Annotated in this window: 153 protein-coding genes, 1 tRNA gene, 1 rRNA gene, 3 pseudogenes and 1 riboswitch; of the genes and pseudogenes, 82 read left to right on the top strand and 76 right to left on the bottom strand. The window is 69.6% G+C overall.

The features are described from left to right. The first annotated feature begins 180 nt into the window (after positions 1–180). The 19 genes from rrf to LCL87_RS21490 all read left to right on the top strand — a co-directional run bounded on the left by rrf (position 181) and on the right by LCL87_RS21490 (position 18,044). A 5S ribosomal RNA gene (gene rrf / locus LCL87_RS21400) occupies positions 181–297 on the top strand. 60 nt (positions 298–357) lie between these two features. After that, positions 358–1,500, top strand: coding sequence for a hypothetical protein (locus tag LCL87_RS21405; protein WP_237692581.1), 1,143 nt, complete (start codon positions 358–360; stop codon positions 1,498–1,500). After that, positions 1,497–2,531: an HAD-IIA family hydrolase gene (locus LCL87_RS21410; protein ID WP_225023464.1), complete on the top strand. Its 1,035-nt coding sequence runs from the start codon at positions 1,497–1,499 to the stop codon at positions 2,529–2,531. The genes LCL87_RS21405 and LCL87_RS21410 overlap by 4 nt, the downstream gene beginning before the upstream one ends. Positions 2,532–2,592: 61 nt before the next feature. Further along, positions 2,593–2,811 (top strand): hypothetical protein, encoded by a 219-nt coding sequence (locus tag LCL87_RS21415; RefSeq protein WP_225023465.1) that lies wholly within the window; start codon positions 2,593–2,595, stop codon positions 2,809–2,811. A gap of 2 nt (positions 2,812–2,813) precedes the next feature. Then, the gene (locus LCL87_RS21420; protein ID WP_225023466.1) at positions 2,814–3,659 is read left to right on the top strand and encodes a TlyA family RNA methyltransferase; all 846 of its coding nucleotides are present in this window, start codon (positions 2,814–2,816) and stop codon (positions 3,657–3,659) included. After that, positions 3,656–4,609, top strand: a complete 954-nt coding sequence (locus LCL87_RS21425; RefSeq protein WP_510850833.1) for an NAD kinase — start codon at positions 3,656–3,658, stop codon at positions 4,607–4,609. Before LCL87_RS21420 ends, LCL87_RS21425 begins: the two co-directional genes overlap by 4 nt. Positions 4,610–4,611: 2 nt before the next feature. Then, the gene (gene recN, locus LCL87_RS21430) at positions 4,612–6,387 is read left to right on the top strand and encodes a DNA repair protein RecN (RefSeq protein ID WP_225023467.1); all 1,776 of its coding nucleotides are present in this window, start codon (positions 4,612–4,614) and stop codon (positions 6,385–6,387) included. 99 nt (positions 6,388–6,486) lie between these two features. Next, positions 6,487–7,671, top strand: coding sequence for a putative cytokinetic ring protein SteA (gene steA, locus LCL87_RS21435; RefSeq protein ID WP_225023468.1), 1,185 nt, complete (start codon positions 6,487–6,489; stop codon positions 7,669–7,671). Further along, the gene (locus LCL87_RS21440) at positions 7,668–8,612 is read left to right on the top strand and encodes a copper transporter (RefSeq protein ID WP_225023469.1); all 945 of its coding nucleotides are present in this window, start codon (positions 7,668–7,670) and stop codon (positions 8,610–8,612) included. Before steA ends, LCL87_RS21440 begins: the two co-directional genes overlap by 4 nt. Positions 8,613–8,767: 155 nt before the next feature. Then, complete coding sequence (gene pyrG / locus LCL87_RS21445) at positions 8,768–10,516, top strand: CTP synthase (RefSeq protein ID WP_225023470.1); 1,749 nt, start codon at positions 8,768–8,770, stop codon at positions 10,514–10,516. A gap of 7 nt (positions 10,517–10,523) precedes the next feature. Next, positions 10,524–11,174 carry an NUDIX hydrolase gene (locus LCL87_RS21450; protein WP_225023471.1) on the top strand — a complete coding sequence of 217 codons (651 nt, stop codon included), beginning with the start codon at positions 10,524–10,526 and terminating at the stop codon, positions 11,172–11,174. Continuing rightward, a complete protein-coding gene (gene xerD, locus LCL87_RS21455) occupies positions 11,171–12,100 on the top strand; it encodes a site-specific tyrosine recombinase XerD (protein ID WP_225023472.1) in 930 nt (309 codons plus the stop codon). Before LCL87_RS21450 ends, xerD begins: the two co-directional genes overlap by 4 nt. A 157-nt stretch (positions 12,101–12,257) precedes the next feature. Next, entirely contained in the window at positions 12,258–13,130 is an 873-nt protein-coding gene (locus LCL87_RS21460; RefSeq protein WP_237692589.1) for a ParA family protein, read from the top strand. A gap of 5 nt (positions 13,131–13,135) precedes the next feature. Beyond that, positions 13,136–13,966: a segregation and condensation protein A gene (locus LCL87_RS21465; protein ID WP_225023474.1), complete on the top strand. Its 831-nt coding sequence runs from the start codon at positions 13,136–13,138 to the stop codon at positions 13,964–13,966. Beyond that, positions 13,963–14,676: an SMC-Scp complex subunit ScpB gene (gene scpB / locus LCL87_RS21470; RefSeq protein ID WP_225023475.1), complete on the top strand. Its 714-nt coding sequence runs from the start codon at positions 13,963–13,965 to the stop codon at positions 14,674–14,676. The genes LCL87_RS21465 and scpB overlap by 4 nt, the downstream gene beginning before the upstream one ends. Positions 14,677–14,690: 14 nt before the next feature. Continuing rightward, positions 14,691–15,653 (top strand): pseudouridine synthase, encoded by a 963-nt coding sequence (locus LCL87_RS21475; protein WP_225023476.1) that lies wholly within the window; start codon positions 14,691–14,693, stop codon positions 15,651–15,653. Continuing rightward, the gene (gene cmk, locus LCL87_RS21480; RefSeq protein WP_225023477.1) at positions 15,650–16,342 is read left to right on the top strand and encodes a (d)CMP kinase; all 693 of its coding nucleotides are present in this window, start codon (positions 15,650–15,652) and stop codon (positions 16,340–16,342) included. The genes LCL87_RS21475 and cmk overlap by 4 nt, the downstream gene beginning before the upstream one ends. Beyond that, positions 16,339–17,787 carry a ribosome biogenesis GTPase Der gene (gene der, locus LCL87_RS21485; protein ID WP_225023478.1) on the top strand — a complete coding sequence of 483 codons (1,449 nt, stop codon included), beginning with the start codon at positions 16,339–16,341 and terminating at the stop codon, positions 17,785–17,787. The genes cmk and der overlap by 4 nt, the downstream gene beginning before the upstream one ends. Before the next feature lie 183 nt (positions 17,788–17,970). Continuing rightward, positions 17,971–18,044, top strand: a tRNA-Pro gene (locus tag LCL87_RS21490). 29 nt (positions 18,045–18,073) lie between these two features. Here LCL87_RS21490 and LCL87_RS21495 read toward each other — a convergent pair. The 5 genes from LCL87_RS21495 to LCL87_RS21515 all read right to left on the bottom strand — a co-directional run bounded on the left by LCL87_RS21495 (position 18,074) and on the right by LCL87_RS21515 (position 21,320). Beyond that, the gene (locus LCL87_RS21495; protein WP_225023479.1) at positions 18,074–18,772 is read right to left on the bottom strand and encodes a DJ-1/PfpI family protein; all 699 of its coding nucleotides are present in this window, start codon (positions 18,770–18,772) and stop codon (positions 18,074–18,076) included. Positions 18,773–18,827: 55 nt separating this feature from the next. Next, the gene (locus LCL87_RS21500) at positions 18,828–19,052 is read right to left on the bottom strand and encodes a hypothetical protein (RefSeq protein ID WP_225023480.1); all 225 of its coding nucleotides are present in this window, start codon (positions 19,050–19,052) and stop codon (positions 18,828–18,830) included. A 7-nt stretch (positions 19,053–19,059) separates the two neighbouring features. Continuing rightward, positions 19,060–19,563 carry a DUF732 domain-containing protein gene (locus tag LCL87_RS21505; RefSeq protein ID WP_225023481.1) on the bottom strand — a complete coding sequence of 168 codons (504 nt, stop codon included), beginning with the start codon at positions 19,561–19,563 and terminating at the stop codon, positions 19,060–19,062. A gap of 63 nt (positions 19,564–19,626) precedes the next feature. Further along, positions 19,627–20,097, bottom strand: coding sequence for a GyrI-like domain-containing protein (locus tag LCL87_RS21510; protein ID WP_225023482.1), 471 nt, complete (start codon positions 20,095–20,097; stop codon positions 19,627–19,629). Then, on the bottom strand, positions 20,094–21,320 hold the full coding sequence (locus LCL87_RS21515) for a hypothetical protein (RefSeq protein ID WP_510850839.1): 1,227 nt from the start codon (positions 21,318–21,320) through the stop codon (positions 20,094–20,096). The genes LCL87_RS21510 and LCL87_RS21515 overlap by 4 nt, the downstream gene beginning before the upstream one ends. 129 nt (positions 21,321–21,449) lie before the next feature. Between LCL87_RS21515 and LCL87_RS21520 the strand changes: the two genes are divergently transcribed. From LCL87_RS21520 to LCL87_RS21585, 14 genes are all read left to right on the top strand, one after another. Beyond that, positions 21,450–22,067, top strand: a complete 618-nt coding sequence (locus LCL87_RS21520; protein ID WP_225023484.1) for an NUDIX hydrolase — start codon at positions 21,450–21,452, stop codon at positions 22,065–22,067. A 41-nt stretch (positions 22,068–22,108) separates the two neighbouring features. Continuing rightward, a complete protein-coding gene (locus tag LCL87_RS21525; protein ID WP_225023485.1) occupies positions 22,109–23,152 on the top strand; it encodes an SMP-30/gluconolactonase/LRE family protein in 1,044 nt (347 codons plus the stop codon). Positions 23,153–23,247: 95 nt separating this feature from the next. Beyond that, a complete protein-coding gene (gene clsA, locus LCL87_RS21530; protein ID WP_225023486.1) occupies positions 23,248–23,859 on the top strand; it encodes a cardiolipin synthase ClsA in 612 nt (203 codons plus the stop codon). Positions 23,860–23,915: 56 nt separating this feature from the next. After that, a complete protein-coding gene (locus LCL87_RS21535) occupies positions 23,916–24,722 on the top strand; it encodes a DUF881 domain-containing protein (protein WP_225023604.1) in 807 nt (268 codons plus the stop codon). Further along, positions 24,719–25,069 carry a small basic family protein gene (locus tag LCL87_RS21540; protein WP_013416116.1) on the top strand — a complete coding sequence of 117 codons (351 nt, stop codon included), beginning with the start codon at positions 24,719–24,721 and terminating at the stop codon, positions 25,067–25,069. Before LCL87_RS21535 ends, LCL87_RS21540 begins: the two co-directional genes overlap by 4 nt. 5 nt (positions 25,070–25,074) lie before the next feature. After that, positions 25,075–25,845: a DUF881 domain-containing protein gene (locus LCL87_RS21545; RefSeq protein WP_225023487.1), complete on the top strand. Its 771-nt coding sequence runs from the start codon at positions 25,075–25,077 to the stop codon at positions 25,843–25,845. 44 nt (positions 25,846–25,889) lie between these two features. Then, positions 25,890–26,294 carry a glycine cleavage system protein GcvH gene (gene gcvH / locus LCL87_RS21550; RefSeq protein WP_225023488.1) on the top strand — a complete coding sequence of 135 codons (405 nt, stop codon included), beginning with the start codon at positions 25,890–25,892 and terminating at the stop codon, positions 26,292–26,294. A gap of 202 nt (positions 26,295–26,496) precedes the next feature. Further along, complete coding sequence (garA, locus tag LCL87_RS21555; protein ID WP_107984850.1) at positions 26,497–26,991, top strand: glycogen accumulation regulator GarA; 495 nt, start codon at positions 26,497–26,499, stop codon at positions 26,989–26,991. After that, a complete protein-coding gene (ftsR, locus tag LCL87_RS21560; RefSeq protein ID WP_225023489.1) occupies positions 26,991–27,728 on the top strand; it encodes a transcriptional regulator FtsR in 738 nt (245 codons plus the stop codon). The genes garA and ftsR overlap by 1 nt, the downstream gene beginning before the upstream one ends. A gap of 99 nt (positions 27,729–27,827) precedes the next feature. Then, positions 27,828–28,301: a bifunctional nuclease family protein gene (locus tag LCL87_RS21565; RefSeq protein ID WP_225023490.1), complete on the top strand. Its 474-nt coding sequence runs from the start codon at positions 27,828–27,830 to the stop codon at positions 28,299–28,301. Positions 28,302–28,543: 242 nt separating this feature from the next. Then, the gene (locus LCL87_RS21570; protein ID WP_225023491.1) at positions 28,544–29,170 is read left to right on the top strand and encodes a MerR family transcriptional regulator; all 627 of its coding nucleotides are present in this window, start codon (positions 28,544–28,546) and stop codon (positions 29,168–29,170) included. Positions 29,171–29,232: 62 nt separating this feature from the next. Beyond that, a riboswitch (glycine riboswitch) is annotated at positions 29,233–29,339 on the top strand. A gap of 189 nt (positions 29,340–29,528) precedes the next feature. Next, positions 29,529–32,369, top strand: a complete 2,841-nt coding sequence (gene gcvP / locus LCL87_RS21575; protein WP_225023605.1) for an aminomethyl-transferring glycine dehydrogenase — start codon at positions 29,529–29,531, stop codon at positions 32,367–32,369. A 235-nt stretch (positions 32,370–32,604) separates the two neighbouring features. Next, positions 32,605–33,444, top strand: a complete 840-nt coding sequence (locus LCL87_RS21580; RefSeq protein ID WP_225023492.1) for a class I SAM-dependent methyltransferase — start codon at positions 32,605–32,607, stop codon at positions 33,442–33,444. A gap of 35 nt (positions 33,445–33,479) precedes the next feature. After that, the gene (locus tag LCL87_RS21585; RefSeq protein WP_225023493.1) at positions 33,480–33,920 is read left to right on the top strand and encodes a hypothetical protein; all 441 of its coding nucleotides are present in this window, start codon (positions 33,480–33,482) and stop codon (positions 33,918–33,920) included. A gap of 139 nt (positions 33,921–34,059) precedes the next feature. Here LCL87_RS21585 and LCL87_RS21590 read toward each other — a convergent pair whose 3' ends face one another. From LCL87_RS21590 to darG, 5 genes and pseudogenes are all read right to left on the bottom strand, one after another. Then, positions 34,060–36,534: a LuxR C-terminal-related transcriptional regulator gene (locus LCL87_RS21590; RefSeq protein WP_225023494.1), complete on the bottom strand. Its 2,475-nt coding sequence runs from the start codon at positions 36,532–36,534 to the stop codon at positions 34,060–34,062. Between the two features lie 171 nt (positions 36,535–36,705). Beyond that, entirely contained in the window at positions 36,706–37,854 is a 1,149-nt protein-coding gene (locus tag LCL87_RS21595; protein WP_225023495.1) for a metallophosphoesterase, read from the bottom strand. Between the two features lie 3 nt (positions 37,855–37,857). Then, positions 37,858–39,612 (bottom strand): substrate-binding domain-containing protein, encoded by a 1,755-nt coding sequence (locus tag LCL87_RS21600; protein WP_225023496.1) that lies wholly within the window; start codon positions 39,610–39,612, stop codon positions 37,858–37,860. A 145-nt stretch (positions 39,613–39,757) separates the two neighbouring features. Further along, the gene (locus LCL87_RS21605; RefSeq protein WP_225023497.1) at positions 39,758–41,941 is read right to left on the bottom strand and encodes a malate synthase G; all 2,184 of its coding nucleotides are present in this window, start codon (positions 41,939–41,941) and stop codon (positions 39,758–39,760) included. Positions 41,942–42,550: 609 nt separating this feature from the next. After that, positions 42,551–43,015: pseudogene (darG, locus tag LCL87_RS21610) on the bottom strand (type II toxin-antitoxin system antitoxin DNA ADP-ribosyl glycohydrolase DarG); the annotation flags it as partial. Positions 43,016–43,532: 517 nt separating this feature from the next. On the opposite strand from darG, the gene LCL87_RS21615 reads away from it, so the two are divergent. Further along, on the top strand, positions 43,533–43,889 hold the full coding sequence (locus LCL87_RS21615; RefSeq protein ID WP_225023499.1) for a VOC family protein: 357 nt from the start codon (positions 43,533–43,535) through the stop codon (positions 43,887–43,889). A 54-nt stretch (positions 43,890–43,943) separates the two neighbouring features. Here LCL87_RS21615 and LCL87_RS21620 read toward each other — a convergent pair whose 3' ends face one another. Then, a complete protein-coding gene (locus tag LCL87_RS21620) occupies positions 43,944–44,435 on the bottom strand; it encodes a hypothetical protein (protein WP_225023500.1) in 492 nt (163 codons plus the stop codon). 108 nt (positions 44,436–44,543) lie between these two features. On the opposite strand from LCL87_RS21620, the gene lplAB reads away from it, so the two are divergent. Beyond that, complete coding sequence (gene lplAB / locus LCL87_RS21625) at positions 44,544–45,593, top strand: lipoate-protein ligase LplAB (protein ID WP_225023501.1); 1,050 nt, start codon at positions 44,544–44,546, stop codon at positions 45,591–45,593. A 9-nt stretch (positions 45,594–45,602) separates the two neighbouring features. On the opposite strand, the gene LCL87_RS21630 is transcribed toward lplAB, so the two are convergent. From LCL87_RS21630 to LCL87_RS21670, 9 genes are all read right to left on the bottom strand, one after another. Then, on the bottom strand, positions 45,603–47,939 hold the full coding sequence (locus LCL87_RS21630) for a LuxR C-terminal-related transcriptional regulator (protein WP_225023502.1): 2,337 nt from the start codon (positions 47,937–47,939) through the stop codon (positions 45,603–45,605). A gap of 97 nt (positions 47,940–48,036) precedes the next feature. Further along, positions 48,037–48,561 (bottom strand): hypothetical protein, encoded by a 525-nt coding sequence (locus tag LCL87_RS21635; protein ID WP_225023503.1) that lies wholly within the window; start codon positions 48,559–48,561, stop codon positions 48,037–48,039. Between the two features lie 157 nt (positions 48,562–48,718). Next, a complete protein-coding gene (locus LCL87_RS21640) occupies positions 48,719–49,597 on the bottom strand; it encodes a 3-methyladenine DNA glycosylase (RefSeq protein ID WP_225023504.1) in 879 nt (292 codons plus the stop codon). A 5-nt stretch (positions 49,598–49,602) separates the two neighbouring features. Next, the gene (locus LCL87_RS21645) at positions 49,603–50,691 is read right to left on the bottom strand and encodes a hemolysin family protein (RefSeq protein ID WP_225023505.1); all 1,089 of its coding nucleotides are present in this window, start codon (positions 50,689–50,691) and stop codon (positions 49,603–49,605) included. Next, a complete protein-coding gene (locus LCL87_RS21650; protein ID WP_225023506.1) occupies positions 50,684–52,054 on the bottom strand; it encodes a hemolysin family protein in 1,371 nt (456 codons plus the stop codon). The genes LCL87_RS21645 and LCL87_RS21650 overlap by 8 nt, the downstream gene beginning before the upstream one ends. Before the next feature lie 299 nt (positions 52,055–52,353). Continuing rightward, positions 52,354–53,790, bottom strand: coding sequence for a GuaB1 family IMP dehydrogenase-related protein (locus LCL87_RS21655; protein WP_225023507.1), 1,437 nt, complete (start codon positions 53,788–53,790; stop codon positions 52,354–52,356). Between the two features lie 38 nt (positions 53,791–53,828). Then, positions 53,829–54,857 carry a pirin family protein gene (locus LCL87_RS21660; protein ID WP_225023508.1) on the bottom strand — a complete coding sequence of 343 codons (1,029 nt, stop codon included), beginning with the start codon at positions 54,855–54,857 and terminating at the stop codon, positions 53,829–53,831. Between the two features lie 77 nt (positions 54,858–54,934). After that, a complete protein-coding gene (locus LCL87_RS21665; protein ID WP_225023509.1) occupies positions 54,935–55,810 on the bottom strand; it encodes a DMT family transporter in 876 nt (291 codons plus the stop codon). A gap of 3 nt (positions 55,811–55,813) precedes the next feature. Further along, complete coding sequence (locus LCL87_RS21670; RefSeq protein WP_225023510.1) at positions 55,814–57,157, bottom strand: DEAD/DEAH box helicase; 1,344 nt, start codon at positions 57,155–57,157, stop codon at positions 55,814–55,816. An 84-nt stretch (positions 57,158–57,241) separates the two neighbouring features. Here LCL87_RS21670 and LCL87_RS21675 point away from each other — a divergent pair, with 84 nt between their 5' ends. After that, a complete protein-coding gene (locus LCL87_RS21675; protein WP_510850834.1) occupies positions 57,242–57,742 on the top strand; it encodes a nucleoside deaminase in 501 nt (166 codons plus the stop codon). Positions 57,743–57,808: 66 nt separating this feature from the next. Here LCL87_RS21675 and gnd read toward each other — a convergent pair whose 3' ends face one another. The 4 genes from gnd to LCL87_RS21695 all read right to left on the bottom strand — a co-directional run bounded on the left by gnd (position 57,809) and on the right by LCL87_RS21695 (position 63,489). Continuing rightward, on the bottom strand, positions 57,809–59,269 hold the full coding sequence (gnd, locus tag LCL87_RS21680; protein WP_225023511.1) for an NADP-dependent phosphogluconate dehydrogenase: 1,461 nt from the start codon (positions 59,267–59,269) through the stop codon (positions 57,809–57,811). Between the two features lie 150 nt (positions 59,270–59,419). Continuing rightward, positions 59,420–61,597, bottom strand: a complete 2,178-nt coding sequence (locus tag LCL87_RS21685) for a DEAD/DEAH box helicase (protein WP_225023607.1) — start codon at positions 61,595–61,597, stop codon at positions 59,420–59,422. Between the two features lie 452 nt (positions 61,598–62,049). Next, complete coding sequence (locus LCL87_RS21690) at positions 62,050–63,009, bottom strand: M56 family metallopeptidase (protein ID WP_225023512.1); 960 nt, start codon at positions 63,007–63,009, stop codon at positions 62,050–62,052. Between the two features lie 27 nt (positions 63,010–63,036). Beyond that, positions 63,037–63,489, bottom strand: coding sequence for a BlaI/MecI/CopY family transcriptional regulator (locus tag LCL87_RS21695; RefSeq protein WP_225023513.1), 453 nt, complete (start codon positions 63,487–63,489; stop codon positions 63,037–63,039). 134 nt (positions 63,490–63,623) lie between these two features. Between LCL87_RS21695 and LCL87_RS21700 the strand changes: the two genes are divergently transcribed. The 4 genes from LCL87_RS21700 to LCL87_RS21715 all read left to right on the top strand — a co-directional run bounded on the left by LCL87_RS21700 (position 63,624) and on the right by LCL87_RS21715 (position 68,705). Further along, positions 63,624–64,931, top strand: a complete 1,308-nt coding sequence (locus LCL87_RS21700; protein WP_225023514.1) for an alpha/beta hydrolase-fold protein — start codon at positions 63,624–63,626, stop codon at positions 64,929–64,931. After that, the gene (locus LCL87_RS21705; protein ID WP_225023515.1) at positions 64,928–67,471 is read left to right on the top strand and encodes a DUF2156 domain-containing protein; all 2,544 of its coding nucleotides are present in this window, start codon (positions 64,928–64,930) and stop codon (positions 67,469–67,471) included. The genes LCL87_RS21700 and LCL87_RS21705 overlap by 4 nt, the downstream gene beginning before the upstream one ends. Positions 67,472–67,554: 83 nt before the next feature. After that, positions 67,555–68,088, top strand: coding sequence for a hypothetical protein (locus LCL87_RS21710; protein ID WP_225023516.1), 534 nt, complete (start codon positions 67,555–67,557; stop codon positions 68,086–68,088). After that, positions 68,085–68,705 carry an RES family NAD+ phosphorylase gene (locus LCL87_RS21715; protein ID WP_225023517.1) on the top strand — a complete coding sequence of 207 codons (621 nt, stop codon included), beginning with the start codon at positions 68,085–68,087 and terminating at the stop codon, positions 68,703–68,705. Before LCL87_RS21710 ends, LCL87_RS21715 begins: the two co-directional genes overlap by 4 nt. 55 nt (positions 68,706–68,760) lie before the next feature. On the opposite strand, the gene LCL87_RS21720 is transcribed toward LCL87_RS21715, so the two are convergent. Beyond that, the gene (locus tag LCL87_RS21720) at positions 68,761–69,165 is read right to left on the bottom strand and encodes a hypothetical protein (RefSeq protein ID WP_225023518.1); all 405 of its coding nucleotides are present in this window, start codon (positions 69,163–69,165) and stop codon (positions 68,761–68,763) included. Positions 69,166–69,626: 461 nt separating this feature from the next. Between LCL87_RS21720 and LCL87_RS21725 the strand changes: the two genes are divergently transcribed. Next, a complete protein-coding gene (locus tag LCL87_RS21725) occupies positions 69,627–69,788 on the top strand; it encodes a hypothetical protein (protein WP_225023519.1) in 162 nt (53 codons plus the stop codon). A 50-nt stretch (positions 69,789–69,838) separates the two neighbouring features. Here the strand turns inward: LCL87_RS21725 and LCL87_RS21730 are convergent, their stop codons facing one another. The 3 genes from LCL87_RS21730 to LCL87_RS21740 all read right to left on the bottom strand — a co-directional run bounded on the left by LCL87_RS21730 (position 69,839) and on the right by LCL87_RS21740 (position 71,600). Next, positions 69,839–70,480: a hypothetical protein gene (locus LCL87_RS21730; protein WP_225023520.1), complete on the bottom strand. Its 642-nt coding sequence runs from the start codon at positions 70,478–70,480 to the stop codon at positions 69,839–69,841. 79 nt (positions 70,481–70,559) lie between these two features. Further along, positions 70,560–71,159: a hypothetical protein gene (locus LCL87_RS21735; protein WP_225023521.1), complete on the bottom strand. Its 600-nt coding sequence runs from the start codon at positions 71,157–71,159 to the stop codon at positions 70,560–70,562. A gap of 69 nt (positions 71,160–71,228) precedes the next feature. After that, positions 71,229–71,600: a hypothetical protein gene (locus tag LCL87_RS21740; protein ID WP_225023522.1), complete on the bottom strand. Its 372-nt coding sequence runs from the start codon at positions 71,598–71,600 to the stop codon at positions 71,229–71,231. 228 nt (positions 71,601–71,828) lie between these two features. Between LCL87_RS21740 and LCL87_RS21745 the strand changes: the two genes are divergently transcribed. Continuing rightward, positions 71,829–73,724 carry an alkyl sulfatase dimerization domain-containing protein gene (locus tag LCL87_RS21745; protein WP_225023523.1) on the top strand — a complete coding sequence of 632 codons (1,896 nt, stop codon included), beginning with the start codon at positions 71,829–71,831 and terminating at the stop codon, positions 73,722–73,724. A 6-nt stretch (positions 73,725–73,730) separates the two neighbouring features. Here LCL87_RS21745 and LCL87_RS21750 read toward each other — a convergent pair whose 3' ends face one another. From LCL87_RS21750 to LCL87_RS21760, 3 genes are all read right to left on the bottom strand, one after another. Beyond that, a complete protein-coding gene (locus tag LCL87_RS21750; RefSeq protein ID WP_225023524.1) occupies positions 73,731–74,579 on the bottom strand; it encodes an ABC transporter ATP-binding protein in 849 nt (282 codons plus the stop codon). After that, positions 74,576–75,571 (bottom strand): iron chelate uptake ABC transporter family permease subunit, encoded by a 996-nt coding sequence (locus LCL87_RS21755; RefSeq protein WP_225023608.1) that lies wholly within the window; start codon positions 75,569–75,571, stop codon positions 74,576–74,578. Before LCL87_RS21755 ends, LCL87_RS21750 begins: the two co-directional genes overlap by 4 nt. Before the next feature lie 104 nt (positions 75,572–75,675). Further along, positions 75,676–77,103, bottom strand: a complete 1,428-nt coding sequence (locus LCL87_RS21760) for an iron ABC transporter permease (protein ID WP_225023609.1) — start codon at positions 77,101–77,103, stop codon at positions 75,676–75,678. A gap of 221 nt (positions 77,104–77,324) precedes the next feature. Here LCL87_RS21760 and LCL87_RS21765 point away from each other — a divergent pair, with 221 nt between their 5' ends. After that, positions 77,325–78,056 carry a hypothetical protein gene (locus LCL87_RS21765; protein ID WP_225023525.1) on the top strand — a complete coding sequence of 244 codons (732 nt, stop codon included), beginning with the start codon at positions 77,325–77,327 and terminating at the stop codon, positions 78,054–78,056. A 295-nt stretch (positions 78,057–78,351) separates the two neighbouring features. Further along, a complete protein-coding gene (locus LCL87_RS21770) occupies positions 78,352–78,813 on the top strand; it encodes a PaaI family thioesterase (RefSeq protein WP_225023526.1) in 462 nt (153 codons plus the stop codon). Between the two features lie 11 nt (positions 78,814–78,824). Here the strand turns inward: LCL87_RS21770 and LCL87_RS21775 are convergent, their stop codons facing one another. From LCL87_RS21775 to LCL87_RS21785, 3 genes are all read right to left on the bottom strand, one after another. After that, positions 78,825–80,198 (bottom strand): NAD(P)/FAD-dependent oxidoreductase, encoded by a 1,374-nt coding sequence (locus LCL87_RS21775; protein WP_225023527.1) that lies wholly within the window; start codon positions 80,196–80,198, stop codon positions 78,825–78,827. Between the two features lie 154 nt (positions 80,199–80,352). After that, a complete protein-coding gene (locus LCL87_RS21780; protein ID WP_225023528.1) occupies positions 80,353–81,726 on the bottom strand; it encodes an MFS transporter in 1,374 nt (457 codons plus the stop codon). 645 nt (positions 81,727–82,371) lie between these two features. Further along, positions 82,372–82,773 (bottom strand): hypothetical protein, encoded by a 402-nt coding sequence (locus LCL87_RS21785; protein ID WP_225023529.1) that lies wholly within the window; start codon positions 82,771–82,773, stop codon positions 82,372–82,374. 213 nt (positions 82,774–82,986) lie between these two features. Between LCL87_RS21785 and LCL87_RS21790 the strand changes: the two genes are divergently transcribed. After that, positions 82,987–83,595: a TetR/AcrR family transcriptional regulator gene (locus tag LCL87_RS21790; protein ID WP_225023530.1), complete on the top strand. Its 609-nt coding sequence runs from the start codon at positions 82,987–82,989 to the stop codon at positions 83,593–83,595. Positions 83,596–84,222: 627 nt separating this feature from the next. Then, a complete protein-coding gene (locus tag LCL87_RS21795) occupies positions 84,223–85,347 on the top strand; it encodes an MFS transporter (RefSeq protein WP_225023531.1) in 1,125 nt (374 codons plus the stop codon). A gap of 158 nt (positions 85,348–85,505) precedes the next feature. On the opposite strand, the gene LCL87_RS21800 is transcribed toward LCL87_RS21795, so the two are convergent. After that, positions 85,506–86,546, bottom strand: coding sequence for a tyrosine-type recombinase/integrase (locus LCL87_RS21800; RefSeq protein WP_225023532.1), 1,041 nt, complete (start codon positions 86,544–86,546; stop codon positions 85,506–85,508). Positions 86,547–87,060: 514 nt separating this feature from the next. Here LCL87_RS21800 and LCL87_RS21805 point away from each other — a divergent pair. Then, positions 87,061–87,294 carry a metallothionein gene (locus tag LCL87_RS21805; protein ID WP_225023533.1) on the top strand — a complete coding sequence of 78 codons (234 nt, stop codon included), beginning with the start codon at positions 87,061–87,063 and terminating at the stop codon, positions 87,292–87,294. Between the two features lie 9 nt (positions 87,295–87,303). On the opposite strand, the gene LCL87_RS21810 is transcribed toward LCL87_RS21805, so the two are convergent. The 5 genes from LCL87_RS21810 to LCL87_RS21830 all read right to left on the bottom strand — a co-directional run bounded on the left by LCL87_RS21810 (position 87,304) and on the right by LCL87_RS21830 (position 93,192). Next, positions 87,304–88,014, bottom strand: a complete 711-nt coding sequence (locus LCL87_RS21810; protein WP_225023610.1) for a SigB/SigF/SigG family RNA polymerase sigma factor — start codon at positions 88,012–88,014, stop codon at positions 87,304–87,306. A gap of 1,263 nt (positions 88,015–89,277) precedes the next feature. Next, the gene (locus LCL87_RS21815) at positions 89,278–91,662 is read right to left on the bottom strand and encodes an excinuclease ABC subunit UvrA (RefSeq protein ID WP_225023534.1); all 2,385 of its coding nucleotides are present in this window, start codon (positions 91,660–91,662) and stop codon (positions 89,278–89,280) included. Positions 91,663–91,717: 55 nt separating this feature from the next. Next, complete coding sequence (locus LCL87_RS21820) at positions 91,718–92,329, bottom strand: VOC family protein (protein ID WP_225023535.1); 612 nt, start codon at positions 92,327–92,329, stop codon at positions 91,718–91,720. Position 92,330: 1 nt separating this feature from the next. Next, positions 92,331–92,741 (bottom strand): VOC family protein, encoded by a 411-nt coding sequence (locus tag LCL87_RS21825; RefSeq protein WP_225023536.1) that lies wholly within the window; start codon positions 92,739–92,741, stop codon positions 92,331–92,333. A 10-nt stretch (positions 92,742–92,751) separates the two neighbouring features. After that, positions 92,752–93,192, bottom strand: coding sequence for a helix-turn-helix transcriptional regulator (locus LCL87_RS21830; RefSeq protein WP_225023537.1), 441 nt, complete (start codon positions 93,190–93,192; stop codon positions 92,752–92,754). 62 nt (positions 93,193–93,254) lie between these two features. Between LCL87_RS21830 and LCL87_RS21835 the strand changes: the two genes are divergently transcribed. Together LCL87_RS21835 and LCL87_RS21840 are read left to right on the top strand one after the other, a co-directional pair. Then, a complete protein-coding gene (locus tag LCL87_RS21835; protein ID WP_225023538.1) occupies positions 93,255–95,783 on the top strand; it encodes a glycosyl hydrolase family 65 domain-containing protein in 2,529 nt (842 codons plus the stop codon). 13 nt (positions 95,784–95,796) lie between these two features. Further along, the gene (locus LCL87_RS21840) at positions 95,797–96,753 is read left to right on the top strand and encodes a universal stress protein (protein ID WP_225023539.1); all 957 of its coding nucleotides are present in this window, start codon (positions 95,797–95,799) and stop codon (positions 96,751–96,753) included. Here LCL87_RS21840 and LCL87_RS21845 read toward each other — a convergent pair. Continuing rightward, entirely contained in the window at positions 96,745–97,596 is an 852-nt protein-coding gene (locus tag LCL87_RS21845; RefSeq protein WP_225023540.1) for a universal stress protein, read from the bottom strand. The genes LCL87_RS21840 and LCL87_RS21845 overlap by 9 nt on opposite strands. A gap of 149 nt (positions 97,597–97,745) precedes the next feature. Here LCL87_RS21845 and LCL87_RS21850 point away from each other — a divergent pair, with 149 nt between their 5' ends. The 3 genes from LCL87_RS21850 to LCL87_RS21860 all read left to right on the top strand — a co-directional run bounded on the left by LCL87_RS21850 (position 97,746) and on the right by LCL87_RS21860 (position 100,099). Continuing rightward, complete coding sequence (locus tag LCL87_RS21850; protein WP_225023541.1) at positions 97,746–98,714, top strand: Acg family FMN-binding oxidoreductase; 969 nt, start codon at positions 97,746–97,748, stop codon at positions 98,712–98,714. Between the two features lie 80 nt (positions 98,715–98,794). Further along, positions 98,795–99,211, top strand: a complete 417-nt coding sequence (locus LCL87_RS21855) for a hypothetical protein (protein ID WP_225023542.1) — start codon at positions 98,795–98,797, stop codon at positions 99,209–99,211. A gap of 468 nt (positions 99,212–99,679) precedes the next feature. Next, positions 99,680–100,099, top strand: a complete 420-nt coding sequence (locus tag LCL87_RS21860; protein WP_510850835.1) for a hypothetical protein — start codon at positions 99,680–99,682, stop codon at positions 100,097–100,099. A 297-nt stretch (positions 100,100–100,396) separates the two neighbouring features. Here LCL87_RS21860 and LCL87_RS21865 read toward each other — a convergent pair whose 3' ends face one another. After that, positions 100,397–100,882 carry a hypothetical protein gene (locus LCL87_RS21865; protein WP_225023543.1) on the bottom strand — a complete coding sequence of 162 codons (486 nt, stop codon included), beginning with the start codon at positions 100,880–100,882 and terminating at the stop codon, positions 100,397–100,399. Between the two features lie 1,515 nt (positions 100,883–102,397). Here LCL87_RS21865 and LCL87_RS21870 point away from each other — a divergent pair. Then, positions 102,398–102,814, top strand: coding sequence for a hypothetical protein (locus LCL87_RS21870; protein ID WP_225023544.1), 417 nt, complete (start codon positions 102,398–102,400; stop codon positions 102,812–102,814). 23 nt (positions 102,815–102,837) lie between these two features. Here the strand turns inward: LCL87_RS21870 and LCL87_RS21875 are convergent, their stop codons facing one another. The 3 genes and pseudogenes from LCL87_RS21875 to LCL87_RS21885 form a co-directional block, all read right to left on the bottom strand. After that, positions 102,838–104,319 (bottom strand): AAA family ATPase, encoded by a 1,482-nt coding sequence (locus LCL87_RS21875; RefSeq protein ID WP_225023545.1) that lies wholly within the window; start codon positions 104,317–104,319, stop codon positions 102,838–102,840. 16 nt (positions 104,320–104,335) lie between these two features. Continuing rightward, positions 104,336–104,500, bottom strand: a pseudogene (locus tag LCL87_RS21880) (zinc transporter permease); the annotation flags it as partial. A gap of 90 nt (positions 104,501–104,590) precedes the next feature. Then, positions 104,591–104,923, bottom strand: coding sequence for a hypothetical protein (locus tag LCL87_RS21885; RefSeq protein ID WP_225023546.1), 333 nt, complete (start codon positions 104,921–104,923; stop codon positions 104,591–104,593). A gap of 170 nt (positions 104,924–105,093) precedes the next feature. Here LCL87_RS21885 and LCL87_RS21890 point away from each other — a divergent pair, with 170 nt between their 5' ends. Then, entirely contained in the window at positions 105,094–105,432 is a 339-nt protein-coding gene (locus LCL87_RS21890; RefSeq protein ID WP_225023547.1) for an RNA polymerase-binding protein RbpA, read from the top strand. 72 nt (positions 105,433–105,504) lie between these two features. Here LCL87_RS21890 and LCL87_RS21895 read toward each other — a convergent pair whose 3' ends face one another. Beyond that, positions 105,505–106,752: a lipase family protein gene (locus LCL87_RS21895; protein ID WP_510850836.1), complete on the bottom strand. Its 1,248-nt coding sequence runs from the start codon at positions 106,750–106,752 to the stop codon at positions 105,505–105,507. A 426-nt stretch (positions 106,753–107,178) separates the two neighbouring features. Between LCL87_RS21895 and LCL87_RS21900 the strand changes: the two genes are divergently transcribed. Genes LCL87_RS21900 through LCL87_RS21915 form a run of 4 tightly spaced genes read left to right on the top strand, consistent with a single transcriptional unit; the run spans position 107,179 to position 111,608 of the window. Continuing rightward, a complete protein-coding gene (locus LCL87_RS21900) occupies positions 107,179–107,550 on the top strand; it encodes a chorismate mutase family protein (RefSeq protein ID WP_225023548.1) in 372 nt (123 codons plus the stop codon). Positions 107,551–107,557: 7 nt separating this feature from the next. Continuing rightward, positions 107,558–109,693, top strand: a complete 2,136-nt coding sequence (gene pabB / locus LCL87_RS21905; RefSeq protein ID WP_225023549.1) for an aminodeoxychorismate synthase component I — start codon at positions 107,558–107,560, stop codon at positions 109,691–109,693. Continuing rightward, entirely contained in the window at positions 109,690–110,613 is a 924-nt protein-coding gene (locus LCL87_RS21910; RefSeq protein WP_225023550.1) for a prephenate dehydrogenase dimerization domain-containing protein, read from the top strand. Before pabB ends, LCL87_RS21910 begins: the two co-directional genes overlap by 4 nt. Beyond that, a complete protein-coding gene (locus LCL87_RS21915) occupies positions 110,610–111,608 on the top strand; it encodes an AurF N-oxygenase family protein (RefSeq protein ID WP_225023551.1) in 999 nt (332 codons plus the stop codon). Before LCL87_RS21910 ends, LCL87_RS21915 begins: the two co-directional genes overlap by 4 nt. Before the next feature lie 28 nt (positions 111,609–111,636). Here the strand turns inward: LCL87_RS21915 and LCL87_RS21920 are convergent, their stop codons facing one another. The 7 genes from LCL87_RS21920 to LCL87_RS21950 form a co-directional block, all read right to left on the bottom strand. Then, positions 111,637–112,023 (bottom strand): hypothetical protein, encoded by a 387-nt coding sequence (locus LCL87_RS21920; protein ID WP_225023552.1) that lies wholly within the window; start codon positions 112,021–112,023, stop codon positions 111,637–111,639. A gap of 135 nt (positions 112,024–112,158) precedes the next feature. Beyond that, complete coding sequence (locus LCL87_RS21925) at positions 112,159–138,957, bottom strand: non-ribosomal peptide synthase/polyketide synthase (RefSeq protein ID WP_225023553.1); 26,799 nt, start codon at positions 138,955–138,957, stop codon at positions 112,159–112,161. Between the two features lie 202 nt (positions 138,958–139,159). Then, positions 139,160–139,384, bottom strand: coding sequence for an MbtH family protein (locus tag LCL87_RS21930; protein WP_510850837.1), 225 nt, complete (start codon positions 139,382–139,384; stop codon positions 139,160–139,162). 151 nt (positions 139,385–139,535) lie between these two features. Further along, a complete protein-coding gene (locus LCL87_RS21935) occupies positions 139,536–140,321 on the bottom strand; it encodes a polyprenol monophosphomannose synthase (protein ID WP_225023555.1) in 786 nt (261 codons plus the stop codon). Further along, complete coding sequence (gene lnt, locus LCL87_RS21940; protein WP_225023556.1) at positions 140,245–141,963, bottom strand: apolipoprotein N-acyltransferase; 1,719 nt, start codon at positions 141,961–141,963, stop codon at positions 140,245–140,247. Before lnt ends, LCL87_RS21935 begins: the two co-directional genes overlap by 77 nt. Beyond that, the gene (locus LCL87_RS21945) at positions 141,953–143,554 is read right to left on the bottom strand and encodes an amidohydrolase (RefSeq protein ID WP_225023557.1); all 1,602 of its coding nucleotides are present in this window, start codon (positions 143,552–143,554) and stop codon (positions 141,953–141,955) included. Before LCL87_RS21945 ends, lnt begins: the two co-directional genes overlap by 11 nt. Positions 143,555–143,566: 12 nt before the next feature. Beyond that, on the bottom strand, positions 143,567–144,058 hold the full coding sequence (locus LCL87_RS21950) for an FxsA family protein (RefSeq protein ID WP_225023558.1): 492 nt from the start codon (positions 144,056–144,058) through the stop codon (positions 143,567–143,569). Between the two features lie 213 nt (positions 144,059–144,271). Here LCL87_RS21950 and LCL87_RS21955 point away from each other — a divergent pair, with 213 nt between their 5' ends. Beyond that, positions 144,272–144,928: a hypothetical protein gene (locus LCL87_RS21955; protein ID WP_225023559.1), complete on the top strand. Its 657-nt coding sequence runs from the start codon at positions 144,272–144,274 to the stop codon at positions 144,926–144,928. 30 nt (positions 144,929–144,958) lie between these two features. Here LCL87_RS21955 and LCL87_RS21960 read toward each other — a convergent pair whose 3' ends face one another. Together LCL87_RS21960 and LCL87_RS21965 are read right to left on the bottom strand one after the other, a co-directional pair. Next, positions 144,959–145,708: a DUF8817 family protein gene (locus LCL87_RS21960; RefSeq protein ID WP_225023560.1), complete on the bottom strand. Its 750-nt coding sequence runs from the start codon at positions 145,706–145,708 to the stop codon at positions 144,959–144,961. A gap of 130 nt (positions 145,709–145,838) precedes the next feature. After that, on the bottom strand, positions 145,839–146,336 hold the full coding sequence (locus LCL87_RS21965; protein WP_225023561.1) for a hypothetical protein: 498 nt from the start codon (positions 146,334–146,336) through the stop codon (positions 145,839–145,841). A 269-nt stretch (positions 146,337–146,605) separates the two neighbouring features. Between LCL87_RS21965 and LCL87_RS21970 the strand changes: the two genes are divergently transcribed. Together LCL87_RS21970 and LCL87_RS21975 are read left to right on the top strand one after the other, a co-directional pair. Beyond that, positions 146,606–147,250 (top strand): TetR/AcrR family transcriptional regulator, encoded by a 645-nt coding sequence (locus LCL87_RS21970; RefSeq protein WP_225023562.1) that lies wholly within the window; start codon positions 146,606–146,608, stop codon positions 147,248–147,250. Positions 147,251–147,352: 102 nt separating this feature from the next. Beyond that, the gene (locus tag LCL87_RS21975) at positions 147,353–148,873 is read left to right on the top strand and encodes a DUF1254 domain-containing protein (protein ID WP_225023563.1); all 1,521 of its coding nucleotides are present in this window, start codon (positions 147,353–147,355) and stop codon (positions 148,871–148,873) included. 27 nt (positions 148,874–148,900) lie between these two features. Here LCL87_RS21975 and LCL87_RS21980 read toward each other — a convergent pair whose 3' ends face one another. After that, a complete protein-coding gene (locus tag LCL87_RS21980; RefSeq protein ID WP_225023564.1) occupies positions 148,901–149,506 on the bottom strand; it encodes a hypothetical protein in 606 nt (201 codons plus the stop codon). Position 149,507: 1 nt separating this feature from the next. Beyond that, positions 149,508–149,960 carry a hypothetical protein gene (locus LCL87_RS21985; RefSeq protein ID WP_225023565.1) on the bottom strand — a complete coding sequence of 151 codons (453 nt, stop codon included), beginning with the start codon at positions 149,958–149,960 and terminating at the stop codon, positions 149,508–149,510. A 137-nt stretch (positions 149,961–150,097) separates the two neighbouring features. Here LCL87_RS21985 and LCL87_RS21990 point away from each other — a divergent pair, with 137 nt between their 5' ends. The 6 genes from LCL87_RS21990 (at position 150,098) to LCL87_RS22015 (ending at position 157,347) form a co-directional block, all read left to right on the top strand. Further along, on the top strand, positions 150,098–151,648 hold the full coding sequence (locus LCL87_RS21990) for a TldD/PmbA family protein (RefSeq protein WP_225023566.1): 1,551 nt from the start codon (positions 150,098–150,100) through the stop codon (positions 151,646–151,648). Continuing rightward, positions 151,645–153,009 carry a metallopeptidase TldD-related protein gene (locus tag LCL87_RS21995; RefSeq protein WP_225023567.1) on the top strand — a complete coding sequence of 455 codons (1,365 nt, stop codon included), beginning with the start codon at positions 151,645–151,647 and terminating at the stop codon, positions 153,007–153,009. Before LCL87_RS21990 ends, LCL87_RS21995 begins: the two co-directional genes overlap by 4 nt. Positions 153,010–153,017: 8 nt before the next feature. Beyond that, positions 153,018–153,410, top strand: a complete 393-nt coding sequence (locus LCL87_RS22000) for a YchJ family protein (RefSeq protein ID WP_225023568.1) — start codon at positions 153,018–153,020, stop codon at positions 153,408–153,410. Positions 153,411–153,454: 44 nt separating this feature from the next. Next, positions 153,455–154,441 carry an LLM class F420-dependent oxidoreductase gene (locus LCL87_RS22005; protein ID WP_225023569.1) on the top strand — a complete coding sequence of 329 codons (987 nt, stop codon included), beginning with the start codon at positions 153,455–153,457 and terminating at the stop codon, positions 154,439–154,441. Between the two features lie 44 nt (positions 154,442–154,485). After that, entirely contained in the window at positions 154,486–155,919 is a 1,434-nt protein-coding gene (locus tag LCL87_RS22010; protein ID WP_225023570.1) for a lipase maturation factor family protein, read from the top strand. A 228-nt stretch (positions 155,920–156,147) separates the two neighbouring features. Then, positions 156,148–157,347 (top strand): site-specific integrase, encoded by a 1,200-nt coding sequence (locus LCL87_RS22015; protein ID WP_225023571.1) that lies wholly within the window; start codon positions 156,148–156,150, stop codon positions 157,345–157,347. A 19-nt stretch (positions 157,348–157,366) separates the two neighbouring features. Here LCL87_RS22015 and LCL87_RS22020 read toward each other — a convergent pair whose 3' ends face one another. Continuing rightward, entirely contained in the window at positions 157,367–158,377 is a 1,011-nt protein-coding gene (locus tag LCL87_RS22020) for a glycoside hydrolase family 113 protein (protein ID WP_225023572.1), read from the bottom strand. Positions 158,378–158,507: 130 nt separating this feature from the next. On the opposite strand from LCL87_RS22020, the gene LCL87_RS22025 reads away from it, so the two are divergent. Next, positions 158,508–159,164: a TetR/AcrR family transcriptional regulator gene (locus tag LCL87_RS22025; protein WP_225023573.1), complete on the top strand. Its 657-nt coding sequence runs from the start codon at positions 158,508–158,510 to the stop codon at positions 159,162–159,164. Positions 159,165–159,176: 12 nt separating this feature from the next. Here the strand turns inward: LCL87_RS22025 and LCL87_RS22030 are convergent, their stop codons facing one another. The 6 genes and pseudogenes from LCL87_RS22030 to LCL87_RS22055 all read right to left on the bottom strand — a co-directional run bounded on the left by LCL87_RS22030 (position 159,177) and on the right by LCL87_RS22055 (position 164,588). Beyond that, positions 159,177–159,710 carry an Rv2253 family sensor-like surface protein gene (locus LCL87_RS22030; protein ID WP_225023574.1) on the bottom strand — a complete coding sequence of 178 codons (534 nt, stop codon included), beginning with the start codon at positions 159,708–159,710 and terminating at the stop codon, positions 159,177–159,179. 113 nt (positions 159,711–159,823) lie between these two features. Further along, positions 159,824–161,434, bottom strand: a pseudogene (locus tag LCL87_RS22035) (ABC transporter substrate-binding protein). 11 nt (positions 161,435–161,445) lie between these two features. Continuing rightward, the gene (locus LCL87_RS22040) at positions 161,446–161,904 is read right to left on the bottom strand and encodes a VOC family protein (protein ID WP_225023575.1); all 459 of its coding nucleotides are present in this window, start codon (positions 161,902–161,904) and stop codon (positions 161,446–161,448) included. 131 nt (positions 161,905–162,035) lie between these two features. After that, positions 162,036–162,410, bottom strand: a complete 375-nt coding sequence (locus LCL87_RS22045) for a PPOX class F420-dependent oxidoreductase (RefSeq protein WP_225023576.1) — start codon at positions 162,408–162,410, stop codon at positions 162,036–162,038. Between the two features lie 67 nt (positions 162,411–162,477). Continuing rightward, positions 162,478–163,815, bottom strand: a complete 1,338-nt coding sequence (locus tag LCL87_RS22050; protein WP_225023577.1) for an ABC transporter permease — start codon at positions 163,813–163,815, stop codon at positions 162,478–162,480. Continuing rightward, on the bottom strand, positions 163,812–164,588 hold the full coding sequence (locus tag LCL87_RS22055; RefSeq protein WP_225023578.1) for an ABC transporter ATP-binding protein: 777 nt from the start codon (positions 164,586–164,588) through the stop codon (positions 163,812–163,814). Before LCL87_RS22055 ends, LCL87_RS22050 begins: the two co-directional genes overlap by 4 nt. 108 nt (positions 164,589–164,696) lie before the next feature. Between LCL87_RS22055 and LCL87_RS22060 the strand changes: the two genes are divergently transcribed. The 3 genes from LCL87_RS22060 to LCL87_RS22070 all read left to right on the top strand — a co-directional run bounded on the left by LCL87_RS22060 (position 164,697) and on the right by LCL87_RS22070 (position 167,797). Beyond that, positions 164,697–165,881, top strand: coding sequence for a sensor histidine kinase (locus tag LCL87_RS22060; protein ID WP_225023579.1), 1,185 nt, complete (start codon positions 164,697–164,699; stop codon positions 165,879–165,881). Positions 165,882–165,918: 37 nt separating this feature from the next. After that, positions 165,919–166,581, top strand: coding sequence for a response regulator transcription factor (locus LCL87_RS22065; RefSeq protein WP_225023580.1), 663 nt, complete (start codon positions 165,919–165,921; stop codon positions 166,579–166,581). Between the two features lie 139 nt (positions 166,582–166,720). Then, positions 166,721–167,797: a metallophosphoesterase gene (locus tag LCL87_RS22070; protein ID WP_225023581.1), complete on the top strand. Its 1,077-nt coding sequence runs from the start codon at positions 166,721–166,723 to the stop codon at positions 167,795–167,797. 4 nt (positions 167,798–167,801) lie between these two features. Here the strand turns inward: LCL87_RS22070 and LCL87_RS22075 are convergent, their stop codons facing one another. Then, entirely contained in the window at positions 167,802–170,135 is a 2,334-nt protein-coding gene (locus tag LCL87_RS22075; protein ID WP_225023582.1) for an FHA domain-containing protein, read from the bottom strand. Between the two features lie 188 nt (positions 170,136–170,323). Between LCL87_RS22075 and LCL87_RS22080 the strand changes: the two genes are divergently transcribed. Continuing rightward, positions 170,324–170,965 carry a dihydrofolate reductase family protein gene (locus LCL87_RS22080; RefSeq protein WP_225023583.1) on the top strand — a complete coding sequence of 214 codons (642 nt, stop codon included), beginning with the start codon at positions 170,324–170,326 and terminating at the stop codon, positions 170,963–170,965. 9 nt (positions 170,966–170,974) lie between these two features. On the opposite strand, the gene cobN is transcribed toward LCL87_RS22080, so the two are convergent. Further along, on the bottom strand, positions 170,975–174,574 hold the full coding sequence (gene cobN / locus LCL87_RS22085; RefSeq protein ID WP_225023584.1) for a cobaltochelatase subunit CobN: 3,600 nt from the start codon (positions 174,572–174,574) through the stop codon (positions 170,975–170,977). Between the two features lie 209 nt (positions 174,575–174,783). On the opposite strand from cobN, the gene cobG reads away from it, so the two are divergent. From cobG to cobJ, 3 genes are read left to right on the top strand one after another with little or no spacing between them, the layout of a single operon-like run. Then, the gene (gene cobG / locus LCL87_RS22090) at positions 174,784–175,923 is read left to right on the top strand and encodes a precorrin-3B synthase (protein ID WP_225023585.1); all 1,140 of its coding nucleotides are present in this window, start codon (positions 174,784–174,786) and stop codon (positions 175,921–175,923) included. 19 nt (positions 175,924–175,942) lie between these two features. After that, positions 175,943–176,569, top strand: a complete 627-nt coding sequence (locus tag LCL87_RS22095; RefSeq protein ID WP_127916828.1) for a precorrin-8X methylmutase — start codon at positions 175,943–175,945, stop codon at positions 176,567–176,569. After that, positions 176,566–178,056 carry a precorrin-3B C(17)-methyltransferase gene (gene cobJ / locus LCL87_RS22100; protein ID WP_225023586.1) on the top strand — a complete coding sequence of 497 codons (1,491 nt, stop codon included), beginning with the start codon at positions 176,566–176,568 and terminating at the stop codon, positions 178,054–178,056. Before LCL87_RS22095 ends, cobJ begins: the two co-directional genes overlap by 4 nt. A 39-nt stretch (positions 178,057–178,095) precedes the next feature. On the opposite strand, the gene LCL87_RS22105 is transcribed toward cobJ, so the two are convergent. After that, positions 178,096–178,965, bottom strand: coding sequence for a hypothetical protein (locus LCL87_RS22105; RefSeq protein WP_225023587.1), 870 nt, complete (start codon positions 178,963–178,965; stop codon positions 178,096–178,098). Positions 178,966–178,967: 2 nt separating this feature from the next. On the opposite strand from LCL87_RS22105, the gene LCL87_RS22110 reads away from it, so the two are divergent. From LCL87_RS22110 to LCL87_RS22120, 3 genes are all read left to right on the top strand, one after another. Further along, entirely contained in the window at positions 178,968–179,825 is an 858-nt protein-coding gene (locus LCL87_RS22110) for a DUF6226 family protein (protein ID WP_225023588.1), read from the top strand. Positions 179,826–179,887: 62 nt separating this feature from the next. Continuing rightward, positions 179,888–180,622 carry a GntR family transcriptional regulator gene (locus LCL87_RS22115; protein WP_225023589.1) on the top strand — a complete coding sequence of 245 codons (735 nt, stop codon included), beginning with the start codon at positions 179,888–179,890 and terminating at the stop codon, positions 180,620–180,622. Further along, on the top strand, positions 180,619–181,302 hold the full coding sequence (locus LCL87_RS22120) for a sterol desaturase family protein (RefSeq protein WP_225023590.1): 684 nt from the start codon (positions 180,619–180,621) through the stop codon (positions 181,300–181,302). The genes LCL87_RS22115 and LCL87_RS22120 overlap by 4 nt, the downstream gene beginning before the upstream one ends. A gap of 17 nt (positions 181,303–181,319) precedes the next feature. Here the strand turns inward: LCL87_RS22120 and LCL87_RS22125 are convergent, their stop codons facing one another. Genes LCL87_RS22125 through LCL87_RS22140 form a run of 4 tightly spaced genes read right to left on the bottom strand, consistent with a single transcriptional unit; the run spans position 181,320 to position 184,393 of the window. After that, positions 181,320–181,529 carry a DUF4287 domain-containing protein gene (locus LCL87_RS22125; protein ID WP_225023591.1) on the bottom strand — a complete coding sequence of 70 codons (210 nt, stop codon included), beginning with the start codon at positions 181,527–181,529 and terminating at the stop codon, positions 181,320–181,322. Between the two features lie 10 nt (positions 181,530–181,539). Next, positions 181,540–182,229, bottom strand: a complete 690-nt coding sequence (locus LCL87_RS22130; RefSeq protein WP_225023592.1) for a rhomboid-like protein — start codon at positions 182,227–182,229, stop codon at positions 181,540–181,542. 32 nt (positions 182,230–182,261) lie between these two features. Next, entirely contained in the window at positions 182,262–183,071 is an 810-nt protein-coding gene (locus tag LCL87_RS22135) for an SDR family oxidoreductase (RefSeq protein WP_225023593.1), read from the bottom strand. Further along, on the bottom strand, positions 183,068–184,393 hold the full coding sequence (locus LCL87_RS22140) for an NAD(P)-binding domain-containing protein (RefSeq protein WP_225023594.1): 1,326 nt from the start codon (positions 184,391–184,393) through the stop codon (positions 183,068–183,070). The genes LCL87_RS22135 and LCL87_RS22140 overlap by 4 nt, the downstream gene beginning before the upstream one ends. Before the next feature lie 354 nt (positions 184,394–184,747). On the opposite strand from LCL87_RS22140, the gene LCL87_RS22145 reads away from it, so the two are divergent. Next, positions 184,748–185,146, top strand: a complete 399-nt coding sequence (locus LCL87_RS22145) for a hypothetical protein (RefSeq protein ID WP_225023595.1) — start codon at positions 184,748–184,750, stop codon at positions 185,144–185,146. Positions 185,147–185,160: 14 nt separating this feature from the next. On the opposite strand, the gene LCL87_RS22150 is transcribed toward LCL87_RS22145, so the two are convergent. The 4 genes from LCL87_RS22150 to dprE2 are packed head-to-tail and all read right to left on the bottom strand — an operon-like array spanning position 185,161 to position 188,664. Further along, positions 185,161–185,919, bottom strand: coding sequence for a cobalt-precorrin-6A reductase (locus LCL87_RS22150; RefSeq protein WP_225023596.1), 759 nt, complete (start codon positions 185,917–185,919; stop codon positions 185,161–185,163). A gap of 2 nt (positions 185,920–185,921) precedes the next feature. Continuing rightward, positions 185,922–186,671, bottom strand: coding sequence for a precorrin-4 C(11)-methyltransferase (gene cobM / locus LCL87_RS22155; protein ID WP_225023597.1), 750 nt, complete (start codon positions 186,669–186,671; stop codon positions 185,922–185,924). Continuing rightward, a complete protein-coding gene (cbiE, locus tag LCL87_RS22160; protein ID WP_510850838.1) occupies positions 186,668–187,912 on the bottom strand; it encodes a precorrin-6y C5,15-methyltransferase (decarboxylating) subunit CbiE in 1,245 nt (414 codons plus the stop codon). The genes cobM and cbiE overlap by 4 nt, the downstream gene beginning before the upstream one ends. Then, complete coding sequence (gene dprE2 / locus LCL87_RS22165) at positions 187,909–188,664, bottom strand: decaprenylphospho-beta-D-erythro-pentofuranosid-2-ulose 2-reductase (protein WP_225023598.1); 756 nt, start codon at positions 188,662–188,664, stop codon at positions 187,909–187,911. The genes cbiE and dprE2 overlap by 4 nt, the downstream gene beginning before the upstream one ends. Positions 188,665–188,708: 44 nt before the next feature. Here dprE2 and LCL87_RS22170 point away from each other — a divergent pair, with 44 nt between their 5' ends. Together LCL87_RS22170 and LCL87_RS22175 are read left to right on the top strand one after the other, a co-directional pair. After that, positions 188,709–189,122 carry a PPOX class F420-dependent oxidoreductase gene (locus LCL87_RS22170; protein WP_225023599.1) on the top strand — a complete coding sequence of 138 codons (414 nt, stop codon included), beginning with the start codon at positions 188,709–188,711 and terminating at the stop codon, positions 189,120–189,122. Between the two features lie 168 nt (positions 189,123–189,290). Then, entirely contained in the window at positions 189,291–189,719 is a 429-nt protein-coding gene (locus LCL87_RS22175) for a hypothetical protein (RefSeq protein ID WP_225023600.1), read from the top strand. Positions 189,720–189,731: 12 nt separating this feature from the next. Here the strand turns inward: LCL87_RS22175 and LCL87_RS22180 are convergent, their stop codons facing one another. Next, positions 189,732–190,886 carry a M24 family metallopeptidase gene (locus LCL87_RS22180; protein WP_225023601.1) on the bottom strand — a complete coding sequence of 385 codons (1,155 nt, stop codon included), beginning with the start codon at positions 190,884–190,886 and terminating at the stop codon, positions 189,732–189,734. Between the two features lie 36 nt (positions 190,887–190,922). Between LCL87_RS22180 and LCL87_RS22185 the strand changes: the two genes are divergently transcribed. Continuing rightward, on the top strand, positions 190,923–191,842 hold a 920-nt coding region (locus LCL87_RS22185; protein ID WP_225023602.1), incomplete at its 3' end, for a 5'-3' exonuclease.

Here is a 191,842-nt window from a genome sequence, read left to right on the forward strand (position 1 = left end):
AGTCCGGTAACGGATGGAGGTGACTGGTACTAATAGGCCGAGGACTTACCACAAAGAAGCTACGCGTCCACTGTGCGGTATCTGAAACAACACACAGATATCATTCACCCCCAACATTCACCGGTTGTGCCGGCGGATGGTTCGGGCGGGGGAATTGAATGTGTGACAGTTTCATAGAGTTACGGCGGCCATAGCGGAGGGGAAACGCCCGGTCCCATTCCGAACCCGGAAGCTAAGCCCTCCAGCGCCGATGGTACTGCACTCGACAGGGTGTGGGAGAGTAGGACACCGCCGAACATCCGTTACCGAAAGGGGACCCAACACACTGGGTCCCCTTTCGTGTTTTGTATGAAAGGAATGGCTGTGTCGGAAAACAGTGGTGATCGTCGGAACTTCCGCGGAGACGGCCCCCACCGTTCCGAAGGACAACGCGACGGTCAGCCGTCGGATCGACGTGGTGGTCAGGGCGACCGCCGTCAGTCTCCGACTGGTGGACAGGATCGCGCCGGCCGTCCCGGTCGTGGTTCCGGTCAGTGGCGCGATCGCGACGATCGTCGAGGAGACCGCTCCGACGATCGCCGTGGATACCAGGGTCGCGACGACCGTGGTGGATACCAGGGTCGCGACGACCGTGGTGGATACCAGGGTCGCGACGACCGCCGTGACGAGCGCGGTGGCGAACGCAGGTCCGATGACCGCCGCCCCTTCCAGGGACGCGGCGACGATCGTCGTACCGGCGGCGGACCGCGTCGGCGTGGCGGCGAGGGTGGGTTCGGGCCGGCACGCGATCGCGAGGCCATCGGTCAGCAGCGTCGCGATGCGCGCCCCGACGAGCCGGACATCCCGGAGGACTTGGAGGCGTCGGAGCTGGATCCGGCCGTCCGCCGCGATCTGCTGAGCCTCGACAAGAACAATGCGAACACCGTTGCGCGTCATCTGGTGATGGCGAGCCGGCTGATCGAGGACGACCCGCGTCTCGCGCTCGCGCATGCCCGTGCAGCGCGTCAGCGCGCCGGTCGTATCGCCGTCGTCCGTGAGACCGCGGGGATCACCGCTTACCACGCCGGCGAGTGGGCCGAGGCGTTGTCCGAGTTGCGGGCTGCCCGCCGCATGTCCGGTGGACCCGGATTCCTCGCCGTGATGGCCGACTGCGAGCGGGGTCTCGGACGTCCGGAGCGGGCCATCGAACTGGGTCGCAGCGACGAGGCACGTGCTCTCACCGGTGAGGACGCGAGTGAGCTTCGTATGGTCGTCGCCGGTGCGCGCATGGACCTCGGTCAGTACGACCAGGCCGTCGTCACCCTGCAGACCGCAGACCTCGACGCGTCGCGTACCGGCTCCGCCGCGGCGCGCCTGTTCTACGCGTACGCCGACGCGCTCGTCTCCGCCGGACGAATCCCCGACGGTCTCAAGTGGTTCCTCAACGCGGCTGCCGCCGACCTCGACGGCGAAACCGATGCGGAGGAGCGTGTGGCCGAACTGACCGGAGACGGTCAGTGACGGCTGCGGATCGGTCGACGGGTCTTCCGTCGTTGCGTGCGGGTCACGATGTCCTCCTGCTCGACCTCGACGGCACCGTATACCAGGGTCCCGAGGTGATCCCGGGTGCGCGCGAGGCACTCGAGGCAGGTGACGAGCGTCAGCTGTACGTGACGAACAACGCGAGCCGCAGTCCCGCCGAGGTGGCGGAGCACCTGCGTGAACTCGGCTTCGATGCGGCCGACGAGGACGTCGTCACCAGTTCGCAGTCCGCTGCACGACTCCTGTCAGAGCAGTTGGACGCGGGGTCTGCGGTGCTGGTCGTCGGTACCGAGGCGCTGTGCGCGGAGGTCGAGAAGGTCGGACTGCGTGCGGTCCGACGCTTCGCCGACGGCCCGGTCGCGGTGGTGCAGGGACATTCGCCTGCGACCGACTGGGCGATCCTCGCGGAGGCGACCCTCGCGATCCGGGCGGGTGCGTTGTGGATTGCGGCCAACGTCGACTCCACGCTGCCGACCGAGCGCGGACTCGTCCTCGGTAACGGGTCGATGGTTGCAGCGCTCCGTACCGCGACGGGCCGGGAACCGGTCGTCGCCGGAAAGCCGGCTGCCCCGCTCATGCACGACGCCCTCGAGAGGGCCGGTGCGTCAAAGCCGCTGGTGGTCGGTGATCGGCTCGACACCGACATTGCTGGAGCAAATGCCGTCGGCGTCGAATCGCTCCTCGTCCTGACCGGAGTGAGCACGACCGCGGATCTCCTGCGGGCCTCCGTCGACCACCGTCCGACTTACATCGCGTCGTCGCTGGAGGCGCTGAATCGCCCGGCCGAGGAATCGGCTGTGGCCGTGCACCCCGGCTGGCAGGCGGATTTCGAAGCGGGCGACCTCGTAGTGCGGAGCGTCGACATCGGCGACGACGCGACCGAGCGCACCACCGCGGGGGCGTTCCTCACCGTGCTCGCGGCGGCGTGGGCTCATCCGGAGTTCGTTCGAATCAGGGCTGCCGACACCGAGGCTCGTGCCGCGGTGTCCGCCCTGATCGGCGGATTGTGACGGTCCGTCGGCCGGGATCGCAGGTGGTCCGTTGTCGGGCACATGGGCTAGGTTTGCATCGATGAGCACGCCAGTACCACTTCCAGGTCAGCACCTCCCGGGTACGGGCAGCGGTGTCGACCCGGCGGGCATCCACTCGCAGGTAGACGAGTTGCTCGCCAGGTTGGACGGCCCCGACACCGGCGCGGACACAGCAGGTGGGCTTTCCCGGCAGGCACAGATTCTCGAACGGGCTCACGATGTACTCGTCGAGTCCCTGGCAGCAGTGGACAAGGTCTGAAGGTGGCACGTCGAGCAAGGGTCGATGCGGAGCTGGTGCGGCGCGGTCTCGCGCGCTCCCGTGAACAAGCGGTGGAGCTGATCTCCGCGGGCCGTGTCCTCATAGCCGGAACTGTCGCGACCAAACCGGCCACGGCGATCGAGGCAGGTACGCCGCTCCTGGTGACCGAGGTGGCCGAGGAGGTCTCCTGGGCGTCGCGCGGTGCCCACAAACTGCTCGGTGCGCTCGAGGCGTTCACGCCGCGTGGTCTCACCGTCGAGGGGCGTCGGTGCCTCGACGCCGGCGCATCGACCGGTGGTTTCACCGACGTGCTGCTGCACAACGGTGCCCGTGAGGTCGTCGCGGTCGACGTCGGTTACGGACAGCTCGTGTGGAAGCTCCAGACCGACGACCGCGTGCACGTTCTCGACCGCACGAATGTGCGGTCGATCGACGCGGAGACGATCGGTGGTCCGGTCGACCTTGTCGTCTCCGACCTCTCGTTCATCTCACTCAAACTGGTGCTGCCTGCGCTCGTCGCGTGTGTGGCGGAGGGCGCGGACCTCGTTCCGATGGTGAAGCCACAGTTCGAGGTCGGCAAGGAGCGGGTCGGTGCGGGCGGCGTCGTGCGGGATTCGGAACTCCGCGTGAGCGCCGTCCTCGAGGTCGCCGAGGCCGCGGCGGCACTGGGCCTGCAGACCCTCGGCGCCGTGGCGAGCCCGCTGCCGGGTCCGTCGGGCAACGTCGAGTACTTCCTGTGGCTCCGGAAGGGCGATACGTCACCGGAGGCCGAACCCTCCGACGGCGCCCTGGATGAGCCGGATGTCGAGGCGCTGATCCGTCGTGCGGTCGAGGAGGGCCCGCAGTGACCCACGGGGTGACCGAGGTCGCCTCGCGCGGCGAATCGGGCCGCCAGATCCTGCTGGTGGCGCACTCCGGACGGGCCGACATCACCGACACTGCCCGCCGCGTCGCGGCGATCTGCGCACATGCGGGGATCGCACTGCGCCTGCTGGAGAACGAGGTCGATGTCTCGTGGGTGGAAGCGGGGATCGACGACCCGGACGTGCCGGAAGTCACCGTCGTACCCGAGGGTCCCGGGGCCGCGTCCGACTGTGAGATGGTCATCGTGCTCGGTGGGGACGGTAGCTTCCTGCGCGCCGCCGAACTGGCGCAGTCGGCGGACGTTCCGGTGCTCGGCATCAATCTCGGCCGGATCGGTTTCCTCGCGGAAGCAGAGGCGGAGCACCTCGAAGCGGCGATGGCGCAGGTGGTGCGCCGAGAGTATCGGATCGAGCATCGGATGACGCTCGACGTCCTGGTCCGCATCGAGGACCGGATCGTCCAGCGTGGCTGGGCACTGAACGAGGCGAGTATCGAGAACCGCTCGCGCCTCGGCGTTCTCGAAGTAGTACTCGAGGTCGATGGGCGTCCGGTCTCCTCGTTCGGTTGCGACGGTGTGCTGATCGCGACGCCGACAGGTTCCACCGCCTACGCCTTCTCGGCAGGCGGCCCCATCGTGTGGCCCGAACTCGAAGCGCTGCTGGTGATTCCGAGCAACGCGCACGCATTGTTCGCGCGTCCCCTCGTGACGAGTCCGGAATCGATCGTCGCGGTGGAGACGGTCGCCGACAGCCACGACGGGTTGGTGTTCTGCGACGGACGTCGGACGCTCGAGCTTCCGGCGGGTGCACGCGTCGAGGTCGTCCGGGGCAAGGACCCGATTCGTTGGGTGCGACTCGATTCGGCGCCGTTCGCGGACCGGATGGTGCGCAAGTTCGAACTACCGGTGACGGGGTGGCGAGGGAGGAAACGGTAGCTGTGCTCTCGGAGATTCGGATCGACAACCTCGGGGCCATCTCGTCGGCCTCGGCCCAGTTCCACGAAGGCCTGACCGTTCTCACCGGCGAGACCGGTGCCGGCAAGACGATGGTGGTCACGAGCCTCCATCTGCTCAGCGGTGCCCGCGCCGACGCCGGCCGCGTGCGCGTCGGAGCGGCCCGCGCCGTGGTCGAGGGCAGGTTCAGCGTCGACGGCAGTGCGCAGCAGATCGACCGTGAGGTCAGCCGTCTGCTCGAATCGTGTGGCGCCGAGCGGGACGAGGACGGGAGCATCATCGCTGTCCGCACCGTCGGCGGCGACGGCCGCTCGCGTGCCCACCTCGGTGGCCGCAGCATCCCGGCGGGCGTGCTGTCGGAGTTCACCGATCCGCTGCTGACGGTGCACGGACAGAACGACCAACTGCGCCTCCTCCGGCCGGATCAGCAACTTGCGGCACTCGACCGGTTCGCGGACAAGACGGTGGGGACGCTGCTCGCCCGCTACGGCAAGCAGCGCGCCGAGTGGATCGAGGCGCGCACCGAACTGCTCGAACGAACCAGCCGCACACGTGAACTCGCGCAGGAGGCCGATCAGCTCACGTTCGCGCTCGAGGAGATCGATCGAATCGCGCCCACACCGGGCGAGGATCGAGCGATCGTCGACGAAGTGCGACGGCTCGGTGACCTCGATTCGCTGCGCTCGGCGGCGGAGGGTGCACAGGCCGCGATCACCGGCGTCGAGGACGCCATGGACGGCGGCACCGGTGCGCTCGACCTGCTGGGCGAGGCGCGGGCGCGGATCGAAGCGTCCGACGACCCCGCTCTGGCCGGGCTCGGGCCCCGACTGGGCGAGGCGATGGCCGTCGTCGGCGATGTCGCGGGCGAGCTGTCCGGCTACCTGTCGGGTCTGCCGAGCGATCCCGGTGCGCTCGATACGCTGCTGACCCGTCAGGCCGAACTCAAGTCGCTCATCCGGAAGTACGCCGCCGACATCGACGGCGTGCTCGAGTGGGCCGACACGGCGCGCGATCGCCTCGCGCGGATCGACGTCTCCGCCGATGCGTTGGCGGAGCTGTCGGAGCTGGTGGACAAGGCTGCTGCCGCGACCGCGGAGGCGGCCGGCAAACTCACCGCGGCCCGGACGAAGGCCGCCGTCAAACTCGCGAAGGCCGTCAGCGACGAACTGGCCGGCCTGGCGATGGGACGGGCCGCGCTCGAGGTGTCGGTGCGCGCGCGGGAGGCTGGACCGGCGGACTCTGCGCCACTCGTGGTCAGCGGCCGTGAACTGCACGCGGGAGTGTCCGGCGTCGACGAGGTGGAATTCCGTCTCGCGGCGCACAGCGGCGCTCAATCCCTTCCGATCAGCAAGAGTGCGTCCGGCGGCGAGCTGTCCCGCGTGATGCTGGCGCTCGAGGTAGTGCTCGCCGGTTCCGACCGCGGCGCGACGATGGTGTTCGACGAGGTCGACGCCGGCGTGGGTGGCCGCGCGGCGGTCGAGATCGGTCGTCGGCTCGCTCGATTGGCGCGCACCCACCAGGTGATCGTCGTGACGCATCTGCCGCAGGTGGCGGCATTCGCCGACACCCATCTCGTGGTCGACAAGACCGACGACGTCCGCAGCGGCGTGGACAGTGGAGTCCGTACCCTCACCGAGGACGAACGCGTCGTGGAGCTAGCGCGCATGCTGGCCGGACTCGACGACACGGAGACCGGCCGCGCCCACGCCGAGGAACTGTTGACGATCGCCGGGCAGGAGCGCAGCGCCGCATTCGCCTGACTCGAAACAGACTTTTCAGTTGGCATTGTGTGACTGGTGTGGTATCTGATGCGGCGCGCCTCTTTTGTGATCGCCGTGTGACGGGTGATGATCGACGGCATGAAGATGCCGGCGCTGCTCTCCCGTAAGACCGAAACGCTGCCCGGAATCAGTGGCATCGCCCGAGTCGACCGCGACACCGGCAAGCTGCTGCGCCGCGTCGGGCACGGTGACGTCGTCGTGCTGGACGAGATCGATCTCGATCGCGTCACCGCGGACGCTCTCGTGGCCGCCGGTGTCCTCGCCGTCGTCAACGCCTCGATATCGATCTCCGGGCGGTACCCGAACCTCGGTCCCGAGGTTCTCGTCGCGAACGGGATCACCCTGATCGACGCGCCGGGGACCGACCTGATGAAGGTCGTCAAGGACGGCTCGAAGGTTCGACTGCACGAGGGCGCCGTCTACGCCGGTGAGCGCCTGCTGGTGCAGGGCGAGGAGCAGGTCGAGGCCGAGATCTCCGACCGGATGATCGAGGCGAAGACGGGCCTCGTCGATCACCTCGAGGCGTTCTCCGGGAACACGATCGAGTTCATTCGCTCCGAGAGTCCGCTGCTGATCGACGGCGTCGGCGTCCCGGATATCGATGTGGACCTGAAGGACCGGCACGTGGTCGTAGTCGCGGACGGCCCGGATCACCTCGCGGACCTGAAGAGCCTCAAGCCGTTCATCAAGGAATACTCGCCGATCCTGATCGGCGTCGGCGTCGGCGCCGACTCGCTGGCCAAGGCCGGCTACCGTCCGGACCTGATCGTCGGTGACCCCGACGGCATCACCGCCGAGACCCTCAAGTGCGGGGCCGAGGTCGTGCTGCCCGCGGACCCGGACGGCCACGCGCAGGGGCTCTCGCGCATCCAGGATCTCGGTATCGGCGCGATGACGTTCCCCGCGTCGGCGTCGCCGTCGGATCTGGCGCTGTTGCTCGCCGACCATCACGGCGCGTCGCTCATCGTCACCGTCGGCACCACGGTGTCGCTCGACGAGTTCTTCGACCGCGGGCGCCGGGACACCAATCCTGCCGCGTTCATGACCCGCCTGAAGGTCGGGCCGAAACTCGTCGACGCCAAGGCTGTCTCGACGCTCTACAGCAGCAGGGTGTCCGGCGCGGCCGTGGCGCTGCTGGTTCTCGCGGCGCTCACCGCGGTGATCGTCGCACTGGTGGTGTCCAACGTCGGCGGTGACGCCGTGGACTGGGCAATCGACACGTGGAACAGCTTCGCGCTGTGGGTTCAGGGGCTCTTCAAGTGATTTCTATGCGTCAACATGCCATTTCCATAGCGGCGATCTTCCTGGCACTGGCCATCGGTGTCGTGCTTGGTTCGGGGTTGCTGTCGAACGGCATGCTCTCGGGTCTGCGCGACGACAAGGCCGACCTGCAGAGTCAGATCGAGGATCTCAACACGACGAACAATCAGTTGAACGAGCAGTTGACCGCCGCGGACGGGTTCGACTCCGCGGTGTCCGACCGGATCGTGCGGGATGCTCTCGCGCAGCGGTCGGTCGTCGTCGTCACGACGCCGGACGCCGATCCGGGCGATCTCGAGGGCATCAACCGTTTGATCGGGCAGGCCGGCGGGAACGTGACGGGCCGGGTCGCACTCACCAAGTCGTTCGTCGACTCGGTGAACGGCGACCAGTTGCGCACCACTGTGACGAACATCATCCCTGCCGGAACTCAGCTCCGGACGGGTGCCGTCGACCAGGGCAGCCTCGCCGGTGACCTGTTGGGTTCGGTGCTGCTGCTCAATCCGCAGACCGCGCAGCCGCAGACCACACCCGAGGAACGGGTGCTCGCTCTCGACGCGCTGCGCGGCGGCGGCTTCGTCGACTTCGACGGCAACGTCGGCCCCGCACAGTTCGCGATCGTCCTGACGGGCGACGGCGATCCCGAGGTCACCAGTGGGAATCGTGGCGCCGTGATCGCGCGCTTCGCGGCGGCCTTGGACGGCCGCGGAGCCGGTGCGGTGCTGGTCGGGCCGCCGTCGGCAGCGGAGGGCAGTGGTCCGATCGCCGTCGCGCGTGCCGACGCGGGTGTCTCGGCGACGCTCTCGACCGTCGATAACGTCGACCGGGAAGCGGGCCGGATCACGACGATCCTGGCGCTGCAGGAGCAGCTCGCGGGTGGCGCCGGACGGTACGGAACCGGCCCGGGAGCGACCGCGGTGACGGTCGGAGCGCCGTCGCAGTAGGGCCGAAGTAGGGGCACTGTGACGCCTGTCGCCCCGCAACCGGTGAGCCGTGCGCGGCGGCGGGGCGAGAAGGTGTTACCGTGAAGTCCCGTGGGTCGGCAGGCCCCAGCAGCTCAACTCAGACCAAGTCCTGCACAGTCGTCACGGGAGCCCCTTTGCCACAGTCACGCATCCAGTCGCGTAGCGCCACCAAGCACATCTTCGTGAGCGGGGGTGTCGCCTCCTCCCTCGGTAAGGGATTGACCGCTTCCAGCCTCGGTGAGTTGCTCACCGCGCGTGGACTGCGCGTGACCATGCAGAAGCTGGACCCCTACCTCAACGTCGATCCCGGAACGATGAACCCGTTCCAGCACGGTGAGGTCTTCGTCACCGAGGACGGCGCCGAGACCGACCTCGACGTCGGACACTACGAGCGCTTCCTCGACCGCGACCTCAACGCCTTCGCGAACGTCACGACGGGCCAGGTGTACTCGGCCGTCATCGCCAAGGAGCGCCGCGGCGAGTACCTGGGCGACACCGTCCAGGTCATCCCGCACATCACCGACGAGATCAAGAGCCGCATCCTCGCGATGGCCGGCGCCGACGCGCAGGGGCACGTCCCGGACGTAGTGATCACCGAGATCGGTGGCACGGTCGGCGACATCGAGTCGCAGCCGTTCCTCGAGGCCGCCCGCCAGGTCCGCCACGACGTGGGCCGCGAGAACGTCTTCTTCCTGCACGTGTCGCTGGTGCCGTACCTCGGCCCGTCCGGTGAGCTCAAGACCAAGCCGACGCAGCACTCGGTGGCGGCGCTGCGGAACATCGGTATCCAGCCCGACGCCCTCATCCTGCGCTGCGACCGCGACGTGCCGCAGGCACTCAAGTCGAAGATCGCGCTGATGTGCGACGTCGACGTCGACGCCTGCATCTCCACCCCCGACGCGCCGTCGATCTACGACATCCCGAAGGTGCTGCACAGCGAGGGCCTCGACGCGTACGTGGTCCGCCAGCTGGGCCTGCCCTTCCGCGACGTGGACTGGACCGTGTGGGGCGACCTGCTCGACCGCGTCCACAACCCGCGCGAGACCGTCAAGGTCGCTCTGGTCGGCAAGTACGTCGACCTGCCCGACGCCTACCTGTCGGTGACCGAGGCGCTGCGGGCCGGTGGCTTCGCGCACCGCTCGAAGGTCGAGATCTCGTGGGTGCCGTCCGACGAGTGCGAGACCGAGGAAGGCGCGCGGGCCGCGATCGGCGGCGTCGACGCCGTGCTGGTCCCGGGTGGTTTCGGTATCCGCGGCATCGAGGGCAAGCTGGGCGCGATCCGCTACGCGCGCACCCACAAGATTCCGCTGCTCGGCCTGTGCCTGGGCCTGCAGGCCGTCGTCATCGAGGCGGCCCGCTCGGTGGGTCTCAAGGACGCGAACTCGGAGGAGTTCGATCCCGACACCAAGCACCCCGTCATCTCGACGATGGCCGATCAGGAGCACATCGTCGCCGGTGAGGCCGATCTCGGCGGCACGATGCGTCTGGGCGCGTACCCGGCCGTGCTGAACAAGGGTTCGGTCGTGGCCGCCGCGTACGGCAGCGAGAACGTCTCCGAGCGCCACCGTCACCGCTACGAGGTCAACAACGCGTACCGGGACCGGATCGCCAAGAGCGGCCTGGTGTTCTCGGGCACCTCGCCCGACGGCCACCTGGTCGAGTTCGTCGAGCTGCCTGCGGACAGGCATCCGTTCTTCGTTGCGACGCAGGCGCATCCGGAGCTCAAGAGCCGTCCGACCCGCCCGCACCCGCTGTTCTCGGCGTTCATCGGCGCAGCTCTCGACTACAAGGCTGCCGAGCAGCTTCCGGTCGAGGTCACCGACGTCACGGCGTCGTCGCCGGCGGATGCTGCCGAGGCGGCCACCGCGGACAGCGTCGGATAGTCGACCGATGAGCCTGCCGGGGGAGCACGAGTTCGACACCGTCGCCTCGCGCGACGTGTACAGCGGGGCGATCGTGGCCCTGCGCGTGGATCGGGTTGCCATGCCCGGCGGGCGAGAAGCCGATCGGGAGGTCGTCGAGCACCACGGGGCTGTTGCCGTGGCGGTGCTCGACGACCTCGATCGGCTGGTGCTGATCCGGCAGTACCGGCATCCCCTCGGCCGGCGACTGTGGGAGTTGCCGGCGGGGCTGCTCGACGAGCCCGGCGAGGCACCGCTCGACGCGGCCCGGCGTGAGCTGGTCGAGGAGACCGGACTGGCCGCCGACGACTGGTCGATCCTCGTCGACGTCGCACTGTCGCCCGGGTTCACCGACGAATCGGTGCGCGTGTTCCTGGCGACCGGACTGCACGACGTGGGCCGGCCCGACGCCCACGACGAGGAAGCGGATCTCGAGATCGCGCGGGTCCCGCTCGACGACGCGGTGGGCATGGCGCTGCGGGGCGAGATCGTGAACGCGACCGCAGTGTCGGGCATCCTCGCGCTCGCCGCGGCCCGGGCGCGGGGCGAGAGTCTGCGCCCCGCCGACGCTGCCTGGGTCGATCGGCCCGATGCGTTCACCCGGCGCAAGCACGGTCGGGCCGTCCACGGATCCGCATGACGGAGCTGGGCGGTCTGATCGACTCGTATCTGGACCACCTGGCCGTCGAGCGCGGTGCTGCACGCAACACCCTCACGTCGTATCGCCGCGACCTGGACCGTTACGCACGGTTCCTCGACGCCCGTGGTGTCCAGGACATCGGTTCGGTGGTGGAAACCGACGTCAGCGAGTTCGTCGTCGCCCTGCGGAAGGGCGATCCGGCCGACGGGCTGGTCGCACTGGCGCCGAGTTCGGCCGCACGAGCGCTCATCGCGGTGCGCGGGCTGCACCGCTTCGCGGCCGCCGAGGGCGTGACGACCGGGGACGTCGCGCGCGCGGTGAAGCCACCGACACCGGGTCGGAGGCTGCCCAAGTCGCTCCCGCTCGACGACGTGCTCGCGATCCTCGATGCCTCCGGCGGTGACGGCGCCGCGGACAATCCGCGCACGCTGCGGGACCGGGCGCTGCTCGAACTCCTGTACTCGACCGGCGCCCGCATCTCCGAGGCGGTCGGCCTCGACGTCGACGATCTCGACACGCAGTCGCGTTCGGTGCTGCTCCGCGGCAAGGGCGGTAAGGAGCGCGTGGTGCCGGTGGGCCGGCCTGCGATCGCCGCGATCGACAACTATCTGGTCCGGGGACGGCCCGCGCTGTCGGTGCGGGGCGGTCCCGCGCTGTTTCTCAACGTCCGCGGCGGTCGTCTGTCCCGGCAGAGCGCGTGGCAGGTCCTGCACACGGCGGCCGAGAAGGCCGGCATCGCGGTCGCGGTGTCGCCGCACACCCTGCGGCACTCGTTCGCGACGCACCTGCTCGACGGCGGCGCCGACGTGCGCGTCGTGCAGGAACTCCTCGGCCATGCCTCGGTCACGACGACGCAGATCTACACCATGGTCACGGTGGGTGCGCTCCGCGAGGTGTGGGCGCAGGCGCATCCCCGGGCGCGCTGACGCGGTTGCGTGTTGGCCGTCGTTCGAGATCACGAAGCGGTAGCGTTACGGCATCAGTCAGCGACAGGATGGGACCTACAGGACAGGGGAGCATCGGACCGTGGTGACACCGCAGCCGCCGGAGGCGGAGCAAGCGCACCCGTATTCCAGGGGCGCGCTGTCGTATGCCGAGAACATCGAACCGCTGCCGGACACGCCGGTGGGCCCGACCGGCCGCCCGTCGCGGGACATACCGGAACCGGGACCGGTCACAGCGCACGGGCCCGCTCGGATCATCGCGATGTGCAACCAGAAGGGCGGCGTCGGCAAGACGACGTCGACCATCAACCTGGGTGCGTCTCTGGCGCAGTACGGCCGCCGGGTGCTGCTCGTCGATCTCGATCCGCAGGGCGCGCTGTCCGCGGGTCTCGGTGTCGCACATCACGATCTGGACCTGACGGTGCACAACCTGCTGGTGGAGCGCACGTCGATCGACGACGTGCTGATGCGCACCCGGATCGACGGCCTGGATCTGCTGCCCAGCAACATCGACCTGTCGGCCGCCGAGATCCAGTTGGTCACCGAGGTCGGACGCGAGCAGACGCTGGGCCGCGTGCTGCACCCGGTGCTCGATCGCTACGACTACGTGCTCATCGACTGCCAGCCGTCCCTCGGCCTGCTCACCGTCAATGCCCTCGCGTGTGCCGACAGCGTGATCATCCCGATGGAGTGCGAGTACTTCTCGTTGCGCGGACTCGCGCTGCTCAACGACACCGTCGACAAGGTCCGGGATCGGCTCAATCCGCGGCTGTCGCTCGAAGGCATCGTCGTCACGATGTTCGACGCCCGGACCCTGCACGCCCGTGAGGTGATGTCGCGCGTCGTCGAGGTGTTCGGCGACCTCGTGTACGACACCGTGATCAATCGCACCGTGCGTTTCCCGGAGACCAGCGTGGCGGGGGAGCCGATCGTCACGTGGGCCCCCAAGTCCGGCGGTGCCGAGGCCTACCGGGCGCTGGCCCGCGAGGTGATCCACCGCAGCGGTCGGTAGCCGTCGTGACCACCGACGTCGTAGCGGAGGCCCCGCCCGAGGCCGCCGCGGGCGAACCCACCGGGTTCCGGCTGCGGCTGCGCAATTTCGAGGGCCCCTTCGACCTGCTGCTGACGCTGATCAGTCAGCACCAGCTCGACGTCACCGAGGTGGCGCTCGCCGAGGTCACCGACGAGTTCATCTCGTACACACGCAGTCTCGGCAGCGACCTGGGGTTGGACCAGACGACGGAATTCCTCGTGGTGGCTGCGACCCTGCTCGATCTGAAGGCGGCGCGACTGCTGCCCGCGGGCGAGGTGGACGACACAGAGGACCTGGCGTTGCTCGAGGCGCGGGACCTGCTGTTCGCCCGGCTGCTGCAGTACCGGGCCTACAAGCAGGTGGCGCAACTGTTCGGTGAACTCGAATCGGCAGCCCTGCGCCGCTATCCGCGGTCGGTGTCGGTGGAGGACCGCTACGTCGGGCTGCTCCCCGAGGTGTTGCTCGGGGTGGATCCGCTGCAGTTCGCGGAGATCGCCGCCACTGCCTTCCGTCCCCGTCCGGTGCCGACCGTGGGACTCGACCACCTGCATGCGCCGACGGTGTCGGTCCCGGAGCAGGCGGCCCGGGTCCTGGAACTGCTGCAGGAACGCGGCGCGGGGGTGTGGACGCCGTTCGGTGCACTGATCGCGGAGTGCGACGTCCAGGTACAGATCGTGGCGCGGTTCCTGGCACTGCTCGAGCTGTACCGCGAGCAGGCGGTGCTGTTCGAGCAGCCCGAACCGCTGGGGGAGCTGATGGTGAGCTGGACCGGTGAGGACCGATCCGCGCCGGCGAGTGAAGAGGACTACGGATGACATCCGCCGACAGTGACAACGTGGAAGCGGACGACCTGGGGACGTTCGAGGACGAGTTCGCCGAACTGTCCGACGAGCGCCTCGCTGCTGCACTCGAGTCGATGCTGCTGGTCGTGGACAGTCCGGCCGCGCCGTCGATGCTCGCCGACGTCCTCGGCGTCCCGGAAGCCCGGGTCGACACGATGCTGCGGACCATGTCGGCGAACCTGACGGCGCGAGGGAGCGGCATCGACCTGCGCTACGCGGGCGACGGATGGCGGTTCTACACGCGCACCGAGTTCGCGCCGTACGTCGAGCGTCTGCTGCTCGACGGCGCCAGGTCCAAGCTGACCCGCGCCGCCCTCGAGACGCTCGCGGTCATTGCCTACCGGCAGCCGCTGACCCGGGCGCGGATCAGTGCGGTGCGCGGCGTCAACGTGGACGGCGTCATCCGATCGCTGCTGGCTCGCGGATTGATCACCGAAGCCGGTGTCGACACCGACTCCGGCGGCACGACGTACACGACGACGGAACTGTTCCTCGAGCGCCTCGGACTGGCCTCGTTGAGCGATCTGCCGGCCCTCGCGCCGCTGCTTCCCGACGTAGATGTGATCGATGACATCACCGAGAGTCTCGAAGCCGATCCACGATTTGCGAGAATGGACAGGTCTACGTCGTCCCGGGGGTCGACAGCGAACGCGCCGAACCCCGAGATCGACATCGAAAACTGACAGGGATCTAAAAAGTGAACAAGCCCGCTCGCCGTGATGGCACACCGGATCGCAAGAAGAAGCAGCCTGCGAAGGGCGCTTCCCGCACTACCGCTGCGAACAAGCAGCAACTGAACAAGCGGGGCAAGCCGAAGTCGGCCAAGCCCCAGCGCGCCGCTCAGGCGCAGACTCCGACGATCAGCAACGCGAAGCCCGCGAAGCACCAGTACGCCGACGTCGACCGCGAGCTCGCGCCGATGAAGGGCGACGGAGTGCGCCTGCAGAAGGTGCTCGCGCAGGCCGGCGTCGCCTCCCGGCGCGCCGCCGAGGAACTCATCGACCAGGGCCGCGTCGAGGTCGACGGTCGTATCGTCCGCGAGCAGGGCCTGCGGGTCGATCCCGAGAACGCGATCGTCCGCGTCGACGGCATCCGCGTCGTCGTCAAGAAGGACCTCGTCCACATTGCGCTGAACAAGCCGCGTGGCTGGCAGTCGACGATGTCCGACGACCTGGGGCGTCCGTGCATCGGCGACATCGTTTCCGAGCGCGTCTCCGCCGGTCAGCGCCTCTTCCACGTCGGTCGTCTGGACGCCGACACCGAGGGCCTGATCCTGCTGACCAACGACGGCGACCTCGCGCACCGCCTGATGCACCCGTCGTTCGAGGTGCCCAAGACGTACCTGGCCACCGTGCAGGGAGTCGTCGACCGCAGCGTCGGCAAGACCCTCAAGACCGGCGTCGAACTCGAGGACGGCCCCGCGAAGGTCGACGCGTTCACGGTCCTCGACATCAACGGTGGCAAGTCGCTGGTGAAGGTCGTCCTGCACGAGGGTCGCAAGCACATCGTGCGCCGTCTCCTCGAGGCCGTCGGTCACCCGGTGGTCCGTCTGGTCCGCACCGACATCGGCAACGTCGCGCTCGGCGACGGTCGCCCCGGCACCCTGCGCGTCCTCGGCCGCGGCGAGGTCGGCGGCCTCTACGGGGCGGTGGGTCTGTGACCGCACCGACCTCGCTGGTCGTCGCGATCGACGGCCCGTCGGGCACCGGTAAGTCCAGCGTGTCGCGCCGGGTCGCGACGGCTCTGGGCGCGCGCTACCTCGACACCGGCGCGATGTACCGCATCGCGACGCTGCACGTGCTGCGTGCCGGCGTCGACCTCGGTGATCCGGCCGCGATTGCGGAGGCGACCGCGTCGCTGCCGCTGTCCATCGGGACCGATCCCGAGGCCGACGGTGTGCAACTGGCCGGCGAGGACGTGACCGACGAGATCCGCGGCGCGGCCGTCACGCAGGCGGTGTCCGCGGTCTCCGCGGTGCCCGACGTGCGGACGTTCCTGGTGGACCTGCAGCGGCGCATCGTGGAGCAGGCCGGACGCATCGTCGTCGAGGGCCGCGACATCGGCACCGTGGTGCTCCCCGACGCGGACGTGAAGATATTCCTGACCGCCTCCGCGGAGGCGCGGGCGACGCGACGCAACGCCCAGAACATCGCGGAGGGACGCGGCGACGATTTCGCCGGAGTCCTCGCCGATGTGCAGCGTCGCGACCACCTCGACTCCACCCGCGCGGTATCTCCGTTGCGCCCGGCGGAGGATTCGGTGACGGTGGACACGAGTGAACTGGGTATCGAAGACGTGATCGGCAGGTTGCTGCTGGTGGTAGGCGACAGAACTGGAGCAGTGCAGTGACCGACGGTTATGTAGGAGATTCGACGGCGACCGAGTACGCCGGAGACGGAATCTGGAGCGAGGAGTCCGACTGGGACCTCGCCGACTTCCTCGACGGTGAGGACGGCGAGGAGCACATCGCGGTCCCGACGCTCGCGGTGGTCGGACGGCCGAACGTCGGCAAGTCCACGCTCGTCAACCGCATCATCGGTCGTCGTGAGGCGGTCGTCGAGGACATCCCCGGTGTGACGCGAGACCGAGTCTCGTACGACGCCAACTGGGCCGGACGCCGGTTCATGGTGCAGGACACCGGCGGCTGGGAGCCCGACGCCAAGGGTCTGCAGCAGTCGGTGGCGCGCCAGGCCGAGTTGGCGATGAACACCGCGGACGCGATTCTGCTCGTGGTCGACGCCGTCGTCGGTGCCACCGGTACGGACGAGGCGGCCGTGCGCGTGCTGCGGCGGTCGAAGACGCCGGTGATCCTCGTCGCGAACAAGGTCGACGATGCCCGCACCGAGGCGGAGGCCGCGGCGCTGTGGTCGCTCGGCCTGGGCGAGCCGTACATGGTCAGTGCCACGCACGGCCGCGGCACCGGCGATCTGCTCGACGAGGTCCTCCGGGTCCTTCCGGAGACCCCGCGCGAGGGCACCGGCGGTACCGGGCCCCGTCGTGTGGCGCTCGTCGGCAAGCCGAACGTCGGCAAGTCGAGCCTGCTCAACAAGCTGTCCGGTGACGAGCGCTCGGTGGTCCACGACGTCGCGGGCACCACCGTCGACCCCGTCGACTCGCTGGTCGAACTGGGCGGCAAGGTGTGGAAGTTCGTCGACACCGCCGGCCTGCGCAAGAAGGTCAACCACGCCAGCGGCCACGAGTTCTACGCGTCGCTGCGGACCAAGGGCGCGATCGAGGCCGCCGAGGTCGCGATCCTGCTGATCGACGCGTCGAAGCCGATCACCGAGCAGGACCTGCGCGTCCTGAGCATGGTGGCCGAGACGGGTCGTGCGCTGGTGCTCGCCTTCAACAAGTGGGACCTGGTCGACGAGGACCGGCGTCTGATGCTCGAGAAGGAGATCGACCGCGAACTGGTCCGCGTGCCGTGGGCGCAGCGGGTCAACATCTCCGCGCACACCGGTCGCGCCGTCCAGAAGCTCGTTCCCGCGCTCGACACGGCGCTGGAGTCGTGGGACAAGCGCATCCCGACCGGACGCCTCAACAACTGGCTCAAGGAGGTCGTGGCGGCCACGCCGCCGCCGATGCGCGGTGGACGCCTGCCCCGCATCATGTTCGCGACCCAGGCCGGTACCCGTCCGCCGACGTTCGTGCTGTTCACCACGGGCTTCCTCGAGGCCGGCTACCGCCGATTCCTCGAGCGTCGCCTGCGTGAGGAGTTCGGCTTCGACGGCAGCCCCGTCCGCATCTCGGTGCGGGTGCGCGAGAAGCGGGACCGCGGCAACAAGAAGCGCTGATCGTCCGGCGTCGCACAGGTTTTGACGGCATCGCACAGGAATTCGACACGGATTCGGTGTGTGATGACCGCAAAACCTGTGCGACGCAGGCATCGGTGGCGCGAAAGTAGGCGCTGACCTGCCGATTAGCTTTCCGCAGCGACACTGTTGTAATCTTCTGTGGCGCCCGAACGAGGGTGTGGACGGGCTGTGGCGCAGCTTGGTAGCGCACTTGACTGGGGGTCAAGTGGTCGCAGGTTCAAATCCTGTCAGCCCGACCGAGAAAAGTCCCCGGTGAAACTATGTTTCACCGGGGACTTTTTTGGTTCAAACGCCCGGCCGCCGCGTCGACGAGCGGCCCACGGAACCGCTGCATGGCCGCGATGGTGTTCGCGACCTCGTCCGGATCCGCGTCGGGACGACCCGGCGAGCCGGCATCGAACGGTGGGGCCGGGTCGTACTCGATCGCCAACTGGATGCTCTTGGCGACCGCGTCACCGCACAGTTCGGCCGCCACGGTGAGCGCGAAGTCGATGCCACTCGACACCCCGGCCCCGGTGATGACGTTGCCGTCCCGCACGACCCTGTCGGCGACGGGTACCGCACCCAGACGCTCCAGCAGGCCCAGCGACGCCCAGTGACTGGTCGCGCGCTGCCCGGACAGCAGCCCCGCGGCGGCGAGCGTGAACGATCCGGTGCACACGCTCGTCACGAAGCGTGCACCCTGCGCCTGACGCTGCAGGAACGCGAGCATCGGTTCGTCGTCGAACAGTGTGAACGCGCCCTGACCGCCGGGGACGAACAGCACGTCCGCCTGCGGGGCGTCCGCGAGCGTCGTGGTCGGCAGGATCGCGAAGCCGGCGTCCGTCGGCACGGGTTCGATGCGATGCCACACGAAGTGCAGTTCGACGTCGGGCAGACGCGAGAACACCTGCGCGGGCCCGGTCAGGTCGAGTTGGGTGACGTCGGGGAACACGACGCAGACGATGCGGACGGGCTCACTCATTCGTCCATCGTTGCCGGACAGGGCGATCCGTGTGGCGGAATCGCCCCGGGGCGTTCTACCTGCCGTCCGAACGGGTGCACGCATCGCTGATCGCATCGGACCAGACGCGGTGCGCCTCCACCAGTTCGTGAGTTCCGCCGCTCAGCCTCCAGACGCCCCAGCGGCCCGCGGAGACGCCTTCGCGGACCTTGCGGACCGCCCAGGGCGCGCGAATCCGATTGCGCCGGGCCGGAAGCCCGAGGATGCGTCGCATCTCGTCGTACGGGATCGGACCGGTCATCGCGAGATCAGGCGAACTCGGGGCAGTAGGAGACCGTCGCGGCCCCCAGGACATTCGCGACCTCGGCACCTGTGTACTGCCCGTCGGCGAGGTACTCGGCCGTCACGTCGGGCCGGCTCTGTCCGCGGTAGAGCGCGTTGCACATCGACAGACCGAGCCGGATCTGGTCGCTCTCCGACTTCTCCATCAGCGTGAATTCGGTGATGTACGAGAGGAACAGCAGATCCTCGGTGCCGAGTTCGGAGGTCGGTTCGAGCGTACGCGTCTGGGCCGAATCGGTTCCGGGTGCAGGGACCCGAGCGGTTGTGCCGGGTTCGGTCGCCGACGTGACCACCTGGGTGGGCAGGACGCGCGGCAGGGCACTGACGGGTGTCGTCACCGCGGCGGGTTCCGGGGCGGCGCGCGAGATGACGACCGGTTCTCCGTCGGTCGGGGTGCCGCTGCACCCCGTGAGGATCAGAGCCGAGGTGGAGAGGGCGGAGAAGAGGCCGAGCCGAGCCGAGCGAATCACGATGCGCGATTGTTCCCTACCTCGCCGACAGACGCGCTGCCGGGGGCGGCATCGGCGGAACCGTCAGTTCAGCCGGGCGTCGGGACGGGTGACGGGCATGACGATTTCGGTACGTGGATCAGGAACTTCCGGGCCGTCGAGGTAGCACTCCCAGGCCTCCCCGACGGTGACGTAGCCGTGCTCGGTGATCCACGATGTCAGCGCGATGTACGCGGGTTCGACGGTGTCGTAGCTGCCCACGTGCACGGTGGTGGCGGCCGGTCCTGCGGGTAGCGACGTCGGTTCCACCCGTCCGGTCCGAGCGATCGCGCGGTCGAGCGGGAAGCCCGCCTCGATGCTCCACGTGCCGCCGGGAAGTGGCCGGTACCGTGCGAACGGCGGACCCGCGAGCCCGATCCCCGAACTCTCCGCGGCCGCGACCACCGCACGGAAGGCGGCACCGATGAATTCGGCGATGCCGTCGACCGAGACGTCGCCGGCCACGATGCCTGCCGGATGCTCCTCGCGATCCTGAAGGCGGATGTCGTAGATCATGATTCGTCCCCATCGAGACAGCCCCTGTACCCCTCGGCGGCGAGGACGCTCGTCGCGCAGTAGGCCGCGGCGGGGTAGTACGGACCCATCGACGCCGCCGGATCGAGGCCGCCCGCCTGGGACGCCTGGACGGACTGCGGGTAGAACGCGCCGTCCGGCAGCATGTTCCGCAGGAACAGCAGCTTGGTCGGGACGTCGGTGGACCCCCACGGCAGCACCGTCACCTCCGGCGGCAGGTTGTCGGGAAGATCCTGCGGCGCCGCCACCACGTAGGTGTAGTAGCCGTCGGCGTCGACGGCCGTCTGGAAGTCCGCCGCGCACGCCACCACCGGGTACGGCGACACCAGATCGTTCTGGCACATCGACCAGTACCGCACCTGGCGCCCCGGTTCGGTCGCCGGCACGCCCGCCCGGGTGTCCGGGAACGTCGGCGCCTTGCCGCGTACCACGACCACTCGGCCGGGCCGGTAGGTGAACTGGGCGCCGATGTACTTGTTGTCGCCGTTGGGGAACAGGCCCGAGGTGCTCGCGGGGTTCACGAAGGTCGCCTCGGGGGAGTTGCCGGGGAAGGCGCCCGACGCGGCCGCTTCGATTGCGCGGTCGAACCCGGTGCGGGCGGCGTCGGCGACGGGTCCGGTGTAGCCGCTGGGGTCGAACGGCCGACCGCACGGCTGGACCGGCACCGTCGCGTTGCCGAGGCGGTACCGGACGTCGGGCAGCGGCACGCCACCGCTGATCGACGCGGGATCGTCGGGGACGTAGACGCGGACGATGAGGAAGCCGATCGGCGCCCCGCCCGGGCGCAGCGCCCGGATCTGATTCCGGGTGGCGTCGGGGTCTCCGGCGACGAGCGTCGCGTGCCACCGTCGTGCCTCCGGTGGGGCCGCGCGCGCCGCCGGATCCTCGAACGGGTTCGCGCTGCCGGCGTCGGGCTGGATCTGTTCGTCGCGCAGCGTGTCGATCGTGTCCAGGTCGGTGCCGTAGGTGTTGAGCGAGAAATATCGGGCCGACGGAAACGTTCCGGACAGCTCGATCGTGTCGGACGGTCCCAGCGCGTAGGGGAGGACCCAGTATGCGGCGTTCGTGTCGGGGAAGGCGACGTTGAGGACCTCACCGTCGGACAGGAACCGCCACGCGCACGGCACGGGATCGGGCGCGGCCGACGCCGGAGCGGGACCGGTGAGGACGGCGACGGCGCCACACAGGGCCACGAGGCCGCTCAGGAAGCGGCGGGACAGAGATCGCGACGACATGTTCATCCGAACCCCAATCGCAGGCCCTCACGATAACGAGGGGCCGACCTGGATGGGGCATGATCGGGCGAACAGCGGTGCGGTGCACGGGAGGCGAACATGGCGGAGGCGAAGCGGCTGACGAGGCACGACATCGGAGCGGCCCTCGATGCCTTCGACGCGGTGACGGTGCCGCTCGGCGGCCGTCGCGCCGCGGCTGTCGTGATCGCGGTGATGCAGGGCGACGACGGCGTGCCGGTGTTCCCGCTCACGCTGCGTCCGGCGAAGATGCGGGCCCATGCCGGTCAGTTCGCGCTACCCGGCGGTCGGCTGGACGAAGGGGAGACCGCCCAGGATGCGGCGCTGCGCGAGCTGAGCGAGGAGCTCGGCATCGAGGTCGGCCCGGGAGACGTGCTCGGCCGCCTCGACGACTACGTGACGCGGTCCGGCTACGTCATGACGCCTTTCGTGGTGTGGTCGGGGCAGTCGATCGAGTCGGTGGTGCCCAGCCCGGACGAAGTGGCCCACGTGTTCTCGGTGCCGCTCGACGAACTCGACGTCGCGACGCAGTTCGTCGAGATTCCCGGATCGCCGGAGCCGGTGGCGTGCTGGCCGTTTCGGGGCGAGCACATCCACGCACCCACCGGGGCGGTGATCCACCAGTTCTGTGAGGTGGTTCTGCACGGGCGGTCGACCCGGGTGTCCGCGTTCGGGCAACCGAGCTTCGCGTGGCGCTGAAATCGGGGTGAGCGTCGGCGGTCCGGACTAGCGTCAGCGCCGTGACCTTCCTGCGATCGGCACTGCGCGCACTCGACCGCACCGGCATCGAACCGGTGGCCTGGCAGCCGCCCGCCGCGCCCGCGCTCACCGGCGTGCTGGCTCCCGGTGGCCAACTCGACGCCGCCGAACAGTGGAAGCTTCCCACCGGCTGGGGACCCGAGGACGTCGCGGTCGACGGCGACGGGCGGGTGATCACCGGCGGCGAGGACGGGCGGCTGTGGCGCTTCGACGCCGACGGCCGACCCACCGAACTCGCCCACACGGGAGGGCGTCCGCTCGGGGTCGAGGTGCTCGACGACGGCCGATACCTGGTGTGCGACAGCGAGCGCGGCCTACTGCGCGTCGACGAGACCGGTCGCGTGGAGTTGCTCGCGGACACCGCTCTCGGCACCCCGCTGCTCGCGTGCAACAACTCGGCCGTCGCGCGGGACGGCGTCGTGTACTTCACCGACTCGTCGGCGCGGTTCACGGTCCCGAACCACCGGCTGGACCTGCTCGAGCACTCCGGCACGGGCCGGCTGCTTCGCTTCGACCCGGAAACCGGTGAGATCGACCTGCTCGCGAGCGGCCTGCAGTTCGCGAACGGGGTGGGTCTCGCGCGCGACGAGTCGTTCGTGATCGTCGCCGAAACGGGCTCGTACCGGATCCAGCGCGTCGAGTTGACCGGACCGCGGGCGGGAAACGTCTCAGTCTGGGCGGACAATCTTCCGGGAATCCCCGACAACGTCACGTCGCAGACCGCCGACGGGATCTTCTGGGTGGCGCTCTACAGCCCCCGGATGCGGCTGCTCGACCGGGTGGCGCCGTACCCGACCCTGCGCATTCTCACCGCGAACCTTCCTGGATTCGTCCAGCCCGACCCTGAACATCGGGCGTGGGTCCTGGGCCTGGACGCGGCCGGGCAGATCGTCCACAGTCTGCAGGGCGGCAAGGGCAGCTACTCGCCGGTGACGGGCGTCCGCGAAACCCCGGACTGGCTGTACCTCGGCAGCCTCACCGCCGGTGCGATCGCCCGGGTGCCGCGGAGCGCGCTCGGGATCTGACGGCCCCCGTTCCCGACCGGTCGGTCACTGAAATGCGACACCGCATGTGGAAGGGTGGCGTACCGACAGCGAACGGGAAGCCGAGAGGATTGTTGGTGGACGCGGTAGGACAGCAGAACGTGAGCTCCAGTCCGGGCGCCGACCGCATACTCACGATCCCCAACATCCTGAGCCTGATCCGCCTGGCAGGCGTGCCGCTGTTCCTGTACCTGTTGCTGGGGCCGCAGGCCGACGGGTGGGCCCTGGCCGTCCTGATGCTCAGTGGCTTCACCGACTGGGCGGACGGCAAGCTCGCGCGCCTGCTGAACCAGATGTCGCGCCTCGGGGCACTGCTCGATCCGTTCGTGGACCGGCTGTACGTCATCTCGACGCTCGTCGCGTTCGTCCTGCGCGACATCATCCCGTGGTGGCTCGCCGCGATCCTGATCGGACGCGACCTGATCCTCGCCATCACGCTCCCGGTCTACCGACGTCGGGGTCTTCCGCCGCCGGAGGTCATCTACCTCGGCAAGGCCGCGACGTTCGCGTTGATGTTCGCGCTCCCGATCCTGCTGGCGGCGCAGAGCGACTGGGCGGGAGCGTCGATCGCGAACGCGTGGGGGTACGCGCTCCTGGTGTGGGGCACGGTGCTCTACGTGTGGACGGCCGGTATCTACATTGCGAAGGCGGTCGGCGTCGCGCGTGCGGTGTCCCGGAGCGGCCCGTGAGCGATGCACCCCGGTCGGTGCGGCGGAACCCGGTTCCGTCGCTGCTGAAGTCCCTCATGAACGACCACCTCGACCCCGGTTACGCCGGCGCGGCCGCGGACCGGGAACAGGGACACTCGAGACCGCCCCGGATCGCGGCCGGCGCGTGGATCGCGGTCGGCGCGCTGCTGGTGGGACTCGTGTTCGGCATCGCGTACGCGCAGGCGTCGTCGTCGGCGTCCGACGCGGATGCGACCCGCGCCGAGATGCTGACGAAGGTGCGCGACGCGGAGGATCGCAGCCGCAGCCTCGCCACGACCCGGGACGATCTGACCGGGCGAGTGGACGACCTGCGGGCCAAGGTCCTGGCCGGCAACGCGGAGGGCGCGGAGGTGCTCGCCGATTTGCGGACCCTGGAATCCGCCGCCGCGGCGGAACCCGTGCACGGCCCCGGGATCGTGGTGACGCTGACCGACCCGGCGGCGCGTCCGGACCTGTCGGACTCGTCGCAGCGGGTGCCGGGCTCGCCGAAGTCCGGCGTCCTCGACCGTGACCTCCAGTCGGTCGTCAACGCGCTCTGGGCCAGCGGGGCGGAGGCCGTCGCCGTCGGTGACGTCCGGATCGGTCCGGGTGTCACTATTCGCCAGGCCGGCGGCGCGATGCTCGTCGACAACCAGCCCGTGCCGTCGCCCTACCGGGTCTCGGCCATCGGTTCCCCGGTCAAGCTGCAGACCAGTTTCGTCGTGAGCGACGCGTTTCTGCGGATGGGGGCGGTCCGGGACATCTACGGCGTCGGTTTCACCATCGCCGAGTCAGACGACCTGCAGCTACCCGCTGCCGCTGGTCGTGAAGTGCGGTACGCAAAGGAAACGGGGGCACCGTGAAAGGTGGATACGCGCTCTACGGAGTGCTCGCGCTGGTCGTCGGCATCGTGGTCGGGGTGGTGTTCAGTCCGCAGGTGCCCGACGCCGTCCAGCCCTATCTGCCGATTGCAGTGGTCGCGGCGCTCGATGCCGTCTTCGGCGGTCTGCGCGCGTACCTCGACGAGATCTTCGACTCGAAGGTCTTCGTCGTGTCCTTCGTGTTCAACGTCCTCGTCGCCGCGCTGATCGTCTGGCTCGGTGATCAACTCGGCGTCGGCACCCAGCTGTCGACCGCGATCATCGTCGTCCTCGGCATCCGCATCTTCGGTAACGCGGCCGCGCTGCGGCGGCGGCTGTTCGGAGCGTGATCGGTATGCAGGACAACGGGACTCCCAGTGGGCCGCGCACCGAGGGCAGGCACGAGATGCCGCCCCAGCGGCCGGCCCGGTCGCGGGCGCGATTCGGCTTCGGCGTGCTGGCCGTTCTGCTGATGGCGGCGCTGGGCGTCGCGATCGCGACCCAGGTGAGCAGCACCGGATCGGGCGACAACCTCGACTCCGCCCGGCCCGCCGACCTGCTGGTGGTGCTGGGCAACCTGAACCAACGCGAGGCGGCGCTGCGGCAGGAGATCGCCGGACTCGAGCAGACCCTGTCGAAACTCGAGGCCGGCGGTGGTGGTTCCGGCGCCGCGCTGGACGAGGCGAAGGCCCGCCTGTCGGCGCTCTCGATCCAGGTCGGCACGGTTGCCGCGACCGGACCCGGCGTGACGTTGACGGTGCAGGATCCCGGCAAGTCGGTCGGCTCCGAGGTGATCCTCGACCTCCTGCAGGAGCTGCGGGCCGCGGGCGCCGAAGCGATCGAGATCCAGGGTGCGGACGCGGATCCGATTCGGATCGGTGTCGACTCGTGGGTCAGCGGCAGCGGGGGGAACGTCACGGTCGACGGGCGAAAGGTGGCCGCGCCGTTCCGGGTCGTCGCGATCGGGGACCCCCCGACGCTGGCCGCCGCCCTGAACATCCCCGGCGGCGTGGTCGACACCGTCGCGCGCAGTGGCGGGCAGTTGCGTATCGAACAATCGCCGCAGGTCACCGTGGCCGCCTTGCGGGACATCTCACCACGCCAATACGCTCGTCCCGGAAACTGATCTTCTTCGGTCCGCTCGGCGGACCTCCTCGAAAGGAAGCCACCGTGAGTGAGCTCGCTACCCCCGCCGATCTGCGCTACACAGCAGAGCACGAATGGGTGCGGCGGACGGGTCCGACGACGGTGCGGGTGGGCATCACCGACTTCGCGCAGTCGCAGCTCGGTGACGTCGTGTTCGTCCAGCTGCCCGCAGTCGGCGAGGATGTGGCCGCCGGCGACTCGTTCGGCGAGGTCGAGTCGACGAAGAGCGTCTCCGACATCTACGCGCCGCTGACGGCGAAAGTGGTTGCCGTGAACGAGGATCTGGACGGAAGCCCCGAGTTGGTGAACTCCGATCCGTACGGCAACGGCTGGCTCGTCGACCTCGAGGTCGCGGACGAGGCGGGCCTGGACGCGGTGCTCGCGGCAACCCTGGATGCCGAGGCGTACCTGGCGCTGTCCGGGAGCTGATTTCGCGCGTCGCCGCCCGGCCTGTCCACCTACACGCACCGGCACTCTCAGGGTACGGTCGAGGTGAGCGCAAGGCCGTGGCGGTGCGCATGTCCACGTCGGATTGTGATCGTGGCCGCGACATCGTCGAGGCCGAGTTGTACCGCGTGAACCCGGGAGCGCCGCGAGCGCTCCCGGTTCGACGGATTGAGGAGGAGAAACGGTGAGCGAGAACGGCAACGACGCGGTTTACGGAGAGACGCCGGCCGAGACCACATCGGTTTTCCGTGCGGATTTTCTCAATGAGATGGACACCCAGTCGTCGCAGACGGCCGAGGCTCCGGTGTCCGGGGTCGAGGGTCTGCCGGCCGGGTCCGCGCTGCTCGTCGTGAAGAGGGGCCCCAATGCGGGCTCGCGTTTCCTGCTCGATCAGCCGACCACGTCGGCCGGCCGTCACCCCGACAGCGACATCTTCCTCGACGACGTGACTGTGAGCCGTCGGCACGCCGAGTTCCGCCAGGACGACGACGAGTTCCAGGTGGTCGACGTGGGCAGCCTCAACGGGACCTACGTCAACCGTGAGCCCGTCGACTCGGCGGTGCTGGCCAACGGCGACGAGGTCCAGATCGGCAAGTTCCGACTGGTCTTCCTGACGGGGCCGCGCGGCAACAGCGGTGGCCCGCAGATCGGCGAATCCGCGGCGGGTGCAGGTAGCTGATGACCGCCGTTCGGCAGGATGCCGCCACGGGCATGTCGATCGGCACGGTGCTCGATCGACTGCGTCCGGATTTCCCGGACGTCACGATCTCCAAGATTCGGTTCCTGGAGGCCGAGGGGCTCATCAGCCCCGAACGGACGCCGTCCGGCTATCGGCGCTTCTCGATCGCGGACTGTGAGCGCCTGCGTTTCGTGCTCACGGCGCAGCGGGACCAGTACCTGCCGCTCAAGGTGATCAAGGAACAGCTCGAGGCGATCGACAAGGGCGCGGCGACGGTGGGCGCGGTGGATTCTGCTCCGCGGCGCCCCCGCCAGCTCGCGGTGGCTCCCGGCGAGGTGTCTCCGGAGGAATTCCGGCCCGACCGCGAGGTCCGGATCAGCAGGGACGACCTGATCGAACGCTCGGGCATCGATGCGAAGTTCCTGGGCGAACTGCTGCGCAGCGGTCTCGTGGTGCCCGGTGCCGCCGGCTTCTTCGACGAGGATGCGGTCCTCCTCGCCCGCACCGCGAAGGCGATGTCGGAGTTCGGGCTCGAGGTGCGTCATCTGCGGGCGTTCAAGCTTGCCGCCGACCGCGAGGCGGGCCTCGTCGCGCAGATCGCGGGTCCGGTTGCGAAGGGGCGCGACGCCGGTGCGCGCGACCGTGCGGAGGAAATGGTCCGGGAACTCGCGGCATTGTCGCTGACTCTGCACACCTGCCTCGTCAAGGCCGCCGTCCGTGGGGCGCTCGATCGCTGACGGCCACAGCAGGTTCGAATAGAATCGGGGCAGTACGTCAAGCGGGGCTCGTCCGCCGTCCGCGGTGGATCCGGTCACCGGTACGAGGTGGAGGACGCGATGAGTGAGATGCGTGTGATCGGGATCCGTGTCGAGCAGCCGCAGAACCAGCCGGTGCTGTTGCTGCGTGAGAGCAACGGTGATCGTTATCTGCCGATCTGGATCGGCCAGACGGAGGCGACGGCGATCGCGCTGGAGCAGCAGGGGGTAGAACCTGCACGCCCGCTCACGCACGACCTCATCAAAGACCTGCTCGACGCGTTCGGGCACACGCTGCGCGAGGTGCGGATCGTGGATCTGCAGGCGGGCACGTTCTACGCCGATCTCGTGTTCGAGGGCGACGTGCGCGTCTCGGCGCGGCCGTCGGATTCGGTGGCCATCGCGCTGCGGATCGGTGTGCCGATCTTCGTCGAGGAGGCGGTACTCGCGGAGGCCGGCCTGGTGATGCCGGACGAGCGCGAGGACGAGGTGGAGAAGTTCAAGGAGTTTCTCGAGTCGGTGTCGCCGGATGATTTCAAGGCCACCGACGGCTGATTGCTCAACCTCAAGTTAAGGTTGAGACTCTTGGGCGCGTCGCGTTGACCCGGCCCGGGCGGAACCCTAGCGTCTTGCATGCGAACGCGCGCCACGCTGTGAGTCCGGGGCGTACGCTGAGTGAATCCATCGTTCGGGTTTACTCGATGTCACGAGTGTGTGGTTGACGGGTTACGGAATTTCGGCAAGGAGTTTCCGGGACCGACCGTTGCCGCCGCTGAACACGCGAGAGGGAGTAGTCCGTGGGAGATCGGCCGCAGGAGCAGCAGTTGAACCTCGCCGACGAGGCGACCGGCCAGGCATCGATCGAGATGTCGACCGTCGACGACGTGCAGCCCGGACTGTTCCCCGACGACACCGTCCCCGACGAGCTCGTCGGCTACCGGGTGCCCACGGCGTGCCAGATCGCCGGCATCACCTACCGCCAGCTCGACTACTGGGCCCGTACGAACCTCGTGGTCCCGTCGATTCGCGGTGCGGCCGGCTCCGGCAGCCAGCGGCTGTATTCCTTCAAGGACATTCTCGTCCTGAAGATCGTCAAGCGCTTGCTCGATACCGGCATCTCGCTGCAGAACATCCGCGTCGCGGTGGACCACCTGCGGCAGCGCGGGGTCGGTGACCTTGCACGCATCACGTTGTTCTCGGACGGCACCACCGTCTACGAGTGCACCTCGCCGGAAGAGGTCGTCGACCTGTTGCAGGGTGGGCAGGGTGTGTTCGGCATTGCGGTCAGCGGTGCGATGCGGGAACTCACCGGGACCATCGCCGATTTCCCGGCCGAGCGCGCCGACGGCGGCGAGGCCACCCAGAGCCCCGAGGACGAGTTGGCGTCGCGCCGCAAGAACAGGGGCGCTCGCAAGATCGGCTAGCCGGTTGCCCCGGTTCGGGGTGTTCGGTGGGCGCGGCGCCGTGACATAGAATGTCGGTGCGTCGCCGTCGCGCGGGAGAGTTCCGGGCAGAGTTGCATGTACTGCCCGGGCGCCGAAGGAGCAGCACCTCCCCGTCAATCTCTCAGGCACCCAGGACCGTGCGGGCTCCGACGCCTCTGGAAAGCGGTGGGAGTACCCACCCGCCCACGGGGAAAGGCGTATGTCGTCCGGGTCTCGGACCGGTCGATGTGGCAGCCGAATCTCTCAGGCGCTCGGAAGATCGAGCAGGCGACAGAGGGGGAGGAACGTTCCGTTCGTGGAACGCATCCTGTACCTGCCGAACCGCCTGGGAGTTCACTTGATCGACGCTCGTAGCCATTCGTTCGCAGACCGACACGTCGGTCCCGATTCGGCCGAACTGGCGCGCATCCTCGACGTCGTCGGCGTCGACTCGCTCGACGAACTCGCAGCGCGCGCGGTTCCGGACAGCATCCTGGACCCGGCACCGGGCGGCGTCGCGGCAGGGCTGGACGTGCTGGATGCGCCTTTGACCGAGCACGAGGCGCTCGCGGCACTCGCGGAGCAGGCCGCCCGCAACACGGTCGCCACCTCGATGATCGGCCTGGGCTACTACGACACGCTCACCCCGCCCGTGCTGGTGCGGAACATCCTGGAGAACCCGGCCTGGTACACGGCGTACACCCCGTACCAGCCCGAGATCAGTCAGGGCCGCCTCGAGGCGCTGCTGAACTTCCAGACGATGGTCATCGATCTGACCGGTATGGAGATCGCGAACTCGTCGATGCTCGACGAGGGCACCGCCGCGGCCGAGGCGATGACACTGCTCCGGCGCGCGTCCCGCAGCAAGTCCCCGCGCTTCGTACTCGACACCGACCTGTTCCCGCAGACTCGTGCCGTGGTGATCACCCGCGCCGAGCCGCTCGGCATCGAGATCGTCGAGGCCGACCTGACGCAGGGTCTGCCGGACGGCGAGTTCTTCGGTGTCCTCGCCCAGCTTCCGGGCGCGTCGGGCCGGGTCGTCGACCACGCCGCGATGATCGCGGAGGCCCACGAGCGCGGAGCCCTGGTCGCGGTCGGCGCGGACCTGCTGGCGATGACGCTGCTGACCCCTCCGGGTGAGCAGGGCGCCGACGCCTGCTTCGGCACCACCCAGCGCTTCGGTGTCCCGATGGGCTTCGGTGGCCCCCACGCCGGCTACCTCGCGGTCCACAGCAAGCACGCCCGCCAGCTCCCCGGACGTCTGGTCGGCATCTCGGTGGACGCGGACGGCAACAAGGCCTACCGGCTCGCGCTGCAGACCCGGGAACAGCACATCCGCCGGGAGAAGGCGACCAGCAACATCTGCACCGCGCAGGTGCTGCTGGCGATCGTCGCGGCGATGTATGCCAGCTACCACGGCGCGGAGGGCCTCAAGGCCATCGCGCAGCGCGTCCATCAGCGCGCCGAGTTCCTCGCCGCCGGCCTGAAGGCCGCCGGTGTCGAGGTGGTCCACGAGCAGTTCTTCGACACCGTCCTCGCCCGCGTTCCGGGTCGGGCCGACGAGATCGTCGCCAACGCCAAGGCGTGGGGCGTGAACCTGCGCCTGGTCGACGCCGACCACGTGGGCATCGCATGCGACGAGGCGACCACCGAGGCGCACGTGCAGTCCGTGCTCGCGGCCTTCGGGGTGTCCGCCGACACCGAGGTCGCATTCGCTCCGGCACCGTTCGGCGATCGCACCAGCCTGTACCTGCAGCACGAGTCGTTCACGAAGTACCGCACCGAGACCGCCATGCTGCGCTACCTGCGGGCGCTGTCGGACAAGGACATCGCGCTCGACCGCAGCATGATCCCGCTCGGGTCGTGCACCATGAAGCTCAACGCGACCGCCGAGATGGAGCCCATCACGTGGCCCGGCTTCTCGAAGCTGCACCCGTTCGCGGTCGAGGATGCGCCCGGCATGGTGAAGGTCATCGAGGACCTGCAGGACTGGCTGGTCGCGATCACCGGATACGACGCGGTGAGCCTGCAGCCAAACGCCGGCAGCCAGGGCGAGTACGCGGGCCTGCTCGCGATCCGCAACTACCATCTCAGCCGCGGCGACGATCACCGCGACACCTGCCTGATCCCGTCCAGCGCGCACGGTACCAATGCGGCGTCCGCGGTCATGGTCGGCATGCGGGTCGAGGTCGTGGCGTGCCGCGAGAACGGCGACGTCGATCTCGACGACCTGCGGGCGAAGATCGCCGACCACGCCGAGCGTCTGGCCGCAATCATGATCACCTACCCGTCGACACACGGTGTGTACGAGCACGAGATCGGTGAGATCTGCGCGGCCGTCCACGACGCCGGTGGCCAGGTCTACGTCGACGGCGCGAACCTGAACGCGCTCGTCGGACTCGCACGTCCGGGCCGGTTCGGTGGCGACGTCAGCCACCTGAACCTGCACAAGACGTTCTGCATCCCGCACGGTGGCGGCGGTCCGGGCGTCGGACCGATCGGTGTCCGCTCGCACCTGGCACCGTTCCTGCCCGGCCACCCGATGACCCCCGAACTGGGCGAGTGCGGCCCGGTGTCGGCGGCACCGTACGGCAGCGCGTCGATCCTGCCGATCACCTGGACGTACATCAAGATGATGGGCGCGCAGGGACTGCGCCGGGCGTCGCTGACCGCGATCGCATCGGCCAACTACATCGCGCGCCGCCTCGACGAGTACTTCCCGGTGCTCTACACCGGCGAGAACGGCATGGTCGCGCACGAGTGCATCCTCGATCTGCGTCCGCTGACCAAGGAGACCGGCGTGACGGTCGACGACGTCGCGAAGCGTCTGGCCGACTACGGCTTCCACGCCCCGACGATGAGCTTCCCGGTCGCCGGCACCCTCATGGTGGAGCCGACGGAGAGCGAGAACCTGGCCGAGATCGACGAGTTCTGCGACGCCATGATCGCGATCCGCGCGGAGATCGATCGGGTCGGGGCAGGGGAGTGGCCGGTCGACGACAACCCGCTGCGCGGCGCCCCACACACCGCCGAATGCCTTGTTTCCGAATGGAATCACCCGTATTCGCGGGAGATCGCGGTGTACCCGCGCGGCACGGCCCGGCCCAAGGTGTGGCCGGCGGTGCGACGGATCGACGGCGCACACGGCGACCGCAACCTCGTGTGCTCGTGCCCGCCGATCGAGGCGTACTCCGACTGACATAGGAGTGAAGGGGCCGGTCCGTCCGATGACAGGCCGGCCCCTTCGTCGTCTCCGGGATCACCGGTCGATGGAGATCCGCGTCGGACGGAACCCTGTGGAAAGCGGAAATTCGGGTCGGTTTGCGTCGACTGTCACGACTCGACGTGGTCCGGATTCGGAAGCCCCGACGGGACGGGCCGTCCGATACCGAAACGTCGTTGACCTGGCGGTGCGCCCGGCACATGATCGATGAATGGTCGAGGTGCCGGACGAGGTGCACACCGCGCGGGTCGCGGATCTGTTCGATCTGGTCGCGGACAGCTACGACAACCTGGGTGTGCCGTTCTTCGGGCCCATCGCGCAGCGGCTCGTCGAGGCGGTCGACCCGCAGCCGGGCGCTCGCGCGCTCGACGTGGGCTGCGGTCGGGGAGCGGTGCTGTTCCGGCTGGCGGAGGCCGTCGGCGCGTCCGGCGACGTGACCGGAATCGATCTCGCGCCGCGGATGGTGGCCGTCACCGCGCATGAGGCGCGGGCGCGAGGGTTGACGAACGTGCACCTGCAGGTGATGGACGCGATGCGGCCGTCCCTTCCGCACGGCCACTACGACATCGTGACCGCATCGTTCATGCTCTTCTTCCTGCCGGATCCCGCGGCTGCGCTGACCGCGTGGCGGTCATTACTTGTTCCGCACGGCACCGTCGGCGTTTCGACGTTCGGTGCGTGGGATCCGCGATGGGAGGAGTTGGACGACCTGTTCGCGCCGTACCGTGACGCGCGCTTCTTCACGGTCGATCCGCGTGACCCGGACGGGCCGTTCGGGACGGACGCCGCCGTCGAGGCGTTGATGCGGGCCGCCGGCCTCGTCCATCAGCGCACCACGTCCTTCGATCTCGAACTCGGGTTCGACGACCCGGCGCAGTGGTATTCGTGGACGCGCTCCCACGGGCAGCGCATGCTCTGGGATTCGATTCCGGAGGCCGAACGCGACCGGGTCCGGGACGCGGCGCTCGAGCGGGTCGAGGGCTGGCGTGACGACCGCGGCCGGGTCGTGACTCGGCACAGGATCAGGCTGACGCTCGCGGAACGTCCCTGACGCCCGGTCGTCGCGGGCCGAAGAGAGGGGGAGTGGTGTCGAGGATCATCGTCGCCGTGATCGTCGTCGCGGCGCTTCTCGGAACGGGTTTCGCCTTCTTTCACGCGTTGTCGGACGTCGCGCAGACGTCGACGGAGCGCCCACTCGCCAACGACGTCGCGACGGTCCAGGGCCGGACGGTGACCTGCGCCGAACTGCTGCCCGACGGCTGTTCGTTCGACATGCAGTTCGCGTTCGACCGGTGGGGTGACGGCCTGAACGCCTATGTGGCGTCGGATCTCGGGCCGTGGGGGAGGGGACTGGCCGTGGCGCCGGCCGCGAAGCTGGGTCTACAGGCGTGCAACGTGTTGTCGATGCCGGGGCAGACGTATCTCGAGTTCGAGCAGGTAGCGCGAGCGGACCATCCTGATGCGAGCACCGCGCAGCTGTTTCCGTTCTGGGACCAGGCGCGGCGGGTTCTCTGTCCAGCGGGCTAGCTTCCCGGCGTCGGTAGTGTCATCCGATGAGAACTCTGTGCGTGACGGAATGACTTGAAAAACCGAATCCGATTGGGCTTCAGGAGTCGTGTCGCCTGACGCTATAAACAGTTCTCGAGAAGCCAGGACCAGGGCGCGCCTAAGCGGCGAGGAAGCCGAAGGTCCGGGCACGGTCGATCGCCTCGGCGCGCGTGTGCGCGTCCAGCTTCCGGTAGAGGGTGCGCTTGTGGGTCTTGACGGTCGAGGTCGACAGGAACATCAGTGCCGCGATCTGCCCCACCGTCAAACCTCGCGCCACGCCGTCGAGCACAGTCCGCTCGCGCGCTGTGAGTTGGGGGAACTCCAGCGTCGTGGGGTAGTGCTCGACGGCCGGTGCCGCCAGGAACTGAGCGAGCGTCGGCGACGGGCGTCCGGCACGTTCACCGAGGGCGACCACCGCACGGCGCTCGATCGTCGCGAATGCACCCTGGATGCCGGTCCGGTCGGCGATGGAGCAGGCGTGGGACCAGGCGCGGAGAGCGTCGGCCTCCCGGCCGAGCCTGCAGGCGGCGACTGCCTCGATCAGTAGTGCCTCGAGGTGCGCTCGTGCGTAGGGTGTCCCGAGCCAGTCGTACTTGCGGCACGTGGTGATCGCGGCCTGGTGGTCGCCGGTGAGGAGGTACGTCCGCGCGACCGCGACGACGCCCCACGGCGTCTCGCACGACACGGAATCCGCGAGAGCCCTCGCCCGCGCGACATCGCAGAGTGCGAGACGCACTTCGATCTCGATGGCGTCGAGAAGCGACCGCACGAAGGTTCCGTTCGCGCGCGTCCGCGCTTCGGCGAATTCGGCGAGCGCCCCCAGTCCGAGGGCCGGCGCCCCCGTCGCGATGGCGTATCTACAGCGGGCGAAGGTGACGAACGGCCACAGCTCCGCCACCTCGGGTAGTTCGCGAAGACTGTCGATGGCGTAGCCGGCGGTGTCGAGGTCGAGACTGTCGATCGCGGTGAGTGCGCGAGCGACCGCACCGCCGATCCGGATGAGCGCCTCGGTCCACTCGTCGACGGGCGGTGTCTTGTCCTCGGTGGCCAGCCAATCGTGTGCCCGCTGCAACTCGCCGGCGAACGCCCAGTTGAGAGCGGAGTTGCCGGCGGCGTTGCGCGTGATGTAGTCCATGCGCCGCGCAGCGCCGAGTCGATGTGCCAGGCGCAGCTCGACGGTGGATTCGGCGAAGTCGCCGGCCAGCTGATAGGTGAGCCCGCTCTGCACGCGCAGGAAGGGAAGGAGGTCGGTGATCGAATCCGGCTCGGTGTCGAGCAGCCTGCGTACCGAGCCGTGTAGGCGACGGGTCTGATCGGCGGCGGTTTCGTAGTCGCCGCCGAGTCGCTGCAGGAGAATCCGGTTCCCCACGACGGTGAGGGCCTCGCGGGGGTCCTCGGCCACCGTGAGGTCGAGGAGATCGGCCGTGTCGTAGGGGGAGACGTCGTTCGAAGGATCGCCTGACAGCTGCCGCATCAGGTCGTGCAGGGCGGTGATCCCCGGCTGGGCGTCCAGCGCGGACTCGGGGAAGGCCAGAAGTGCGTCGCGGAGCACTTCGACATGCGAGCTCGCCAGCGTTGCGGCGTGCTGGCTCAGCAATTCGACGGCCAGTTCCCAGTTCTCGGCGTCGGCGGCACACCGCAGCGCGGCAGCGTGATCGTTCAGATCCAGATGATGGAGGGCCAGTAGCGTCGATCGCGCCGCCGGGTCGAGGCCCTCGGTGCGCTGGACGGCGATCAGTTCCGTGCGCACGGCCGGTGGCAACCGCCAGGAGTCGCCGTCGACGGTGTCGAGGTGATCCAGGAATCCGGCCGCCTCGAGGTCGTGCAGGTGGCCGGCGGAGTCGGGACCGCCACCGAGGTACTTGGCGAGGTCCGCCGTGAGGGCGTGCGCGGTCGCGGTGCGGACCAGGAAGCGTCGGTGTTCGGCGCTCACCGTCGGCAGGATGTCGTCGTGCACGTACCGCGTGACGGTGTCGGTGAAGGCCTGTTCGAGGACGTCGCGCGTGAGTGGATGCGCCGATGTCATGGCCGCAACCACCGCAATGCAGAGCTGCGGCATTCCGCCGGTCCGGCGGTGGAGATCGCTCATGTCGGCGGCGGTCGGGTCGAGACCGGCCGAGCGAAACAGTTCCTGTAGGTCGCCGCGCGTATACAGCAGGTCGTCGGCGCGTAGCGCGTCGTGGTCCGGTGCGAAGGACAGCGGATCTTCGAACATCGACCGACCGACCACGGTCGCCACGACGTTCACCGAGGGGTGGTCGTCGAGCAGGTTGCAGATCCGTCGCTCGACGGTCGCATCACGGAGCAGGTCGACGCGTTCGAGGACGATGTCGACCGGATCGTCGGTCGCGGGCAGACGCGCGACGACGTGTGCCCAGTACTCGTCCGTGGAGATCGTCGACGCGGGCGGGGAGACGTGGACCGCTAGGCGGCCGGCCTCGCGGGCCGCCGCCAGCCATGCGGACGCCAGGTGCGACTTGCCGAATCCGCGAGGCGCCCGCATGACGGTGAGACTCGCGTTTCGCCGGAGACGGTTCACCAGCCTCGGCGGCGCCCACGCCACGGTCTCGTCGCTGGTGAGCTCCTGGGTCATGGACGTCCTTCGGGTTCGGCACGGCGACCTGCTGCATCCGCAGAAATTGGTGGGGACGGAGGATCGACAGAACTTCCATCCATGCACATATCGGGCGATCCAACCAGTGGTGGGCGCGTGTCGCATCATTTGTCACCCATGACATCACCCGCGCTCACACTGCTGGTTCGGTCAGTGGGACGGTTCCGGTCGGCTCGCGAGTTCGAGGATCGTGATCTCGGGCGGCGCGCCCACCCGAACCGGCGGACCCCAGGCGCCCGCGCCCCGTGTCGTGTACAGCACGGTGTCGCCCACCCGGTCCAGTCCGGTCACCGACGGCTGCTGCAGGGGGACGAGGTATCCCAGCGGCCACATCTGGCCGCCATGCGTGTGGCCCGACAGCTGCAGGTCCACACCGAGTTCGGACGCCTCGAGCGCCTGCTTCGGCTGGTGCGCGAGGAGCATCACGAAGCGGCCGGGGTCGCGCCCGGCCAGTGCGGCGGGAAGGTCCGGCTCGTACGGGGCGGGGGAGGTTCGGTCGTGGATGCCGGCCAGGTCGATGACGCCGCCGCCGCGATGGATCTCGACGCGTTCGTTGCGCAGCGTCCGAATGCCGAGGGCGTCCCACAGATCCAGCCAGCGGCCGCCGTCGCCGGCGTAGAACTCGTGGTTGCCGCTCACCCCGAACACGCCGAGCGGCGCGCGCAGATCCCGGAGCGGTTCCAGGTCGCGGCCGACCTTCGCGACGGTGCCGTCGACGAGATCGCCGCCGAGCAGAATCAGTTCGGGCTTCTGCGCGTTGACCAGTTCGACGACCTTGCGGGTGAAGCCGACGCCACGGGCCGGGCCGACGTGCAGGTCGGTCACGAGCGCGATCCGCATGCCCGCGAACTCGCTCGGCAGGCGCCGCAACGGCACCCGGACCCGCTGGATCCGGGGTGTGTGCGCCTCGACGACGCCGTAGCCCGCGGCACCGATCGCGGCGACCGTCACCGCGGCGGTCGCACCGCGCAGCACCCGGCGGCGGGACGGGTCCGTGGGCTGCGGACGTCCCGCGAGGCGGGCAAGCCCGGATCCCGAGGCGACGAGGAGCAATCCGAGCACGAGGTACAGGAGCGCGGCGAGCCACACCCAGCCGACGAAGCCGGGGATCCGCGCCCACGCCGGGTCGAACACCTCACCGCTGCCGATGCCGACGAGGGCGAGGAGCCACAGCACGACGAGCGCGACGTCGACGGCGCGGGCCGGTCGACCCTTCAGTCCGGTCGCGCGGACCAGGCGGCGGTGCAGCCAGTAGCTGACCAGGGCGAGGAAGACCCCGAAGATCGCGATGCGAACCATGGTCTACGACAGCGTCTTCGCGAACGCGTCCCCGAGTGCGGGGCCCTGCGTGGACGGCACAGCGATCAGCGTGCCACCGGTGCGGTCCGCCATCGACTGCAGCGTCGCCTGGTCGCTGTTCTCGCCGATGGAGATCACGTCGACCCGCACGGGATGCGCTGCGCCGGTGAGTGCCTGCATGAGCTTCTGCGTCCCGGTCGAGGTGTCGTCGTTGGGGCCGTCTGTGACGAGCAGCACCGAGTTCGGCCGACCGTCGACGAAGCCGTCCACGGCGCGCTCGTGCGCGGTGATCACCGACGCGTATGTCGATGTCGCGGTGGCCGGGCGCAGCGACCGCAGCGCCGTCTCGACCCGCTGCCTGCGGTCGCCGTCCGACAGCGGCCCGGTCGGCACCTTCACCAGGTACGGCTTGTTGCCGTCGAGGCCGCGGCTGTACACCCACAGACCCACGTCCGACGATGCGGGCAGCGCCGCGATCCGGGCAGTCAGCGCGTCGACGGTGTTGCTCAGCCGGGTGCCGTCGCCGTCGGCGTAGCCCATCGAACCGGAGACATCGAGCAGGATCGTCGTCGCCTGCGGGACGGCAGGATTCGAGAACGTCTGTGCGAGTCGCACGGCGGCGGGTCCGGTCGCGGGGGCGAGAACCTGGCCGAGCGGTGGCATCGGGGTGCGGTCGGTGGCCGGCGGCGTGCGATCACCGACCCGGAAACCCGTGTCCACGAAGTGCTGCGTCTGTTCCGGCTGACGTAGGAAGTCGACGAACTGCGCGGCCGCGCGGCCGAGGGTCTCGTCGACCCAAGGCGCCGCCAGGATCGCGGCAGGGTGGTCGAGGACCGGCGTCGCGCCCGCCGGTGCATAGGCGACGAGGCCGCGAGCGTCGTCGCCGGCGGCGTACAGCTGCTGTTCGGTGGCGGGCACCGCGTGGACCGGTGCCGACGCGGGCGCGGTCTGCCCGGCGAGCAGCGCAAGGGCGTCCGCGGTGGTGGTGGGGGCGTTGTCGATGGCACTGCTGCCGGTCGCGAGAGTGCCGATCGCGGTGACCACCTGAGGGGAGCCGGCCTGCGTCTCGTCGAGGGGCCCGGTTCCGGCGTTCGCCGTCGCGGCCGCCACCGCGTCGAGCGCCGCGTCGGTCGCGGCGGAACCCGGCCCGGTGGGCAGGGCGAGTCGCAGGCCGCCCCAGCCGCCCAGTCCGATCTTGTCGAGCGAGTCCTTGCCGCTCTGCAGGGCGGGCAGGTTCTGCCACCCGGTTCCGGCCGCGGTCAGGGCGAGCGCCAGTTCCTCCGGTGCCGCGACGACGACGGGACTCGACGCGAGCGGCTTGGGTGTGCCGTCCACGATGCCGGCACCCGCGAGCCGGTCGATCGCGGTGCCGCTCGCCGGAATCCACAGTGCAGGGGCGGGACCGAGCTCTCCCTTCCACGGGCCGTCCGGTGCGGCGGCCAGCGCCTCGGTCACCGCGGAGGTGGACGCGTCGTGCACCGACACCGACACGCAGTGGTCGCGGACCACGGGCAGGGTGTCGGTGAACCGGGCGGCGAGGTCGCGGAGCGGGCCGGCGATGCTCGGATCGGCGGCGACGTCGAGCTGCACGTCTCCCTCGACGCACGCGCCCGCCGCGGCCGTGCCCTGACTGCTCGCACGGTCCCTGAGCTGGAACCAGCCGACGACGCCGAGCACGATCACGATCACCGACACCACCGCGATGACCGGTCCTTTGCTGACGCCGCGGGTGCGCCGATCACTGCGATGCTGCCCCACGTGGAAAACCGCCTTGCTCTCTACCGCGTCGGACCGGCGCCCGACCGGCCCCGACGAACGCAGTCTAGTGACGAATACGGACATCCCGAACGCGCGCGGCCCCGGCACCTGTGACGGTGCCGGGGCCGCGAGCGGTGGGCGAGGATCAGGCGTTGGCGGCCTTGTACTCGCGACGACGGCGGTGCAGGATCGGCTCGGTGTAACCGCTGGGCTGCTTGCCGCCCTCGAGGACCAGCTCCTTGGCCGCCTGGAAGGCGATGTTGGAGTCGAAGTTCGGGGCCATCGGCCGGTACGACGCGTCACCCTCGTTCTGGCGGTCGACGACCGGCGCCATCCGCTCGAGGCTCGCGACGACGTCGGCCTCGGTGACGATGCCGTGCCGCAGCCAGTTGGCCAGCAGCTGGCTCGAGATGCGGAGCGTCGCCCGGTCCTCCATGAGCGCGACGTCGTGGATGTCGGGCACCTTGGAGCAGCCGACACCGGCGTCGATCCAGCGCACCACGTAGCCGAGGATCGACTGGCAGTTGTTGTCGAGTTCCTGCTGCTTCTCGGCGTCGGACCAGTCGGTGGACGGGGCGAGCGGGATCGTGAGGATCTCGTCGATCGTCGCGCGGGGCTTGCCCTTGAGCTGGTCCTGGACCGCGAACACGTCCACCTGGTGGTAGTGCGTGGCGTGCAGGGTCGCACCGGTGGGCGAGGGCACCCAGGCGGTGTTGGCGCCGGACTTGGGGTGGCCGATCTTCTGCTCGAGCATGTCGGCCATCAGGTCGGTCATGGCCCACATGCCCTTACCGATCTGCGCCTTGCCCTGCAGACCCGTCGCAAGGCCGGTGTCGACGTTCCAGTCCTCGTACGCGGCGATCCACGTCTGCTTCTTCATGTCGGCCTTGCGCACCATCGCGCCGGCCTCCATCGAAGTGTGGATCTCGTCGCCGGTGCGGTCGAGGAAGCCGGTGTTGATGAACACCACTCGCTGGTCCGCTTCCTTGATGCAGGCCGCGAGGTTGACGGTGGTGCGTCGCTCCTCGTCCATGATGCCGACCTTGAGCGTGTTCTCGGGCAGGCCCAGGACCTCTTCGACGCGGCCGAAGAGTTCGGTCGTGAACGCGACTTCCTCGGGGCCGTGCTGCTTGGGCTTGACGATGTAGATCGAGCCGGTGCGCGAGTTGTTCAGCGGGCCGTGGTCGTCGTCGATGCTCAGGCCGTGCACCGCGCACGCGCCGGTGATCAGCGCGTCGAGGATGCCCTCGGGCAGCTCGTTGCCGTCGGCGTCGAGGATCGCCGGGTTCGTCATCAGGTGTCCGACGTTGCGCACGAACAGCAGCGAGCGACCGTGCAGCGTCAGCTCCTCGCCGTCCGGCGTGGTGTAGGTGCGGTCACCGTTGAGCGTGCGGGTGACGGTCTTGCCGCCCTTGTCGAACGACTCCGACAGGTCGCCGCGGTTGAGACCGAGCCAGTTCCGGTAGCCGACGACCTTGTCGTCGGCGTCGACCGCGGCCACCGAGTCCTCGAAGTCCATGATCGTGGTGATCGCCGACTCGAGCACGACGTCCTTGACGCCGGCGCCGTCGGTCCTTCCGATCGGGGAGGTCGGGTCGATCTCGATTTCCACGTGCAGGCCGTTGTTGCGCAGCAGCACCGACGTCGGGTGGTCGCCGTCGCCGAGGTAGCCGACGAACTTCTCCGGCTCCGCCAGCGTCGTGACGACCTCGCCGCCCAGCTCGACGGCCAGTTTGCCGTCGACCACGAAGTAGCGGGTGGCCTCGGTGTGCGAGCCCTTCGCCAGCGGCGCGGCCGTGTCGAGGAAGTTGCGGGCCCAGGCGATGACCTTGTCACCGCGAACCTTGTTGTAGCCCTTACCCTTCTCGGCGCCACCGTCCTCGGAGATGGCGTCGGTGCCGTACAGCGCGTCGTACAGCGAACCCCAGCGCGCGTTGGACGCGTTCAGCGCGAAGCGCGCGTTGAGCACGGGGACCACCAGCTGCGGGCCGGCGGTCGTCGCGATCTCGGCGTCCACGTTCTCGGTCGCGACCTGGAACGGTGCCGGCTCGGGCAGCAGGTAGCCGATCTCCTGCAGGAACGCCTTGTACTCGGCTGCGTCGAGCGGCTTGCCCGCGCGCTCGCGGTGCCACGCGTCGATCTGCGCCTGCAGGTCGTCGCGCTTGGCCAGCAGGGCCTTGTTCTTGGGGGCCAGGTCGGCGAAGACCTTGCCCGCACCCTCCCAGAACGCCTCGGCGGAAACGCCGGTGCCCGGAAGAGCCTCATCGTTCACGAAGTCGTAGAGAACCTTGGCGACCTGAAGACCACCGACCTGCACGCGTTCAGTCATGGAATTGCCTCACTTTTCCGGTACCAGCAGCGTCCGGAGCACGGCCACGGTCAGGGCACGTGCGGGGACGCCGAACGGGACGACAACAATGTTACCCGGCGGTAGCTTCCGGAGGAGATCAGTCCGGTACGGCTGCCAGGGCATCGACGAATACAGCTGAAGAGCTGAGGCGCGTGAGGTGGGCGCCGACTGCGGTGGGACGAACGGTTCGCGTCCGGATGCAGACTCGATCAAGAACGGCGGTTTGGCCGATCGTGCACAGATGATACTGGCCGGTCACCTTCGCTGCGCGTCGGGGCGTGGCCGGATTGCGGAGCCGCGACGAGCGGTCGGGGGTGTTCGGTGAGCGGCGTTGCACCCGAGTCGAACCCGCCGTGTACTTGGCGTCGATCACCGTCTGCGGGCACCGAACCACACCAGGGCTGGCTTCATTGCTACCTGGTCGGACTGGTCGAGGTGCAGGCAGTGCTGGGTGGATCCGGTCGAGGACGTGACGCAGGTTGTACGCGTACTGCCCATGCAGGTTCCCCGCGCACTTCAGGTTCAACGGTTCGCCGAGGAGCTGGAGGAAGTTCCTGAGCTTCCGGACCTAGATCTGTGTGGCGCCGAGCGCGACGGCGGGGCATCGGGTGCGTAGAGACGCACATCGACGTCCGGCAGGTCGGCGAAGGCCCGCTGGATCAGCGGCTCCACGTCCGCCCAGTCGAGTCCGCCGTTGCCACAGCCCAGCGGCGGAACGGCGATGGAGGTGATGCCGTGTTCGCGGATCACTCGGACCAGGTCGGTCAGGCCGGATGCGATGTCACCGAGCTTCGAGGCGGACCGCCAATGACCCTTGGTGGGGAAGTTGACGATGAAGCGCGGGCCGTCGAGTGCCCCGGTCTCCCACACGTGCACGCGGCCGAGTTGCACGTCACCGGCGTTGCATGCTGCTGCGTAGGCCTTGAACATGTCCGGGTAGGTGCGCCGGAACTGTAGCGCGATGCCCTTGCCCATGACACCGACGGTGTTGACGGTGTTGACCAGCGCGTCGACGTCTGCGTGCAGTAGGTCGCCGGTGGCGGTGGTCAACATGTGTGCTCCATGGAATCAAGAGTAGGCGTCAGGTACGACACTGACGGGTGGACGGTGCCTGCCCAGTAGCGGCCTTCATGATCTTCCAGTCGACGGGTTCGATCCCGACGCCGCGGCCGTCGGCAGTCGTGGCAGGTCGACGGCGAACCGGCGTAGTGGGGGCGAGGAGAAGTTCAGCGGACTCGGAACAGCCGAGCGCGGCGATCGAACCCGTCGTTCCGAAGAATCCACGTCGCGAGATTTTCATCGTCGAACTCCCTTGGCTGTGGGGACGTCAGGGAGAAGCAACTGGCCGGGCCTTTACCGGTGGCCTGCGTGCGACAAGCCGCTATCGATGGCATCCGAACGGCCCCTGTCCGTAGGGCCTCAGGTCCCCTGTGTGCATCACCGACGGCGGGTCGGGGTGTGCGGAAGCCGGTTGTGCGCGAGGATCAGCGAGCACGCGGCGGGGCCGTGGCGGACCTGGACGGGACCGTTCGGCGCACGCGCCGAAGTTCGATCGATACCGGAGGCACAAGTGAGCGACTACGACGCCAAGATGATCATGTTGTCCGTCGAGAACCTGGACGAGGCGCTCGAGTTCTACACCGGGACCCTCGGGATGACGCTGAAATTCCGCGACGGCGCGCACTTCGCCGCGCTGGACGGGGGATCGGTGACGATCGCGCTCGCCACCGCCGTCGACCATCCCATTCCGGGGAAGGTCGTGGTCGGCATCAAGACCGCCGACGTCGATGCCGCGGCGAAGGCGATCGAGGACGGCGGCGGCGCCATCGTCAAGGGGCCGTACGACGACGCCCACGAGCGCCGCGCGGTGGTCTACGACAACAACGGCAACGGCCTGGTCTTCTACAGCCCACTCGCCCGCAAGTAGTCGCCCGACGACCAGGGCCCGCAGCGTCACACGCTGCGGGCCCTCGTCGTTCGATTACTGCTTCGCAGTCGCGGTCGCGGTCGCGGTCGCGGCCGCCGCGAGCCGCTCGGCGGCGTCGGTGAGGTCGATGCCGTCCTCGGCGAGCGCCGGCACCAGCAGGTCCATGCACTTGCCCAGCATCACCACGAGCAGTACGCGCAGCGCGCTGATGTCGGCGGCGACGCGGACCCGGTCGGTGCTCACACACGACAGCCGCGAGTAGGCCTGCTCCACCGTCTGCCACTCGCCGAGCAGGCCCTCGACCAGCAGCTGCGCCCGGACGACGGGTGCGGCCGCCGGGTACAGCGCCTCCTCGGCGGCCCGGTGCCACGGGCGCAGCGTGAACTCGGCGAAGTCGACGACGGCCTTGTGCGCGGCCGCGAACTCTGCGTCACCGGCCCCGATATTCCGGAACACGTCTCGTTCGAGCGCCGCGATGCCGCCGAGCAGGTCGAACATCGTCGCCTGCAGTTCTCCTGCCGCCTCCTGAATCGCCGTGTCCGTCATCGAAATCCTCTCGTCCGCTGAGTTCGGCGAACCCGCCGTCGCTCACACAGTAGGGGCCCGCGACTGCCGCGCCACTGCGCTGTCGCACTCACCGATACGCTTTCTCTCGTGCGTGGTGAGTACAAGGTTCCCGGTGGCAAGCTCGTGATCGTCGACGTCGAGGTGGAGGACGGGCGCCTGTCCCGAGTGGCGCTGTCCGGCGACTTCTTCCTGGAACCGGACGAGGCCCTCGACGACATCGTCGCCGCGGTGACCGGGATGCCCGTGACCGCCGACGCGGCCCGACTCGGTCAGGCGATCTCCGAGAAGATCGGTGACGGCGTGGCCATGATCGGTTTCACACCCGAATCGGTCGGCATCGCGATCCGCCGCGCGCTCGGCCACGCGACCGCCTGGCACGACCACACCTTCGACGTCATCGAACCGGTGGTGCTCGACCCGGCGATGCACGTCGCGCTCGACGAGGTGATCACCCGCGAGGTGGCCGCCGGTGAGCGCCGCCCGACGCTGCGGTTCTGGGACTGGGATTCCCCGCTGGTGGTGCTCGGCTCGTTCCAGTCGGTGCGCAACGAGGTCGACGAGGAGGCCGCGGCCCGGCACGGCATCGGTGTCGTGCGGCGCATCTCCGGCGGCGGGGCGATGTTCATGGAGCCCGGCAACTGCATCACGTATTCGCTGTCGGTGCCGACGTCACTGGTCGACGGGCTGAGCTTCGAGCAGTCCTACGCGTTCCTCGACCAGTGGGTGATGGGCGCGCTCGCCGACGTCGGCATCAAGGCGCGCTACGTGCCGCTCAACGACATCGCGTCCGAACAGGGCAAGATCGCCGGCGCCGCGCAGAAGCGGTTCGCGGCCGGTGCGGTGCTGCACCACGTGACGATGGCCTACGACATCGACGCCGACAAGATGACCGAGGTGCTGCGGATCGGCCGGGAGAAGATCTCCGACAAGGGCATCACGAGCTCCGGCAAGCGGGTCGACCCGATGCGCTCGCAGACCGGTATGGCCCGTGACGCCATCATCGCCGCCTTCCTCGCGCACTTCCGCGCCCGCTACGAGACGGTCACCAGTGCGTACACGGACGCCGAACTCGCCGCCGCGCGTGAGCTGGTCGACACCAAGTTCGCGAACCCGGAGTGGACCTACCGGGTGCCGTGATGGGCGAGGTCAGTCTCTCGGGGCGGACTCGGCGATCCAGGAGACGACCTGCACCCGTGAGGTGAAGCCGAGCTTCGTGAGGATGTGGTCGACGTGGCCGTCGACGGTGCGGCGGGAGATGGTCAGCCGGGCCGCGATCTCCTTGTTGGTCAGGCCCTCCGCGATGAGTTTCGCGACCTCGTGTTCACGTCTGGTCAGCACCGTCCGATCTTGCCCTGGAGCGCTCGGTTCTCGGGTCTGCTCGCCGAGCGTGTACGCGATCGCGTCCGCGGTGGTCATCGATGCACCCTGGCGGTGGGCGGCGTCGAGCGTCGCAGCGTCGAGAGCTCCACGGACCGTCTTCTCGAAGTCGAGTTGGTGGACGAGCAGGTTGGGGAAGAAGACCGGGTTGCTGCCGACGAGCCGGCGATGGGCGTCGGCCGCGCCCATGATGACGGCCGCGCGTCGCGCCTGACCGGTCTCGGCGGTGAGCCAGGCCAGCGCCTGCAGGCACGTGAACACCATCAACGGATCGTCGGTCTGCTGTGTGAGGCGCAATCCCGCTTCGAGAAGTTCTGTGGCGTGGTCGCGATCGCCGGATCGCCATGTGTCGACCCCGTTGGCCCACAGGGAGTAGCCGCGATGAATGTACTCGCCGTGCCCCTGCGCGATGGCGAGTGCGCGGCCCTGGAAGGTGAGTGCCTGCGAGGTGTGGTCACCGACGTGCGCCCAGCCGAGCAGACTCAGCGCCTCGAGCTGAAGCTGTGGATGGTCGGCGACGCCGGGGGTGTCGGTGGCGAACCGCAGACGCACTCGTGCCCGCTCGAGGTCGCCGCTGCAGAACGCCGTGATTCCATCCGCCATCGCGATGTAGGCCCGGGTGATCGGTTCGGCCGACGGCGAATCGAGTTCGAGGGCGGCCTCGGCTCGGGCACCTGCGGCCGCGAGATCGCCCTGGAACGCGGCCAGGATCGCCGCCGCGAAAAGCGCTTTGGCCCGTAGCGCGGTCGGTTGGGGGTGCGCTTGATCGAGTGCGCGGTCGAGCCAGCGGCGGCCCTCGGCGAACAGGCCACGCGCGATCCAGAACGGGTAGAGCGCCGCCGCGAGTGGCAGTGCGCTGCCGTCGGCCTCGTCGAGCGCGAACTCGAACGCCTCCCGCAGATTCGGCAGTTCCACCCGCACCCGGCCGCTCCAGTCGAGTTGCCGGGGACTGATCCAGTCGGCCTCGGCGTCCAGCGCCATGCGGGCGTACCAGTCGCGGAACCGCAGCCGGAGATTCGCGTCCCCGGTCGTGTCGTCCAACTGTTCGCGCCCGAAACCTCGGACCGTGTCGAGCATCCGATAGCGGGCGCGGTCGGGGGCGTCGTCGCGGACGATGATCGACTTGTCCACCAGCGACGCGAGAATGTCGAGCAGGTCGCCTCCGCAATCCTCCCCGCAGATGTGCTCGACGTCGTCGATGTCGAAGCTTCCGGTGAACAGCGACAGCCGCCGCCACAGTTGCTGCTCGTCGGGAGTGCACAGGTCGTAGCTCCACCCGATGCTCCATTTCAGCGTCTGCTGTCGGGGAGGTACGCCGCGGCTGCTCCACGTGAGCATGCCGCGGCGGTCGGTGAGGCGTTGCAGGATCTGTTCGGGCGACAGTGCCCGGGTCCGGGCCGCCGCCAGTTCGATCGCCAGCGGCAGCCCGTCGAGCCGAGCACAGATCTTGGCGATCGTGGGGGTGTTGTCGTCGGTCAGTGCGAAACCCGGCACCGCGGAGGCGGCGCGTTCGGCGAACAGGGCGACCGCGTCGAAGCGGGACACCTTGATCACCGGCTCGGACCGGTCCCGGCTCGGCGTGGTCAACGGGGACACCGGTACGACGGTTTCGCACCCGAGCCCGAGTCGTTCCCGGCTGGTGGCTAGGACGTGCAGCCCGGGGCATCGTTCCAGCAACGATTGGACCAGCTCGGCCACCGCATCGATCACCTGTTCGCAGTTGTCGAGCACGAGCAGCCTCGAGCCGTGCGCCAGGGCCTCGACGAGGGCCTCCCGGGGTGGCCGTCCGGTGTAGTCGCGTACGCCCAGCGTGGTGGCGACCACGTCGACGACGAATGCCGGGTCGTGGACGTCGGCGAGTTCGATCAGCCACACGCCGTCGGGGAAGTTCCGCCGGACGGAGGTCGCCACGCGCAGCGCGAGCCGGGTCTTGCCGACCCCGCCGATGCCGGTCAGCGTCACGAGACGGCCACTGGTTAGCGCGTTGCGTACCGCGGTCAGTTCGTGGCGGCGGCCGACGAAACTGGTGAGATCCGCCGGCAACCGGCCGTGACCGGCCGACGGACCGGACTCCCGGTGGGGTCCGAGGGTGTCGACGTCGACCATTCCGCCACCTACGTTTTCGCCAGATCAACACAACCGAGGCTACTCGCGGTGCCGGGGGTCGAGCCCGGGACGCAATGTGCCCGGGCCCGACCAGGCGTCAGGACCCGAACGGGGCAGGGGCATTCTGCTGGCGGGCCAGTCCGGCGCCCGCCTGGCCACCGAGTTCGGCGCCCAGGGAGCCGCCCGCGACCAGACCACCGACGGTCACCGCTCCGAGCGCGGTGCTCACCGGGCCGAGGGCGGCAGGTCCGACGATCCCAGCTGCGATCGCGCCGATCGTGATGGCGCCGCCGCCCACGACGGTGCTGCCGAGTGCGCCCACCAAGCTGCCGGTGTAGGCCCCGAGCAGCTGCCCCGTGTCGGTGTAATCCGCGATCCGCTGCTCCGGCGTGGGGGCGTAGCCCGGCCGGAGGAAGTTGAAAGGCCGTTCGTTCAGGTCAACCGGGTTGTACAGCGGCGGAACCTCGATCTGCGGCAGCTCGGGCAGGGCCGGGATGTTCGCGGATCCGGCGTCCTGCGCGTTCGCGGTGCCGGCCGAGGCGGCGACGATCGCGACGGGCAGTGCGCCGGCGACGACGGCGCGGCGCGCCCAACGGTTCGGTTTCGCAGCATGACGAGCCATGAGAATTCCCCCTGAATTCGGTGCCGCGTGGGACGCGGCGATGGTGTGCATCGGCGTCCCGGGCGGGCGCCGCAAGGCTGCGGAGAGCGCGCGAGATATGCGTGAAGATGTCCCCCCCCAGACCGTCGACCAAGATAGCTGTGACGGCTGGATATAGCTAATTGGGACTCGTGGCCAGCAGGTTCCGGCAGCGTTCGACCAGGCGGGCCCGTAGCTGCGCGGCCCGCTCCGACAGCGCCACCTGCTCGCGGACGTAGTCGGCGCGGCCCTGCGGGGTCTCGATGCGGACGGGTTCGTAGCCGTACTCCGTGAGGTCGTACGGGCTGGCCTTCATGTCCAGCTCCCGCGCATCCGTTGCCAGACGGAAACAGTCGATGACGAGCTCGGATTCGATCAGCGGCCCCAGCTTGGACGCCCACTTGTACAGGTCCATGCCCGCGTGCAGGCAGCCCGGCTGCTCTCGCGCGACCTGCGCGTCCCGCGAGAGCGGGATCTCGTTGCGGGGGACCGCGTCGGGGGTGAAGAAGCGGAACGCGTCGAAGTGCGTGCAGCGCAGTTGCATCGACTCGACCACGGTGTCGGTGCCGGCGTGCCCGAGGCGCAGCGGTACCGACGTGTGCCGGACGGCCTCCTCGCCGCCGCGGTACACCATCGCCCACTCGTGCAGGCCGAAGCAGCTCAGCTGCGGGCGCCGTCCGGCGGTGGCGGACAGCAGCGTCGCGACGAACTCGACCGTCTCGCGGCGCCGCGCCAGGACATCGGGGGAGAGGGACACCAGATCGTCCGAGGCCTGGTACCCGGAGTAGATCAGGTAGTCCTGCGCCGAGTGGCCCGCGAGTGCGGTCCCGAAACCGGGGTGCCAGCGTCGCAGGTGGTTCGGCTTGACGCTGTAGTACGTGAACAGGAAGTCGTGCACCGGGTGCTTGACGCCTGCGGCCTTGCGCTGCAGGTGCGGCCCGACGAGATCCGCCACCACCTCGCGGTGGCGGTCTCGTCGGGCAGTCCACACCTCTTCCGGCAGAACTGCCGAACTCACTACTCTCAGACCGCCTTCTGACCGGGTACGACGTCGACGATCCGGTGGGTGCCGTCGCGCACGGTGCCGACGAACTCCTCGACCAGATCCTCGAGCGCGACGATACCGATCACCGCGCCCGACGCGTCGACCACTGCACCGAGGTGCGAGTTCGTGCGACGCAGGCGGGCGAGCGCGTCGTCGAGGGGCAGCGTCACCGAGATCAGCGGCAGCCGGCGGATGTCCGAGCGCGGGATCACCGTCTCGGGTCCGGCGGACTCGTCGGCGATCCGGTCCAGCACGTCCTTGAGGTGCAGGTAGCCGATCAGGGCGCCGTCGGCGCCGCGCACCGGGTAGCGCGAGTAGCCGGTCTGGACGACCGCCTGCTCGACCGCACCCAGGGTAGTGCCGCCGTCCGCGAACGGGACGGTGCGCATCTTCGCCGACGGGATCATGACGTCGGCGACGGTGCGGCCCTCGGTCTCGAGCGCCTGCGTGAGCCGGCGGTGCTCCTCCTCGTCGATCAGGCCCTCGGTGTGGGATTCGCCGATCATCTCGGACAACTCCAGCGTGGACACCGTCACGTCGAGTTCGTCCTTGGGTTCGACGCGCAGCATCTTCAGGATGCCGTTGGCGCTGATGTTGTAGAACGCGATCAGCGGCCTGGCGACCTTGATGAACGCCAGGTGCGCCGGCACCAGCAGCATCGCGGTCTTCTCCGGGCCGGCGATCGCGATGTTCTTCGGGACCATCTCGCCGAGCAGGATGTGCAGGACCACGACCAGGCCCAACGCGATCGTGAACGCGATCGGGTGGAGCAGGCCGTCGGGCACGCCGAGCGCATCCATCGGCGCCTCGATGAGGTGCGCGATGGCGGGCTCGCCGACCTTGCCGAGCAGGATCGAGCAGATCGTGATGCCCAGCTGGGCGGCGGCGAGCATCAACGACAGGTTCTCGCCGGCCTTGATGACGGTGGCCGCGCGCTTCTTGCCCTGCGCGTGCAGCGCCTCGAGGCGGTCACGTCGGGCGGTGATGAGCGCGAACTCGGCGCCGACGAAGAACGCGTTGCCGGCCAGCAGGACGACGGTGAGCAGAACACCGAACAGATCACCCATGGTGGGTCACCTCCCGGGTGGTCTCGAGCGCCGGGACCGGGGTGAGCAGCACCCGGTCGATGCGGCGGCCGTCCATCGTCAGGACCCGCGCGATCCAGCCGCGGCCGTCGGGGCCGAGCGGCAGACCGTTCGCGTCGGGCAGCGCCACCTCGTCGCCCTCGACCGGGATCCGGCCGAGGGAGGTGAGCACGAGCCCGCCGAGCGTGTCGTATTCGCCCTCGGGGGCGAGGTAGCCGGTGGCGCGGCCGACCTCGTCGGTGCGCAGCAGTCCGGAGCAGGCCCAGCTGTGGCCCACCCGCTGGACGTCGATCTCCGGCTCGTCGTGTTCGTCGCGGACGTCACCGACGATCTCCTCGATGAGGTCCTCCATCGTCACCATGCCGGCGGTGCCGCCGTACTCGTCGACGACGAGCGCGACCTGCATGCCGTCGGCGCGGACCTGTTCCATCACCGCGTCGCCGTCCAGGGTCGACGGCACCACGGGCACAGCCTGCGCGAGCGAGTCCAACCGGGTGGTCGACCGACGGGCGGCCGGCACCGTGAACGCGTGCTTGATGTGCACGACGCCGATCGTGTTGTCGAGGTCGCCGTCGACGATCGGGAACCGGGAGAACCCGGTGCGGGACGCCGCCTCGAGCAGGTCGGCGACCGTGGCGTCGGTGTCGAGCGATTCGATCTTCACGCGCGGGGTCATGAGCTCCTCGGCGCTGAGTTCGCCGAACCGCAGCGACCGGTTCACCAGCAGCGCGGTGCCGGCGTCGAGGGATCCGCGCTCGGCGGACGTGCGAACCAGCGACCCGAGTTCCTGCGGGGACCGGGCCGACCGCAGTTCCTCTGCGGGCTCGATGCCGAGGCGGCGGACCACCCAGTTCGCGGTGCCGTTGAGGCCGTTGATCGCCCACTTGAAGATCAGCGAGAAGCCGGCCTGCAGGCCCGCGGTGGCGCGGGCGGTCGGCAGCGGCTTCGAGATCGCCAGGTTCTTGGGAACCAGCTCGCCGAAGATCATCGAGAACGACGTCGCGATGATCAGCGCGAGGGCCAGTGAGATGCCGCCGGCCGTGGAATCGGACACGCCGACACCGGTGAGCAGCGGGGTGATGAAGCGGGCGAGCACCGGCTCGGCCAGGTATCCGGTGATCAGCGTCGTGATCGTGATGCCCAACTGAGCGCCGGAGAGCTGGAACGACAGCGTGCGATGCGCGTGCTGGACCTGCCGCGCACGACGGTCGCCGCCGCGCGCATGGGCGTCGACGGTACTGCGCTCGAGCGCGGTCAGGGAGAATTCTGCCGCCACGAAGAGGGCGGTGCCTGCGGTCAAGGCGATGAAGCCGACCAGGCTGAGGACGGTCAGTGCGACGTTCACGTCAGCACCACCCGCACAGGGAAGTGGGAGCTACTGGGGCCGCCGGGTTTGTCACCCGGCTCGGTAGAGGAGCCCTCGGACTCCGCGTCCGGACCTGATGCGGTCGCGACGGGCTGTGCGTCGGGGGGCGTGTGTATGGGTGCCTCGGGCACCTGTGTCCTCTCTGTCGGGCGGCGCATATCGTCGGTTTCAACCGATGTAGCGCCGACGATATTTCCGGAAACGAAGCCACCACTATATCGGGCGCGATATCGGACGCGACTTGAACGGGATCAAACAGACATCGCGCGGGGGTTGTGTCACCAACCGGACGGCAGCGGGCGCCCCTCCGCGAACCCGGCCGCCGACTGCACGCCGACGACGGCCTTGTCGTGCAGTTCGTCGAGCGTGCGGGCCCCGGCGTACGTGCACGTGCTCCGCACCCCCGAGCAGATGTGGTCGAGCAGATCCTCGACGCCGGGCCGGGCGGGATCGAGACGCATCCGGGAACTCGAGATGCCCTCCTCGAACAGGCCCTTGCGGGCGCGATCGAACGCGGTGTCGTCCACGGTGCGGGCCGCGACGGCGCGCTTGGACGCCATGCCGAAGCTCTCCTTGTACCGGTTACCGTCCCGGTCGATCCGAAGCTCGCCCGGCGACTCGTACGTGCCGGCGAACCACGAGCCGACCATCACGTTGGACGCGCCCGCCGCCAGCGCGAGCGCGACGTCGCGGGGATGACGGACCCCGCCGTCCGCCCACACGTGCGCGCCGAGTTCACGCGCCGCGGCGGAGCACTCGGCGACCGCCGAGAACTGGGGCCGGCCCACACCGGTCATCATGCGGGTGGTGCACATCGCACCCGGACCGACACCGACCTTGACGATGTTCGCGCCCGCGTCGATCAGGTCGCGGGTGCCCTGCGCCGAGACCACGTTGCCGGCCGCGAGCGGCACGCCGAGGCCCAGCGCAGCGACCGCGCGCAGCGCTTCGAGCATCCGCTGCTGGTGGCCGTGGGCGGTGTCGAGCACCAACAGGTCGGCGCCGGCGTCGGCGAGTGCTTTCGCTTTGGCGGCGACATCCCCGTTGACCCCGACCGCCGCGGCGATCCGCAGCCGTCCGTGCACGTCGACCGCGGGCGTGTAGATCCCGGCCCGGATCGCGCCGGTGCGGGTGAGGACGCCGGCAAGCATGCCGTCGGCGTCGACGATCACCACCAACGGATCGTGCCGCGACTCGAGCAGCCCGAACACCTCGCGCGGGGTGGCGGTGACCGGGGCGGTGGCGAAGTCGCGCACCGCGACCGCGCCGACGCGGGTGAATCGGTCGACGTCCGCGCACGACGACTCGGTGAGCACGCCGACCGGCTTGCCGCCGTCGACCACCACCGCGGCGCGGTGCGCCCGCTTGTGCAGCAGCGTCAGCGCGTCCGAGACGGCGTCCTCCGGGTCCAGCGTGATCGGGGTGTCCGCGACCAGGTGCCGGCTCTTGACGAACGCGACGGTCTCGGCGACCGCGGACGACGGCACGTCCTGCGGAATGACGACGAGTCCGCCGCGCCGGGCGACGGTCTCGGCCATCCGCCGTCCGGCGACCGCGGTCATGTTGGCGACGACGATCGGGATGGTGGTTCCCGACCCGTCCGACGTCGAGAGGTTCACGTCGAAGCGTGACGCCACGTCGGTCCGGTTCGGGACCAGGAACACGTCGTCGTAGGTGAGGTCGTACGGCGGGCGCTGCCCTTCGAGGAACTGCACAGTCGCCGAGCGTAATGCGCAGACGGCGTGTGCGCCCGCTATCGGGCGGGTGTCGGATCCGGTCGTTCGACGCGTCCGTCGCCGTAGCGGGCGAAGCGGCCGGCGTCCCGGTCGTGGACGGGTGCCTCGTCAGGCCACGGCCAGCCCCCGAAACCGGTGCGGCGGTAGTCGTCGTACGCCTCGAGGATCTCCCGTTCGGTGTTCATCACGAACGGTCCGCGGGCCGCGACCGGTTCCCCGATCGGGACTCCCTGCAGTACCAGGAGCGTCGCCGCGGTCTCGGCGCGCACGGTCAGCGCGTCGCCGTCGTCGGGGGCGTAACCCCAGCCGGATTCGACGTCGGTGTCGGCGATGTCGACGCGGGCGCCGTCGCCGTGCACGTAGAGCACCCGGCGGGCGTCCGGGGACGCCGCGGCGGGCAGGTCGATCGCCGCGCCCGGTTCGAGGTCCACCAGCCACAGCGCGACATCCGAATCCGCGTCGGCCGCCCACGAGTTGGTGGGCGGTGCCAGGGGTTCGTGGTCGCCGAAACGGCCGGCGATCACCCGGACGCGGGCGCCGTCGCCGACTTCGACGTCGGGGATGTCCTCGTTCCACAGCATCGTGAACTGGGCCGGCGCGGACTTGTCGCGCGCGGGCAGGTTGAGCCAGATCTGGTACAGCTCGAAGTCGTTGTCGCCGTCCTGGTTCAGCAGCGGGAACATCTCGGAGTGGCTGACGCCGCCGCCGGCGGTGACCCACTGCACGTCGCCGCCGCCGTAGCGGGCGGACGCGCCGGTGGAGTCGGCATGGTCGACGAACCCGCGCCGGACCACGGTGATGGTCTCGAACCCGCGGTGCGGGTGCGCGGGGAATCCGGGCACCGTGGTGCCGTGGTACATGTTCCAGCCGGACGGGTTGCCGAAGTCCTGGCCGAGCGGGCGGTCGGAGACGTCGACGGCGGGCGTCAGGTCCGGGGTGCCCTGCGGGTAGTGGTCGACGTGGTGCACGGCGAACAGGAACGGGTCGAGCGCCGGCCACGGGGTGCCGAGGCGGAAGACCTGTGCCGTGCGGGCGGACGTGCTCACGATTCCTCCAGGGGCGAAGTAGTTGAAAGTTTCACTGGTGATCGTGCCAACGCCTGCGGGGGCGCCGGACATTCCCGTCAGCTCGCGACCGACTCCGGATCGGGCTGCAGCGTGGCCTGCTCGCGGGACAGTGCGATCGTGGTCGCCAGCATCACCACGACCGCGGCGACGACCACCGCGAGACCGAACCCGGAGACCTGCAGGCGCTCGTCCAGCACGGTCATGCCGAGGAAGATCGCGACCACCGGTTCACCGATCGTCATGGCGGGCAGCGACGCCGACAGCGGACCCACCTGGAACGCGCGCTGTTGCAGGTACACGCCGATGATCCCGGCGGCGAGCAGGGCGTAGGTCTGCCACGCACCGAGCAGGTGCCCGACGCCGTGCTCGAGCAGATCGGTGACGTACTTGGTGAACGCGACCGCCACGCCGTAGAGCGCGCCGCTGGCGCTGCCCAGCAGCAGTGCCCGCCACCCCGGATCCATCCGCGGCGACAACCCGAACGCGGTCGCGACGGCGACGAGTGCCACCACCACGATCAGCGGCACCGACCACTGCGCCCATGGCGCGTCGGTGCCGCCCTCGGTGGGATTACCGACGACGAGGAACACCGCCAGCGCCGCCGTGAGCGCGATCGCGAGCGCCCACGTCTGGCGGGTGAGCCGGTGCCCCGAGAACCGTGCCGACAGCGGCAGCGCGAACAGCAGCATCGACACCAGCAGCGGCTGCACCACCAGCACCGACCCGAGCGCGAGCGCGATCACCTGGAACAGATAGCCGCCGCCGTCCCCGACGATGCCCGCCCACCAGCGCGGGCTGCGCACCAGGGCCGCGATGAGCGATCGGTCCTCCGGAACCTGCGCCGCCGCGGTCTGCTGCGCCACCGACGCGCACGCGAACAGGAACGCGGCAATCAGCGCGCACACGATCGCGGCGACGGGCAGCCCGGACATGGGTCAGCTTCCTCCGCGTCGACGCCGGCTCTGGCCGTTCGCGGGACGCGCGGTGCCGTCCCGGCGCGGCCCACCGCGCCCGCGGAACCCGCGCTGCGGCCCCGGACCCCGCCGATCCGCGGGGGTGTCCTTCTTCGGCGGGGCGGGTACCTCTCGCTCGGGGACGGGGGTGCCGCTGGGCTCGCGTGCGCCGGTCACCGCCTCCCAGCGGCGGTCGCGGCCGCCGACGGTGAGCGGGTCGACGTCCACCCCGGCGGCCCGCATCACCTTCGCGGCGGGCCCGCGCTCGTCCTCGGTCACCACCGTCACCACGACACCCGATTCGCCGGCGCGGGCGGTGCGTCCCGCGCGGTGCAAGTACGCCTTGGGCTCGGTGGGCGGGTCGACGTGCACGACGAGCGAGATGTCGTCGACGTGAATGCCGCGCGCCGCGACATCGGTGGCGACCAGCACCGGCAGGGTGCCGTCGGCGAACTCGGCGAGCACCCGGGTGCGGTGCCCCTGCGGCTTGTCGCCGTGCAGGCCGCCCGCCGCGACCCCGACCGCCCGCAACTCGTCGGTGAGCCGGTCCACGCCCGCCTTGGTGCGGACGAACAGCAGCGTCCGGCCCTCCCGGGCCGCGATCCGGGCGACGGTGGGGTACTTGATCTCTCGCGGCACGTGCAGCACGTGATGCTCCATCGAGTCGACGGCCGCGACGGCCTCCGCGGTCGCGTGGGTGACCGGGTCGTGCAGATAGCGGGCGACGAGCGTGTCGACCTCGCCGTCGAGGGTCGCGGAGAACAGCAGCCGCTGCGCGGACTCCGGGGTGCGGTCCAGGATCTCGGTGACCTGCGGCAGGAACCCCAGCTCGGCCATGTGGTCGGCCTCGTCGACGGTGGTGACGCGGACGTCGTCGAGCGTGATCGTGCCCTGCGCCACGTGATCGGCCAGCCGACCCGGCGTCGCGATCACGACGTCCACGGTGCGCGACAGTTTGACGGCCTGCCCCTTGAAGGGGACGCCGCCGACGATCGTGGCGGTCCGCAGTCCCAATGCGAGCGCCGGTTCGTCGAGCGCCTTCTCGATCTGCGCGGCCAGCTCGCGGGTGGGGGCCAGGACCACCGCGCGCGGACGCGACGGCCGGCTCGCGCCGCCCTTGAGGCGCACCAGCAGCGGCAGACCGAACGCCAGTGTCTTGCCGGACCCGGTGGGGCCGCGGCCGAGGACGTCGCGCCCGGCGAGGATGTCGGGGATGGTTGCGGCCTGGATCGGGAACGGCGCCGAGATACCCGCGCGGCCGAGGGCGTGCACCAGGGTGGTGGGCAGACCGAGCTGCGCGAACGTGGGGAGGGGACGGTCGGACATGGGTGGCGCGGGCCTTCCGGTCGTGAAGTCACAGGCTACCGCGGGGTGACACAATCGCGGTTCCGTGTGAATGAGGAGGTAGATGTGTCCGAATCGGGGCGTTCCGAAGTGGTTACCGAGGTCGAGTTCCGGCACCTGCAGCGCTGCGTCGAACTCGCGGCGGAGGCCCTGCTGGCGGGCGACGAGCCCTTCGGGTCGGTGCTCGCGACCGCCGACGGCACCGCGGTCGCGGAGGACCGCAACCGGATCGCCGACGGCGACAGCACGCGGCATCCCGAGTTCGAACTGGCCCGCTGGGCCGCCGAGAACCTGAGCGCCGAGGAACGCGCCGGCGCGACGGTGTACACGTCGGGGGAGCACTGCCCGATGTGCGCGGCCGCGCACGCGTGGGTGGGCCTGGGCCGCATCGTCTACGTCGCCTCCACCGCGCAACTGGTGTCGTGGCTCGGTGAGATGGGGGTGCCGCCGGCGCCGGTGCGTCCGCTGCCGATCCAGGAGATCGCGCCCGAGGTGACCGTCGTCGGGCCGATCCCGGAACTCGTCGAGGACGTGCACCTGCTGCACCGCCGGCTGCACGAGGCCTGACCGTCACAAACGCGGCGGGGCGGACGCCGCAGCGTCCGCCCCGATCCGTGTGTCGGACAGGGAGGCTCAGGCCTCGATCTCGGAGCGGTCACCGCTCCAGAGGGTGTGGAACTTGCCCGGCATGTCGACGCGCTCGTAGGTGTGGGCGCCGAAGAAGTCGCGCTGACCCTGGGTCAGCGCGGCCGGCAGCCGCTCGGCGCGCAGGCCGTCGTAGTACGACAGCGACGACGCGAACGCCGGCACCGGGATGCCCAGCGTGGTCGCCGTGACGACGACCCGACGCCAGCTGTCGATCGCGTTCTCGATCGCCTCACGGAAGTACGGCTCGACGATCAGCGACGTCAGACCCGGGTTGGTGTCGTACGCCTCCTTGATCCGGTTCAGGAAGCGGGCGCGGATGATGCAGCCACCGCGCCAGATCGTGGCCATGTCGCCGGGGGTCAGGTCCCAGCCGTACTCGTCGCTGCCGGCGCGGATCTGGTCGAAGCCCTGCGCGTACGCGACGATCTTCGACGCGTACAGCGCGCGACGGATGTCCTCGGTGAACTGTGCGACGTCGGTCGGCTTGGCACCCAACTCGCCGGACGCGAGCCCCTGCGCCGCCTTGCGCTGCTCGCGCGAACCGGACAGCGCGCGGGCGAACACAGCCTCGGCGATACCGGTCACCGGCACACCCAGATCGAGTGCCGACTTGACCGTCCAGCGGCCGGTGCCCTTCTGCTCGGCGGCGTCGACGATGACGTCGACCAGCGCCTTGCCGGTCTTCGCGTCCTTCTGGCGCAGCACCTCAGCGGTGATCTCCACCAGGTAGCTCTCCAGGTCGCCGGCGTTCCACTCGGTGAACACCTCGGCGACCTGCTCGGCGTCGAAGCCGAGCGCGTCACGGAACAGGTTGTACGCCTCGCCGATCAGCTGCATGTCGGCGTACTCGATGCCGTTGTGCACCATCTTCACGAAGTGTCCCGAGCCGTCCGGGCCGATGTGCGTGCAGCACGGGGTGCCGTCGACGTGCGCCGAGATCGACTCGAGCAGCGGGCCCAGCGCCGCGTACGACTCCTTGGGGCCGCCCGGCATGATCGAAGGCCCGTTGAGCGCGCCCTCCTCGCCGCCGGAGATGCCGGCGCCGACGAAGTGCAGGCCCCGCTCGCGCAGCGCCGCCTCGCGGCGGATCGTGTCCGTGTACAGCGCGTTACCGCCGTCGATGATGATGTCGCCGGGCTCCATCGCGTCCGCGAGTTCCTCGATGACCGCGTCCGTCGCGTCGCCGGCCTTGACCATGATGAGCACGCGTCGCGGCTTCTGCAGCGCGCCGACGAACTCCTCGATGGTCTCGGTGCGGACGAAGTCACCCTCGTCGCCGTGCGCGGCCAGAAGCGCGTCGGTCTTCGCGATGCTGCGGTTGTGCAGGGCCACCGTGTGTCCGTGGCGGGCGAAGTTGCGGGCGATGTTGGATCCCATTACGGCGAGCCCGGTGACGCCGATCTGGGCGCGGGCAGCCTCGGTGCTGGCAGAAGTCTCGGAGGTCATGGTTACAGCTTCCCCCGAGACCCCACCGTGACGCGAACCGGCCCCGCTGTTCGGGACGTGACGCCTGACATGCATTCGGCCCCGGCCGCCCACTGAAGGGCGGCCGGGGCCGAATGAGGTTGGTATCCGGTCGATCAGACGACCGGAGTGCTACGCGTTGCGGTTGCGGTGCGGACCGTCGAACCCGTCGTAGCTACGACGGTCCGTGCGGCTACGGAAACCGTTGCTGCGCTGCTCGGACGGGCCCGAGGAGTTGCGGCGGTCACCGTACGAGCGGTTGTCGCGGTCGCCGAAGTCGCGACGGGGTCCGCGATCGTCCCGGTTGTTCGACTGTCCGCGGAAGCCGCCACCCTCGCCGTCACGGCGCGGTCCGCGGTTGTCGCGGTCGCCGAAGTCGCGACGCGGGCCGCGGTCGTCACGGTTGCCGAACGAACGATTGTCCCGATCGCCGCGGAACCCACCACCGCGCGAGTCGCCACCGCGAGAATCGTTGCCGCGGAAGCCGCCACCGTCACCCTCGCGGCGGGGGCCACGGTTGTCCCGGTCGCCGAAGTCGCGACGGGGTCCGCGATCGTCCCGGTTGTTCGACTGTCCGCGGAAGCCGCCACCGTCGCCGTCACGGCGGGGGCCACGGTTGTCCCGGTCGCCGAAGTCGCGACGCGGGCCACGATCATCGCGATTCCCGAAGTCCCGACGGGGGCCACGATCATCGCGGTTGCCGAACGAACGGTTGTCGCGGTCGCCGAAGTCGCGGCGGGGGCCGCGGTCGTCACGGTTGCCGCGGAAGCCGCCACCGTCACCCTCGCGGCGGGGAGCGCGGTTGTCCCGGTCGCCGAAGTCGCGGCGGGGGCCGTCGAACTCGCGGCGCGGGCCGCGGTCGCCGAAGTTACGCTCGCCCTGGTTGCGGTCGCCGAAGTCGCGGCGGGGGCCGCGGTCGTCACGGTTGCCGCGGAAGCCGCCACCGTCACCCTCGCGGCGCGGTCCGCGGTTGTCCCGGTCGCCGAAGTCCCGGCGCGGGCCACGGTCACCGAAGTCGCGACGCGGGCCGCGGTCGTCACGGTTGCCGCGGAAACCGCCCTCGCGGCGCGGACCACGGTCGCCGAACGAACGCTCACGACGGTCGCCGCGCTCGCTGCCGAAGTAGCTGTCCCGCACCGGTTCACCGCTCGGTGCCTGCGCGCCGGTGATGGTCGCCAGCTCCTCCGAGCCGGGGAACACGGGGACGGCGGTGGCGTTCACGCCGGCCATACCCGTCAGGCGGCGGAACATCCGTCGCTGGTTCGGCAGCACGATCGCCGCGACGACGCCCGCCTCGCCCGCGCGGGCGGTGCGGCCGGCACGGTGCAGGTAGTCCTTGTGGTCCTGCGGCGGGTCGACGTGCACGACGAGGTCGATGCCGTCGACGTGGATGCCGCGCGCGGCGACGTCCGTCGCCACCAGCACCGGGGTGCGGCCGGTCTTGAAGCGCTCCAGCACGCGGGTGCGCTGATTCTGGGCCTTGCCGCCGTGCAGAGCCTCGGCCGCGACACCCTTCTCGCGCAGACGCTCGGTGATGCCCTCGGCGCCCAGCTTGGTGCGCGCGAACATGATCGTGCGGCCACCCTTGCGGGACGCGATCTCGGCGAGGACGGCGTCCTTGTCGCCGCGGTCGACGAGCAGCACGTAGTGGTCCATCGTGGTGACCGAGGCGCGGCCGTCCTGCGTGGAGTGCAGCTCGTGCTCGGGCAGGAACTCGCGCACAAGCGTCTTGACGTCGTTGTCCAGGGTCGCCGAGAACAGCAGGCGCTGGCTGTCGTTCGGGGTGTCGCCGAGCAGCGTGCGGACCTCGGGCAGGAAGCCCATGTCGGCCATCTGGTCGGCCTCGTCGAGCGCGGTCATCTCGATCTCGCCGAGAACACAGGTGTTCTGCCGCAGGTGGTCGCCGAGACGGCCGGGGGTGGCGACGAGGATGTCGACGCCGCGACGCAGCTGGTCGACCTGCTTGGTGAAGGGGGTACCGCCGACGGCTGCGCGCACGTTGAGTCCGAGCGAACCGGCGTACGGGGTGAGCGAATCGACGACCTGGAATGCGAGTTCGCGGGTCGGCACGAGGACCAGCGCGCGCGGACGCTTGGGCGCCGGGCGGTCCTCGTGGCGGGCCAGGCGCGCCAGCATCGGCAGACCGAAAGCCAGCGTCTTGCCGGAACCGGTCTGTGCGCGGCCGAGGATGTTCTTGCCGGCGATCGCATCCGGGATGGCCATCGCCTGGATCGGGGACGGCACCGTGATCGAGTTGCGGGCCAGCGCGGCGACGACGGGCTCGGGCAGGCCGATCTCGGCGAACGTCATCTCGGGCTCGGCCTCGGGCTCGGCCTCGTCAGCCTCGGTGTCCTCGCCCTCGGCGATTTCAGTCTCGGTGGCCTCGACGGCCTCGACTGCCTCGGGGGCCTCAGCGGTTTCGGGGGCCTCGGTGGACTCGGGAGCCTCGGCTTCGACGGGTGCCGGGACGACGATGTCGTCCTGGCTCTCCTGTACCGACGGATCTTGGGCAGCAGTGGTCACGCGGAATTACCTCTCCGGACGTAGGGCGCGTCGCGGAGCGGGCTGTCATGCAGCCGCACGAAGAGACGAGCCAGGGCACATTTCACCTGGCCATCCGTGCGCTTCTTGCGGGAGAGATGGGGCTGTGTGCCGCACATTGATTGATCGGGCCGCAGCAGCGACCGCAATCGAGTGTACGCGATGGCGTCGACGGTCGACGACGCACGGCACCAGGTGTGACCAGCGCTACTTTCGTCGAATCAGGGCTGTCCGGTCGAGAACAGCCGGCTCAGCTCCACCAGCCACGGCACCGCGACGGCGATGGTCGGCACCACGAGGATCGCGGCGGCGCCGGCGTATGCGGCCGCGGCGATCCGGATGTCACCGGCCGAGTCGGTGAGCCGCTGGACCCGCACCAGGGTGCTGGGGCCGCCGGCCGCCATCGCCCCGCGCGGCGCGGTGGAATTGGCGCACGTGACCAGCGCGCGGGCGAGCGGGCCGGGGCCGGTGACCTTGACGGCCGAATCGTCGGCGAGGAGTTCGACGAGCAACTGCACCGAGCCGAGGGCGGACTTCGACCGCACCACCCGCGGGAAGGCGTGGTGGACGGCGGTGAACGCCTCGAGGACCAGATCGTGCCGGGCGCGCAGGTGGGACCGCTCGTGCGTGAGGATCGCGGTGACCTCGGCGTCGTTGAGTGAGTTCAGCGTGCCCTCGCTGAGTACTACCCGCTGACGGAGACCCGGAAGGCAGTACGCGATCGGCTCCGCGGCGTCGAGCACCCGGACACCCGGGAACGTGCCGAGTGCGGTCGAGATGTCGCCGCGGTCGAGGAGGTCGACGAGCATGCGGTGGCGGGCGCGCCGTCGGCGGGTGTGCACTCCCACCCGCACCATCGAGAAGATCAGTTTGGCGCCGATCAGCAGGGTGAGGCCGAACACGACGACGTACAGGATCCACAACGGCCACCCGAGTGCGTCGATCTCGGCCATCGGCTCGGTGGTGGGACGCCCGTCCGGGCCGGGAACCAGCAACCGACTGGCGATCGCGAGGCCCGCGCTGAAGGCGGACAGAACCGCGGCAAGTGCGATCGCCTGCCACAGCACCAGGGCGGCCCGGGGGGCGCGGAACGGCCAGCGGGCGCGACTGAGCAGTGCCGGCACGGGACCGGTGAGTGCGAGCGCGAGCAGCCCGAAGGCGAGCGCCGTGGGGGCGTTCATCGTTTACAGGTCATGGCGGCGGGAGCCTCAGCTCGCTCGTCCGGTGCCCGGACGCAGCCCGGTGGGGCGAACGGGATCCCCGACCTGCGTCACAGACTCGGACTTCGCGGCTTCGGCCGCCTCGAGCGCGGCGAGCGCCTCGCGCAGCGCGGCGGCCTCGTCGGCGCCGACCTGCCCCACGAAGTGCACCAGCGCCGCGGCACGCTCGCCGGACGCGTCGGCCTGCTGCAGTGCGTCCACCATCAGGCTCGCGACGAGCTCGTCGCGTCCGTGCATGGGTAGGTAGCGGTGCGCGCGGTCGTCACGCTGCTGGATCACGAGGTGCTTCTTGGCAAGTCGCTGCAACACGGTCATGACCGTGGTGTACGCGAGTTCGCGCCTGGTGGCGAGTGCCTCGTGCACCTGCCGCACAGTCTGAGGCTCCGTCACCGACCACAGATGGTCCATCACCGCACGTTCGAGCTCGCCGAGTCCAGCCATGCTCCGATTCTACGGACCGCCCTCCCCGAATGCTTACTACTGGCGGTAGTAACTTCGGCGGGGCCGGTGTGGTATCGGTCTCACTGCGGCGCCGGGCGGTATACCGGTGGGGGAAACGACAGCGCGGAGGTTCGATGTTCGGGTGGCTCGATCGACTCTCGCTGGTCTCGGGGCCACTGCCCGTCGTCCTCGCGGTCTGCGGAATCGCCGGCGCGGGCTGGTTGCTCGCCGGCCGGCGTCGGTGGTTCGTGCGCTGGGCGCTGCCCGCGTCGATCGTCGGCGCGGTCGCCGCGACGCTGCTGCTGTGGGTGATCGTCGAGAAGGTGTGGAAGCCGTTCCCCGACCCGATCGAGACGTCGGTGTACGTGTGGATCGGCATCGGACTGTGGGCGGTCCTGCTGGTGGTCCCGCGGGCGTTCACCGCGCGCAAGTGGACGGTGCCGGTCACGGTGCTCGCGGCGCTGGCCGTCGTGCTCGCGGTCGCCGTGCAGATCAACCTGGTGTTCTACGCCTACCCCACCGTGGGAACCGCCCTCGGACTACCGGACCCGGATCGGATCGACTTCGTGCAGGTGCCGCCCCCGACGGATCCCGTCGTCACCGGGCGTCCACTCGAGGACGCGTGGGCGCCACGGGCCCCGAACGATCTTCCCGCGAGCGGCCGGTACACCACGGTCGCGATCCCCGGAGCCACATCGGGATTCGCCGCGCGCGACGCCGTCGTCTACCTGCCGCCCGCCTACTTCGCCGATCCGCGGCCCCTGCTGCCGGTCCTCGTGATGTTGGCGGGCCAGCCCGGGTCGCCGGAGGACTGGCTGAACGGCGGCAAGCTCGCGATGACGATGGATGCGTTCGCGCGCGACCACCACGGCCTCGCCCCGGTGGTCGTCGTACCCGACGGCACCGGGTCGCAACTGGCCAACCCGTTGTGTCTCGACTCGCAACTGGGGAAGGTCGCAAGCTATCTCGCGGTCGACGTGCCCGCGTGGATCAAGTCGCACCTACAGGTCGACCCCGATCCGCGGTCCTGGGCGGTCGGCGGCTTGTCGTACGGCGGAACGTGTTCGCTGCAGCTGGCGACCAACCATCCGGAGGTCTATCCGACGTTCCTCGACCTGTCCGGCCAGGAGGAGCCGACGCTCGGTGACCGCAAACGGACCGTCGACGAGGCGTTCGGCGGCGACGAGGCCGCGTTCGTCGCGGTGAATCCGCTGGATCTGATGAAGTCCCGACGCTATCCGGACACGGCGGGGATCATCGTCGTGGGCACGCGCGACGACGCGTACCGCGGCGGCGCGCAGAAGGTCTTCGCGGCGGCGCGGGACGCGGGTATGGACGTGCAGTACGTGGAGGTGCCGGGCAGCCACAGTTTCGCGGTGTGGTCGGCGGGCCTGCGAAACGAAATGGATTGGCTGGCCAAGAGAATGGGACTGATCTCGTGACAACGCTCCGCCGGTACGCGCGCCGGGTCTCCGAGTTGCTCCGCTACGGGGCGGCCGGAGCGCCGGTCAGCATCACCCTGCTCGCCGTCATGTGGGTGCTCGGGTTCGCGACCGACTCGATCGTCCACGGTCCCGGCCAGTTCGTCGACCGTCATCTCGCCGTCGGGATCGGCCCCGTCGAACACTGGCGGTTGTGGACCAGCCTCAGTGCGGGGCTGTGGGCACCCGGGCTCGCCGGCTATCTCGGTGCGACCGTGCTGGTGTTCCTGGTGGCCGCTCCGCTCGAGCGGCGGATGGGGTCCGGGCGGTTCGCGCTCTCGGCGCTGATCACACAGGTCGCGGGAGCGTTGGTGGGTCTCGCGGTGGCGTCGGTGGTGAAACTGCTCGACGCCGACTGGGGGTTCCGGTTGCACATCGGGACCGCAGTGGGGCCGACGACGTGGATCGCGGGTGTCGCGATGGTGGCGAGCGCCTCGATGGACACCCTGTGGCGCAGACGGATCCGGGTGGGCCTGCTCGCGCTCACGATCACCCTGGTGCTGTTCGCCGGGCAGTTGCAGGACGTGATCCGCCTCGGCGCGGTGATCGTGGGGTTGTGTATCGGCCCGTGGATCGTCGGGCGGTCCGCCCGGGGCCCGCGGATCTCCGGGACTCGACGGGAGGGTCGGGTGCTGGTCGCGATCGTCGTGGCCGCCACCTCGATCGGGACGATGCTGGCCGCGCTGTCGCCGCACGCCGTCGGCCCGCTGTCGGTGCTGCGCGACCTGTTCCGCGGGGTGCCGTGGACGACCGCCGAGGTCCGCGAGATCTGCGCCGAGTCCGAGTCCTCCCTCGACTGCCGGCGCGGCGAACTCGATCTGCGCCTGTCCGGTCTCGGCCCGACACTGATCAGCCTGATGCCGTCGGTGTTCCTGCTGGTGCTGTGCGACGGCCTGCGCCGCGGGCGACGGTTCGCCTGGATCGCGTCGCTCGTCGCGCAACTGCTGCTGTTGGCGCTGTCGCTGCTGAACTTCGTGGTCCGCTACATCGACGTCGCCGACGAGGAGTCGCTCTTCTACGGCCTCGACGCCCCCAACGTGTACCGGACGCTCACGCCGTTCCTGACGCCACTCGCGCTGGTGGTCCTGCTGCTCGCGACGCGCAAGCTCTTCGACGTGCAGGCGCCGCCGAAGACTTATCGCAGGCTGGCCGGCAAGCTCGCGGTGCTCGTCGCTGGTCTCGGCGTGCTGTACGTGCTCGGGGGACTGTGGGCGCGCAACGGTTTCGACCGCCGCCCCACCGCCTGGACCCTGATCGCGGACTTCCCGGAGCGACTGGTGCCGCCGGTGTACCTGCAGATGCTCGATCCGCGTCTGCTCCCGGACGACTGGGCGTCGACGCTGCTCTACGAGTGGACCGGCGTCGTGTTCTGGGTCGCGGTGTGCGTGCTGGTGGGGGCCACGTTCCTGCGGCCCGCACACGGCGCCGACACCGGTGCCGCCGAGCGGGCCCGCGAGATCCTCGTGCACGGATCGGGCAGCGCGCTGGCGTGGATGACGACGTGGCGCGGCAACTCCTACTGGTTCGGCCCCGGCGGCGACAGCTACGTCGCGTACCGGGTGATCGGCGGTGTCGCGCTGACGACCGGCGGACCGGTGGGCCGGCCGGACCGGGTGCGCGACGACGTCGTCGGGTTCGCCGAGTTCGCGGCGTCCAACGGCTGGGTGCCGTGCTACTACTCGGTGACCGGTGACGTGCGGGACGCGGCCGAGGCACAGGGCTGGGTGGGCGTGCAGGTGGCCGAGGAGACGGTCCTCGACCTGGGCTCGATCGCGTTCACCGGCAAGAAGTTCCAGGACGTGCGCACCGCGCTGAACAAGGCGGCGAAGTCGGGGATCACCGCCGAGTGGGTCAGTTTCCCCACCGCGCCGCTCGCGATCACCGACCAGATCACCGCGATCTCCGAGGAATGGGTGGCCGACAAGGGCATGCCCGAGATGGGGTTCACGCTCGGCGGCCTGCAGGAGATGGACGACCCCGAGGTGCGCTGCCTCATCGCCGTCGACGAAGAGCGCACCGTGCACGGGGTGACGTCGTGGCTGCCGGTGTACCGGGACGGCCGGGTGGTCGGGTGGACGCTGGACTTCATGCGTCGGCGCGGCACCGCGGACGCCTTCCGTCCGGCGATGGAGTTCCTCATCGCGTCGGCGGCATTGCTGCTCGAGCAGGAGGGCGCCGAGTTCGTGAGCCTGTCCGGCGCGCCGCTGGCGACGGTGCAGGACGGCGAGCAGGCGGACGTGCCGAGCGACGTGCGGCCCGGGTTGTCCGAGGCGATGGACTCGCTACTCGAGGTCCTCGGGCAGACCCTCGAACCGGTGTACGGGTTCCGGTCGCTGCTGGCGTTCAAGTCGAAGTTCCAGCCCCGCTACGAGCCGATGTACATGTGTTTCCCCGATCCGGTCGCGCTGCCGAGCATCGGCAACGCGATCGGCCGCGCCTACCTGCCCGACGTCTCGCTCGGGCAGGGCGTGCGTCTGGTCCGGACGCTGATCAGGCGCTGACACCCGGCCGGCCGGTGGTTGACGTGGTTGACTGGTGGTGACAGGGTTGGGTTGACACGGTTGACGCGTGAGAGGACTGGGCCATGACGACGCGGGCATCGCTGGTCGAGCAGGAGCACGAGTTGATGGCGCTGCTGAAGCAGCGCGTGCACGACACGTTCGCCGCCGCGGCCGAGGCCGGGGTCCCCGCCGAGACGTTCGCCGACGTCGAGGCCATCGCCGATGCGATGTCCGCGGCGCTGCCCACCAGCCACGTGTACGACCAGATGGTCGGGCCGTTCTACGACACCGCGGGCCTCACCCGCTGGTGGCGGGTGAGCCGGCAGGCCGTCAGCAAGAAGGTCGCAACCAACGCGGTCATCGCGTGCCGACTCGACGACGGCCAGTGGGTCTACCCGACCTGGCAGTTCACCGACGGCGGCGCCGTGCATCCGGCGCTCGTCGAGGTGTGGCGCATTCTGCGCGCCGCCGCGGATCCGTGGACGGGCGCGCTGTGGCTGTGCACCCCGCAGGACGGGCTGGACGGCCGGTCCGCCGCGGACTGGCTCACCGGGGGCGGGCCCATCGACCCGGTCCGCACCGCCGCCCGCGCCGACGCGCAGCGGTGGGCTGCATGACCCGTGAGGTCGTCGCGCTCGGCTCGCCCGGGAACCGTTCCCTCGCAGGGTTTCCCACCTGGTCGTTGACCACCCGCCGGCAGCTGTGGCGCGGGCACAAGGCAGAGAACGGTCCGTGGTGGTTCGCGTCGTCGGGGCGGGGCCGCTTCGATCTGACCGAACCGCGCGGCACCTGTTACGTCGCGTTCGACGCGCGCACCGCGATCCGGGAGACGGTCGGGGAGGTGCTCGCCGGCGCCGGGGTGATCTCCCACGAGTTCGCCGACGAACGCGTGCTGTCCCGGCTGCGAGTGCCTGCCCGCCGCACCCTGGCCGACACGTGCGCCGAGGCGGCCGCGGACTACGGACTCACCCGCGAACTGTGCACCGTGACCCCGTACGAGATCCCGCAGCAGTGGGCGACCGCGCTCGCCGGATCGTGCGACGGGCTGCGCTACCAGACCCGGTTCACCACGGGTACGGCACCGAACGCGGCCGCGTTGTTCGACGACGCCGGCGAGCGCGGCAACTGGGCCGTCGACGACGCCCCGGAGTCATTCGCGGCCGCCGCTCGCCGCGGTGGCTTCACCGTCGGCTCGGTGCCGCGGAGCGTGCGGATCGTCCAGCCGCCGGGCTGAACGGTCCGGCCAGAGGACCTGCACACCGTCGACACCCACCCCGCCGCCACTCGCTCTACGGGTGTAGTTGGTGCTTGACGGGTCGCTTCCAGAGCCGGACGATCACGTACGCGTCAAGGACGGCGATCGCAAGGTACGGGACGAGGACAACGGACGCTACGAAAGGTGTGAATTCCGGGCCCCAGCTGTTCGGATCCCGCCGCTCCGGCGCGACCGCGTCGCCGACGATGCCGTAGGTGAGCGCGGCGACGAAGAGCACTGCTGCCGCACAACCGAGCGACACGAGCCAGCGCCCGACGCGGAACGTCCGCTTCAGCGCGGCCGCGCCCGACAGCGACACCAATACCGCCGGCACGAACACCACGCCCACGACAACCCAGGCGATCAGCACGTCGCCGATCACGGGCGAGCGGCTGTTGTCGAGGCTCGCCGCCGGTACCGAAACGGCGAGCAGCAGCATCGGCAGTAGTGCCACCCACGTAGCCCAGGCGGTGTCGTGTGGCCGCCACCCGATGCATCGATGACGCGTGTCGGTCCCGGAGTCGGCAGGCGGATCTGTTCGAGGCTGCTCGCTCATCCCGCCAGGCTTCCACAACGGCGGCCATGTTCCCTGCACGTTGTTCAGTCCTCCAGGTGGCACGGCAGGGACTGCACGTCTGGGTGCGTTGGCTCGCGTCACGGTGAATTTCTCTGCGTCCCTTTGCGATTGTCCCGCCTCGATCTTCGTTGGGTGGGTGACCCGGCGGTGTCACGTCGAAGTCGCTTTCCTCGAGCGGCCACGGGTCCTTCTCGCCCACTTCGGCTACGTGGATCCGGGCGTCGGCTCGGTCACCGAGAGAGCACGGGACGGCCGTACGGCCCGCGGGCTACGTTCCAATTCAGGGGCTGGGGAGCCCTCGGTATCAAGGGGAGGAAATGAGCATGGGTGCAGCAGCATTCGTTCGCGACCGGGAAGCAATGGGGAAGCTACTCACGGTCGCGTCCACGATCGTCGTTCCGTACGCGCTCTGGCCGCTGGTCATGGTGTGGGCGGTCCTGTACTTCAGCGCATCCGGGGTGAGGCGGCTCCTCCGCGCCCGGTGATCGGCCTGCATGTCGACTCGCGGCGAAGCGCGACGGGACGCCGAGGGGCCTCACGGGTTCATGGTGACAGCGCCGTCGCCGTCGACGAAGAGCCGTTGTCCGAGATCCTTGAGGGGGTTGGAGGGGCTGTCTTTCGAATAGATCGCCATCGCCCACACTGCCTGGCAGGGATCTTGGTCGAGTTTGAGCAGGTAGAAGGAGTTCGTGATCCCGTAGTCCGGCGGGGGAGCGTCCGTCTGCCGAAGGTAGGTGACGGGTTGCCCGTTGAGCGGGCTCGTTGCATCGACGAAGTCGTCACCGCTCTGGCTCAGATTGAACTGCTCGCAGCTCACGGGCTTGAACATCCACTGCACCCATTCCTCGAACCGCTGCAGGGTAGCTGGCCGGGCGCCCAGGAGGTCGGCGACGGTATTCGTGGACAGGTCGTAGCCGGGCCAGTACATGACGTAGGTCGTCGCGTCATTGCTTCCCATCGTCTTGCTTTCGGCTTCGGTCAGTTCGATCACGCGCGCGCCTTCGGGCAGTGTCGTGGTGAAGGTCGCTGTGCCGACGGTGAACTCGGTGTCGACCGGGTGAAAGCTGCTGTCGACCAGGATCTGGGTGTCCGCGCAGCCGACGAGCAGGACAGCGGCTGCCGGGGCGGCAACTGCGGCAGCGAGCCGGTGGCGGGTGACGTAGCGGCGCGGGAGCACGGGCGAGAGACTCCGATCGAAGGAGCTGCGTCTACAGCAGCCCGGCGTGTTGTACGAAGGCTTCCACAGCGTGGGTGCCCTAGACGGGTTCGCCGTTGAACCGGGCTTCCATCATGGGCGATAGCGGGATCTGGTGCACGATCCGCTCGGTGAGCGGCAGCGAGCGGATCGCGGTGATGGCGTCCCACTTGAACACGCCGCATTCGCCGGTCGGCAGCCTCGGTGCTCGCAGTCCGAGTCCGTTCTCGTCGACGAGCCAGACCTCGGGCGGTGTCAGCTGGTCCGTCAGACAGGTCAGTTCTTCCGGCGGTGGTTCGGAGGGCAGTCGGTAGCCGGCCAGGACTGCCGTCATGTCGCCTTCGCGGTGTTCCTCGACCAAGGAGACGCTGTGGTCGACGACTTCCGCGGTCTCCCCGCGGTTCCAGGCGCCCTCGCAGGTGACGACGCGGACGGGCTCGAAGTCGTCGGGGATCGGCATCGGCTCGGGCACGGGCGGCGTGGTCTGGGGCAGACCGGAGAACCCGAGAAGATTGCCGGCTAGACAGGTCGGTTCCACCAACCCCGGGATGGTCGGCCGCGGTTCGGGTGCGGCAGTCTCGTCGGACTCGGTCGACGAACCGCACCCCGACACGGCCAGTCCGAGTGCAGCCAACCCCACGAAGATTCTCGAAGCCCCCATAACAGGCACCCTACGGCTCGGGCGGAATGCGCGTGGGTGAACCGCGGCGCGGCCCCATGTGTGTGAGTTTCACGGCCCGCCGGAGAGTGAGTAGCCGACGTAGCGGTTGCCCCATTTGAGGTAGGCGCTGGTGGTGGCTTGGCCTCGGATGGTGTCGTTCTGGAATTGGTAGACGGGGTGGCGGGGCCAGAGGTTGCTGACGTGTTCGAGGGTGTATTGCACGCGGTGGCCGGGTGGGTAGCGTTGGAGGATTTCTTCGCGGGTGTAGCTGCTGTCGCTGTTGCCGCGTAGGTATGTGCGGCCGAGGGATTCGAGGCGCTCGGGTGGAGTGAAGATGTTCAGGCTGTGGTAAATGAACATCGCGTAGAGGACCCCGGCGGCGAGCATCGCAGCGAGTGCGAGGGCCCCGTACCGGAGGGTTCGGCGCAGGGGTGTGGGCACAGTGGCACGGTATATCGTTCGTGATCTTCGCCGGTGACATGACGCGGCCGCCTCGCCCTGTAAGCGACTCTGGTGAGATCACTCAATCCGACCGCTGCGGCGTCGTACGACCGATAGGCCGTCCGTGCTTGAACTCCCCGTTCACCCGCGCCGGGTGAGGCGTGTGCCCCGCCCGAGATGTCACGCTGCGACTGCGTCCAGAGACAGCGGTGCGGCGGAAGGGATCCCATGACCGATCAGTCACAGGCCACGGCGACGGTGCAGGCTCGGCACGAGGAGGCGCTGAAAGTGCTCCCGTTCGACGAGGACCAGGACTTCGCCGATGCGCAGCGCGGGTTCGTCGCCGCGTTGGAGCCGGGGGTCGTGAAGAACGACGACGGTGAAGTCGTTTGGGACAGCGGCTCGTTCGCGTTCCTCGACGAGGACTGCCCGGAGACGGTCCATCCGAGCCTGTGGCGCCAGTCGCGGCTGTGCGCGATGCAGGGCCTGTACGAGGTGGCCGACGGGATCTACCAGATCCGCGGACTCGATCTGTCGAACATGACCCTGGTCGAGGGCGACACCGGGGTGATCGTGATCGATCCGCTGATCTCCGCGGAGACCGCGGCCGCCGGCCTGGCGCTGTACCGCGAGCATCGCGGCGACCGGCCGGTGGTCGGGGTGATCTTCTCGCACTCGCACATCGACCACTTCGGCGGCGTCAAGGGCATCACCACCGCCGAGGACGTCGCGGCGGGCCGCTGCCCGATCCTGGCGCCGGTCGGCTTCGTCGAGCACGCGGTGGCCGAGAACGTGTACGCGGGCACCGCGATGGGGAGGCGGGCGGCGTACATGTACGGGGCGGCGCTGCCGCGCGGGCCGCTCGGCGCGGTCGGCGCGGGCCTCGGGCCCACCACGTCCACCGGCACCCCGACGCTCATCGCCCCGACCGTGGACGTCGATCACACCGGGCAGACCGAGACGATCGACGGGGTCCGCATCGAGTTCCAGATGACGCCCGGCACCGAGGCGCCGTCGGAGATGAACTTCTACTTCCCGGACCGCCGGGCGCTGTGCATGGCGGAGAACGCCACTCACACACTGCATAACCTGCTCACGTTGCGCGGTGCGCTGGTGCGTGACCCGCACGTGTGGTCGAAGTACCTCACCGAGTCGATCAACCGGTACGCGTCGGGCTCGGACGTGCTGTTCGCCTCGCACCACTGGCCGACGTGGGGCACCGAGCGACTCACCGAATTCCTGTCGCTGCAGCGTGACCTGTACGGGTACTTGCACGACCAGACCCTGCGGGCGCTGAACCAGGGCGCCACGGGTATCGAGATCGCCGAGAACCTGGACCTGCCGCCCGCGGTGGCGCAGGCCTGGCACACCCACGGTTATTACGGATCGGTCAGCCACAACGTCAAGGCCATCTACCAGCGCTACATGGGCTGGTTCGACGGCAACCCGGCCACCTTGTGGGAGCACCCGCCGGTCGACGCCGCGAAACGGCACGTCGAGTTCATGGGTGGCGCCGACGAAGTCGTGGCGAAGGCACGGAAGTCGTACGCGGAGGGCGACTTCCGCTGGGTCGCGCAGGTGCTCAACTACGTGATCTTCGCCGAACCCGATCACGCCGAGGCGCGGACGCTGCAGGCGGACACGTTCGAACAGCTGGGCTTCGGCTCGGAGAACGGGACGTGGCGGAACTTCTTCCTGATGGGCGCGTACGAGTTGCGGAACGGGCCGGTGGGCACGCCGACCAGGACGGATGCGCCGGACATCGCGGCCGCGCTGTCGGTGGAGCAGGTGTTCGACGCGATCGCGCTCCGCATCGACGGGCCCCGCGCGTGGGACGCCGACATCACCATCGACTGGCGCATCACCGACGAGGGCATCGACCACCGCACCCACCTGCGCAACGGGTTGCTGGTGCACTTCGACCTCGACGGTGACGCATCCGAGCCCGACGCGCGGCTGACGCTGTCCCGTCCGGACCTGATCGCGGCCGTCGTCGGCGGCGGGGACGTGCCGGGCATGGTCGGCGCCGGCCGGATCGGTGTGGAGGGCGACGCCGCGAAGCTGACCGAACTGATCGGCTACGTGGACGCCCCGGACCCGGACTTCGCGATCGTCACGCCCTGACGCCGGTCACCGCTCGCGCGTCGGCCCGCCCACCGCGCCGTACACGTGCCGGGTGCCGATCGGGACGATCAGCGGACGGTCCGAGACCGGGTCGTCGATGACGGTGGCCTCGAGCCCGAACACCTCTGCGAGCAGTTCGGCGGAGATGACGTCCTGCGGCCTGCCGGACGCGACGATCCGGCCCTCCGACATGACGATCAGGTGGTCGCTGTAGCGGACGGCGAGGTTGAGGTCGTGCAGCACCATGATCACGGTGCGGCCCATCTCCTCGTGCATCCGGTCGACGAGATCGAGCACCTCCACCGAGTGCGACAGATCCAGGTAGGTGGTGGGCTCGTCGAGCAGCAGGATGTCGGTGCCCTGCGCGAGCGCCATCGAGATCCAGGCGCGCTGGCGCTGGCCGCCGGAGAGTTGGTCGACGGGACGGTCCGCGAGATCGGCGACGCCGGTGAGCGCGAGCGCGTGTGCCACCTCGGTCTCGTCGTCGGACGACCACTGCCGGATCCACGACTGGTGCGGGTGCCGGCCGCGGGCGACGAGGTCGGCGACGGTGAGCCCTTCGGGAGCGACCGGGGCCTGCGGCAGCATGCCGAGGGTGCGGGCCACGTCCTTGGTCCGCATCGTGGTGATCGCCTTGCCGTCGAGCAGGACGGTGCCGGCGCGCGGCTTGAGGAGGCGGCCGAGGGCTCGCAGCATCGTCGACTTGCCGCAGCCGTTGGGGCCGATGACGGTGGTGATGACGCCGGTGGGGATCTCGACGTCGAGTCCCTCGACGATCACCCGGTCGCCGTAGCCGAGGGTGAGGTTCTCGGCGACGAGGCGCGGCGCGGGAGCGGAGTGAGCCGTGTTGGTCATGCCGAGACCTTCCGGTTGTTGCGGACGAGCAGGTACAGGAGGAACGGGCCGCCGAGCGCCGACGTCACGATGCCGACGGGCAGTTCGACGGGCAGGATGGTGCGGGCGATGATGTCGCTGCCGACGACCAGCACGGCACCGGTGAGCGCCGACGCGATGATCGGCGGACCGGGGGAGCGGACCAGGCGCATCGCGACCTGCGGGGCGGCGAGCGCGACGAAGCCGACCGGACCGGCCGCGGCGGTGGCGACGGCCGCCAGGATCACCGACGCGAGCAGCAGCTTGGCCTGCTCGGACTGCTGCCGGACGCCGAGCGAGCGGGCGTTGTCGTCGCCCAGGCGCAGCGCACCGAGCGTGAACGTCGAGATGATCGCCCAGCCGCCGATGATCGCGAGTGCGATCGCGACCGGCCACACCTGACCCCAGCCGGCACCGTTGATGGAACCGTTGAGCCACACCTTGGCGCGGGAGACGTCGTTGATGTCGGCGGAGATGAGCAGCCACCCGGTGACGGCGATGAGCATCGCGTTGATACCGATGCCGATGAGGATCAGCCGGTAGCCCTCGACGCCGTTGCGCCACGCCAGCAGGTAGATCACCGCGGCGGTGACCAGACCGCCGGCCAGCGCGGCCAGCGGGATGCCGAGCGTCGCGAGCAGGCCCACGAACGAGCCGCCGCCACCGAGCACGATCAGCGCGACGGCGGCCGCGCTGGCGCCCGAGGTGATGCCGAGGATGTCCGGGCTGGCGAGCGAGTTGCGGGCGATCGACTGGGTGATGGCGCCGGAGATGCCGAGCGCGATGCCGATCAGGACCGCGACCAGCGCGCGGGGGAGGCGCAGGTCCATCACGATGAACCGCTGCACCTTGGAGCCGCCGCCGAACAGGACGTTGGTGACCTCCGCGATCGACAGCGGGAAGTCGCCGCGGCCGATGCCGACGCACACCAGCAGGAACAGCAGCGCCAGCAGCACCACGTTCACGACGATCATGAACGGCCGCAGCACCAGCGAGACCGGGCCGATCCGCAGCGCCGGACGGGACGGCACCTTCGCGGTGTCACCCGCCGCGGATTCGGGGAGGGAGTTGAGGACGCTCACAGGCTCGCCAGCTTCCTGCGCCGCACCAGCGCGATGAAGAACGGGGCGCCGACCACGGCCAGCACGATGCCGACCTGCAGTTCACCCGGGCGGATCACGACACGGCCGATCACATCGGACATCACCAGCATCAGGCCACCGAGCAGGCCGGCGTAGGGGACGAGCCAGCGGTAGTCGGGGCCGGTGATGGCGCGGGCCACGTGCGGGACGACCAGCCCGATGAACGCGATCGGACCGCACGCGGCGGTCGCCGCACCGGTCAGCAGGGTGATCGCCACGATGCCGATCGTGCGGGACATCGCGATGTTGGTGCCGAGCGAGCGGGCGACGTCCTCGCCGAGGCTGATCACGTTGAGGCTCGGGGTGCTGGCGATCGCGATGATCAGGCCGACGATCAGGAACGGCAGCACCTGCCAGAAGATGTCGAAGCCGCGGCCGGCGACCGATCCGACAACCCAGAACCGGTAGCCGTCGAGGGTGGTCTGGTCGAGGATCACGACCGCGTTCGTCATGGCCTGCAGGAAGAAAGCGACGGCCGCGCCGGCGAGCGCCAGGCTCAGCGGGCTGGCCTTGCCGTTGCCGATCGACGACAGCCCGAACACGGTGATCGAGGCGAGCGCCGATCCGGCGAACGCGAACCACAGGTACTGGCTCGGCGCGGTCAGTCCCAGCGCATAGATCGCGATGACCACGAGGAACGCTGCACCGGCGTTGAGGCCGAGCAGACCGGCATCGGCGAGCGGGTTGCGGGTGTGCCCCTGGATGAGGGCGCCGGCGACACCGAGCGCGATGCCGACGACGAGTCCGAGCAGCGTGCGCGGAATGCGCAGCGTGTGGACGATGATGTCGGTCTCGCTGCCGGTGGACGAGAACAGCGCGTGGAACACCTCGGCGAACGACAGCGGACGGGCTCCGACGGCGACGCTCGCGAACAGCACGAGCACGAGCAGAGCTCCGAGCACGGCCAGGCCGAGGATGCGTCGGCGCCGGACCGCCGCGAGCGACGTGTCCGGGGCTATCGGGGTGAACCCGTCGGCCCGGGCGGTGGCTTCGCGGACCACGTCGATGCCCGACGAGCGCCACGGCACCCGGCGCAGCGCCCGCCGCACGCCGATCGGTGCGCCCGTCGCGGCATCCCGGGTGACCAGTCCGCACCAGCCCTTGCCGACGGTGGTGCCGGCTGTGCCCTCTCGGAATCCGCGGTTCCACACCAGCAGTGCCACCGCGATGAGCAGTGCGGCGCCACCGAAGATGACACGGTCGGCCTGGCCGCCGCCCTTGGCGTCGGCCAGGGAATCGACGAGGTACCACCCGATGACGACCGGGATCGCCACGATGCCGAGATCGAGAAGGTCGGCCAGCAGTCGTCGGGATCGGGGCGCGGGGCCTTGCGGAATCACTTCCTTGCCGTATGCGCTGGGCACACGGCGCTTCGACGCATCCGGAGTCACGTCCGGGAGGCGGGTCGTCGACACGGGCAGGGTGCTCCTATGAGAGGTAACGCTATCGAGCGTCAGGTTACGGAAGCCTAACCGAACGCGCGAGGGCGGTATCCGCTGTGCGGCACGCGGGGACCCCTCGGTCGGCTGAAGGTAAGGGTAGCCTACGCTTCTGTTGATCTACCCGAACTCTCGATGGAGGCACGATGGCCGCGACTGCGCATATCCAGTTCAGTTCCGAGACGACAGCTCTCGACGCCTCGTGTTGCCGCCTGCGGGAGATTTCGCCGGACTACCCCCGGGTCTACGCGGTTGCGACGATGGCTCATCAGGGCAAGCGGCGCTGGTGGCCGATCGCATCCTGTGTCGCGGGCTCCGACGAGATGCCGGCGGATCGGGTGGATCGCATGTACGCGCGACTGTTCGAGGATCTGCACTCGCCGAACGCCGCCGTCATGCAGGTGGCCGCAGCGCTGGTGCACGCAATCGTGGGCCGGGTGGCCGCGCTGGTCGTGACCGAGGGCAGGGCGTGGGATCCCGGCGTCGACAACCTGTGGATCCACATGGACAGCGACAACGGCATCGACTGGGCCGGGGTCGTCGACGCCACGCTTCGAGTGCTGCCCGAGGACGAACTCGCGTATTCGCGCGGGGTCGTGACGCTGCCGTGCGAGCGTGCCCTGCATGTGTGGACCGCACACCGGTGCGCGACCTCGCTCACCGCGGTGCGCCACGCGCTCGACCTCTGCGCTCCCGTCGACTCCGCGCGATTCGGGATGCTGGTCGCCGACGCGGTGTTGAGTGCGGTGACGCGGATTCCGCTGGCGACGGGCATGTCGGCTGCGGTGGCGGCAAGCCGCGGCCAGGGGTTGCTCGACGCCTTCGAGGCCGCCGGCATTCCGGTCCGCACGCGGACGGCGCTGGCGATGGCATGCTGAAGGGGTTGACGAATTAGGGCAGCCTTCCCTATGGTTGGGTCTATACGTCGGACCGCGCCGGAGTCCTGAGGGCTGCAGTGACTCCCGGTCCATTCCACGGCGGGTTCCGCGCACACGTGCGGAACCCGCCGGTTCTTTCTCCTGACGGCCCTTCGCGGACTGGCATTACTCGTACTCCGGTGGGTCGCCTGTGCACCGCCCACGCGGGTGGATCACTATGACGAGGTACATATTCGATCGGCGGTCACGTCCACACCCGGTGTCGGAGCGTCCGCGAGAAGCGATGGAGCAGGTCATGGCGAGCGATGCAGAGCGGGCACTGGTGCTGGGCGACGGGACGGATCCTGCTGAGGTCAATGCCTTCCTCAACAAGGGCTTCGGCGAGGCCCTCGGGCTCGAGTTCACCGAGTTGACCGCGGACCGCGTCCGCGCGCAGTGGAAGGTGACCCCGGCGCTGTTCCAGCCGTGGGGGATCATGCACGGCGGCGTGCACTGCGCGGTGATCGAATCCGTCGCCAGCATCGCCGCGAGCATCTGGCTCGGCGACAAGGGGCACGTGGTCGGCGTCAACAACAACACCGACTTCCTGCGCGCGTCCCGCGAGGGCATGCTCTACGCCGAGGCGAACCCGGTCCACCGTGGCCGCACCCAGCAACTGTGGACCGTCACCGTCACCGACGAGCAGGAGCGTCTCGTCGCGCGCGGCCAGGTGCGCCTGCAGAACATCACCGAGACGTCCGCCCTGGGCGGCAAGTGACCGGAGCGGGCTCAGCCCACTTCGCGTGATTCGGCCGCGTGACGCGCTCGACTCTGCTCCTGCAGCAGGTCGATCGCGTTGCGCGCGAACACCTGCTGCTCCGTCGACGCCATCTGGGCGCGGCCACGGCCGACGAAACTCACCGTCCACGAGATCACCGTCGACAGCCGGCTGCGGAAACCCACCAGATACATCAGGTGGATCACGAGCCACATGATCCAGCCGATGAACCCGCTGATCTCGAGCTTGCCGACCTTCGCGACCGCGCTGTAGCGGGAGATCGTCGCCATCGACCCCTTGTCGAAGTACTTGAACGGCTGACGGTCCTCCGGCTTCGCCCCGTCGAGTCCCGCCCGGATCTCCTTCGCCGCGTACTTGCCGCCCTGCATCGCGACCTGTGCGAGCCCGGGCAGCTTGTCGAGCGACATCATGTCGCCGATCACGAACACGTTCGGATAGCCCGGCAGCGTCAGATCCGGGTTCACGTGCACTCGGCCGGCGCGGTCGACCTCGGCGCCCGACTGTTCGCCGAGCTGCTTGCCGAGCGGGCTCGCCTGCACGCCCGCCGACCACACCTTGCACTGCGACTCGATCCGCGACTCCTCGCCGTCCTTGGTCTTTACGACCAACCCGTCCACGTCGACGTCGGTGACCATCGCGTTCAGGTGGATCTCCACCCCGAGCTTCTCGAGCCGTTCGGCCGCCTTGCGGCTCAGCTTCCCGCCGTACACCGGCAGGACCGCAGGCGCGCCGTCGAGCAGGATGACGCGCGACTCCCGGGGGTCGATCCGCCGGAACGCACCGGCCAGCGTGCGGTGCGCGAGCTCGGCGATCTGTCCCGCCAACTCGACGCCGGTGGGGCCGGCGCCGACGACCACGAAAGTGAGGAGCCGGGCGCGTTCCTCGGGATCGTCGGACAGTTCGGCCTGCTCGAACGCGCCGAGGATCCGGCCGCGCAGCTCGAGGGCGTCGTCGATGGTCTTCATTCCGGGCGCGAATTCGGAGAAGTGGTCGTTGCCGAAGTACGACTGGCCGGCGCCCGCCGCGACGATGAGGGAGTCGAACTCGGTGACCGTCTCGCGGTCGAGCAGTCGTGACGTGACCTTGCCCGCGGCGAGGTCGATCGCCTCGACGTCGCCCAGGAGCACCTCGGCGTTCTTCTGCTTGCGCAGAACCATGCGGGTCGCCGGCGCGATGTCTCCGACCGACAGGATCCCCGTCGCCACCTGGTACAGGAGGGGCTGGAACAGGTGATGGGTGGTCCGGGCGACGAGGGTGACGTCCACGTCCGCGCGTTTGAGCGCCTGCGTGGCGAACAGGCCGCCGAAACCGGATCCGATGACGACCACACGGTGCCGTCCGGGTCGTGCCGAGGGGTTGCTCATCCCGCGCTCCTCGAAGCTCGTCGAAACGTGCTGTCCCTTGTCACCGTAGCCGCCGCTCGGTCCACCGTCCTGCCAACGCGGTGGACCTCCCGACACGACGATGGGCGGTGGGATATCTCCCACCGCCCATCGCGGAACTGTCACCGACTGCGCGTCACGCGTCCTTGAAGACGCTGCCGCGGCGGATCAACAACGTGAAGCCGAACGTCACCAGGCCCAGGACGACCATCATCGTCGCGACCGTGTTCAGGCCACCCACGGTCGGGGCGGCGCTGCCGGCGGACACCGCCGACGATGCCAACAGCATCGTCGCGATCGACGTGCCGATGCCCTGACCGCCGGTGCGCAGCACCGAGTTGGTTCCGGTCGCCTCGCTCGTGTTGCTCTCCGGGACGGCTTCGACGATGAGGTTCGGCAGCGCCGTGTAGGCGAACGCCGTAGCGACCGAGACCGTGATGATCATCGCCACCATGCCGGCCACCGAGTCGTGGAAGATGATCAGCATCGCACTGCCGATCGTGAACAATCCCGTGCCGAGCAGCATCGAGGCCCGAGCTCCGACGGCCCGCGAGATGCGGCCGCTGAGCGGGGTGCACACGAAACCGAACATCGAGCCGATGAACGACAGCCATCCGGCGTTGGTGGCCGAGATGCCGAGACCGAACGGCGCGGTCGTGGGGGACTGCAGGATCATCGGGATGATCATGGTGCTGATACCCATCGGGCCCACGGCGATCGCCAGGGTCGCGACCATCGTCAGCGCGACCTTGCGGTCGGTGAACAGGCGCACATTGACGATGGGATCGGTCACCCGAAGCTCCCACAGCACCCACAGCGCCAGAACGACCAGACCGCCGATGATCAGCCCCAGCGTCTTGATGTCGGTCCAACCCCACGCGCCGGACTTGTTGATGCCCAGCAGCACCGCCGCGATGGCCGGAGCGAATGCGATCGTGCCGAGGTAGTCGACCCTCTGCGTCGTTCCCGTCGGCGGACGCCACGGCAGGACGAACAGCACCAGCAGGAGTGCGAGCACCGCGTACACGGCGGCGACGACGAAGATCATGTGCCAGCTTGCGTGGTCGAGCATGACGCCGGCCACCAGCAGCGACGCCGACCCGGCGGCGACGGCGGAACCGGAGATGATCGAGATAGCGACGGGAACCTGCTTGGCCGGCAGGTGTTCGCGGGCCAGGCCGATGCACAGCGGCAGGATCGCGCCCGCCACACCCTGGATCGCTCGGCCGACGATGATGCTGCCGATGCTGTCGCCGATCGCGCTGATGAAGGAGCCGATCGCGGCGGCGGCGAGGAGCACGACGAGGACGCGCTCACGCCCGTACATGTCGCCGAGACGGCCGCAGACGGCGGCCGAGGCGGCGGCGACGAGGAGGAATGCGGTGACGGCCCAGCCGACGGTGGCTGCGTCGCTGTGGAATTCCCGGATGAACGTCGGGATTGCGGCGTACACCATCGACGTCTCGAAGGCGCTGATGATCTCCACCAGCACCAGGACGGTGATGATCACCCAGGCCGGTCGCTGCCGGTTGTACCGACCGCGCCCCGTGGAAGCCGGGGCCGAGGAGGGGCCGCGGGTATCTGCAGTAGCTGTCACTGAAGTAGTTGTCCAGACTCTTGACTCGCCCGATGCCGGGCTGTGCTGCGTGAATTCGAAGATCCGCGAGATCGTCGCGTTTACACGGATTCCGGCGGCCATGGGTGGGCAGGTGCTGTTCCGTAGGTCACAGAGTGTGGCGCGTCACTGAAGGGGTATCGGAGTGATGTGCACTGAGTGGGACTGATGGGTGGTCGAGGCAACAGTCGCAACCTGGGCAAATGCGAAAACGCGCAGGTAGCGAGGGTTCAGTGGAATGAGACTCTCCGACGTGGTGCTCCCGCTGATCGGGACAGCACTGCTCGCCAGGCGCCACGCATGCCTAGACGGTCGGCACGACGAGGCCGACTGCACGAGTGTGTCAGGCAAATGACACTTGTGTAGGCAAAACAGATGAAATCGGTGCAAACGTCACTCTGAACGGAAATGCGGTCGAGCGTGCGCCCAGCGCACCGTGCCGACCGTGTCGGCCGCCCACTCCCGAACCGGCGGCTGCGGAGTCGGTCTCCGTGCTGCCGGCCGAGTCTCCGCTCGTCGGTCGTGTCGCGGCATTGTCGCTCATGGTCCAGTGGAGTCGGTCAGCTTCTTGACGATCGTGGGTCCGGTGGTGGCGAGGGCGGCTGTCCCTGCTGCGAGGAGGATGCCGATTGCTGTGGTTCGGCGGGGGAGTCCCCGGCGGGCTGCTGCGGCTACGACTCCTGCGTCGAACACATCCATGACGATGCCTGCCCTGAGTGTTGCGCGCCGGACTGTGTTGTCTGGGTGTAGTGCGGCGGCGCCGATGAGAATGTCGCGGATTCCGAAGGCTTTGATCCAGATTCCTTGGTCTGGTCCTGCGTATTGGACGCCGAGTGCTCTGTGGACCGAATTGGGGGCGAGTGCGGTCGTGGCGCCCCAGAGGATCCTTCCGATGCCTATTGCGGCGAGGACGCGTTTCTCGGCTAGCTCAGTCGTCATCATGGCGTGCTGACTCTCTACCTCGTGGGGGGCTTGTGCTGCAGTCAACCTATCGGCGGCATGCTGTGGAGGTGACCGTTCTGACGGTGGTCGAGGGGTGTTCGCGTGGTCGACTCTGCCGGTGCCGCCACGGCGGGTGGTCGAGGATTGGAAGCCTGCCTGGGCGGCGGGGCGATGCTCGTATAATGGATAGATCGTTCCATTAAGGAGGTCGTCGTGCCCACTCTTGGCCGTCCCCGCGCCTTCGACCTGCCGAAGGTGCTCGATGCCGCGATGTGGTTGTTCTGGGAACACGGCTACGACGCGACCTCTATGACCCAACTGCGAGAGGCCACCGGGCTGTCCTCGGCGAGCCTGTACGGCGCCTTTGGGTCCAAGCAGGGATTGTTCGAACGCGCGGCGGAGCGCTACATCGCTGGACCCGGCAGTGTCACCGAGATCATCTCCGACGAGACGCTGCGCCCACGTGATGCGGTCGCCCAGATGCTGCACGGTTCGATCGATATGCAGACCGACACCTCCCATCCGCGTGGCTGCCTCGTCGCCCTCTCTGGCACTGTCCGAGCCCCGGGAGACGGCGAAGCCGCCGTACGCCGGATGATGGCGGCACGCCGGGCGTCTGACCGGGCTGCCATCAGGCGGTGCGTCGTTCGCGGCGTCGAGGCGGGGGAGTTGGCGAACGGCACCGACGTCGACGGTTTCACGTCCATGATTCACAGCTTCCTGCTCGGGGTTTCCACTCAAGTGTGTGACGACGTGCCGGCCCGCGACCTGCACAACGCTGCGGACGCGATTCTCGCCGTGTGGCGGATGCCCGCAAAGTAGCTTGCGCCTACGGCGCCGAGTTACGGAATGTCCGGTCGCCACCCGCGTCGGGACGTCTGCCGTTAGCCGCTCACCTCGAAATCCGCAGCCCCTCCAGGTCTGGATATCGACGAATCCTGCTCGCTGCGCGAGGTATTGGCAGAACACCCCTTCGCCGTGGCCCTCGCTCGCAGCCGGGATCGCCACTCCAGGCCTCGTAGCGTGAACAACACGCGTCGAACGCCCTTCCTCATGCAGGTGGCTGCGGGCGGAAAGATGTTGCGTCGTTAGCCGTGCGAGGCGGATTGTGCGCAACCTGCTGAACGACGACCGACCTGGTGGTGTGTCGATTCGGCCTTCGCCTCGATTCCTCTCGACCGCATTCCCTGATGCTCGCCGCTTGCCGATCTTCGTGGGCGGTGCTCTCACTGCCCACGCCACGAGCGCCCCGTTCGGGTGATCGAGGCGCCCGACGCGAAGGCCGGTGCCCGCATTCTGGATCGATTGGTCCATTTTGACTTGTGTTCGTACGCACGGTCATTATTGGAGTGATCAATCCAAAACTAGTTGGGAGCTGCCTTGTCCACACAATCCGCGACAGAGACGCCGCACACGCGACCTCGTCTCCCGGTCGCTGCGCTCTCCCTGATGGCGTTGACCGGGTTCATCGTCATCATGACCGAAACGTTGCCCGCCGGACTGCTCCCACTTCTCAGCACCGCCTTCGACGTCACAGAAGGAGCCGCGGGTCAGCTTGTGAGCGCCTACGCGCTGGGCACCGTCTTGGCTGCTATTCCGGCGATCGCGGCGACACAGCGACTTCCCCGCAAGCGGCTTCTGGTCATCGGTTTGCTCGGGTTCTTCGTCGCCAACTCACTCACTGCTTTCGCCCCGACTTACGCCGTCGCGTTGGCGGCGCGGTTCATCGGAGGGGCGTTCTCGGGGCTTCTGTGGGGCATGCTTGCCGGCTACGCCCGACGAATCGTTGCCCCGGAGCTTGCAGGACGGGCACTGGCGATCGCGATGACAGGCACGCCGGTGGCGCTGTCGATCGGTACACCGCTGGGCACCGCGTTGGGTGCTGCGGTCGGCTGGCGCTGGACATTCATCGCCGTATCCATACTCACGTTGCTTACGGCTATCGCTGTACTGGCGGTCGTGCCCGACGCTTCGGGAGTTCACACGCAGGGGCGAACGCGCTTCTTCAGGGTTTTCACGATCCCTGGAGTTGCAGCGATCCTGGCGGTGGTGTTCGTGTGGATGCTCGCGCACAACCTGCTCTACACGTATATCGCACCGTTCTTGCAGTCCAATCAGGTCCCCCTGCGTCCGGACGTCGCACTGTTCATCTTCGGCGCTGCGGCACTGATCGGAATCTGGATCACCGGCATTCTCATCGACAAGGCCCTGCGCCAACTAACGATCTTCAGCACCACTGCGTTCCTCGGCGCAGCACTCGCACTCTCCCTGTTTCCGCTGTCATTGCCACTCGTCATCGCGGCCATCGTGTTGTGGGGCATCGCGTTCGGTGGTTCCGCTACACAACTGCAGACAGCCAGCGCTCTCGCAGCAGGACAAAGCGCGGATCTTGCCAATGCAATGCTGACCACCGTGTTCAACCTCGCGATCTTCAGCGCCGGTGCCGCAGGGGCGGTCCTGCTGGAGGTCAGCGGAGCCGACGCACTACCAGTCACCATGGCTGTACTTTCCGCCGCCGCGACATGTGTCGTGCTACTCGCTCGCACACATGCGTTCCCCCGAACGAAACGTTGAACACCGACGCGGCCGTCAAATGTCTCAAACAGGAGGTAGGTCAACGTTTGCAGGGAACTACATGACCGACCGCGGTTGTCTACTCGACGCCCTTCGCGACCCGATAAGTCCAGATTTGTCGATGCTCTCGCACGCAGCGACGGCGGTGAAGTTCGTGGTCAGGAGCCATCGAGGAACCGGTACAACGGATTGCGCGCGGCTGCTTCGCGCACACCGGTGCCAGCGCCCTCGGTGTACACCTGCGTCGTGTTCATGGACTCGTGCCCGAGCATCCGCATGAGCGTGAAGATGCTGACGTTCTCGTCGGCCATGTTGGTGGCGAACGTGTGCCGGAATTGGTGCGTCAGCGCGCCCTTGGCGCGTTCGCCGTTGATCCCGGCCCGCCGGTAGGCACGGAGTACCCGGTACTGCAACGTGCCTCGCGTGATCCGATTCCCGTCTGCACCCACGAACAGGGGATCGGTGGCGCGGAAATGCTGCCACGGCGTCGCGTCCTGCGGCACGCGGCGCTTCGTGCTCTCCGGGAATCGCGCGATGCGCGACTCCAGATACCCGGTGAGGGTCGCGACCAGTGCGGGCTCCGCGGTTGCCACCCGTTCCTTGCTGCCCTTGCCTCGCACCAGGATGACCCGCGCCGTTCCGCCGCTCGGATCCGGCGCGCTGCGCACGTCGCCGAGATCCACCGCTATCAACTCCGACGACCGCATTCCCGTCAGCAGGGCCGTGAGGATGATCGCGAAGTCCCGCTCACCCCAGGGCCGGACCCCGTCGGTGTCGTCCTCCTGCAACGTGCGGATCAGGCGGGTGACGGCGTCCGAGGGCAACGCCTTCGGGATCCGTTTGGGCGCCTTCGGTCGAAGCACCGCGGACATCGGGTTGGCGACGATGGCGTCGATCGAGAACAGGTAGTCGCACAGCGTGTTCCAGGTGGACCAGCAGCGGCGGATCGACGCGACCTCGTGTGTCGCGGCGAACGACGCGAACGCCTGCTGCATCGACGGCTTGGTGATCACCTCCACCGACAACTCCGAGACGGGCACGCCGGTCTGCTCGGAAAGGAACCCGCTCACGGCCGCGAAATCCTGGCGGTACGCCTTGAGCGTGTGCGGGGACGGCTTCGCGGTGCTGCGATGCAGTAGGAACTCGCCGAACCAGGCCTCGAGTCGTTGTCGATCGTCACTCACGTGGGCCTGCTCCATGTCCTTCCGCGACTGCGTCGAGCGCGGCGCCCGGGGCGGGCGCGTGTTCGGCCAAGCTTATCGACCGGCTCCGACAAGGATCACCGACGTCGGGGGAGTCCGGGACACTTGTTCGATCGCGTCCGATGCCCCCGTAGGTGGGGTGACCGGTTGATCCGTTTCACCGGAAAACGCTGGAGAATCGTGTAACTTCCCGTGCTGGCGAACATTTCGTGCACGACGGATACTGGCCGCGAGCGAGGCTTCACCCTCGATTTCACCCCAAAGCGGCTTTTCCTGACCGCACGGTATGGATACTTTGAAGGAGGTCAGGCGCACCCCCCGACGTGTGCCTGACCATCTACTTCCGGAACCCCCGCCGCGGATCATTCGCGGCGGGGGTTCCGTCGTTTCCGGCGAATGCTCCGATGAATGTTCGATGCATGGCTCGCTCCGGTTCGGGGTAGACCGACAGTGCAGCAGGGCGCCCCGGCGGCACGGTGCCGACCGGTGTGGTCCGGGCGGGAGGCGTGTGATGGCGACGTGCGATACGTGCGGGAACGACTACGACAAGGCGTTCACGGTGGTGATGGGGGACCGGCGAGGGGTGTTCGACAGTTTCGAGTGTGCCGCCCACGCGATGGCGCCGGTGTGCGGACACTGCGGCTGCCGGATTCTCGGGCACGGCGTCGAGGACGAGAGCCGCATCTTCTGCTGCGCGAACTGTGCGCGCATGGCCGGACACGAGCAACTCGTCGACCGCGTCTGACGGAATGGGTCAGCTCCGCAGTTGTTGTCGCAGTGTGGTGAGCGATCGGGTCAGTAGCCGGGACACGTGCATCTGGGAGAGTCCGACTTCCTCGGCAATCCGCCGCTGAGTGAGGTCGGCGTAGTACCGCAGGGCAAGGATGCGGCGTTCACGGGCAGGTAGTGCCGCCAGGGCGGGCCTGAGGATCTCGTGATTCTCGATCGACTGCAACCGCAGGTCGTCCTCGCCGACGGTCTCGGACAGCGAGGGCGCCTGCCTGCCGGCGCCGACCACGTCCATCGACAGGGCCTTGTAGCCGTTGCCGGCCAGGATGCCCGCGGCCACCGTCGCCTCCTCGACCTGCAGTTCGTCGGCGATCTCGCGGCGCGTGGGTGGGCGGCCCAGTTGTTGCGACAGCGCATCGGCCGAGCGGTGGATCTGCTGATGGACCTCCTGCAGCCGGCGCGGCACCCGCACGGCCCAGCCCGCGTCCCGGAAGTACCGGCGGATCTCGCCCATCATCGTCGGGACCGCGAAGGCGACGAAGTCGGCGCCGACCTCGGTGTCGAAGCGGTCCACGGCATTGACCAGACCCAGCCGGGCCACCTGGACCAGATCGTCGTGTACCTCGCCGCGGCCGTCGAAGCGGCGTGCGACGTGCTCGGCCAACGGGAGGCAGCGAGTGACGGCGCGGTCGCGAAGCTTGCCGAATCGTGGATCCGCGGGGTCGAGCGTCGACATCGACCTCAGGATGCGGACCACGTCCGCGTATTCGTCGGCAGGCGTGCTCGTGCGAGTCACGCAATCGCCTCGCCGGACGGGGGCGACGTCAGGGGACCGGGTCGCGCCGATATCTGCGTCCGTGCGCTCACACTGTCCTCCGTTCGATCGACAGCGGACACGGTTCATCGTAGGCGTGTGGCGGGCGGGGAGGGGAGTGCCCGGGGTTTCGGTGGAGGAGTCTTCGATGCCGATCAGGGGCGTATCTTGCCGCATTTGTGCAGGTGGCTACGCACTCGCGCCAACCGCGTGGGTGCGGGCCCCGCCGCTGCGCGCGATGACGGACTGCCGCGTTGATGCCGTTCTGCGGGATCTGCGCAAGAATTGTGAAACCCTCACGCGGACATGGATATTCGGCATTATCCATGACGGTGGTGTGAACGTCCGCTGGAGCCGGCAGGGCAGCGCGGTCGGGTCTCACGACACCGTACAGCGACCGGTGCGGCCGCGCTGCGCAAAATGCGTGCGATGTTGCGTGTGTGTGCACGCGCAATCCATTCGGCACCGTTCCATCGGCGTCGTTGTGGAGCGTGCACGTCGGTGCGACGCCGTCGAATCGGATGCGCAGGATCTCGGACCGCCGACATTGGTGGCCATCCGGCGTCGGGTCCGCCGGCAGGAGGTGCCGGACCGCGGTGGGTGGGGCTGCCGCGCGCAGATCGACGTCCAGCCCGCGCAATCGTGCCCGCGGGAAGTCGGGATCCGCGCGGGGCCCGGTGTCGGGTCGAGTGGGTGTGGTGCGCGTACTGGACGTCGGGAAGGAACCGCCCGGCTCCCGTGGGGTACCCCCGGATCTCGATTACTTGACATAATGTGGATTATCGGCGAAACGGTGAACTGCGATAACGCCGTTCGGATGTGCCGTCCGGGCCTGGATACGTCCGTTTGGTCATCACCGTGCCCGTGCCGACTGTGCGTCGTCGTCGCGCCGCATGCCGTCGCACGGAACCCGGATGAGTCGTCGGCCGCGTCGGCGCGGCGTCTGCAGCGACTCGAGGTCTGCGGCGACACCGCGTGTGGGCTGCGGCGTCCGGACCCCATGAACTCCGCCGGACGGTCGATCCGGCCCGCGGCCATTCCGGTCTGCATGGCCGGCCGCTCCGGGCTCGAGTGCCGTCGGCGCCCGGCCGCTGGGCCGAATCGACCACTGCGGCGCTCTCCCGCCGTCCGGCGCCTACCTATCAATACGTCACGGTGACGTATTGATAGGTAGGCCGTTGTCGGTCACCCGCCGACGTACTCCGCGAGGTGCTGGCCGGTGAGCGTGGAACGGTCGGCGATCAGGTCCGCGGGCGTGCCCTCGAAGACGATCCGTCCGCCGTCGTGGCCCGCGCCCGGACCGAGGTCGATGATCCAGTCGGCGTGCGCCATCACGGCCTGGTGGTGCTCGATGACGATGACGGACTTGCCGGAGTCGACGAGGCGGTCGAGCAGGCCGAGCAGGTTCTCGACGTCGGCGAGGTGCAGGCCGGTGGTGGGCTCGTCGAGGACGTAGACGTCGCCCTTCTCCCCCATGTGCGTCGCGAGCTTGAGACGCTGACGCTCGCCGCCGGACAGCGTGGTGAGCGGCTGGCCGATCTTGATGTAGCCGAGTCCGACGTCGGCGAGGCGGGCCAGGATCTTGTGGGCGGCGGGCAGTTTCGCGTCACCCGAGCCGAAGAACTCCTCGGCCTGGGCCACCGACATCATGAGGACCTCGCTGATGTCCTTGCCGCCGAACTTGTAGTCCAGCACCTCGGCCTGGAACCGCTTGCCCTCGCACACCTCGCACGGCGTGGACACACCCGCCATCATCGCCAGGTCCGAGTACACGACGCCGGCGCCGTTGCAGTTGGGGCAGGCACCTTCGGAGTTGGCGCTGAACAGGCCGGGCTTGACGCCGTTGGTCTTCGCGAATGCCTTGCGGATCGGCTCGAGCAGGCCGGTGTAGGTGGCCGGGTTGCTGCGGCGCGAACCCTTGATCGCGCCCTGGTCGATCGACACCACACCGTCCCGGCCCACGACCGAGCCGCCGATCAGGGAGCTCTTGCCGGATCCGGCGACACCGGTCACCACGGTGAGGACGCCGAGCGGGACGTCGACGTCGACGTCCTGCAGGTTGTGGGTGCCGGCGCCGCGCACCTCGAGGACACCGGACGCCGTCCGCACCGACGGCTTGACCGACGCGCGGTCGTCGAGGTGCTTGCCGGTGAGGGTGCCGGACGTGCGGAGTTCGTCGACGGTGCCCTCGAAGACGATTTCGCCGCCGTCGGTGCCGGCGTGCGGGCCGAGGTCGACGACGTGGTCGGCGATCGCGATGGCCTCGGGCTTGTGCTCGACGACCAGGACGGTGTTGCCCTTGTCCCGCAGCTGCAGCAGCAGGTCGTTCATCCGCGCGATGTCGTGCGGGTGCAGGCCGATGGTGGGTTCGTCGAACACGTAGGTGACGTCGGTGAGCGACGAACCGAGGTGGCGGATCAGCTTGGTGCGCTGAGCCTCTCCGCCGGACAGCGTGCCCGCGGGGCGGTCGAGGCTGAGGTAGCCGAGTCCGATCTCGACGAACGAGTCGAGCGTCTCCCTCAGCGACTTCAGCAGCGGCGTCATCGACGGCTCGTCGAGCCCGCGCACCCATTCGGCGAGATCGCTGATCTGCATGGCGCAGATGTCGGCGATGCTGAGTCCGTTGATCTTCGACGACCGTGCCTCCGCGCTCAGGCGAGTGCCCTCGCAGTCGGGACAGGTCTGGAAGGTGATGGCGCGGTCGACGAATGCCCGGATGTGCGGCTGCATCGCCTCCCGGTCCTTGGACAGGAACGACTTCTGGATCTTCGGGATCAGGCCCTCGTAGGTGACGTTGACGCCGTCGACCTTGACCTTGGTGGGCTCCTTGTAGAGGAGGTCGTTCAGCTGCTTCTTGGTGAACTTGGCGATCGGCTTGTCGGGGTCGAAGAAGCCGCAGCCGCGGAAGATGCGGCCGTACCAGCCGTCCATGCTGTAGCCGGGGATCGTCAGCGCGCCCTCCTCGAGGGACTTGCTGTCGTCGTAGAGCGCGGTCAGATCGAAGTCGGAGACCTTGCCCATGCCCTCGCAGCGCGGGCACATGCCGCCGGTGACGGAGAAGCTGCGTCGTTCCTTGACGGTGCGTCCGGCCTTTTCCACGGTGATGGCGCCGGCGCCGCTGACGGAGGCGACGTTGAACGAGAACGCCTGCTGTGAGCCGATGTGGGGCCGACCCATCCGGCTGAACAGGATCCGCAGCATCGCGTTGGCGTCGGTGGCGGTGCCGACGGTGGAGCGCGGGTTGGCGCCCATCCGTTCCTGGTCGACGATGATCGCGGTCGTCAGGCCCTCGAGGACGTCGACGTCCGGTCGGGCGAGGGTGGGCATGAAGCCCTGCACGAACGCGCTGTAGGTCTCGTTGATCATCCGCTGCGACTCGGCTGCGATGGTCGCGAAGACCAGTGAGCTCTTACCGGAGCCGGACACACCGGTGAACACCGTCAGCCGACGCTTGGGCAGTTCGACGCTGACGTTCTTGAGGTTGTTCTCCCGCGCACCGTGCACGCGGATCAGGTCGTGGCTGTCGGCGGTGTGCTCCGTCGGTGACTGCGTGCCCGTCCTCGTGGTCATGCTGGTCCTGCCTCCCTGTGTGGTGTGCGGCCTCCATGTCTACCGGAATGCGACGTCATCGCGCCGCGGTCTGCCACGCGAACCCGTCCGGGTCGGTGAAGCCCGCGCCGTCGGTGTCGATGACGATCCCGTGCGCTCCGGTGCCGTCCTCGGGGACGCCGGCGTCCTTCGCGAGGGCGCGGCGCCCGTACAGCGCGAGCTTGACGTTCTTCGGTTCGGCGGTGAACTCGACGTATTTGCGTCCGTAGCTTTTCGCCACCTCGAATCCGTGGTCGACGTAGAACTGCTTGGTCGCCTTGACGTCGTCGACGCCGAGCAGCAGGACGATGTCGTCGAACCGGCGTTCGGCGGGCCCGGTGTTCTTCTTGGACGACGTCGCGACCTTCCAGATCGCGCCGTCCGGTGCCTGCACGACGCCGCCGTATCCCCAGAGGCTCTTCTTGACCGGCTTCAGGGTGGTGGCGCCGGCGCGGAGGGCGGCATCGACGATCGCGTCGACGTTGTTCGGCTGGGATACGACGAGAGAGAGGGTGTAACCCCGGAATCCGGTGGTCGGGTCCTGCGCGGCGCGGACGTCGATGTACGCGTCGACGCGGAGTTCGGCGTAGAAGGCCTTCGCGGCCGAGACGTCCGGGACGTCGAGGGTCAGGGAGGTGATGGTGGTCATGTCAGTTCACCTCGTTGATGCGGAGCAGGTTGCCTGCCGGGTCCCGGACGGCGAAGTCGCGGATGCCGTAGGGCTGCTCGATCGGTTCCTGGACGATCTCCGCGCCGCCGGCGGCGAGCTTCTCGAAGGTGCCGTCGAGGTCGGGGGTGGCGAGGGTGAGGATCGCGTACGTTCCCTTGGCCATCATCTCGGTGATGGTGCGGCGCTCGTCGTCGGTGATGCCGGGGTCGGCGGCCGGCGGGTGCATGACCAGCGAGGTGCCGGGCTGGTCCGGGTGGCCGACGGTGATCCAGTACATGTCGTTGTAGCCCACCTCCTTGCGGACCTCGAAGCCGAGGAGATCGCGGTAGAAGCCGAGGGTGGCGTCGCGGTCGGTGTGCGGGAGGAAGGCGGAGTGAATGGTGATGTTCATGACGATCACGCTAGGCGGGGCGTGAGGTCTGCGCTTCTCGATTTCTGATCGGTCTGGTGACGTGTTTGGCGACGCACGACGGCATCTCCGCGTCCGGGCGCACCTGGTCGCGATACACGCTGGGTGGGACCCCGACGAGTTCGGTGAAGCGGGTGCTGAAGGTGCCCAGCGACGAGCAGCCGACCTCGAAGCACACCTCGGTGACGCTCAGGTCGCCGCGGCGCAGGAGCGCCATCGCGCGTTCGATCCGCCGGGTCATGAGGTACGCGTAGGGCGGTTCGCCGTACGCGCGCTTGAACTGGCGGCTGAGATGCCCGGCGGACATGTTCACCCCGCGTGCGAGTGCCTCGACGTCCAAAGGCTGCGCGTACTCCCGGTCGATCCGGTCCCGGACACGGCGTAGCTGCGCGAGGTCGCGCAGTTGCTGTTCTGCGACGGGTCTGCTGGCCACGTGGGTGATGCTGCCACGTCGAGACCGGGGTTGCCCAGCGCCGCGCGTGGGACAATGGCGCCGTGTCCGCCGTCGGTGCACGACCCGATCCCGGGTGCGAACTGTGCGCGCTGACGGCGTCCGACGGGGACAGTGGCGCGTGGCTGCTCACGTATCTCGGGTTCGATCCCACCAGCGAGGGACAGCGGGAATCGCTGCTCACCCTCGCCAACGGCTACCAGGGCGTCCGGGGCGCGCTGTCGGAGTCCCGCGCCGACGGGGTGCACTATCCCGGCGCCTACGTCGCCGGCTGCTACAACCGGCTCGACTCGCTGATCGACGACATCCGGCACGAGGACGAGAGCATCGTGAACCTGCCGAACTGGGTGGGCGTGACGTTCCGGATCGACGACGGCCCGTGGCTCTCCCCCGGCGGTGACGTCACCGTCGGCCACCATCACGTCGGTCTGGACGTCCGCGGTGGCCTGTTGTTGCGGGAGACGGTGCTGGTCGACCCGGACGGTCGTCGCACCCGGCTGCGGCAGCGGCGGCTGGTGTCGATGGCGGACTCGCATCTCGGAGTGGTCGACACGCTGCTGCGGCCGGAGAACTGGTCGGGCAGGCTCACGATCAGGTCGGCGCTCGACGGGACCGTCCGGAACACCAACGTGCCGGATCTGGCCCGGTTCGCCGATCGGCATCTGACCGAGGTGACGACGGGGCCGTCCGGCAGCGACGTGGTGTGGCTGCACGCGGAGACCAGCCAGTCGCGGCTGCGGGTGGCGCAGGCGGCGCGCACCCGGGTGCGGGTGGACGGGATGTTCGTCGACGTCGAACGTCGCCGGTGCCTCGAATCGGATGCGGTGGCCGACGAGATCTCCCTCGACGTCGAGGCGGGCCGCAGCGTCGAGGTCGAGAAGACGGTTGCGATGTTCACGTCGCACGATCGGGCCATCTCGGAGCCGGGGCTGGCGGCACGCGAGGCCGCGCACGGCGCGTGTGCGTTCGAGCGCATCCTGGCGGATCACGTGGAGGCGTGGGCGTCGCTGTGGCGCCGGTTCGAGGTGCTTGTCGACGCGGACGTGCGCACCCGGCTGGCGGCGAACGTGCAGATCTTCCATGTGCTGCAGACGCTTTCGCCGCACACCGCGGACCTCGACGTCGGGGTGCCGGCGCGGGGGCTGCACGGCGAGGGCTATCGCGGACACATCTTCTGGGACGAGATGTTCGTGTTCGGGTTCCTGAACCTGCGGCTGCCGGAGCTGACCCGGGCGCTGCTGCTGTACCGGTTCCGGCGGCTGCCGGAGGCGCGGCGACTGGCCCAGGCGCAGGGTCTGCGCGGGGCGCTGTTCCCGTGGCAGAGCGGGAGCGACGGCCGGGAGGAGACGCCGCGGCTGTTCTTCAACCCGCGCTCGGGCCGGTGGATGGCGGACCATTCGCGCCGCCAGTTCCATGTCGGGCTCGCGGTCGCCTACAACGTCTGGAGTTACTGGGAGGCGTCGGCGGATCTGGGCTTCCTGGCGAGCTTCGGGGCCGAGATGCTGGTGGAGAACGCGCGGCTGTGGGCCAGCCTGGCGGTGTACGACCCCGCCGACGATCGGTTCGACATCCGCGGGGTGATGGGCCCGGACGAGTTCCACGACGGGTATCCGGATCGGCCCGGCGGTGGCATCGACAACAGCGCGTACGTCAACGTGATGACGTCGTGGGCGCTGGCCCGGGCGCTCGACGCCTACCGGATCCTGGGCGAGAACGAGGCGGCCGGGGTGTGGGAGCGGCTCCGGGTGACGGCCGAGGAGATCGAGCACTGGGACTATCTGCGCCGTCGGCTGCGGTTGTGTTTCCTCGCGAACGGGTTGCCGGCCCAGTTCGAGGGCTACGAGTCGCTGCGCGAGCTGGACTGGACCGCTTACCGCGCGCGGTACGGGAACATCGGGCGGCTGGACCTGATCCTCGAGGCGGAGGGCGACAGTTGCCGGCGGTACCGGGCGTCGAAGCAGGCGGACGTGCTGATGCTCCTGTATCTGTTCTCAGCGGAGGAGTTGTCGGCACTGGTGCGCGACATGGGTTATCCGTTCGATCCGGCGTCGATCCCGGCCACCGTCGAGTTCTATCTCGCGCGGACGTCGCACGGGTCGACGCTCAGCCGGGTGACGCATGCGTGGGTGCTGTCGCGCGGGGATCGGCGCGGGTCGTGGCAGATGCTGAGCGAGGCACTCGAATCGGATCTGTCCGACACCCAGGGCGGCACCACCCGTGAGGGCATCCATCTCGGTGCGATGGCGGGCAGCATCGACATACTGCAGCGCTGCTATTCGGGTTTCGAGATCCGTGCCGGGGTGCTGTGGCTGCATCCGCAGCTGCCCGACGAGCTGCGGACCCTCGAATTCGACGTCCGCTACCGCGGGCACTGGATCCACGTGCGCTGCGACCACGCGTCGGTGACGGTGTCGACGCGCCGGAGTCAGGCCCCGCCGATCCGGGTCGACATCGACGGGTCGGAGCACGTGCTCGCGTCGGGCAGTCGGGTGACGGTGCCGCGCGGACAGGGTCTGGGGTCCCGCCCCGGTCGGGTCGTCGATGGCACGCTGGAGACAGCGCCCGACGTCTGAGGGAGGTTCGACGATGGAGACCGACGCGGACACGGACTTCGCCGAGGGTGCGGTGGTGGCCGCCGTCGACGGGTCACCGTCGTCGTTCGACGCGCTGCGGTGGGCGGCGCAACTGGCCCGTCGCCGGTCCGCTCCCCTGCACATCGTGCACGTGCTGCCGAGCCCGGGGGTCTACCTGAGCGAGGCGGCGGTGCTGATCCAGGCGCAGTTCACCGAGAAGCTCGAGTCGGACTCCGAGGGCATGTTGCGGCGCGCCCGTGAGCTGGTGGGCGCCGAGTTCGCCGACGTCGAGGCCACGTCCGCGCAGTATCCGGGTCCACCCGCCGCGACTCTGGTGGATCTGAGTGCCCGGGCCGGGCTGCTGGTGCTGGGGGCGACGGGTGCGGGCACGGTGGGCGCGATGCTGGTGGGCTCGACGGGGCAGCGGGTCGCGAACCACGCCCGGTGTCCGGTGCTGGTGTGCCGCGGCGGTGCGCCGGCGGCGTCCGATGATCGGCCGATCGTGGTCGGCGTGGACGGCAGCGCGTTGAGCATCCACGCGGTGGGCGTCGCGTACGAGTACGCGGCCGTGCTGGGTGCGCGGCTGGTGGCCGTGCACGCGTGGGGCCCGGCGCGGACGGTGCAGCGGTACGGGGCGTTCCGGCTCGTCGACTGGTCCGCGGTGGAGGCCGAGGAACGCGCGCTGATGGCGGAGAGCATGGCCGGGCATTCGGCCGCGTGGCCGGATGTGGACGTCGAGACGGTTCTCGAGCAGAACAGTGCGGGCCGGACACTCCTCGAGTACGCCGGGCAGGCGCGATTCGTGGTGGTGGGCAGCCGGGGCCGGAGCCGGATCTCGGGCGCGCTGCTCGGGTCGACCAGCCAGAACCTGCTGCACCATGCGCCGTGCCCGGTGATGATCTGTCGCGGCAGCGGAGCCAGCCCCGACAGCACGCTCGGCGGCGGGGTGTGGACCGGCGAGTCAGTGTGAGCGCACCACCATCAGCGGGATCGTGACGGTCCGCAGCAGTGCCGCGCTGGTGGATCCGAGAGTCATGCCGTGGAAACCGCCGCGACCGCGGCTACCGACGACGATCAGACGGGCACCGGCTCCGCGCATCAGCAGATTCCGGGCCGGACGGTCCTGCACGACCACCTGTTTGACGGACACGTCCGGGTAATCGTCGCGCCACGGGGCCAGGCGCTCGGCCAGCCGATGTTGTTCGGCGTCGGCGATGTCGGCCCACGCGGTGGGGAGCGGTCCGTCCGGCAGGGTGCGATCGGACCACGCGTGCAACGCCACCAGGTCGGCCCCGTGCAGGGCCGCCTCGGCGAATGCGGCCCCGACGGCGGGCTCGCTGGTCTCGGTGCCGTCCACGCCGACCACGACGGGACCGTCGAAATCGGGCTCACCGGGCCGCGGCCAGCCCGCCACGACCACGACCGGGCAGGCGGCATGGTGGACGATCGCGGAGGTCACCGAACCGACGAGGCCGCCGGTGAACTCCCCCAGCCCGCGGGTGCCGAGCACGATCATCCGGGCAGTGCCCTCGTGGTTCATCAGGGCGTGGACGGGGGTGAGCGTCACCATCTCCGTCGAGGTGTCCGTCGGTCCCACCGCCTCGGCGAGAGCGAGGGCCTCCTGCAGTGCGTGTTCGCCGCTGATCCGCAAGTCGTCGCTGAACGGAGAGGACATTCCGATGCCGCCGGTGGTGACGCTCGTGATCAGCAGCAGCGGGTCGCCGCGCACCGAGGCCTCGCCCGCGGCCCAGCGCACGGCGTCGCGGGCACTCGCGGATCCGTCGACGCCGACGACGATCGGTGCACTTCCCATACGGACTCCATCGACGAAGACGACTCGGACGGTTTCCTCCAGGAAACACCCGAGCCTGGCATCCTCACAGCGGTTTCCGGTATCGCGTCCGAACCGTCGGCACCTGCGCGGATCTTGCCGTGGCAGGCCGGTGGGACCACACTCGATGCATGGGCACCCGAACGGCTCCCGAGCCGATCCGGGCGGCGGTCTCCGTCGCCTGCCGGGCGCCGTCGGTCCACAACAGCCAGCCGTGGTCGTGGGTGTTCAGCTGCGGGAGCCTGGAACTGCATGCCGACCGGCTGCGGGCGCTGCCCGTCGTCGATCCGCTGGCCCGGCAGATGGTGATCAGTTGCGGCACGGCCCTGCACCATCTCGAGGTTGCGGTCTCCGAGCACGGTCTCGGCGCCGTGGTCGATCGACTGCCCGATCCCGGCAACCCGATGTTGTTGGCGTCCGTCGCGTTCGTCTCGGCCGACGACTCGGAACGCACCCGGTCGCTGCGGGAGGCGATCGCGGGCCGGTGGACCGACCGCCGCGCGTTCGGTGTCCCGCCCGCGGATGCGCTGGCCGGTCTTGCGGACCTTCTCGGGCGGCACGGCGTCGCGATCACGTTCCTCGGCGAGGACGGGCCGTCCCGATTGGCCGAGGCCACCCGCAGTGGCGCCGACGCTCGCCGGCACGACGCCGCGTATCACGCCGAGTTGTATTGGTGGACGGGACATTCCCACGCCGAGGGGGGCATCCCTGCGAGTGCGCTGCCGGACGGCGGCGCAGTGCCGGTCGGGCGAGATTTCCCGCGAGGCGTGCTCGAACCACCCGGGGTGTCGGATCAGGCCGCGCTGGCGGTGCTCACCACCGACAGCGACACCCGGCTGGACTGGCTACGGTGCGGAGAGGCACTGTCCGAGTTGCTGCTCGAGGCCACCGCCCGCGGACTCGGGACGTGCCCGCTCACCCACGTCACCGAGATCGCGGCCAGTCGGGAGATGGTGCGGGAGGCCGCGGTCGCCTCCGGGGCGCGTGGCCGGTTCCCGCAGGTCGTGGTGCGTCTGGGGACGCCGTCGGCCGACGAGTACGAGGTGCCGCGGACGGGTCGGCGCCGCGTCGACGACGTGTGGCGCGACGCCGGAATCTAGGCGCGACGCCGGAATCTAGGCGCGACGCCGGAATCTAGGCGAGACGCCGGGATCGGGCCACCAGGCAGGGAGGACCGCCGATGATCCAACATCACCGTCTACGCCGAGCATCCGTCGTCGCCGGAGCCTGCGCAGCGGTGCTCCTCGCGGCCCAGCCGGCCGCCGCCACACCGACCGACACGGTCCTCCCCATTCCCATCGCGGGGATCAGTGTCGGCGTGACGGGACTCCCGGGCTCGGGCTACTTCTATCTGACCGCCACGACCGACCCCGACACTCCCGGAGTGACCCGCTTGGGGCCTTACACCGGTCTCCACGTCCACTGGCGAAACATCTCCACCGGTGCAGCGGGTGTCGCATACCTCGACAACCGTTACGGCACATCGGTCGTGACCGGCTCCGGGACGGTAGTCGCCTCGGTCACAATTCCCCCTGTGGGGCCCGGATACCGGATAATCGCCGCCACGCCCGGCGCCGGCGCCTGGACGGTCCCCTGACCGATTCGGCAGCCGCCCCCGAACTGTGGGGCTGTCGCCAACGGAACGGAGACGATTGCGACGCCCGGTGTGTACGGGCCCGCGACGGAAGTGGCAACGATGACGACCTGCCCGGTTCCGGTCGGCAGGACCGCTTCCGGGTATCCGTCCCCCTTTGCACTCACTCGATTTGTCACCGGGACAGGCTGCTCCTGCACCGTGCAGTGGCGCAACCTCACGACCGGTGCAACGGGAGTCTCCGAGGTGGGTTGGGTGTTGGACGAGCGACCTATACACGGCTACGCGAACACCGGGTCGGGAATTCTGGTCGCCTCGGTCTGGCCAGCCAACTATCTGGGCAGACCGACCATCACGATTCTGCCGACGGCCGGTTCGTGGGTAGTACCTTAGATGCGATCGTCATCACGTGTCACTGGCGCACTCTCGGCGTTGGCGCAGCGAAGACAAGAAGCGTGGTCGCGACTGTTCTTGGAGGTCGCCATGATTGATTTCGTTCGCCGATCGGTCGCCTGCGCGGCCATCGTGGCCGGTGCGGTTCTGGCGCCGGCGGCCGCCGCCTCCGCCGCGGTCACCGTCCCGTTCCAGATCGACCCGTACGGAAGCTTCGATTTTCCCTCGATCCGCTGCGTGGCCGTGGTCGGCGAACAGCCTGGGACGGTGACGATCACCGGTCCAGAGGAACGCAGACGGGAAGGCAGATCAGGGTGCCTACAACTGTCCGAAGTGCACTGGCTGAACCTGTCGAGCGGAGCCTCCGGCTCCACCCGAACGCCGGACGGATACCCGGAAACGGTCCTGCCGACCGGGACCGGGCACGTTGTTGTCGTCGTCGTACACACCGGCAGCTCGTTCGTCACGCCGGGCATCGCAACCGTCTACGTTCCGTAGTCGCCAGGATCCCACGCGACCTCCGCGGACACTGCCCCTGATAGGAGATGATCGAGATGGACTTTCCATGGATCTACTGGCTGTTGCCTGCGGGCGTAATCTCACCCGAGACGCGGCAGTGGGTGGTCGAGAACTGGCCGTGTGCGTTGGGCGGCTACTGCTACTGAACCGACAGCGGACCAACTCCAAGCTATGGACTGATTGTGCCCCGGTCGCCGAGACCGCTGTCAGAACGAGCACGGGCCAGCCGGAGCACACCCAGACCGCACGGATGGTGTCGGGCGCAGGAGTCGTTCGCTACACGCGTCGCTTCCAAAGCCGGACAACCACGTACACATTGACCACGGCGATCGCGAGGTACGGGACGAGCACCAAGGACGCTGCGAGGGGCGAGAGTGCTGGTCCCCAGCTATTAGGGTCGCGCCTCTCAGGCGGCGCAAGCGCTTCCGCGACGATGCCGTAGGTGAGAGCAGCGACGATGAGCATGACTGCGGCACTACCGATCGAGGCGAGCCAGCGTCCGAAACGGAACTGTTGTTTCAGAGCGGCCGCGCCGAACAGCGACACCACCATCGCAGGGACGGACACCACCAAGCCGAAGGCGCCCACCAAGATCCACGTTCCCAGCACGTCACCAAGCATCGGACAGCGATCGCTCTCAAGTGCTGCCGCCGGCACCGAAACGAGGAGCAGAAGGATCGGCAGAAAGGCCACCCACGCGACCCAGCCCGTGTCACGCGACCGCCACTCGATACTGGCAAGCGGATCCTGTCGAGGCTGCACGGTCGTTCCGTCAGGTTGTCACAGCAGATGGAACCCGCCGAACTAAAAGGCATTGGCCGGCCTACCCCAGTCATTTGTGGACTTTTCTGACGTGCGGATCACGGGACTCAGCTACGGTCACAGAGCTTCACGAAGGCGAAGTTGGCGGGATTCGCGGGTCGATTCTCGGGCGCATGTGAGAATGCCGTAGACACGGCTGCCCAGCGGTTGGCCTCCGTGCAGGGCTGACCGTCTGCCTTGCGCCTACTCGGCCTTCAGTGCATCACAGGTAGCCAGAGGGACCCGTTCTGGGAGTCGATCCCCATGGGCTTCCCGTTCTCGGCGGATACTGCCGGTAAAGAGTGGAGGTGATCCAGATGGACCTGTGGACCTACTTCGGCCCATTCACGCCCGCCGTCGCCGCAGCAATCGACTGGCTGGCGGGGTTCGGATTCTTCGGGGGTAAGCCGAGCTGAGGTTGCGAAGACAGCTGCCAATACCACCGTCAGAACGGGCGCGCACCGTCGTGCCGTCAAGCCCGCCCACCGGCTCCCCGCGAACCGTGTGAGATGGGGACGCGCCCGGATTGTCTCTCCCCGGACGTGCGGTGCGGCGCACGAATTAGGTGTTGAGCTGGGAAGATGCTGCGTTCGTTCGGGTGGGTGATCTTGTCCGCCCCCGACGTACTGTATGCGGTAGGTACCCGGCCGGGTGTCCCGTGAATGTCCCGGTCCGCCGATGCCCGGCCACGCGGTAGCGCTTGTTGCTTGCCTGAGGTGCGCTTCAGCGTGTCCGTGAGAGCCGCCACCTCATCCGCGCCATCAGCAGCCCTGCAAGGACCCCGATGAGCGTCGGCACGCCCACCATCAGCAGGTATGCCCACCAGTCCACAGATGGGCCGTCGACTGCGACAACATCGCCGGTCCTCGGTTCCCCCAGCCAGATTGAGCCGACTTCGATCGTCCACCCCTGGGACCTGGACCATATCCACTCGAAGATGCCCACCGACGCCAACCCGCATACCAGGCCGAGCATCCCGAAGATGCCAACCATTCGGCCTGTGCGCCAATCCCGTTCACTCGCAAGCAACGCCATCTCCACCCAGGCCGAATTCCCTGCTGCAGGAGGTCTGTCCGGCGTAGATCGGGGCCGCGCCGACTCCACTCACGGCGGGCGGGTGCACGCCGTTGACGATGTCAAGTTCACTTGCGACCACGTGCTTCGCTGCCTGTGTCATCCACAGAATGTACTAGCGCTTCATCTGGAACCGGTGTGACATCGCCACTCCTCTTCAAGGGGCCAGCTGCAAACCTCAGGGAGCCTGTTTGCCGTCCCTACCCTGTCAGGTCAGGCTAGACCCGGATGATAGGCCCTGACGGAGTTTCGAATGGGCATCCGCGCCGCTTACCAGTGGAAACAGCTGTCCGCCCCGATCCCGAAAGCGCCGTGGCCTACTGAGCTGCGGTCGTAGGCTGAGCTACACCGTCGGCCTGCGCCGGGGTCGGGAGCGGGGCCACCAGAGCCGGAGGTTCACCGATGAACCATCTGCGTCTTCTTCGAGCGTTCGTCGTCACTGGAGCCGGTGCCGTACTGCTGTTGACGGCGCAACCGGCGGCTGCCGCACCGACCGACACCGTGTTCCCCGTCCCCATCGCAGCCGTCGGGTTCTATCCGCCCGGATTGCCTTCTGCGGGCGCCGGTCATGTAGTTGCCGGCACCGATCCGGAGATGCCCGGCGTCACCAGGTTCACCGGGCACACCTTTTGCTGTGTCTTCATCCATTGGCGCAACCTCTCGACCGGAGCGGCCGACACCGTGTACCTCGGGTATCCGAGCGTCGATGCCAACACCGGTTCCGGCTTCGTGGTCGCCACCGTCACCGCACCGGACGGGCCGCCCGGGTACCCGGCCATCACAGTCCTGCCTGGCGCCGGCGGCTGGACGGTGCCCTGACAGTCGGTGTGTCGTTCGGGTCCTCAGTGCGGATGGCGGGACCATTCCGTGGTCGCGGAAGCGAGTGAGGCGTCGACCGCTCCGGACGTGTCGATCCCGGTGGCGTCGGGCCACGGGTCGGCGTCGTGGGCCATCGCGACCGCGACTGCGGGTGTGGCCTCCGAGTCGTGATCCCGTCGCGACGCGGCCCGTTCCCGCAGCCGGCGCTCGGTCAGCTCGGCGGGGGCCGTGCACCGGAGCTGGACCAGATCGGCGCAGGCCGCGACGGCGGTCTCGGCGGCGCGCAGGCGATGCTCCGCGTGCGTCCAGGACGCGTCGAGCACGACGGAGCGGCCCAGGGCGAGCAGCTCACCGGCCTGTTCGAGCATCGAGGTGTACACGAGGTCGGTGGAGTCGGTCGAGTACCGGCCGTCGCGATACCCGGGGTCCGGGGTCGCGGCGCGGTCGGCGGCGAACAGGTGACGCCGGACGTGGTCGCTCGAGATCAGTTCGGCGCCGACGCCTTCCGCGAGCTTCGCCGCGACGGTGGACTTGCCGGTCGCAGGCAGGCCCCCGACGAGGACCAGCCGGCACCGGGCCAGGTCGAGGTGCTGTTCCGCGAGTGCGGTGTGCCGCAGCGCGTCGTCCGCGGATGCGGCCCGGCCCTGCAGGAAGCGGACGCAGTCCACCTTGGCGCGCATGAACGCGCGGTAGGCGATGTAGTGGTGGACGAGCGAGTTGGGGGCCGTCTCGGCGAGGGTCTCGCGGTAGCGGCGCAGCAGGCGCTCGGCGAGATCCGATCGGCCCTGGAACTCGAGATCCATCGCCAGACAAGAGATGTCGTCGATCCGGTCGAGGTAGCGGAGTCGGTCGTCGAACTCGAGGCAGTCGAGGATGCGGGGTCCGTCGTCGAGGCAGAAGATGTCGTCGCTGAGCAGGTCTGCGTGCCCGTCGACGATGCAGCCGTCGGCGATCCGCTGCGCGAACAGCGGCCCGCGGCCGTCCAGATACCGGTCGACGGTTCGCTCGAGCGCGTCGAGGCGGTCCTCCCCCACGACGGTCTGGTGCAGTCCGCGCGTCTCACCGATGTTGTCGTGCCAGCGCCGACGGACCGCCTCGGCGGTACCCTCGCGGTCGATCCGCGGTCCGCGGGCGGCGCCGCGGTGGAAGTCGGCGACGATCCGGGCGATCGCATCCACCGCGTCCGAGCATTCGGCCGACGACGCGCAGGCCAGCGTCGACAGCCGTGCCTGCTCGGGCATGCGCCGCATCACGACCATCGGCTCACCGTCGGTGCCGTCAGGATTCCCGAGTTCGGCCACCCCGAGATACACGTCGGGGGCGAGGCGCCGGTTCAGCTCCACCTCGTTCTTGCACGCCGTCAGACGCGCCTCCCGGGTACGGAAGTCGAGGAACTCGGTGCGGATCGGCTTCTTGGTCTTGTAGACGCGATCGCCGAGGAGGATCACCACCCCGGAGTGGGTTTCGTGTAGCCCGGCGAAGGGCTGGTCCCCGTGGCGCGTCACGGACGGCCCGGTGTGCTCAGTCGGCTTTGCCGTGCTCGTCGTAGTGGCCTTCGTGTTCGGCATGGCGGTGCCCGTCGTGGATGTAATCGACATGGTCGCCGTGCTGGACCGTCTCGTGTCCACAATCCTTGCCGTGGACGTGCGGGTGGTCGGCCGGGTCGTGCGGATGGTGTTCTGGGGTCGTCATGGTCCTGCCCTTCCGGTCTGTTCCACGCTGACGTCTCCCACGGTAGTGGGGTTCCGGGAGGCGCGGACAGGTTTCCGGGTGGGGTCAGCGGAACCGTTCGGCGTCGCGAGCCATGGCGACCAGTCGGTCGGTGAGGTCGGAGAGTTCGCGGCCCTCGGCGCCCTCCGCCACGGCGGTCGCGATGTCCTCGGCCGCGCAGCGCAGTTCGAACAGCCGGTCGGAGAGCGCGGACGCCTCGTCGACGCTGAGGACGACGGCGTCGGCGGGAATCGAGGTGCCCTTGACCGCGTTGCGCTGCTCGTAGGCGCGCTGCCGGCAGGACTGCCGGCAGTAGCGGCGGCGACGGCCGATGCCGGCCGGGGCGACCTCGCGCCCGCACCACACACACGATTCGGGTCTCCGGGACGCTGCGGCCATGAACGCACACCTTACTGCGGGCCGCGGGACGACCGCCCGGTAAGATGGTGCGGCCGCATCCACGTGAGTCTCGGGAACGATTCGAGATTCCGGGACGTTGTAGATGGTTGTGAACGCTCGGTGCGCCCCCCGGCGAACTGGCGCGGTGACGAACGAAGAGAGGACACACCATGGCAGATCGCGTACTTCGAGGTAGCCGACTCGGAGCGGTGAGCTACGAGACCGATCGTGACCACGACCTGGCCCCCCGCCGCATGGCCCGTTACCGGTGCGACAACGGTGAGGAGTTCGACGTTCCCTTCGCCGACGAGGCCGAGATCCCCGGCGTCTGGATGTGCAAGAACGGCCTCGAAGGCACCCTGATCGAGGGCGCCGCGCCCGAGGTCAAGAAGGTCAAGCCCCCGCGTACGCACTGGGACATGCTGCTCGAGCGTCGCTCCGTCGAGGAGCTCGAGGACCTGCTCAAGGAGCGCCTGGACCTGCTCAAGGCCAAGCGCCGCGGAGCCTAGCCCCTCACGTAACCGTCACGGCGCCGCCACGACCTTGTCGTGGCGGCGCCGACGTGTATCAGCCGACGTGTATCAGCAGTTGCTCGGCGCCGGTTCGCCGCGGAAGCGGGCGTCGAGGTAGTCCAGCGCGCGCGGTGCGCCGAGGACCGCGGTGGTGAGGTGGTCCGGGCTGGGGAACAGTTCCGACTCGACCTTCGCTCCGGCCCGGCAGTACCGCTGCAGCGTCGCGTCGATGGAGTCGACAGGGATCAGGACGTCGGTCGGACTGTGCCACTCGAACAGCGGCGCGGTGGGCACTCCCGGGTAGTCCTCGATGCTGTTGTCGGACAGGACTTCCTGTGCCGACGGGCTGGACAGCAGGTCGGTGGTCGTGGCGATCTCCGACGCGCTGTGTCCCGCGCCGGTGACCAGGATGCCGTTGGTGCAGGCGTCCGAGACCGCGTCGCGCATCGCGAGGCCCTGCGCGTTCAACTGATCGCTCACCGGCAACCGGTCCGGGTATTCGCGCTCGAGGCCGAGGGCCGCGGCGAGAGCCAGCCCGAACGCGGGATGCGGTGCCGTCCCCAGGCCGCGTGCCATCTTGCCGAGATTCATCGGCACCCCGCCCGCCGCGGCACCGACGATGTTCAGTTCCGGGGCATACGACGGAGCGAGCGCCGCCGCGAACCCGGTGGCCATCCCGCCACCGGAGTACCCGGCCATTGCGACCGGGCTCGCGGCCAGTCCCAACTCGGGCACGCGCTGCGCGGCGCGGATCCCGTCGAGGGTGATCTGACCGCCGAGCCGGGCCGCACCGTAGGCACTGGACGGGCCGAGGTGATCGGGCAGAGCGACGGTCCATCCGCGGGCGAGCGCGACGTTCAGCGCCGGCGCCTCCCGGATCATCAGATCGGGGTCGTTGGTGTACAGCGTCCGTGACGGGGCGCAGCGGGCGCCGAGCGCGTTGATGATGTGCTGGTAGGACAGCAGCGGCCCGGACGGCGGGCGGACGTCGGGGACGAGGATCGTGCTGACGGCCGCGATGGGGCGGCCCTCGGAGCCCGTCGAGCGGAAGTGGACCTGCCAGATCGTGGTGCCCGGGAACTGAGGGAGCGGCGGCATCCGGCGGGCCGCCAGCACGTCCCCCGGCGCGTGGTCACCGATATCGGCGGGCTGGCCGTAGAAGGGATCGGGATCGGCCGCCACGGGGGCGGGCGCGGCCGTGGCCGGCACCGGTGCCGTGACGGGCGCGACCAGGAGTCCGATCGCGACTGCGGTGGCTCCCGTCATGCGCCTGGCGAGCCCGGCGCGACGCGGCGGTGGAAACAGAGCTGACGACATGGACAATCCCCCTCGAAAAGCACGGCACCACAAACGGTTCATGTCCGCCGAAACCACGCTTTTCAGATCGCCCCGAGAATCCGATGACGGGTGCGATTCGGCCGAACGGCGCCCCAGCATATGCGACACCGGCGTGGTGCCGATGCGGTTCGGGTGAACCACGCTGCGGCACCCGCTGATTCGCTTGCGAATACCGTGCGATCGCGTGCGCTGCAATCGAATCCGGACACATCACGGGGTTCGTGACCGCATCGAAACCGAACCGTTCGGGGCGACGGTTCGGGGCCGCCGCAAAATCGCCGAAGATTCGCCACGCTTTCGCCCCCGTGCCATCATGAAAGGAACGCACGCAGCTAGCGGATCCGGCTGACGCGATTGCTCGCAGAACTACCGCGCAGGTCCAGTAGACGTAAGGCGAGGTGGCGTATGGACGACACCAGCGGCCCGGTCACGGCCGACACCTCAGAACAACCCACGGGAACGTTTCCGGTCGACGAGCAGAGCCTCGTCCGGCTTCGAGCCGAACTCGACGAGATAGATCGCCGCTTCCTCGAGGACATCCGTGCACGGATCGACGTGTGTGTCCGGATCGCCGAGGTCAAGCGATATCGAAGCATCCCGATGATGCAGCCCCAGCGGGTGAATCTGGTGCAGGACCGCGCGGAGGAGTTCGCACGCTCCAACGGACTGTCACCGGAGTTCCTGCGCAGGCTGTACGAGGTGATGATCGGCGAAACCTGCCGGGTCGAGGACTTGGTCATCGGGACGGCAGGCGACGCGAATCATGTGACGGGCTGATGGCGCCATGGCGACCCGCACGCTCCTGATCGACAACTACGACTCGTTCACCTACAACCTCTACAGCCTGCTGTCGGAGGTCAACGGTGAGCCACCCGTCGTCGTGCACAACGACGCCGACTGGGCGTCGGTGCCGCTCGACGACTTCGACAACATCGTCATCTCGCCCGGTCCCGGACGTCCCGACCGCAAACGGGACTTCGGGATCAGCGCGCGGGCGATCGCGAACCGGGAGATACCGGTGCTCGGCGTGTGCCTGGGCCACCAGGGCCTGTGTCACCTCTTCGGCGGCAGTGTCGGGCTGGCACCGGTGCCGATGCACGGGAGGATCTCGTCGATCCGGCACACCGGGACCGGCATCTTCTCGGGGATCCCGTCGCCGTTCCAGGCGGTGCGCTACCACTCCCTCATCGTCGACGCCATGCCTCCGGAGTTGGAGGAGCAGGCGTGGACCGACGACGGCCTGGTCATGGCGGCCAGACACCGTACGCACCCGTTGTGGGGTGTGCAGTTCCATCCGGAGTCGATCTGCACCCAGTACGGCCGGGAACTCCTCGGCAACTTCCGGGACCTGACCCCCGCCCGATCGGGTCGGCGGGCGACCCGCCCGACGATGCCCGCGGAACCGAACGTTTCGACACCGGGGGCCGACGAGCGGCCGCCGCGCTATCACGTGTCGAGCACGCGGGTGGATCGGGCGGTGGATCCGCACGCGGTCTACGCCAACCTGTTCGCGCACGGTCCGAACAGCTTCTGGCTCGACGGCAGCGCCGCGCTCGAGCCCGAGTCGCAATTCTCCGTGATGGGCGACTGTTCGGGTCCGCTCGCCGAGTACATCACCTACCGGGTCGCCGAGACCACGGTGTGCGTGCAGCGGCAGGGCCGACCCGACGAGCAGGTGCATCGACGGTTCTTCGACTACATCGACGAGCAACTCCGTACCCGTGCAGTGCCGCCGATACCGGACCTGCCGTTCGCGTTCGGGCTCGGCTACGTCGGCTACCTCGGGTACGAGCTCAAGGCGGACGCTGGCAGCCAGCTGGTCCACACGTCGCCGACCGCGGACGCCGCATTCGTGTTCGCGGACCGCGCGGTGGTGATCGACCACCTCGGCGGCTGCTGTCATCTGCTCGCGTTGAGCGAGGCGCCCGACGACCCCGGGGTCGCGAAGTGGTTCGCGGACACCGAGTCTCGCATCCGGCAGCTGGCCGAGGCGGTCGAGACGCCACCGCCGCATCCGTTGGTGAAGCTCGAGGACGACACGAAACCTCGTCTGCGGCACGGCCACGAGGAATACCTGGCGCTGGTGGGTCAGTGCCTCGACGAGATCCGCTCCGGCGAGTCGTACGAGGTGTGCCTGACGAACGCTGCGACCGTGGACCGGGTGATCGATCCACTGCAGAGTTACGAGACGCTCCGGGAGATCAGTCCCACCCCGTACAGTGCGCTGCTGCAGTTCTCGGGGGTGTCGGTGCTCAGTGCCTCCCCGGAGCGGTTCCTGCGGATCGGCGCGGACCGAGTGGTCGACTCGAAGCCGATCAAGGGCACCCGCCCCCGGCACGCGTCCCCGGAGCAGGACGCGGCGCTGCGCCAGGATCTGCTCGACAGCGAGAAGGATCGCGCCGAGAACCTCATGATCGTCGACCTGGTCCGTAACGACCTGTCGCGGGTGTGCGTCCCCGGTTCGGTACACGTGCCCAAGCTGTTCGACGTCGAGACGTACGCGCCCGTGCACCAACTGGTGTCGACGGTGCGCGGCACCCTCCGGGACGACGTGTCGTCCGTCGACTGCGTGCGGGCCGCCTTCCCGGGCGGGTCGATGACGGGGGCACCGAAGCTGCGGACGATGGAGATCATCGACAAGCTCGAGGAGGGGCCGCGGGGCGTCTACTCGGGTGCGATCGGCTACTTCTCGATCAACGGCACCGCCGACTTCTCGATCGTGATCCGCACGATGGTGGCGACCGACGATCAGGTGACGTTCGGTGTCGGCGGGGCGATCGTGGCGCTTTCGGATCCCGAGGAGGAACTCGAGGAGACGATGGTCAAGGCGGTCACGATGCGGCGCTGCCTGTCGGTGACCTCGGCGGACGACGACGGCGAGCGGGAGGATTCCGCTGCCGATCGGGCGGGTGATCGATGACCACGCCCCCCGATACGACGACGTGCGCGCTGGTGATCGTCGGAGGGGCTGGTGCGGTCGGTGGGATGCTCGCGGAATCGGCTCGCGCCGAGGGCGATTCGATCACGGTCGTCGACCGGGTTCCGCGGACGTCCGGCCCCGGTGTGCTGCGCGGGGACGTCGTCTCCCCGGACCCGGCGGTGCGGGCCGCGCTCGCGGCCGCCGACGTGGTGGTCCTCGCGGTGCCGGAGGCGGTCGCACTCGAGGCGGTCCCCGTCGTCGACCTGGTGATGAAACCCGGCGGACTGCTCGTGGAGACGCTGTCGGTGAAGACGGAGATCGCGCGCGTGCTGCGCGAGGCCGCGCCGACCCGGCCGGCCGTGGGGATCAACCCGCTGTTCGCTCCGGGGCTGGGAATGCCGGGCCGGGCCGTCGCCGCGGTGGTCCACCACGACTCCCCCGCCGTCGAGCGATTCCTCGACTCGGTGACCGGGTGGGGCGGACGGATCGTCGCGATGAGCGCGGACGAGCACGATCGCACCGCCGCCGCGACGCAGGCCCTCACCCATGCGGCGGTCCTAGCGTTCGGGTTGGCGCTCGGCGATCTCGGCGTCGACGCGGACACGCTCGTCGACGCCGCGACCCCGCCGCACACGACGCTGCTCGCGCTGCTCGCGCGGGTCGGCTCGGGGGTACCCGAGGTCTATCACGACATCCAGGCCGGCAACCCGGAGGCGGCGCAGGCCCGCACCGCCCTGGCCGCAGCGCTGCGGCGGCTGTCCGACGTCGTCGAACACGGTGGTGAGCGCGAGTTCGGGGAGCTGATGGCGGCGGCGCGAGCCCCGCTCGGCGACCACGTCGAGCACTACCGGGCGCTGTGCGCGGACCTGTTCGCCGGTCCCCTCGCGCCGAGGGACCGACCGGGGGGAGGAACGCCGTGACCGACAACGCATTCGGGGACGAGGCGGCCGAGCACGAGGAGTTGCTGCGGTTGCCGTCGCTGCCCCCGTTCGACCCGTCCGACCCGGTGGAGAGTGCGATCATCAGCAGCCTCGCCGGCAGTTGGCCGCGGCGCGCCGTCGTCAAGCGCCCCGAACCCGACCTCGACGACCTGTTCGACCCGGAGAAGGCGGACTATCCCGAGTCGCTGATCCCGTTCCACGACCACGACGTGTTCATGCGACTCGACGATCCGGTGCGGCGCCGGATCCTGGCGTGGGCGTGGATCGCCTACAACAAGAACGTGATGGACGTCGAACAGTACGTGGTCAACCCGGGTTTCCGGCTGCTGTCGCAGGACGCGTTCGGTACCGGGTTGGGCGACACCCTCACCGTCGCGACGATGCAGGCGATGGTCGACGAGCAGTACCACACGCTCATGCACTTGAACGCGAGTGCGCTGACCCGGCGCCGTCGGGGCTGGGATCTGCCCGAGCGCCGACTGCCGTACGGGCCGACGGTGCGTCGTCATCAGGAAGCGGTGGACGCCGCCCAGACGCCGCGGGAGTCGGCGCTGGTGTCGCTCGCGTTCACGACCGTGGCCGAGACGTCGATCAGTTCGTACCTGGGCCTGATGACCGACGACGAGGACCTGCAACCGGTGAATCGGGCCACCGTGGTGCTGCACCGCCGGGACGAGTACTGCCACTCCTCCATTGCCGGGGAACTACTGAAGATCGTGTACGAGCGTTTGGACGGCGACGACCGGCGTCGGCTGCTGGCCGGACTCGCGCAAGGGCTCGAGGCGTTCCGGTCCAACGACTTCACGACCTGGTCGGCGGTTCTGGAACACGAGAACGTCCGCGGGGGCGACACGATCGTGGCCGACGCCGCACACGACACCGGTCGGCGGAACCTTCTGCAGGACTGCAGTGCGATCCGCCGGCTGTGCGACGACCTGCAGGTCACCGACGAGGTCCCCTACGAATGGCCGTGACGATCACCCGCCGGGGACCCGCCCCGACTCACGGTGTGGCGTTGAGCCATTCGTAGAACGCCGGCTCGACATTCGGGTTGGCGCCGGTGATGCCGTTGTAGGCGCCGATTCCGGCGCCGATGCCGGTGCCGAGGATGCAGCCCGCGACGAAGTTCGGGAAGATCGAGACACAGCCGATCGCCAGTCCCACCCCGGCACCGATCGCCATTCCTGCGGGGCCACCCGTCTCCCATCCGATCTGAAGCTCGCGCATCAGATTGTCCTGTGCCGTCTGCTTGTCGACGACGGGTTGCACGAGCGGCACGGAGACGTCTCCGGGGGCGGTCGCCGCGAACGCGGTGCCGGTCCCCGCGCCGAGCGCCGCCACGACGAGAACGGACGCGGCGGCGGCCTTCGAGGCTTTCAGAAGCTTCATGACGCTCTCCAAACTGTGTGGAAGATCGTGGAAGATCGCAGTCCCGTTGTCCCGACGCTAGTCGCTGTGCTCGTCCTCCGCACCGAATCTGCGGTGTCCGTGATCTATGCGAAGTTTGTTGCCGCAGGACCGATTTCAGTGCGAAATCAGGTATTCCTCGAGTACCGGGCCGATCGCGGCGAGTGCCTCCGGCTCGATCATCTGGTTGTGTTCGCAGTCGATCGTGAACTCGCGGATTCGTCCGGTGATCGCCGGCTGCCACACCTGCGGTGAATGCTGCGGCGACGACGGTTCGGTGCTGCCGTCGCCCCGTCCGGCCGTGAAGAACAGCAGGTCGCCGTCGAACACCTCGGGCGCGTATCGGTTCATGATGCGGGCCGACGTCGTGAACCCCTCGTTGATGCGCTCGAGATGCTCCGGGGTGAGACCGGTGTCCTGGCCGAGGGATTCGTTCAGCAGATCCACCGCCTGCGCGTACGTCAGGTCACGGACCTCGCCGTACGGGGCGAGGTCCAGTCCCAGGCCCTCGAGCAGTTCGATCACGGTGAGGTGTCCGGGCTCCTCCTCCCCCTCGGTCAGGTAGCTGTCCATGATCGCGAGCGTGTCGACATCCTCGCCGGCGTTGCGCAGTTCGACTGCCATCGCGTGCGCGATCACGCCGCCGAGCGACCAGCCGAGCAGGTGGTACGGCCCGTGCGGCTGCACCGTGCGGATCTCGTCGACGTACCGGTGCGCGAGCTGCTGCACCGACTCGAAGTCCGGGCCGCCGCTGAGCAGCGGCAGCTGCAGCCCGTACGCCGGACGGTCCTTCGCCAGGTACTGCACCAGCCCGGCATACCCCCAGGACAGGCCGATTCCCGGATGGACGCAGAACAGCGGCGGGCGTTCGCCGTTGGGTCGCAGCGGGATCACCACGCCGAGGGCGTCGTCGACGGGCGAGCCGCTGCTTCCGAGGTAGCCCACCGGCAGATCGATGCGCTTCGCCAGGCCCGACGGGGTGGGGTCGAGGAACATCGTCTGCAGCGGCAACTGCCGGCCGAGGCGGGCCTGCAGTTCCGTCATGATGCGCGTCGCGATGATCGAGTTGCCGCCGAGATCGAAGAAGCTGTCGTCGATCCCGACGTGGTCGACGCCGAGGACGTCGGCGAACACCTCGGTCACCGCGCGTTCGGTGGCCGTGGTCGGCGGGCGGAACTCGGTGGTGAGCGACGTGAACTCCGGTGCGGGCAGGGCGCGCCGGTCGAGCTTGCCGACCGGGGTCAGCGGGATCTCGTCGAGCACCACCACCGCGGACGGAACCATGTGCGCGGGCAGTTGCGCCGCGACGTGCGCGCGCAGTTCCCGGGACTCGACCGAGTGGCCCTCGACGGGCCGGACGTACGACGCGAGCAGCGTGTCACCCGACGGGCCGGTGTGGCCGAGGGTCGCCGCGAACGTGACGGCCGGGTGCCGGGTGAGGACGGCGTCGATTTCGCCGAGCTCGATCCGGAAACCACGCACCTTCACCTGGAAGTCGGAGCGGCCGATGTACTCGATCGTGCCGTCGTGCCGCCAGCGCACCACGTCACCGGTGCGGTACATCCGGGATCCGGACGGTCCGAACGGACTCGCGACGAACCGGTCGGCGGTCAGGCCGGGCCGGTTGTGGTAGCCGCGGGCCAGGCCGGGCCCGGAGATGTACAGCTCGCCGGGCACCCCGACCGGTACCGGGCGCAGCCGGCCGTCGAGCACGGCTTCCTCGAATCCGATTGCGGGCCCGCCGATGTTGACGGTCTCGCCGGGCTGCATCGGCGCGCTGACGCTGGCCTGGATGGTGGTCTCGGTGGGGCCGTACCCGTTGAACATCCGTCGTCCCGGGGCCCACTTGGCGACCAGTTCGGGCGGGCAGGCCTCGCCGGCGACCGCGAGGACCCGCAGCGATTCGAGTCCCTCGTCCTCGATCGAGGCCAGCGCGGTCGGCGTGATGAAGCCGTGCGTGACGCCCTCGCGCGAGAGCAGGTCGGTCAGTTCGGCGCCGCCGTAGACGGTGGGCGGGACGATCACCAGCCGGGCACCGGCGCTGAACGCCATCATCATCTCGAAGACGGAGGCGTCGAAGCTGGGCGACGCGAGATGCGAGACCCGGGCGTCGGGGGTGACGGTGAACCGGCGACGCTCCTCCTCGGTGAGGTTGGCGATGCCCAGGTGCGTGACGATGACGCCCTTCGGTCGTCCCGTCGATCCCGACGTGTAGATCAGGTAGGCCGGATGCGTCAGATGCAGCGGCGCGGTCCGGTCGGCGTCGGTGACCGGGGCCGCCGACGCTGCCGCCAACTCGGCCGCGAGCGCGTCGTCGTCGAGGACGAGCCACGGGACGGTGTCGGGAAGTCGTTCGCGCAGTGCGGACATCGTGAGGCCGACGCGGGTCCCCGAATCGGAGAGCATGTGGGCGATGCGCTCGGCCGGGTAGTTCGGGTCGACCGGGACGAACGCCGCGCCGGCCTTCGCGACCGCCCAGATCGAGACGATCTCGTCGATCGAGCGGGGCATGCCGAGGGCGACAAAAGTTTCCGGGCCGACCCCGCGCCCGGCCAGGACGCGGGCGAGACGGTTGGACCGTTCGTCGAGTTCGCGGTAGGTGAGGGCGCGGCCGAGGTACGACAGGGCCACCGAATCCGGGTCCACGGCGGCCGCGGCGGCGAGCAGTTCCGGCCACACCCGCGGGGAGGCGTCGGTGTCACCGTGCGCGGGTGCGAGGGCGGCCAGCTCGTCGCGGTCCAGGATCTCGATGTCGCCCACCGCGCGTCCGGGATCGGTGGTGACGGCCTCGAGCACCCGCACGAAGCGATCGGCGATGCGGCGGACGGTGGATTCGTCGAACAGGTCGGTCGCGAAGTCCAGCGACGCCAGGATCCCGGCGGGATCGCCGTCGTCGGTGAATTCCTCGGCGAGCACCAGTTCCAGGTCCTCCTTGGCGACCTGTGCGTCGATGCCGACGCCCTCGACGGTCAGTCCGGGCAGTTCGAGTCGGGGCCGCTCGTTGTTCTGGAACTCGATCGACACCTGGAACAGCGGCGAGTAGGACGTGGACCGGGGCGGGTTGAGTTCCTCGACGAGCCGCTCGAACGGGACCTCCGCGTGCCCGAATGCGGCCAGGTCGGCCTCGCGTACCTGGCGGAGCAGGGCGTCGAAGGAGTCGCCGTGATCGATCCGGGTCCGCAGCACCAAGGTGTTGACGAACATGCCGACGAGTTCGTCGAGGGCGACCTCGCCGCGGCCGGCGATCGGGGTGCCGATCGCGATGTCGTCGGTGTCCGCCAGCCGGGCCAGCACCGTCGCGAGCGCCGCGTGCATCGCCATGAACATGCTCGCACCGTGCCGGTGCGCGAGTTCGGTGACGACGGTGTGCAGTTCGGCGGGGACACGGAACTCGACCCGTCCACCGCGGAACGTCTGCTGCACCGGACGCGGCCGGTCGGTCGGCAACTGGATGACGTCGGGGACGCCGGCGAGTTCCTCGGTCCAGAACTGCAGTTGCCGCGAGATGAGCGACTCGGGATCGGTGTCGGAGCCGAGCATCTCGTGCTGCCACAGCGTGAAGTCGGCGTACTGCACGGGCAGCGGCGCCCACTGCGGGGTCGCGCAGGCGGCCCGGGCGGTGTACGCGGCCATGAGGTCGCGGCCGAGGGGCGCCATCGAGTAGCCGTCGGCGCAGATGTGGTGCACGACGATCACGAGCACGTGGTGCTCGTCGTCGATCTCGAGGATCTCCGCGCGCACCGGTGGTGCGGTGGTGACGTCGAACCCGTGCGAGGCGAACGCCGTGATCCGCTGCCGCAGTTCGCTCTCGTCGCGGACCGTGACCGGTTCGAGGTCGGTGAGGACCTCGCTGACCGGCCACACCTCCTGCGACGGTTCCTGGTCGACGATCGGGTAGGCGGTGCGGAGGGACTCGTGCCGTTCGAGCACGTCGCCGACGGCGTCGCGGAGGGCGGCGACGTCGAGGGCGCCGGTCAGATTCACCGCCATCGGGATGTTGTAGGCGGCGGACGCGGTGTCGAACTGGTTGATGAACCACATGCGTTGCTGCGCGAGCGAGAGCGGGATCCGCGCCGGGCGCTCGCGGCGGTCGAGTTCGGGCCGGGGATGTCCGGTGCCCGTACCGGTGCCGCGTTCGCGGGCGATCCACTGCGCGAGCGTGTGGATCGAGGGCGCCTCGAACAGCGCCCGCACCGGGATGTCGGCGTCGAGGAGGCCGCTCAGCCGTGCGGTGACCCGGGTCGCGATCAGCGAGTTGCCGCCGAGGTCGAAGAAGCTGTCGTCGATGCCGATCCGGTCGACCCCGAGGACCTCGGTGAACACGTCCGACAGGGTGTACTCGAGCGGGTTGGTCGGCGCCCGGAACTCGCCGGTGGTGAACGCGAACTCCGGTTCGGGCAGCGCGGCGCGGTCGAGCTTGCCGACCGGGTTCAGCGGGATCTCGGCGAGCAGTGTGATCGCGGCGGGCACCATGTGCGACGGCAGCCGCGCCGACAGCCGATCGAGCAGCGCTCCCGGCTCGATGGTGGCGCCGGTCGCCGGCACCACGTAGGACGCCAGGACGGTGTCGCCTGCGGGGCCGGGCACACCGAGGGTGACCGCGAACCCGACTGCGGGATCGGCGGCGAGGGCGGTGTCGATCTCACCGAGCTCGATGCGGAAGCCGCGGACCTTGACCTGGAAGTCGGAGCGACCCACGTACTCGATCGTGAGATCGGGGCGCCACCGCACGATGTCGCCGGTGCGGTACATCCGCTCCCCCGGCTTGCCGAACGGATTCGCCACGAACCGCTCCGCGGACAGCCCCGGCCGCCGGTGGTAACCGCGGGCCAGGCCGAGGCCGGCGATGTACAGCTCGCCGGGCACCCCGACCGGTACCGGCTGCAGACGACCGTCGAGGACGACCTCGCGGACGCCGCGGATCGGGCCGCCGATCGTGATCGGGTCGCCGACGGTCATGGGGGCGCTGATGTTCGTCATGATCGTCGTCTCGGTCGGCCCGTACGCGTTGTGCAGGCTCCGGCCGGGCGCCCAGCGCGCCACCAGTTCCGGCGGGCACGCCTCGCCGCCGACGGCCACGTGGGCGAACTCGTCGAGGCCGGTCGGGTCGACCGTCGCGAGCGCGGCGGTGGTGATGAACGCGTGGGTGACGTGCTCGTCGGCGAGCACCCGGGCCAGGTCTGCACCACCGAAGACGGTGGGTTCGGCGATCACCATGGTCGCGCCCACCCCGAACGCCTGCAGGTACTCGAACACGGCGCCGTCGAAGCTGGGTGTCGCGAAGTGCAGGGTCCGGGACGCGGCGGTGGCACCGAACCGCTCCTGCTGGTCGAGTGCGAAATTCTCGAGCCCGCGGTGCGCGACGACGACGCCCTTGGGTCGCCCCGTCGACCCGGACGTGTACACCACGTACGCGGCGTGCTCGAGCCCCAGCGGAGCGGTGCGGTCCGCGTCGGTGACTCGCGCGTCCGAGTGGGCCGCGCAGGCCGCCGCGAACTCGGGGTCCTCGAGGGTGAGCCACGTGACCGTGTCGGGCAGCCGGTGCCGGTGCGCCTCGACAGTCAGACCCAGCCCGGCGCCCGAGTCGGCGAGCATGTGCTCGATCCGTTCGACCGGATAGTTGGGGTCGATCGGAACGAACGCCGCGCCGGTCTTGGTGACCGCCCACACCGCGAGTACCGACTCGACGGACCGGGGAATGCCCAGCGCGACGTACGACTCCGGTCCCACCCCCTGATCGATGAGGACGCGGGCGATCCGCGACGACCGGGTGTCGAGTTCCCGGTAGGTGACCTCGCGGCCGGAGAACGACAGCGCGATCGCGTCGGGGTTCAGGGCGGCCGCGTCGGCGAAGATGTCGGGCAGCGTGCGGATGGACCCGCCGACGGTCCCGGCGACCGGCGCGAGGTCGTGGCGCTCGGTCTCGGTGAGCAGGTCCAGCCGCGCGAGCGGCCGGTCCGGGTCGACCGCGATGTGCTCGAGCACGACGGCGACCCGGGTCGCGATCGAATCGACCACGGCCTGATCGAAGAACTCGGGGAAGTACTCGAACTTCAGGTTCAGGTTGCCGTTCACCGACGCGACCAGCGACAGCGGATAGTGGGCCGCGTCGCGGCCGTCGATCCCGGTCACCTTGAGTCCGGCGATGTCGGTGTCGGCGGTCAGCGCGTCGCGGTCCACCGGGTACGACTCGAACACCGTGAGGGTGTCGAACGTGGCAGCCGGACCGGTGGCGCGCTGGATGTCGGCGAGACCGAGGTAGTGGTGGTCGAGCAGCGCGGCCTGCTCGCGCTGGACCCGGTCGAGGAGTTCACCGAGGGTCTCGCCGGCCTCGAGCGTGACCCGCACCGGCAGCGTGTTGATGAACAGACCCACCATCGACTCGATCCCGGGGATCTGCGGGGGCCGACCGGACACGGTGCCGCCGAACAGGACGTCGGTGCGGGCGGTCAACGCGCCCAGCACGATGCCCCACGCCGCCTGCACGACGGTGTTGAGGGTCAGTCCGCGCTCACGCACGAGGGAGCGCAGCGTGTCGGTGTGCTCCTCCGACAGGGCCACCTCGAGTTCCTCGGTACCGCCGCCGGCGGTTCGCGTGGCCGGAGCCAGCAGCGTGGGTTCCTCGAGTCCGGCCAGCGCCCGCCGCCACGCCGCGGTGGACTCTGCGGGATCCTGCGCCGCCATCCACGCCAGGTAGTCCCGGTACGGGTGCACCCGCGGCAGCAGCGACGCGTCACCGTCGGTCGCGTACAGCGTGAGCAGGTCGCGGATCACCAGCGGCGTCGACCAGCCGTCGAGCAGGATGTGGTGGTTGGTCACCACCAGGCGGTAGTCGCCGCCGCCGAGATTCACCAGCGTCATCCGGATCGCCGGGGCCGCGGTCAGATCGAAACGGGTGCCCCGGTCGGCGGCCATCAGTTCGTCGTACCGGCGGGCGCGGCTGCCCGGATCCAGGCGCGAGAGGTCCACCTCGGTCCACGGCAGCTCCACCCGGGGCGGGATCACCTGCACCGCACCGCTGTCCGACGCCGCTCCGTCGGGCCGGACGAACGCCGCCCGCAGGTTCGGGTGCCGGTCCAGCAGGGCCTGCCCGGCCCGCCACAGCCGATCGGTGTCCACGGTCCCGCCCAGTGACAGGGTCAACTGCACCAGATAGGCGTCCACCGACTCGTCGGCGAGCATCGCGTGGAAGTGCAGGCCCGCCTGCAGCGGGGACAGCGACCACACGTCGTCCAGGCCCGGGTAGCGGTGCTCGAGTGTCTCGATGGCGGCCTGGTCGAGCGCGACCAGGTCCAGATCCGACGGCGTGAGCCCGCCCGCGCCGGGGTGCGCGGCGTGCCGGGCCAGCGCCGACAGCGCCCGCACCCACAGGTCCGCGAGTTCGCCGACGTCGACGGTCGCGAGGACGCCGCGCGGGAACGCCCACGTCGCGCGCAGCCGCGGACCCTCGGGCGTGTCACCGACGACGGCGTTGACGTCGAGGGCGGACGCGACGGGCATGGTGGCGCTGGGTGCGTCGTCGAGTTCGGTGTCGCTCACCGGCACCCACGGGACGTCGGCGCCGGTCACCGTTCCGCCGAGGCGGCCCAGGTAGTTGAAGGTGACCTGGGGCGCCGGCAGCTCCGCGAGCAGCGGGGCGGTCCGCGGGTCCAGGTATCGGAGCATGCCGAACCCGATGCCGTGATCCGGGATCGCGAGGAGCTGTTCCTTGACGGCCTTGAGTGCGGCGCCGGCGGCGGGACCCGCGGCGAAGGCGTCGTCGACGTCGATGCCGGTCAGGTCGAGGCGGACCGGGAAGATCGTCGTGAACCAGCCGACGGTCCGGCCCAGGTCGGCCCCGGGCACCACCTGGTCCTCGCGGCCGTGGCCCTCGAGGTTGACCAGGGCGCCGTCGGTGTCGGCGCCGCGGGTGCGGCGCCAGCGCGTGAGCGCCATCGCCAGTGCGGTGAGCAGGGCGTCGGCGACGTTGCCGCGGAAGGCCTCCGGCACCGTCGTGAGCAGGGCCTCGGTGACCGCGGCCGGCAGCTCCACCGACACCTTGTCGACCGTGCCGTACACGTCGACGGCCGGGTCGAGGGGCCGCGACCCGATCACCGGGTCGGCGGTGTCGAGTGTGGCCTGCCACAGGCCCAACTCGCGATCGCGACCGGTGGCGTCGGCCAGGCCGTGCGCCCAGCGCCGCATCGAGGTGCCCGTCGGCGCCAGATCGGGCAGTTCCCCGGCGGCGATCCGGGCCCACGCGGCCGCCAGGTCCGGGACCAGGATGCGCCACGAGACGCCGTCCACGGCGAGGTGATGAATCACCAGCAGCAGGCGTCCACCGGAATCCCCGGCGTCGAACCACACCGCCTGCAGCATGATTCCCGCGCCGGGATCGAGCCGGCCCGCGGCGTCGTCGAGCGCCGCCGCGGCGGTGGCGGTGAATCCGGGACCGGACAGGGCGTCGACCGGGATCCGGGTGATCAGGTCCGCGGCATCCACCGCACCCACCGGCCGGACCAGCATGCCGGGTGCTTCCCCGGTCCGGAGTTGCCCGCGGAGCATGTCGTGCCGGTCGACGACGGCCTGCAGCGTGCGGTCGAGTTGGTCGCGGTCGATCTCGCGGGGCAGCGCCAGGAGCGCGGTCTGCGTGTACCGGCGCACGTCGTCGCTGCGGCCGAGGAGCCAGTGCATGATCGGCGTGAGCGGGAACTCGCCGATCCCACCGCCGGGCAGTTCCTCGAGATGGATCGTCTCCTCGCCAGCGTCCGCGGCGACAGCAGCGATACCGGCGACGCTGCGGTGCTCGAAGACGTCGCGCGGGGTGAACCGCAGCCCGGCGGCCTTGGCCCGCGACACCAACTGGATCGACATGATCGAATCGCCGCCCAGACCGAAGAACGAGTCGTCCACCCCCACCGTGTCGAGACCGAGCACCTCGGCGAACAGTCCGGCGAGGGTGCGTTCGGCGTCGGTCTGCGGGGCCCGGCCGGCGGTGCTCCGGGCGCCGAACTCCGGCTGCGGCAACGCCTTGCGGTCGAGCTTGCCGTTCGCGGTGAGCGGAAGCTCGTCGAGCACCATCAGCGTCGCCGGGACCATGTACGACGTCAGTTCCCGGCCCACGTGGTCGAGCACGTCCTGCGGGTCGAACTCGACCGCCTGCTCGGGGACCGCGTACGCGACCAGACGGGCCGGTCCGGCGCCGTCGCGGTGCACCGCGACCACCGCCTGCGCGATCCCCGGGAACCGCAGCAGCGCGGCCTCGATCTCGCCGAGTTCGATGCGGAAGCCGCGGATCTTCACCTGGAAGTCGCTGCGGCCCAGATACTCGAGCCGGCCGTCGCGGTTCCAGCGGGCGAGGTCGCCGGTGCGGTACATCCGGGTGCCCGGTGTGCCGAACGGGTCGGCCACGAACCGGCCCGAGGTGAGCGCGCCCCGGCCCAGATAGCCGCGGGTCAACTGCTCTCCAGCGACGTACATCTCGCCGGTGACGCCCGGCGGGACCGGGTGCAGGCGGTCGTCGAGGACGGTCACCCGCAGACCGGGGATGGCCCGGCCGATGACGCTGGCGTCGGCGGCCTCCGCGAACGCGCGGTCGAGTTCGAGATGCGTGACGTGCACGGTGGTCTCGGTGATGCCGTACATGTTCACCAGTCGCGGTGCGGTGTCGGGATGCCGGGTGTACCAGCGGCCGAGCTGCCCGAGGTCGAGGGCCTCGCCGCCGAACACGACGTACCGCAGCGCCAGATCCGTTGCCGCGGAGCCCTGCTCACTCTCGAGCCGGTCCGCCTCGGCCAACTGGTAGAACGCCGTCGGCGTCTGATTGAGCACCGTGACCTGCTCGGTGCGCAGCAGATCCAGGAACATCTCCGGTGACCGTGCGGTGTAGAAGTCGACTACGACCAGGCGGCCGCCGTGCAGCAGCGGGCCCCACAGCTCCCACACCGAGAAGTCGAACGCGTACGAGTGGAACATCGTCCACACGTCGTGCTCGTCGAAGCCGAACTCGGCCGCCGTGTTCGCGAACAGCGTCAGCACGTTCCGGTGGGTGACCTGCACGCCCTTGGGGCGACCGGTGGAGCCGGAGGTGTAGATGACGTACGCGACGTCATCGGGGCGCAGCGGCGCCCGCCGGTCGGCGTCGGTGACGGCCCGGTCCGGTAGCCCGGCCAGCGCGGTGGCCGTCTCGTCGGTGTCGAGACGGATCAGCGGCGCGTCCGTCTCCGGGATGCTGTCGGCGTCGGAGGTGGTGGTCAGGACGCAGACCGGGGCGGCGTCGGCGAGCATGAACGCGAGCCGCTCGGCCGGGTAGGTGACGTCGAGCGGCAGGTATCCGGCGCCGGACTTGATGACGGCGAGCAGTGCGACCACCAACTCCGTCGAGCGGGGCAACGCCACCGCCACCAGCGTTTCCGGGCCCGCCCCGAGGGTGGCGAGGTGCCGTGCGAGCCGGTTGGCGCGCGCCTCGAGTTCGGCGTATCCGATCGTCGAGCCCTCGTAGGTGAGGGCCGGACGGTCGCCGAACCGGGCCGCCGCGACCGCGAAGCGATCGGCCAGGGTCTCGTCGCCGGCACGCACGCCCGCGGCATTCCAATCGCGGAGCATCGCGTCGCGTTCGGTCGCGGTGGTGATCTCGATGTCACCGACCGGCCGAGTCGGGTCCGCCACGAGGGCGTCGAGCAGCCGGGTGAACCGCTCCCCCAGTTCACGGACCGTGTCCGGCTCGAACAGGTCGGTCGCGTACGTGAAGACCGCCGCGATCCCGTCCGGGACGCCGGACTCGTCGTAGCGCTCGGCGAGGGTGAGCTGCAGGTCGAACTTCGCGACCGCCAAGTCGGCGGCAACCGGGTCGGCGACCAACCCCGGCAGCTCGAGGCGAGGCAGCTCGTTGTTCTGGAACTCGAGCAGCACCTGGAACAGCGGCGAGTGCGCGGTGGACCGCTCCGGGGCCAGCACGTCCACGAGCCGCTCGAACGGCAGATCCGCGTGCCCGAACGCCGCGAGGTCGAATTCGCGGGTCCGCCCGAGCAGGTCCCCGAAGCCGGAACCCGGGTCGACGTTCGACCGCAGCACCAGCGTGTTGACGAACATGCCCACGAGGTCGTCGAGTTCGGCCTCGCCGCGGCCCGCGATCGGGGTGCCGATCGCGATGTCGTCGGTGCCACTCAGCTTGGCCAGCAGCACCGCCAGCGCCGCGTGCGCCGCCATGAACATCGTCGCGCCGTGCCGGCGCGCGGATTCGGCGAGCGTGCGGTGCACATCGGCGGGGATCTCGAACTGCACCCGGGCGCCGTCGAAGCTCTGCCGGGTCGGGCGCGGCCGGTCCGTGGGCAGGGTGATCGCCTCGGGCAGCCCGGCGAGCGCGTCGGTCCAGAACTCGAGTTGGCGGCGCGCCAGCGAATCCGGGTCGTCCTCGGAGCCGAGGACCTCGTGCTGCCACAACGCGAAGTCGGCGTACTGCACCGGCAGCGGCGCCCACTGCGGGACGTGCCCGCCGGTGCGGGCGACGTACGCGGCCATGACGTCCCGCGCCAGCGGCGCCATCGAGAAGCCGTCGGCGCAGATGTGGTGCACCACGATGGTCAGGACGTGTTCGCGGGGGCCGAGCCGCAGCAGTTCGGCGCGCACCGGCACCGCCGTGGTCACGTCGAAGCCGCGCGAGATGAGCGCCGCGATCCGTTCCGGCACCCGGTCCGGCGGCACGTCGACGACGGTGAGGCGCGGCGCGGCCTCGGTGGCCGGCACCACCAGCTGCACCGGTTCGCCGTCGCGGGACGGGAAGAAGGTACGCAGGGTTTCGTGCCGGTCCTGCACGTCGAGCACCGCCGCCGCGAGGGCCGCGACGTCGAGATCGCCGGTCAGCCGCACCGCGAGGGGAATGTTGTAGGCGGCCGACTCGGTGTCGAACTGGTTGATGAACCACATCCGCTTCTGGGCCAGCGACAGCGGCACCGGGTCGGGGCGCTGCTGCGGCACCAGCGGGGGCCGGGCCGTGGTGTCCAGTTGGGCACGCGAGACCCAGCGCGCCAGCTGGTGGGCGGTCGGCGCCTCGAACAGCGCCCGCACCCCGAGATCGACGCCGAGTGCGGCGCCGAGCCGGGCGATCACCCGGGTCGCGATCAGCGAGTTGCCGCCGAGGTCGAAGAAGCTGTCGTCGATGCCGATCCGTTCGAGCCCCAGGACCGCGGTGAACGTGTCGACGACGGTCTGCTCGACGGGGTCGGTGGGCGCCCGGAACGTGGTGGCCGCGGGCAGGAACTCCGGGTCCGGCAGCGCCGCCCGGTCCAGTTTGCCGATCGGGGTCAGCGGGATCTCGTCGAGGATCATGATGCTCGACGGCACCATCTGCGCGGGTAGTCGTTCGGCGGCGTACTCCCGCAGCGCGCCCGGTTCCAGGTCCGCGTCGGCGACCGGCAGCACGTACGTGACCAGCGCGGTCTCCCCGGTCGGGCCGGGTCGTCCCAGCGTGACCGCGAACCGGATGTGCGGGTGGTCGCCGAACGCGTTGTCGATGTCGCCGAGTTCGATGCGGAAGCCGCGGATCTTCACCTGGAAGTCGGAGCGGCCGATGTACTCGACCGTGCGGTCTGTCCGCACCCGCACCACGTCGCCGGTGCGGTACATCCGTTCGCCGGGGATGCCGTGCGGGTTCGCGACGAACCGTTCCGCGGTCAGCCCCGGTCGCCGGTGGTAGCCGCGGGCCAGGTTCGGGCCGGCGATGTACAGCTCGCCGGGCACCCCCGCCGGAACCGGGCGCAGGTTGGTGTCGAGGACCAGCTCGGACACCCCGCGCAGCGGCGTGCCGATGGTCACGGTCTCCCCGGTCACCAGCGGCGCACTGACGTTCGCCATGACGGTCGCCTCGGTGGGGCCGTAGCCGTTGTAGAAGCGCCGCTCGTGCGCCCACCGGGCCACCAGTTCGGGCGGCACCGCCTCGCCGCCGACCATCACCTCGGTGAACTCGTCGAGTCCGGTGGGGTCGACGGTCGCGGCCGCCGCCGTCGTGATGAACGCGTGCGTGACGTGCTCGTCGCGGATCAGGTCCGCGAGTTCGCGGCCGCCGTACACCGTGGGCGGGGCGATGATCATCGTCGCGCCCGCCCCGAACGCCAGCAGGTAGTCGAGCACCGCGGCGTCGAAGCTCGGCGTGGAGAAATGCAGGGTCCGGGAGGACGGCCGGGTCGCGAAGTGCGCGCGGTACTCCTCGGAGAGGTTGTCGAGGCCCTCGTGCGTCACCACCACGCCCTTCGGGGTGCCCGTGGTGCCCGACGTGTAGATGACGTACGCCGGGTGTATCAGCCGCAGCGGTGCCGGCAGGTCGGCGTCGGTGACCGGGGTGGCCGACCGTGTCGCGCAGCGGGCCTCGAACGCGGGGTCGTCGATGATCGCCCACGGCACGGTGTCGGGTAGCCGGTCGCGGGCCCCGGTCACCGTCAGACCCACCGTGGCGCCGGAGTCCTCGAGCATGAACGCGATCCGCTCGGCCGGGTAGTTCGGATCCACCGGCAGGAACGCGGCGCCGGCCTTGGCGACCGCCCACACCGCGACGATCGACTCGATCGACCGCGGAATGCCCAGTGCCACGAACGACTCCGGGCCCACGCCGTCGTCGACAAGCACCCGCGCCAACCGGTTGGAGCGCTGGTCGAGTTCACGGTAGGTGACCTCGACGTCGCCGGAGACCAGGGCGACCGCGTCCGGGTCCGCGGCGGCCGCGTCGGCGAACAACTGCGGCAGGGTCCGCACCGACCGGCCCGACCGCCCGCGCAGCGGCACCAGTTCGGCCCATTCGGAGTCCGACAGCAGACGCAGCCGCGCCAGCGGGCACTGCGGGTCCTCGGAGAGGGCGACGAGTACGCGCTGCACCCGCTCGGCCAGCGACCGGGCCTGGCCGCGGTCGAACAGCTCCGGCAGGAACTTGAGCTTCATCCGCAGCCGGTCGTCGGCGTTGGCGACGAGGGTCAGCGGGTAGTGCGCGGCGTCGGTGCCCTCGCGCAGGCGCACCAGGCGCAGCCCGGAGATGTCGGCGTCGGTGACCGCGGAACGGTCCACCGGATAGGACTCGAACACCGTCAGGGTGTCGAACGCCAGCACGGGCCCGACGGCGTCCTGGATGTCGGTGAGGCTCACGTGGTGGTGGTCGAGGAGCCCGGCCTGCTCGGACTGCAGCCGGGCCAGCAACTCCCCCACCGATTCGCGCGCGTCGAGCCGCACCCGGATCGGGAGCGTGTTGATGAACAGGCCGATCATGGACTCGATGCCGGGGATGTGCGGCGGGCGTCCGGACACGGTGCTGCCGAAGACGACGTCGTCGCGGCCGGTCGTCGCGCCCAGCACGATCGCCCACGCCGCCTGCACCATCGTGTTGAGGGTGACGCCCCACTGCCGCCCGATCGCCTGCAGCCGGGCGGTGCGCGCGGCGTCGAGCGAGACGTCGATCTCGTCGGCGACGGCGCCCTGTTCGCGGCCGCGGTCGGGCGGCGCCAGCAGGGTCGGCTCGTCGAGGCCCGCGAGCGACTCGGCCCACGCCCGCACCCCGGCGTCGGGGTCCTGCATGCCGATCCACGCCAGGTAGTCCCGGTACGCGGGCACCCGGGGCAGCACCGAGGTGTCACCGTCGGTCGCGTACAGGGTCAGCAGTTCCTGCATCATCAGCGGCGTCGACCAGCCGTCGAGCAGGATGTGGTGGTTGGTGAGGATCAGCCGGTGCTCGTCCGGCCCGGTCCGCACCAGCAGGAACCGGATCAGTGGCGCCTCCGCCATGTCGAAGCGCCGGGTCCGGTCGTCGGCGATGAGCCGAGCCAGCTCCGCCTCCCGCACCGGCTCGTCGAGCTCGGACAGGTCGATCTCGTTCCACGGCAGCGCCACCCGCTCCTGCACCACCTGCACCGGCGCGCCGTCGGAGCCATGCACGAACGCGGACCGCAGGTTCGGATGCCGGCCGAGCATCGCCTGCCCGGCCCGCCGCAGCCGTCCGGGGTCGGCACCGCGCACGTCGAGCATCATCTGCACCAGGTAGGAGTCCACCGACCGGTCGGCCAGCTGCGCGTGGAACAGCAGCCCCGACTGCAGCGGCGACAGCGACCACACGTCCGTCAGGGTCGGGAAACGCTGCTCGAGCCGCTCGATCTCCGGCTGCTCGAGGGCCACCAGATCCAGATCCGACGGGGTCACCCCGCCCGCACCCGGGCGGGAGACGTGCCGGGCGAGCGCGACCAGCGCGTCGGTCCACAGCTGCGCCAGCGCCGCCACGTCGGCCTCCGCGAGCACGCCCGCCGGGAAGCCCCACGTGGCGCGGATCCGGGACCCGTCCTGTCCGTCGGTGGTGACGGCATTGATGTCGAGGACCGACGCGACCGGCAGATCCGCGTCCTGCAGGATCCCCAGATCGGCGTCGTCGGTCGGCACCCACCCGGCGGCCCGCTGGTCCTCCGGGACCGCGGCGGTGAGCCGGCCCAGGTAGTTGAAGCTGACCTGCGGCGAGGGCAGGTCCCGCAGGGCTCGTTCGCCCTCGTCGTCGAGGTAGCGCAGCAGCCCGAAGCCGATGCCGTGATCGGGCACCGCCAGCAACTGCTCCTTGACGGCCTTGACCGCGGCACCCGCACCGCGGCCGCCGGTGAAGGCGTCGTCGACGTCGATCCCGGTCAGGTCCAACCGGATCGGGAACAGCGTGGTGAACCAGCCGACGGTGCGCGCCAGGTCTGCGCCGGGCAGCACATGGTCCTCGCGGCCGTGGCCCTCGAGGGTGACCAACGCGGTATCGGATCCGACGCCGCGGTCGCTGCGCCAGCGGACCAGTGCGAGCGCCAGCGCGGTCAGCAGGCCGTCGTTGACGCTGCCGCGGAACGCGTCCGGCAGCGTCGTCAACAACGCCTCGGTCACGTCGGGCGATACCTCGACGGTGACGGTTCGGGCGGTGGCGGCGAGGTCCACGGCCGGGTCGAGCGGGCGTGCGCCGAGCAGCGGGTCGTCGCCGGTCAGGGTGTCGCGCCACCGGTCCAGTTCGTCGCGCCGATCCGCGGCGATGTCGACGAGTCCGTGCGCCCACCGCCGCATCGACGTGCCGACCGGGGCCAGGTCGGGCCGCTCCCCGGCGACGATCTGCGCCCACGCCGTCGCCAGGTCCGGCACCAGGATGCGCCACGAGACGCCGTCGACGACGAGGTGATGCGCGACGATCAGCAGCCGCCCGCCATCCGCACGGGAATCCAGCCACACCACCTGAACCATCTCGCCGGCCGCCGGGTCGAGCCGGTCCTCGGCGGCGTCGAGTTCGGCCCGCACGGCGTCCGCGAACGTGTCGGTCCCCGGTGCCGCGTCCACCTCGACCCGGCGGATCAGCCACTCGGCGTACACCGAGCCCGGCGGCGGCACGATCATCCGGTGCTCGCCTGCCCGCATCCGGGCCCGGAGCATGTCGTGCCGGTCCAGGACGGCCTGCAGCGCGCCGGCGAGCGAGGCCTCGTCGAGTCCCTCGGGCGCGGTGAGCAGCGCCGCCTGCGAGAACCGGTCGTGGTGTCCGCCGCGGCCGAGGAGCCAACGGGCGACGGGCAGCAGCGGGACGTCGCCGACACCGCCGCCGTCGAGTTCCGCGAGCACGATCGCGTCCGCACCGGCCTGCGCCACCCGCGCGAGCGCCTCGACGGTCTTGTGCTCGAACACGTCCCGCGGCGTGAAGTGCAGGCCCGCGGTCTTGGCGCGCGAGACCAGCTGGATCGACATGATCGAATCGCCGCCCAGGCCGAAGAACGAGTCGTCGACGCCCACCGAGTCGAGACCGAGCACCTCGGCGAACAGGTCGGCCAGCTGCCGTTCGCGCTCGGATCGCGGGGCGCGCCCGGTTCCGGCGCGGGCCCCGAAGTCGGGCGCCGGCAGCGCCCGCCGGTCCAGTTTGCCCGCCGGACCGATCGGCAGCGCATCGAGGACCATCACCGCGGACGGCACCATGTACGACGCGAGGGACGTGCCGACGAAGTCGGTGACGTCGGCCGGGTCGATCGTCGCGCCCGGCTCGGGCACCACGTACCCGACAAGCCTGCTCGCGGGGCCGGACCCGTCGACGGTGACGACGGCGCGCGCGATGCCCGGGAACCGGCGCAGCGCCGTCTCGATCTCGCCGAGCTCGATCCGGAAGCCGCGGATCTTCACCTGGAAGTCGGTGCGGCCCAGGTACTCCAGCTGCCCGGAGCCATTCCAGCGGACCAGGTCGCCGGTGCGGTACATGCGACTGCCCGGTTCGCCGAACGGGTTGGCCACGAACCGCTCCCCGGTGGTGCCGGGACGGGCGTGATAGCCGCGGGCCAGGCCGCTGCCGAGCACGTACAGCTCACCGGGCACCCCGCCGGGCACCGGGTGCAGGCGCGAATCGAGCACCACCAGTGACGTGCCCATCGGGGGGCGGCCGATCGTGACGGGCACCCCGACCGCAAGCGGCTCGCTGATGCTGGCGACGACGGTGGCCTCGGTCGGCCCGTACGCGTTGAACATCCGCCGCCCGGGCGCCCACTGCGCCACCAGTTCGGGCGGGCACGCCTCGCCACCGGTGGCGACGCACTCGAGCGCCGGCAGACCCGCCGGATCCACCGAGGCGAGGGCGGCCGGCGTCACGAACGCGTGCGTGACCCGGTTCTCGCGCAGCAGGTCCCGCAGTTCGTCGCCGCCGACCACGGTGGGCGGCGCGACGACCATCGCGGCGCCCGAGCCGACCGCGAGGAGCAGTTCGAGGATCGAGGCGTCGAAGCTGGGCGACGAGAAGTGCAGGGTCCGCGACCGCGGCGTGATGCCGAACCGGGTGCGTTCCTCGGCGGCGAAGTTCGCCAGGCCGCGATGCGGGACCACGACGCCCTTCGGGATGCCGGTGGACCCGGATGTGTAGATCAGGTACGCGGGATCGTCGAGCCGGACCGGCCGCACCCGTTCGCCGTCGGTGACCGGGCCACCGGGCAGGCGCCGCAGTTCGTCGCGAACCGCGCTGTCGTCGAGCATCACCCAGTCGGTGACCGGTGGCAGCGTGTCGCGGTGTCCGCGCACGGTGAGGCCGACGACGGCCCCGGAGTCGGTGAGCATGTGCTCGATGCGGTCCGGAGGATAGTTCGGGTCCACCGGCACGAACGCGGCCCCGGTCTTGGCGACCGCCCATGTCGCGGTCACCGACTCGATCGAGCGGGCCAGCGCCAGCGCGACCACCGACTCGGGGCCGATGCCGCGCCCGATCAGCAGCCGGGCCAGCCGATCGGAGGCGGCATCGAGTTCTCGGTAGCTGAGCTCGCGCCCCTCGAACACCACCGCGGTGGCCGCGGGATCGACGACGCTCGCGGTCGCCAGCAACTCGGGCAGGGTGCGGGCGGGCACCCCGGCCCCGCCGCTCACCGGGGCGATCGCGGCCCGCTCGGCCGCCGTCAACAGCTCGACGTCGCCCACCCGCACGGCGGGGTCGTCGGTGACGGCGCGTAGCACCGCGCCGAACCGTTCCGCGAGGCGGGTGACGGTGGCCGGGTCGAACAGGTCGGTCGCGTACGTGAATCCGGCGGTGACACCGGCGGGTTCGCCGGCCTCGGTGAACTCCTCGGTGAGGGTGAGCTGCAGGTCGAAGTTGGCGATGGCAGTGCCGGTGTCGACGACCGTGACGGTCAGACCGGGCAGTTCGAGCCGCGGCTGCTCGTTGTTGCGGAACTCGAGCATCACCTGGAACAGCGGCGAGTGCGCGGTCGACCGTTCCGGGGCCAGCGCGTCCACCAACCGTTCGAACGGCAGGTCGGCATGGTGGAACGCGTCGAGGTCGCCGTCGCGGACCGCGGACAGCAGCTCCGAGTAGGTGGCGGCCGGCTCGAACCGGCTGCGCAGCACCAGCGTGTTGACGAACATGCCGACCATGTCGTCGAGGGCAGCGGCGCCGCGGCCCGCGATCGGGGTGCCGATCGCGACGTCGTCGGTGTCGCCGAGTCGGGCGAGCAGTGCCGCCAGTGCGGCGTGCACCGCCATGAACACGGTCGAGTTGTGGCCGCGGGCGACGGCGGTGAGCCGCCGGTGCACGTCGGGACCGATCCGGAACTCGTGCACCGCGCCGTGCAGGGTCCGCTCCGCCGGTCGCGGTCGGTCGGTGGGCAGTTCGAGGACCTCCGGCAGTCCGTCGAGGGTGCGGGCCCAGTGTTCGAGCTGGGTGGTCAGGATGCTGTCCGGGTCGTCGGTGCCGCCCAGTACCGCCTGCTGCCACAGCGCGTAGTCGGCGTACTGCACCGGGAGCGGCGACCAGTGCGGGGCACGGTCCTCGGTCCGGGCGACGTACGCGCTCATGACGTCCCGCGCGAGCGGTGCCAGCGAGAACCCGTCGGCGCAGATGTGGTGCACGACGATCACCAGCACGTGGGTCTGCGGGCCCACGCGCAGCAGCAGCGACCGCACCGGCGGTGCCGTAGTGACGTCGAAGCCCTGCGCCGCGAACTCGGCGACCCGATGGTGGAGGTCCTGTTCGGTGGCGGTCACCGGTTCCAGGTCCGGGGCGACGGCCGCGGTCGGCACGATCACCTGGGTGGGCTCGCCGTCGACCATCGGGAAGCGGGTGCGCAGCGACTCGTGCCGTTCGAGGACGTCGGCGACGGCCGCGCGCAGCGCGCCCCGGTCGAGGTCACCGTCGAGCCGGACCGGCAGCACCACGTTGTACGCCGCGGACGCGGTGTCGAACTGGTTGATGAACCACATCCGCTTCTGCGCCAGCGAGACCGGGACGACCGCGGGGCGCTCGACCGGGGACAGCGGTGCCCGCTCGGCGCCGCGCATTCCCCCGGACTCGATCCGCAGCGCGAGCGCGGCCACGGTCGGGGCGTCGAAGACGTCGCGCACCCCGACGTGCGCGTCGAGCGCCTCGTTGACGCGGGCCACCAGCCGGGTCGCGGTCAGCGAGTTGCCGCCCAGATCGAAGAAGCTGTCGTACACGCCGATCCGGGCCGTGCCGACCAGTTCACCGAAGATCAGCGCGAGGATCTCCTCGACCGGATTCCTGGGTGCCACGAACTCGGTCTCCACGGCACCGAACTCGGGGGCGGGCAGCGCGCGCCGATCCAGCTTGCCGGTGGAGCCGAGTGGGAACTCGTCGAGCACGAGGATCTGCGACGGCACCATGTACGCCGGCAGCGACTCGGCGAGCGACTCCCGCAGCGCCACCGGGTCGACGGCGGCGCCCGGGTCGGGAACTACGTACCCGACGAGGGCCTCCCCCACCAGGTCGTCGCGGCGGACCACGACCACGGCCTGAGCCACGCCCGGCCGGGCAAGCAGCGTCGTCTCCACCTCGCCGAGCTCGATGCGCAGGCCGCGCAGCTTCACCTGGAAGTCGGTCCGGCCGATGTAATCCAAGTTGCCGTCGCCGCGCCAACGCACGAGGTCGCCGGTGCGGTAGAGGCGGGCGCCGGGCAGTCCGAACGGGTCGGCGACGAACCGTTCCGCCGTCAGGTCCGGCCGTGCCACGTACCCGCGGGCCAGCTGGACACCGGCCAGGTACAACTCGCCGGGCACTCCGACTGCGGCCGGGTGCAGGCGCGAATCCAGCACGTACACCTGGGTGTTCCACACGGGCGCGCCGATCGGGACCGACACCGTGTCGGCGGCGGTGTACTGCCGGTAGGTGACGTCGACGGCGGCCTCGGTGGGGCCGTACAGGTTGTGCAGCTCGGCGCCGCCCGCTCCGGCGAACTCGGCGAACGCCTCCGCGGTGGCGGGCGGCAGTGCCTCGCCGCTGCAGAACACCGTGCGCAGCGACCGGCACTGCGCGGGGTCGGCGCCGACCACGAACGCGGCGAGCATCGACGGCACGAAGTGCGCCACGGTCACGTTCCGGTCGTCGATCAGCTGCGACAGGTACGCGGGGTCCCGGTGCCCGTCGGGCAGCGCGATCGCCAGACTCGCACCGGTCTGCAACGGCCAGAAGAACTCCCACACCGAGACGTCGAACGTCGCCGGCGTCTTCTGCACCACGACGTCGGCACCGGTGAGCCGGTACCGGTCCTGCATCCAGGCCAGGCGGTTGACGATCGCACGATGGGTGACGGCGACGCCCTTGGGGCGGCCCGTCGAACCCGACGTGTAGATCACGTACGCGACGTCGTCGGGCCGGAGGGTGCCGCGCCGTTCCTCGGGCCGGATCGGACCGTCGTCGTGGACGTCGAGCTCGAGCCGGTCGATCTCGAGGATCTCGACGCTGCCGCCGAGTCCGGTGCGGTCCCGGCGGGTGGTCAGCACGCACACCGGCTCGGCGCTGGCCAGCACGTAGTCGGTGCGTGCCTGCGGATGGTCCGGGTCGAGCGGGACGTACGCGCCGCCCGCCTCGGTGACCGCGTACATGCCGATCAGCAGGTCGAACGAGCGTCGCATCGACAGCGCGACCCGGCTCTCCGGTCCCACGCCGCGGGCGATCAGCTCGCGGGCGAGGCGCCGGGCACGGGACGCGAACTCCGCGTACGTGAGCTGCTCGTCGCCGAACGTCAGCGCCACCGCGTGCGGAGTGCGCCGGGCCTGTGCGTCGAACAGGTCGGCCAGCGTCGCGTCCGGCACCGGGTGTTCGGTGGCGTTCCACTCGTCGAGCACGAGTTCGCGTTCACCGTCGACGAGGACGTCGATGTCGCCGACCCGGACCGACGGATCGACGGTGACGGCCTCGAGGATCCGCAGGAACCGTTCCGCGAGCACGGAGACGGTGCCGGGATCGAACAGGTCGGTCGCGTACGACAGCGTCGCCTCGATCGGGCCGGGACGACCCTCCACGTCCGACAGCTCGGTGAGGATGACCTGCAGATCGAATTTTGCTGTGCCGGTGTCGATCTCGTCGACCTCGACGGTCAGGCCCGGTAGCTCGAGCCGGTTGCGGTCGGACCCCTGCAGCACCAGCATCACCTGGAACAGCGGCGAGTACGCCTCCGAACGGGGCGGGTCGAGCACCTCGACCAGCCGCTCGAACGGCACGTCGGTGTTGCCGAGCGCGGCCAGGTCGGTGGTGCGGGTGTGCGCCAGCAGGTCGCTGAACGTCCCGCCCTGGTCCACCCGGCTGCGCAGCACCAGCGTGTTGACGAACATGCCGACCAGGTCGTCGAGTTCGGCCTCACCGCGCCCGGACACCGGGGAGCCGATCGAGACGTCGGACGCGCCGCTGGTGCGCGCCAGCAGCACGGCCAGCGCCGCGTGCAGCACCATGAACAGGCTCGCCTCGTACTCGCCGGCCAGTTCGAGCAGTCGGCGGTGCAGGTGCGGGGCGATTGTGACGTCCACCGCCCCGCCGCGCATCGACTGCTGCGGCGGCCTCGGTCGGTCGGTGGGCAGTTCGAGCAGGTCGGGGGCCCCGGTCAGCTCGTCTCGCCAGAACGCGAGTTGGCGGGCGATCAGGCTGCGCGGATCGTCCTCCGAGCCGAGCAGGTCCCGTTGCCATGCGGCGTAGTCGGTGTACTGCACCGCGAGCGGCGGCCAGGCCGGTTCGGTGCCGGCCGCCCGCGCCCCGTACGCCACCATGACATCGCGCGCGAGCGGTGCCATCGACAAACCGTCCGCCGCCACGTGGTGCACGACGAGCGCGAGCACGTGTTCGGTGGGGCCGACTCGCCACAGGTGCGCCCGCACCGGGGTCTGGACCGAGACGTCGAAGCTCGAGGTCGCGGCGGACGTCAACCGCTGCGGCAGTCGAGCTTCGGTCACGTCCTCCGGCTCGAGGTCGAGTGCCGTCTCGGCGGTGGACCGCACCAGTTGCACGGGGCCGTCCGGGGTGTTCGGGAAGACGGTGCGCAGCGTCTGGTGCCGTTCGACGACGTCGGCGAGGGCGGTGCGGAGCGCCGCCACGTCCAGCGGCCCGCTCAGCCGGACGGCGATCGGGATGTTGTACGCGGCCGACGTCGGGTCGAGTTGGTTGACGAACCACATCCGCTGCTGGGCGAGGGACACCGGCACCGGGCCGCCGTGTTCCCGCGGCACCAGCGGCGGGCGGGCACCGTGCCCGGGCCCGGCGGCTTCGACGCGGTCGGCGAGCGCGGCCACGGTCGGCGCCTCGAACAGGTCGAGGACGGACAGTTCGGTGCCGAGCGTCGCGTTGATGCGGGCCACGATCCGCGTCGCGGTCAGCGAGTTGCCACCGAGGTCGAAGAAGCTGTCGGTGGTCCCGATCCGCTCGACGCCGAGGAGTTCCGAGAACACGCCGGCGATCTTCTTCTCGTCCAGCGTGGCGGGCGCGCGGAACTCTCCTGTGCCCGTGTCGAACCGGGGTTCGGGCAGGGCCCGCCGGTCCAGCTTGCCGGCCGGCGTGAGCGGCAGCGAGTCGAGCACGACGACACTCGCCGGCACCATGTGCGGCGGCAGGACGTCCGCGGCGTGCGCGGTGACTTCGGCGCCGAGCCGGTCACCGGCGACCGTCTCCCGGTTGCTCTCCGGCTGCACGTACGCCACCAGCAGGGTGTCGCCCGACGGCCCGACGAATCCGGTCGCGAGCGCGAAGCCGACGTCGGGGTGCGAGCGCAGCGCCGCCTCGACCTCGCCGAGTTCGATGCGGTAGCCGCGGATCTTGATCTGGAAGTCGGTGCGGCCCACATACTCGAGCGAGTGCCCGCGCCCGAACCGCCGCCAGCGAACCAGGTCACCGGTGCGGTACATCCGGGTGCCGTCGAACGGGTTGGCCACGAAGCGCTCCGCGGTGGTCGCCGCCCGCGCGTGGTAGCCGCGGGCCAGGCCGTCGCCGTACACGTACAGCTCCCCGGCGACGCCGGGCGGCACCGGCCGCAGCCGGGCGTCGAGCACGAGCGCGCCGGTGCCGAGCGGGGGGCTGCCGATCGTGACGTCCTGCCCCACCACCAGCGGGTCGGACACGCTCGACACGACCGTCGCCTCGGTGGGTCCGTAGGCGTTGAACATCCGATGCCGCGGCGCCCACTGCTCCACCAGATACGGCGGGCAGGCCTCACCGCCGGTTACGACGCATTCGAGATCGGTGAGCACGTCCGCGTCGACCGAGCCCAGCGCCGCCGGTGTGACGAACGCATGCGTGACCCGCTCGTCGCGCAGCAGCGCGGTCAGTTCCGCGCCGCCGTAGATCGTGGGCGGGGCGATCACCATCGTGGCACCCGCACCGAACGCGAGCATCAGCTCGAGCACCGACGCGTCGAAGCTCGGGGACGAGAAGTGCAGCGTGCGCGAGTCGGGGCGCACCCGGTAGCGGCGGCGTTCGTCCTCGGCGAAGTTCGCCAGCCCGCGGTGGGTGACGGTGACGCCCTTCGGGGTGCCCGTCGACCCGGAGGTGTAGATCAGGTATGCCGGGTTGCCGATGTGCACAGGCGCGAGTCGGTCCGCGTCGGTGACGGCGTCCGCCGGCCACTGGCGCACCTGCTCACCGAACCCGGGATCGTCCAGGACGAGGGACGGCACGATGTCCGCGACCGCGGCGGCGTGGGCCGCGACGGTCAGGGCCAGCGTCGAACCGGAATCGGTGAGCATGTGCTCGATGCGATCGGCCGGGTAGTTCGGGTCCACCGGGACGAACGCCGCACCGGTCTTGGCCACCGCCCACACCGACGACACCGACTCGATCGAGCGCGGCATCGACAGCGCCACCACCGATTCCGGTCCGACGCCCCGCGCGATCAGGAGACGGGCCAGCCGGTTCGAGTCCGCGTCGAGGTCGCGGTAGCTCAGCTGCCGGCCCTCGTACGACAGTGCGATCCGGTCGGGATCGGTGCCCGCGGCCGCGCCGAGGATATCCGCGAGCGTGCGCGGCTCGACGCCGTCACCGCCCCACACCCCGGACAGTCGACGGCGCTCGTCGTCGGCGAGCAGGTCGATGTCCGCGACCACCGCGGCCGGGTCTTCGAGCACCGCGTCGAGCACCCGGAGGTACCGCGCCGACAGCGTCTCGATGGTCTCCGCGTCGAACATGTCGGTTGCGAACGCGAACGACGCGCTCACCCCGTCCGGGACGCGGGTGCCGTCACCGTTGCCCGCGAAGCGTTCCTCGACGGTGAGCCGCAGATCGAGGGCGGAGATGTCGGGGCCGGTGTCCGCGCCACGCACGAACAGTCCCTCCTCCTTGAGGTGCGGGGTCCGTCCGTCGAGGAACTCGAGCATCACCTGGAACAGCGGCGAGTGCGCGTTCTCCCGGGTCCGGTCGAGCGCCTCGACCAGCTGAGCGAAGGGCGTCTCGGCGTGCCGGAAGGCCTGGACATTGGAACGGCAGACGTCGGTGAGTAGTTCGTCGAACGTGATCCCCGACGACAGCCGCGTCCGCAGGGTCAGGGTGTTGACGAACTCCCCGGCCGCGCTGCGTCCGGTCACCGGTGTGCCGATCGCGACGTCGTCGACGTCGGCCAGGCGCGCCAGCACCACGACGAGCGCCGCGTGCATTGCGGCGAACACGGTGCAGCCGCGGGCTTCCGACTGCTCGATGACGGCGCGATGCACCGCCGCGGGGACTTCGAAATCGACACGGTCACTGGTGAGGGCGCGTCGGGCCGGGCGGGGCCGGTCCGACGGCAGCGAGAGGATGTCGGGCAGACCGGCCAGCTCGCGCGACCAGAACTCGAGTTGCGCGGCGGTGCGGAGCAACTGGGCCCCCACCGCCGAACTCTCGGTGTGGACGTCGGCGACGCGAGTGTCGGGCGACGCGAGGACGAACTCCTCGACGAGTTCGAGGAACCGCCGGTGGTGGGCGTGCAGCACGTCCTGCGAGTAGCGCCCCGGATTCGCCCGGAACTCGACGAATGTCCTTGTCGGAAAACCGCTCTGGACAAAGTTGACGAGGAGGTCCTCGACCGGGCCGGACGTGACGATGTGGTATTCGCCCTCGATCTCGCCCAGGGTCATCTTCTGGTGGAACAGCATGACGTTGACCATCGGACCGGCCAGGCCGCGGGCGGTGCCGGTGAGCCCGGCGTCGCGTCGAATGTCCTCGATGCTGCACCGCTGATGACGCAGCGCGCCCATCAATTCCAGCTGGATGCGGCCGACCAGGTCGGCGACGGTGTCGTTCGGCAGCACCGTCGCCCGCAGCGGCGCGACGTTGACGAGCATGCCGCCGGATCGCTGCAGCGGCGCCGTCGTGCGGGCCGAGACGGGCATGTTGACCAGGACGTCGGTGCGTCCGGTCAGGCGCGCGAGGTAACACGCGAACGCCGCGATGAGCACCGCCGCGGGGGTGGCCTCGAGCGTCCGGTCGGTGGAATCGAGGGCCGCGATGACGGCGTCGGGCAGCGGTGCGCTCTCGACTCGGCTCACGGCGGCGACGGGCGCCTCCGTCTCGGCCAGTGTCGATCCCGACTCGATCCCGGCGATGTGGTCGGCCCAGTACTCGCGGTCGGCCTGGAAGCGACTCGACGCCCGGTATTTCTGGTCGATCGCGAGCAGTTCCCGGAGATCGAGCGCCCGGTTCGGTTCCGGCTCCCGGTTCTCCACCGCGGCGGTGTACAGGGCGGCGATCCGGTTCGCCATCGTCATGCCGCTGTAGCCGTCCAGTGCGACGTGATGGATCCTGGTGTACCACAAGTACTCTTGATCGCCGGTGCGCAGGATCGTCATGTCGATGAGGCGATCGCGGGTGAGGTCGATCGGCGTCGAGTAGTCGTGTTCCATCCACTCGCGAGCAGCGGAGCCGGGATCCGGGTGATCCCGCAGGTCCACCTGCCCGATCGAGGTGTCGGTGCCGGGGTCCACCAACTGGTACGGCTCCCCGTCCACGTCGATCAGGTGCAGGAACGGCGACTGGAACTCCTCGGTGGCCGCAACGGCACATCGACTCAACAGTTCGGTGTCGAGATCTCCGTGCAGCGTGACGTACTGCGCGATGAAGATGGGCACCGCCGGCGTGAGCTGCTGGGCGAACCACATACTTCGCTGCACCGCGGAGAGCGGAAACGCTTCCGGGGGGAGAGCCGGTGTGCCGGAACCGTGATCGGCCGGTTCCCGAGGTCCTGACATCGTCATTTACACGCCCCCTGCGAGCAGAATGCCCTGGTTGCATCGGGTCCACACCATATCAAGATCCATTACGCGCTCGGACTGTTTCCGAGCCTGCGAAACTGACTCATATGGCCTGGTAGATAGCGGTATTTGACCCTTCGGTCCGGTTGGTCCCGGGATGGGTTCCGGGGTCCGCACGAAGGGGGTCGCGGCGCTCGTACCGCGCCTAGCCGAGCGACGAATCATGCTCCGGTGCGACCATCGCTGCCGGCGGCCGCAGATCGGTCCAGTGCGCATCTATGTAGGCGACGCAGGCGCGGCGCGTGTCCCGGCCGTGCACGACCGCCCAGCCGGAGGGAACATCGGCGAATGCGGGCCAGAGCGAATGCTGGTTCTCCTCGTTGACCAGCACCAGGTATTCGGCATCGGTGTCGTCGAACGGATTGGTCACCGTCTCACCTCGCGATCGTTGTCGACGAAATGTGATGCACACCATTCTTTAGTTCGACCGCCGGACGCTGCCTGTTACACCATGTTAGGCGCGAAAACGCCCCCGCACCGCCGGTAGGAGCGGTACGGGGGCGTTTTCGGTGATTCGCCGGTCAGGCGCGGCCGAGCCGCGCCTTGGCCTTGCCGATCCGATTCGTCACGCCCCACTGGGTGACCTTGAGCAATGCCTCCCGGACGATGTTGCCGCTCATCTTCGATTCGCCGAGTTCACGTTCGGTGAAGGTGATCGGCACCTCGGCCACCGTGAAGCCCTGGCCGATCGCCCGCCACGCCAGGTCGACCTGGAAGCAGTAGCCGTGCGATTCCACGGCGGCGAGGTCGAGCGCCTCGAGGACCTCGCGCCGGTAGGCGCGGTAGCCGCCGGTGATGTCCTGGATCTTCACGCCGAGCGCGATCCGCGAGTAGATGTTGCCGCCGCGCGAGAGCCACTCGCGGTGCTTGGGCCAGTTCACGACGGTACCGCCCGGCACGTACCGCGAGCCCAGCACCAGGTCCGCGCCGGCGTCGACGCGGTCGAGGAGCCGGTGTAGCTGCTCGGGGGCGTGGCTGCCGTCGGCATCCATCTCCACCAGCACGGTGTAGTCCCGGTCCAGGCCCCACCGGAACCCGGCGATGTACGCCGCGCCGAGACCGTTCTTCTCGGTGCGGTGCATCACGTGAATGCGTCCGGCGTCGTCCGCCGCGGCGAGCGAGTCGGCGAGGACGCCGGTGCCGTCGGGGCTGCCGTCGTCGACCACGAGCACGTCGGTGCCGGGCAGCGCCGCGTGCAGGCGGCCGATGATCAGCGGCAGGTTCTCCCGCTCATTGAAGGTCGGAATGATCACCAGGGTTCGCGCGCTCGGCTGCACGTGTCCCCCGGTTGGCGTCGCCGCTGACATCGAGATCCTCCTCGCCGGTCCCCACCGGCACGTTCTGTGTTTCCGCCACGGCGCGGTCGGTCCGTGTTGCCGTGTCACCGCTGGTCACGCGCTTCCCCCTCCGGCTGCCGAGGGCAGCCAGACCGAGCGCGACGGCCGCGCCCAGGCACAGGAGATACTCCGGAACCGGGCCGAGCCGAGTTGCCAGCGTAGTACCGGTGCGCAGTGAGGTCTCCGACACCAGGGCCGCCGGCTCGAACAGTTCGGACTGCTGCACCACGGAGCCGTCCGAGTCGATGATCGCGCTGACGCCGCTGGTGGCCGCCACGACGACGTCGCGTCGGTGTTCGACGGCCCGCACCCGCGACATCGCCAGCTGCTGGTAGGTCATCTCGGTGTCGCCGAAGGTGGCGTTGTTGGTGGGCACGGCGATCAACTCCGCGCCGTCGCGCACCGACTCGGTGAGCGCGCGATCGAACGCGACCTCGTAGCACGTCGCGACGCCCACCGGGATCCCGTCGGCGTGGACGACGCCGTTGCCCCTTCCGGGCACGAAGTTGCCGGCCTGATCCGCGTACGACGAGAACTTGCGGAAGAAGTCCCGGTAGGGAATGTATTCGCCGAACGGTTGGATGATCCGCTTGTCGTGTCGCTCGCCGGGGCCGGCGGTCCCGTCCCACACGATCACCGAGTTGGTGGTGGTGCGGTCGGAGTTCACCAGTACCGCGCCGACGAGGATCGGCGCGCCCACCGCCTCGGATGCGGCGGTGATCTCCTCGGCCGCGTCGGCGTTGCGGAACGGATCGATGTCCGACGCGTTCTCGGGCCACACCACCAGATCGGGCTGGGACTCGCGGCCGGCGGCGACGTCGTCGGCCAGTTGGAAGGTGCGTCGCACGTGGTTGTCGAGCACCGCACGCCGCTGCGCGTTGAACTCGAGACCCAGCCGGGGCACGCTGCCCTGGATCGCGGCGACGGTGATGGTCCGGTCTCCGTCCGCGTCGGCGTGGACGTAGGGCACGGCGGCGACCGCGACGACCGACGCGCCGCACGCGACCAGGACCGGACCGGCGAGGGTGCGCCAGGGTCGGTGCCGCAGCACGGTGAGCGCGACCGCCGCGAGCCCGGTACCGGTGAGCGCCACGCCGAAGCTGAGCAGCGGCGCGCCGCCGAGCGCGGCGAGCGGGAGCAGCCAGCCCTCCGGCTGTCCGAAAGCGAGACGGCCCCAGGGGAATCCACCGAACGGCACGGACGACCGGAGCCACTCGGTGAGACTCCACACCGCCGCTACCGCGACAGCGAGCACCCAGATCGGCGCCCGCAGTCGGGCGACGAGGACCGTGCCGAGGCCGAACAATCCGATGAAGACCGCCTCGGCCGCGGACAGTGCGAGCCACGGCAGCGGTCCGACGTACTCGCCGATCCACGGCAACAGCGGGACGAGGAAACCCAGGCCGGCGAGGTAGCCGTAGCCGAATCCGGCACGCAGTTTCCGCCGCCCGCGGCCGTAGTCGGTCAACACCGCGGTAAGTAGTGCGATGCCGACGGGTGCGAGGAACCAGAGCGGCCGCGGCGGGAAACTCGCGAACAGCAGCAGGCCCGACACGACCGCCAGGACTGAGTCGCGTGCGATCGCCGTCAGCGCGGTCCGGTCAGGCCTCATGAACGGTGGCCCCGCGGTGCACCGAGCGCCGGCACACCGGCACCGGGGCGTCCTCCTCGAGGCGCGGCAGCGCCGGAACCCGCGAGCGCGGGTCCGTCGACCAGCGCTGGACGGAGTCCTTGGGCGCGGAGACCACGAGTTCGTCGGCGTCCCACACCACATACGACGCGGGCGCGCCGGGAGTGAGGGTGCCCGCGAGGCCGTCGCGGACGCCGCCCGCGCGCCACGCACCGCGGGTCGCGGCCGAGAACGCGGCCCGCGGGGAGACCCCGCTGCCCGGAGTGTGGTGGTGGACCGCGGCGCGGAGCATCGCCCACGGGTCGACGGCCGTCACCGGCGCGTCGGAGCCGAACGCCAGGGACATGCCGGTCGACGCGATCGGGGCGAACGCGTTCATCCGCAGCGCCCGCTCGGCACCGAGGCGCTGCGCGTACATCCCGTCCGCGCCACCCCACAGCGCGTCGAACACGGGTTGCATGCTGGCGATCACGCCCCAGCTGCCGAGCAGCGCGGCCTGTTCCGGGGTGACCATCTCGAGGTGCTCGAGGCGGTGGCCGCGGGCCGCGACGGCGGGGCCGCCGAGTTCGGCCACCACGGCCTCGAACGCCGCGACGGCGGTGCGGACCGCGTCGTCGCCGATCACGTGGAAGCCGGCCTGGATGCCGGCCAGCGTGCAGGCGCGCACGTGTGCGGCCACCGCGTCGGTGTCGAGGTAGCGGTTGCCGTGATGGCCGGCGCAGTCGTGGTACGGGTCGACCAGCGCGGCGGTGCGGGAGCCGAGGGCGCCGTCGACGAACAGGTCGCCGCCCAGCGCGTGCGCGCCGGTGCGGGCCAGCAGTTCGGTGGCCTCCTCGGGCGTGGTCACGGCCTCGCCCCAGTAGCCGCGGACCTCGACGCCGTGCGACAGCGCCAGCAGTTCGCGGAAGTCGGTGAGTCCCCCGATCGCGGGGCCTCCGCACTCGTGGACGGCGACGATGCCCTGCGCCGCGCAGTGGTCGAGCGCCGCGATGCGGGCCTTCGCGCGCTGCGCCTCGGTGAGCAGCGACCGCGCCTGATCGCGGACCAGGTGATGAGCATCGGCGGACAGCGCGCCGTCGGGCGTGAACCCCGCGGCCGCGGTCAGGTCCGGGGTCGCCGCGCGCAGCGGCGTCGAGCACAGCGCGGAGTGCGCGTCGATGCGGCTGAGGTACACCGCCCGGCCGGGGGCCGCGGTGTCGAGGTCGGCCGTGGACGGGGCGGTATCGGGCCACATGCTGTCGTCCCAGCCCTGGCCCCAGACGACGGCGTCGTCGTGCTCGCTCGCGAATCGCCGCAGCAGTTCCAGGCATTCGGACCGGCTGCGGGCGCCCGAGAGGTCGAGGCCCGTCAACTGCAGGCCGAGCGCAGTGACGTGGACGTGGGTGTCGACGAAGCCGGGAGTGACGAACGCGCCGTCGAGTTCGATCACCTCGGCGTCCGGATGCAGCGCGCGGCCCGGACGGTCCTCACCGGTCCAGACGACGGTGCCGTCGGTTACGGCCATCGCGGTGGCGTCGGGGGTGCTCGGACTGTAGATGCGGCCGCCGACCAACAGTTGGGTACTCACGGGCATCCAGTCTGCCTGTTACGGCAGGGCGCGGGGTCCCTGGGGCGGGGTGTCGGAGCCGAAGTCCGGGTACACGTCCACCACCTCGCCGTCGATGACGGTGCCGCGTCGTGCACTCGCGTTGCGGGAGGCGAACTCGACGCCCGCCAGGGTCACGTTGGCGCGCTTGCCGGCGAGCAGCACCGCGACCGGACGCAGCGCCCACCGCGTGGGCGGCAACAGCATCAGCAGGCCGAGCACGGAGGTGACCAGTCCGGGCACGAACATCAGCACGGATCCGGCCGCGACCATCGCGCCGTCGGCGACCGCGCCGGTCGGGGACGCCTCCCCTCGGGTGGCCCGCCGGAAGCCGTCCATGACGGCCCGCCACTGCGACTTCACCAGCACCATGCCCACCGCGGATCCGGCGATGAGCAGCAGGACCGTCCACAGGACGCCGATCGTGCTGCCCACCCAGATCAGCACACCGACCTCCACGACGACGTAGAGAACGAACAGTGCGGCGATCATCGGGTGATCCTTTCGGTGGCGCGGGCCGCCGGGTGCGGCGGGATGCTCTGTCTGCTCAACGTTCGGGGACGCGAAAATGCTCCCACGTTCGTCTCTGGGCGTCGGGACCGATGCGGTAACGGTCTAACCCTAAAGTTGACGTAGAGACTTCTGTCGTGGTGCAGTACCAGGACAGATCGGCTGGGAGGGCTGGTCACTCAGGGAGGAGTTCACATGTCACGACGCTTCGGGCGCACCGCCGCACGCCGACTGGCCGTCCGTCTCACCGCCACCGTCGCGGCCGCTGCCGCTGCCGCGGGAGCCGTCGTGTTCTCGGGTGTGGCGAGTGCCGCCCCCGCACCGGCCGCGCCGCCGTCGCTGCAGACTTTGCTCGGCGACCTGACCAAGACCGTGCCGCTTACGCAGGACCTGTTCGGTGGACTGCTCGCGACGCCGGGCGTCAGCGAGGTCATCGAGGGGGTGACCGGCCAGGAGGTGGGCACCACCACCGCGAAGGACTTCCTGTTCCCCGCCCCGACGTTCGGCTGCGGTGTCGCCGGCAACCCGATGACGGTCACCGTCGCGAGCGCGCAGTCCGGTCCGAACTTCCCCATCCCGCCATGGGTCGAGCGCGGTCACCTGCGCTTCCAGGCGCTGCCGGCGCACCTCGACATCCCGAAGAAGTCGGACCTGCAGGTCGCGTGGTTCAACGTCAACACCCTGAAGAGTGGCGTGGTGGCACTCGACGACACGATCATGAACGTGCCGACCCTGTCGAAGACTGTCGACACCGGTGAGGGCACCGTGCTGGCCGCGATGTTCGGCCAGGTGAACTACGAGTCGGGTGCCACCTGCACCGCCCTCGGCACCGTGGGGCAGTTCACCGCGTAGCGGCGCCGCGAAGAGCGGGCCCGGCCGATATCAGGCCGGGCCCGCTTCGGTGCGCCACAACTGGAGCGCGTCGGCGTTGCGGAGTCCCTCGACGACCCGGTGGCGCTCGCCGTCGGTGAGGTCGAGAGCGTTGAGCTTGCGGCGCCATTCCTCGACGTCGGCGGTTTCCTCCAGCGCGGTGGCGATCTCGATGAGGGTGGCGAGGGCACGGGCCACTTCCGACGGGGTGGCGGTGTCGCCGTGCTTCCGTAGGGCTGTGGTGATCGCCCGTAGAGCGGAGCGGTCGTCGTTCCGGAACTCGCTGAAGATGCGAGCGTTGTCGAGCGCCCTGGCCAGGCCCGTGAGGCTCTTCGAGCCGCCGTACTCGAGCTCGGCGGGCTCGTCCCGCTGGATGAAGATGATCGAGTTCCCGGACGGATCGACGACGGTGAACCGACTGGCCCCCGGCCTGTACCGAGTGATGCGCGGCCTTCCCTTGGCCAGAACCTTGCCGTAGGCGGCGCGCATGGCTCTTGTGAACTCCGCGTGGTACGGCGCGACCGCGTCGACCAAGACCAGGCAGCAGCCGCCGTCCTCGCGGCTCGGGTCGATGTCCTTCGGTGGCGTCCCGAAATGCAGTGCAACGCCGCTCCACTCCAGCACCAGATAGATGTAGGGGCGGGTCTGCTCGTAGGTGACGGTGAAGCCGAGCGCCTGATAGAACTCCAGGGTCTCCTCCACCGACACGCACGGCAGCACCGGCACCGTGGTCTCGTTCGCCCGCACCACTTCTTCCCGCACGCTCGCCACCCTTCATTCTGCCGGCCCCAGGCCTCCGAGACTGCCGCAAAATCTCGCCCGGCGCCTATGGAGCATCTCCCTGCCTGTGTGACCGCAGGCGGAGAGCCCTCGGTCGCCGTCCTCTCAGTGTTCACCTGCGAACTTTCGGGCTGCCCGACGACACTTCCTCGATCTCGTTGCAGCGGATCGTTCCTGCGGCCGCCGTCCAGCGCGGCTCCCGGTCGATGCTCGTCGCCAGGGCATTGATCATGAAGGTGAGCGCCATGTGATCGTCGCTGACCGCGACCGAGAGGCCGTCCGCACGCGTTCCACCGAGGCGGTGGTGACTGCCGCCCGGGCCCGAGAACTGGATGTCGACGGCGTCAGTCGGATCTCCCTTCTCGGTCCGGATCCCCAACATCACGCTCGAGGCGAAGTCCCGTCCCGGCAACTCTCCCCCGCCGTCGTACTCGGTGAAATCACTCGTCGACACCTCGTACTCCCAGGACTCCTCGCTGGTCCGCGGATACGTGACATGTCGACACGTCGTGGTACCGAAGGTGGGCAGCACCGCCCGGCCGGCCCACGAGATCCCGAGTTCGAGCCGGCTGTCGGTGACTGAGTCCGGGTCCGCCAGTGACAGGGCCATTCCGCCTTCCTGTCGGGTGAATCCCGTGTCCGCGCTCGTGTTTTCGCCGTTCCCGCCAGTCGCGCATCCAGCCGCGACGATGACCATCGCTATTGCTCCCGACAACCATCCAGTGTGTTTCGGCCTCCCCGCCATGCCCCCAACGTAACCGAACGAATCGGGCAAGCCCGGGCATCCCTCTCAGTGGGAGCAACCCTGGGAACCGGAACCTCGGTGAGACAATGTGACTTAACCGAGCGGAACCGACACCGGACGCGGAAGGAGAGGGCATGGCGTCGACGACACCCGCGGCATCCGGCACGGACGTCGAACCCGTCCTGTCCGACGTCCAGCGCAGGCTCCTCGTCGCGGCCGAGCGTCTCTTCGCGGAGCGCGGCGTCGCGAACGTGTCGCTGCGCGAGATCGGTGCGGGAGCGCAGCAGCGCAACCATTCGGCGGTGCAGTACCACTTCAAGACGAAGGCGGCACTGATCCAGGCGCTGTACGACTTCCGGCTCATCCCACTGAACCGGCGCCGCCTCGAAATGCTCGCCGCTCGCGACGAGCACACCTTCGAGCAACTCGTCGAGGCGTACATCCGTCCGCTCGGTGACGCGGTCGTGGCGACGGGCGGCGGCAACTCGTATGCCCGGTTCGTGCATCGCTACCTCGGTGAGGGCGCCGGCGACTTCGAACCGTTCGGCGACCGCCACAACAGCGGCGTCAAGGCCATCGTCGAGGAGTTACTGGTGCGACTCGCCGACCTCGACGAGTCGCACCGCGACGAGCGTATCCAGCAGTTCAAGCGGCTGGTGACGTCCGTGCTCGCCGACGTCGAACGACGTCTCGAACATCACCAGATCACTGGCGAGCAGGCCGCGACCGCCGTCGACACGCTGATCGTCGGGGCCGCGGCCTACCTCCGCGCGTCCTGACCCGCACCCCGAGAACCATCCGGCAGCGCGATCCGCCTTTCGGCGGTCCTTTCGCGCTGCCCGCCGATTAAGTCACTTCGTCTTACCCGAGAAAGGCTCCGCATGAACATTCGTCCTCGGTCTCGTTCGACAGCCCTCGCCGCCGCCGGCGCATCGGCGTTGCTGCTGCTCACCGCGTGCGGCGGAACGTCCGCCGCGCAGTCGAGCGAGCACGCCCTCATCGACCCGGCGCTGTCCACCGAGCAGATCGCCGACCTGTCGGAGGAGGCCTTCTACTGGGGCCTGAACATCGCCGGCTACTACGAACTGCGGCACGTCTTCACCGAACTCGAGGGGCAGCCCGCCTACCGCGGCATCAACCGCGTGCAGCCGCAGCTGAACCTGTTCGACGCCAAGACCCGTTACGCGACGACGGTGAACGCCTCGACGCTGTACTCCGGTGGCGCCTTCGACATCTCGGAGGATCCCATCGTGGTCGAGACCCCGGCCGTCACGGACGGCCGCTACTGGAGCGTGCAGGCCACCGACCAGAACGTCGAGTGCTTCTTCAAGGCCGGTTCGCAGTTCACCGGCAACGCACCGCAGCGGTACCTGATTGTCGGACCCGACTGGAAGGGCAAGCTGCCCAGCGGATTCCGTGGCACCGAGATCATCCGGGCGTCGTCGAACTCGTTCACGATCGCGGTGCGCGTCGCCGTGACGACCCGCGACGAGCAGGACATGGCCGGAGCCCGCCAGGTCGTGACCGGCGTGCTGGCCGCGCCCCTCGCCCAGTGGGAGGCCAACGGCGGCAAGGTTCCGCCCCTCGACCAGCAGCCGATCGTCAAGGGCGACTACAAGACCTTCCCTCGGATGGACCAGATCTCCGACATCGGCAAGTCGATGACCCCGATCGACTACCTGCAGCTGCTCAGCCTGTCGATCAACGATCCGTCGCTGACCCGGCGCACCGACTCGGTCAAGGAGACCGACACGCTGAACCGGCTGTCCGGGCTCGGTCTGCGGGAGGGCACCATCTTCGAACCCGGCGAGGTTTCGGCCGATCAGAAGGCCGCCATCGAGGAGGGCTTCACCCGTGCCCGCCGCGAGGCGAAGGAGGCCTTCGAGTCCTCGCAGGTCGACATGAACGGCTGGCGCCTGCAGTCGAGCCTGTTCTTCGACGACCTCGACTATGTCGCCAAGGCCGGTGCCGACGACGTCGCGTGGGGCACCCCGGTCCCGTACGAATCGCACACCATTGCCTACGTCTTCGACGACAGCGAGGGCCGTCCGCTCGAGGGCAAGTACGACTACACGCTCACCTTCGACGTGAACGATCTGCCGCCGACCACCGAGTTCTGGGAGCTGCCGGTGTACGACTCGGCGGGCTACTTCATCGACAACCCGGTGAACCGCTACAGCGCGACGAGCGAGCTGCTCGAGGCCGGTGACTACGCCGTCGTCGACGGCAAGCTCACCTTCTACCTGCAGCCGGAGCGGCCGACCGATCCCGAGCAGGCCCGCAATTGGCTGCCGACCTCGCCCACCGACGGGTTCCAGTTGGCGGCGCGGTTCTACGGCCCCACCGCGGGACTCATCGACGGCGGGTACGCGATGCCGCGGATCGTCCGCACCGCGTCGTAGCGCGGGCTGGGCGATCGCGGCGGATGGTCACCACCCGCCGCGATCGCCCAGTGTCTGGCGCGCCCACTGGGCGAAGATGTCGGTGAACACGTCGGCCTCACACGCGTGCGGCACGTCGGGGCTGATGCAGTCCGGGTAGCAGTCGACGATGTCGTCGAGGGTGATGTCGTGGTTGTCGCCGGCGCACTCGGCGAGCAGGCCGCGCAGCAGGTCGGCCACCGGCCACCGGCGGACGGCCGCGACGGATATCTCTCGTTCCCGATAGATGTCGAGCAGATCGGTTCTGCTCCAAAGGAACTCACGCGTCACCCGCGCTTCGGGGTTGTAGGTGAGTGCGGTGTCGAGTGATGCTCGCAGAGTCCGGCCACGTTCGGCGACGTCCGCGGGGGCCTTCTGCAGCACGAACAGCCACGGATGTCCGTCCGGGAACGCCCCGCCGAATCCGCCGACCTGGAACGGCAGGTGGCTGCCGAGGAAATCCGATTCGACGTCGACATGCTGGTCGGGACCCAGGCGGACGAAGTGCCCCGACGCGTACTCCTCGCCTGACGGGGCGTCGGCCCATGTGTTGTTCCAGACGCCGGTCATCCGCGAGTTGTCCGGGAAATCGAGCACATGGAAGAGATACGCCATGTCAGCGCCCCCGATCCGGTTGGGCAGCATGGTTGCCGGGCAGCGCGCGTGCGGCGTCCGCGGCGGCGGTGAGGGCCGCCCGGCTGGTCTCGAAGTTGATGCCGTCGTCGACGTCGTCGTCATCGTCGAGAATCTTGACGTCGACCTCGACGCGCAGATCGGTGCTGGTACGCACGTCGATCACCAGTCCCATTCGCTGGTCGGCGAACGTCGGCAACGACTGTTCCGGGTGGAACTCGGACGCCGCACGCATGAAGTACTCGCCGAGCCGGCGACCGAGATCGTCATCGGCAGCGAGCTTCAGGAACCAGGTGAACCGGTCCGGACTGAGCAGGCCGAGGTCGTAGGCCCACCCCGCCCGATCCGCATCCAGCGTGCGAGCCGCCACCATCCTCGGTCGCAGGAACACGGCGGCACCGCCGTATCCCGGAAGCCGCAGTTGCGCACCACCCATCACATCCCCCTGTCCGGCATTCCCCTCCACTCGCCCGGTGGCCGAGTACGTCGAAGGTAGCGGGGAACCCTGACAATTCCGGGTTCGGTACGTGCGGGTGGAACAGTCTCTTCGTTGCCGCGCCCTAGACTGGCCCGGTGATCGTGACGCATGGCGGTGCCCGCCACTCGGACCGCGCCCCGCACGTGGTCGACGACGAATTCACCGCACTCCCCCTGCGTGCCCTCGCGGACGCCGCCCTGTCGGTGGCCCGCGCCGCGGGCGCCGAACACGCGGACCTGCGGGTGCACCGGACAGTCACCCAGTCGCTGCGCCTGCGTGACGGCCGGGTGCAGGCAGTCGAGGACGGCACCGAGACCGGCTTCGCGGTCCGTGTCGTGGTGGACGGCACCTGGGGATTCGCATCGCACGCCCAGTTGACGCCGGACACCGCGGCGGCTGTGGCCGCCGAGGCGGTCCGCGTCGCCCGGGCACTGCGGGACCTCAATCGTGAACGTGTCGTGCTGGCACCGGAACCGGTCTACCCGGACGCGGTGTGGGTCTCGGACTACGCGACCGACCCGTTCGCCGTGGCGACGGCCCACAAGGTGGCACTGCTCGGCGACTGGTCGCACCGTCTGCTCGATGCGGACGGGGTCGACCACGTCACCGCGAACTGTCTGCAGGTCAAGGAACAGACGTTCTACGCCGACCTCGCGGGGTCCGCGATCACCCAGCAGCGTGTGCGGCTGCATCCGGAACTCGAGGCCACCTCCGTGGACGCCGACGCCGGAACCTTCGAGACGATGCGCACGCTCGCCCCGCCGGTCGGCCGCGGCTGGGAGTACCTCACCGGATCCGGGTGGGAGTGGGACGCCGAACTCGCCGAGATCCCGGGTCTGCTCGCCGAGAAGATCGCGGCCCCGAGCGTCGAGGCGGGCCCCACGGACCTCGTCATCGATCCCACCAACCTGTGGCTGACCATCCACGAATCCATCGGTCACGCTACCGAGTACGACCGGGCGATCGGCTACGAGGCCGCGTACGCGGGCACGTCGTTCGCGACCCCGGACCTGCTGGGCACACTGCAGTACGGCACCCCGCTGATGCACGTGACCGCCGACCGCACCGAACGGCACGGCCTGGCGAGCGTCGGGTACGACGACGACGCGGTCGCCGCGCAGCGCTGGGACCTGGTGCGCGACGGCGTGCTCGTCGGCTACCAGCTGGACCGGGTGTTCGCGCCGCGGCTCGGGCTGGACCGGTCCAACGGCTGCTCGTACGCCGACTCCGCACACCACGTGCCGATCCAGCGGATGGCGAACGTGTCGCTGCAGCCGGACCCGGCGTCCGACCCGAGCACCGCCGACCTGATCTCCCGCGTCGAGAACGGGATCTACGTCGTCGGCGACAAGAGCTGGTCGATCGACATGCAGCGCTACAACTTCCAGTTCACCGGCCAGCGGTTCTTCCGGATCCGGGACGGCCGACTCGACGGCCAGCTGCGCGACGTCGCGTACCAGGCCACCACCACCGACTTCTGGGGGTCGATGGAAGCGGTCGGCGGACCGTCGACGTGGCGGCTCGGCGGCGCGTTCAACTGCGGCAAGGCACAACCCGGTCAGGTCGCGGCGGTGAGCCACGGCTGCCCGTCGGCGTTGATCCGCGGCGTCAACGTGCTCAACACCCGGACGGAGGGCGGACGATGATCCCCGCGCAGGAACTGGTCGAGCGCGCCCTCGCGCTCTCGACCGTCGACGAGGCGATGGTGCTGGTCACCGACGCCGGCGAGGCGTCGCTGCGCTGGGCCGGCAATTCGATGACCACCAACGGCGTCTCGACGTCGCGGTCGTGGACAGTGGTCTCGATCGTCCGAGAGAACGGATCCGCCAGGGTCGGCGCGGTGACGTCGTCGACGGTCGACGCCGCCGCGATCGCCGACGTCGTGCGGGCCAGCGAGGACGCGGCCTGGTCGGCGCAGCCCGCCGAGGACGCGATGGACCTCCCGACCGGGGACGGCGTCGGCGGTGCGGACTGGGCCGAGGGGCCGGCGACCACGGGCGTCGAGGTGTTCGCCGGACTCGTGCCCGGTCTCGCCGACGGTTTCGCGGGCGCCGACCGGCTGTACGGGTTCGCGCACCACCAGGTCCACTCCACGTGGCTCGGCACGTCGGCGGGGGTGCGCCGCCGGTACACCCAGCCCACCGGATCGATCGAGATCAACGGCAAACGCGGCGACGCCAGCGCCTGGGTCGGCTCGGCGAGCCTCGACTTCACCGACGTGTCCGTTCCGCAGCTGTTGGCCGACCTCGACACCCGGCTCGGCTGGTCGGACCGCACGGTGGCGCTGCCGGCCGGACGCTACGAGACGGTGCTGCCGCCGTCGGCGGTGTCGGATCTGATGATTCCGCTGATGTGGGCGATGGAGGGCCGCGGCGCCCAGGAGGGTCACACCGCCCTGTCCCGCGGCGGCGGCACCCGGGTCGGCGAGCGGCTCACCGACATTCCGCTGACGCTGTATTCGGACCCGCACGCCGACCGACTGGGCTACGCCCCGTTCGTCGCGACCACCGCGTCGTCCGACACGCTGTCGGTGTTCGACAACGGCATGGACGCCGGACGCGTCGACTGGATCCGCGGCGGCGTGATCAACGCACTCGCCTACCCGCGCGCCGCGGCCGCCGAGTTCGCCGCGCCCGTTGCGGTTCCCGGGGACAACCTGCTGCTCACCGGTGGTTCGGAGGCGGCGCTCGACGACATGGTCGCCCGTACCGAACGCGGTCTGCTGCTCACCACGCTGTGGTACCTCCGTGAGGTCGACCCGGCCACCGCCCTGCTCACCGGCCTCACCCGCGACGGCGTCTACCTGATCGAGGACGGCGCGGTCACCGCCGCGGTCAACAACTTCCGGTTCAACGAGAGCCCCCTGGATCTGCTGCGCCGGGTCACCGAGGTGGGCGCGACCGAGCCGACGCTGCCGCGCGAGTGGAAGGACTGGTTCACGCGAACCGCGATGCCGCCGATGCGGATTCCCGACTTCCACATGTCCTCCGTCAGCCAGGCACAGTGAGGGTTCCGATGCCGACGATCTCGAACGACGACCGCTGCCCCTGCCTGTCCGGTGAGCAGTACGGCCAGTGCTGCGGGCGTTTCCACCGCGGTGACGCGCAGGCGCCCACCGCCGAACAGTTGATGCGCTCGCGCTACGCCGCGTTCGCCGTCGGTGACGAGGCATACCTGCTGCGCACGTGGCACCCGAGCACCCGGCCGAAGCGGCTGGACCTCGACCCCGACCAGGTGTGGCGCCGTCTGGACGTGCTGGCGACGTCGGGCGGCGGTCTCCTCGACACCACCGGGACCGTCGAGTTCGTCGCGCACTACGTCGACCACGGCGAGCGCGGCTCGATGCGCGAACACAGCACGTTCGTCCGCGAGGACGGACGATGGTTGTACGTGGACGCCGTGCAGTAGTTGTCGGCAACCGCCCCTGACCCCTCTCGAGAACAGGACCCGCCATGCGTTTCGGACTCTTCGTGCCCCAGGGTTGGCGACTGGACCTCGTCGGCATCGATCCCGCCGACCAGTGGGGCGTGATGCGCGACATCGCGCTGCGCGCCGACCACGGCCCGTGGGAGTCGATCTGGGTGTACGACCACTTCCACACCGTCCCCGAACCCACCGACGAGGCGACGCACGAGGCGTGGTCGCTGATGGCGGCGTTCGCGGCGGTCACCGATCGGGTGCGGCTGGGGCAGATGTGCACCGCGATGAGCTACCGCAACCCCGCCTACCTGGCGAAGGTCGCGGCGACGACCGACCTGATCTCCGGCGGCCGCGTCGAGATGGGCATCGGCGGCGGGTGGTACGAGCACGAGTGGCGCGCGTACGGCTACGGGTTCCCGTCGGCCGGCGAGCGACTCGGCCGACTCGACGAGGGCGTCCAGATCATGCGGCAGGCGTGGTCCACCGGCACTGCCACCCTCGACGGCAAGCACTACCAGGTGGACGGCGCGATCGTGCGGCCCCTGCCGCTGCAGGACGGTGGCATCCCGCTGTGGATCGCCGGTGGCGGCGAGAAGGTCACGCTGAAGATCGCGGCCAAGTACGCGCAGTACACCAACTTCGACGGCACCCCCGAGGTGTTCTCGCACAAGTCGGAGATCCTGCGTGCCCACTGCGCCGACGTGGGCACCGACTTCGACGCCATCACCCGGTCGGCGAACTACAACGTCGCGATCGGCCGGACCGAGGCCGAGGTACGGGATCGTCTCGAGGCGCTGCGGGCCCGGCTCGAGCCGATCGTCGGTGCCGAGAAGGCCGAGGCATCGCTGAACGCGTTCCGGGGCCTGCCCGCGGTCGGTACCCCGGAGCAGATCGTCGAGAATCTGACGGCGCTGAAGAAGCAGGGTCTCGAGTACGCGATCTTCTACGTTCCGGAGGCTGCGTACGACACGTCCGGTCTGGAGTTGCTCGAGAAGGAAGTGCTGCCGCACCTGATGTGAGCACCTGATGTGAGCGAGTAGCGTCCACAGCAGAGGGGCCTGCTGTGGTGTGGTTCGACGCGGACGGTTATTGGCTGTCGCGGCTGCTCTTCAAGGAGGGGCTCGCCGCCATCTACCTCGCTGCCTTCCTGGTGGCGGTCAATCAGTTCAGACCTCTCATCGGCGACGACGGCCTGCTGCCGATCCGGCGGTACCTCGCCGGGAGTCACTGGCAGCGGTCGCCGAGCATCTTCCACCTGCACTACTCCGACCGGTTCTATGCGGTGACCGCGTGGTCCGGGGTGGTTCTGTCCGGCCTCGCCCTGTTCGGCCTGATCGACCGGTTGCCGCTGCCGCTGGCGATGCTGGGCTGGCTGCTGCTGTGGGGGCTGTACCTGTCGATAGTCAACGTCGGTCAGCTCTGGTACGGGTTCGGCTGGGAGTCGTTGCTGCTCGAGGTGGGGTTGCTCGCGGTGTTCGTCGGCAACTGGGACACCGCGCCGCCGCTGCTGACGCTGCTGTTGCTGAGGTGGCTGCTGTTCCGGCTCGAGTTCGGCGCGGGCCTGATCAAGATCCGCGGCGACCCGTGCTGGCGGGATCTGACGTGCCTGAACTACCACCACGAGACACAGCCGATGCCCGGACCGCTGAGCTGGTACTTCCATCACCTGCCGCGGCCGCTGCACAAGGTGGAGGTGGCCGGCAACCACTTCACGCAGCTGATCGTGCCGTTCTTCCTGTTCGCACCGCAGCCGGTGGCGGGCGGCGCCGCCGGGATCATGGTGGTCACCCAGCTGTGGCTGGTGGCGAGCGGCAACTTCGCGTGGCTCAACTGGTTGGCGATCGTGCTGGGGCTGTCGGTGCTGCCGGACGGGTTCTGGGAGTTCGTGCTGCCGGTGTCGTCGCCGACGGAAGTCGGAGCAGCGCCGCCGTGGTTCGTCGGCGTCGTGGTGGCGTTCACCGTCGTGATCATCGCGCTCAGCTACCGCCCCGCCCGCAACCTGTTCTCGAGCCACCAGATGATGAACGCGTCGTTCGACCCGTGGCACCTGGTCAACACGTACGGGGCTTTCGGCCACATCACCCGTGTCCGACGCGAGATCGTCGTCGAGGGCACGACGGACGAGCACATCTCCGCCGACACCGAGTGGCGCGAGTACGAGTTCCGGGGCAAACCGGGTGACCTGCGGCGCCGGCCGCGCCAGTTCGCTCCCTACCACCTGCGGCTGGACTGGCTGATGTGGTTCGCCGCGATCTCGTCCGGCTACGCCGCGTCGTGGTTCGGCGGCTTCGTCACCCGCCTGCTCGAGGGCGACCGGGCGACGCTGAAACTGTTGCGCCACAATCCGTTTCCGGACGCTCCCCCGGCGGTGATCCGGGCCCGGATGTACCGCTACCGGTACACCACGCGGGCCGAACGCAAGGAGACCGGCGCCTGGTGGTTCCGAACCCTCGAGGGTGAGTTCATGCCGCCGGTGTCGCGGCGGGGCGCGCGTTGAGGAGCGGTTCACCGGCCGCCGGGAACCTAACCCACGCTAATGACAGTTAGCGCCATCACCGAATCGGAAAGTCGGAGTGGCAAACTCGCCACATCACGGCGCCGACGTCCCAGCTCCGGGTATGGCATTATTTCGTCACTGTGACACCTTGAGGGTGCCGCACCCGGACATACAGAACTGTCGGTACAGCTCGGTAGGCTTCCTCGATGACACGAGAGGAGCCCGGGTGTGAGTGAAGAGGTCGACACGGTCCGTGTCGTGCCCGCTCTGCCTGCCGTTCCCGAACGCCCGGCGGCGACCGGGCCCGCGCCCGAGCCTGCCGTCCCGGTGCTGTCCGCGTCCGCCGAGGCCCGGATCGTCGCCGCCCTCGAGCAGCGGCACTCCCCGTCGACCGCGCGGAACTATCGCACGGACTGGGACAAGTTCCGCAGCTGGTGCGCGGAGCGCGGGCACGTGCCGATGCCGGCGCACCCGCATACCGTCGCCGACTATCTCACCGAGCACGCCGAACGGCGCGCCGACAGTGGCGAACGCAGGTACGCGACGAACACGCTCACCCGATGGGTGGCGTCGATCAACTACTGGCACCGGGCGTGCGCCCGGCCCGCACCCGGGCAGGCTCAGATCGTCAAGGACACCTTGGCGGGCCTGCGTCGCACCTACGCCGCGGCTGGGGAACGCCCCACCAAACGCGTCGCACCCCTACTGGGCGACGAGATCGGCTACATCCTCGCCACCATGCGGCAGGACGCGGAGACGTGGCAGGACCGACTGCGCGAACGCCGTGACTCGGCGGTCATCCTGATCGGCTTCCTGGGTGCCTTCCGCCGCGCCGAGCTGTCCGGCCTGCAACTGCGCGACATCACCCTGCACCCCCAGGACGGGCTGCACATCCTGGTGCGGCGATCGAAGACCGACCAGGTCGGCGGCGGCATGGTCAAGGCCACCCCCTTCGCGGTCGGGCACCGCGCCTGCCCGCCGTGCGTGTACCGACGGTGGCTCGACGTCGTGCTCGCTCATCATCGCGGCGGCCGCGACGGCATCGCCGAATTGCTGGGCGCCCCCGACACGTTCCGCACGCACATCTGCCACGTCCCCTACCCGGACCTCGGCCCCGACGTCGCGACCTCGCCGGTGTTCCGGCCGCTGCGCGTGAACGGGAACATCGGTGACAGCGCCCTCACCGGGCAGGGCATCCACGGGGTGATCCGCCGCGCCGCCGCCGACGCCGGACTCTCCCCCGCCAAGATCGCGAAGCTCGGCGGGCACTCCCTGCGCGCCGGGTTCGTCACCCAGGCCTTCCGGAACGGTGCCCAGGCCCACGAGGTCATGCGGCAGACCGGGCACAAGAACCCCGCCACCCTGGAGATCTATGCCCGCGAACACAATCCGCTCACCGGGAATGCGGTCGCCGGCTTCGAGATCTGATCGATCGTCTATCGGACTGCTACGTCCGATACCGGTGTGCCACTGCCGTGAAGGCGGCCTTGGGTTCCCATTCCATGTCGGGGTAGGTCTGTCCCCGGCGCCCTTCGAGGAGTTTGACGATGCCCAGGCCGGCCCGGTCCAAGTCGTCCCTGGGGTCGCCGTCGGGGCGGTGCGGGTAGCCGGGCAGGGAAAACAGGAACACGAATGCGCTGTCCACGCCCTCGGTCTCGAAGATCTCCAGCAGTTCGCTCAGATATGCGGCCTGGCCGGCCTCGTCACGCTCGTATATGCCGTTCAGCCGGATAGGCGTCTTGGTCTCCGGGTCGTGCTCGACCACTTCCAGTACCCGCCCGCCACGGTCTCCCGCGCCGCGGTACGCGGCAGTGCCGAACCCGGTGATGGCGAGTGGCTTCGGGCCTCGAGCCAGGGTGCGCACCGCGTCCCGGAACCGGTCGGCGACCTCGGCGGAGCGGATCAGCTCGAACGTCACGATGTCGAAGGGGGTCCAGTCGACCTGCTCGAACTGGATGGCTGCGTAGGTGAGTTTGCCGTGGAAGCGCTCGCGGACCGTGGCCGCGGCGTCGCGGAGGAACGCGTTGATACGGACGCCGAGCTCGCGCATCGCTTCGGCCCGCCGCTCGGGTTGGGCCATCAGTTGCTCGACCCGATCCTCGGGGCTCTCCCCGGGCAGGAATCCGCGGTTCATCACGCTCAGCTCGACCCCTGCGACGAACACCACCGTGGCTCCCTGTTGCCGGAGCCGTTCCGCTCGCTCGGCGCAGTCGCGGAAGAGGCTGAGGATCTGCTCAGGATGCAGCTCCAGCGGATAGGGCGAGAACCAGACCTCCAGGCCGAGTTCGGCGGCGGCACGGCCGGCCAGCTCCAGCCGCTCCGGGTCGCCGCCGATGATCTGGATCGCGTTGCAGTGAAGGTCGTCGCGGATGATGGCCAACTCGCGCCGGACCACCGCCGGGTCGAAGTGCTCGCGGGATGACTGGCCGTGCACGACGAATCCGGTGTCGTAGGTCATTCCTCTTGCTCGCATGGTGACGTCCTCTCTTGTTCTCGGTCGCGTCGAGACTGGCATCAAACATGCGGGCACGCAAGTTTTCGTGGCAGCAACTTTGCGCGCACGCAGTCCGATATGGAACGCTGTCACCGTGACAACCCAACGACCAGGGCTGCGGGAGCGGAAGAAGCAGGCCACGCGCGAGGCGCTACGAGAGGCCGCCCTGCGTCTGGCTGTGGAGCGCGGACCGGACCAGGTTCGGGTCGAGGACATCGCCGAGGCGGCCGGGGTCTCGCCGCGCACCTACAACAACTACTTCGCCAGCCGCGAGCAGGCGATCGTCTCCGCTGTCACCGAAGACCGGGAGGCGCGCGTCGCAGCGGCGGTCGCCGCCCACCCCGCAGGAGTGCGCCTGGCTGACGCCGTCACCGAAGCAGTGATCGAGCAATACACGAGCACTGACGCGCGCGACCACGACGCGCTGCTGCTGATCACCACCCAGACCGCACTGCGCGACGCCTTCCTCGATGCCACCGCCGGCATCGAGCGTCCGCTCGCGGTGGTGATTGCCGAACGCCTGGACCACCCCGAAGCGCACACGGCGCGCGTCCTCGCAGCAAGTGTGGCCGCGGCAGTCCGCATCGCGCTGGAGGGCTGGCTCCAGCCGACCGGAAAGACGGAGGTTGCCGAGACCTTCACTGTCGGAGGGCTGGTGGTGCCGTCCGGCTCACTGTCCGACGAGCTCCGCGTGGCGCTGGCCCCGCTCGCGCCCGCGTTCGACGCCGCCGAGCAACGAATCCGGCCGTGAAGCCGATTTACGTCAGCTGCCGCTACCGAAGGCGGGAGGCGGGTCGACCGGGTAGGCGGCGACGTTCATGATGACCGAGCCTTCGCAGGGCCCGCTGGCGATATCGGTGCGCCACGAACCGACCAAGGTGCCGTCGGGTTGCGGGGTGTAGTACGCCTCCGAGTGGGCCGGCGCCCAAACCTTCTCGTTGCCTTCACCCATCCAGCAGTCCCACTCCCAGTCGTAGGGGTGCACCCAACTGGTCCCGTCCCACGTGTACTGCGCCGGTTGCGGCAGGGTGGGATTGGCGGGCGCCGGCCCACCGATCACGGTGGCCACACAGGTGCCGCCGGTGCACGTGGTCTCGAATGTGTAGGTATTCGCGAAGTCGGGTTCCCACTGGCTCGCAGCCATGCTCGTGCCGGTCTTGGTCGCGGCGAAGCGCTTCACCGAATAGTCGCCGGACCACGACGGCTGCGCCGCTCCGAGGGATGAGGCGACCGCGGGCAGGGCCGCGGAAACCGACCAGGACGCGATCAACGCAACTGCCAGCAGTGCTTTTCGCATGGGCGAATTGAAGCACGAGCGGAGTCGCTGTCGCGGCCGATGACCGAATTCCGGAGCACGATCCGTCGACGGGTGGTGGGGTCGTCGACTTCCGGCGACCCCACCACGTCCGGTCACCGCGTCAGGTACGCCTGATCGAGCAACAGCACGGCGCGACTGGTCGGCACCACCCCGTGGAGTCTGTCCGTCCAGAACATCGAATACGTGTAGCCGCCGGTGGTGACCATCGGGACGTCCTCGGTGAACACGGTCTGGATGTCGTTCATGATCGCCTTCGCCTGCTCCGTCGACGGGGCCGACCCGAACGCGTCGAGCAGCGCATCGAGCTCGGGATTCTTGTAGCCCGAGGCGTTCCCGGACGCGGCACTGTGCAGGTTCGGGTACAGCGACGCCCACGGGTCGTCGTCGAACATGCCGATCCCGAACTGCGTCATCTGGAAGTCGCGCTTGGCGAACACCCGGGTGACGATGTCGCCGAAGGTCGGGACGGTGTCGATGACCAGATCGAAGCCGACGGCATTGAGCATCGCCTGGACGGCGAGGGCGGATGTCGGGTCGCCGGTCGCCGTCAGCACGACCTTTCCGTCCCAGCCGGTCTCCGCCTTGACCTCGTCGACGAGGGCGCGAGCACGGTCGGGATCGAAGGCCGGACCCGGGGTCTCGGTGGCCCACAACGACTGCTCACCGAACAGCGACGAATGGTAGAGGCCCGCACCGTCACTCACCCGCGCGCGAAGCTGATCGGTCTGGAGTGCGGCCGTCATCGCCTGGCGGACCCGAACATCCGCCGTCGGCGACTTGCTCGCGGGGTCCTGATTGAGCAGGAAGCCCCAGCCGTTCCCCGCCCACACGTACCCGGGCAGCCCTTTCGAGAGTGCGGCCGCGGTCGGCTTGTCGCCGCTGACCTTGGCCAGGTCGACCTCGGACCGGGCCAGCCGGTCGACGCCGGCGATGGGGTCGGTGCTGAACGTGATGTCGAGGCCGTCGAGGTTGGGCGAACCCGCCCAGTACCCGTCGTTGCGCGTCATCACCAGCTTCTCGCCCGGGACGAACGAATCGACTCTGAAGGCACCGGCGCCGACGGGCCGCAACGAGAAGGCCTTTGGGTCGGCCTGGATCGCGGCGGGCGAGCCGATCATCCCCGCATTCCCGGCGAGCAGTCCGGGAAAACGCGCCTACGGTCGGTCCAGCGTCAGGACGACGGTGTCGGCGTCCGGGGTGTCGAACGCGGTGATCTTCTTCACCAGCGCCGATTGCACGGCCGAGGGGGTCGACGCGTACCGCTGCAGGTTGAACACCACCGCGGCAGCGTCGAGCGGGGTGCCGTCGGTGAACGTCACGCCGGGGCGCAGATCGAGAGTCCACGCGCTGAAATCCGCGTTGGGGGTGAGCGATCGGGCCAACTGCGGTTCGAACGTGTCGGTGTCCGCGTCGTAGCGAATCAACTGGTCGAACACGGCGGCGGCCTCCATGCCGCCGGTCGAGGCGCCCGTCTGAACGGTCGGATCGAGCGACTGCAGCGGGTACGACTCCGAAATGGAGAGCACCCCACCGCGCTGGGGCCGGCCGGTGTCCTCGCGTGCGTTCACGAAGCCGGTCGCCGGGGCCGCGCCCGGGTCGGCGTCGGATGTCGCGGTGGACGAGGCACATCCGGCCAGGACCAGTGCCGAGCAGACGAGGCCGGCCACGCCGGCGGCCAGCTTCGGGGAACGCGTTGTCGTCATCGCCGGCACTCTCACCACTCCTCGTGGTGGCCGTCGGCGTACTCGATCAGTTCGATGTTCGCGCCGTCCGGGTCCTTGATGAAGAACAGACGGGTCCCGGAGACCTCCATGATCCGCGGGGACATCGTGATCCCGGCCTCGTCGGCCAGGTCCCAGGCCTGCTCGATGTCGGAGACGGTGACGCTGAACCCGCCCGCGCCCAGAGACGGACGTGGGGGCAGCGCGCCCACCTCGACATTGTCGTACTGCAGCAGCTCGACGATGTGACCGCACACGCGGCCCATCACCAGGCTCACCGCAACGCCCGGGGTGACGATGACGTCCAGGGCATCGCTGCGCGTAGGGGTCGTCTCCACGAACACCTCGAGGCCGAGATGCTTCTCGTAGAACTCACGCGAACGTTGCAGGTCGGAGACGGCGATTCGGGTGTGATCGAATCCGGTGAGTCCGAGCATTCCACTGTGCGGCACAGCACTTCTCCTCGATGATTCGGCGGCGGTTGCAGTCCACGACCGCGGTGCGGTCGGGCAAGGCCATCGGATCAGAGGGAGAGGTGGGCTTCCCGTGATTCCCGCCTAGCGAGAATCACGAGCGGTTCGGCTCACGCGGTGATGGCGAGTCCGATAGTGCCCTTGCGGCCACGCCGCAGAATGCTGCCCTTGACGGCGATCCACCCGATCACGCCGTACTTGCGCGCGATCGCGTCGCGCGTCTCCTCGGTACCGGCGTCGTCGAGCACCGCGGCGGTCGCGTCAATCTGCGGGCCCTTCGGGTTGCCGCGCGCGTCGCACGCACCCACCGTGACCCGCGAGCGGTTCCGGATCCGCTTGACCTTCCACGACTTCGTCTCGGTCCACATCAGCATCCTGTCGCCGTCCATCGCCGCCCACAGCGGAGTCGGCACGCCCGATCCGTCCTTCCGGAACGTGGTCAGCAGAACGTATTTCGCGGCACCGATCTCGCTCAGCGTGGTCATGTCCGCCACAGTACGTGGGAACCGGGGGCCGCCGTCGAGCGATCGTGGCGACCGCGCACGCCGTCGTTCACCCGCGAAGCGCGTGGGCGGCATTCGTGCGGGAGGCCTGGACCGCGGGCCACGCCAGCGCGAGGCAGGTGGTGGTCAGCGTCGCGGCGGCCAGACCCGCGAGCATAGGCCAGGGCAGGTCGCCCACCACTTCGCCGAACGGGGTCCGCGCGCCGACCGCGATCGTCGCGCAGGACACCAACAGCGTGACGGCGCCGAAGACGATCGCGGTGACGGCATAGATGGCGCCCTCGTACACCGTCGACCGGGCGATCACGCCGGGGCGTGCACCGGCCACACTCACCAGCGCCGCGTCGCGCCGTCGCTCACGGCCCACCAGCGCGATGACGGCCAGCCCGCCGACCCACGAGACCACGAACACCCAGCCCAGCACGACGAGCACGTCGTCGAGCCCGGTGGAACCACCCGGCATCGCGTTGCCGATCACCATGAAGATGCCCACGATCGACAGCGCCAACGCGAACGGCAGCACCGTGGTCACGCTGCGTGCCGCGCGGGCGCGGCAGGACTGCACGGCCAACCGCCACGCGACACCGGTGACCGGCACCACCGCGGTCCACAGCCTCATCAGCGGCGTGAGGACCCACGGCCCCAGCAGAAGCAGCAGGCAGACCAGGAACAGGTTCCCCGCGAACGCGAAGGCGGTGCGCTGCTCGACTCCGCTGAGGTCGAAGCCCAGACCGGGAACCCACATGCCGATGACGCCGGCGAGGAGACTCAGTGCGAGCAGACCCCGCCCGATGCTGGGGCGGACAACCGGTTCCGCGGTGTCGCGGAACGCGCGCATCTCGGGTGTTCGCGAGGCACGTCGGGCGGCGCCCCATCCGCCCATGAGGCACGGCACGACACCGGCCGCCAGCGTCGCGCCGAGGTGCCACAGCCGGAAGTCGACGTGGGCGCCGTGCAGGTCGAGACCGGTGTCGGTCCACTGCCACAGCGCGACGCGGGCCACCACGAGCGCGAGCGGCAGCGCGAGCACGCCGGCCACCAGTCCCAGTACCAGTAGTTCCGTGACGAGCACCCGGCGCACGGCGCGTCGCGGGATGCCCAGGATCACCCACAGCGCATGCTCGCGGCGCTGCGCGGTGAGGGTGAGCCCGACCGTGGAGGCGACGACGGCGACCGCGGCGAGGACGGTGAAGAACACGATGTTGCCGCCCAGGGCGATCGCGGCCTGGGTCATGTCGGCGTCGCCAGCGGCCTGCGCCGATCCGATCGCGGTGAGCATCGCGATCACGGCGCCGGCGGCGCAGGCGCCACCGACGGTGGCGCACAGGACGGTCCACAGCCACATGGCGGTCCGGCGTCGGATGTCGGCGAGAACGAGGCGGATCATGCGAGCACCTCGCCCGCGGTGGCGGCCTGGGCCGCGAGGATGGCGTCGCTGACGGCGCGGCCGTCGCCGCCGGGAATCACGTCGTGGACGCGTCCGGAGCCCATCACGACCACGTGGTCGGCGCGGGCCGCGGCATGCGGATCGTGGGTGACCATAACGACGGTCGAGCCCTGCGCGGGCAGCGCCTGCAGCCAGTCGAGCACCACCTGCCCCGATGCGAGATCGAGCGCCCCGGTGGGTTCGTCGGCGAACACGATGCGCGGCCGGTTGGCCACGACGCGGGCGACCGCCACCCGCTGGCGTTCGCCGCCGGACAGGCGGTCGGGTCGCCGACCGGCGTGTTCCCGGATGCCGAGTCGATCCATGGCCTCGTGGATGCGGGCCCGGGGCACCTTGTGGCCGGCGAGGCGGGCCGGTAGTGCGATGTTGTCTTCGACCGTCAGCGAGCTGACCAGGTTGTACTCCTGGAAGACGAATCCGATGTGCTCGCTGCGGAGGGCGGCGCGTCCGCGGGCACCGAGGGAGCCGAGGTCGGTGCCGAGCACCTCGACGGTGCCGCCGGTGGGCTCCTCGAGGCCGGCCGCGCAGAACAGCAGGGTGGACTTGCCGGACCCGGACGGGCCGACGACGGCGGTGAGGCGACCCTCGGGGATGTCGAGATCGATGTCGTGCAGCACGCGGGTGGTGTCACGACGACGGCCGGGAACGGGAAAATCCATGCTCAGGCCGCGGAGGCGGATGCAGGGGGCGGTGGTCGGGGCGTCGAACGGCATGTAGGTATTCGACCGTGTTCCGCCCCGGAGAACACTGGTGCTGTCTCCCCGAGAAGGTAGAGCGAGCACTACCTTCTCCGGGACCCTGATCTGGCAGAGTTCGATGGCATGTCGTCCTCGCGCCTGGCCCGGAGGGTGCTGCTGGAGGTGGCGGCCGCGGCACTGCTGCCGCTGCTGCTCGTCTGCCTGGTGCTGGTGCCGCTGCTGCCGATCACCGCCGTCGTGGTGGCCGAACTCGATCGGATGCGCGCCGCCGCCTGCGGTGCGCCGAGCCGTCCCCTGCGGCCGAAGGACGAGCCGTGGTGGCCCTGGATCCGGTCCCGGGTGCGTACCTCCGGGCTGTGGCGCACGGATCTCCCGGTGTTGCTGGTCTCGGTGGTGCTGAGCGTGCTGTCGCTGCTGATCGCGTTCTTCGGCTTCATCGGCGCGCTGGTGCTGGTCTTCTCCCCCGTGTTCTGGGCGTTCGGCATCGCCGCGCAGGCCGGTCCGTTCACGCCCGCGTCCGCGGGACAGTCGGTGGCGGCGGTGCCCTTCGGGTTCGTGCTGGCGGTCGTGACGGCACTGCTGCTGGCCGGAATCTCGTCGATCCGCGACGTGACGTTGCTCGGCTTCTCCACCCGCCGCGACCGCGAGCTCCAGGCACAGGTCCGCGACCTGCGCAGCAGTCGTGCCTCGCTGACCGAGGCCTTCGAACTGGAACGACAGCGGATCGAACGGGACCTGCACGACGGCGCGCAACAGGACCTCGTGGCGGTGGTGCTCAGTCTCGGCATGCTCGAGGCGGCCGCCGATGCCGGCGCCGACACCGAGCGGCTCCGGGAACTTGCCTCGAGGTCGCACGCGCAGGCCGAGCGGGCGCTCGAGCGGCTGCGGGAGACGGTGCGCGGCATCCACCCCCGCGACCTCACCGATCTGGGGCTCGTGGCGGCCGTGCGCGAACTGGTCTCCCGGTCGCCGCTCGCCGTCGAGTTCGAGGCGGAGGGCGACGACTCGTCACTGTCCGCCCCCATCGCGGGGGCGGTCTACTTCTCCGTCTCGGAGGCACTGACCAACGTCGCGAAGCACGCCGGCGTCGATCGGGTCCGCGTCGCGCTGCGCTGCACCCCCGACGGTGTCGTCGCCGAGATCGTCGACCACGGCGGCGGCGGTGTCGAGCTCGGTGAGGGACGCGGCACCGGTCTGGTGGGACTGCGGGAGCGGATGCGCAGCGTCGGCGGCGAGATCGAGGTCGTGAGTCCACCCGGGACGGGAACTACGGTGGTGGTGACGGCTCCCGCCGAACCGCCGTGGTGATCGTTCGGCTCTGCACGCGACGAGGAACTGAAAACCTATGAGAATCGTGCTGGCCGACGACGCCCCGCTCATTCGCGCCGGGATCAAGGAGATCCTGGTTTCCAGTGGGCACGATGTCGTCCGCGAGTGCGACGACGCCCCCTCGATGGTTTCTGCCGTCGACGCCATGGTCGCGACGGGCGATCAGCCCGATTTGTTGATCACCGACGTGCGGATGCCGCCCGAGAGCACCGACGACGGATTGCGCGCCGCGATGGATCTGCGTGCCCGCCACCGGGACCTGCCGGTGCTGGTGCTGTCCGCCTACGTGACCGGCCCCTACGTCAAGGCGCTCCTCAACGGCCCGGGTGCCGACGGCGTCGGGTATCTACTCAAGGAGAAGGTGGGTCGGGTCGGCGACTTCCTGCGAGCCGTCGAGACGGTGTCCACCGGCGGCGTCGTCGTCGACCCGGAGGTGGTACGGCACGTCACCAAACCGGACTCGGCGTCCGGGCCCCTGGGCAGGTTGTCGGCGCGCGAGAGCGAGGTCCTCGCGCTGATGGCCGAGGGCAAGTCCAACGGCGAGATCGCCGACCAGTTGTTCCTGTCGAAGGCGGCGGTCAGCAAGCACGTGGCCAACGTGTTCCTCAAGCTGGGCCTGCCGCCCGGCGAGGACAACCGCCGGGTCAAGGCGATCCTCACATGGCTCGACCACCACTGAGCACCACCGTCCGGCCGTCGGCCGATTGAACGTTTCGTGAATATCGGTGGAGATATTGCTGTTTCGAGCGTTCTCCGGCTCGTCGTGCGGTTTGCTGGGACGGACTTCCCGACATCCTGGACATCGACGAGGACCGCCCGTGACCGAGTTCAACCCGATCGACCGCCGCCGCTTCCTCGCCGGAGCCGCCGTGACCGGCGCGGCCGCCTCGCTGGCCGCGCTGGCACCGACCGCCGCCGCAGCCGCCCCGGGAGCCCTACCCGCCGACGGCAAGTTCCCTTTTCCGACCACGTCGAATCTCCGGGTGCTCGTCACCGGCGACGCCGGAACCGGCACGCCGGTCCAGTGGGCGGTGGCCGACGCGATGCGGAAGGTGCACGGCGCGGAACCGTTCGGGATGGCGCTCGGCCTGGGCGACAACATCTACGAGGCCGGACCGAACGGTGACCGCGACGTCCAGTTCGCCACCAAGTTCGAGGATCCGAACCACGGCCTGGACTTCCCGTGGTTGATGGCGCTGGGCAACCACGACAACACCGCACTATTCCCCGGCGACGGGGGCTGGCTGCTGCGCGGCAACGACGAGGTGGGCTACCACCAGACCTCCCGCAAGTGGTGGATGCCGTCGCGGTACTACTCGGTGCGGGTGCCCGAGGAGAACCCGATCGTGGAGTTCTTCGTCCTCGATCTCAACCCGGTCGCCGCCTACCTGCCCCCGCTGTTCGTGCCGTACTGGGCGGCGGACGGGCAGTTCATGAACGAGCAGCGCGCGTGGCTGGACGCGGCGATCGCGTCGTCCCCGGCGAAGTGGAAGATCGCGTGCACTCACCACCCGTACCTGAGCAACGGCTCGCACGGCGACGCCGGTGCGTACGACGGCATCCCGATCGAACCGATGAACGGCATCCACGCCAAGCGTTTCTACGAGGACCACGTCGTCGGTCGTTGCCAGTTCATCCTGTCCGGACACGACCACACACTGCAGGTGCTCGAGCCGACCGTCGCCTCCAAGGGCACCCGGCAGATCGTCTCCGGTGCGACCGGCAAGGACAGTCACGGCAAGTCCACCAGTCCGGACCGGGCAAATCTCTACCAGAACTTCGACGACCTCGGATTCATGGTCATGGACCTGAACCCCGATTCGGTGCGACTGCGGGTCTACACCGTGGACATCCCCACGGCCGAGCCGAAGCTGGCGTTCGACCGCCGGCTGTAGGCCTCTACCGACGGCGCAGCCGGAGCCGGCTGTAGGTGAAGACCGCGAGCACGCAACTGATGAGCACCAGCATGGCGATGCTGAGCAGCCACCACGATCCGATGTGCTGCCACAGCGTGTCCGGCTCGGTGCCGGAGGCATTCGTGACCAGGTCCACCGTCGAGGCGGCGGCCGCGAACCCCCAGCGGGACGGAAACAGCCACGCGACCTGTTCGAGCACGGCGCGGCCGGTGATCGTGATCAATCCTCCGCACATCACCAGCTGCGCCATGATCGTGACCACCAGCATCGGCAGCACCTGCTCGCTCGACCGCGCCACCGAGGACAACGCCAGTCCGAGCACGACGCAGCAGCAGGTGGTGGCGGCGATGTCCACGATCAGTTCGACGGAGCCCGACGGGAGCACACTGCCGTGGCCCGGGAAACCCTTGCCCACGTAGACGATCAGCACCATGATCACCGACTGCACGACGCCGGCGGTGCAGAACACGACGATCTTCGCCGTCAGGTAGGCGGACGGCAGCAGCCCGGCGGCCCGTTCGCGCTGATAGACCATGCGTTCGCCGACCAGGTCGCGGATGGTCAGTGAACAGCCCATGAAGGCGGCGCCGAGAATCAGCACCACCAGGATCTGGGTGAGTTCGCCGGACACGTCGGCACCGGACTGCCCGAACCCGGTGTCGCCCGGTACGAGCAGGGCCAGGCCGCCGAGCACGAAGGGCAGCAGCGACAGGAAGATCAGGTAGCCCCGGTCGGCGCGGATCAGCCGAACCTGGCGGCGGGAGACGGTGCTCAACTGTTTGCGCCTCGACGTGTGCGCGGGGCGCCCCAGAGGCCCGGGCGGGCTCGGCGGCGGCGCCACTTCGGGTCGGGTGGCGCGATATTCGGCGAACACTCCGTCCGGGTCGGATGCGACACGGGCGAAGATGTCGGCCCAGTCGGTGCTGCCGAGCGCGGCCCCCACTCGGTCCGGCGGGCCGACGTAGGCGGTCTTGCCGCCCGGGGCGAGGAGCAGCACTTGATCGCACATCTCGAGGTACGACAGCGAGTGCGTGACGATGACGACGACGCGGCCCGAGTCGGCGAGGCCGCGCAAGGTCGCCATGATCTGTCGGTCGAGCGCGGGGTCGAGACCTGAGGTCGGTTCGTCGAGGATGAGCAGGGAAGGGCCCGTGAGCAACTCCAGCGCAACCGATGCGCGTTTGCGTTGCCCGCCGGAGAGGCGATCGACGCGGGTGTCGGCGTGCTCGGTCAGTTGCAGTTCGTCGAGCACCCCTGCGATCACCGCTTCACGGTCGGCCCGGGTGGTATCCGGCGGCAGTCTCAGCTCCGCGGCGTAGCCGAGGGCCCTTCGGAGTGTCAGCTGCCGATGGACGACGTCGTCCTGCGGGACCATGCCGATGCGCGAACGCAGTACCGAATAGTCGGTGTGCACGCTGCGACCATCGAATTCGACGACGCCTTCCGTGGGGCTAGCCGAACCGGAGATGATCTTCGCGACCGTGGTCTTTCCCGCGCCGGAGGGCCCGATCACCGCGGTGAGACTGCCGGGTCCCGCCGTGAAGGTGACGTCCTCCAGCAGCCGCCGCCCGCCTTCGATGGTGAGTCCGACGCCGTCCACACGTAGACCGCCGGCGGTCGTGGCCGGCGCCTGCCGTCGAACGAGACGGCCTTCCTGCACGCTGAGGTCGGTGTTGCCGATGGTGACGACGTCGCCGTCGGTCAGCCGTGCGCGCGACACCCGGGCGTCGCCGACGAACGTCCCGTTGACGCTGCCCAGATCGTCGATTTCGAGGCCGGACGGCCCATTGTGGACTATCGCGTGACGGCGTGAGGCCAGCACGTCACGGACGACGATGTCGTTGTCGGGGGCCCGTCCGATCGTGAGGGCTCCCGCCGGGACGGTCTCGTGGGGTGCCGGCGCGGGCGCTGGTGTCGGTGCCGAGGGCGGCGTGACCGAGGCCCCGACCTCGATCGTCGATTCGTCCCATCGACTGCCCACGTCCTGCAGCGTCGCGTCGGGGTCTTCGATCGAGATCCGCACGGTGGGTCCCTCGACCGCGTCACCCAGGCGGACGAGGACGGTGTCCGTGACGGGCACCTCGTCTCGGCGCTTGCCGTCGACATAGATCCCGTTCTTGCTGTCGGAGTCGACGAGCTGCCATCCCCCGTCCCATCTGAGCCGCGCGTGCTCGCGCGACACCACGGGATCGACGATCGTGATCTCCAACTGCGGGTCCCGGCCGATGCGTACCGCTTTGCCCGCGCTGTGGCTGGTACGGCCGTTGTCGGTCTCGACCACGACCCGCGGGCGCCCGCTTCTCGTCCAGTCGTCCATCGCCACGGCCTCCGGTCAGCATCAGGCGTAGAGCGTCGACTTCTCCATGGTGGCACGCCGCCGGGATCCGACGACAGAACGGTCAGTCTCGTATCGTCACGGCCAGGACTGGAGCCGCGTCGTGATGAGTTTCGTCGCCGCGGCGGGTCTGTCTTCTCGTAACACCACCTTCGAGAGCGGAGCATCACGTGAGTCAGCTGCTACGGGTCCAGAACTTCAACGTCTCGAGCGACGGCGTCGCCTGCGGTGAGAACCAGAGCTTCGAGAGTCCGTTCGGCCTCGACCCCGGCGAGATGCTCGCGTGGGCGGGCGCGACGGCGAGCTGGCCCATGCGCACCGACGGCGGCGGCAGCCGCGGCCTCGACGACTACTTCACCCGCGACTTCTCCCACAACATCGGCGCCGAAATCATGGGTCGCAACAAGTTCGGGCCGCAGCGCGGCCCGTGGGAGAACCTGGAGTGGGAGGGCTGGTGGGGTGAGGAGCCGCCGTTCCACACGCCGGTGTTCGTGGCGACCCACTACCCCCGGCCGTCGATCACGCGCGGCGAGACCACGTTCCATTTCGTCGACGGCGAACCCGCCGCGATCCTCGAGCAGGCGAAGGAGGCGGCACAGGGCAAGGACGTCCGGCTCGGCGGCGGGGTCACCACGATCCGCGAGTTCCTCGACGCCGATCTGGTCGACGCGATGCACGTGGCCGTCTCGCCGATCACGTTCGGAACGGGACTGCGGCTGTGGGACACCCCGGACGAGCTGCGCGACCGATTCCATCTGGAAACAGTGCCCAGCCCGAGCGGGGTCACCCACCACCTGTTCTGGCGGAAGTAGCCGGTCGGGCTACTCCCCCTCGAGCTCACCCTCGGTCTCGAGGTACACCTGCCGCAGGCCGTCGAGCACCTCTGGGGACGGCTCCTCCCACATCTTCCGTTCGACGGCCTCGAGCAGGCGTTCGGAGATGCCGTGCAGCGCCCACGGATTCGACTCGGACATGAACTTGCGGTTCTGCTCGTCGAGCACGTACGTCTCGGCGAGCTTCTCGTACATCCAGTCCGCGACGACGTTCGTGGTCGCGTCGTAGCCGAACAGGTAGTCGACGGTCGCGGCCATCTCGAACGCGCCCTTGTAGCCGTGCCGGCGCATCGCCTCGAGCCAGCGCGGGTTGACGACGCGGGCCCGGAAGACGCGGGCCGTCTCCTCCGACAGCGTCCGGGTGCGCACCGCGTCGGGGCGGGTGCTGTCGCCGATGTACGCCTCGGGGGCCGTGCCGGTGAGCGCGCGGACGGTGGCGACCATGCCGCCGTGGTACTGGAAGTAGTCGTCCGAGTCGGCGATGTCGTGCTCGCGGGTGTCGGTGTTCTTGGCCGCCACCGTGATCCGCTTGTAGGCGGAGCGCATGTCGTCCGAGGCCGGGACGCCGTCCAGGCCGCGGCCGTACGCGTAGCCGCCCCACGTGGTGTACACCTGCGCGAGGTCGGCGTCGTCGCGCCAGTTCTTCGAGTCGATCAGCTGCAGCAGGCCGGCGCCGTACGTGCCGGGCTTGGAGCCGAAGATGCGGGTGGTGGCGCGGCGGTCGTCGCCGTGCTCGGCCAGATCCGCCTGCGCGTGGGCGCGGACGTAGTTGTCCTCCGGCGACTCGTCGAGTCTGGCGACCAGGCGGACGGCGTCGTCGAGCAGCGCCAGCACGTGCGGGAACGCATCCCGGAAGAAACCGCTGATCCGGACCGTGACGTCGATGCGCGGGCGACCGAGTTCGGCGAGGTCGATCACCTCGAGGCTGGTGACGCGGCGCGACGCCTCGTCCCACACCGGGCGGACGCCGAGCAGCGCGAACACCTCGGCGATGTCGTCGCCGGAGGTGCGCATCGCGGACGTGCCCCACACCGACAATCCCACCGACCTGGGCCACTCGCCGTGGTCGGCGCGGTAGCGGGCGGCGAGGGACTCGGCCATCGCCTGACCGGTCTCCCACGCGAGCCGCGACGGCACCGCCTTGGGATCCACGGAGTAGAAGTTGCGCCCGGTGGGCAGCACGTTGATCAGCCCGCGCAGCGGCGACCCGGACGGGCCCGCCGCGATGAAGCCGCCGTCGAGCGCGTGCAGCACCTGCGAGATCTCGCCGGACGTCTGCCGCAGCCGCGGCACCACCTCGGTCGCGGCGAACCGCAGGATCTGCCGGACGGTGTCGTCGTCGGACAGCCGATCAGCCGCTTCCGGGTTCCAGTCCGTCTCGGCCAGCGCGGCGAGCAGCGCGTGCGCCTGCGCCTCGATCTGGTCGACGCGTCCGCGGTCCTCGTCGCCGGCCTCGCTGAGCCCCAACGCCTCCCGGAGGCCGGGCACGGTCTGCTCGCCGCCCCACATCTGTCGGGCTCGGAGCATCGCGAGCACCAGCTCCACCTCGGCGTCGCCCTCGGGCGCCTTGCCGAGGATGTGCAGGCCGTCGCGGATCTGGACGTCCTTGATCTCGCACAGCCAGCCGTCGACGTGCATGAGCATGTCGTCGAACACGTCCTCCTCGGGACGCTCGGTCAGGCCCAGGTCGTGGTCCATCTTCGCGGCCCGCATCAGCGTCCAGATCTGCTGGCGGATCGCCGGCAGCTTCGCCGGGTCCAACGCCGAGATGTTGGAGTGCTCGTCGAGCAGCTGCTCGAGCCGGGAGATGTCGCCGTAGGACTCGGCGCGCGCCATCGGCGGGATCAGGTGGTCGACCAGGGTGGCATGCGCGCGGCGCTTGGCCTGCGTGCCCTCGCCCGGGTCGTTGACCAGGAACGGGTAGATCATCGGCAGGTCGCCGAGCGCGGCGTCGGTGCCACACGACGCCGACATGCCCAGCGTCTTGCCCGGCAGCCACTCGAGGTTGCCGTGCTTGCCCAGGTGCACGATCGCGTCGGCCGCGAATCCACCCTGCTCGGCGGTCGCGGCGATCCAGCGGTACGCGGCCAGGTAGTGGTGGCTCGGCGGCAGGTCCGGATCGTGGTAGATCGCGACCGGGTTCTCGCCGAAGCCGCGCGGCGGCTGCACCATCAGCACGACGTTGCCGGCACGGATCGCGGCGATGACGATCTCGCCGTCCGGATCGGACGACCGGTCTACGTACAGCTCACCGGGCGCGGCGCCCCAGTGCTCCTCGACGCCGTCCCGGAAGTCCTGCGGCAGCGTCGCGAACCACTCGCGGTAGCGGGCCGCGGAGATGCGGATCGGGTTGCCCTCGAGCTGGTCGGCGGTGAGCCAGTCCGGGTCCTGACCGCCCGCGGCGATGAGCGCATGGATCAGCGCGTCGCCGTCCTTGGCGGCGAGCCCGGGCAGCGCGTCGTCGCCGTCGACCGGTCCGAGGTCGTAGCCGTGCTCGCGCATCGCGGTGAGCAGGTCGATCGCACTGGCCGGGGTGTCCAGTCCGACGGCGTTGCCGATGCGAGCATGCTTGGTCGGGTACGCCGACAGCATCAGCGCAATCTTCTTGTCCGGGTTCGGGATCCGGCGCAGCCGCGCGTGCCGGACGGCGATCCCGGCGGCGCGCGCGGCGCGCTCGGCGTCGGGCACGTACGCGGTGAGCCCGTCGGCGTCGATCTCCTTGAACGAGAACGGCACGGTGATCAGGCGGCCGTCGAACTCCGGGACCGCGACCTGGGTGGCGACGTCGAGCGGGGACATGCCGTCGTCGTTGGCCTCCCACGCCTCGCGGCTGCTGGTCAGACACAGGCCCTGCAGGATCGGCACGTCGAGGGCGGCGAGTTCCGCGACATCCCACGCCTCGTCGTCACCGCCGGCCTGCGCGTTCGCAGGCTTGGTGCCACCGGCCGCGAGGACCGTCACGACCATCGCGTCGGCGCGGCCCAGGGTCTCGAGCAGATCGGCCGGCGCGGTACGCAGCGAGGCACAGAAGATCGGCAACGGGTTCGCGCCGGCGTCCTCGATCGCCCGGCACAGCGCCTCGATGTACGTGGTGTTCCCGGCCAGGTGCTGGGCGCGGTAGTACAGCACCGCGACCGTCGGACCGTCCACCGCGCGAGCCTCGCGCTCGAGCACGCCCCAGTTCGGCAGGTGCACCGCGGGCTCGAAGCCGTGGCCGGTGAGCAGCACGGTGTCGGACAGGAAGTTGTGCAGCTGACGCAGGTTGGCGGCGCCGCCCTCGGCCAGGTAGGTGTGCGCCTCGGCCGCGATGCCGGCCGGGACCGTCGAGCACTCCATCAGTTCGGCGTCGGGAGCCTGCTCGCCGCCGAGGATCACCGCGGGCCGTCCCGACGCAAGCACCGCGTCGATGCCGTCCTCCCACGCGCGGCGGCCGCCCAGGATGCGGACGACGACCAGCTCGACACCGTCGAGCAGTCCGGGCAGGTCCTCGTCGACCAGGAGGCGGGCCGGGTTGGCCCAGCGGTAGTCGGCGCCGCTCGCACGGGCGCTGAGCAGGTCGGTGTCGGACGTCGACAGCAGCAGGATCACTGTTGCAGCCTTTCTGGGGTTTCGCGCCCCACGGCAGGGTTCCGGCGAGACAAGTCTCGGGAACGGGTTCGGGCGGCGGAAGAGGGTCTGACTTTCACAGTGGCGCGACCGCCCGGAATCTCACCGGTTTCCTCTTCTGCCGCGGTCGCCGGTGATCCTACCGGTCACTCGTTTGCGCACCCGTCCCCGCACTTCTCTAGCCTGGAGACGTGCCATCCCCACGTTCCGGCCCGGACAAGTGCCCGGGTGCCCTCCAGGTCCACCAGGCCGCCGACGGCCCGCTCGCCCGCGTCCGCCTTCCCGGCGGCGTGATCACATCGCCGCAGCTCCAGGCGCTGGCGACAGCCGCTCAGGAGATCGGCAACGGCGACATCGAGCTGACCTCGCGCGGTAATGCGCAGCTGCGGGCAGTGTCCGATCCCGAGGAGTTCGCTCGCCGGATCGCCGACGTCGGGCTGCTGCCGTCCACCACGCACGAGCGGGTGCGCAACATCCTCGCGTCGCCGCTGTCGGGGCGGATCGGCGGCCACGCCGACGTGCGCGCCCTGGTCACCGACCTGGACCGTGGCCTGTGCGCCGACCCGGCGCTGGCCGAGCTGCCCGGGCGCACCCTGTTCACGCTCGACGACGGCACCGGCGACATCTCGGGCCTGCGCGGCGACTTCGGTGTGCACGCGCTCGACGACGGCCGCTTCGCGCTGGTCCTGGCCGGTACGGATACCGGCGCCCGGCTCGCGGAGACGGACGCGGTAGAGGTGCTGCTGGCGTCGGCGCGCACGTTCGCCGAGATCCGCGACGACGCGTGGCGACTGAACGAGGTACCGGGCGGCACCGAGCGCGTGTTGGCCCGGCTCGGACTCGAGTACGGCGACCCGGTGGGACTGCCCGCCGCGGTCGAGCGGGGCCCGATCGGCTGGCTCGACCAACCCGACGGGCGCGTCACGCTCGCCGCCGGACTTGCGTTCGGCACTCTCCCGGCCCGGCTCGCGGAGTTCCTCGCGGCCGTCGAGAAGCCGATCATCGTCACCCCGTGGCGGTCGCTGCTGCTGCCCGACCTCGAGGAGTGGGCCGCCGAGCAGGTGGTGCGGGTCCTCGCGCCGATGGGCCTGATCTTCGACGAGAATTCGCCGTATCTGCAGGTCAGTGCGTGCGCGGGGCAGCCGGGCTGCGCCAAGTCGCACACCGACGTGCGGGCCGATGCGCGGGAGGCGATCGAGAACGAGGACCTGCCCGCCGACGGCCGTCAGCACTGGTCCGGGTGCGATCGCAAGTGCGGTCGCCCGCGCGGCGAGATAACAGACGTCGTCGCGGGACCGGAGGGTTACCGGGTGGAGAACGAGCCCTCGTGATGCCTCTATCGTGTGGCGCATGATCGACTACATCCGCGACGGTGCGGAGATTTATCGCCAGTCCTTCGCGACCATCCGGGCCGAGTCCGACCTCGCCCGGTTCCCCGCCGACGTCTCGCAGGCGGTCGTCCGGATGATCCACGCGAGCGGTCAGGTCGATCTGGTCGACGACGTCGCGTTCACCCCGAACGTGGTCGCCGACGCCCGCGAGGCGCTGCGCCGCGGGGCCCCGATCCTGTGCGACGCGAAGATGGTCGCCGCCGGGGTCACCCGCAAGCGTCTGCCCCGCGACAACGACGTGCTGTGCATGCTCGACGATCCGCGAGTTCCCGTGCTGGCCAAGGCGATCGACAACACCCGCTCGGCCGCGGCGCTCGAGTTGTGGGGCGACAAGCTCGACGGTGCGGTCGTCGCGATCGGCAACGCGCCCACCGCGCTGTTCCACCTGCTCAACCTCATCGAGGCCGGCGCCCCGCGGCCCGCCGCGATCGTCGGCGGACCCGTCGGCTTCATCGGCGCGGCCGAGTCCAAGGAGGCGCTGATCGAGCACCCCGCCGGCCTCGAGTACCTGGTGGTGCGCGGACGGCGCGGCGGCAGCGCGATCACCGCGGCCGCCCTCAATGCGATTGCGAGCGAGATCGAATGAGTGGGGCAGGCAAGCTGTGGGGTGTCGGCATCGGGCCCGGCGACCCGGAGCTGATGACCGTCAAAGCCGCCCGCGTGATCGGCGAGGCCGACGTCGTCGCGTTCCACAGCGCCCGGCACGGCCGCAGCATCTCGCGCGGCGTCGCCGCCCCGTACATGCGGGACGGCCAGATCGAGGAACACCTCGTCTACCCCGTCACCACCGAGACCATCGACCATCCCGGTGGCTACCAGGGTGCGATGGACGAGTTCTACGAGCAGGCCGCCGAGCGCCTGGCCGCGCACCTCGAGGCCGGCCGCAGCGTCGCACTGCTCGCCGCCGGTGATCCGCTGTTCTACAGCTCGTACATGCACATGCACAAGCGTCTGGCCGACCGGTTCGAGGCCGAGGTCATCCCCGGCGTCACCGCCGTCAGTGCCGCGTCCGCCGCGCTGGCCGAGCCGCTCGTCGAGGGCGAGGAGGTCCTGACGGTCCTGCCCGGCACGCTGCCGCAGGAGGAGTTGACCCGCCGCCTGCGCGAGACCGACGCCGCTGCGATCATGAAGCTCGGCCGCACGTATCCGGCTGTGCGCCAGGCACTCAAGGATTCCGGACGGATCGACGAGGCGTACTACGTCGAGCGCGCCAGCACCGACCGGCAGCGGGTCGCGAAGGCCGACGAGGTCGACGACGCCGACGTGCCGTACTTCGCGATCGCCGTCGTGCCCAGCCCGGTGAACAACCGCGTCGAGGCCGCGCCGGCGCGCGGTGAGGTGGTCGTCGTCGGCCTCGGTCCCGGCGATCAGGCCTGGACCACGCCGGAGGTGCGCCAGGAACTGGCCCGCGCCACCGACATCGTCGGCTACACCACGTACATCGACCGGGTCCCGGTCCGTCCAGGCCAGCGCCGACACGCCAGCGACAACCGCGTCGAGGCCGAACGCGCCGCGATGGCGCTCGACATGGCCAAGCGCGGCGCGCGCGTCGCCGTCGTCTCGTCCGGCGATCCGGGCGTCTTCGCGATGGCCGCCGCCGTGCTCGAGGTGGCGGCCGAGGAGCAGTGGCGCGACGTCCCGGTCCGGATCCTGCCCGGCATGACCGCCGCCAACGCCGTCGCCAGCCGGGTCGGCGCCCCGCTGGGCCACGACTACGCGATGCTCTCGCTGTCGGATCGGCTCAAGCCGTGGGACATCGTCGCCAAGCGCGTCTCCGCCGTCGCGAGCGCCGACATGGCGTTCGCGGTCTACAACCCGGCGTCCAAGTCGCGCACGTGGCAGGTCGCCGCGATGCGCGACCTCGTGCTCGAGCACCGCTCTCCCGACACCCCGGTGATCATCGGCCGTGACATCGCCGGCCCCGAGGAGTCGATCAAGATCGTCCGCCTGGCCGATCTCGACCCCGCCGACGTCGACATGCGGTGCCTGCTGATCGTCGGATCGTCGCAGACGACGGTCGTCGAGAGCGCATCGGGGACAACGGTCTTCACGCCGCGGCACTACCCGGCCTGACATCGCTCCGCCGAACGGGAGTTCACGGCACGCTTTCGCTCAGATCCCGTGCCCTGAGTTCCCGTTCGGCAGCGGATTGACGGTGTCGCTGTCCCAGGTCAGCCTCTGGTCGGCGCGAACCGGAAGGGCCTCTAGATCCGCGGCGGCAAGGACTGCGGCGACGCACTCAGCGGACGCCCCGAGGTAGGTGGTCATCAGGTCGATGTCGGTTGCCACACACCACGCGTGGTCGTCGGGCCACCACAGATGTGCACTCATACCGGTGGGAAACCGTTGTGTCGCGCCGAACTGGGTGTCCGCCATCGCCAAGGTTCCGGTGAACAGCACCATGTCCCGCGCCGGCATGGGAAGCCGTCGATAGTCGGAAGGTGCACAGATGTGCCCGGAGCCCTCCCAGTGCGCGAACCAGCAGACCTCCGGCGTGCCGGTGAAGCGGCGCAGGACTGCGGCCAGCGCGCGGGCGGTTGCCGGAGGCAGCGATCCTTGCTCTGGTTCGCCTTCCCATACCCCGGTCTGACCAGGGGTATCCCAGGAGCCGACGATCGACCCCCATTCCATGACCGGATGCGCTGTCGTGCCGTTCGCGGCCGCAACCTCCGACCACCGCACCGGCCGGTCGTCGGCCGTGGCTGCCGGATGGAAAATGCGGGCGTAGGCGGGAAAATCTGGCGGCAGCAGCGACGCGATCGTGTGATCGAAGCCGTGAACCCGGTCGACGATCCACTGCCCGGCATCGACCTCCCGAACCATCCGCAGGCCGCGCTCGTCCCAATCGCGTCCGTCGGTCGTTGATCCATCCATCGGTACATCACACCTCGGCGGGCGGTTGGACGCCATCGAATCCCGTGCCACCCATTGCGCAGACAATGCCGTCACGCACATCTCTCCCGCAGCCGGGTAGCGTCCCACAGATGGATGCCGATCCGGATATGTCGTGGTGGGAGCGGTACAACACCGGTATTCGACACATGCACGAAACCGGCTGGGGTGCAGACGTAGCGGTGCTCTCGCGCGAGATCTGCGAACTGTTGGACGACGTCGACGCGGCGTTCGCAGTCACCGGCGCGGCCGCCCCGGGATGGCCGAACCCGTACGAGGACGGCACTGCGCCGGACGAGGCGGAGTATGAGCAACTCACGAACCCGGAGAAGTTCCTGATCGTGGTGGCACGCGCACAGGCCTGGACGAGGGTTCTCCTCGATCGGGGGTGGGCGCGTGAAGCGCCGCACGTGGACTGGGCCTTGCGGCCCTTCGATACTGGCGGGGCCGAGACGGTCCTCGAACCCGCAGCCGACGGTGCGGCGCCCCTGGTGTTGACGACGCACACGCCGGTGGACAGCGACCACATCTTCACCGTCACGGTTGCGGCCGGCGACCCGGCGGTGCGGCTGGCGGAGATTCCCGATTGTGGATGCGACGCGTGCGATCGGGGGTCCGCCGGGTTGCTCGAGGAACTGGACCGGTGGGTTCTGTCGGTCGTGGACGGCTCTCTCGAGGTCGAAGTGGCTGCCGGCCACTCCTCGGTGCGCACATCGTTGGCCAGCAGCCACAGAGGCACGGTCCAGTATTTCGACCAGCCGACGACGTTCACCGCGACGCCGTGGGCCGCGGACTGGACCGCGCGCTCGATCCCGCCGGGCATCGACACCCAGCACTCCGAACGCGGGTTCCCGCGCACGGTGCTCGGGAGCGCCGCCCGTACGATCCGAAATCGATGGCTGCGCCGGGGTGGATCGCCGGGCAGTTCGCAGACCTACCGTTCTCCGTGAACTGAGCGTCAATCTGGTCTGACCACTTGACCAGTCCGTCCAGACCACCCTAGCGTTGTGACATGGATCTCACCCCGGTACGGCGGCGCTCGATCCCCGACGACGTGTTCGAACAACTACTCGGCCGCGTCGTCGACGGCAGCGTGGCACCCGGCGAAACCCTGTTGAGCGAGCGGCGGATGGCGGAGGCGCTCGGCGTGTCGCGTCCGGCGGTGCGCGAGGCGCTGGGCCGGATCGCCGCGATGGGTTTGGTTGACGTTCGGCAGGGTGGATCCACCGTGGTCAACGACCTGCGCCGGCGCGGCGGCCTGGATCTACTCCCCCGACTTCTCGTCCGAGGTGGCGAGATCGATCCGGCGGTGGCGCACAGCATCCTCGAGGCGCGGCTCTGGAACGGGCCGAAGGTCGCGGAACTCGCGGCGCAACGCGCACCGGAGTCCACGGCGGACGCCCTGGACGCTGCCGTCGATGCGCTAGTCGGCAGCGACGATTCCGTGGCCCGGCAACGCATCGCCCTCGACTTCTGGGATCTGGTGGTCGACGGCGCCGACTCGATCACGTTTCGGCTGATGTTCAACACGCTGCGCATCGCGTACGAACCGATGCTCGACGTGCTGGCGGTGGTGATGGCCGCAGAGGTCAACGAGAGCGAGCGCTACCGCGCAATCGTCGAGGCCATTCGTCGACGAGATACCGACGGCGCGTTCGCCGCGGCGCACGCCCTGCTCGAACCGGCAACCACGCTTCTGGGCGGCGCGCTCGCCGCCGCACGGGACGCATCCGAGGAGGACTCATGACCGGCACCCGGCAGGCCTCGCCGGCATTCGGCCGGGACGTCACCCTCGGCGGCGCCGTGCGCGAGTTCGTGCGGCACCCGAGTCCGTGGATCATCGGCGCACTATTTCTCGGTGCGGTCATCGCGCGGCTCACCGTCGGCGACTGGACCTGGGCCGACGCGGCGGTGCCACTCCTGATGCTCGCACTGTTCCCGGTACTGGAGTGGATCATCCACGTCTTCGTACTGCATTGGCGCCCCAAGCACGTGGCCGGGCTGACGATCGACCCACTGCTCGCGCGCAAACACCGCGCGCACCACGGGGATCCGCGCAACATCCCGCTGGACTTCATTCCCGCTCCGGTGTTCGCGTGGCTGGTGCCGCTGCTGCTCGCGATCACGGTGCTCGTGTTTCCCCGCATCGAATGGGGACTGACGTTCCTGATCGTCATCACCGCGCTGGGCCTCGGGTACGAGTGGACGCACTTCCTCATCCACACCGACTACAAGCCGAAGACCGCCCTGTACAAGGCCACCTGGCGGCACCATCGCAATCACCACTACCGCAACGAGCACTACTGGTTCACCGTCACCACCTCGGGCACCGCCGACCGCATGTTCGGCACGGAACCCGACCCGGACGCCGTCGAGAAGTCACCCACCGCGAAGCGGCTACACGGACTCGACGTCGCCGGCACCTAGTCCTGGTACGCGGCCGATCAGGCTGAATCCTCCTTCAACGTGTGCGCGACGAGGGCGTTGGCGTGGCCGTGTCCGAGGCCGTGCTCGGTCTTGAGCCAAGCGACCAGTTCCATGTGCTTGGTGAGGTCCGACGAGCGAATCAGGCTCTGCCACTCGCTGATCGGCCTCCCGTACTTCTTCTCGATCGACGGAAAGTAGGACGCGGGACCCTTCACCGGTTCGGTCATGGCGGGAACGCTACCTGTGCGCTCCGACACGTTCGCGCATTCCGCGCAGCCAGTCCGCTGGATCCCACACGCCCGGGCGCGACCGCGTGAGCGGGTAACACGCGAAACCGATCAGCACCGCGGTGAAGTGGCCGATGTCGGTGAAGGTGAGTCCACCCAGCAGCGGCAGGCCGTACACCAGCAGGACGCCGAGCACGTACAGGTATCGCCACGGCGGCGCGATGCGGTAGGCCAGCACGGCCGTGACACCGGCGAGCGCATAACTGACCCCGACGTCGAGGGTGTTCACCGCAGACTCGGGCGCTCTGTCGTCGTGGATGGCGAGATACAGCACTCCCTCACTGATGTACGTGGCGCCGACGTGCGCGATCACCGCGACCGAGAGCCACCTCAAGGTCCCGAGCCACCGTTCCACCGGCACGTGAAAGAGGTTGAAGAGCACGAAGTAGCTCAGCCAGGATCCGCCGGCCAGCCAGAAGGCGCTGGTGATCAGGACGTGGACGGGGTCCTCCCGCAGGTGGTGCAGATTCGTCGAACGGTCACCGAGAACGTCGTCCAGTGCCAAGGGAGACAGGTGATTCATGACGATGCTCGTCACGAGCAGGATCGCCAGCCACACGAAGGTGCCCGGCGCACGGCGGACGTATCGCCAGGTCGCGGCCGCAAGATCCGCCGCGCGGAACCGCCTCTCGGCTTCCACCAGGCCAGTATGACCCCGACCCGGGTGTGACGCTATCGATCCGCCACCGGATCGAGGCCGTGACGCTCGCGGTAGCCGTCCAGGTTCCGGCGCGCCAGTCGCGCGATCCACGGCAGCGCCCGCAGGGTCAACCCCGGCGTCAGCATCCCGGCCTTGACCATCCACCCGTCCGATCGCGGGACGTTCGTTTCCACCCGGGGCCGGTCGACGAGCGTCAGCACCCGCGCGGCCACCGCCTCCGGTGCGATGGGGGTGCTCAGGAAGTTGAGCGCCGAACCGCCCGTCGCCGCCTCGTGCCGCAGCATCGGGGTGTCGACCGATCCGGGATTGACGATGCTCACGCGGACGCCGGTCTCGGGCGTGCGCGCCGCCAGCGCGAGAAGGAATCCCCGCAGGCCGAACTTCGAAGCGCTGTAGCCGGGGCTCTCGGCCAGCGGCAGCATCCCACCGATGGACACGATCGCGACGACGTGGCCCCGGGAATCCTGAAGCGCCGGGTACAACGCGCGGGTGAGGTGGACCGGCGCCAGCAGGTTCACGCCCAGCTCGCGATCCATCTCGGCGTCCGTCACCCGCTCGAACGGTGTCGTGACGACGACACCCGCGACGTGGACGAGCAGATCGCAGCGTCCGTCGACGGACTGCACCAACCGCGCGTGTTCCGCATCGTTCGTCAGATCACACCGGTACGGCGTGACCTGTGACGACAACTCGCGCGCGAGTCTTTTCAGACCGTCGGCGTCGACGTCCACCGCAACGATGTCGTAGCCGCGGCCGGCCAGTCCCCGGCAGATCGCCGAACCGATCGCGCCGCCGGCGCCGGTGACGACCGCCCGCGTCATGCGGTGACCCGCACGCGGTCGAACATCCCGGGCTCGAGATCCGTCCAGCCGAACTCTGACCGGATCCGCGCCAGGTAGTCGCGGAACGCATGCGCGTCGACGTACGCACTGTGGCGGTCGGTGCCGATGAAGGAGATGCCCCCGCTCAGGTCCGGCCGATCCGTCGAGATCTTCCGCTCGAAGGCCTCGGCTCGCACCGGATCATGCCACTGGTCGTGCAGGTAGTGGGCGAGCACGTTGGTCACCTGGTCGAAGAGCGTGTACGCGCTCGAGTTCGTCTCCAGATACCCGACGCCGAACAGATTCCGCTGCCGCGGATTGAAGGCCGTGAGGTAGAGCCGGGGCCGGCCGTGCGCCCAGTCGAAACAGTCGTCCGGCACGTAAGGAACGGCCCAGTCGTACCCGGTGGCGTACAGCACCAGATCGATCTCCCGGCTGGACCCGTCGGTGAACTCGACCCGCGGACCGGCCAGCCGCGACACGTCGGGGACGATCGAGACATCGCCGTGCTGCAGGTGGTGCACCAGTTGACTGTTCAGCAGCGGATGTGACTCGAGCAGCTTGTGATCCGGCCGCGGCAGCCCGAGACGCGTGAGGTCGCCCTGGAGCAGTCGGAGCATCCCCGTCAGCAACGGCCGTTCGATCACCAGCGGCAGACGCGGGCCCTTCTCGGCGAACACATCCGTCGGTGTGCCGAAGATGTGCTTCGGAATCACGTGGTAGCCACGCCGGACACTGACGTAGGTCTCGGCCGCGGACACCGCCGCATCGCACGCGATGTCGGCGCCGGAGTTCCCGAGACCCACGATCAGCACCCGCTTGCCGCGGAACTCGTCGATGCTGCGGTACGACACCGCGTGCCGCACCTCGCCGTCGAAGGTTCCGGGATGCGTCGGGATGCGTGGCTGCCACGTCACCCCGGTCGCGCAGACCACGGCCCGGTACCTCCGGCGCTCCCCCGTCGACAGGCGTACCGACCAGCCGTCGCCTTCCGGCGTGATCTCGTCGACCGACGTCTCGAACGTGATGCCGTCGTACAGCCCGTAGGCCCGCGCGAAACTGCGTGTGTAATCGAGGATCTGACGGTTTCCCGGGTAGTCCGCGAACGATGCCGGCATCGGGAAGTCGTAGAAGCCCGACATTGTCCGCGACGAGATGAAGTGCGCGGATTCGTACATCGGCGTTCCGGGATTGTCGAGATCCCAGATCCCCCCGACGTCGCTGTGCCGCTCGAACTGGTCGTACTCGATCCCCAACCGCCGAAACGCCCGCGCCGCCGACAGTCCCGCCGGGCCGGCCCCCACGATGCACACCCGTTCCATGCCCACTCCCCTTCGTCCCCGGACATTCAACCCTGGTCGTCGAGGCTTTGACTGGAGCGGTCGTGAGGTGAGTCGGACGAGGACGCCGAGGCGCTGGGGCTCGACCGCCCAACTTCGGGAATTCCTATAATTCCGTCCAGCACGAAGTTTCGACCGTAAACATGCCTTACCCGAAATGACCTGCCGCCCGCGCAATCGCGTCAGCGTGGGTCGATTCGGGCGCGGCGCCGCACCGGTGACGGTCAAGGGAACCGCAACAGCTGCAACGCTGCTCCCCGACTCCGGCCGAGACGACTCGGGCTCTCCGCTTCTCCCCGGGACCAGGCTCGCTTCCGTTTCGTCTAGGGTCCAGTCATGCAGAGCCCCACCGGCGAACGCGGGAGGTCCCTGGTCTCGGGGATCGCTTCGCGACCGACCCCCTACTGGGTGTTCGGCGTCGTCACCGGCTACTACGCATCCGAGCGAATGAGCTGGGAATCGGGTGAGACGTACTGGGAGAACGCGCTCGAGTGGATGAACCTGCCGTTCTTCGCGGTACTGACGGTGGTGTTCCTCCTGGCCGAAGTCGCGTACGGCAACTGGCGATTCCTCACCCTTCGCGCCCTCGCGCCGGCCCCCTTCATCATGATCCAACTGCGGTTCGCGCTGTTCCTGCTCTATTACCCGGCCTACTGGCTCTTCTGGCTCGGCACCGCCAGCGCGGCCGCGCTCACGATCGCCGCGGTGATCCTGGGTCAGCCCTGGAAGGCGTAGCCGCACGCGTGAGTTCAGTTCGAGCGCGGCAGCTCCCCGTCGACTGCCCAGGCGGCCGCGACGTCGAGATCCGAGGTGGAGGCGACCCCCACCGGAATCGGCGTGCGGGCCACCATCACCACGGGCACCCCCACCTCGTGCGCCGCTTCGAGCTTGGCCGACGTGAGCGCTCCCCCACTGTTCTTCGTCGCGACGACGTCGATGCGTCGCTCACGCAGCAGCGCGACCTCGTCGGCAACGGTGAAAGGTCCACGTGCGAGGACGAGTTCGGACCGCCTCGGCATCCGCACCTCGGGTGGGTCGATCGCGCGGATCAGGAACCACCCGGAACCGTCGGCGAACGCGTCGACGCCCTGGCGCCCGATCGTGAGGAACACCCGCTCCCCCAGTCCGTTCACCGCATCGGCAGCCGCGGCCAGATCCGGAACGACGTGCCAGTGGTCCCCCGGACCGGGAACCCACTCGGGCCGGCGCAGCACCAGCAGCGGGAGCCCAACGCGTGTGGTGGCCGCGGCGGCGTTCGCCGTGATCCTCGCGGCGAACGGATGCGTGGCATCGACGACCGCGTCGACGGCGTTGTCCCGCAACCACTGCGCGAGCCCGTCGACACCGCCGAAGCCGCCGATCCGCACCTCACCGACGGGAAGGACCGGTTCACGGACCCGGCCGGCCAGCGACGAGATCACCTCGACCGACGGATCCTCGTCGAGTCGTGTCGCGAGCCTGCGCGCCTCACTGGTGCCGCCGAGAACGAGGACCCTGCGCGCTGCCACGCTCAATGGGTGGTGCGCGACCGCGTCGCCGAATACAGGTAGCTGTCCGGAAAGCCCTCGGCGGCGAGCACGCGGCCCACGATCACCACCGCGGTCTTCGTGATCCCGGCCGCGTGGACCTGGTCGACCAGCGTGGCGAGCGTGCCGCGCAGAACGACCTCGTCGGGTCGGCTGGCGAACGCGACGACGGCCGCGGGACAGTCGGATCCGTAGTTCTCGGTCAGTTCCTCGACGATCTGCTCGATCCGGTGCGCACCGAGATGCACCACCATCGTGGCGCCGCTCCGTCCGAGCGAGCGCAGGTCCTCCCCCGGCGGCATCGCCGTCGACAGCGTCGACACGCGGGTCAGCACGATCGACTGGGACACGCCCGGCACCGTCAGTTCGCGACCCAGTGCGGCGGCGGCCGCGGTGAAGGCAGGCACGCCGGGCACGATGTCGTATGCGACACCGGCGACGTCGAGGCGCCGAACCTGCTCGGCCACCGCTGAATAGATCGACGGGTCGCCCGAATGCAGGCGCGCGACGTCGAGGCCGGCCGCGTCGAAAGCGATGATCTGTTCGATGATCTCGTCGAGGCTCAGCCGGGCGGTGTCGATTACCTCCGCGTTGTCCGGGCACAGCGTCAGCAATTCGGCCGGGACCAGGCTGCCCGCGTACAGGCAGGCCGGGCTCTGGGCGATGATGCGCGAGGCCCGCAGCGTGATGAGGTCCGCGGCGCCCGGTCCGGCGCCGATGAAGTGGACTGTCATTGCTCTTCCCTTTCGGTGCTGTGCGGCTTGACGACCGACCACTGCGCCACCGGCAGCTGCGGTCGCCACGCCGTGAATCCGCCGAGCGATTCGCCGCGGTAGATCTGGAACTTGCGCAGGTCGCCGCCGAGTCGCGCATGCCACTGCAGCACGAGCGACTCGGACTCCGCGGTGACCGCGTTGACGACCATCCGGCCGCCCGGACGCAGCCGCGTCCAACAGGCGTCGAGCATGCCGTCCTGCGTCACCCCGCCGCCGACGAAGATCGCGTCCGGCGTGGACGTCTCGTCGGCGAAAGCGGTGGGTGCCGAGCCGCGCACACGCAGCGTGGGAACACCGAGCAGCGACGCGTTGTCGACGATCTGCCCGACGCGGGTGTCCTCACGTTCGAATGCGACCGCGCGGCACCGCGGATCGGTGCGCATCCACTCGATACCGATGGTGCCGGACCCGCCGCCGACGTCCCACAACAGCTCGCCCGGCGCGGGGGCCAACGCCGAGAGGGTCAGGGCACGCACCTCGTGCTTGGTCATCTGGCCGTCGCCGCGGTAGGCGGCATCGGGCAGCCCGGGCGTCCGGGTGAGCCGGAGCGCGGCATCCGACGCCCGCAGCTCGAGCGCGATCACGTTGAGCGGATCGCCCGGGGCTCGATCCCAGCCGCCGGCCCGGCCCTCGACGACGTGCTCGGCGGGGCCACCCAACTGCTCGAGCACCACCAGCGTGCTGTCGCCGAAGCCGTGCGCGGTCAGAAGCCGCGCGACGGCAGCGGGGGTGTGTTCGTCGTTGGCGAGCACGAGCAGGCGCTGTCCGTCGACGAGGCTCGCGGCCAGCGTCGAAACGTCGCGGTTCACCAGGCTCACGGTCGTCGTCTCGTGCAGCGGCCACCCCAGCCGGGCACACGCGAGCGACACCGAGGACGGATGCGCGAGGACGTGCAAGCGTTCGGGTCCGAGCACTCGACCGAGCGTGACGCCGATGCCGTGGAACATCGGATCGCCGCTGGCCAGCACGCATACCCGGCGCTCGCGGTGCTCGTCGAACAGTGCGGGCAGGGCCGGCAGCATCGGGGACGGCCAGGGCACCCGCTTCGCCGCCGACTCGGGAATCAACGCCAGTTGCCGCGTCGAACCCATCAGCACCTCGGCCCGACGAATGGCGGCCTGCGCACGCGGCGCGAGGCCGTCCCAACCATCGGCGCCGATACCGACGACGACGATCGGGTCGATCACTGAGGAAGTCACCGGGGCATCCGCCGCCACACGAACTGCGGCACCAGCCGAGTCGCGAAGATCACGGCACGGAGCAGCCCGGGCACCCACACCCGTTCCTTACCCTGGCGCAACCCGTGTGCGACGGCGTCCGCCACCTGCTGCGGGGTGCTCGAGAAGGGGGCCGGCTTCATGCCCTCGGTCATGCGTCCGATGACGAAACCGGGCCGAACCAGCAGCAAGCGCACTCCGCTGCCGTGCAGGGCGTCCGACAGTCCGCTCGCGAAACCGTCGAGGCCGGCCTTCGCCGAGCCGTACACGTAGTTCGCGCGCCGCGTGCGAGCCCCCGCGATCGACGAGAACACCACGATCTGCCCCGACCCGTGCGCGCGCATCAGGTTCGCCAGGTGCGTCAGCACACTGATCTGCGCGACGTAGTCGGTATGTACGACGGCGAGCGCATGGCCTGCGTCCTGCTCGGCGCGGGCCTGGTCGCCCAGCACGCCGAACGCGAGCACGGCGACCCCGATGGGCCCGTGCTGCTCGGCGATGGCCGAGAGCACCGCCGGATGGTCGGAGACCCGGTCCGCGTCGAACTCGACGCAGTGCACCGCCGTCGCGCCGGCGTCGAGGACCGCGCGCGTCTCCTGGTCGAGGTCGTCGCTGCGCCGCGCCGCCAGCACGACCACCCGTCCGGGTGCCAGCCGATGCACGATCTCCAACCCGATCTCGCTGCGACCGCCCAGCAGCACCACCGAGCCGGGCGCGTAGTCCGTGTCACTCATACCTCCAGTGTCCTGGATCAGCGGCGCTCGAGTACCGTCGGGGCATGGCCCGAATCCCCGCCGATCCGTCCCGCCTCACCGCAGAGGCCGCCACGTTCCTCACCGAGCGGCATCTCGCGACCATGACGACGTTGCGCAAGGACGGCACCCCGCACGTGGTGGCGGTGGGATTCACCTGGGATCCGGAGAACCGAATCGCCCGAATCATCACCAACGACGCGTCGCAGAAGGCCCGCAACGCGGACCGCGGCGGGTACGCCGCGGTGAGCCAGGTGGACGGCGGTCGTTGGCTCACGCTGGAGGGTCCCGCGCGTGTGATGTCGGATTCGGTGTCCGTCGCCGAGGGCGTCGAGCGCTATGCGGCGCGGTACCGGACGCCCCGGGAGAACCCGACTCGCGTGGTCATCGAGATCTCGGTCGAGCGCGTGATGGGCTCGGCAATTCTGGTCGAACGGTGAAATAGCCTGATTTGCACCCGCATTCGGACGTCCGAGTGCCGGTGCGGACAGTCCGTCGGCGGTACCGTGAGAGAACGTCACCAGCGCACCCGAACGGGGATGGCCATGACAACTCGACGGACAACACGACGCAAATCATCACCGGCGCATCGCCGGGTCCTCCGATCATTGGCAGTCGCGGGCGCCACCCTGGCCGCCGTCGCGGTGCCTGCGACAGCCCAAGCACTGCCGCCGCATCCGTTCGGCCCACCCGCCTTGACCATCGGGTGCGCCAACCAGGGCAGCCTGATGTCGCTGACCGGCGCCACCGGACAGTCCGGGCCCGAGCAGAATCCGCCGATCGGACCCGGTGAGATCCGGTTCGAGTCGTTCCCGGCGGCGCCCCCGATCCCTGCCGCCGGTCAGGTCACCGTCGCGTGGGTCAACCTCGACACGGGTGCGAGCGGCATGGCGGCTCTCGAGGGCACCTACCCGTACTACTCGAAGACCGTCTACACCGGACACGGCAACATCCGGGCCACCGTGTTCGGCACGATCGACCTGTGGAGCCTGCCGCTGTGTCAGTCGAATCCGACGATCGGGAACTTCATCGTCTGACCGGAGCCGGACTCAGCCGGGCAGCACCGTCAAGCCGTGCGGCCGCTTGTTCACGGACTCGCAGCCGTCCGCGGTGACAACGACGATGTCCTCGATGCGGGCGCCCCAGCGGCCCCGGAAGTAGATGCCCGGTTCGATGCTGAACGCCATGCCGGGCTCGAGCAGCACCGTATTGCCGGCGACGATGTAGGGCTCCTCGTGCACCGACAGTCCGATGCCGTGTCCCGTGCGATGCACGAAGACCTCGGCCAGACCCGCGTCGGCAAGGACGTCCCGGGCGGCGGCGTCGACCGCCTCCGCGGTGACACCGGGACGCACCGCCTCGACCGCGGCCCGCTGGGCCGCCTCCAGGACCGCAACCTGCTCGGCCACCTCGGGATCGGGCTCACCCAGGACATAGGTGCGGGTCGAGTCGGAGTTGTAGCCGGGGTCGACCGGCCCCCCGATGTCGATCACGACGACATCGCCGGATTCGATCACCCGGTCCGAGACCTCATGATGCGGATCCGCTCCGTGCGGGCCCGACCCGACGATCACGAACGCCGCCTCCGTGTGGCCCTCCGCCAGGATCGCGGCGGTGATGTCGGCCGCCACCTCCGCCTCGCTGCGGCCGGGCCGCAGCCACTCGCCCATGCGGGCGTGGACCCGGTCGATCGCGGCACCGGCGCGGCGCAGCGCCTCGATCTCGGCGTCGTCCTTGATCATCCGGAGTTCGCGCAGCACACCCGTCGCCAGCGCCGGGACCGAGCCGAAGCGCCGTGCCAGCGGCACGAGGTGCAGCGCCGGCATCGCGTCGGTGACCGCGACCCGCGGCGTCTCGGGCAGCAGCGACGACACCAACTCGTAGGGATCGACGCCGTCCACCCAGTCGTGCACCGGCAGGTCGAGTTCGCCGACGGCCGAATCCCCCAGCGACGCAAGCTCGAGCCGCGGCAGCACCACCGACGGCGCGTTGCCGTCGGACGGCACCACCAGGCACGTGAGCCGCTCGAACGAATCCGCCCGGGAACCGATCAGGTACCGCAGGTCCGGACCCGGCGTGATCAGCAGGCCGTCCAGCCCGGCGCGCTCCGCGAACTGCGCGGCTCGGGCCAGACGGTCGGCGTACACGGCCGTCGGGAAGCGGGATGCCTCGGGACCGGCGGAACCGGCACTGTGGGAACTCATGGATTCAGGCTAGTGCCGTTTGGCAGGATGAGGCGCATGAGTGGGCCTTTGCTGCTGTTGGACGGTGCGAGTCTGTGGTTCCGGGCGTTCTACGCCCTGCCGGAGTCGATGACCGCGCCGGACGGTCGTCCCGTCAATGCCGTTCGCGGCTTCACCGACATGGTGGCCGCCCTGATCACCCGGACGCAGCCGTCCCGGCTGGCCGTCTGCCTGGATCTGGACTGGCGACCGCAGTTCCGGGTCGACGCGGTCCCGTCGTACAAGGCCCACCGGGTGGCCGAGGAGTCCGACGGCTCCGCCGAGGAGGTGCCGGACACCCTCACCCCACAGGTCGACATGATCATGGAGGTCCTCGCCGCCGCGGGCATCGCGACCGCCGGAGCCGCGGGGCTCGAGGCAGACGACGTACTGGGAACCCTTGCCGCGCAGGAAAAGATGGACACCGTAGTCGTGGTCAGTGGCGATCGCGACCTGCTGCAGGTGGTCTCCGACGATCCCGTCGCCGTCCGAGTGCTGTATGTGGGCCGGGGCCTGGCGAAGGCCGAACTGTTCGGCCCCGAGGAAGTCGCCGTGAAGTACGGGGTGCCGGCGGACCGTGCCGGCGCCGCGTACGCCGAACTCGCCCTGCTGCGCGGTGATTCGTCCGACGGGCTGCCCGGGGTCAAGGGCGTCGGCGAGAAAACGGCGTCCACACTGCTGCTGCAACACGGCTCCCTCGATGGTCTGCTCGCCGCCGCGGCCGATCCCGACGGTGACGTCGCGAAGGGCGTCCGCGCCAAGCTGGACGCTGCCGCGGACTACCTCGACGCCGCGCTGCCCGTGGTGCGCGTCGTCACCGACGCCGACGTCGAGTTGTCGCGGCCGGACATCCTGCCGACCACGCCGGCCGATCCCGCACGACTCGAGAAGGTGACGGCCGAACTGGGAATCGAGCGTTCGGTCGCCCGCCTGCTCGC

The organism is Prescottella equi (assembly GCF_020171745.1).
GTDB lineage: Bacteria > Actinomycetota > Actinomycetes > Mycobacteriales > Mycobacteriaceae > Prescottella > Prescottella equi_A.

Excerpts from the sequence above, each read along its gene's own strand:
- LCL87_RS21755 (WP_225023608.1), bottom strand. The coding sequence starts at position 75,571 with ATGATCGTCGTGAACGTGGTGCTGCTGGCGCTGCTGTTCCTGCTGGTG.
- LCL87_RS21980 (WP_225023564.1), bottom strand. The coding sequence starts at position 149,506 with ATGGCGTATCTCTTCCATGTGCTCGATTTCCCGGACAACTCGCGGATG.
- LCL87_RS21945 (WP_225023557.1), bottom strand. The coding sequence starts at position 143,554 with ATGCCCGTGAGTACCCAACTGTTGGTCGGCGGCCGCATCTACAGTCCG.
- LCL87_RS21685 (WP_225023607.1), bottom strand. The coding sequence starts at position 61,597 with ATGACGTTCGCCGAGATCGGCCTGCCCGAGCCCGTCGTCGCCGCGCTG.
- LCL87_RS21970 (WP_225023562.1), top strand. The coding sequence starts at position 146,606 with ATGGCGTCGACGACACCCGCGGCATCCGGCACGGACGTCGAACCCGTC.
- LCL87_RS22095 (WP_127916828.1), top strand. The coding sequence starts at position 175,943 with ATGATCGACTACATCCGCGACGGTGCGGAGATTTATCGCCAGTCCTTC.
- LCL87_RS21535 (WP_225023604.1), top strand. The coding sequence starts at position 23,916 with ATGAACGACCACCTCGACCCCGGTTACGCCGGCGCGGCCGCGGACCGG.
- LCL87_RS21590 (WP_225023494.1), bottom strand. The coding sequence starts at position 36,534 with ATGACCCAGGAGCTCACCAGCGACGAGACCGTGGCGTGGGCGCCGCCG.
- LCL87_RS21870 (WP_225023544.1), top strand. The coding sequence starts at position 102,398 with ATGAACCATCTGCGTCTTCTTCGAGCGTTCGTCGTCACTGGAGCCGGT.
- LCL87_RS21975 (WP_225023563.1), top strand. The coding sequence starts at position 147,353 with ATGAACATTCGTCCTCGGTCTCGTTCGACAGCCCTCGCCGCCGCCGGC.
- LCL87_RS22110 (WP_225023588.1), top strand. The coding sequence starts at position 178,968 with ATGGATGCCGATCCGGATATGTCGTGGTGGGAGCGGTACAACACCGGT.
- LCL87_RS21545 (WP_225023487.1), top strand. The coding sequence starts at position 25,075 with ATGCAGGACAACGGGACTCCCAGTGGGCCGCGCACCGAGGGCAGGCAC.
- LCL87_RS22145 (WP_225023595.1), top strand. The coding sequence starts at position 184,748 with ATGCAGAGCCCCACCGGCGAACGCGGGAGGTCCCTGGTCTCGGGGATC.
- LCL87_RS21635 (WP_225023503.1), bottom strand. The coding sequence starts at position 48,561 with ATGGCTCGTCATGCTGCGAAACCGAACCGTTGGGCGCGCCGCGCCGTC.
- LCL87_RS21840 (WP_225023539.1), top strand. The coding sequence starts at position 95,797 with ATGGAGACCGACGCGGACACGGACTTCGCCGAGGGTGCGGTGGTGGCC.
- LCL87_RS22000 (WP_225023568.1), top strand. The coding sequence starts at position 153,018 with ATGCCGACGATCTCGAACGACGACCGCTGCCCCTGCCTGTCCGGTGAG.
- LCL87_RS21565 (WP_225023490.1), top strand. The coding sequence starts at position 27,828 with ATGAGTGAGATGCGTGTGATCGGGATCCGTGTCGAGCAGCCGCAGAAC.
- LCL87_RS21765 (WP_225023525.1), top strand. The coding sequence starts at position 77,325 with ATGGCCGCGACTGCGCATATCCAGTTCAGTTCCGAGACGACAGCTCTC.
- cobM (WP_225023597.1), bottom strand. The coding sequence starts at position 186,671 with ATGACAGTCCACTTCATCGGCGCCGGACCGGGCGCCGCGGACCTCATC.
- LCL87_RS21785 (WP_225023529.1), bottom strand. The coding sequence starts at position 82,773 with ATGATGACGACTGAGCTAGCCGAGAAACGCGTCCTCGCCGCAATAGGC.
- LCL87_RS22060 (WP_225023579.1), top strand. The coding sequence starts at position 164,697 with ATGTCGTCCTCGCGCCTGGCCCGGAGGGTGCTGCTGGAGGTGGCGGCC.
- LCL87_RS21810 (WP_225023610.1), bottom strand. The coding sequence starts at position 88,014 with ATGTCGACGCTCGACCCCGCGGATCCACGATTCGGCAAGCTTCGCGAC.
- scpB (WP_225023475.1), top strand. The coding sequence starts at position 13,963 with ATGACATCCGCCGACAGTGACAACGTGGAAGCGGACGACCTGGGGACG.
- LCL87_RS21510 (WP_225023482.1), bottom strand. The coding sequence starts at position 20,097 with ATGATCTACGACATCCGCCTTCAGGATCGCGAGGAGCATCCGGCAGGC.
- LCL87_RS21580 (WP_225023492.1), top strand. The coding sequence starts at position 32,605 with ATGGTCGAGGTGCCGGACGAGGTGCACACCGCGCGGGTCGCGGATCTG.
- gnd (WP_225023511.1), bottom strand. The coding sequence starts at position 59,269 with ATGACCTCCGAGACTTCTGCCAGCACCGAGGCTGCCCGCGCCCAGATC.
- LCL87_RS21720 (WP_225023518.1), bottom strand. The coding sequence starts at position 69,165 with ATGCTGCTGCTCGCCGTTTCGGTACCGGCGGCGAGCCTCGACAACAGC.
- LCL87_RS21820 (WP_225023535.1), bottom strand. The coding sequence starts at position 92,329 with ATGACCACCATCACCTCCCTGACCCTCGACGTCCCGGACGTCTCGGCC.
- LCL87_RS21725 (WP_225023519.1), top strand. The coding sequence starts at position 69,627 with ATGGGTGCAGCAGCATTCGTTCGCGACCGGGAAGCAATGGGGAAGCTA.
- LCL87_RS21715 (WP_225023517.1), top strand. The coding sequence starts at position 68,085 with ATGACCCGTGAGGTCGTCGCGCTCGGCTCGCCCGGGAACCGTTCCCTC.
- LCL87_RS21795 (WP_225023531.1), top strand. The coding sequence starts at position 84,223 with ATGGCGTTGACCGGGTTCATCGTCATCATGACCGAAACGTTGCCCGCC.
- LCL87_RS21895 (WP_510850836.1), bottom strand. The coding sequence starts at position 106,752 with ATGTCGTCAGCTCTGTTTCCACCGCCGCGTCGCGCCGGGCTCGCCAGG.
- LCL87_RS21415 (WP_225023465.1), top strand. The coding sequence starts at position 2,593 with ATGAGCACGCCAGTACCACTTCCAGGTCAGCACCTCCCGGGTACGGGC.
- LCL87_RS21935 (WP_225023555.1), bottom strand. The coding sequence starts at position 140,321 with ATGTCAGCGGCGACGCCAACCGGGGGACACGTGCAGCCGAGCGCGCGA.
- LCL87_RS21775 (WP_225023527.1), bottom strand. The coding sequence starts at position 80,198 with ATGAGCAACCCCTCGGCACGACCCGGACGGCACCGTGTGGTCGTCATC.
- LCL87_RS21450 (WP_225023471.1), top strand. The coding sequence starts at position 10,524 with ATGAGCCTGCCGGGGGAGCACGAGTTCGACACCGTCGCCTCGCGCGAC.
- LCL87_RS21605 (WP_225023497.1), bottom strand. The coding sequence starts at position 41,941 with ATGACTGAACGCGTGCAGGTCGGTGGTCTTCAGGTCGCCAAGGTTCTC.
- LCL87_RS21920 (WP_225023552.1), bottom strand. The coding sequence starts at position 112,023 with ATGAAGCTTCTGAAAGCCTCGAAGGCCGCCGCCGCGTCCGTTCTCGTC.
- LCL87_RS22055 (WP_225023578.1), bottom strand. The coding sequence starts at position 164,588 with ATGCCGTTCGACGCCCCGACCACCGCCCCCTGCATCCGCCTCCGCGGC.
- LCL87_RS22045 (WP_225023576.1), bottom strand. The coding sequence starts at position 162,410 with ATGACCACGCTGAGCGAGATCGGTGCCGCGAAATACGTTCTGCTGACC.
- LCL87_RS21955 (WP_225023559.1), top strand. The coding sequence starts at position 144,272 with ATGTCACGACGCTTCGGGCGCACCGCCGCACGCCGACTGGCCGTCCGT.
- LCL87_RS22125 (WP_225023591.1), bottom strand. The coding sequence starts at position 181,529 with ATGACCGAACCGGTGAAGGGTCCCGCGTCCTACTTTCCGTCGATCGAG.
- dprE2 (WP_225023598.1), bottom strand. The coding sequence starts at position 188,664 with ATGAGTGACACGGACTACGCGCCCGGCTCGGTGGTGCTGCTGGGCGGT.
- LCL87_RS21520 (WP_225023484.1), top strand. The coding sequence starts at position 21,450 with ATGGCGGAGGCGAAGCGGCTGACGAGGCACGACATCGGAGCGGCCCTC.
- LCL87_RS21995 (WP_225023567.1), top strand. The coding sequence starts at position 151,645 with ATGATCCCCGCGCAGGAACTGGTCGAGCGCGCCCTCGCGCTCTCGACC.
- LCL87_RS21890 (WP_225023547.1), top strand. The coding sequence starts at position 105,094 with ATGGCAGATCGCGTACTTCGAGGTAGCCGACTCGGAGCGGTGAGCTAC.
- LCL87_RS22180 (WP_225023601.1), bottom strand. The coding sequence starts at position 190,886 with ATGAGTTCCCACAGTGCCGGTTCCGCCGGTCCCGAGGCATCCCGCTTC.
- LCL87_RS21965 (WP_225023561.1), bottom strand. The coding sequence starts at position 146,336 with ATGGCCCTGTCACTGGCGGACCCGGACTCAGTCACCGACAGCCGGCTC.
- pabB (WP_225023549.1), top strand. The coding sequence starts at position 107,558 with ATGGCGACCCGCACGCTCCTGATCGACAACTACGACTCGTTCACCTAC.
- LCL87_RS22020 (WP_225023572.1), bottom strand. The coding sequence starts at position 158,377 with ATGACCTACGACACCGGATTCGTCGTGCACGGCCAGTCATCCCGCGAG.
- cobJ (WP_225023586.1), top strand. The coding sequence starts at position 176,566 with ATGAGTGGGGCAGGCAAGCTGTGGGGTGTCGGCATCGGGCCCGGCGAC.
- lnt (WP_225023556.1), bottom strand. The coding sequence starts at position 141,963 with ATGAGGCCTGACCGGACCGCGCTGACGGCGATCGCACGCGACTCAGTC.
- LCL87_RS22115 (WP_225023589.1), top strand. The coding sequence starts at position 179,888 with ATGGATCTCACCCCGGTACGGCGGCGCTCGATCCCCGACGACGTGTTC.
- LCL87_RS21500 (WP_225023480.1), bottom strand. The coding sequence starts at position 19,052 with ATGACCGGTCCGATCCCGTACGACGAGATGCGACGCATCCTCGGGCTT.
- LCL87_RS21665 (WP_225023509.1), bottom strand. The coding sequence starts at position 55,810 with ATGTCCGGGCTGCCCGTCGCCGCGATCGTGTGCGCGCTGATTGCCGCG.
- LCL87_RS21800 (WP_225023532.1), bottom strand. The coding sequence starts at position 86,546 with ATGGAGCAGGCCCACGTGAGTGACGATCGACAACGACTCGAGGCCTGG.
- LCL87_RS21700 (WP_225023514.1), top strand. The coding sequence starts at position 63,624 with ATGTTCGGGTGGCTCGATCGACTCTCGCTGGTCTCGGGGCCACTGCCC.
- LCL87_RS21690 (WP_225023512.1), bottom strand. The coding sequence starts at position 63,009 with ATGAACGCCCCCACGGCGCTCGCCTTCGGGCTGCTCGCGCTCGCACTC.
- xerD (WP_225023472.1), top strand. The coding sequence starts at position 11,171 with ATGACGGAGCTGGGCGGTCTGATCGACTCGTATCTGGACCACCTGGCC.
- LCL87_RS21805 (WP_225023533.1), top strand. The coding sequence starts at position 87,061 with ATGGCGACGTGCGATACGTGCGGGAACGACTACGACAAGGCGTTCACG.
- LCL87_RS21885 (WP_225023546.1), bottom strand. The coding sequence starts at position 104,923 with ATGGCCGCAGCGTCCCGGAGACCCGAATCGTGTGTGTGGTGCGGGCGC.
- LCL87_RS21745 (WP_225023523.1), top strand. The coding sequence starts at position 71,829 with ATGACCGATCAGTCACAGGCCACGGCGACGGTGCAGGCTCGGCACGAG.
- LCL87_RS21985 (WP_225023565.1), bottom strand. The coding sequence starts at position 149,960 with ATGGGTGGTGCGCAACTGCGGCTTCCGGGATACGGCGGTGCCGCCGTG.
- LCL87_RS21735 (WP_225023521.1), bottom strand. The coding sequence starts at position 71,159 with ATGGGGGCTTCGAGAATCTTCGTGGGGTTGGCTGCACTCGGACTGGCC.
- LCL87_RS21710 (WP_225023516.1), top strand. The coding sequence starts at position 67,555 with ATGACGACGCGGGCATCGCTGGTCGAGCAGGAGCACGAGTTGATGGCG.
- LCL87_RS22140 (WP_225023594.1), bottom strand. The coding sequence starts at position 184,393 with ATGGAACGGGTGTGCATCGTGGGGGCCGGCCCGGCGGGACTGTCGGCG.
- LCL87_RS21645 (WP_225023505.1), bottom strand. The coding sequence starts at position 50,691 with ATGGGTGATCTGTTCGGTGTTCTGCTCACCGTCGTCCTGCTGGCCGGC.
- LCL87_RS21620 (WP_225023500.1), bottom strand. The coding sequence starts at position 44,435 with ATGACGGACACGGCGATTCAGGAGGCGGCAGGAGAACTGCAGGCGACG.
- LCL87_RS21925 (WP_225023553.1), bottom strand. The coding sequence starts at position 138,957 with ATGACGATGTCAGGACCTCGGGAACCGGCCGATCACGGTTCCGGCACA.
- LCL87_RS22065 (WP_225023580.1), top strand. The coding sequence starts at position 165,919 with ATGAGAATCGTGCTGGCCGACGACGCCCCGCTCATTCGCGCCGGGATC.
- LCL87_RS21495 (WP_225023479.1), bottom strand. The coding sequence starts at position 18,772 with ATGAGTGAGCCCGTCCGCATCGTCTGCGTCGTGTTCCCCGACGTCACC.
- LCL87_RS21900 (WP_225023548.1), top strand. The coding sequence starts at position 107,179 with ATGGACGACACCAGCGGCCCGGTCACGGCCGACACCTCAGAACAACCC.
- LCL87_RS21670 (WP_225023510.1), bottom strand. The coding sequence starts at position 57,157 with ATGTCCGACCGTCCCCTCCCCACGTTCGCGCAGCTCGGTCTGCCCACC.
- LCL87_RS21695 (WP_225023513.1), bottom strand. The coding sequence starts at position 63,489 with ATGGCTGGACTCGGCGAGCTCGAACGTGCGGTGATGGACCATCTGTGG.
- LCL87_RS22120 (WP_225023590.1), top strand. The coding sequence starts at position 180,619 with ATGACCGGCACCCGGCAGGCCTCGCCGGCATTCGGCCGGGACGTCACC.
- LCL87_RS21595 (WP_225023495.1), bottom strand. The coding sequence starts at position 37,854 with ATGGTTCGCATCGCGATCTTCGGGGTCTTCCTCGCCCTGGTCAGCTAC.
- LCL87_RS21770 (WP_225023526.1), top strand. The coding sequence starts at position 78,352 with ATGGCGAGCGATGCAGAGCGGGCACTGGTGCTGGGCGACGGGACGGAT.
- LCL87_RS21405 (WP_237692581.1), top strand. The coding sequence starts at position 358 with ATGGCTGTGTCGGAAAACAGTGGTGATCGTCGGAACTTCCGCGGAGAC.
- LCL87_RS22075 (WP_225023582.1), bottom strand. The coding sequence starts at position 170,135 with ATGGACGACTGGACGAGAAGCGGGCGCCCGCGGGTCGTGGTCGAGACC.
- LCL87_RS21825 (WP_225023536.1), bottom strand. The coding sequence starts at position 92,741 with ATGAACATCACCATTCACTCCGCCTTCCTCCCGCACACCGACCGCGAC.
- LCL87_RS21815 (WP_225023534.1), bottom strand. The coding sequence starts at position 91,662 with ATGACCACGAGGACGGGCACGCAGTCACCGACGGAGCACACCGCCGAC.
- LCL87_RS21845 (WP_225023540.1), bottom strand. The coding sequence starts at position 97,596 with ATGGGAAGTGCACCGATCGTCGTCGGCGTCGACGGATCCGCGAGTGCC.
- LCL87_RS22030 (WP_225023574.1), bottom strand. The coding sequence starts at position 159,710 with ATGCGAAAAGCACTGCTGGCAGTTGCGTTGATCGCGTCCTGGTCGGTT.
- LCL87_RS21855 (WP_225023542.1), top strand. The coding sequence starts at position 98,795 with ATGATCCAACATCACCGTCTACGCCGAGCATCCGTCGTCGCCGGAGCC.
- LCL87_RS22170 (WP_225023599.1), top strand. The coding sequence starts at position 188,709 with ATGGCCCGAATCCCCGCCGATCCGTCCCGCCTCACCGCAGAGGCCGCC.
- LCL87_RS21630 (WP_225023502.1), bottom strand. The coding sequence starts at position 47,939 with ATGGTCGACGTCGACACCCTCGGACCCCACCGGGAGTCCGGTCCGTCG.
- ftsR (WP_225023489.1), top strand. The coding sequence starts at position 26,991 with ATGACCGCCGTTCGGCAGGATGCCGCCACGGGCATGTCGATCGGCACG.
- LCL87_RS21750 (WP_225023524.1), bottom strand. The coding sequence starts at position 74,579 with ATGACCAACACGGCTCACTCCGCTCCCGCGCCGCGCCTCGTCGCCGAG.
- LCL87_RS21910 (WP_225023550.1), top strand. The coding sequence starts at position 109,690 with ATGACCACGCCCCCCGATACGACGACGTGCGCGCTGGTGATCGTCGGA.
- LCL87_RS21950 (WP_225023558.1), bottom strand. The coding sequence starts at position 144,058 with ATGATCGCCGCACTGTTCGTTCTCTACGTCGTCGTGGAGGTCGGTGTG.
- LCL87_RS22050 (WP_225023577.1), bottom strand. The coding sequence starts at position 163,815 with ATGATCCGCCTCGTTCTCGCCGACATCCGACGCCGGACCGCCATGTGG.
- LCL87_RS22005 (WP_225023569.1), top strand. The coding sequence starts at position 153,455 with ATGCGTTTCGGACTCTTCGTGCCCCAGGGTTGGCGACTGGACCTCGTC.
- steA (WP_225023468.1), top strand. The coding sequence starts at position 6,487 with ATGAAGATGCCGGCGCTGCTCTCCCGTAAGACCGAAACGCTGCCCGGA.
- LCL87_RS22135 (WP_225023593.1), bottom strand. The coding sequence starts at position 183,071 with ATGACGCGGGCGGTCGTCACCGGCGCCGGCGGCGCGATCGGTTCGGCG.
- LCL87_RS21850 (WP_225023541.1), top strand. The coding sequence starts at position 97,746 with ATGGGCACCCGAACGGCTCCCGAGCCGATCCGGGCGGCGGTCTCCGTC.